The 228,074-nt window shown below is 46.2% G+C and carries 225 protein-coding genes, 1 tRNA gene, 1 other RNA gene, 26 pseudogenes and 3 riboswitches (1 of these 256 running past the window's edge); of the genes and pseudogenes, 92 read left to right on the top strand and 161 right to left on the bottom strand.

Annotated features, from left to right (window positions below; genetic code table 11):
• Positions 1–36 carry the end of a DUF6366 family protein gene (locus MMY81_RS35070; RefSeq protein ID WP_374561540.1) on the top strand. The gene continues 243 nt to the left of window position 1, outside the view, so 36 of the gene's 279 nt are visible here — the last part of the coding sequence; its start codon lies beyond the left edge, outside the window; its stop codon occupies positions 34–36.
• A gap of 225 nt (positions 37–261) precedes the next feature.
• On the opposite strand, the gene MMY81_RS08450 is transcribed toward MMY81_RS35070, so the two are convergent.
• The 5 genes from MMY81_RS08450 to MMY81_RS08435 all read right to left on the bottom strand — a co-directional run bounded on the left by MMY81_RS08450 (position 262) and on the right by MMY81_RS08435 (position 1,836).
• Positions 262–627: a nucleoside/nucleotide kinase family protein gene (locus tag MMY81_RS08450; RefSeq protein ID WP_252312479.1), complete on the bottom strand. Its 366-nt coding sequence runs from the start codon at positions 625–627 to the stop codon at positions 262–264.
• Positions 628–718: 91 nt separating this feature from the next.
• On the bottom strand, positions 719–934 hold the full coding sequence (locus MMY81_RS33905; protein WP_308215268.1) for an Lrp/AsnC ligand binding domain-containing protein: 216 nt from the start codon (positions 932–934) through the stop codon (positions 719–721).
• A 13-nt stretch (positions 935–947) separates the two neighbouring features.
• Positions 948–1,130, bottom strand: a complete 183-nt coding sequence (locus MMY81_RS33900) for an AsnC family transcriptional regulator (protein WP_308215267.1) — start codon at positions 1,128–1,130, stop codon at positions 948–950.
• Positions 1,131–1,336: 206 nt separating this feature from the next.
• Positions 1,337–1,639, bottom strand: a complete 303-nt coding sequence (locus tag MMY81_RS08440) for a GNAT family N-acetyltransferase (protein WP_252312478.1) — start codon at positions 1,637–1,639, stop codon at positions 1,337–1,339.
• Positions 1,621–1,836, bottom strand: a complete 216-nt coding sequence (locus MMY81_RS08435; RefSeq protein WP_252312477.1) for a hypothetical protein — start codon at positions 1,834–1,836, stop codon at positions 1,621–1,623. The genes MMY81_RS08440 and MMY81_RS08435 overlap by 19 nt, the downstream gene beginning before the upstream one ends.
• Before the next feature lie 165 nt (positions 1,837–2,001).
• Between MMY81_RS08435 and MMY81_RS35065 the strand changes: the two are divergent.
• The 5 genes and pseudogenes from MMY81_RS35065 (at position 2,002) to MMY81_RS08400 (ending at position 7,133) form a co-directional block, all read left to right on the top strand.
• Positions 2,002–3,345: pseudogene (locus tag MMY81_RS35065) on the top strand (DUF2254 domain-containing protein).
• 154 nt (positions 3,346–3,499) lie between these two features.
• Positions 3,500–4,216: an alpha/beta fold hydrolase gene (locus tag MMY81_RS08415; protein WP_252312474.1), complete on the top strand. Its 717-nt coding sequence runs from the start codon at positions 3,500–3,502 to the stop codon at positions 4,214–4,216.
• Entirely contained in the window at positions 4,162–4,419 is a 258-nt protein-coding gene (locus tag MMY81_RS08410) for an alpha/beta fold hydrolase (RefSeq protein ID WP_252312473.1), read from the top strand. Before MMY81_RS08415 ends, MMY81_RS08410 begins: the two co-directional genes overlap by 55 nt.
• 135 nt (positions 4,420–4,554) lie before the next feature.
• The gene (locus MMY81_RS08405) at positions 4,555–6,612 is read left to right on the top strand and encodes a DUF2157 domain-containing protein (RefSeq protein WP_252312472.1); all 2,058 of its coding nucleotides are present in this window, start codon (positions 4,555–4,557) and stop codon (positions 6,610–6,612) included.
• 23 nt (positions 6,613–6,635) lie between these two features.
• Complete coding sequence (locus MMY81_RS08400; RefSeq protein WP_252312471.1) at positions 6,636–7,133, top strand: P-loop nucleotide/nucleoside kinase family protein; 498 nt, start codon at positions 6,636–6,638, stop codon at positions 7,131–7,133.
• Positions 7,134–7,237: 104 nt separating this feature from the next.
• Here the strand turns inward: MMY81_RS08400 and MMY81_RS08395 are convergent, their stop codons facing one another.
• Complete coding sequence (locus tag MMY81_RS08395) at positions 7,238–9,049, bottom strand: alkaline phosphatase D family protein (RefSeq protein WP_252312470.1); 1,812 nt, start codon at positions 9,047–9,049, stop codon at positions 7,238–7,240.
• 219 nt (positions 9,050–9,268) lie between these two features.
• Here MMY81_RS08395 and MMY81_RS08390 point away from each other — a divergent pair, with 219 nt between their 5' ends.
• Together MMY81_RS08390 and MMY81_RS08385 are read left to right on the top strand one after the other, a co-directional pair.
• The gene (locus tag MMY81_RS08390) at positions 9,269–10,141 is read left to right on the top strand and encodes a Cof-type HAD-IIB family hydrolase (protein WP_252312469.1); all 873 of its coding nucleotides are present in this window, start codon (positions 9,269–9,271) and stop codon (positions 10,139–10,141) included.
• A gap of 459 nt (positions 10,142–10,600) precedes the next feature.
• On the top strand, positions 10,601–11,854 hold the full coding sequence (locus MMY81_RS08385; protein WP_252312468.1) for a Glu/Leu/Phe/Val family dehydrogenase: 1,254 nt from the start codon (positions 10,601–10,603) through the stop codon (positions 11,852–11,854).
• An 88-nt stretch (positions 11,855–11,942) separates the two neighbouring features.
• Here MMY81_RS08385 and MMY81_RS08380 read toward each other — a convergent pair whose 3' ends face one another.
• Positions 11,943–12,836: a YsnF/AvaK domain-containing protein gene (locus MMY81_RS08380; RefSeq protein ID WP_252312467.1), complete on the bottom strand. Its 894-nt coding sequence runs from the start codon at positions 12,834–12,836 to the stop codon at positions 11,943–11,945.
• A gap of 264 nt (positions 12,837–13,100) precedes the next feature.
• Here MMY81_RS08380 and MMY81_RS08375 point away from each other — a divergent pair, with 264 nt between their 5' ends.
• Positions 13,101–13,571 carry a universal stress protein gene (locus MMY81_RS08375; protein ID WP_252312466.1) on the top strand — a complete coding sequence of 157 codons (471 nt, stop codon included), beginning with the start codon at positions 13,101–13,103 and terminating at the stop codon, positions 13,569–13,571.
• Here MMY81_RS08375 and MMY81_RS08370 read toward each other — a convergent pair.
• On the bottom strand, positions 13,558–14,652 hold the full coding sequence (locus tag MMY81_RS08370; protein WP_252312465.1) for a CapA family protein: 1,095 nt from the start codon (positions 14,650–14,652) through the stop codon (positions 13,558–13,560). The genes MMY81_RS08375 and MMY81_RS08370 overlap by 14 nt on opposite strands.
• A 182-nt stretch (positions 14,653–14,834) precedes the next feature.
• Here MMY81_RS08370 and MMY81_RS08365 point away from each other — a divergent pair, with 182 nt between their 5' ends.
• The 7 genes and pseudogenes from MMY81_RS08365 (at position 14,835) to MMY81_RS08335 (ending at position 20,298) form a co-directional block, all read left to right on the top strand.
• Positions 14,835–15,731, top strand: coding sequence for a universal stress protein (locus MMY81_RS08365; RefSeq protein ID WP_252312464.1), 897 nt, complete (start codon positions 14,835–14,837; stop codon positions 15,729–15,731).
• A 24-nt stretch (positions 15,732–15,755) separates the two neighbouring features.
• Positions 15,756–16,037: a universal stress protein gene (locus tag MMY81_RS08360; protein ID WP_252312463.1), complete on the top strand. Its 282-nt coding sequence runs from the start codon at positions 15,756–15,758 to the stop codon at positions 16,035–16,037.
• A gap of 44 nt (positions 16,038–16,081) precedes the next feature.
• Positions 16,082–16,201 (top strand): universal stress protein, encoded by a 120-nt coding sequence (locus MMY81_RS08355; RefSeq protein ID WP_252312462.1) that lies wholly within the window; start codon positions 16,082–16,084, stop codon positions 16,199–16,201.
• A 146-nt stretch (positions 16,202–16,347) separates the two neighbouring features.
• Positions 16,348–18,185 (top strand): annotated as a pseudogene (locus tag MMY81_RS08350) (UbiD family decarboxylase).
• Positions 18,186–18,293: 108 nt separating this feature from the next.
• Entirely contained in the window at positions 18,294–19,247 is a 954-nt protein-coding gene (locus MMY81_RS08345; protein WP_252312461.1) for a ribose-phosphate diphosphokinase, read from the top strand.
• Positions 19,248–19,462: 215 nt separating this feature from the next.
• Positions 19,463–19,876 (top strand): universal stress protein, encoded by a 414-nt coding sequence (locus tag MMY81_RS08340; protein ID WP_252312460.1) that lies wholly within the window; start codon positions 19,463–19,465, stop codon positions 19,874–19,876.
• On the top strand, positions 19,873–20,298 hold the full coding sequence (locus MMY81_RS08335; RefSeq protein ID WP_252312459.1) for a universal stress protein: 426 nt from the start codon (positions 19,873–19,875) through the stop codon (positions 20,296–20,298). Before MMY81_RS08340 ends, MMY81_RS08335 begins: the two co-directional genes overlap by 4 nt.
• A gap of 217 nt (positions 20,299–20,515) precedes the next feature.
• On the opposite strand, the gene MMY81_RS08330 is transcribed toward MMY81_RS08335, so the two are convergent.
• Positions 20,516–20,857 carry a hypothetical protein gene (locus tag MMY81_RS08330; protein ID WP_252312458.1) on the bottom strand — a complete coding sequence of 114 codons (342 nt, stop codon included), beginning with the start codon at positions 20,855–20,857 and terminating at the stop codon, positions 20,516–20,518.
• A 108-nt stretch (positions 20,858–20,965) separates the two neighbouring features.
• Positions 20,966–21,238 (bottom strand): hypothetical protein, encoded by a 273-nt coding sequence (locus MMY81_RS08325; RefSeq protein ID WP_252312451.1) that lies wholly within the window; start codon positions 21,236–21,238, stop codon positions 20,966–20,968.
• 212 nt (positions 21,239–21,450) lie between these two features.
• Here MMY81_RS08325 and MMY81_RS08320 point away from each other — a divergent pair, with 212 nt between their 5' ends.
• A complete protein-coding gene (locus MMY81_RS08320; RefSeq protein WP_252312450.1) occupies positions 21,451–22,404 on the top strand; it encodes a calcium/sodium antiporter in 954 nt (317 codons plus the stop codon).
• Between the two features lie 52 nt (positions 22,405–22,456).
• Here MMY81_RS08320 and MMY81_RS08315 read toward each other — a convergent pair whose 3' ends face one another.
• Positions 22,457–23,170, bottom strand: coding sequence for a hypothetical protein (locus MMY81_RS08315; protein WP_252312449.1), 714 nt, complete (start codon positions 23,168–23,170; stop codon positions 22,457–22,459).
• A 180-nt stretch (positions 23,171–23,350) separates the two neighbouring features.
• Between MMY81_RS08315 and MMY81_RS08310 the strand changes: the two genes are divergently transcribed.
• Positions 23,351–23,569, top strand: coding sequence for a hypothetical protein (locus MMY81_RS08310; RefSeq protein ID WP_252312448.1), 219 nt, complete (start codon positions 23,351–23,353; stop codon positions 23,567–23,569).
• 135 nt (positions 23,570–23,704) lie between these two features.
• Here MMY81_RS08310 and MMY81_RS08305 read toward each other — a convergent pair.
• Both MMY81_RS08305 and MMY81_RS08300 read right to left on the bottom strand, forming a co-directional pair.
• A pseudogene (locus MMY81_RS08305) lies at positions 23,705–25,006 on the bottom strand (putative bifunctional diguanylate cyclase/phosphodiesterase).
• 129 nt (positions 25,007–25,135) lie between these two features.
• Positions 25,136–25,453, bottom strand: a complete 318-nt coding sequence (locus tag MMY81_RS08300) for a hypothetical protein (protein WP_252312447.1) — start codon at positions 25,451–25,453, stop codon at positions 25,136–25,138.
• Positions 25,454–25,670: 217 nt separating this feature from the next.
• Between MMY81_RS08300 and MMY81_RS08295 the strand changes: the two genes are divergently transcribed.
• Together MMY81_RS08295 and MMY81_RS08290 are read left to right on the top strand one after the other, a co-directional pair.
• On the top strand, positions 25,671–25,835 hold the full coding sequence (locus tag MMY81_RS08295; protein WP_252312445.1) for a hypothetical protein: 165 nt from the start codon (positions 25,671–25,673) through the stop codon (positions 25,833–25,835).
• Positions 25,836–25,886: 51 nt separating this feature from the next.
• Positions 25,887–26,486 carry a class I SAM-dependent methyltransferase gene (locus MMY81_RS08290; protein WP_252312444.1) on the top strand — a complete coding sequence of 200 codons (600 nt, stop codon included), beginning with the start codon at positions 25,887–25,889 and terminating at the stop codon, positions 26,484–26,486.
• On the opposite strand, the gene MMY81_RS08285 is transcribed toward MMY81_RS08290, so the two are convergent.
• Entirely contained in the window at positions 26,470–27,435 is a 966-nt protein-coding gene (locus MMY81_RS08285; RefSeq protein WP_252312443.1) for an iron-hydroxamate ABC transporter substrate-binding protein, read from the bottom strand. The two genes, MMY81_RS08290 and MMY81_RS08285, sit on opposite strands and share 17 nt — an antisense overlap.
• Before the next feature lie 140 nt (positions 27,436–27,575).
• Positions 27,576–27,681, top strand: a riboswitch (glycine riboswitch).
• A gap of 181 nt (positions 27,682–27,862) precedes the next feature.
• Here MMY81_RS08285 and MMY81_RS08280 point away from each other — a divergent pair.
• The 3 genes from MMY81_RS08280 to MMY81_RS33305 all read left to right on the top strand — a co-directional run bounded on the left by MMY81_RS08280 (position 27,863) and on the right by MMY81_RS33305 (position 29,098).
• Positions 27,863–28,393 carry a serine dehydratase beta chain gene (locus tag MMY81_RS08280; RefSeq protein ID WP_252312442.1) on the top strand — a complete coding sequence of 177 codons (531 nt, stop codon included), beginning with the start codon at positions 27,863–27,865 and terminating at the stop codon, positions 28,391–28,393.
• Positions 28,362–28,886 carry an L-serine ammonia-lyase, iron-sulfur-dependent, subunit alpha gene (locus MMY81_RS08275; RefSeq protein WP_374561536.1) on the top strand — a complete coding sequence of 175 codons (525 nt, stop codon included), beginning with the start codon at positions 28,362–28,364 and terminating at the stop codon, positions 28,884–28,886. Before MMY81_RS08280 ends, MMY81_RS08275 begins: the two co-directional genes overlap by 32 nt.
• A gap of 77 nt (positions 28,887–28,963) precedes the next feature.
• The gene (locus tag MMY81_RS33305) at positions 28,964–29,098 is read left to right on the top strand and encodes a hypothetical protein (RefSeq protein WP_256497873.1); all 135 of its coding nucleotides are present in this window, start codon (positions 28,964–28,966) and stop codon (positions 29,096–29,098) included.
• An 89-nt stretch (positions 29,099–29,187) separates the two neighbouring features.
• Here MMY81_RS33305 and MMY81_RS08270 read toward each other — a convergent pair whose 3' ends face one another.
• Positions 29,188–30,354: an iron-containing alcohol dehydrogenase gene (locus MMY81_RS08270; RefSeq protein WP_252312441.1), complete on the bottom strand. Its 1,167-nt coding sequence runs from the start codon at positions 30,352–30,354 to the stop codon at positions 29,188–29,190.
• Between the two features lie 169 nt (positions 30,355–30,523).
• Here MMY81_RS08270 and hxlR point away from each other — a divergent pair, with 169 nt between their 5' ends.
• The 7 genes and pseudogenes from hxlR to MMY81_RS08235 all read left to right on the top strand — a co-directional run bounded on the left by hxlR (position 30,524) and on the right by MMY81_RS08235 (position 35,032).
• Positions 30,524–30,892, top strand: a complete 369-nt coding sequence (hxlR, locus tag MMY81_RS08265) for a transcriptional activator HxlR (RefSeq protein ID WP_252312440.1) — start codon at positions 30,524–30,526, stop codon at positions 30,890–30,892.
• 105 nt (positions 30,893–30,997) lie between these two features.
• Entirely contained in the window at positions 30,998–31,732 is a 735-nt protein-coding gene (locus tag MMY81_RS08260) for a MerR family transcriptional regulator (protein ID WP_252312438.1), read from the top strand.
• 170 nt (positions 31,733–31,902) lie between these two features.
• Positions 31,903–32,145 (top strand): annotated as a pseudogene (locus MMY81_RS08255) (zinc-binding dehydrogenase); the annotation flags it as partial.
• Between the two features lie 75 nt (positions 32,146–32,220).
• On the top strand, positions 32,221–33,045 hold the full coding sequence (gene yidA, locus MMY81_RS08250) for a sugar-phosphatase (RefSeq protein ID WP_252312437.1): 825 nt from the start codon (positions 32,221–32,223) through the stop codon (positions 33,043–33,045).
• 14 nt (positions 33,046–33,059) lie between these two features.
• Positions 33,060–33,956: a cidABC operon transcriptional activator CidR gene (gene cidR / locus MMY81_RS08245; protein ID WP_252312436.1), complete on the top strand. Its 897-nt coding sequence runs from the start codon at positions 33,060–33,062 to the stop codon at positions 33,954–33,956.
• A 168-nt stretch (positions 33,957–34,124) separates the two neighbouring features.
• Positions 34,125–34,661, top strand: coding sequence for an acyl-CoA thioesterase (locus tag MMY81_RS08240; RefSeq protein ID WP_252312435.1), 537 nt, complete (start codon positions 34,125–34,127; stop codon positions 34,659–34,661).
• Positions 34,658–35,032 (top strand): hypothetical protein, encoded by a 375-nt coding sequence (locus MMY81_RS08235; protein WP_252312434.1) that lies wholly within the window; start codon positions 34,658–34,660, stop codon positions 35,030–35,032. The genes MMY81_RS08240 and MMY81_RS08235 overlap by 4 nt, the downstream gene beginning before the upstream one ends.
• Positions 35,033–35,070: 38 nt before the next feature.
• On the opposite strand, the gene MMY81_RS08230 is transcribed toward MMY81_RS08235, so the two are convergent.
• The 4 genes from MMY81_RS08230 to MMY81_RS08215 are packed head-to-tail and all read right to left on the bottom strand — an operon-like array spanning position 35,071 to position 39,228.
• On the bottom strand, positions 35,071–35,820 hold the full coding sequence (locus tag MMY81_RS08230; RefSeq protein ID WP_252312432.1) for an amidohydrolase family protein: 750 nt from the start codon (positions 35,818–35,820) through the stop codon (positions 35,071–35,073).
• Complete coding sequence (gene pdxA / locus MMY81_RS08225) at positions 35,821–36,816, bottom strand: 4-hydroxythreonine-4-phosphate dehydrogenase PdxA (RefSeq protein WP_252312431.1); 996 nt, start codon at positions 36,814–36,816, stop codon at positions 35,821–35,823.
• Entirely contained in the window at positions 36,813–38,105 is a 1,293-nt protein-coding gene (locus MMY81_RS08220) for a four-carbon acid sugar kinase family protein (RefSeq protein WP_252312430.1), read from the bottom strand. Before MMY81_RS08220 ends, pdxA begins: the two co-directional genes overlap by 4 nt.
• A 16-nt stretch (positions 38,106–38,121) precedes the next feature.
• Entirely contained in the window at positions 38,122–39,228 is a 1,107-nt protein-coding gene (locus MMY81_RS08215) for a 2-keto-3-deoxygluconate permease (RefSeq protein ID WP_252312429.1), read from the bottom strand.
• A gap of 227 nt (positions 39,229–39,455) precedes the next feature.
• Between MMY81_RS08215 and MMY81_RS08210 the strand changes: the two genes are divergently transcribed.
• The 9 genes and pseudogenes from MMY81_RS08210 (at position 39,456) to MMY81_RS08170 (ending at position 48,914) form a co-directional block, all read left to right on the top strand.
• Positions 39,456–40,055: a PrpR N-terminal domain-containing protein gene (locus tag MMY81_RS08210; RefSeq protein ID WP_252312428.1), complete on the top strand. Its 600-nt coding sequence runs from the start codon at positions 39,456–39,458 to the stop codon at positions 40,053–40,055.
• Positions 40,052–41,176 (top strand): helix-turn-helix domain-containing protein, encoded by a 1,125-nt coding sequence (locus MMY81_RS08205; RefSeq protein WP_252312427.1) that lies wholly within the window; start codon positions 40,052–40,054, stop codon positions 41,174–41,176. The genes MMY81_RS08210 and MMY81_RS08205 overlap by 4 nt, the downstream gene beginning before the upstream one ends.
• Positions 41,177–41,195: 19 nt before the next feature.
• Positions 41,196–41,849: an aminoglycoside 6-adenylyltransferase gene (locus tag MMY81_RS08200; RefSeq protein WP_252312425.1), complete on the top strand. Its 654-nt coding sequence runs from the start codon at positions 41,196–41,198 to the stop codon at positions 41,847–41,849.
• Between the two features lie 62 nt (positions 41,850–41,911).
• Positions 41,912–43,858: an aconitate hydratase gene (locus tag MMY81_RS08195; protein ID WP_252312424.1), complete on the top strand. Its 1,947-nt coding sequence runs from the start codon at positions 41,912–41,914 to the stop codon at positions 43,856–43,858.
• Positions 43,859–44,079: 221 nt separating this feature from the next.
• Complete coding sequence (locus MMY81_RS08190; protein ID WP_252312422.1) at positions 44,080–44,292, top strand: acetyl-CoA carboxylase biotin carboxyl carrier protein subunit; 213 nt, start codon at positions 44,080–44,082, stop codon at positions 44,290–44,292.
• A gap of 24 nt (positions 44,293–44,316) precedes the next feature.
• Complete coding sequence (locus MMY81_RS08185) at positions 44,317–45,099, top strand: enoyl-CoA hydratase (RefSeq protein ID WP_252312421.1); 783 nt, start codon at positions 44,317–44,319, stop codon at positions 45,097–45,099.
• Positions 45,100–45,153: 54 nt separating this feature from the next.
• Positions 45,154–46,295: pseudogene (locus MMY81_RS08180) on the top strand (acyl-CoA dehydrogenase family protein).
• A 23-nt stretch (positions 46,296–46,318) separates the two neighbouring features.
• Complete coding sequence (locus MMY81_RS08175) at positions 46,319–47,842, top strand: acyl-CoA carboxylase subunit beta (protein ID WP_252312420.1); 1,524 nt, start codon at positions 46,319–46,321, stop codon at positions 47,840–47,842.
• A 34-nt stretch (positions 47,843–47,876) separates the two neighbouring features.
• Positions 47,877–48,914, top strand: a complete 1,038-nt coding sequence (locus MMY81_RS08170) for a WD40/YVTN/BNR-like repeat-containing protein (RefSeq protein WP_252312418.1) — start codon at positions 47,877–47,879, stop codon at positions 48,912–48,914.
• An 801-nt stretch (positions 48,915–49,715) separates the two neighbouring features.
• Here the strand turns inward: MMY81_RS08170 and MMY81_RS08165 are convergent.
• From MMY81_RS08165 to MMY81_RS08105, 13 genes and pseudogenes are all read right to left on the bottom strand, one after another.
• Positions 49,716–50,117 carry a metal-dependent hydrolase gene (locus MMY81_RS08165; protein WP_252312416.1) on the bottom strand — a complete coding sequence of 134 codons (402 nt, stop codon included), beginning with the start codon at positions 50,115–50,117 and terminating at the stop codon, positions 49,716–49,718.
• Positions 50,118–50,150: 33 nt separating this feature from the next.
• A pseudogene (gene parC / locus MMY81_RS08160) lies at positions 50,151–52,591 on the bottom strand (DNA topoisomerase IV subunit A).
• Positions 52,588–54,564, bottom strand: coding sequence for a DNA topoisomerase IV subunit B (gene parE, locus MMY81_RS08155; RefSeq protein WP_308215266.1), 1,977 nt, complete (start codon positions 54,562–54,564; stop codon positions 52,588–52,590). The pseudogene parC and the gene parE overlap by 4 nt, the downstream one beginning before the upstream one ends.
• A 165-nt stretch (positions 54,565–54,729) precedes the next feature.
• Positions 54,730–55,143 (bottom strand): CoA-binding protein, encoded by a 414-nt coding sequence (locus tag MMY81_RS08150; protein WP_252312413.1) that lies wholly within the window; start codon positions 55,141–55,143, stop codon positions 54,730–54,732.
• Positions 55,144–55,169: 26 nt separating this feature from the next.
• Positions 55,170–56,699, bottom strand: a complete 1,530-nt coding sequence (locus MMY81_RS08145) for an ABC transporter permease/substrate-binding protein (RefSeq protein WP_252312411.1) — start codon at positions 56,697–56,699, stop codon at positions 55,170–55,172.
• Positions 56,699–57,763 carry an ABC transporter ATP-binding protein gene (locus MMY81_RS08140; protein ID WP_252312526.1) on the bottom strand — a complete coding sequence of 355 codons (1,065 nt, stop codon included), beginning with the start codon at positions 57,761–57,763 and terminating at the stop codon, positions 56,699–56,701. Before MMY81_RS08140 ends, MMY81_RS08145 begins: the two co-directional genes overlap by 1 nt.
• 159 nt (positions 57,764–57,922) lie before the next feature.
• Entirely contained in the window at positions 57,923–58,666 is a 744-nt protein-coding gene (fabG, locus tag MMY81_RS08135; protein ID WP_252312410.1) for a 3-oxoacyl-ACP reductase FabG, read from the bottom strand.
• Between the two features lie 30 nt (positions 58,667–58,696).
• A complete protein-coding gene (locus MMY81_RS08130; protein ID WP_252312409.1) occupies positions 58,697–59,980 on the bottom strand; it encodes a GntP family permease in 1,284 nt (427 codons plus the stop codon).
• A gap of 15 nt (positions 59,981–59,995) precedes the next feature.
• Positions 59,996–61,566, bottom strand: a pseudogene (locus MMY81_RS08125) (acyl CoA:acetate/3-ketoacid CoA transferase).
• Between the two features lie 317 nt (positions 61,567–61,883).
• Positions 61,884–62,879, bottom strand: coding sequence for a sigma-54 interaction domain-containing protein (locus MMY81_RS08120; protein WP_252312408.1), 996 nt, complete (start codon positions 62,877–62,879; stop codon positions 61,884–61,886).
• Complete coding sequence (locus MMY81_RS08115) at positions 62,837–63,862, bottom strand: PAS domain S-box protein (protein WP_252312407.1); 1,026 nt, start codon at positions 63,860–63,862, stop codon at positions 62,837–62,839. The genes MMY81_RS08120 and MMY81_RS08115 overlap by 43 nt, the downstream gene beginning before the upstream one ends.
• Before the next feature lie 78 nt (positions 63,863–63,940).
• The gene (locus MMY81_RS08110; protein ID WP_252312406.1) at positions 63,941–65,119 is read right to left on the bottom strand and encodes an acetyl-CoA C-acetyltransferase; all 1,179 of its coding nucleotides are present in this window, start codon (positions 65,117–65,119) and stop codon (positions 63,941–63,943) included.
• 88 nt (positions 65,120–65,207) lie between these two features.
• Positions 65,208–66,725 (bottom strand): carboxypeptidase M32, encoded by a 1,518-nt coding sequence (locus tag MMY81_RS08105; protein ID WP_252312405.1) that lies wholly within the window; start codon positions 66,723–66,725, stop codon positions 65,208–65,210.
• A 131-nt stretch (positions 66,726–66,856) separates the two neighbouring features.
• Here MMY81_RS08105 and MMY81_RS08100 point away from each other — a divergent pair, with 131 nt between their 5' ends.
• Positions 66,857–67,159, top strand: coding sequence for an iron-sulfur cluster biosynthesis family protein (locus tag MMY81_RS08100; RefSeq protein ID WP_252312404.1), 303 nt, complete (start codon positions 66,857–66,859; stop codon positions 67,157–67,159).
• A 31-nt stretch (positions 67,160–67,190) separates the two neighbouring features.
• Here the strand turns inward: MMY81_RS08100 and MMY81_RS08095 are convergent, their stop codons facing one another.
• The 22 genes and pseudogenes from MMY81_RS08095 to MMY81_RS07990 form a co-directional block, all read right to left on the bottom strand.
• Entirely contained in the window at positions 67,191–67,499 is a 309-nt protein-coding gene (locus MMY81_RS08095) for a hypothetical protein (RefSeq protein ID WP_252312403.1), read from the bottom strand.
• A 105-nt stretch (positions 67,500–67,604) separates the two neighbouring features.
• Positions 67,605–68,747 (bottom strand): THUMP domain-containing class I SAM-dependent RNA methyltransferase, encoded by a 1,143-nt coding sequence (locus MMY81_RS08090; RefSeq protein WP_252312401.1) that lies wholly within the window; start codon positions 68,745–68,747, stop codon positions 67,605–67,607.
• A gap of 114 nt (positions 68,748–68,861) precedes the next feature.
• An RNA gene (gene rnpB / locus MMY81_RS08085) (RNase P RNA component class B) lies at positions 68,862–69,243 on the bottom strand.
• Between the two features lie 57 nt (positions 69,244–69,300).
• Positions 69,301–69,708 carry a reverse transcriptase-like protein gene (locus MMY81_RS08080; RefSeq protein WP_252312400.1) on the bottom strand — a complete coding sequence of 136 codons (408 nt, stop codon included), beginning with the start codon at positions 69,706–69,708 and terminating at the stop codon, positions 69,301–69,303.
• 9 nt (positions 69,709–69,717) lie between these two features.
• Complete coding sequence (gpsB, locus tag MMY81_RS08075; RefSeq protein ID WP_252312399.1) at positions 69,718–70,056, bottom strand: cell division regulator GpsB; 339 nt, start codon at positions 70,054–70,056, stop codon at positions 69,718–69,720.
• Between the two features lie 96 nt (positions 70,057–70,152).
• Entirely contained in the window at positions 70,153–70,698 is a 546-nt protein-coding gene (locus MMY81_RS08070) for an SLOG family protein (RefSeq protein ID WP_252312398.1), read from the bottom strand.
• Position 70,699: 1 nt separating this feature from the next.
• On the bottom strand, positions 70,700–71,947 hold the full coding sequence (locus MMY81_RS08065; RefSeq protein ID WP_252312397.1) for a ribonuclease H-like domain-containing protein: 1,248 nt from the start codon (positions 71,945–71,947) through the stop codon (positions 70,700–70,702).
• A complete protein-coding gene (locus tag MMY81_RS08060; RefSeq protein WP_252312395.1) occupies positions 71,937–74,234 on the bottom strand; it encodes a DEAD/DEAH box helicase in 2,298 nt (765 codons plus the stop codon). Before MMY81_RS08060 ends, MMY81_RS08065 begins: the two co-directional genes overlap by 11 nt.
• Positions 74,235–74,652: 418 nt before the next feature.
• Positions 74,653–75,902, bottom strand: a pseudogene (locus tag MMY81_RS08055) (YeeE/YedE family protein).
• Positions 75,903–76,325: 423 nt separating this feature from the next.
• Entirely contained in the window at positions 76,326–76,568 is a 243-nt protein-coding gene (locus MMY81_RS08050) for a hypothetical protein (protein WP_252312394.1), read from the bottom strand.
• A gap of 77 nt (positions 76,569–76,645) precedes the next feature.
• The gene (locus MMY81_RS08045; RefSeq protein ID WP_252312393.1) at positions 76,646–77,125 is read right to left on the bottom strand and encodes a hypothetical protein; all 480 of its coding nucleotides are present in this window, start codon (positions 77,123–77,125) and stop codon (positions 76,646–76,648) included.
• 628 nt (positions 77,126–77,753) lie between these two features.
• The gene (locus MMY81_RS08040) at positions 77,754–79,478 is read right to left on the bottom strand and encodes an ABC transporter ATP-binding protein (protein ID WP_252312392.1); all 1,725 of its coding nucleotides are present in this window, start codon (positions 79,476–79,478) and stop codon (positions 77,754–77,756) included.
• 16 nt (positions 79,479–79,494) lie between these two features.
• Positions 79,495–80,451 carry an ABC transporter substrate-binding protein gene (locus tag MMY81_RS08035; protein WP_252312391.1) on the bottom strand — a complete coding sequence of 319 codons (957 nt, stop codon included), beginning with the start codon at positions 80,449–80,451 and terminating at the stop codon, positions 79,495–79,497.
• Positions 80,452–80,605: 154 nt separating this feature from the next.
• Positions 80,606–81,181 carry a TetR/AcrR family transcriptional regulator gene (locus MMY81_RS08030; protein WP_252312390.1) on the bottom strand — a complete coding sequence of 192 codons (576 nt, stop codon included), beginning with the start codon at positions 81,179–81,181 and terminating at the stop codon, positions 80,606–80,608.
• Between the two features lie 25 nt (positions 81,182–81,206).
• Complete coding sequence (locus MMY81_RS08025; protein WP_252312389.1) at positions 81,207–82,199, bottom strand: quinone oxidoreductase family protein; 993 nt, start codon at positions 82,197–82,199, stop codon at positions 81,207–81,209.
• The gene (locus MMY81_RS08020) at positions 82,196–82,975 is read right to left on the bottom strand and encodes an SDR family NAD(P)-dependent oxidoreductase (protein WP_252312388.1); all 780 of its coding nucleotides are present in this window, start codon (positions 82,973–82,975) and stop codon (positions 82,196–82,198) included. The genes MMY81_RS08025 and MMY81_RS08020 overlap by 4 nt, the downstream gene beginning before the upstream one ends.
• Before the next feature lie 14 nt (positions 82,976–82,989).
• The gene (locus MMY81_RS08015) at positions 82,990–84,759 is read right to left on the bottom strand and encodes an acyl-CoA dehydrogenase family protein (RefSeq protein WP_252312386.1); all 1,770 of its coding nucleotides are present in this window, start codon (positions 84,757–84,759) and stop codon (positions 82,990–82,992) included.
• A gap of 22 nt (positions 84,760–84,781) precedes the next feature.
• Positions 84,782–85,498, bottom strand: a complete 717-nt coding sequence (locus MMY81_RS08010) for a 2-phosphosulfolactate phosphatase (protein ID WP_252312385.1) — start codon at positions 85,496–85,498, stop codon at positions 84,782–84,784.
• Positions 85,495–86,559 (bottom strand): phosphotransferase family protein, encoded by a 1,065-nt coding sequence (locus MMY81_RS08005; RefSeq protein ID WP_252312384.1) that lies wholly within the window; start codon positions 86,557–86,559, stop codon positions 85,495–85,497. The genes MMY81_RS08010 and MMY81_RS08005 overlap by 4 nt, the downstream gene beginning before the upstream one ends.
• Positions 86,560–86,569: 10 nt before the next feature.
• Entirely contained in the window at positions 86,570–87,427 is an 858-nt protein-coding gene (locus MMY81_RS08000) for a 3-hydroxyacyl-CoA dehydrogenase family protein (protein WP_252312383.1), read from the bottom strand.
• 19 nt (positions 87,428–87,446) lie between these two features.
• A complete protein-coding gene (locus MMY81_RS07995; RefSeq protein WP_252312382.1) occupies positions 87,447–88,220 on the bottom strand; it encodes an SDR family oxidoreductase in 774 nt (257 codons plus the stop codon).
• Positions 88,217–89,442: pseudogene (locus MMY81_RS07990) on the bottom strand (acyl-CoA dehydrogenase family protein). The gene MMY81_RS07995 and the pseudogene MMY81_RS07990 overlap by 4 nt, the downstream one beginning before the upstream one ends.
• Before the next feature lie 160 nt (positions 89,443–89,602).
• Here MMY81_RS07990 and MMY81_RS07985 point away from each other — a divergent pair.
• Together MMY81_RS07985 and MMY81_RS07980 are read left to right on the top strand one after the other, a co-directional pair.
• Positions 89,603–89,986 carry a DUF302 domain-containing protein gene (locus MMY81_RS07985; protein ID WP_252312525.1) on the top strand — a complete coding sequence of 128 codons (384 nt, stop codon included), beginning with the start codon at positions 89,603–89,605 and terminating at the stop codon, positions 89,984–89,986.
• Between the two features lie 18 nt (positions 89,987–90,004).
• Positions 90,005–90,307 carry a rhodanese-like domain-containing protein gene (locus MMY81_RS07980; protein WP_252312381.1) on the top strand — a complete coding sequence of 101 codons (303 nt, stop codon included), beginning with the start codon at positions 90,005–90,007 and terminating at the stop codon, positions 90,305–90,307.
• A 48-nt stretch (positions 90,308–90,355) separates the two neighbouring features.
• Here MMY81_RS07980 and MMY81_RS07975 read toward each other — a convergent pair.
• The 6 genes and pseudogenes from MMY81_RS07975 to MMY81_RS07945 all read right to left on the bottom strand — a co-directional run bounded on the left by MMY81_RS07975 (position 90,356) and on the right by MMY81_RS07945 (position 96,861).
• A pseudogene (locus tag MMY81_RS07975) lies at positions 90,356–91,176 on the bottom strand (MBL fold metallo-hydrolase).
• A gap of 89 nt (positions 91,177–91,265) precedes the next feature.
• A complete protein-coding gene (locus MMY81_RS07965) occupies positions 91,266–93,569 on the bottom strand; it encodes a bifunctional diguanylate cyclase/phosphodiesterase (RefSeq protein WP_252312379.1) in 2,304 nt (767 codons plus the stop codon).
• A gap of 89 nt (positions 93,570–93,658) precedes the next feature.
• Positions 93,659–94,546, bottom strand: coding sequence for a chemotaxis protein CheV (locus tag MMY81_RS07960; protein ID WP_253075882.1), 888 nt, complete (start codon positions 94,544–94,546; stop codon positions 93,659–93,661).
• A 133-nt stretch (positions 94,547–94,679) separates the two neighbouring features.
• A complete protein-coding gene (locus tag MMY81_RS07955) occupies positions 94,680–95,477 on the bottom strand; it encodes a SurA N-terminal domain-containing protein (protein WP_252312378.1) in 798 nt (265 codons plus the stop codon).
• 90 nt (positions 95,478–95,567) lie between these two features.
• Positions 95,568–96,374: an ABC transporter ATP-binding protein gene (locus tag MMY81_RS07950; RefSeq protein ID WP_252312377.1), complete on the bottom strand. Its 807-nt coding sequence runs from the start codon at positions 96,372–96,374 to the stop codon at positions 95,568–95,570.
• 64 nt (positions 96,375–96,438) lie between these two features.
• Complete coding sequence (locus tag MMY81_RS07945; protein WP_252312376.1) at positions 96,439–96,861, bottom strand: hypothetical protein; 423 nt, start codon at positions 96,859–96,861, stop codon at positions 96,439–96,441.
• 137 nt (positions 96,862–96,998) lie between these two features.
• Positions 96,999–97,099: riboswitch (purine riboswitch) on the top strand.
• Between the two features lie 90 nt (positions 97,100–97,189).
• Between MMY81_RS07945 and MMY81_RS07940 the strand changes: the two genes are divergently transcribed.
• The 3 genes from MMY81_RS07940 to MMY81_RS07930 all read left to right on the top strand — a co-directional run bounded on the left by MMY81_RS07940 (position 97,190) and on the right by MMY81_RS07930 (position 100,306).
• Positions 97,190–97,780: a xanthine phosphoribosyltransferase gene (locus MMY81_RS07940; RefSeq protein WP_252312375.1), complete on the top strand. Its 591-nt coding sequence runs from the start codon at positions 97,190–97,192 to the stop codon at positions 97,778–97,780.
• A gap of 21 nt (positions 97,781–97,801) precedes the next feature.
• The gene (locus MMY81_RS07935) at positions 97,802–99,322 is read left to right on the top strand and encodes an NCS2 family permease (RefSeq protein WP_252312374.1); all 1,521 of its coding nucleotides are present in this window, start codon (positions 97,802–97,804) and stop codon (positions 99,320–99,322) included.
• Positions 99,323–99,436: 114 nt separating this feature from the next.
• The gene (locus tag MMY81_RS07930; RefSeq protein WP_252312373.1) at positions 99,437–100,306 is read left to right on the top strand and encodes an SDR family oxidoreductase; all 870 of its coding nucleotides are present in this window, start codon (positions 99,437–99,439) and stop codon (positions 100,304–100,306) included.
• Positions 100,307–100,330: 24 nt separating this feature from the next.
• Here the strand turns inward: MMY81_RS07930 and MMY81_RS07925 are convergent, their stop codons facing one another.
• From MMY81_RS07925 to MMY81_RS07915, 3 genes are all read right to left on the bottom strand, one after another.
• Positions 100,331–100,549 (bottom strand): WYL domain-containing protein, encoded by a 219-nt coding sequence (locus MMY81_RS07925; RefSeq protein ID WP_252312372.1) that lies wholly within the window; start codon positions 100,547–100,549, stop codon positions 100,331–100,333.
• 74 nt (positions 100,550–100,623) lie between these two features.
• Positions 100,624–101,196, bottom strand: a complete 573-nt coding sequence (locus MMY81_RS07920) for a thioredoxin family protein (protein ID WP_252312371.1) — start codon at positions 101,194–101,196, stop codon at positions 100,624–100,626.
• A gap of 22 nt (positions 101,197–101,218) precedes the next feature.
• Positions 101,219–101,971 (bottom strand): sugar phosphate isomerase/epimerase family protein, encoded by a 753-nt coding sequence (locus MMY81_RS07915; protein ID WP_252312370.1) that lies wholly within the window; start codon positions 101,969–101,971, stop codon positions 101,219–101,221.
• A 288-nt stretch (positions 101,972–102,259) separates the two neighbouring features.
• Between MMY81_RS07915 and mobV the strand changes: the two genes are divergently transcribed.
• On the top strand, positions 102,260–103,474 hold the full coding sequence (gene mobV / locus MMY81_RS07910) for a MobV family relaxase (protein ID WP_252312369.1): 1,215 nt from the start codon (positions 102,260–102,262) through the stop codon (positions 103,472–103,474).
• A 42-nt stretch (positions 103,475–103,516) separates the two neighbouring features.
• On the opposite strand, the pseudogene bglA reads toward mobV, so the two are convergent.
• Positions 103,517–104,955: pseudogene (gene bglA, locus MMY81_RS07905) on the bottom strand (6-phospho-beta-glucosidase BglA).
• Positions 104,956–104,968: 13 nt separating this feature from the next.
• Positions 104,969–106,882 carry a beta-glucoside-specific PTS transporter subunit IIABC gene (locus tag MMY81_RS07900; RefSeq protein WP_252312368.1) on the bottom strand — a complete coding sequence of 638 codons (1,914 nt, stop codon included), beginning with the start codon at positions 106,880–106,882 and terminating at the stop codon, positions 104,969–104,971.
• A gap of 174 nt (positions 106,883–107,056) precedes the next feature.
• On the opposite strand from MMY81_RS07900, the pseudogene MMY81_RS07895 reads away from it, so the two are divergent.
• Positions 107,057–107,766 (top strand): annotated as a pseudogene (locus tag MMY81_RS07895) (GntR family transcriptional regulator).
• A 52-nt stretch (positions 107,767–107,818) separates the two neighbouring features.
• Here MMY81_RS07895 and MMY81_RS07890 read toward each other — a convergent pair.
• The gene (locus MMY81_RS07890) at positions 107,819–108,745 is read right to left on the bottom strand and encodes a class F sortase (protein ID WP_252312367.1); all 927 of its coding nucleotides are present in this window, start codon (positions 108,743–108,745) and stop codon (positions 107,819–107,821) included.
• A 210-nt stretch (positions 108,746–108,955) separates the two neighbouring features.
• Entirely contained in the window at positions 108,956–111,088 is a 2,133-nt protein-coding gene (locus tag MMY81_RS07885; protein WP_252312366.1) for a glycoside hydrolase family 3 protein, read from the bottom strand.
• Between the two features lie 234 nt (positions 111,089–111,322).
• Between MMY81_RS07885 and MMY81_RS07880 the strand changes: the two genes are divergently transcribed.
• The gene (locus tag MMY81_RS07880; protein ID WP_252312365.1) at positions 111,323–112,249 is read left to right on the top strand and encodes a bile acid:sodium symporter family protein; all 927 of its coding nucleotides are present in this window, start codon (positions 111,323–111,325) and stop codon (positions 112,247–112,249) included.
• Positions 112,250–112,497: 248 nt separating this feature from the next.
• Here the strand turns inward: MMY81_RS07880 and MMY81_RS07875 are convergent.
• Positions 112,498–113,372, bottom strand: a pseudogene (locus MMY81_RS07875) (manganese catalase).
• Between the two features lie 499 nt (positions 113,373–113,871).
• Here MMY81_RS07875 and MMY81_RS07870 point away from each other — a divergent pair.
• The 4 genes and pseudogenes from MMY81_RS07870 (at position 113,872) to MMY81_RS35060 (ending at position 115,470) form a co-directional block, all read left to right on the top strand.
• Positions 113,872–114,495 (top strand): YihY/virulence factor BrkB family protein, encoded by a 624-nt coding sequence (locus MMY81_RS07870; protein WP_308215261.1) that lies wholly within the window; start codon positions 113,872–113,874, stop codon positions 114,493–114,495.
• Between the two features lie 22 nt (positions 114,496–114,517).
• Positions 114,518–114,700 (top strand): annotated as a pseudogene (locus MMY81_RS33895) (YhjD/YihY/BrkB family envelope integrity protein); the annotation flags it as partial.
• Positions 114,701–114,830: 130 nt separating this feature from the next.
• Positions 114,831–115,292 carry an Hsp20 family protein gene (locus MMY81_RS07865; RefSeq protein ID WP_252312364.1) on the top strand — a complete coding sequence of 154 codons (462 nt, stop codon included), beginning with the start codon at positions 114,831–114,833 and terminating at the stop codon, positions 115,290–115,292.
• A 13-nt stretch (positions 115,293–115,305) separates the two neighbouring features.
• The gene (locus tag MMY81_RS35060; RefSeq protein WP_374561526.1) at positions 115,306–115,470 is read left to right on the top strand and encodes a redoxin domain-containing protein; all 165 of its coding nucleotides are present in this window, start codon (positions 115,306–115,308) and stop codon (positions 115,468–115,470) included.
• 417 nt (positions 115,471–115,887) lie between these two features.
• Here MMY81_RS35060 and MMY81_RS07860 read toward each other — a convergent pair whose 3' ends face one another.
• The gene (locus tag MMY81_RS07860) at positions 115,888–116,037 is read right to left on the bottom strand and encodes a hypothetical protein (RefSeq protein WP_252312363.1); all 150 of its coding nucleotides are present in this window, start codon (positions 116,035–116,037) and stop codon (positions 115,888–115,890) included.
• A 1,034-nt stretch (positions 116,038–117,071) separates the two neighbouring features.
• Here MMY81_RS07860 and MMY81_RS07855 point away from each other — a divergent pair.
• The 3 genes from MMY81_RS07855 (at position 117,072) to MMY81_RS07845 (ending at position 118,734) form a co-directional block, all read left to right on the top strand.
• Positions 117,072–117,836, top strand: coding sequence for a cytochrome P450 family protein (locus MMY81_RS07855; protein WP_252312362.1), 765 nt, complete (start codon positions 117,072–117,074; stop codon positions 117,834–117,836).
• An 85-nt stretch (positions 117,837–117,921) separates the two neighbouring features.
• Positions 117,922–118,146: a cytochrome P450 gene (locus tag MMY81_RS07850; protein ID WP_274622832.1), complete on the top strand. Its 225-nt coding sequence runs from the start codon at positions 117,922–117,924 to the stop codon at positions 118,144–118,146.
• 228 nt (positions 118,147–118,374) lie between these two features.
• Entirely contained in the window at positions 118,375–118,734 is a 360-nt protein-coding gene (locus tag MMY81_RS07845) for a DUF2512 family protein (RefSeq protein WP_308215276.1), read from the top strand.
• 30 nt (positions 118,735–118,764) lie between these two features.
• On the opposite strand, the pseudogene MMY81_RS07840 reads toward MMY81_RS07845, so the two are convergent.
• The 4 genes and pseudogenes from MMY81_RS07840 to MMY81_RS07825 all read right to left on the bottom strand — a co-directional run bounded on the left by MMY81_RS07840 (position 118,765) and on the right by MMY81_RS07825 (position 122,422).
• Positions 118,765–119,901 (bottom strand): annotated as a pseudogene (locus tag MMY81_RS07840) (alcohol dehydrogenase catalytic domain-containing protein).
• Positions 119,902–119,929: 28 nt separating this feature from the next.
• A complete protein-coding gene (locus MMY81_RS07835) occupies positions 119,930–120,343 on the bottom strand; it encodes a DUF2512 family protein (protein ID WP_252312360.1) in 414 nt (137 codons plus the stop codon).
• Positions 120,344–120,555: 212 nt separating this feature from the next.
• Positions 120,556–121,320 carry an alpha/beta fold hydrolase gene (locus MMY81_RS07830; RefSeq protein ID WP_252312359.1) on the bottom strand — a complete coding sequence of 255 codons (765 nt, stop codon included), beginning with the start codon at positions 121,318–121,320 and terminating at the stop codon, positions 120,556–120,558.
• Between the two features lies 1 nt (position 121,321).
• A complete protein-coding gene (locus tag MMY81_RS07825) occupies positions 121,322–122,422 on the bottom strand; it encodes an alpha/beta hydrolase (protein WP_252312358.1) in 1,101 nt (366 codons plus the stop codon).
• Positions 122,423–122,977: 555 nt separating this feature from the next.
• On the opposite strand from MMY81_RS07825, the gene thpD reads away from it, so the two are divergent.
• The 6 genes and pseudogenes from thpD (at position 122,978) to pruA (ending at position 130,350) form a co-directional block, all read left to right on the top strand.
• Positions 122,978–123,925 carry an ectoine hydroxylase gene (gene thpD / locus MMY81_RS07820; RefSeq protein ID WP_252312357.1) on the top strand — a complete coding sequence of 316 codons (948 nt, stop codon included), beginning with the start codon at positions 122,978–122,980 and terminating at the stop codon, positions 123,923–123,925.
• A 129-nt stretch (positions 123,926–124,054) separates the two neighbouring features.
• Entirely contained in the window at positions 124,055–124,963 is a 909-nt protein-coding gene (locus tag MMY81_RS07815) for a Gfo/Idh/MocA family protein (RefSeq protein WP_252312356.1), read from the top strand.
• Between the two features lie 153 nt (positions 124,964–125,116).
• A complete protein-coding gene (locus tag MMY81_RS07810) occupies positions 125,117–126,517 on the top strand; it encodes a sigma-54 interaction domain-containing protein (protein ID WP_252312355.1) in 1,401 nt (466 codons plus the stop codon).
• A gap of 120 nt (positions 126,518–126,637) precedes the next feature.
• Positions 126,638–127,534, top strand: coding sequence for an arginase (rocF, locus tag MMY81_RS07805; protein ID WP_252312354.1), 897 nt, complete (start codon positions 126,638–126,640; stop codon positions 127,532–127,534).
• 51 nt (positions 127,535–127,585) lie between these two features.
• Positions 127,586–128,791 (top strand): annotated as a pseudogene (locus MMY81_RS07800) (ornithine--oxo-acid transaminase).
• A 12-nt stretch (positions 128,792–128,803) separates the two neighbouring features.
• Positions 128,804–130,350, top strand: a pseudogene (gene pruA / locus MMY81_RS07795) (L-glutamate gamma-semialdehyde dehydrogenase).
• Between the two features lie 49 nt (positions 130,351–130,399).
• Here the strand turns inward: pruA and MMY81_RS33300 are convergent.
• Genes MMY81_RS33300 through MMY81_RS07755 form a run of 9 tightly spaced genes read right to left on the bottom strand, consistent with a single transcriptional unit; the run spans position 130,400 to position 136,161 of the window.
• Positions 130,400–130,534, bottom strand: a complete 135-nt coding sequence (locus MMY81_RS33300; RefSeq protein ID WP_256497872.1) for a hypothetical protein — start codon at positions 130,532–130,534, stop codon at positions 130,400–130,402.
• Positions 130,534–131,394 carry a formamidase gene (locus MMY81_RS07790; RefSeq protein ID WP_252312353.1) on the bottom strand — a complete coding sequence of 287 codons (861 nt, stop codon included), beginning with the start codon at positions 131,392–131,394 and terminating at the stop codon, positions 130,534–130,536. Before MMY81_RS07790 ends, MMY81_RS33300 begins: the two co-directional genes overlap by 1 nt.
• The gene (locus tag MMY81_RS07785; RefSeq protein ID WP_252312352.1) at positions 131,391–132,122 is read right to left on the bottom strand and encodes a 5-oxoprolinase subunit PxpA; all 732 of its coding nucleotides are present in this window, start codon (positions 132,120–132,122) and stop codon (positions 131,391–131,393) included. Before MMY81_RS07785 ends, MMY81_RS07790 begins: the two co-directional genes overlap by 4 nt.
• An 11-nt stretch (positions 132,123–132,133) precedes the next feature.
• The gene (locus tag MMY81_RS07780; RefSeq protein WP_252312351.1) at positions 132,134–133,642 is read right to left on the bottom strand and encodes an amidase; all 1,509 of its coding nucleotides are present in this window, start codon (positions 133,640–133,642) and stop codon (positions 132,134–132,136) included.
• 16 nt (positions 133,643–133,658) lie between these two features.
• A complete protein-coding gene (locus MMY81_RS07775) occupies positions 133,659–134,366 on the bottom strand; it encodes a cysteine hydrolase family protein (protein ID WP_252312350.1) in 708 nt (235 codons plus the stop codon).
• Complete coding sequence (locus MMY81_RS07770; RefSeq protein ID WP_252312349.1) at positions 134,359–134,781, bottom strand: cupin domain-containing protein; 423 nt, start codon at positions 134,779–134,781, stop codon at positions 134,359–134,361. The genes MMY81_RS07775 and MMY81_RS07770 overlap by 8 nt, the downstream gene beginning before the upstream one ends.
• Entirely contained in the window at positions 134,778–135,488 is a 711-nt protein-coding gene (gene biuH / locus MMY81_RS07765; RefSeq protein ID WP_252312348.1) for a biuret amidohydrolase, read from the bottom strand. Before biuH ends, MMY81_RS07770 begins: the two co-directional genes overlap by 4 nt.
• A 17-nt stretch (positions 135,489–135,505) precedes the next feature.
• Entirely contained in the window at positions 135,506–135,814 is a 309-nt protein-coding gene (locus MMY81_RS07760) for an FCD domain-containing protein (protein WP_252312347.1), read from the bottom strand.
• 8 nt (positions 135,815–135,822) lie between these two features.
• Positions 135,823–136,161: a GntR family transcriptional regulator gene (locus MMY81_RS07755; RefSeq protein ID WP_252312346.1), complete on the bottom strand. Its 339-nt coding sequence runs from the start codon at positions 136,159–136,161 to the stop codon at positions 135,823–135,825.
• Between the two features lie 314 nt (positions 136,162–136,475).
• Between MMY81_RS07755 and MMY81_RS07750 the strand changes: the two genes are divergently transcribed.
• Positions 136,476–137,768 (top strand): cytosine permease, encoded by a 1,293-nt coding sequence (locus MMY81_RS07750; protein WP_252312345.1) that lies wholly within the window; start codon positions 136,476–136,478, stop codon positions 137,766–137,768.
• A gap of 69 nt (positions 137,769–137,837) precedes the next feature.
• Here MMY81_RS07750 and MMY81_RS07745 read toward each other — a convergent pair whose 3' ends face one another.
• The 5 genes from MMY81_RS07745 to MMY81_RS07725 form a co-directional block, all read right to left on the bottom strand.
• Positions 137,838–138,941: an ABC transporter permease gene (locus MMY81_RS07745; protein WP_252312344.1), complete on the bottom strand. Its 1,104-nt coding sequence runs from the start codon at positions 138,939–138,941 to the stop codon at positions 137,838–137,840.
• A complete protein-coding gene (locus MMY81_RS07740; protein ID WP_252312343.1) occupies positions 138,938–140,200 on the bottom strand; it encodes an ABC transporter permease in 1,263 nt (420 codons plus the stop codon). The genes MMY81_RS07745 and MMY81_RS07740 overlap by 4 nt, the downstream gene beginning before the upstream one ends.
• A gap of 10 nt (positions 140,201–140,210) precedes the next feature.
• Entirely contained in the window at positions 140,211–141,143 is a 933-nt protein-coding gene (locus tag MMY81_RS07735; RefSeq protein ID WP_252312342.1) for an ABC transporter ATP-binding protein, read from the bottom strand.
• A gap of 110 nt (positions 141,144–141,253) precedes the next feature.
• The gene (locus MMY81_RS07730; RefSeq protein WP_252312341.1) at positions 141,254–141,895 is read right to left on the bottom strand and encodes a response regulator transcription factor; all 642 of its coding nucleotides are present in this window, start codon (positions 141,893–141,895) and stop codon (positions 141,254–141,256) included.
• On the bottom strand, positions 141,831–143,033 hold the full coding sequence (locus MMY81_RS07725) for a sensor histidine kinase (protein WP_252312340.1): 1,203 nt from the start codon (positions 143,031–143,033) through the stop codon (positions 141,831–141,833). The genes MMY81_RS07730 and MMY81_RS07725 overlap by 65 nt, the downstream gene beginning before the upstream one ends.
• A gap of 202 nt (positions 143,034–143,235) precedes the next feature.
• Here MMY81_RS07725 and MMY81_RS07720 point away from each other — a divergent pair, with 202 nt between their 5' ends.
• On the top strand, positions 143,236–143,871 hold the full coding sequence (locus MMY81_RS07720; protein WP_252312339.1) for a pentapeptide repeat-containing protein: 636 nt from the start codon (positions 143,236–143,238) through the stop codon (positions 143,869–143,871).
• 72 nt (positions 143,872–143,943) lie between these two features.
• On the opposite strand, the gene MMY81_RS07715 is transcribed toward MMY81_RS07720, so the two are convergent.
• From MMY81_RS07715 to MMY81_RS07685, 8 genes are read right to left on the bottom strand one after another with little or no spacing between them, the layout of a single operon-like run.
• Positions 143,944–144,351: a hypothetical protein gene (locus tag MMY81_RS07715; RefSeq protein WP_252312338.1), complete on the bottom strand. Its 408-nt coding sequence runs from the start codon at positions 144,349–144,351 to the stop codon at positions 143,944–143,946.
• Between the two features lie 41 nt (positions 144,352–144,392).
• Positions 144,393–144,701, bottom strand: coding sequence for a hypothetical protein (locus MMY81_RS07710; RefSeq protein WP_252312337.1), 309 nt, complete (start codon positions 144,699–144,701; stop codon positions 144,393–144,395).
• Positions 144,694–145,596: an ABC transporter ATP-binding protein gene (locus MMY81_RS07705; RefSeq protein ID WP_252312336.1), complete on the bottom strand. Its 903-nt coding sequence runs from the start codon at positions 145,594–145,596 to the stop codon at positions 144,694–144,696. The genes MMY81_RS07710 and MMY81_RS07705 overlap by 8 nt, the downstream gene beginning before the upstream one ends.
• Positions 145,589–145,795, bottom strand: a complete 207-nt coding sequence (locus MMY81_RS07700) for a PLD nuclease N-terminal domain-containing protein (protein WP_252312335.1) — start codon at positions 145,793–145,795, stop codon at positions 145,589–145,591. Before MMY81_RS07700 ends, MMY81_RS07705 begins: the two co-directional genes overlap by 8 nt.
• Complete coding sequence (locus tag MMY81_RS07695; RefSeq protein WP_252312334.1) at positions 145,785–146,009, bottom strand: hypothetical protein; 225 nt, start codon at positions 146,007–146,009, stop codon at positions 145,785–145,787. Before MMY81_RS07695 ends, MMY81_RS07700 begins: the two co-directional genes overlap by 11 nt.
• Positions 146,002–146,289 carry a DUF5345 family protein gene (locus MMY81_RS07690; protein ID WP_252312333.1) on the bottom strand — a complete coding sequence of 96 codons (288 nt, stop codon included), beginning with the start codon at positions 146,287–146,289 and terminating at the stop codon, positions 146,002–146,004. Before MMY81_RS07690 ends, MMY81_RS07695 begins: the two co-directional genes overlap by 8 nt.
• The gene (locus MMY81_RS35055) at positions 146,276–146,560 is read right to left on the bottom strand and encodes a sigma factor-like helix-turn-helix DNA-binding protein (protein WP_374561520.1); all 285 of its coding nucleotides are present in this window, start codon (positions 146,558–146,560) and stop codon (positions 146,276–146,278) included. Before MMY81_RS35055 ends, MMY81_RS07690 begins: the two co-directional genes overlap by 14 nt.
• Positions 146,461–146,799 (bottom strand): sigma-70 family RNA polymerase sigma factor, encoded by a 339-nt coding sequence (locus tag MMY81_RS07685; protein WP_252312332.1) that lies wholly within the window; start codon positions 146,797–146,799, stop codon positions 146,461–146,463. The genes MMY81_RS35055 and MMY81_RS07685 overlap by 100 nt, the downstream gene beginning before the upstream one ends.
• A 169-nt stretch (positions 146,800–146,968) precedes the next feature.
• Between MMY81_RS07685 and MMY81_RS07680 the strand changes: the two genes are divergently transcribed.
• Positions 146,969–147,256 carry a putative quinol monooxygenase gene (locus tag MMY81_RS07680; protein WP_252312331.1) on the top strand — a complete coding sequence of 96 codons (288 nt, stop codon included), beginning with the start codon at positions 146,969–146,971 and terminating at the stop codon, positions 147,254–147,256.
• 290 nt (positions 147,257–147,546) lie between these two features.
• Here MMY81_RS07680 and MMY81_RS07675 read toward each other — a convergent pair whose 3' ends face one another.
• Together MMY81_RS07675 and MMY81_RS07670 are read right to left on the bottom strand one after the other, a co-directional pair.
• Positions 147,547–148,332: an SDR family NAD(P)-dependent oxidoreductase gene (locus tag MMY81_RS07675; protein WP_252312330.1), complete on the bottom strand. Its 786-nt coding sequence runs from the start codon at positions 148,330–148,332 to the stop codon at positions 147,547–147,549.
• Positions 148,333–148,434: 102 nt separating this feature from the next.
• Positions 148,435–149,421 (bottom strand): aldo/keto reductase, encoded by a 987-nt coding sequence (locus tag MMY81_RS07670; protein ID WP_252312329.1) that lies wholly within the window; start codon positions 149,419–149,421, stop codon positions 148,435–148,437.
• A gap of 224 nt (positions 149,422–149,645) precedes the next feature.
• Between MMY81_RS07670 and MMY81_RS07665 the strand changes: the two genes are divergently transcribed.
• Together MMY81_RS07665 and MMY81_RS07660 are read left to right on the top strand one after the other, a co-directional pair.
• On the top strand, positions 149,646–150,326 hold the full coding sequence (locus MMY81_RS07665; protein WP_252312328.1) for a serine hydrolase domain-containing protein: 681 nt from the start codon (positions 149,646–149,648) through the stop codon (positions 150,324–150,326).
• Between the two features lie 184 nt (positions 150,327–150,510).
• Complete coding sequence (locus MMY81_RS07660) at positions 150,511–151,035, top strand: beta-lactamase family protein (protein WP_252312327.1); 525 nt, start codon at positions 150,511–150,513, stop codon at positions 151,033–151,035.
• A 55-nt stretch (positions 151,036–151,090) separates the two neighbouring features.
• Here the strand turns inward: MMY81_RS07660 and MMY81_RS07655 are convergent, their stop codons facing one another.
• Together MMY81_RS07655 and MMY81_RS07650 are read right to left on the bottom strand one after the other, a co-directional pair.
• Complete coding sequence (locus tag MMY81_RS07655; RefSeq protein ID WP_252312326.1) at positions 151,091–151,633, bottom strand: YceI family protein; 543 nt, start codon at positions 151,631–151,633, stop codon at positions 151,091–151,093.
• A 216-nt stretch (positions 151,634–151,849) separates the two neighbouring features.
• A complete protein-coding gene (locus tag MMY81_RS07650; RefSeq protein WP_252312325.1) occupies positions 151,850–152,053 on the bottom strand; it encodes a hypothetical protein in 204 nt (67 codons plus the stop codon).
• Positions 152,054–152,278: 225 nt separating this feature from the next.
• Between MMY81_RS07650 and MMY81_RS07645 the strand changes: the two genes are divergently transcribed.
• Positions 152,279–153,508: a dicarboxylate/amino acid:cation symporter gene (locus tag MMY81_RS07645; protein WP_252312324.1), complete on the top strand. Its 1,230-nt coding sequence runs from the start codon at positions 152,279–152,281 to the stop codon at positions 153,506–153,508.
• Between the two features lie 43 nt (positions 153,509–153,551).
• Here MMY81_RS07645 and MMY81_RS07640 read toward each other — a convergent pair whose 3' ends face one another.
• Both MMY81_RS07640 and MMY81_RS07635 read right to left on the bottom strand, forming a co-directional pair.
• Positions 153,552–153,797, bottom strand: coding sequence for a hypothetical protein (locus tag MMY81_RS07640; protein WP_252312323.1), 246 nt, complete (start codon positions 153,795–153,797; stop codon positions 153,552–153,554).
• A gap of 209 nt (positions 153,798–154,006) precedes the next feature.
• Positions 154,007–155,516: pseudogene (locus MMY81_RS07635) on the bottom strand (malate:quinone oxidoreductase).
• A 290-nt stretch (positions 155,517–155,806) separates the two neighbouring features.
• Between MMY81_RS07635 and MMY81_RS07630 the strand changes: the two are divergent.
• The gene (locus MMY81_RS07630; protein WP_252312322.1) at positions 155,807–157,459 is read left to right on the top strand and encodes a DUF2075 domain-containing protein; all 1,653 of its coding nucleotides are present in this window, start codon (positions 155,807–155,809) and stop codon (positions 157,457–157,459) included.
• Positions 157,446–157,748 carry a nucleotide pyrophosphohydrolase gene (locus MMY81_RS07625; RefSeq protein ID WP_252312321.1) on the top strand — a complete coding sequence of 101 codons (303 nt, stop codon included), beginning with the start codon at positions 157,446–157,448 and terminating at the stop codon, positions 157,746–157,748. The genes MMY81_RS07630 and MMY81_RS07625 overlap by 14 nt, the downstream gene beginning before the upstream one ends.
• Positions 157,749–158,058: 310 nt before the next feature.
• On the opposite strand, the gene aroD is transcribed toward MMY81_RS07625, so the two are convergent.
• Complete coding sequence (gene aroD, locus MMY81_RS07620) at positions 158,059–158,808, bottom strand: type I 3-dehydroquinate dehydratase (protein ID WP_252312320.1); 750 nt, start codon at positions 158,806–158,808, stop codon at positions 158,059–158,061.
• 164 nt (positions 158,809–158,972) lie between these two features.
• Between aroD and MMY81_RS07615 the strand changes: the two genes are divergently transcribed.
• From MMY81_RS07615 to MMY81_RS07600, 4 genes are all read left to right on the top strand, one after another.
• Positions 158,973–159,884: a hypothetical protein gene (locus tag MMY81_RS07615; protein ID WP_252312319.1), complete on the top strand. Its 912-nt coding sequence runs from the start codon at positions 158,973–158,975 to the stop codon at positions 159,882–159,884.
• A 58-nt stretch (positions 159,885–159,942) separates the two neighbouring features.
• Positions 159,943–160,332, top strand: a complete 390-nt coding sequence (locus MMY81_RS07610; protein WP_252312318.1) for a hypothetical protein — start codon at positions 159,943–159,945, stop codon at positions 160,330–160,332.
• A gap of 139 nt (positions 160,333–160,471) precedes the next feature.
• Positions 160,472–162,064: a histidine kinase N-terminal 7TM domain-containing diguanylate cyclase gene (locus tag MMY81_RS07605; RefSeq protein ID WP_252312317.1), complete on the top strand. Its 1,593-nt coding sequence runs from the start codon at positions 160,472–160,474 to the stop codon at positions 162,062–162,064.
• Between the two features lie 149 nt (positions 162,065–162,213).
• A complete protein-coding gene (locus tag MMY81_RS07600; RefSeq protein ID WP_252312316.1) occupies positions 162,214–163,812 on the top strand; it encodes a histidine kinase N-terminal 7TM domain-containing diguanylate cyclase in 1,599 nt (532 codons plus the stop codon).
• 19 nt (positions 163,813–163,831) lie between these two features.
• Here the strand turns inward: MMY81_RS07600 and MMY81_RS07595 are convergent, their stop codons facing one another.
• On the bottom strand, positions 163,832–165,157 hold the full coding sequence (locus tag MMY81_RS07595) for a globin-coupled sensor protein (RefSeq protein WP_252312315.1): 1,326 nt from the start codon (positions 165,155–165,157) through the stop codon (positions 163,832–163,834).
• A gap of 129 nt (positions 165,158–165,286) precedes the next feature.
• On the opposite strand from MMY81_RS07595, the gene MMY81_RS07590 reads away from it, so the two are divergent.
• A complete protein-coding gene (locus MMY81_RS07590) occupies positions 165,287–166,384 on the top strand; it encodes a DNA alkylation repair protein (protein WP_252312314.1) in 1,098 nt (365 codons plus the stop codon).
• Positions 166,385–166,406: 22 nt separating this feature from the next.
• On the opposite strand, the gene MMY81_RS07585 is transcribed toward MMY81_RS07590, so the two are convergent.
• From MMY81_RS07585 to MMY81_RS07565, 5 genes and pseudogenes are all read right to left on the bottom strand, one after another.
• A complete protein-coding gene (locus MMY81_RS07585) occupies positions 166,407–167,180 on the bottom strand; it encodes a putative hydro-lyase (RefSeq protein WP_252312313.1) in 774 nt (257 codons plus the stop codon).
• Between the two features lie 128 nt (positions 167,181–167,308).
• Positions 167,309–168,094, bottom strand: a complete 786-nt coding sequence (locus MMY81_RS07580; protein WP_252312312.1) for a carbon-nitrogen family hydrolase — start codon at positions 168,092–168,094, stop codon at positions 167,309–167,311.
• Positions 168,095–168,222: 128 nt separating this feature from the next.
• Positions 168,223–169,381, bottom strand: a pseudogene (locus MMY81_RS07575) (cation:dicarboxylate symporter family transporter).
• Between the two features lie 140 nt (positions 169,382–169,521).
• Positions 169,522–169,764 carry a hypothetical protein gene (locus tag MMY81_RS07570; protein ID WP_252312311.1) on the bottom strand — a complete coding sequence of 81 codons (243 nt, stop codon included), beginning with the start codon at positions 169,762–169,764 and terminating at the stop codon, positions 169,522–169,524.
• A gap of 149 nt (positions 169,765–169,913) precedes the next feature.
• The gene (locus MMY81_RS07565) at positions 169,914–170,399 is read right to left on the bottom strand and encodes a glutathione peroxidase (protein ID WP_120192074.1); all 486 of its coding nucleotides are present in this window, start codon (positions 170,397–170,399) and stop codon (positions 169,914–169,916) included.
• Positions 170,400–170,549: 150 nt separating this feature from the next.
• Here MMY81_RS07565 and MMY81_RS07560 point away from each other — a divergent pair, with 150 nt between their 5' ends.
• Positions 170,550–170,831, top strand: a complete 282-nt coding sequence (locus tag MMY81_RS07560; RefSeq protein WP_252312310.1) for a hypothetical protein — start codon at positions 170,550–170,552, stop codon at positions 170,829–170,831.
• Positions 170,832–171,135: 304 nt separating this feature from the next.
• On the opposite strand, the gene MMY81_RS07555 is transcribed toward MMY81_RS07560, so the two are convergent.
• From MMY81_RS07555 to MMY81_RS07515, 9 genes and pseudogenes are all read right to left on the bottom strand, one after another.
• Positions 171,136–172,530 (bottom strand): SLC13 family permease, encoded by a 1,395-nt coding sequence (locus MMY81_RS07555; protein ID WP_252312309.1) that lies wholly within the window; start codon positions 172,528–172,530, stop codon positions 171,136–171,138.
• A gap of 61 nt (positions 172,531–172,591) precedes the next feature.
• The gene (locus MMY81_RS07550) at positions 172,592–173,914 is read right to left on the bottom strand and encodes an MmgE/PrpD family protein (RefSeq protein WP_252312308.1); all 1,323 of its coding nucleotides are present in this window, start codon (positions 173,912–173,914) and stop codon (positions 172,592–172,594) included.
• Positions 173,911–174,582, bottom strand: coding sequence for a GntR family transcriptional regulator (locus MMY81_RS07545; protein ID WP_252312307.1), 672 nt, complete (start codon positions 174,580–174,582; stop codon positions 173,911–173,913). Before MMY81_RS07545 ends, MMY81_RS07550 begins: the two co-directional genes overlap by 4 nt.
• A gap of 31 nt (positions 174,583–174,613) precedes the next feature.
• Positions 174,614–176,061, bottom strand: a pseudogene (locus MMY81_RS07540) (tripartite tricarboxylate transporter permease).
• A 266-nt stretch (positions 176,062–176,327) separates the two neighbouring features.
• Positions 176,328–176,564 carry a hypothetical protein gene (locus MMY81_RS07535; RefSeq protein ID WP_252312306.1) on the bottom strand — a complete coding sequence of 79 codons (237 nt, stop codon included), beginning with the start codon at positions 176,562–176,564 and terminating at the stop codon, positions 176,328–176,330.
• A gap of 28 nt (positions 176,565–176,592) precedes the next feature.
• Positions 176,593–177,597 carry a Bug family tripartite tricarboxylate transporter substrate binding protein gene (locus MMY81_RS07530; protein WP_252312305.1) on the bottom strand — a complete coding sequence of 335 codons (1,005 nt, stop codon included), beginning with the start codon at positions 177,595–177,597 and terminating at the stop codon, positions 176,593–176,595.
• Between the two features lie 754 nt (positions 177,598–178,351).
• Positions 178,352–179,013: pseudogene (locus MMY81_RS07525) on the bottom strand (HAD family hydrolase).
• A gap of 93 nt (positions 179,014–179,106) precedes the next feature.
• The gene (locus tag MMY81_RS07520) at positions 179,107–179,310 is read right to left on the bottom strand and encodes a hypothetical protein (RefSeq protein ID WP_252312304.1); all 204 of its coding nucleotides are present in this window, start codon (positions 179,308–179,310) and stop codon (positions 179,107–179,109) included.
• A 64-nt stretch (positions 179,311–179,374) separates the two neighbouring features.
• On the bottom strand, positions 179,375–179,836 hold the full coding sequence (locus tag MMY81_RS07515; RefSeq protein ID WP_120192078.1) for an N-acetyltransferase: 462 nt from the start codon (positions 179,834–179,836) through the stop codon (positions 179,375–179,377).
• Between the two features lie 283 nt (positions 179,837–180,119).
• On the opposite strand from MMY81_RS07515, the gene MMY81_RS07510 reads away from it, so the two are divergent.
• Complete coding sequence (locus MMY81_RS07510) at positions 180,120–180,962, top strand: LysM peptidoglycan-binding domain-containing protein (protein WP_252312303.1); 843 nt, start codon at positions 180,120–180,122, stop codon at positions 180,960–180,962.
• A 38-nt stretch (positions 180,963–181,000) separates the two neighbouring features.
• Here the strand turns inward: MMY81_RS07510 and MMY81_RS07505 are convergent, their stop codons facing one another.
• Positions 181,001–181,378: an FAS1-like dehydratase domain-containing protein gene (locus tag MMY81_RS07505; protein WP_252312302.1), complete on the bottom strand. Its 378-nt coding sequence runs from the start codon at positions 181,376–181,378 to the stop codon at positions 181,001–181,003.
• Positions 181,379–181,464: 86 nt separating this feature from the next.
• Positions 181,465–182,439 carry an NAD(P)H-quinone oxidoreductase gene (locus MMY81_RS07500; protein ID WP_252312301.1) on the bottom strand — a complete coding sequence of 325 codons (975 nt, stop codon included), beginning with the start codon at positions 182,437–182,439 and terminating at the stop codon, positions 181,465–181,467.
• Between the two features lie 165 nt (positions 182,440–182,604).
• Here MMY81_RS07500 and MMY81_RS07495 point away from each other — a divergent pair, with 165 nt between their 5' ends.
• Entirely contained in the window at positions 182,605–183,363 is a 759-nt protein-coding gene (locus tag MMY81_RS07495; protein WP_252312300.1) for an STAS domain-containing protein, read from the top strand.
• A gap of 46 nt (positions 183,364–183,409) precedes the next feature.
• On the opposite strand, the gene MMY81_RS07490 is transcribed toward MMY81_RS07495, so the two are convergent.
• From MMY81_RS07490 to MMY81_RS33295, 6 genes and pseudogenes are all read right to left on the bottom strand, one after another.
• Entirely contained in the window at positions 183,410–183,694 is a 285-nt protein-coding gene (locus MMY81_RS07490; protein ID WP_252312299.1) for a hypothetical protein, read from the bottom strand.
• A 279-nt stretch (positions 183,695–183,973) separates the two neighbouring features.
• Positions 183,974–184,294: a hypothetical protein gene (locus tag MMY81_RS07485; RefSeq protein ID WP_252312298.1), complete on the bottom strand. Its 321-nt coding sequence runs from the start codon at positions 184,292–184,294 to the stop codon at positions 183,974–183,976.
• A gap of 131 nt (positions 184,295–184,425) precedes the next feature.
• Positions 184,426–186,021 (bottom strand): ABC transporter permease, encoded by a 1,596-nt coding sequence (locus MMY81_RS07480; RefSeq protein ID WP_252312297.1) that lies wholly within the window; start codon positions 186,019–186,021, stop codon positions 184,426–184,428.
• 13 nt (positions 186,022–186,034) lie between these two features.
• Entirely contained in the window at positions 186,035–186,931 is an 897-nt protein-coding gene (locus MMY81_RS07475) for an ABC transporter ATP-binding protein (protein ID WP_252312296.1), read from the bottom strand.
• Between the two features lie 13 nt (positions 186,932–186,944).
• Positions 186,945–187,397 carry a TetR/AcrR family transcriptional regulator gene (locus MMY81_RS07470; protein ID WP_252312295.1) on the bottom strand — a complete coding sequence of 151 codons (453 nt, stop codon included), beginning with the start codon at positions 187,395–187,397 and terminating at the stop codon, positions 186,945–186,947.
• Between the two features lie 3 nt (positions 187,398–187,400).
• Positions 187,401–187,520: pseudogene (locus MMY81_RS33295) on the bottom strand (TetR/AcrR family transcriptional regulator); the annotation flags it as partial.
• A gap of 245 nt (positions 187,521–187,765) precedes the next feature.
• On the opposite strand from MMY81_RS33295, the gene MMY81_RS07460 reads away from it, so the two are divergent.
• The 5 genes from MMY81_RS07460 (at position 187,766) to MMY81_RS07440 (ending at position 191,657) form a co-directional block, all read left to right on the top strand.
• Positions 187,766–189,175, top strand: coding sequence for a cell wall-binding repeat-containing protein (locus MMY81_RS07460; RefSeq protein WP_252312294.1), 1,410 nt, complete (start codon positions 187,766–187,768; stop codon positions 189,173–189,175).
• 65 nt (positions 189,176–189,240) lie between these two features.
• Positions 189,241–189,513, top strand: a complete 273-nt coding sequence (locus MMY81_RS07455; RefSeq protein ID WP_252312293.1) for a YrhK family protein — start codon at positions 189,241–189,243, stop codon at positions 189,511–189,513.
• Between the two features lie 123 nt (positions 189,514–189,636).
• A complete protein-coding gene (locus MMY81_RS07450; protein WP_252312292.1) occupies positions 189,637–190,035 on the top strand; it encodes a YhjD family protein in 399 nt (132 codons plus the stop codon).
• Positions 190,036–190,146: 111 nt separating this feature from the next.
• Positions 190,147–191,145, top strand: coding sequence for an aldo/keto reductase (locus MMY81_RS07445; protein ID WP_252312291.1), 999 nt, complete (start codon positions 190,147–190,149; stop codon positions 191,143–191,145).
• A gap of 89 nt (positions 191,146–191,234) precedes the next feature.
• A complete protein-coding gene (locus tag MMY81_RS07440) occupies positions 191,235–191,657 on the top strand; it encodes a VOC family protein (RefSeq protein ID WP_252312290.1) in 423 nt (140 codons plus the stop codon).
• A gap of 73 nt (positions 191,658–191,730) precedes the next feature.
• On the opposite strand, the gene MMY81_RS07435 is transcribed toward MMY81_RS07440, so the two are convergent.
• Entirely contained in the window at positions 191,731–192,114 is a 384-nt protein-coding gene (locus tag MMY81_RS07435; RefSeq protein WP_252312289.1) for a hypothetical protein, read from the bottom strand.
• 210 nt (positions 192,115–192,324) lie between these two features.
• Positions 192,325–192,410, top strand: a riboswitch (cyclic di-GMP riboswitch).
• Between the two features lie 27 nt (positions 192,411–192,437).
• Between MMY81_RS07435 and MMY81_RS07430 the strand changes: the two genes are divergently transcribed.
• Positions 192,438–192,602, top strand: coding sequence for an anti-repressor SinI family protein (locus tag MMY81_RS07430; RefSeq protein WP_252312288.1), 165 nt, complete (start codon positions 192,438–192,440; stop codon positions 192,600–192,602).
• A 3-nt stretch (positions 192,603–192,605) separates the two neighbouring features.
• Here the strand turns inward: MMY81_RS07430 and MMY81_RS07425 are convergent, their stop codons facing one another.
• Positions 192,606–193,499 carry a sensor domain-containing diguanylate cyclase gene (locus MMY81_RS07425; protein WP_252312287.1) on the bottom strand — a complete coding sequence of 298 codons (894 nt, stop codon included), beginning with the start codon at positions 193,497–193,499 and terminating at the stop codon, positions 192,606–192,608.
• Between the two features lie 493 nt (positions 193,500–193,992).
• Here MMY81_RS07425 and MMY81_RS07420 point away from each other — a divergent pair, with 493 nt between their 5' ends.
• Positions 193,993–194,154, top strand: a complete 162-nt coding sequence (locus tag MMY81_RS07420; protein ID WP_170146833.1) for a hypothetical protein — start codon at positions 193,993–193,995, stop codon at positions 194,152–194,154.
• Between the two features lie 42 nt (positions 194,155–194,196).
• Here MMY81_RS07420 and MMY81_RS07415 read toward each other — a convergent pair whose 3' ends face one another.
• Both MMY81_RS07415 and MMY81_RS07410 read right to left on the bottom strand, forming a co-directional pair.
• Entirely contained in the window at positions 194,197–194,571 is a 375-nt protein-coding gene (locus MMY81_RS07415) for a hypothetical protein (RefSeq protein WP_252312286.1), read from the bottom strand.
• Positions 194,568–194,822, bottom strand: coding sequence for a hypothetical protein (locus MMY81_RS07410; protein ID WP_252312285.1), 255 nt, complete (start codon positions 194,820–194,822; stop codon positions 194,568–194,570). Before MMY81_RS07410 ends, MMY81_RS07415 begins: the two co-directional genes overlap by 4 nt.
• A gap of 200 nt (positions 194,823–195,022) precedes the next feature.
• Here MMY81_RS07410 and MMY81_RS07405 point away from each other — a divergent pair, with 200 nt between their 5' ends.
• The gene (locus tag MMY81_RS07405; RefSeq protein ID WP_252312284.1) at positions 195,023–195,445 is read left to right on the top strand and encodes a hypothetical protein; all 423 of its coding nucleotides are present in this window, start codon (positions 195,023–195,025) and stop codon (positions 195,443–195,445) included.
• A gap of 117 nt (positions 195,446–195,562) precedes the next feature.
• Here MMY81_RS07405 and MMY81_RS07400 read toward each other — a convergent pair whose 3' ends face one another.
• From MMY81_RS07400 to MMY81_RS07380, 5 genes are all read right to left on the bottom strand, one after another.
• Entirely contained in the window at positions 195,563–195,814 is a 252-nt protein-coding gene (locus MMY81_RS07400) for a hypothetical protein (protein ID WP_252312283.1), read from the bottom strand.
• A gap of 37 nt (positions 195,815–195,851) precedes the next feature.
• Positions 195,852–196,145, bottom strand: a complete 294-nt coding sequence (locus tag MMY81_RS07395) for a hypothetical protein (protein ID WP_120192099.1) — start codon at positions 196,143–196,145, stop codon at positions 195,852–195,854.
• A 65-nt stretch (positions 196,146–196,210) separates the two neighbouring features.
• Positions 196,211–196,417: a hypothetical protein gene (locus MMY81_RS07390; RefSeq protein WP_252312282.1), complete on the bottom strand. Its 207-nt coding sequence runs from the start codon at positions 196,415–196,417 to the stop codon at positions 196,211–196,213.
• 272 nt (positions 196,418–196,689) lie between these two features.
• Positions 196,690–196,893, bottom strand: a complete 204-nt coding sequence (locus MMY81_RS07385) for a hypothetical protein (protein ID WP_252312281.1) — start codon at positions 196,891–196,893, stop codon at positions 196,690–196,692.
• Between the two features lie 138 nt (positions 196,894–197,031).
• Positions 197,032–197,304 (bottom strand): hypothetical protein, encoded by a 273-nt coding sequence (locus MMY81_RS07380; RefSeq protein WP_252312280.1) that lies wholly within the window; start codon positions 197,302–197,304, stop codon positions 197,032–197,034.
• Between the two features lie 690 nt (positions 197,305–197,994).
• Here MMY81_RS07380 and MMY81_RS07375 point away from each other — a divergent pair.
• The 4 genes from MMY81_RS07375 (at position 197,995) to MMY81_RS35050 (ending at position 200,549) form a co-directional block, all read left to right on the top strand.
• Entirely contained in the window at positions 197,995–198,453 is a 459-nt protein-coding gene (locus tag MMY81_RS07375) for a helix-turn-helix domain-containing protein (protein ID WP_252312279.1), read from the top strand.
• Between the two features lie 8 nt (positions 198,454–198,461).
• The gene (locus MMY81_RS07370) at positions 198,462–198,986 is read left to right on the top strand and encodes a hypothetical protein (protein WP_252312278.1); all 525 of its coding nucleotides are present in this window, start codon (positions 198,462–198,464) and stop codon (positions 198,984–198,986) included.
• Positions 198,987–199,689: 703 nt separating this feature from the next.
• Positions 199,690–200,259 (top strand): hypothetical protein, encoded by a 570-nt coding sequence (locus MMY81_RS07365; RefSeq protein WP_252312277.1) that lies wholly within the window; start codon positions 199,690–199,692, stop codon positions 200,257–200,259.
• The gene (locus tag MMY81_RS35050) at positions 200,190–200,549 is read left to right on the top strand and encodes an excalibur calcium-binding domain-containing protein (RefSeq protein WP_374561556.1); all 360 of its coding nucleotides are present in this window, start codon (positions 200,190–200,192) and stop codon (positions 200,547–200,549) included. The genes MMY81_RS07365 and MMY81_RS35050 overlap by 70 nt, the downstream gene beginning before the upstream one ends.
• A gap of 98 nt (positions 200,550–200,647) precedes the next feature.
• Here MMY81_RS35050 and MMY81_RS36235 read toward each other — a convergent pair whose 3' ends face one another.
• The 17 genes and pseudogenes from MMY81_RS36235 to MMY81_RS07280 all read right to left on the bottom strand — a co-directional run.
• Complete coding sequence (locus MMY81_RS36235) at positions 200,648–200,938, bottom strand: iron-sulfur cluster biosynthesis family protein (RefSeq protein WP_483882482.1); 291 nt, start codon at positions 200,936–200,938, stop codon at positions 200,648–200,650.
• A 48-nt stretch (positions 200,939–200,986) separates the two neighbouring features.
• Complete coding sequence (locus tag MMY81_RS07355) at positions 200,987–201,157, bottom strand: hypothetical protein (protein ID WP_170146835.1); 171 nt, start codon at positions 201,155–201,157, stop codon at positions 200,987–200,989.
• A 294-nt stretch (positions 201,158–201,451) separates the two neighbouring features.
• Positions 201,452–201,802, bottom strand: coding sequence for a cyclic-phosphate processing receiver domain-containing protein (locus MMY81_RS07350; protein WP_120192123.1), 351 nt, complete (start codon positions 201,800–201,802; stop codon positions 201,452–201,454).
• Between the two features lie 91 nt (positions 201,803–201,893).
• Positions 201,894–203,183 carry a dynamin family protein gene (locus tag MMY81_RS07345; RefSeq protein ID WP_252312275.1) on the bottom strand — a complete coding sequence of 430 codons (1,290 nt, stop codon included), beginning with the start codon at positions 203,181–203,183 and terminating at the stop codon, positions 201,894–201,896.
• On the bottom strand, positions 203,180–203,452 hold the full coding sequence (locus MMY81_RS07340; protein WP_252312274.1) for a hypothetical protein: 273 nt from the start codon (positions 203,450–203,452) through the stop codon (positions 203,180–203,182). The genes MMY81_RS07345 and MMY81_RS07340 overlap by 4 nt, the downstream gene beginning before the upstream one ends.
• Positions 203,445–205,583, bottom strand: a complete 2,139-nt coding sequence (locus MMY81_RS07335) for a dynamin family protein (RefSeq protein ID WP_252312273.1) — start codon at positions 205,581–205,583, stop codon at positions 203,445–203,447. Before MMY81_RS07335 ends, MMY81_RS07340 begins: the two co-directional genes overlap by 8 nt.
• A 97-nt stretch (positions 205,584–205,680) precedes the next feature.
• Positions 205,681–206,898: an EAL domain-containing protein gene (locus tag MMY81_RS07330; RefSeq protein ID WP_252312272.1), complete on the bottom strand. Its 1,218-nt coding sequence runs from the start codon at positions 206,896–206,898 to the stop codon at positions 205,681–205,683.
• 55 nt (positions 206,899–206,953) lie between these two features.
• Positions 206,954–207,862, bottom strand: coding sequence for a homoserine O-acetyltransferase MetA (gene metA / locus MMY81_RS07325; RefSeq protein WP_120192125.1), 909 nt, complete (start codon positions 207,860–207,862; stop codon positions 206,954–206,956).
• Positions 207,863–208,042: 180 nt separating this feature from the next.
• Positions 208,043–208,867 carry an ammonia-dependent NAD(+) synthetase gene (nadE, locus tag MMY81_RS07320; protein WP_252312271.1) on the bottom strand — a complete coding sequence of 275 codons (825 nt, stop codon included), beginning with the start codon at positions 208,865–208,867 and terminating at the stop codon, positions 208,043–208,045.
• 47 nt (positions 208,868–208,914) lie between these two features.
• The gene (locus tag MMY81_RS07315) at positions 208,915–209,229 is read right to left on the bottom strand and encodes a hypothetical protein (RefSeq protein WP_252312270.1); all 315 of its coding nucleotides are present in this window, start codon (positions 209,227–209,229) and stop codon (positions 208,915–208,917) included.
• Between the two features lie 9 nt (positions 209,230–209,238).
• Complete coding sequence (locus MMY81_RS07310; protein WP_252312269.1) at positions 209,239–209,664, bottom strand: acyl-CoA thioesterase; 426 nt, start codon at positions 209,662–209,664, stop codon at positions 209,239–209,241.
• Entirely contained in the window at positions 209,665–211,179 is a 1,515-nt protein-coding gene (locus tag MMY81_RS07305) for an AAA family ATPase (protein ID WP_252312268.1), read from the bottom strand.
• A complete protein-coding gene (locus tag MMY81_RS07300) occupies positions 211,176–212,000 on the bottom strand; it encodes a hypothetical protein (protein ID WP_252312267.1) in 825 nt (274 codons plus the stop codon). The genes MMY81_RS07305 and MMY81_RS07300 overlap by 4 nt, the downstream gene beginning before the upstream one ends.
• Positions 212,001–212,098: 98 nt before the next feature.
• Positions 212,099–212,590, bottom strand: coding sequence for a VanZ family protein (locus MMY81_RS07295; RefSeq protein ID WP_245960921.1), 492 nt, complete (start codon positions 212,588–212,590; stop codon positions 212,099–212,101).
• Positions 212,591–212,747: 157 nt separating this feature from the next.
• Positions 212,748–215,464: pseudogene (gene acnA / locus MMY81_RS07290) on the bottom strand (aconitate hydratase AcnA).
• A gap of 184 nt (positions 215,465–215,648) precedes the next feature.
• Positions 215,649–216,901, bottom strand: a pseudogene (gene selA, locus MMY81_RS07285) (L-seryl-tRNA(Sec) selenium transferase).
• A gap of 168 nt (positions 216,902–217,069) precedes the next feature.
• A pseudogene (locus MMY81_RS07280) lies at positions 217,070–217,264 on the bottom strand (Rdx family protein); the annotation flags it as partial.
• Between the two features lie 152 nt (positions 217,265–217,416).
• Between MMY81_RS07280 and selD the strand changes: the two are divergent.
• Entirely contained in the window at positions 217,417–218,469 is a 1,053-nt protein-coding gene (selD, locus tag MMY81_RS07275; protein WP_252312265.1) for a selenide, water dikinase SelD, read from the top strand.
• A 20-nt stretch (positions 218,470–218,489) separates the two neighbouring features.
• Here the strand turns inward: selD and phnC are convergent, their stop codons facing one another.
• Genes phnC through phnD form a run of 3 tightly spaced genes read right to left on the bottom strand, consistent with a single transcriptional unit; the run spans position 218,490 to position 220,995 of the window.
• Positions 218,490–219,263, bottom strand: a complete 774-nt coding sequence (gene phnC, locus MMY81_RS07270; RefSeq protein ID WP_252312264.1) for a phosphonate ABC transporter ATP-binding protein — start codon at positions 219,261–219,263, stop codon at positions 218,490–218,492.
• A 16-nt stretch (positions 219,264–219,279) separates the two neighbouring features.
• The gene (gene phnE, locus MMY81_RS07265; protein ID WP_252312263.1) at positions 219,280–220,041 is read right to left on the bottom strand and encodes a phosphonate ABC transporter, permease protein PhnE; all 762 of its coding nucleotides are present in this window, start codon (positions 220,039–220,041) and stop codon (positions 219,280–219,282) included.
• Between the two features lie 33 nt (positions 220,042–220,074).
• Positions 220,075–220,995 (bottom strand): phosphate/phosphite/phosphonate ABC transporter substrate-binding protein, encoded by a 921-nt coding sequence (phnD, locus tag MMY81_RS07260; protein ID WP_252312262.1) that lies wholly within the window; start codon positions 220,993–220,995, stop codon positions 220,075–220,077.
• Between the two features lie 124 nt (positions 220,996–221,119).
• Here phnD and MMY81_RS07255 point away from each other — a divergent pair, with 124 nt between their 5' ends.
• Entirely contained in the window at positions 221,120–222,010 is an 891-nt protein-coding gene (locus MMY81_RS07255) for a selenium metabolism-associated LysR family transcriptional regulator (RefSeq protein WP_252312261.1), read from the top strand.
• 19 nt (positions 222,011–222,029) lie between these two features.
• Here MMY81_RS07255 and MMY81_RS07250 read toward each other — a convergent pair whose 3' ends face one another.
• Together MMY81_RS07250 and selB are read right to left on the bottom strand one after the other, a co-directional pair.
• Positions 222,030–223,088: a glycosyltransferase family 4 protein gene (locus MMY81_RS07250; RefSeq protein ID WP_252312260.1), complete on the bottom strand. Its 1,059-nt coding sequence runs from the start codon at positions 223,086–223,088 to the stop codon at positions 222,030–222,032.
• The gene (selB, locus tag MMY81_RS07245) at positions 223,085–224,986 is read right to left on the bottom strand and encodes a selenocysteine-specific translation elongation factor (protein ID WP_252312259.1); all 1,902 of its coding nucleotides are present in this window, start codon (positions 224,984–224,986) and stop codon (positions 223,085–223,087) included. Before selB ends, MMY81_RS07250 begins: the two co-directional genes overlap by 4 nt.
• A gap of 156 nt (positions 224,987–225,142) precedes the next feature.
• Here selB and MMY81_RS07240 point away from each other — a divergent pair.
• Positions 225,143–225,239 (top strand) — tRNA-Sec (locus MMY81_RS07240).
• A 155-nt stretch (positions 225,240–225,394) separates the two neighbouring features.
• On the opposite strand, the gene MMY81_RS07235 is transcribed toward MMY81_RS07240, so the two are convergent.
• The 5 genes and pseudogenes from MMY81_RS07235 to MMY81_RS07215 form a co-directional block, all read right to left on the bottom strand.
• On the bottom strand, positions 225,395–225,601 hold the full coding sequence (locus tag MMY81_RS07235) for a CbiQ family ECF transporter T component (RefSeq protein ID WP_308215275.1): 207 nt from the start codon (positions 225,599–225,601) through the stop codon (positions 225,395–225,397).
• A gap of 40 nt (positions 225,602–225,641) precedes the next feature.
• On the bottom strand, positions 225,642–226,037 hold the full coding sequence (locus tag MMY81_RS33075) for an energy-coupling factor transporter transmembrane component T family protein (protein WP_308215274.1): 396 nt from the start codon (positions 226,035–226,037) through the stop codon (positions 225,642–225,644).
• A 269-nt stretch (positions 226,038–226,306) separates the two neighbouring features.
• A complete protein-coding gene (locus MMY81_RS33290; RefSeq protein ID WP_256497871.1) occupies positions 226,307–226,441 on the bottom strand; it encodes a hypothetical protein in 135 nt (44 codons plus the stop codon).
• Between the two features lie 93 nt (positions 226,442–226,534).
• Complete coding sequence (locus MMY81_RS07225) at positions 226,535–226,702, bottom strand: P-loop NTPase family protein (protein WP_252312258.1); 168 nt, start codon at positions 226,700–226,702, stop codon at positions 226,535–226,537.
• Positions 226,703–227,182: 480 nt separating this feature from the next.
• Positions 227,183–227,708, bottom strand: a pseudogene (locus MMY81_RS07215) (ABC transporter ATP-binding protein).
• Positions 227,709–228,074 lie beyond the last annotated feature (366 nt).

Here is a 228,074-nt window from a genome sequence, read left to right as displayed (position 1 = left end):
GTAGTGGCTTTCATATTGTATTTACTATTTGGTTAAAATGATTGGTTTATTAGTTATTTTTAAGATGAATCTGCTCAACTTATTGTAAAATCTTTTTTATTTCGGTTCCGGCTGTCTGTACGGATTTATGCTCTGTATAAATAATATGATCAGCCAGCTCTCGATTCATGGCATGTTCAACAAAATAATCATTAATATCCAGTACAGCCGGGTTTTGTGTGCGATGTAAAAGCCGCTCATGCAGGATACTTTTAGATTTTTCTATATCCGGAGAGGGAGGAGGAGAAACACTTTGGCAGCATGTAGTGCTTTTTTTACTACAGATGCACTGCCTTGTTCCTCTTGTACCGAGTGGCCGGCCCCAAAATCATGAATATGACCTGGAAAATCTTCGAGAACCCGCTTAACCGCATGGGCTTCAAAAGGTTTCCAATAATGATATACACCGGGAAATCCTTCCTTTTTTCTTATCTGCTCTTGTATTTTTTCACTAAATCCTAATTCTTTATAATAGGTAAAACGAATAGTGTCCATGCAACAGAGAGGACGTTGCAGCATATCAGCTAGTAAAGCGGAAACTGTACTTTTCCCACTGCAGATAGGACCGATTATTATTACAGCACTCATAGTAACCTCCTCTGGACTTTTCTAAGTAAACGATAATGAATGAGAGAAAAACGATTCTTTTCAATTTAAAACGCTTAAGCAGCATGAACATCTAATATGTAAAACTATCCTTGTACTGTTTGAGTTCGACGTTCACATCGATATCGATAATTCCGTCCAGAGCGGCCAGATCTGTATTAATAAATGAGACTAGATCATCATTTTCGGAAAAATAAGCCTGCAGCATCAGATCATGGGTACCGGAAAAAGCACCGACAAAGCGTACGGCATCAAAAGCCTGCAGCTGTTCAGCTATTGTATCCTGCATTCCAAGCCTGGTGTTAATACCTAAAATCGCCTGGACGTCCAGACCTATTTTTTTTCGGGTCTGTATGGATCACGTACTCAAAAACCTCGTCCTGCAGCATTTTATTTATTCTGGAGCGCACCGTACCTTCGCTGACGTTTAGAGATCGAGCAATGGCTGAATAAGATTCCCGCGCATTCTGTTTCAAATAGTACATAATGGATTCATCTGTTTGATCTAAGGGAAAGGCATTCGTTGACACTTCCTTTGCAGAGTATTAAGTGAATTTTAACATAAATTGCCACTGTTTCGATCGTACGAATACTGATTTAACGTGATGCTGCAGCTAATATTCTACAGCTGCGAAAGTGATCACCGCATCGAATTTCTTAAAAAACAACCATCATAATATGTTTTTCCTTTCTATAACTCCATATACATTAAATCCTCATCATAGTAACGATTATTGTAAAATAAAGCTCGAGGCTCCTGTCCGTATTTTTGAAAACCAACATTTGTATAAAAGCGTTTGGCTCTTATGTTGTCAGAAACAACGGTTATATGTAATATTTCCAGACCGGGCAGATTTTTAGCATTTGTTATTAGATATTGAATGGTTTTCTTAGCTGCGCCGGAGCCTCTGTATTCTTCCTCACAATATACAGCTACTATAATCCCCTTATGTTTGAATTTATCGACAGAACGCCTTATAAAGAAGCGGTGCAAATCAATTTATTTTTGTCAAAACAACCTACCGTAAATTGGTTCGGTGAATGCTTCAAACGTTCTTCGAATTTTTTTAAAGGGAGATTAATTTCTCTATCATATGTAGAACCAAAAGCTGTTGGGTCGGTCTGCAATCCTTTTATTCGCAGCTCACGAAAATCATAAACATCGTTTATATTCAAAAATCTTATAGTCATTGTCGTCCCCGCTTTCTTATTAATGATGATCTTTATCTATGAGTTAAGAAAGTATATGTATTAAATTAACATATATTTACTTTTAAAAAAATTCACTTTGTAAGAATACATGGAAATAATGGTTATGCAAAATATTAATATAAGGTAAACCCAATGCATTGCTGAATGATTTCCTTTACAATAGACGGATTGCACGTTAGAAAGAGGAGGGAAGTCATGAAGCACCAGAGATGGTACATAAAAATCAGGGATAAATTTTGGTTTATCCCAGGGTGCTACGCCGTACTCAGCTTAATTATCGTCATTGGAGCTTCTATTATGGATCAGCAGGTGCTTCGGCCGATTTATAACAATGTTCCAGCCATGCTTTTGGTTACGGATAATACAGCGACTTCGATGTACAGTGCCTTGGTAACAGCATTACTGACGCTGACGACGATCAGCTTTTCATCGATTATGGTCGTACTGACGACATATTCCACCCAGTTTACGCCACGGGCTCTGCAGGACTTCATGAAGAGTCCAACTACACAGCATACGCTCGGCTTTTACATTCGGCGTTCTGTTTACTCTCGTGAACATGCTGCTTTTTTCGAGCGAAGGCAACAACCAGATTCTTATGCCGATGCTTACCGTCCTGGTTGCACTATGCTGTCTGGCTTTTTTTATTGTCTTTATATACCACTCCACCCAGTGGCTGCAGGTCAATCATCTAATCAGCCATATCCGCTCCGATGCTTCCAAAGTTATCGCAGAGACGTACACGTATAAAGGGATAGATGGCTTTAGCGAATGGAACAGCGATTTCCGTAAGGGAAAAGAAACTATCATTTACGCTGAACGCTCAGGCTATACGAACATGGTCAAAATGAAAGAGCTGATCTACTGGGCGAAACATCAGGAAGGCGTGTTCGAGAGCCTGTTTCATGTTGGCGATTATGTGCACCGCGGAGAGGCTCTGTTCCGATCCTGGTCAAAGCATGATATTCCGCCTGAGAAATTAAGAAGTTTTCTATTAGTGGAGAAGAAAGAAGCAATGATCAGGATATCGAGTTTTCGATGCAGAAAATTGTAGAAATTGCGCTGCGGGCGATTTCGCCGGCCATTAATGATCCCCATACAGCGGCAAATTGTATCAATCGTATTGGGGCATTATTATCCGAACTAAGCCATGTCCACACGAACGATCAGTATTTTACGGATGATGAAGGGCAGCTGCGTCTGGTGATGCCCGTAAAGCCCTATAAAGAATATTTGTACAAAAGCTTTTACCAGATCAGGCTGTATGGCCAGAACGATATTTCTGTTATGGGAGCGTGTGTAGAAGCGTTGACGATGCTCATAAAAACAGGAAACCATCGTGTGCTTCAGGAAGTAACGTCTTTTTCCCGCTATATGGAAGATGCGGTAGCTGAAGAACAGCTCGCCGACTGGGATAAAGAATACTGGCAGGAGCGCGTGCAGGAAAAAGAGAATGCCCTGCATCAGGAACGTACGAAAACCACGTAAAACAGCAGCGCTTTCCAATACGGAAAGCGCTTTTTTATAGGCAGCATTTTTAAAAGCCCTTATACTAAAAGAAGAGCGGATAAATTAACTTTTTTGAAAGCGTTATCTTTAGTTTATACTGCCTCTGTAAAAACAGAACAAGGAGCTGAATAAGATGGCTGAAATGTATGATCATAATGGACACCCTGTAAAGCATGGCAGAGCGAGAGTGAATGGAATTCGAATGCACTATGTCACGGCAGGAAAAGGAGAGCCGCTGCTGCTGCTTCATGGGACACCAAAAACCCACTATTACTGGTATAAACTTCTTCCTTTATTAACCGAACATTTTACGGTAGTGGCTCCGGACCTTCGTGGGTTTGGCGATACGGACAAGCCGCCGGCTGAAGAAGGGTACGACTCGTTAACGAATGCAAATGATATGGCAGAACTCATGACAGTCCTGGGACACGAGCTTTTTTACCTGCACGGGGAAGACCGCGGAGCAGAATTTGCCTATGCCTTGGCGGCCAGTTATCCAGAACGTGTGAAGGCACTGTCTTTTGCTGAAATGCTTCTATCTGGACAGGGTCTGGAAGAATGGTCGAACTTCACGCCGGAAAATGTTTCCGCTCAATACAACTTGAAAGGCGTATGGCTCTGGCATATCCCATTCTTTTGGATTCCCCATATTCCTGAGATGCTGATCAGCGGACATGAGCGTGAATTTTGGGAGTTCTGGATCAAGCAGGAAACGTGGAACCCTAATGCTATTACGAATGAGGCACTTGATGAATGGATTGCAAAACTGACGGCTCCGGGAGGACTGAGGGATGTTTGGAAACGTACCGGGCCGGTCTTAAGAATGCAGAAATTAATGAGACTCTCTTAAAAAAGAAGCTGGATCTGCGCATCCTTACTATTGGAGCTCCTGAATTTTTTGGTGAACTGGTGGAAGAACAAATGAGACATGCGGCAGAAAATGTGGAGCGCGCTGAGTTATTTGAAGAATGCGGCCACAGCCTGGCTTTGGAAGCTGAGGATAGACTGGCAGCCGTGTTAAAAGAGTTTATGCTGAATAATAATTCAAAATAATAATTTTCAAAAATTAATTTCAAAAATTATCCAATGAAAGGAATGCTGAAGTATAATAAGCATATCTTGAGACATCACGAATACAATTATAAGTGGAAAAACATACACACTGGACAGGGTGGAGAGGAAGCTGCGATGAGAACGAGGGAAGCTGGAATGATTCAATGGACGTACGTGTTAGGCATGGCTTTACTTATTGCTGCGGCTTTGGTTTATATGGAGAGCTGGTGGTATTTATTTGATCGGGTGGAGCAGGCAGGTGTTGTATTTGGTTTTCTTTTACTGCTTTTCGTGCTGGCCTATCTCTGCCGGAAAAAATATCCTTTCTTCAGTAGATTGAGCTTATTGGCGGGGTTTATCTGTCTCGGTCCTGCTATCGCACTGATGGGAACCATTTACCATTCCCAGGCAGAGAGCTGGTGGCTGCTGTTCTTCTGGCTGCTTCCCGTAATGATCGTAACGCTTCAAGTAAAGATGCGATCCCTGCTCGTGCTTCGATTTCTGCTGTTTCAGGCGCTTCTCTGGACCATTATTTTCCCGGTTTATTATAACTGGCCGGAAACGGGCACACTTATAGGTCTGCTGGCAGCGTCGGCTGTCAACGCATTTATCTATTGGTGGAGTCTAAAAAAAGGAAAAGATATTTTGCTGCAGCATGCCTGGTTTACTGCTGTTCTTTGGTTTCCATTCTGCGGTGCGGTGCGTTATGTGCTTCCGGAAGTGGAGGTGTTCGCAGCCGCAGCGTATCTTGCCATTCTTGCAGCGTCCTTCTATATATTACGCCACAGACCAGCTGCGCTTAAAATAACAATTGTATTTACGGGACTGTATGCTTTTCAGTTCCTGTTTATTACGATGATGGATATTTACAGCGGAGCCGTTTTTATTATTATTTTTCTCTTTGCTGCCGGGGCTGTCTACGGCAGCGTGAAACTTATTTCTTCGTTTGCGAGACGCGGCCGGCGCATGCAGTCTAAATTGTTTTTTCTGCATACGGTGACCCTTGTAGGGGCATTAATAGCGGCCGGCGCCTTCAGCGGTTTTCTCGGCCTGTTTATATTGGAAGCACTTTCTGCTGTGTTGTTTGTGAGCATTCTGGTTCTGTTCAGTTTTGTGCTGTGGAAAAGAAAGCTCGATTCCTTTTTATCGCAGGCCATCGTATTCTTCAGTATGATTCAACTGGTAGTTTTGAGCGCAGATGCGGCTGTCTGGCAGATGCTTCCTCTGCTCGCGTTGACCGGATGGATTTGGCTGCATGACGATCGTCCTTTTTACCGGATCGTTGTATATGGATTAGCTAATGCGGCACTGCTTACCTGGCTTTTCTTGTTAGTGGAAAACACGCATGCCGTGGTCTGGACGGCTGCTATTTTGAATATCCTGATTGCTGCAGCAGGATACTGGCAGCTTTCCATTCGACTGCTTTATCCGCTCGGATACCTTGCGGCGCTGCTGCTTTTGTTTCAAGTTCCCTATACCGTAATGGATATGAAGCTTCTCTACTGGAGCTACCTGCTCGGCTACTTTTTGCTGCTTACCGGTCTGCTCTATATTCAGGTGCGGCAAAAAGACAGCATCGCTGTCACCATCACGGCCATACTTTGGTTTGTTTTTCTTTTTACCCAGTATGTTGATCTCTTCTGGACGTACGTTCATCTGGCATTTTCTTTATTCCTCCTCGGAGTGGGATTTCTCCTCACTGCGTATATGCTGGAAAAGAAAAAGCAGCCCTTGTTAAAAGAAGAACCGCTGCGTTTAGGGAAACTGGCGGCTGCTGCGGTGCTGCTTGCTGCAGTGATTATCCTGATCCCAGCCGTTCAAAAAGAAATGGCATTACAAAACGGAGAGACACTCTGGCTGGAGGTGGAAGACTACGGGCCGGGGTATAAAGATGCAGAAAATCAAGCGTATATAAATATTTATGACGGAACGGACGAGGAAAACTTCCCAGCAGGGAGTTATGTTTACGCCCAATTAGAGGAAACAGGAAATAACAGTTATCGGCTGTTGGATATTAAAGCGAATAGAGAAGAAGCAGGATCTCCTTCTCTTCGAGGCAGAATGAATAGCTGGAACGGGACAGAATTCGGAATTGATTCGTATCCCGCACCCGAAGGTGAAATCAGCCATGTTCTTCTACGGATAGGAACAGACGGTGTGGCGGTAATAGAGGATGTGCGGTACCGCCAGTAAAATATGTCAGGAGGTTCCAAAGGATGAAACAATCGGGGACGCTTTACTTTTTCTGTGGAAAAATGGGGGCGGGGAAATCAACGAAGTCAAAACAACTAGCAATCGATAAAGATGCGGTTCTGTTATCTGAAGATGAATGGCTCACTTCTCTTTATCCAAATCAAATCGAAGTATTTGAGGATTATTTAAAATTTTCGATGCTGATCAAACCGTTAGTGAAAAAACACGTTCAAAATATATTAAATGTTGGTACAAATGTAGTAATGGATTTTCCAGCAAATACGCAAAAGCAGCGAAAGTGGTTTTTGGAGATAGCGTCAGATGTCCGTGCCGCTCATCAGCTGATGTTCCTTAATATAACGAACGAGCAGTGCCTGCGTCAGATTGAACAAAGGCGGAACGAACAGCCTGAAAGAGCAGATTTTGATACGGAAGCGGTGTTTATTCATGTTACTACCTTTTTTGAAGCACCAGAAGCATCTGAGGGTTTAAATATTTTAGAGTGTAGTATAAATGAATAACAGGGAGAGGTTTCAACCAGCGTCGCCATAATGGAATAACACATCTATAATTATAAAAAAGGAACTGCCCTTTTAAGGACAGCTCCTTTTCTTACGTTCTATTTTTAAAAATAAGTGTTTTTCTTCAATACGCGTATAACCGATTCGCCTTCCGGCACTTCACAGTGAAGCAGGAGCGATTTCGGAGATTCGAGTTCTTCAATCGTGTCCACCGCATAGGCTTTCCAGTCGGCTTTCGTCTCGGACAGAGTCAGAACTGCATAGCCGTGGGACGTACTATCGAAAAGCTGAATCCATGGGTTTTCTACTTTAATAATATTCTGGAATTCCGTAAACAATCGCGTGACCGGTAGTTTGATACCTTCTTTAATCACAGAGGGGACGTAGGATTCAACAGCATCCGTTGTCTCCTTTATTGGAAGCGGCACTTTTTCGAGCAGATGATCGGCGTAGTTCTTAGTGGTTTCGATCAAGTGATTGGAGCTGATCGGTCCAACCATAAATTCAACGCCGATCGGTTTGCTTTTTCCGCTGCGGTAATGTTCCTGAATATGGGACGCTTCAAATGTATGAAAATCACCGGTCAGCGCAATAAAGTTGGGAACCTGGTGGTTTGCGATAGCGCGGGCAATCGTATTCCGTTCATAGGGAAATCCGTCCCAGGAATCCAGATTAATGAAACGGCCGAGAAATTTCAGCTGTGTTACCTGAACCTGATTACCCCAGATATTCCATTTGCTTTTCGAAGAGGCAAGCTTATCGAGAAGCCACTCCCGCTGCCGGGAGCCCAGCATGGAACGTTCACTGCTTTCCCTCTCTGCGCAGCCGTCTGTAAAGTAGCGGTCGGCCGGTTCGTTTCCGCATGGAAAGGAGTCCCGGTACAAACGCTCATCCATCATATAGATGCCGGCAAGACTGCCAATTTCTATATGACGGTATACGGCGAGCGTACTTTCAGCACCATCCTCTGTCTGGTACGTAAACCGGCAGGGCATGTGCTCAAACCAGGCCTGGTTTGCAAAAGAACGGCGTTCCATATTCGGCTCCAGATCATCATCCGGAGCGACACCCGGGTAGTAGGTGTCATTTGCGTATTCATGGTCATCCCACACTGCTACCATGGCGTGCCGTTCATGAAGACGCTGCAGGTGAAAATCGGTACGATACGTTTTATAGAGCTGTCTATAGTCTTCCAGCGTATACGCGGTAGGACTGCCGCTTGGCAGATCAACCTCACGAAAGTTATCCGGAGCCTGGTAATCGGCGTTGCCCGTAACTTCGTATACATAATCGCCCAGGTGTATAAAAAAGGCAATGTCTTCTGCCGCCAGGTGAGTAAACGCCGTAAAGTGTCCATTCGTGTAATCCTGACATGAGACATGACCGATGGAAACCTCTTTTATTTCGTCCTCCGCCCCGGGGAGCGTCCGACAGCGTCCAACAGGACTGATCCATCCATTTTTTGTTATAAACCGGTAGTAATAGGTGCTGTCTTTTTCCAGATATGTATCCGTATCTATCCGGACCACATAATCATGCTCGCTCCAGACTGGAGCGAGTGCCCGCAGCACCGGAACAGAAAAGTCGTCTGTCTGCGCAATCTCGACCAATACAAATACATCCTCCGCTGCGCTGTCGGTTAAGCGGGATAGGTCGCTTTTCCAGGTTTCGGCCTCCGCGTTGACTTTCTTATTTGAAGCTCCTTCTATATAAGAAGGGTCAATTCTTGTCCAGAGAATCATGCCGCTTGATGTCGGATCGCCGGAGACGACAGATTGGGGAAAAACGTTCTCAGAATAGCTCGATGCCGAATAAAAAGGATACAGATTTTCTGTTACAGGAAATATCGTGCCTTCCAGAAAATAAGAGGAAAAGGGATGGCCTTTTTTAAATATATAACTGCCGTACTCATTCAATACAGAGCGCTCCTTTGAAAAACTTCATTTGTCTATAAATGAGTTTACTACAGATAGCCGGAGGACTCTACAAACTCCTATTGGAAATTCACGACATCGCAGCGGATTAGATATACTGCCGGAGGGAATAGAAACAAATACGGGTTTGGTTCTTTGTTATACTAATAAAGATGGGAATAATAATGAATAGAAAAAGAAATCAATAGGAGTGGAAAAGAAATGAAAACAAAAGCAATCTTTCTGGACATGGATGGAACGGTGCTCGACAGCCAGAATAAAGTCAGCCTTACGATCAAAAAGGTAATTGACCGGCTCCGGAGCCAGGGGCTGTATGTATTTATAGCAACAGGCAGATCGGCGATGGAAGTAAAGTCGCTTGTGCCGAAAGGATTCGAAGTAGATGGAATCGTTGCTTCCAACGGCATGGAAGGCCATATTAACGATGAAATACTGTTTGAGCATTCGCTGCCGCTGGACCTGGTCGAAACGATTATTGCAGAAGCTAGAAAAAAGGAAGTCTACTACGAACTGTTTCCTTACAATGCCCCACGCATTATGATGGCGGAGGATCAGGCTTTTATTGAAAGAGCAGTAGAGGACCCAAAGCCTGAGGAAGTGGAAATTAATGAATGGCTCTCCCGGAAGCAGGCGGTCCGGCAGGATATCGTCTGGACGGAAACGCTCCCGGAACAGGCCGGCTATTCCAAATTTTACTTCTTCTCCAGAACGACCGGGCATATAGACGAATGGAAAGCAGAGTTGGAGCGCTTAAAGGAACATACCAGCTTTACCACGTCGACTTCTTCCTCGCACAACGTCGAAGTGATGTCTGCCGGCATTAATAAAGCGAGCGGTATAAAAGAAATGGTGGAGCGGTACAACCTTTCCCAGGAAGATACGCTGGCAGTAGGAGACAGTCACAATGACCTCCCCATGTTTGAATATGTTCATCATGCCGTAGCTATGCAGAACGCAGCCGATGATATAAAGGCGATTGCCGATGAAGTCACTGAATTCACCTGTGACGAAGACGGAGTAGCGGCCTATCTGGAGCATACTTTTTTAAAAAACAAGGCAGATCATAAAGCGTAGAGGCTGTGGAAAAAAAGATAAAGCAGGTGATCACATTTTTCTTTTAACGTGTCCCTACTGCGGATATAAAATTCCGTTATGGAAGCCAAAGTGGCGAAGACGGGACGTCCGCCCATGGGAATTAAAATGTCCGACATGTGACCGGGTAAGCAGATACAGCAGATCCCTGCTTATTTTTCAGGGGATATTTTTCTTTTATTAATATTTGTCATCATGCCGTTTATTAATATCACTTCGGAATCTCTTTGGGAAGCATACTTGTACGGTTTGATTTTAATTCTTGTACTTATCCCGGTTTACTGGAAGCTTAACCGATTGGAAAAAAAGTAATAACAGCCTGGAGTAGATTAGCCTTCCCTGAAAAGTGGTAATAGTACAAAGAATACCTTTTACCATTTCATTACCTTTTGTCACAAGATAAAGAAACAGAGGCATGAAGGAAATAAGGAGAGTAGACTAATGACAGAAAAAGAACAGGGACCGCTCGATGTTGTGTTTGAACAAATTAAAGAGGCGTCCCGGACAATGAAACTAAAAGACAGTGTGCAGACATTGCTGTCTCACCCTAAACGAAAAGTAGAAGTATCGTTTCCAGTCGAAATGGATGATGGCCATACGCAGCTTTTCAAAGGATACCGGACCCAGCATAATGATCTCCTGGGACCATTCAAAGGCGGGATCCGGTTTCATCCGTCCATGACCGTGGAGGAATCACAGGCTCTGGGCACTTGGATGACGTTTAAATCGGCTCTCGTGCAGATTCCACATGGTGGAGCAAAAGGCGGCGTGGCATGCGATCCGTCGATGCTGAGTGATCGTGAGCTGCGGGAAGTAAGCCGGGGCTATATGGAAGCATTCTCCGACTTGTTCGGAGCGGGCCGGGACGTGCCGGCGCCTGATGTATATACGGATCCAAAAACGATGGGCATTATGATGGATACGTATTCAAGAATTGCCGGCAGGCACGAAGCAGGTGTTATCACAGGAAAACCTCCGCTGGTCGGCGGTTCAAAAGCAAGAGGCGCCGCTACTGCGCAGGGTGCCGTTTATGTTATTGAGCAGATGCTTGAGAAAATGAACCAGGCTCCGGAACATACGCGGGTAGCCGTTCAGGGCTTTGGCAATGGCGGCCAGATCGCAGCACGCCTGCTCTACGACAAAGGCTTCAAAGTTGTCGGAGTCAGCGATTCTAAAACGGCCCTGTACGATAAAGAAGGACTTGATATTCCCAAAGCCCAAGAAGTAAAAGAGAACAACGGGCTGAAAGAATACGGGGCAGAATTTCTTCTCGACAGCAGTGAGGACGTGCTGTACGTGGATACCGATATTTTGATCCCGGCCGCCATGGAAGGCGTTATTACGAAAAATAATGCGTCCCGTATTAAAGCAAAGCATATAATGGAACTGGCAAACGGGCCGACTACCCCGGAAGCCGACCATATGCTAAAAGAGAAAGACCAGCATGTTTATCCGGATATCCTGGTGAATGCCGGAGGAGTGATCGTGTCTTATCTCGAATCGGTGCAGAATCATATGAACTATTACTGGGAAGAAGACGAAATAAACGAGCGGATGAAAACGTTTATTTTGCAGGCTTATGAGAACACCGAAGAAACTGCTGCATATTATCAGACGACCTATCGGAATGGCGCGATGATCTTTGCGATCCAGAAGCTGGAACAGGCACTGGAATTCAGAGGATATATTTCATAACAGATCCCAGACTATCATGCGGAAAACAAAAAAAGCAGCCCTGCCTCCTTTTAAAGGACACGGGGCTGCTTTTTTATGATTTCATTGTTTAGTTGTCATTTCCTTTTTTGTTCTGAAGCGGATGCACGGAAGGGTCTTCGTTTTCTGTCGTTTGGCCCTCGTCTTTAATACGGGCTTCTTCCCGTTTGACGTGTTCTGTCTCTTCTTCGGTTTCCTGGATTTTTCTTTTGCCTACCACGACTTCATCGGTAACGACCGAGGTTTTTTTTACCTCAACCTCCTCATCTGTGAGGCGCATACGGACTTCATCGTGGTCTTCTCCTATTTCCCCGGGGGCTGCTGTTTCGCTGCTGTCGACCGGGCGCTTTTCAATAAAAGCTTCTTCCCGCTGAACCGGTACGGAGACTGTTTGTTCTTCCTCTACTACCTCTTTAGTTACGCCGACTTCTCCTTTATCAACTTTTTTCTTCGTAACGTCCAGCTGTTCTTCACGAAGCGGCATGACCTGCTCCTCGATGGATTCGTTTTGTACGGTAGAAGCTTTAGGAGCTGTATCCGGTTCGGCCGTTGTATATTCATTGCCGGGAGGAGGTACTTCCTGCTCGTCGATGGGAGCTGTATCTAAAGAATGGGTAAGAACAATAATACTTCCCTTTTCTACAGCGGACGCATTTGAATCGGCTTCTGCTTCGGAGAGCCCCAGCTCCTGAAGCGTGGCACTTGTATGCGTCGTTGAATCGGTATCGGAAGAACTGCCTTTGAACATATTTTTTAACCCATCCATAAAGCCGGTGTTTTCTTTCTCCTGCGTTTGTTCCACATTCGCCTGAACACCGGTTTCTTTCGAAATAAAACTGCCTTCTTTTTCATCATTTAAGACGATGGAAATATTGTCAGATAGGACGCCTTCCTGCTTTAAAGCGGCTATAGCTTCGGCCGCCTGCTGACTGTTTTCGTATACTCCGTACACAGCTGCTGTCATGATAGTGCCTCCTTATTATATCGTGCATAATCCTTTTATCCTTTAACGTCATAAACAAATGGATATAGTACTGGAATTGCCATTTCCTGCCGTAATCAAACCTATATCCGCTATAGTTGAACATATAGACCCATATTCGATATCTTTTACTGCAGAACGGGAGGATGCGAATGACTGAGTGATTTACATCACATTGCCGGAAGGCGAAACCTATTATAATAAAGGGAGAACATCAGTCCTAATGACAGAAAAGGGGGACCGTATATGAGCGCTATTTATCACACCATCCTTGCAGCAGTAGATGGATCAGAGGAAGGGTATTATGCATTTAGAAAGGCAGTCAGCCTGGCAGGAAAAGAAGGGGCAGAGCTTATTATCTGCACGGTAGTAGACGAACGCTCTTACACAGGAATTGAGTACAGCCCGGCTATTTTTGCAGGTTTTGAAAAATATGCCAAAACGCTTTTAGCAGAATACAAAACCCAGGCACAGGAAGCGGGGGTTACGAAGGTTACCACCAGCCTGGAATTCGGCTCTCCACGGGTGAAAATCCCAAAATCAGCAGCTCCGAAGTTTAACGTGGACCTGATTATCGCCGGTGCGGCCGGAACCGGTGCTGTGGAAAGGCTTATTCTTGGAAGCGTGTCGGAGCACATTGTGAGAAGAGCCTCATGTGATGTGCTGATTGTACGCAAAAAGAAAGGATACGAAGAAGCCCTGGCTATGACTCCGTAACGTATCCATTTTCATCTATTTCAGCATTTATTGAAATATCTTCAAGGTACTGAAACATCTGTTGTTTTTCCTGGCCTTCAACCGGTGTAATTTGGTTGTTTTTAATCTGATAGGGGGCGAAAGCAAGACTTGTTTCTTCTTCTGTAAAAGTTAAGTGAAGCACGCCTGTCTCGGCAGAGTGGCCGCTCACGTAGTCGGGAAAAAGAAAATTCCCAAGCGAATAGGCAATAGGAACGCCGTCATAAAACTCAAATCCCTGCAGCCAGTGCGGGTGTGCACCTACAATGGCATCGGTACCCGTTTCGTCTACGATGCGTTCCACATATTCATGCTGATAAGCCGCCGGCGCACTGGTTTTTTCAACTCCCCAGTGGAAATTAACGACCAGATGATCGGCATCAACGGCCTTTTCGTGTGCCTGAATGGTTTCGATCACGTGATCAAGGTCGTAGCCATTCGTAACGCCGGGCTTTCCAGGCTGGGCCGTCCAGCTGAAATCGGGAAAAAAACGCGTGAAAGACAGAAAAGCGACCGTGCTGCCGTTAATTTCGACTATTTCTGCTTCATAAGCTTCTTCACTGGATCTTCCGGCACCGATATAAGCAATCTCTTTCGTTTCCAGGGCATCTATCGTGTCCAGCAGTCCCTGCTCGCCATAGTCCATCATATGATTGTTGCCGAGATTAACCATATCAACGTGGGCAGCTTTTAACGCATCCAGAGATTCCAGCCTGCTTTTAATCCAGAACAGCTGGCCGTCAGTTTTTGTTTCCCGCTCCGTGATGGTACTCTCCAGGTTCACCATGCTGTAATCGGCTTTTTCAAATTCATTATGTACGTACTCAAATGGATAATCATACCCTTGCTCATCTAGAACCGGCCGCAGGTCCCAGTCAAACATTGTGTCTCCCGCAAAAGCGATCGTAAGAGGACTGGCTTTCGGTACAGCTTCCAGCGCGTTTGCTGTTTTTTCAGCCGGAATGGAAGGAACTTGTTGATCAGAAGGATCTGCAGTATTACTGCCGCACCCCGCTGCAGTTAAAAGAAGCCCGGCTCCTACTAAAGAAAATAAATACTTCAATGAAACGCCTCCTGGCTGTGTAGTGATGGTAAACATAAGGATCTTTTGTCAAAAGAAGGAATCAACATGTCGACATTATAAAGGAATATAAGCTGAAATACCTGTGCTGAAGTACCTGTGACAAACCTATGGATACTTTTCCATACGATACATTAATTAAAAACCTATTATGAGGAGGATACATGATGAAAACAGCTTACGAACGCATATTAGTAGCGGTGGATGATTCCTCAGAGTCCAAAAACGCGCTTCGCAAAGCAAGTGAAATCGCAAAAATGAACAATGATGCGAAGCTTATCATTACACATGTCGTGGATGAAGCCGCCTACGCCGGAGTCCAGACGTTTCCTGTTGATTTTTTTAAAGAGGCAGAGGAACGGGGCAAAGAGCTGCTCCATGACATGGAAAGCGACATGATGGATGCCGGGCTTACGAATATCGAAACCATTCTCGACCGGGGAAATCCTAAGGTTCTTATCCCAAAAGAAATAGCCGTAGCGCAGAAGGCGGATTTAATAGTAGCAGGCGCATCAGGAGCGGGCACAGTAGAGAAGTTTGTTATTGGAAGCGTGTCGGCAGGTATTGCCAGACATGCCACGAGTGACGTGCTTATCGTCAGGAAAAAAGCGGACGGCTATCCATATGTGTCCATCCTGCTGGCGGTGGACGGCTCTGAATCGGCGCACCGTGCATTCAAAAAAACCGTTCATCTGGCTAAATTGGAAAAAGCTGAATTAACAATCGCCCACGTTATCAATAAAAGAATGCTGTCAAATGTGACAAAAAACAGCAAAGAAGCGCTGCAGTCCATGGAAGATGCCGGCTGGAAAATGCTGACCGATTACAAACAGGAGGCAGAAAGCGAAGGGATTTCTCCAGTCAGGGTGGAAGTAGAACACGGGGCTCCTAAGATGGTACTAGCAAGAAGCGTGGCACCCAGACATCATGCCGATCTTATTGTATCCGGGGCGTCAGGACTGCGCAGCAGAGAGCGGTTCTTTCTGGGCAGCGTATCGGAAGGTATTACTAGAAGAGCGGGATGTGATGTGCTCGTGGTAAGGCAGCCGGTGCAGGAGTAAACAAAACTATAAGGGGGACTCTATATGACACAGATGTACAAACGAATCCTGGCAGCGGTAGATGGATCCAGCGAATCCAAAGCGGCGTTTCAAAAAGCCAGGCGGCTGGCCGAACGCGAAGGTGCTGAACTGCTGGTCTGTCACGTTGTAGATACCACCTCGTACGCGGGCATGGAGCATTACACCACGTCTTTTGTCAAAGGACTGGAAGAATACTCGCAGAACCTTTTAAATGAGTATAAAGCCGAGGCAGAGAAGGATGGAAAAGTCAAAATCATTACGATTATGGAGCATGGGTCCCCCTAAATCAAAAATCCCCAAAAGTATTGCAGGGAAATACTTTTGGGGATTTGATTGTAGCTGGGGCTGCAGGGATGGGAGCAGTCGAGCGGTTCGTCCTTGGAAGTGTCTCCGAACAAATCACAAGAAGAGCGGTCTGCGATGTACTAATTGTCCGTGCAGATAAATGATAAATCAGCGCTGCCGGCAGTAAATGCCGGCGGCTTTTTTATATGACAAATCAATGAACAAAGCACGCTTTCCCATCTAAATCAAAGACAGTGTCCGGTAAGACAGGTATAATTAGAACTAATCATAAAAATAGGAGACGTGACTTATGTATCCAACCCTGGAAGACTGTATTAATGATTTAGAAAAGAATGGACGCCTCATCCGGATTAAAGAAGAAGTCGATCCCCATCTGGAGCTTGCATCCATACATATGCGTGTAAACGCGGCAGGTGGTCCTGCTTTACTATTTGAAAATGTAAAAGGGTCAAAATACCGGGCTGTATCCAACTTATTCGGCGATTTGGAAAGAAGTGAATTTATTTTCCGGAACACGCTGGAAACGACGCAGCGTCTGATTTCCCTGCGCAGCAATCCGGTCGCTGCATTAAAGCAGCCAATAAAAAACTTCAGCTCCGGAGTGGCCGGTTCCAAAGCGCTCCCTATGAAGAAAAAGGAAAAAGAAGTAGACGGATTTGACGAAATTCGTATTGAGGATCTGCCGCTGATTAAACATTGGCCGGATGACGGCGGAGCTTTTGTTACGCTTCCTCAGGTTTACTCAGAGGATCCGGAAAAACCGGGTATTATGAATAGTAACCTCGGCATGTACCGGGTACAGCTGGATGGCAATGATTTTGAAACAAATAAAGAAATCGGTATGCACTATCAAATTCACAGAGGCATCGGGGGCATCAGGAAAAAGCCAACCGCCTCGGGCCAGCCGTTAAAGTAAGTATTTTTATAGGGGGTCCGCCTTCCCATACCCTCTCCGCCGTCATGCCGCTGCCGGAAGGATTAAGCGAAATGACTTTTGCCGGTCTTCTGGCCGGGCGTCGTTTCCGTTATACGTACGCAGACGGCTACTGCATCAGCCTGGATGCTGATTTTGTGATTACCGGAGAGCTGCATCCGAAGGAAACCAAGCCGGAAGGGCCTTTTGGCGATCATCTGGGCTACTACAGTCTTGTACATGAGTTTCCGATGATGCGTGTGCATAAAGTATACGCCAAGCAGCAGGCGATCTGGCCGCTCACGGTCGTTGGCCGTCCGCCGCAGGAAGACACGGCGTTTGGGGACCTGATTCATAAACTGACCGGTGATGCCCTAAAAGAGGAAATTCCCGGCGTGAAAGAAGTAAACGCTGTCGATGCGGCAGGAGTGCATCCGCTGCTGTTTGCCATTGGAAGCGAACGCTATACGCCTTTTCAAAATGTACAGCGCCCAGCCGAGCTGCTCACGATTGCCAACAGGATTCTTGGAACCGGTCACGTGAGCCTGGCTAAGTTTCTTTTTATTACAGCAGAGCAGGAGAAAACGCTCGACACTCATAAAGAAGTGGAATTTCTAACGTACATTATGGAACGGCTTGATCTTCACCGCGACCTGCATTTCTACACCAATACAACGATCGATACCCTGGACTATTCCGGTACCGGATTAAACAGCGGAAGCAAAGTCGTTATTGCTGCGTACGGAGATAAAATAAGAGAGCTCTGTCAGACGGTACCCGTTCATTTTGAACAGATCGATACCTTTCATAATGCACGCCTGGTGATGCCCGGCATGACTGCCGTACAGGGGCCGGAATTTACAACGTATGAAGAGGCGGAAAAGGAAACGGCTGAATTAAGCCAAAGCCTGCTGAAAAACGGAGCAATGCCGGAATGTCCGATCATTATTCTCTGTGATGACAGCACGTTTATTAGTGAAACTATCTCTAATTTTATGTGGGCTGTGTTCACGAGAAGCAACCCATCCCACGATATTCATGGGGTGAACGGCTTTTATGATCATAAGCACTGGGGCTGCGACAATATGATTATAGATGCGAGGATCAAGCCGCATCATGCGCCGCCGCTTATTGCCGATCCGGAAGTGGAGAAGCATGTTGATCGATTGTTTGAAGATGGCGGAAGTTTAAGCCACATTTCCCCGCAAAAGTGATAAAATAGAACACGCAGATAAGAAAAAAGCCCGGAAACGTCCGGGCGCGGTTATTTTCTTAAAAAAAGGCAATAACCCCAGCAGATTACAGAGAGGGGTATCACCCACATGACGTTTACGGTTAATGACAGATTTAAAATGTTTACGCTGAGTTCCAATGAGCCGCTCACAAAAGACATCGTCCGGCACTTAGGAAGTGAGCTTGGAGGAAGCAACGTACAGCGCTTCAGTGATGGAGAAATTAAAGTGAACGTGGAAGAGAGCGTGCGCGGCGGTGAGATTTATGTTGTTCAGTCTATTGCTCATCCAAGCAGTGACCACTTAATGGAATTGTTAATTATGATTGATGCATTAAAGCGGGCGTCTGCCAAGCGGATTAATTTGGTTATTCCTTATTTCGGCTATTCCAGGCAGGATCGGAAGGCACGTTCCAGGGAGCCTATTACGGCGAAGCTGATAGCGAACCTGCTTCAGGCAGCGGGAGCAACCCGTGTGATCACGATGGATCTTCATGCTCCGCAGATTCAGGGATTTTTTGATATTGCGGTGGATCACTTGCTCGGTATGCCTATACTGTCCAAGTATTTTGCGGAAAAGAAGATCGAGAATGGTGTCATAGTTGCTCCGAACAATGGAGGAGTAAAGGCTGCCCGGGAATTAGCAGACATTCTTGGTATGCCGATAGCCTTTATAGACAAAAGGCAGACAGGCCCCCGGGAATCAGAAATTGTAAACATTATTGGTGACACGGCAGGCAAAAATGCCATTATTATTGATGATCTAATAGATACCGGCAAAACGATTGCATCAGCTGCCCAGGCGCTCAAAGACAGCGGCACCGAAACAATATATGCCTGCTGCACCCATGCAGTGCTCTCAGGAAATGCGGTGGAACTGATCGAACAGGCTCCAATAGAAGAGATGGTCGTAACGGATACCATTCAAATTCCAAAAGAAAAACAGGGTAAGAATATGAAAGTTTTATCAGCGGCACCTTTTTTCGCAGAAGCGATCAGCCGCGTGCATAACAGGCAGTCTGTAGATAAGCTTTTTAAACGCTGATTAGTAGTTAAGACCGCAGGTCATGCCTGCGGTCTTAATAGAAGTATATTTATAATTTCACGTACCATATTATTTTTAAAAATTAAATAAACATCAAAAATATCAAAATCAGCAAAATAAACATCCTCCATTTAGTGTGATATGTATCACGTTCATGTTAAAAAAACTGGTATATACTAAACGTAATAAATCCACGAGAGAGGCAGGGGGAAATCATGAAGACACGGTATAAAACGATACTGGTTGCGGCAGACGGATCCGAGGAATCCCACTTTGCTTTAAAAAGAAGTATTGAGCTTGCAAAAACCAACGAAAGCAGACTGGTTATCACACACGTGGTAGATTATCGCAACTACAGCCGGATGCAGCTTTATTCACCTTACGTGCTGCCGACAGCTGAAGAAAAAGGCCAGGCTATTCTAGATGAATGCAAGGAAATTGCAGAAAAATCCGGGGTGAGCAATGTAAGTATTTCTATGCAGCAGGGTATGCCAAAATCAAAAATCCCTAAAGAGATAGCGGCGGAATTTGCTGCTGATTTAATTGTATCAGGAGCATCAGGTGCCGGGACATTCGAAAAATTTACATTGTTAGGGACGAGCCGGAGAAAACGTATCAAACGATTATGATACCAGTAGACGGCTCAGATACCGGTCTCGATGCTTTTAAAAAAGGAATTGCTATGGCAAAAGAGTCCGGAGCTTCCGTCGTTATTGCGCATGCTATGCACACGCCAATGGTATCCAGCGCTGACAATTACCGCGATCATATATTGGAAACGTTTAAAGAAAATGGAGAAAAGCTTATTAATGAGTACAGCAGAATGGCTAAAGAAGAAGGAATGGAGGAAGATAAGCTGGTTTTATCACTTCAGGCCGGATCGCCTAAACTCATTCTTCCAAAAGAAACGGCGCATAGACATCATGTTGATCTAATTATTGTAGGGGCTTCCGGTTTAAGCAGCACCGAGCGGTTTTTTCTGGGTAGTGTTTCCGAGGGAATTGCCAGGCGGGCAGCGTGTGATGTGTTAATCATTCGTAATCACCAATAGAAAGAAAGGGAATTACGTGTGGTAATTCCCTTTTACATAAATAAGTATATTTTGTGTAAATATTCATATAATCAGGTAACTAAAGAATTTATTTTATATAATAGAAGATAAGGAGGAACGTGATGTAGAATCAGTATTACATATCGACTATGCTTGAGCAGGCGGACAATAATATATCAACAATAAAAAAACGCTCCCTATACGGGAGCGCTCTGTTTTATTTATTAATTAATCCACCTTGTTCTTCTTGAAGCTGGCGGACCGCTTCTACCTGCATATCAGTTAATGAACTGTAATTGCCTTTGGAATCCAATGCCAACAGCACGGATGTGCCTTTTAGGGAGTACTTATTCGTTAAATCTCCAAAATCTTTGGATTTCATTTTATAATCGGCTTCTTCATATTGACCTTCTGAAACAAGTGCATAAATATCGAGCTCCGGGATCATTTCGAGCGTAATCGCTTCGTTTCCCGCGATATCGTAAATGTCCTGCTGTCCTTCTACAGAACGTACTTCAATTTCTTCATTTGTTTTGCTGATAATTACTTGTAAACTCATATATCTCACCCTTCTAATTGTGTGCTACTGTAGCCATTTCCGAATTACGCTTCATGTAAACATGGTATTATTAAAAAAGCAGCAGGGCATAAAAAGCCCGGGCTGCTTTCACTTCAAATAATAGTATTCTTCAGGTGTCATTACCTGTCCGCTTACCGGCAGGATGGCTTCAAACGATACAAAATAAATAGTCATATTTTCTTTAGAGGGATAGTGAGGATCTTCTTTATGGGCGAACCCTTTTCGAATTAAATCGCGCCAGTCTTCATCAGCAGCAGATCCATAATAAAAATTCTGTACAGGAACATGATGATTATCCAATCCGAGTGCTTTCTTTAATTTTCCCATCTGTGTTTCCGATAAGGTGGATGAAAATAACATAAGGGAGCACACCCTTTCGCGTGAAGTATAAACTATTTTTTATGATAGGGGTTGTGATGATTATTTTCAAGTTTTTGCTTTTCCTTTTTTTCATAGCAGCAGTTGGCAGACAGAATCGAAAGTTTCACTGGATAAATGAACAGGTATAGAAGAAAACAGTGCCTTTTCTTAAAAGGAAAGCATTCAAATAACATAGAGTGAGGGAATGCCAGGTGACTTATGTATTGCTATTAGTGGGATTTGCTTTATTAATTAAGGGAGCGGATTATTTTGTCAAAGGTGCCTCGCGCATAGCGGAAAATCTGCAGGTCAGCCCGCTGCTTGTCGGTCTGACGATTGTGGCATTTGGAACAAGCTCTCCGGAAGCTACGGTCAGTATAACGGCTGCTCTGGAGGACAATGCAGGAGTAGCGCTTGGAAACGTAGTAGGCAGTAACATTTTTAATATCACATTCGTTATTGGGCTGACTGCGCTGATCGCTCCATTAAAAGTAGAGGCAGAAACGATTCGTAAAGAGATTCCATTTACTCTGCTGGCAGGAATCGCTTTGTTGATTTTAATGAGTGATGCCGTACTGCAGACAGCAAGCACCAATATCATTACCCGCAGTGACGGTTTTGTCCTATTGCTGTTCTTTGCTGTATTTCTGTATTATATCTTTGAAGTGGCAAGAAGAGACCGCAGCGCACAGACCGCGCAGGAAACGACAGACGGCAAAGTATGGGGGAAATATATATTCCTTACGATTCTAGGACTGGCCGCTATTATTTTCGGGGGTGACCTGGTCGTGGGCAGCGCATCAGAGATTGCAGTTTCCTTTGGAATGAGCACAACCCTTGTTGGGTTGACGATTGTAGCAATTGGAACCTCTCTGCCGGAGCTGATTACTTCTGTAACGGCTGCGTTAAAAAAAGAGGGAGGAATAGCCATCGGCAATATCGTCGGCAGCAACATATTTAATATCTTTTTTGTCCTTGGTGCCGCCTCTGCTGTATCTCCGCTTGCAGTTGACAGCAAAGTGTTTTTTGATATCATTTTGATGATTATCCTGACCGTGGTGCTGCTCGTATTTTCCAGAACGAGCTATACGATTGGACGAAAAGAAGGAGTCACGCTTGCAGTCGCTTATATTTTATACATGATTTATATTATTATTCGAAATTAGACTAAACCAACCCCGACAGCTCCTGAAAAGAGCGGACGGGGTTGGTTTTTTATTACCAGCTTAATATCGAGCTTAAGATTGTAATGGTGGCTGCGTAAACTACGGCAGCACCGAGAAAAATATAAAGGTGTGTATGCTTCTCCGATGGCATTTCCTTGCTGATAACATTAAAAATCATGGCGCCGGACGTAAAAGCAATCATCGAATCCACATAAAGACCGGTAGATGGGCCAAACACGCCGGCAGCACAGCCTCCGATGGTTGCCGCTGCCAGGATGAACCGTCCATATCGAAGATGAAGCGGTTTGTTCTCTAGGGATAAGTTATAGGAGATGCCGATAAAATGAAGACCAATAGCGGTTCCGTAAAACAGGGCTTCGACTGTTTTTACATCAGACGAAACAACGATGTAGGTGACCATAAAGGTATAAGCCGCGAAAAAACCTGCTTCCACAAAATAAAAACGGGTCGCGCCATGCGTTTCATCCTTACGGTAATCCGCTAATTTGTAGATGGTAAAATAGACAAGCAGGCCAAGCAGTCCCAGTACATACAGCTCTGAGCCCAGAGGGGCTTCACCACCCAGTTTATTCTGCTCATCATGAAGGGTGGGCAGAATATAAACAAATACATAGGCAATCGCTACGCCACCACATAGCGAAAGCCAGCGGGACGTAGATAGTTTCGTTTTGGAAATAATCTGGCTTGCAAACAGCTGAATCAGCAAGAAGCCAATTCCAATAATTATAGAATCTATCGTAATCATATTTGGATGTCGTCTCCTTTTTTTATACAGCCAATTAAATATAGCATATCCCTTTCCATAAAAAACAAGAAGGAAGTCCTTTTTTCTAAAAAAATCTGTATGAAACAATGGCTGTACGACGCGTTTTTAGTACGATATACTAAATATGTAAAAAAGTTCTAAACGAAGAGGGAGGCTTTTATGCCTATATGCAGAAGCTGCCGCAGAAAATGGAAATACAAGCAGACCCTTTCCAACCTAAGTCGTTCGGGGAATCAGTGGGATTGTCCTTTTTGCGGGGAAACCCAGTATCCGACGTTCACCTCTATGATCCGCTTTGCCTTATTGTACTTTGTGGCCGCCGCCAGCCTGCTGGTATTTGTGTTATTAATTTATCATTTGTTCAAGTGGCAGGTGTAATAACAGTAAGTTATGTCCTAGTCTTTTTGATTTTTCCTTTTGCTCTTCGTCTCAGCAGCTATAAGGAATCTCCTTTATAAAAACAGCCGCGCAGAGACTACCTGCGCGGCTGTTTTTATAAATGTGAAGGATAGGTTATACAACATCTCCTTGTAAATACTTAGAGGCAAATGCTTCGGGCAGCATTGGCTTGTCAAAATAATAGCCCTGGCCAAACAAACAGGCATTTTCTTTTAAAAAGGCCAGCTGTTCTTTTGTTTCAATACCCTCTGCGAGCGGTACAATATCCATTGATTCCGCTAATCGAATAATCGCTTCGATGATTTTTTTGTTCGAGGCGGCATCCAGATTCATAGTCAGGGATTTATCAATTTTGATCATATCAACTGGAAATGAAGCTAAATATTAAAGAGAAGAATATCCGGTACCGAAATCATCGAGTGCGATTTGAACACCTTCTCGTTTCAGTGTGCGCAGCAGATCAAGTGACTGCTGTTCCTGGCGGATAATCATGCCCTCGGTGATTTCAATATTAAGCTGGGAGGGTGGAATTTGGTAATCGTGAAGAAGCGTAATGATATTTTCAGCCATCTGCCCGTCCTCAAACTGCTGCGGAGAGATGTTGACCGCAAGTTGAAAGTCGTCTTTCCGCGATTTTATCCAGTCCCCGGTCAGGCGAAAGCTTTCTTCCAGCACCCAGCTGCCAATGTCTCTCATCAGGCCGGCGTTTTCTGCGATAGGAATAAACTCAAAGGGAGAGACAGCTCCCAGATAAGGGTGCGTCCAGCGGAGCAGGGATTCGGCACCAATTATCCGGTTTGTCCCCAGTTCAACCAGCGGCTGGAACATAATGTGGAACTGCTCTTTTTTTACCGCCTGCTTCAACTCGTTTTTTATAAAGAAGTTTCTCGTGTAGGTCCCCAGTATATCCTCCTTGTAAAACTCCACTCGGTTTTTACCTTTATCTTTTGCCCCATACATAGCCATATCGGCTTTATTCAAAAGGTCTTCCATGACGTTTCCATCTTCCGGATACATGCTGACCCCGGCACTGAACGTGAAAAATATCTTATCTCCTTCAATAATCATTCCGTCGTTATGACACTCTTTATGAATATGATCGAAAATATCATGAATATATGCTTGAGTAAGGGGTATGTTTTCCTGGGGGATCAGCACAACAAATTCATCGCCTCCGATTCTGGCAACCGTGCTCTGTGGGGGAAGATAAGTGGTTAGACATTGGCTGATTGACTGAAGTGCTTTGTCTCCAGCGGCGTGTCCGTATATGTCGTTTATCTCTTTAAAGTAATCAAAATCCAAATAAAGAACCGCTATTCGGGAGTGGGTGGTACTGTAACACGGAAAATGATCAAAAATATAAGAACGATTGTATAAACCTGTCAGCCTGTCTGTTATTAAGGCATCTTCAAGCATTAGACTCTGATTGACAATAAACCCAAGCATTTTCATCAGCCGTACATGTTCCTCCGCAAAATGATACGGATCGAGATCCAGAACGCAGAGGCTTCCGACAATAACTTTTTCTTCTGTATAAATAGGAACTCACATTAAAGAGCCGGTGCCCACCAGCCGGGTAACCGGATGGTCTTTCGTGAGCGGGTGAAGACTTAAATCATTAATAACGAGCGGGTTTTCTCCACTCCGCGTAACCACCTGGCAGAACTCGTGGCGGTAATCCCGGATTTCGCCTTCTTTTAGCAGCTTATGCCTGCGATTGAAAACGCGTCTTATCGTGTTAACGTTTCCATCGGTAGTGGAAAAAAATATTGTATTTGCCTGCAGAGAAGCGCTTAAATAATCAATTGCTTCCGACACAATGTGATCCAGCTTTTCTGTATAATTAATTTCCATATAAGGCATTATCGTTTCTCCTTCAAACTCTAAATTAAAGCAGAATGGATATAATATTATATTTCTACCATAATTTGAGAATATAGTTAAGTATATTCTACCACAGTGAACGAAATAAAATGTAGGAAATGATTCATATCTTGAAGATCATGATATAATAGGAGTAAGAAAATATACCTGATTTATTTTTCAGGTGAGCCGTTTTTCAAGAAGGGAGGTGGCAAAGATGACTGCTCCTGAAAAAGAGAAAAAGGGTATCGTTCGTGATGAAATAAAAGAATATGAACTTGATATCGACCGCATGATTAACGAAGGCTTTGCCGGCGGACGCATTATCGATATAAAACGGAAGCGTCCAAAAGAAAACGCAGCAGGCGCTGAAGAATCATAAATAAAAAACCGGTCCTCTTTCTAGAGAACCGGTTTTGTCTGGGGGAAAAAAATGAAAGGCTGTATTTACGATATGCTTATGGCTCCGCTCGAACACAGCCGCTTTAGGCAGATACGCCGCGGGATGCTCGAATCTGTTAAAGGACATGTGCTTGATATCGGCTCTGGTACAGGTGCTTCGATACCTTACTATCAGCAGGCGGAAAGTGTCACCATGCTGGAGCCGGATGCCGCTAAAATCAGACGCATTTCCCGTAAGAGAAAGCATGGGGAACTCTACTGGGCAGAAGCTTCTGCTGAATGCATTCCTTTTCCTGATAATACGTTTGATGAAGCCGCCGCCTTTCTTGCGTTCTGCACAATCCCGGATCCCGTACTCGCTCTCAGCGAAACTGCTAGAGTCGTCAAACCAGGGGGGCGCGTACAGTTATTTGAGCATGTTCGAATGGATCATCACCCAAAGGCGGCGGCGCTCCAGGATTTTCTAACACCAGCCTGGCAGCTGGCCGCAGAGGGCTGTCAGCTGAACCGGCCGACCCGGCAGCTGGTGGAAGAAAGTCCGCTGCGCATCAATCAGGTTCGTTCATTATACGGCGGACTATTTCTCATTATAGAAGCTTATGTACCTTCTGGAGTCAGTCCCCTGAAGTAAGCTCCTCCACCTGAATATCAAGCTGTCTTTCCAGCGAAACTCCGTCATTAAACCAGAATTTCTCCAGTGGCACCATATATATCTGGTCGTTTTGATAAGCAGGCAGACTTTTCCAAATGGAACTCTCCATTAATTGTTCTGCTTCTTCCACGCCGCCTTCCTCATAGACAGTGACAAACATATGGTCCGCTGCATAGTCGGGCAGTGCTTCCAGAGAAAGCGCTGCGAACTGTTCGCCGGGATCCAGTACTTCCTCCTGAACGAGGTCAGGAGCAGGCAGACCCAGGGTTTCGTATAAATTATAGGAGCCGCGTCCCGGTGTGGTGTGGACGTATATTTCCTTCGCAGATAATTCATACACTCCCACGGTTTCGCCGGAATCAATAATATCATTGATTTGTTCCTGGGCGTCTTCGGCCTGCTGTTCGTAGGAAGCAATCCATTCATCTGCCTCTTCTTCACGACCAAGCATCTCACCGAAATATGCCACTTCTTCTTTTGCATCCATCTCCGCCCATGGTGCAGTAACCGTTGGAGCAATTTGTTCGAGCTGGCTGATAACATTTTCGTCTAAATATGTAGGGGCTACAATAAGATCCGGTTCCATTTCCAGGACCTTTTCCACGGAGGGATCTCCTACATCTTCCGCATCAGCCAGTTCCTCTCCCAGCTGTTCGGAATTGTTTTTTATTGTAGAATCCACGCCTATGGGCTCAATACCTAAAGCAAGAAGGTCGCCGGCGAATTGCAGCGCAATAACACGCTCCGGATCTGCCGGGATTTCCACTTCACCATTTTCAGCGGTAACGGTTCTCGTGTCACTGGATTCCTCAGCCTGTCCGGCTTCTCCGGTATCGCTGTTTTCCTCAGAGCCGCTGTTTCCGCAGGCGGAAAGAAAAAGCGCAAGACAGAAAAGAAAAACAGAAGCTGTCGTCCATTTTTTCAACATATACATACACATCCTTTATTGATATTGAAAATCATTATCATTTAAAACATAACAGGAATATTTTTGTTTGTCCAGATATAATAGAACGTTGACTTTAAGAGAATACAGCGGTATATTCAAAGAAATAATATGTTCGGCAAATGACAGCAGGGGGAGAGACCGGTTTAAGTATCCGGCACCGAAGGAGCAATTCGCCAAAAAAGCCTTGGCGGCTAAACTCTCAGGTAAACTGACCGCTGCTGGATGCAACTCTGGAGAGAGCCTGCGGGCCGCCAAAGGGGAGCTTCCTTGTTTGAAGCAAATCTCTCAGGTAAAAGGGACAGAGAAAAGGCAGAAGAAATTCTGGCTTTTCTCTGTCCCTTTTTTGCGCGGTGAAGCATTACTGGATAAGAGAAAATCCATCAATCCAATAAGGAGCGTGGGTTTAATGAGTTTTGACAGTTGTTTTGATATTATCGGACCAATTATGGTAGGACCGTCCAGTTCCCATACAGCGGGTGCGGTTTCGATTGGACGATTCGTTTATGAATGGCTGGGGAACGTACCGGAATGGGCAGAAATCACCTTATATGGTTCTTTTGCCGATACATTTCAAGGGCATGGTACTGATAAAGCGATTGTTGGCGGACTGCTGGGTATGGATGCTCGATCACACGGTATACGTGAGTCACAGAAAGAAGCAGAGGACATGAAAATGAATATTATACTAAATCCAATGACTGACGTGGGATGGGACGGTCATCCGAACACTGCTGTTATTAAAGCTCACTTATCTGGACAAACTGTAATAGTAGAAGGAGCTTCTATCGGCGGAGGGCTGTCAGAAATCCGCTCGCTCAATAATGAACCAGTACATATTGCAATCGCAGCCGATGCAGCATTAAAACTAATTGCAGCCGACTTTAAAAAAAGGAGGACAGATATTCATGATGAAAGAGCGAATGAAGGATATAGTTGAGGCAGCAGAGGCAGGAAGCAGTTCTATAGGAGAATGGATGCTTAACCGGGAAGTTATTCGGTCCGGCAGATCAGAGGAAGCAGTTCGTCTGCAGATGAAAGAACGGCTGCAGGTAATGAAGCAGGCTGTCCAAAAAGGAACAGCTAATACCTGTGAATCCGAAAGTGGTCTTTCGGGCGGTGATGCCTCCCGTATGAACGACTATGTTCAACAGGGCACACCGTTGTCCGGAACTTTAATCAGTGACGCTATGCTGTTTGCGATGGCTGTCTCAGAGAGCAATGCCCGCATGGAAGTGATCGTTGCTACGCCTACTGCAGGCTCAGCCGGTATACAAAGCCGAATACCCTGTGATGAAGTGATTGATACCGTGCATCGCATTGGAAGCAGCATGCCGTCTGCTTTAAAAGAAACTTCCAAAGGCGGACTTGCGGTAACCCCTGCCGGACAGAAAGCGTCAGCAGCGATGGCGGCCAGGCCTTGTTCTTTTTAACAGGGGATTAGAGAAATGCCTTCTTTTCTATGATATGATAACACCTATATGAGTTCGTTTTGCAAAGGAGGATGGCTATGGATCTGATTTTATGGTTATCAATTATTGGCGCCCTGCTCGTTGGCGTGTCGATGCACCGGATCGAGCGCAGCAAAAATGCAAAAAAACGGCATAAAAGCCGGGGGCGGATGCGCACCCGCAGAATCCGCTGATTACGAGATTTCCAAAATAAGCTGTTTTTTTCAGTAAAAAAGCCCGTTTCCTCTTAGTAGAGGAAGCGGGCTTTTTGAGGTAAGCAGTATTAGAACGTGACGTCTTGTCCGTAATAAGCAGCTTCGTATAATTTTTTCATCTCTGCTTCGGATGTTTCGCGGGGATTAGTGCCGGTACACGGATCACCGACAGCATTTTTCGCCATGTCCGCTACGTGAGAAGTAAACGTTTCTTCATCAAGTCCCCATTTTTGCAGGGTAGAAGGAATTTCCATCTGTACGTTCAAGTCGCGAACCCATTCGATCAACGAATCGGTCAGCTCTTCAGATGTCGTACCGTTCAGGCCGATGCGTTTTGCAATTACTGCAAAGCGGTCAGCTGAAACAGAACGGTTGAACTGCATCACGTACGGAAGATAGATCGCATTAGCAAGGCCGTGGGCGATGCCGAATGTTGGACCACTTTTGTGAGCCAGGCTGTGCGCGTTACCAAGAACAGCGTTGGCAAACGCCATACCGGCCATTGCCTGTGCATAGTGTACCTGTTCGCGGGCTTCTTTATTGCCGTCATACGAGCGGAGCAGGTCATTTTTCAAAATTTCTGCGCCTTCCAAAGCCAATGCATCGGTAAATACCGTGTGCGGCTTCGCTACATATGCTTCAATGCAGTGCGTTACGGCATCCATGCCTGTGTTGGCCGTTACGTCTTTTGGCATTTGATCTACCGTCATTGGATCAATGATCGCAATGTCCGGCGTTAGTTCAAAGTCAGCCATTGGATATTTGATATTTGTTTCCGCATCGGTTACAACAGACAGGTTGGAAATCTCAGAAGCACTTCCGCTTGTTGTTGGAATGCCAATAAATTTCGCTTTGCCGCGAAGACGTGGAAGTTCGAAAGGTTTTGTTGCATCTTCAAACGTCAGCTCCGGGTGCTCATAGAAGACCCACATTGCTTTGGCTGCGTCCATAACAGAGCCGCCGCCGATACCAATGACCCAGTCCGGCTGGAAGGATTCCAGAACGGAAGCACTTTCGCTGATTTTCTGCGTCGTTGGTTCATCGGATATACCTTCGATTACTTTTGTCTCAATCGATGCTTTAGCCAGTTTCTGCTCGATGGCGTCCAGCGTGCCGTTTTTCTTGGCAGAGCCGCCGCCGATAACGAGGATGGCTTTTTTGCCTTCAAGTGTTTCGAGTACGCCCAGTGCGTCTTCTCCGAAATAAATATCTCTTGGTATGGTAAATCTATTCATAGGTAAAACCTCCAGTTGATTGTTTGAAAAAGTGTGAGAGGTTCTTTACCCCGGGCACAAAATCAAGTATACTTCGTACCAGCAGATAATGTAAGTACCCACATTTACCGCACATAGTGATAAAAAGTATACTATTGGGCCATATCAGCCTGTAAAGGGGATAAAGAACATGAGTAGATTTGATGAAAGAGTGTACAACTGTGAAAAAGAACTAACTTTATCGATTATCGGCGGCAAATGGAAAATGCTGATAATCTGGCATCTGGGCAAAGAAGGCACCAAACGATTCGGTGAGCTGAAAGCCATGATTCCAGGTATTACGCAGCGCATGCTAGTCACCCAGCTCAGAGAACTCGAAGAAGACCAGATCGTGCACCGGGAAGTATATCCGGTCGTTCCGCCTAAAGTAGAGTATTCCCTCACGAGCCACGGTGAAACCTTAATTCCTATTTTGGATGTAATGTATGACTGGGGCAGAGGCTACATGACCGATGTACTCAAGATGGATGAAGAAACGATCCAGGCCCACGTAAAATAAACACAAATCCCGTCCGGCTACCGGGCGGGATTTTTTTATCTGCAGCCCCTTGATCCTCACGCTGCGTCAGACCTTATAGTAAAGATAGGAAGGAGGAAGAAAAGGATGCTCCAAATTAAGGAAGCGGCAGAAACTGCCGGAATCAGTGTGCGCACGCTTCACCATTATGATGACATCGGCCTGCTGGTGCCTTCGATGCGCACAGAATCAGGTTACCGGCTCTACAATGATGATGAGATGGACCGTCTCCAGCAGATTCTGCTTCTGCGGGATGCCGGAGTCCCGCTGGCCACTATTAAGACCATGCCCGCCTTAACGACAGAGGAACAGGTATCTATGCTTGCCGGTCATAAAGAAAGGCTGCGCGCCAGACAGCAGCAGATTGAGGAGATGATCGGCACGATTGACCGGACGATACGTCACCATAAAGGAGAGAAGACGATGAACAACCCAGATAAATTTAAAGGGTTTGATTTTTCAACCAACCCATATGAAAAAGAAGCACAGAAGCGCTGGGGCAGAGAAAAAGTTAACGCCGTTAATCGGAACGTCAATCATTGGAGCGAGAACGAACAGGAGCGATTTAACGACATCTACCGGAGCCTGGCAGAAGTGCGTCGGAAAGACCCGGGATCTGACGAGGTGCAGCAAAGAATCGGTCACTGGTACGACCTGCTGCAGACGATCGGGGAATATCCGCCGGAAGTGTTTATCAGCTTAGGCCGAATGTATACAGAGGACGAGCGTTTCACTAAAAACATTGATCAGTTTGGAGACGGCCTGGCTGTATTTATGCAAGAAGCGATGCGGATATACGGAAACGCCCGTCTTTCTTCTTAACCCGCCATCCATAGCGCACTGCTCTCTTTGGAGCGGCGCTTTTTTTCTGATAACGGGATGGATTTCGGCCCTTTAACACGCTATGATGATAAAGATAACGTTTTTAGTGTCAGGAGTGCATCGCTTTAACAGTAAAGGGATGTCCAGCTCCTTAGCAAGGGCTTGGACGTGTTCCCGCAGGAGCGGGCGGCCAGAAAACAGAGCTTGATTTCCGGCTTCTTTATTTAAAACATATTACGCTTTACGGTTCTGTGCTGGGAACAAGGGCCGAATTCAAACATCTGCTACACGCGGTCGCTGCCGGGAAAATAAAACCGGTGATCGACTGTACTTTTTCATTAGAAGAGGCGGGAAAAGCGCAGACGTATTTTAAAAAAGCCGGAAAACTAGGGAAAGTGGTTCTGCTTCCATAGACAGGATAGATTTCATTTCTTAAACGCGCTATGCTGATAGAGAGAAAAATAGAGAAACAGGATAGGAGATTTCCCATGTACAAATTAATAGCTATTGATATGGATGGAACGCTGCTGAACGATCAGCACGAGATTACACCGGAGGTGCGGGAGACGCTGCTCGAAGCCCGCTCCAAAGGGTCCCACATTGTTCTCTGCACCGGACGCCCGATTGGCGGCGTACACCGCTATTTGGATGAACTCGGGCTTACAGACGAGGGGGACTACGTTATTGCCTACAACGGGGCGCTCGTTCAGGACACGCATACCGGCCGCGTCGTAAACGAGCTGTCGCTGACTCACGAAAACCTTGAGGAGCTGTACGAAGTAAGCCGGGAGCTTGAGACGCCGATGCATTATTTTGATTCTAAGCAGGTCTATACACCTAATAAAGACATCAGCCGGTATACGATCCTGGAAGCTCACCTGACCCAACTTCCGCTCAGCTACCGAAAAGTAGAGGAAATGCCAAAAGGGACGCTTTTTCCAAAGGTTATGTTTATCCATGATCCGGAAAAATTGAGTGAGGTTATTGCAGCCGTGCCGGATTCGCTGAAACAGAAGTACACTATGGTACAGAGCGCGCCTTACTTTTTTGAAATTTTGCATCCGCAGGCAAGCAAAGGCAGTGCGGTACAGCAGCTGGCCGAAAGTCTTGACATTACCCGGGAGCAAGTCATGTGTATTGGGGATAACGGCAATGATCTGTCGATGATACAGTACGCCGGCTGCGGCGTGGCCATGGAAAATGCCATTCCTGTGATCAAGCAGCACGCGGACTATGAAACGCTCTCCAATAATGCACACGGCGTCGCGGATGCTATCCAAAAACTCGTACTCGCCAAACATCCATCGTCATAAAAGGAGGCGGTCGTATGGATATCCGCCATTTGAAATACTTTATTGAGGTTTCCCGTTTTCAAAGCTTCACGAAAGCCGCGGAACATTTATTTATCACACAGCCAACTATCAGCAAAATGATTAAAAACCTGGAGACCGACCTCGGTGCGGAGCTGTTTGACCGGTCGCACAAGCAGCTCGTGCTCACCGATGCCGGCCGGCTGATTCTCAGCCAGGCAGAAACGATCAACCGCGCCTTTGACAGCCTGCAGACCGAGCTTAACGACTTAATGGGACTGCAGAAGGGGCACATCCGCATCGGGCTGCCGCCGATTATGGATGCCGACCGGTTTATTAAAATTCTTGGAGAATTTCACCAGCTTTATCCCAACATTACGTTTCAGCTTCAGGAAAACGGTACCAAAAAGATCGAAGAGGATATCCGCGGGGATCTGCTTGATGTTGGGATTACCGTGCTTCCGACCAATACGGAGGAGTTTCATGCCTTTTCGTTTATGAGAGAAGATTTAAAAGTAGTTGTGCCTCCCGCTCATCCGCTTGCCTCGCGTAAACAGGTACGGATGGAGGAGCTCGAGCAGGAACAGCTGATATTGTTTAATAAAGATTTTGCCTTAAATGACCGGATTACCGATGCCTGCCGGGAAGCTGGATTTCTTCCAAAAGTAGTCTCCGAGAGCACGCAGTGGGACTTTATCGGTAAAATGATTGCCTCCCGTCTCGGTATCTCGATTCTGCCTCACAGTGTTTCCCAGCTGCTGCAGGAGGACTTATACACGATTAAAGTAGTCAAGCCGATGCTGGAGTGGGATCTTGCGATTATCTGGCGCAAACACAGCTACGTATCCTTTGCGACAAAAGAATGGCTCCGTTTTACCCAGGAGCGGTTAATGATGGAGACGCCCTCTACCTAGAAGGCGTCTTTTTTTTGCCGCTGTCAGGAGAGCGGGGGCGGATTCAGCAGGAATGAAAGCCATCTCATAGACAGTATCTATGCTGAACATAAGAAATATCCATTTTTCTTTTGCGGCCATTGGTTTTACACTGGTAGCAGACGCAGAGGAAAGAAGGGAACAATCGTTATGATGCACGCGAAACATCCGAGAGAAAGCCTGATTGTGAATACCGACCAGGTAATGATTAATGATTTAAATAACTACAACACCCTGTTTGGCGGTGTGTTAATGAAAAAACTGGATAACAATGCCACCCTGTCGGCAAGACGCCATGCCCGGGTGAAAGAATGCGTAACCGCCTCTACCGATTCGATTGATTTTCTGTATCCTATTACCCAATCGGATTCGGTCTGTGTAGAATCCTTTGTCTCTTACACTGGCAGCAAATCAATGGAAATATTCTGCAAGGTAATAGCCGAAGATATGATGACCGGTGAGCGCCGCATGGCAGCTACTGCCTTTTTAACGTTTGTAGCGCTGGATGAGCACAAAAAGCCGCTTCCGGTGCCGGAGATTCTGCCTGAGACAGAGGAAGAGACGTTTTTGTATGAATCCGGAAAGGAGCGTGCCGAACAGCGGCGTGTGCGCCGGATGCAGAGCAAGGAGCTTAACAATATTATTGCCCTGGAAAAACCATGGGAAAAAGGAGCGGTAACGTCATGATGCAATCGATGCCCGGCCTGCATGATATACAGCAGGCTAAAGAAGACTTAAACGAACTGAAGCAAAAGCACCCGGTCTTATATGAACAGTTTCATCATGTTGTCAGCCTCACCCGCCAGCTTCAGGTCCGCTACAGCTATCTCGGTGGACTGCTCACCGGACAGGCGGCTGATGAAGACGCACCGGCCTTTATGAAAGAGTCGGTTCTGGCTCTGTACATGGAAGAAGTACGTCAGCTGCAAATACGCAGCGACTTCCCGGAATTGTCAGCGCTTCTCAAGGCAAACGATCACGTCGGATGCTCGAAGCTGTCCTTGATGGTGATCGGCGCCCGGCCGGAAATGATTCAGGGATCCACGTTTATTAAATAACAGAAAACCGCCGCATTTGCGGCGGTTTTCTTTGTCGTTTATTTGTTTATTCGGTACCAGGCGCGGGCATTGTCTGCTAAAACCCGGGCGGCCTTTGTTTCACCGAGAGTATCGAGAATGATTTGTACGTCATTCGGGGTGAACCGTTTCGGCGCTCTCGTAGAGGGAAGATCCGTTCCAAACATAAGTGCCTGAGGATGCTCAGCGTCAAGGCGGGTTAAAACCTCTTCAATATCAAGCTCCGTACGGCTGAATCCTGTGGCTTTAACCCGGATACCTTTGGAAACGAGACGAAGCAGGTCGTTAAACCCACCCGACGTGAGGCCCAAATGATCTATGGAGACAGCGGGAAGTGTCTCGAGCAGAGAAGCATATTCCTGGAGGAGGCTGGAGGGAACGTAAAACTCCGCATGCCATCCGGCTGCTTCATACACCCGCCGTGCCAGTCTTTCCATCCTTTCCGGTGAAGCGGGAGCGCCCCGGTGCAGGTTAAAGCGGATCCCGCGCACGCCCATGGCGTCAAGTTCTCTGATTTCACTGTCGGATACGTCTGAAGGAAGCTGTGTTACCCCGACATATCCTTTACCCAGGCGGGACAGTGCCATCTTTAAATAGGTCTGATCAAAGCCCTGAAAGGAGGCGGACACGAGCGCACCGCCTCGAACGCTAAGACCGTTTATTTCATTCTTATAGTCTGTAATGGTATAGGCCTCAGGCAGATAGCCCTGGTTAACGGTGAGCGGATACTGCGGATCCACGATATGAAAATGTGCGTCAAAGCATTCCATTTATACAGGACTGAGCTCAATCGCCGACTGCAGGGCAGCCTGAAGACTCCTCGGATCGGCGATGTTTTTTCCGGCAATGTCAAAGGCTGTGCCGTGATCAACAGATGTGCGGATTACACCGTGATTCAATCCGACGGTAATATTAACACCGGCTTCGAGGCCGAGTACTTTTACCGGAGCGTGTCCCTGATCGTGATAGCAGGCGACCACAATGTCAAAGTCCCCGCGGACCGCCCGGTAAAAGAGCGTATCCGCCGGCGACGGTCCTACGACATCCATACCCTGCTGCTTTGCTTTTTCAATGGCGGGTACCAGCTTTTCTTCTTCTTCCCCCTGGCCGAAGAGGCCGTTTTCCCCGGCGTGGGGATTAATGCCGCATACCGCAATCCGCGGATGAGAGATGCCTGCTTTGGTGAGCGTTTCATGGGCTAAAGAGAGCACTTTAAAGGTCCGCTCCGGCGTAATGGCATCAATCGCATCACGCAGACCGAGGTGGGTGGTCAGGTGAATCACTTTTAAATTGGGCGCGGAGAGCATCATGGAGTAGTCTTTTGTGCCGGTAAGACCCGCCAGAATTTCCGTATGCCCGGGATACTTATAGCCGGCACCCTGCATGGCTTCTTTATTTAACGGCGCCGTGCAGATACTGTCTATTTCCTGGTTAACCGCAAGCGCTACGGCTTTTTCCACATAAAGATAGGCGTGCTTTCCAGCCTCATAGGAGAGCTCTCCAAACGCCAGCCCCTCCGGAAGTTCTCCTACCTGCAGGCAGTCGATAAGGCCCGGCGTAAATCCGGCATCTGCGACAGACGAGATGGTCGCCGTTTTGACAGACAGGCCGCAGAGACCGGCTGCCTGATTCAAACGTGCGGTATCCCCAATGACGAAAGGACGGCAGCGGGTGTAGAGCGTTTCATCCTGCAGAGCCTTGACGATAATTTCCGGGCCGACGCCGGCTGCATCGCCCATTGTAATAGCGATAATTGGTTTGTTCATTCATTTGTACCTCCTTGAAAAAAATGTAGAGCCTGTATGAGTGAATCTTCGTTTCCGAACCCTCCTGCTTTGGTCATAACGAGAGGACGAAAAGTGCCTCTTAACCGGCCGATCGGGATGCCTGGCTCCCATTCTCCGTAAAGCTCCAATGAATCGCTGCCAAAGGAGTTGCAGACGGCTGAAGCGATGTCACCGCCGGTAAGAAACAGGGCGTCATACGATATTCTTTCATAAATACGACTGACAATGTATCCCATTTGTTCTGCCATGTAAAGAGAGGCTTCCTGCAAACTGATCCCGGCAGCGGCTGCGTGGGTTTCGACCGCCTGCACTGCTGCCTGGCCCGACTCCAGATACAAGAGGGAGTAGGACGGCTGCTGATGGACGATCTGTTCGATTACTTTTTCTATTTCCGTCTCCCGGGTTTTCTGGTCGAAGAACAAGGAAGGAGATAACGAGAGCGGGACAATGTCCGGCTCCGTCATTAGCAGCTGCCGCTGCTTTCGGCTTATGTCCGAACGGCTCCCGACGACAAACAGCGCCGACCGGGGAGACGAATCTTTTAACAAACTGCTGTACACCGGATTCTGCTTCGTTTGGACCAGCTCGGGAAAAAGATAGAATGCGGCCCCTGCCGATCCGGCAAAAAGAATGGAAAAACCGGAGTCCTGGAGCTGTTCCATCCCTTTTTGCAGGTCTGCTTCGGTACAGCTGTCAAACGAAAGAAACGCGGTGCCCTTATTCTGCTCCCGGGTTAGAATAGCTGCCAGGTCGTTCCCGTACAGCGTATCGTCATCCAGATGAACCGCACGGCGTTTACTGTCAGCTTCAATTATTTCCACTACGTTTGACGTAACGGCTGTTTCTCCTGCAAATGTCGTATAGCCTGCTTCTTGAAGCGGAATATCATTTACATACAGCTTCCCTTCCTTTATGATCCGGTGTTTGGCAGGGTAGGAAGGATTCACCACAATAAAATCCGGCTGAAACGAATCAAACACGGCATCGAGTTCTGCCCCGACCGCTCCCCGGAGAGTAGAATCGATTTTTTTATAGACTACTTTTGGTGCACAGGCAGCAAGAGCATCGGATACGCTGCGTACTCTATTATACGCCTGTTCGCCGTAAAAGGGCCGGGAGTCGGTATTTACAATCAACACCTGTTCCCGGAGCAGGGAATCCGACAGACGGCCGGTTAAAGCGACAGCAGGCGTATAGCCGTGCCGGGCGCACTGGACGCCCGCATCATTTGCGCCGGTTACATCATCGGCAATAATACATAGTTCCACTGCAAACACCTCGCTGTTAGTTGGTTTCGTCTTTCCCGCCGGTTTCAAAATCCTCGCGCGTGCCGATCACACCGCGTTTGCGCTGGTAACGGTCGATGAGGATAACGGCTACTGGACAAAGGATTGCTGTAACAATAACCGAAATGGAAATCTGGGCGGTTGCCAGGCTTACCAGGTTCTGATAGGCATCTGCATCGGCCTGGCTCATGGCTCCGCCGGCCGCAGAGGTTGCCGCCGCGGCTGCGATGGCAGCTGGAGTTCCAACGGCATTACCAGCGGTAGAAGCTTCGGCGACCGGGGCAATATAGCTTCTTTCTTTAAACAGCTTAAATACGAGAATGCCGCCAAGACCGGTAAGAATCGTTGTCATCAGGCCAAGGGCGATACCGGCGCCTACTACTTCCGGATTAAAGAAAAGAGCAAAGTTCATGCCGGCTCCAAGTGCAAAAGCAAAGAACGGTACAGGAAGAATTTCTCCGGGTCTTAAGAAGGAGCGGATATCTTCATCCAGGTTACCGAGGATCATACCGATTGCAATCGGCAGAAGCACAGCCAGGAACGTCGCAAACGGGAAAGTGGCCCCAAGCAGGCCGAGCGACATCATGGTAAAGAACGGTCCGTCGTTGATAGACAATACAGCAACGCCGCCCACATCGGAACGGTTTCCATATTGGCTTGTAAGGGCTGCATACATGCCGCCGTTGCCGTTCGTCATCGCAGCAATAATCGCGACGGTAGAAAGGCCGAGAATACCGTTCATCGGGTCAAAGAAGAAGCCGAAAGCAAGGCCGATTAACAGGCCGACCACATATTTACTGGAGGTCAGAAGCACTCCTTTTTTCAACGCTTTCCCACCGATTTTTAAATTCATCTGGGAACCGGCGCAAAAGAGAAACAATGCAATAAGGACGAGTGCCCCGTCTTTAAACAGCTCCTGGGAGAAGCCGCCGATTCGGAGAAATTCATAGGTGCCTTCCTCGGTTTCCGGAGCGCCGATAAACTGGAGAAATTGTACGATAAATCCTAACTGCAGCTGATCAATCGTATTTAAAAAGGCCCCGAGCATTAAAGGCACAACCATTAATCCTCCTGGTACTTTCTCAACCGTTTTCTTAATTCGCATGCTTGTTCCTCCTCTTTTTAGTAAACGCTTACAAATGTGCTTAAATAATTGACAAGGATGTACAGCTGACGATTCCTTGTCTGGGGACCCTGCTTTTCATTACTGGGCCGGCACGAATTGACAAACGCTTTCATAAACTTATAATGATTGTTACAGCCGCCATTTAAAAATGCAACACTATAGCAATTATTGTTTAAATATGAAACACTTTTTAAAAGGAGATGGAAATGATAGTAAAAATTGGCATATTAGCTCCATACAGAGGATTGGAACATGTCGTTTTGGATCAGGCCGCTCAAATCGATGGGATTGAAATAGAGGTAAGCGTCACCCGGGAAGTCGATGCGCTGCGGCAGGCAGCCCTGCTCGAGGAGCGCGGAGTGGATGTACTGGTCAGCCGGGGCCTGACCGCAGAGACGATTAAAGGAAGCGTATCGGTGCCGTTGATCGAAATTGAGGTGTCCGGCTTTGATATTCTGCGGACGCTGCTTCTTGTGAAAGGCACAAAAGAGCAGGCTCGGGTGATTGGATTCCCGAGTGTCTGCAGCGGGGTCAGCGAAGTCTCCAAGCTGCTGGCATTTTCGATCCCCTACACGCAGGTGAATACGACAGCGGAAACAGAGCGTGCGGTTCAGGCAGCCTGGGAGGCCGGCACGTCCTTAATTATCGGCGACGCGGTTACGATGAGCTTTGCGGAGAAATTCGGACTCAAGGGAATTATGATCACGTCCGGGAAAGAGTCGGTCGCCCAGGCTATTCAACAGGCCAGGCAGATCGGGCATGTTCTTTTAAAAAAAAACAGGAAACGGCGGCCTATCAATCGATGATGCACACGTTATCCGACGGCGTGATTTTATTTGAGAAAACGGGCAAAGTCCGCTATATGAATCCGGCTTTTGCCAATATGTTCAAAGAACAGGAATACATCCAGGATCTCGAGCCTCCCATCAATCAGTTGCTGCTGCAGTCTATCGGAAAACCGTTTATACAGGAGAAAACAGAAGCGCAGGGGCGGCAGATTATTATTGAGGGCACGAGCCTCGACGTGCAGGAACAACCCCATTACCTTGTGAAATGCATCGAAGAGAGCCGTTATGCCCTCGACCGGGACGGCCTGTCCGTGCAGCCATTTCGAACGGAAATGATTTCTTTTACCCAGCTGAGCGAGACCGATCCCAGCTTAAAGAAAATAATTGAGTACTGCAAACACGAAGCAGACGCTTCTACGTTTTTACTGATCGGGGCACCCGGCACTGGAAAAAAATCACTGGCCTATGCGATGCATCAGCACAGGCACAGTTATTCCCATGATATCTGGCGCGTTACGCTAAAAAGCTCCATCCATGCGCAGACGCTCACGCAGCTGGAGAAACTGCTTTCGGCTTCCAAAGGAACCTATTACATTAAGGGCTGGGAAACCCTGGCTGCGTCAGAGAGGGATCATCTTTGGGAAGCGGCCTCCCGAGCAAGCGCCCTGATTTTCTTTGTCAGTGAACAAAGGCCCGGGGCGGATGTGCCTATTTTTCTAAAAAGCGTAACGCTGCCGCCGTTGAAAGAACGCATCGACCACCTTGAAGACTATGCGAGGCTGTTTATTTCCCTCTCCAACGTTAAATACGGCAAACAGGTGGTGGGAATTGGCAGCAGGCTGCTTGCCTATTGGAAAAAACAGGTGTGGGAACATAATCTCTCGGAGCTTTCCGATGCTATTGAGCGGGCGGTCGCTAATTCAACGGCCGTTTATCTGGAAAAAGAGGATACGGTTTCCGTGCAGCGAAATGGAATAGAAGAAACCATCGATTTATCCAGGTCGTTAAAGGAAATGGAACTCGACATTATTATGCGGGTCGTTAAGCAGGAGAACTATAATCAGAGCACGGCGGCTAAACGGCTGGGGATTAATCGTTCCACGCTTTGGCGGAGACTGAAGGAAGCAGAGGCCGAATAAACGGAGGGAGGCCCGGGAAATGAAAAACCAGGAAGAAATGATTACCCTTCTTTTTAAAAAAGCGCAGGTAGACCCGGCAGTAAAAGCCGCCTGCCTGAATGGATCGAGAGTCAATCCGAATAGAAGGCAGGACCTGCTTCAGGATTTTGACCTCGTGTATTTGGTCGACGATCTGGATCCATTTATCAGGCAGCGGGAGTGGCTGCAGGAATTTGGGGATCTGTTAATCATGCATGCCGCCAAAGGAGCATGGCGCAGTGAAGTTCTTTATGCGATGGACTATCTCGCTGTTATGCGGGAGATGCTTCTTAGAATGACTACCTGGTACGCCGGCGCCTCGCACTCTTTTCCTATTAATATCGGGAAAAGCTATAAACATCTTCCGCTATACGTCAGCGGCGATATCTGGAAGCGTCTGAAGGGCACTTTTCCAAAAGCAGCCGTTGTCCCGATATGGGAGGCTGTGTTTCACATGAGTGATTTATTTTTAGACATAACGCTTCATACAGCTAATCTGCTGGAGATGGAAGCCTCCGCTGAGGAGGCGCAAAACGTGTATCGGTATCTGCAGCACCTTCATCAACTTCCACAGGATACCAGTAAATGGAATCTGCATCTCTATTGGTTTTCGTCAAAACCAATTAGGGTACAAAAGATAGAAGAGGGGTTATAAGTGCCCCGCTTTTTTACCAGAATTATTGTCCGAATATTCTATAATCAAGGGGGACGAAAAAAATGGGAAAAAACGTGACGCAGAAACTACTTGGGGACCATCTTTTATCCGGTGAGATGAAGGCAGGGGAAGAAATCGGATTAAAAATAGACCAGACACTCACCCAGGACGCTACCGGCACACTTGTTATGCTGGAACTGGAAGCGATGGGAATTGACCGCGTTAAAACAGAGGTCTCCGCCCAGTATGTGGATCATAACCTGATCCAGGAAGATTACAAAAATCCGGATGACCATCTATTTCTCCAAAGTGCTGCCCAGCGATTTGGTATTTATTACAGCAAGCCGGGCAACGGGGTAAGCCACCCCGTTCATATGCAGCGGCTCGGCAAGCCCGGAAAAACACTGCTTGGTTCAGACAGCCACACTTGTGCGGCCGGGTCTCTGGGTATGTTTGCTATGGGAGCGGGCGGTATTGAAGTCGCCATGGCGGCCGCCGGCGAGCCGATATACGTAAAAATGCCGAAAGTATGGGGCGTGAAGCTTACCGGGAAGCTCCCGGAATGGGTAAGTGCAAAAGATATTATCCTGGAGCTGCTGCGTCGCCACGGCGTAAAGGGCGGAGTTGGAAAAGTAATTGAATACTACGGGCCCGCTCTTGCGGATCTAACCGCCATGGACCGGCACGTCATTGCAAACATGGGAGCAGAACTCGGCGCCACGACCTCTGTGTTTCCATCCGATGAGCAGGTTCGTCATTTCCTGGAAATGGAGGAACGGGGAGAAGACTGGATAGAGCTGTCAGCGGATGAGGACGCCTCTTATGAGGAGCATGAAGAAATCAACTTATCCGAGCTGGAACCGATGATTGCCAGACCGTCAAGTCCCGGCAATGTAGTGACTGTTCGTGAGGCGGCCGGGGAGCCAATTTACCAGTCGTATATCGGCTCCTCGGCAAATCCGGGCTACAGGGACTTTGCGATTGTGGCGCAGATGATGAAAGGGCGGTCAATTGCGCCCGGCGTCTCGCTCGATATTAACCCGTCTTCCAGAGAAACACTTTCTGACTTAATTAACACCGGCAACCTCTCCCATTTAATTGATGCAGGCGCCAGACTTCATCAGGCAGGCTGTAATGGCTGTATCGGCATGGGGCAGGCGCCGGCTTCGGGAAAGAACAGCCTGCGCACTGTGCCCAGAAATTTTCCGGGCCGCTCCGGAACGCTGGATGACAGCGTATTTCTATGCAGTCCGGAAACAGCGGCTGCCTCAGCGCTTACCGGAAAAATCACCGATCCAAGAGAGCTTGATATGGAATACCCACAGATAGATATTCCAAAGCCTGCGATTAACAACGAACTGTTGATGCATCCGTACCCTTTTGAAGAAGCTAAAGAGATCCGCTTATCCAAAGGGCCGAATATTGAAGCTATTCCGGAATTTGATGCCCTCCCGGATGAACTGGAGGTCACCGTAGGCTTTAAGACGGGTGACGATGTCTCGACTGATGAAATACTCGCAGGCGGCGGCCGGGTACTGCCATTTCGAAGCAATCTGCCGGAAATCAGCAAATTCACCTTTGAAAAGCTGGACGAATCCTACTATAAGCGGGCCATGGAATCCAGAGACCAGGGTGGTCATGCTGTAATAGGCGGAAGCAACTACGGTCAGGGATCAAGCCGGGAACATGCGGCTCTGGCGCCGAGATACCTGGGACTACGCGCTGCGATCGTAAAGGATTTTGCCCGGATTCACTGGCAGAACCTTGTCAATTTCGGCGTTCTTCCGCTTACATTTGTAAACGAGTCTGATTATGATCTGATTGAACAGGACGACGTGATTGTCTTCAAAGACATCCGCCGTTCGCTGCAGGAATCTTCCGTTCTTACAGCAGAAATCAAAGGAAAATCCACGATAGAAGTAGAGCATGCTATGTCCGGCAGGCAGATTGAAATTATGCTCGAAGGCGGCATGATCAACTGGATTAAAAAAGGCGAAACCCAGCATTAACGTGACTGACACCCGTCCGGGCTGAACATCCCGGGCCGGTGTCTTTTTTTGTAATAAAGCCAGACATCAGGAAAAAACATGGAAACAAAAACAGGAATCCAACCCGCGTATGCCGAACTATTAGCTATACAGACAGCCATAGAACGACAGTTCAGCGGCGGTGTTACTGTACAGTTTTTTGAAAGCGCTTTAATTATAATTTTCTACACAGGAGGCCTGCAATGAAACAAGTTAAAGCAGACATGTCAGGAAGCATCTGGAAAATCACTACTACAGTCGGCGAAGAAGTAGTTACGGGACAGGAAATCGCCATATTGGAGTCTATGAAAATGGAAATACCGATGGAGTCTACCGCAAGCGGCAAGGTGCATATGATTCACAAAAAAGAAGGCGACTTTGTAGAAGAAGGCGATATTATTCTCGAGCTTGAATAAAGCAGCCGGAGGAGGAATGATAGAATGCCGGAACCAGTGAACCGGGTGATCGATCCAAACGGGACGGCAACTATAACGCTGCAGCGCCCCGAAGCTGCCAATGCCTTATCCATCGAGCTTCTGTATGCACTTACCGCAATAATGGACGAGCTGGCCGATCATCCGGACGTGCGCTGTGTGGTACTCACCGGTAAAGGCGATAAAGCGTTTTGTGCCGGAGCGGATCTGAAAGAAAGGGCGCAGATGACGCCTGCGGAAACAAAAGACGTGGTGGCGCTTATCGGGTCGGTGGTCGCCCGTCTGGCAGGAATGCCGCAGCCGACGCTTGCGGTGATGAACGGAAGCGCCTTTGGCGGCGGTCTTGAGCTTGCTCTTGCCTGTGACATCCGGATAGCGGCCGATCACATTAAAACCGGCCTGACCGAAACCTCCCTCGGCATTATTCCAGGAGCGGGCGGCACCCAGAGACTGCCGCGTGCCATCGGAATGGCCCGGGCAAAAGAACTTATTTTTACCGCTGAAAAGATAAGTGCAGCGGACGCATTAGCAATCGGGCTCGTCGAACATGTCGTGCCCGCTGCCGAACTGGCAGAAAAAACGGCAGAAATGTCAGAGCGAATCTGCCGGAATGCACCAATAGCGGTAAAACAGGCAAAAGCCGCAATGAACGCTGGAGCTGATACCGACCTGCCATCCGGCCTAAAAATGGAACAGGAGGCGTATCATGCCACGCTTTGGACCGAAGACCGCCGGGAGGGGCTGAACGCTTTTCGGGAAAAGCGATCTCCTGTTTACAAAGGCAGGTAGCTGCTCTGTCAGCAGGCTGAAGAATAAGGTGCTTTATAGAAAGGAGGGATTCTGATGAACTTTGAGTTAACAGGGGAGCAGAAGATGGTGGCCGCTCTAGCCGCGATTTTGCCACGGAAGTGATTGCCCCCCGTGCGGAGGCAGTAGATGTTCAGGCGGCCTTTCCAGTAGAGACGTTTTTAGAAATGGGAAAACTCGGTTTAATGGGTATCCCTTTTCCAGAAGAATACGGTGGATCTGGAGGGGATACCATTTCCTATACGCTTGCCGTTGAGGAAATAGGCAAGGCCTGCGGAAGTACAGGGCTCGGCTATGCAGCAGCCGTATCGCTCGGAGCGGCTCCGATTTATTACTACGGTACGGAACAGCAGAAGCAGGACTACCTGGTTCCGCTCGCCAAAGGAGAGACACTTGGGGCGTTCGGGCTGACCGAACCAAACGCCGGTTCCGATGCAGGCGGTACTAGAACGACTGCGGTACTGGAAAATGGAGAATACCGGATTAACGGGGAAAAGTGCTGGATCACCAACGCACAATATGCGCGCACGATCATTGTTACTGCGGTTACAGGAAAAGATGAACGCGGGCGGAATATTATCTCCGCTATTATCGTGCCGCCGGACACAAATGGATTTACGATTTCGAGTCCCTACAACAAAATGGGGGTCCGCGGCTCCAATACGTGTGAGCTGATACTAGATGATGTCAGAGTGCCTGCAGGCAACCTGCTTGGTGATCCGGCGAAAGGTTTTAAGCAGTTTCTGCATACGCTGGATGGGGGCCGTATTTCGATCGCAGCCCTCGCTGTCGGTATCGCCCGGGGCGCTTTTGAAAAGGCCCTGCAGTATTCTCACGAACGCAGACAGTTTGGGGCAGAAATTTCGTCGTTTCAGGCGATTCAGTTTAAATTAGCGGATATGGCGATGGAGATTGAGCTGGCCCAGAATATGGTTCGTAAAGCCGCCTGGCTGAAAGATCATAACAAGCCATTTACGAAAGAAGCAGCCTACGCCAAACTGTTTTCGTCCGAAATGGCGTCCAGAACGTGCAACCAGGCGCTGCAGATTCACGGCGGCTACGGCTACATGAGAGAATACGGTATTGAACGCATGCTTCGGGATACGAAGCTGATGGAGATTGGCGAAGGAACTTCAGAAATCCAGCGGCTTGTTATTGCCCGGCAGCTGGGGTGCTGAGGACCGGAGAAAAGGAGGCAGTCATGAAAAGATGGCACCAGCAAAAAGAACAAAAAATTGAAAAGGGTGGCCGGGAAAAGTACCATACCGCCAATACCGATAAAGGCAAACTGTTTGTCAGAGAGCGGCTGGCCCTGCTGTTAGACGACGGACAGCAGTTAGAAGACGGAAAATTTGCCAACTACGAGTCGGAGTCTCTGCCGGCTGATGGGGTGATAACGGGAACAGGGAAAATAAACGGCCGCGATGTTTGTTTTATGGCTAATGACTCAACGGTCAAAGCAGGTTCTTGGGGAGCCAGGACGGTTGAAAAAATCATCCGTATCCAGGAAACAGCGGATCGGCTGCGTCTGCCGATGCTGTACTTAGTAGATTCCGCCGGCGCGCGGATTACCGATCAGCTCGAGATGTTTCCGGGCAGAAGAGGAGCGGGACGAATATTTTACAACCAGGTGAAGCTATCCGGGAAAGTGCCTCAGGTATGCCTATTGTTCGGGCCGTCGGCTGCGGGTGGTGCATATATTCCAGCTTTCTGTGATCTAGTTATTATGGTAAAAGGAAACGCATCGATGTATCTCGGGTCGCCGCGGATGGCAGAGATGGTCATAGGAGAAAAAGTGAGCCTCGAAGAAATGGGTGGAGCGGAGATGCACTGCTCGGTGTCCGGATGCGGGGACGTGCTGGCCGCTGATGAAAAGGAGGCAATCGCTCAGGCCAGGGACTATCTGACCTATTTTCCGTCTTATTACGGCTCTACGCCACCTGACCCTCCTGCCGGGAGGGAGCCGGCGGTGAAGGAGTCGATCGAGGCGATGATCCCAGCGAACCAAAATGCACCCTTTAATATGTATGATCTGCTGGAGCGCCTGGTAGACAAAGATTCGATGTTTGATGTGAAAAAAATGTTTGCGCCCGAGCTTATTACCGTGCTTGCCCGTATTGACGGAAAAACAGTAGGAATTGTAGCCAACCAGCCTAAAGTAAAAGGCGGGGTGCTGTTTCAGGATTCAGCAGACAAAGCCGCTAAATTTATCGCGCTCTGCGACGCCTTTGGAATACCGCTTTTATTCCTGGCTGATATTCCCGGCTTCATGATCGGCAGCAAAGTCGAGCGGGCTGGTATTATCCGCCACGGTGCAAAAATGATTGCTGCCATGGCTGAAGCGACGGTTCCTAAAATATCCGTTATTGTGCGTAAAGCCTATGGAGCGGGGCTGTATGCGATGGCCGGCCCTGCCTTTGATCCGGACTGCTGCCTGGCATTTCCGCAGGCACAGATCGCTGTGATGGGACCGGAAGCCGCCGTTAATGCGGTGTATGCCAATAAAATACAGGAACTTGCCGAAGAAGACCGCCCGGCTTTTTTAAAGGAAAAAAGAGAAGAATACAAGCAGAACATCGATATTTACCGGTTGGCGTCCGACCTCGTAGTTGATGCGGTAATTGAGCCGGATACACTTAGAGACGAACTCATTTCCAGGTTCAGCGTGTACCAGGCTAAACAAACAACCTTCACCGACCGCAAACACGGGGTATATCCAGTGTGAAATGGGTATTCATTAGATAAAGGTGGTGAGCAGTATGGAGATTGTTTATTTTTCAGCCGGAAGGTCTATTTTGGAAGTGAAAAAAGAACAGCAGGAATGGACATTACATGAAAAAATAACGCCGAATACATTTTTATGCCTGGCCGCAGACCCGAATCGGCCGGGGCTGCTGTATGGAGGGACATTTAACGACGGACTCTGGGTCAGCCGTGACAGCGGTGATACATGGCATCCTGCCGGTGCCGGAATCACGCATAAACGGATAATGAGCGTTGCGGTCAGTCCGATAGAGGTTAAAAACGACATGAGTGTGGTATGGGCCGGTACAGAACCAAGTGGCTTGTTTCGTTCTGAAGATGGCGGAAACACATGGACAGATTGTCCTTCTCTGCTGGATCTACCGTCCAGGCCGAGCTGGAGTTTTCCGCCGCGTCCGCATACACATCATGTCCGCTGGATTCAGACGGACCATCATAATGAAAATCGAATTTTTGTTGGAATCGAGCTCGGGGGCGTTATGAAAAGTGAAGATAAAGGGGCACATTGGGAGGACAGGAAACCGAACTCCCAGTATGACTGTCACTCTATGGCTGTTCATCCGCGCGTGTCTGGACGGGTATATGAAGCGGCGGGCGGGGGATATGCAGAAAGTTTCGATGGAGGAACAACGTGGCAGACGGTAAATGAAGGGCTGAGGCCGTATAATTATCTGATTAGTGTGGCTGTAGATCCGGCAGATGCAGACACGGTCGTTGCGTCTGCGTCCAAAAGCCCGTATGAAGCATACAATCCCGAGAGAGCCAATACGATTGTAGTGCGGCGGAAAAATGGCGGGCCCTGGGCCCGGGCGCATGAAGGACTGCCGGATGCGGACGGTTCCGCTCATTTTGCGCTGGCTTCACATGTATCGAGGCCGGGCGTCTTTTACGCAGTAAATAATCTTGGGATGTTTATATCCTATGATGCCGGCCAGACATGGAACAAGATTTCAATCGAATGGCCGGAACATGTAAAAACAAAAAGGATTCCCGGATTTACAATGATAGCCGGGCACAATGAAAAACATGAGTAAAGAAGCAGCATAATGAAAAAAATACTGTGTAATCGAATGAAATAAACACGCAGTAAACAGACGCGATAGGCGGTACAAAAAGCCGGACAATATCCACATGTTCGTTTTACTTTTATTCTAGTTTACATAATATATATTATCGGAAGTTATATAAAAAGCTTTCATTCTCGTATCATTAGTTAAGTAAACTACTATTAATGAGACGAAGCGTAAAAAAAACATGATTCATGAACTTATTGTATTATATATGGAGTCGCTGTGTGCATATGCGCATTTTTCATTATTTCTTTTGGTACAGCACGTTCTGAATCATTTATTACTTGTTTTCTTGTAGTCTTCCTTTTCATGAGGGATTTACCGCAGTGATTTTAGTCTGTAGTTATCTTTTTATAACTGCCAGTTTATCCATTTCGTTTAGACGTTTATTTGTACTGTAGACTTTTCTGATTCTAATTAATTTTTGCTGCGCTCTGTATAGCATTTTTTGGTAACTGTTGATTTCATACATATTGAATTATCTGCTGTTCGGCTTTATACATCATTTCCTCGTTAAAAACTTGCTGTACACCGCTCTCACATCAATCGACGCCGGACAATGGTACGTCTATCTGGTTTCGTTTGCTCTCACAGCGCCTCTCTACTGCTCATAAACGAAAAAAACCCCTGCAAGCCGTATATGGCCGTCGGGGTTTTTTTGCTACGAAATAAGCCGCCAGATTCCGTTAATAAAAAAGAAACTCAGCAGCATAAAAATCAAAAATTCTCCCGGTTTTGACCCGGTCAGTTTTCCAAATGGAAATCTCACGTTATACCGTACAAAAAAAATAAATGAACGCCTTTAGGGTTCAGCATATCAAGTAAAATATGACTGATCACGCCTGCGGTAATGCCTGTCTGCATAACCGTGCCGGTTAATCCCGGAATCAGCCCCGTCAAAATAAACACAATAGCCGTGCCCACCAGACTGTGCGTGAGTGTCCGGTGGCCGACAACCTTAAATACAATGTAGGATGTTGCTTTGAGACGTCTGCCCATCCAGGAATTTGGCTGGCAGATGTCCGGCAGCAGTCCGCCAAACATCAGCGAACCTATAAAAACTGCTGCCTGGAATACATCCTGCTCTACTGCATGGGGAGCCCAATTCAAATATACTGCTGCAGATCCTGCAGCGAGGGCGCCTACGGTGTGTGTTGCTGCTTTCATGATGTCCGCCCCGCTCTTGTTTACATAATATTATTACGGTTTACTAGAAAGTAATTTATATTCTACTGGTGTCCATACATATTTCACAATACCCTGCTTTTTCTCATCAATAACAAATGACCCGCTGCTGTAACGGTCATTTTTTCGAAATCGTTTCAGGTTCTCGGTGTGTGTGACCCCTTTGTCTGTCCGGAGAACAATTTCCTGATCACCGCCGTTTGTTTCATACAGGCCGATAATCCGATGAGGATTTGATTTAAGCTCGCGGATCATCACAAGTCCCCTTGTGGCCCGCTTTGCCTGTTCAAAGTCACCGGCGCTCATTTTCTTTACAGCGCCCCGCTGTGTCACAAGAACCAGCATCGTGTCATTGGCGACCGGGAGTGCGTTAATGACCTCGTCCCCGTCTTTTAGATTAATGCCCTTTACGCCGGCCGCTTGTTTACCGACTACGGGAATATCCTCGATTGGAAAGCGCAGTCCGTAGCCGAAGGAGCTGGCTAAAAATAGATCGGTTTCTTTTTCCAGCTCAAGGACTGCTGTGACCTGATCGCCGTCTTTGAGCTTAACTGCCGTCAACGCTTTGGAATAGCGCTGAGCTTTATACACATTCAACGGTGTTTTTTTCACGAGTCCCTGTTTGGTAATAAACAACAGTTCATTTGTTGTATCAAATGTACGGATCGGCAGGGCTTTGATCAGCTCATCCCCGGCCTCCAGCTGCACGAGGTTGCCGATATGCTGTCCGTTATCTTTCAGCGGATCTCGGAGAGCTGATGAACCGGCATATATATATACTGCCCGCGCTTTGTAAACAACAGCAGCGTATCCGTAGTGTTCATTTCCCTGAAATACAGAAGCTCATCGGTTTCTTTCATTCCAGGCTTTTCTTCTTTGGAAGCCGAATAGGAGCGGATGCTCGTACGTTTCACATAGCCTTCCTGTGTTGCTGTAATAATAACGTCTTCTGAAGGGATCATTCCCTCCATATCGACCTTGAGCTCCTGGATATGTTCTTCGATTTTTGTGAGACGCTCATCATTATACAGCTTGCGTATCCGCGTTAATTCTTTTTTAATCACGTCCATCAGCTTTTTGTCGCTTTTAAGAATACCTTCCAGACGCGTAATTTCTTTACGGAGCGCATCTGCTTCTTTTTCAAGCGTCACAATGTCGGTGTTGGTTAAACGGTACAGCTGCAGGTTCACGATCGCTTCGGCCTGTTCGGAAGTAAAGGAATACTTTTCTTCCAGATTCCGTTTGGCATCCGCCTTATCGTTGGATTCCCGTATGGATGCGATAACTTCATCAAGAATCGATATGGCTTTAATCAGACCTTCGACAATATGCTGCCTTTTGACCGCTTTATCGAGTTCATGACGGGACCGGTTTGTGACGACCTCGCGCTGGTGGTCAATATAAGCTGATAGCAAAGGTTTAAGTCCCATAAGCTGCGGCGTCTGGTTGTAAATAGCCACCATATTGAAATGATAGGCAATCTGCAGATCCGTGGATTTGTATAAAAACGTTAGTACGTTTTCGGGATCGGCTTCTTTTTTAAGCTCAATTACAATACGGAGTCCTGTTCGATCCGTATCATCCCGGACTTCAGCGATACCGTCGATTTTTTTATCAAAACGGATTTCGTCCATCTTTTTAACAAGATTTGATTTCACTACGTCATAGGGAATTTCCGTAATAACAATCTGCTTGCGTCCTCCGCGAAGTTCTTCAATTTCTGCATTGGCTCGCAGCATTACTTTCCCTTTACCGGTTTCGTAGGCACTGCGGATGCCTTCCAGCCCCTGAATCGTGCCGCCGGTCGGGAAATCCGGTCCTTTTAATACCGTCATCAGTTCTTCTATGCCCGCTTCTGGCTTATCAATCATCATTAAGGCTGCATCAATTACTTCTCCGAGCTGATGCGGAGGAATATCGGTGGCGTAACCGGCACTGATACCGGTGGAGCCATTAACCAGCAGATTCGGGTACATCGCCGGCAGAACGACCGGCTCCTCCTGGGAATCATCGAAGTTTGGAATATATTCGACCGTGCTTTTTTCAATATCACGGAGAAGCTCGGCAGAAAGAGCCGACAGCCGTGCCTCGGTATAACGCATTGCGGCAGGCGGGTCTCCATCCACCGAACCGTTGTTGCCGTGCATCTGCACGAGCGCATTGCGGACCTTCCAGTCCTGGCTCATACGCACCATCGCTTCATACACAGAGCTGTCTCCGTGCGGGTGGTAGTTACCAATTACGTTACCTACCGTTTTAGCGGCTTTACGGAACGGTTTTTCAAACGTATTGCCTTCGTGGTACATCGCGTACAAAATCCGGCGCTGTACCGGCTTCAGGCCATCCCGGGCGTCAGGCAGGGCCCGCTCCTGGATAATATATTTACTGTAGCGGCCGAAACGGTCGCCGATGACATCTTCAAGCGGTAAGTCTAGAAATTTCTCTGTCTGCGTCATTCGTATTCATCCTCCAGGTGAAGGTTTTCGTTTTCCAGAATATTGCTGTCTTCCTCCAGCCCAAAGGCCACATTCGATTCAATCCATTTCCTTCGGGGTTCGACTTTATCACCCATCAGCACGCTGACGCGCTTGTCGGCCCGGGCAAGATCTTCAATCGTCACCCGGATCAGCGTACGGGACTCCGGATTCATCGTCGTTTCCCAAAGCTGGGTCGCGTCCATTTCACCGAGACCTTTATAGCGCTGTATGATATAGCCTTTGCCGATCTTTTTCATTGCTTCCTGCATGCCTTCTTCATCCCAGGCATATTCTGTTTTTTCTTTCTTGCCGGAGCCTTTGCTTATTTTATACAGCGGCGGCAGGGCGATGTAAACCTTGCCGGAGGAAATCAGCTCCCGCATGTACCGGTAAAAAAACGTCAGCAGCAGCACTTGAATATGGGCACCGTCCGTATCGGCATCCGTCATAATCACGACTTTATCGTAGTTGCGCTCTTCGAGAACAAAGTCCGCACCGACTCCCGCGCCGAGAGCATAAATAATCGTGCGGATCTCTTCGTTTTTCATAATGTCGTCAATACGGGCTTTTTCCGTGTTGATGACCTTTCCACGAAGAGGAAGCACCGCCTGGAATTTCCGGTCCCGTCCCTGTTTGGCCGAACCGCCGGCCGAATCCCCCTCGACCAGGTACAGCTCATTGCGATCCGGGTTTTTGGACTGGGCCGGAGTCAGCTTTCCACTGAGAAGGACGTCTTTTTTCCGGTTTTTCTTGCCGTTTCTGGCTTCTTCCCGGGCACGGCGTGCCGCTTCTCTTGCCTGGGACGCTTTGACAGCTTTTTTAATCAGCATCTGGCTGACAGTTGGATTTTCTTCAAAAAAGTAGGTCAGCTTCTCGGCAAGAACCTGCTCTACAGCGGAACGTGCATCTGGTGTGCCAAGTTTACTTTTCGTCTGTCCTTCAAACTGCAGCTTTTCTTCCGGCACCCGTATCGAAATAACCGACGTAAAGCCCTCACGGATGTCTGACCCGTCAAGGTTTTTGTCTTTTTCTTTTAACAGGCCGGTCTTTCTGGCATATTCATTTACAATCCGGGTGAGCGCCGATCTGGCTCCGGATTCATGGGTGCCTCCGTCTCTTGTACGCACGTTGTTCACAAACGACAGCGTGGTTTCGGTATAGGCATCATTAAATTGAAAGGCTGTTTCCACCTCAATCTCCTGATTGACGCCTTCAAAGAAAACGACCGGATGAAGGGTTTCCTTGTCCTCGTTCAAGTATTCCACGAATGCTTTAATCCCTGTATCAAATAAAAACGTATCGGTCACAACTTCTTTCTGACGTTCATCGCGGAGACCAATAGTTACTCCGCCCAAAAGAAAGGCTGCTTCCCGAAGGCGTTCGGCTAATGTGTCATATTGAAACACGGTATGGTTAAAAATCGCCGGATCCGGTTTAAAACGGATCGTTGTACCTGTTTTTTTGGTGGTCCCTTTTTTTACGAGGCCCGTGACCGGCTTGCCGCCGTCCCGGAAGGACTGCTGGAAGCTCTCGCCGCCGCGGTCGATCATAACATCAAGTGATTCGGACAAGGCGTTCACTACAGAGGCCCCCACGCCATGGAGTCCTCCGCTTGTCGCATATCCGCCCTGGCCGAACTTTCCGCCGGCATGAAGAACCGTCAGGATGACTTCCGGCGTCGGCTTTCCCGTCTGGTGCATACCGGTAGGCATTCCCCTGCCGGCATCAGAAACGCTGACGCTGTTGTCTTTATGCAGAACAACCTGAATGTTTTTACCATATCCGCCCAGTGCTTCATCGACGGCATTATCAACAATCTCAAAAACAAGATGATGAAGTCCCCGGCTATCGGTGCTTCCGATATACATGCCGGGGCGTTTGCGAACCGCTTCAAGGCCTTCGAGGACCTGAATTGATTCGTCGTTATATTGGTATGTTCCCTTTGCTGCCAAAAAATCCGACTCCCTTCTCATGCAAGAACAAATATCTTTATATAATATCTTATCATACCACATGCCATTATACGAACATATGTTTTATATGACACTTCCTCCATCAAAATATCATAAAAAAACAAAAAGAACCAGTTCAAGTTTGAACTGGTTCCCGGAATTGCCTCAGCGCGTCATCTGGTATTCGACCTTGATGCATGAATCCATTACTATATTTATATTTTTTTCTTTCAGAATGGCAGGTACTTCGTCGTGAGAGACGCCAAGCTGGGCCCAGAAGGTACCTGCTTCAATATCGAGCACGTCGCGGGCGACTTCCGGCAGGAATTCACTGCGGCGGAAAACGTTAACAATGTCCACCGGGCCGTCAATGTCCTGCAGCCGATTAACGGCTTTGACTCCAAGCACTTCATCAACTACGGGATTAACCGGAATAATTTCATACCCGGCCTGCTGCATTTGGCTGCTGATCTGATAGGACGTCCGTGATGGGTTATCAGACAGGCCTACCACAGCAATTCGTTTGCTTGTGTCCAGGATATGCTTAATTTTCTGCTGATCGGGATTACGGTGTGCCATGTTATCTATCTCCTTTAGCATATAGTTTACAGTAAATCCACAGACTGCAGGTACTCTTCTGCTACGTCATACGGATCTTCGTCATCGTATTCGACTTTGTAGTTCATCTCCTGCATTTCCTCGTCGGTAATCATACCGCCAAGACGATTCAGGGGCTCTTCTAGTTCCGGATACTCTTCAAGCGTTTCCTGCTTCATCAGAGGGGCTCCCTGATACGGCGGAAACAGATTTTCGTCGTCTTCCATCAGCGCAAGATCGTATTCAATAATGTCCGCGCTCGTAGAGAAGGCGTCAATAAAGTCCACCTGCTCCGTCGTTAAGGCACGGGTGCGCAGACCAGAGTCCATCGTTTCTACATTTTCAAAAGAAAATCCATAGATGTCCTGTAATCCTATATACCCGTCTTCCCGGTCGGCAAACTCAAAAGTAAACCCGGCCGTCAGCTGATCCCGGTATGTTTCCATATCGGAAATCGTTTCAATACCCAGCTCTTCCGCTGTTTCTCCGCGGACGGCAAGTGCATAGGTGTTATTAAATGCCATCGGCTCGAGATAAGCGAGGTCGTACTCTTCCATCAATCCCGTACGCGCCTGCTCATACACTTCTTCTTCAGTTGTGCCGGGCTCCGGGGTTTGATTTAAAAGGGTGGTTAATGCCGTGCCTGTAAATTCAAGGTACACATCCACATCATCGGATTGAAGGGCATTAAACGCAATATCGGTGCTCCCCATCCCGGTGCGCACGTCCACCATAAGATCAGTCTCTTCCTCAATCAGGTGCTTGTACATGTTGGCAATGATTTCCGGTTCTGCGGTGATCTTGCCGCCGATGGTGATCTGTGGCTGTTGAGCAAAAGAAAATAATGGAGCCAGGGCGATCGCCACTGACAGGCCCAGTACGGCAAGGATTGGAGCCAGCGTTTTGCCCTGGGACCGTTTTTCCGTCATCCGCAGGATAAAATCAAAAAACAGCGCCAGCAGGGCAGCAGGAAGTGCTCCCAGCAGAATGTAGGCATTGTTCGCCCGGTCAATCCCGGTCATAATAAAGTCGCCCAGGCCGCCGGCGCTGATAAGGGCGGCCAGCGTAGCCGTACCTACAATCAGCACCATCGATGTGCGGACACCAGCCATAATAATCGGCATCGCCATCGGAAGCTCAATTTTACGGAGTTTCCGGAACGAAGACATTCCCATCCCGACAGCCGCTTCCTGAATCGAAGGATCCACTCCCTGAATGCCGGTATATGTATTCCGCAGAATGGGAAGCAGGGCGTAGGCGGTAAGTGCTACGACCGCGGGAAGCGTGCCGATTTGATTTAAAAGCAGGATCATAAACCCGAGCAGCGCAAGGCTCGGGATGGTCTGCAGCACCGCTGCCACACCGATGATCGGTTCAGCCAGCTTTTGTTTTCGGGTGAGAATAATACCAAGCGGGACGGCAATTAGTACAGCAAACAGAAGTGCAACAACCGACATATGCACATGCTGCCACATCACCTGCCAGAATTCGCCCTGACGGGTGGAAAATAGATCCCATAACTCCTGCAGCGTCGTCATTATACCAGCTCCCCTTCCTGCTCAAGCTGGGATTTTTTCATGAACTGTACAATATCTTTGTAGCTGAGCACACCTTCAATGCGGGTGCCGGTTAACACAGGGAGGGCTTCGAGTTCAGTATCGTCAAATGACTTAAGCGCGTGTTTCAGCGTATCCTCCGGATGAATGGCAGGGTCATTGGAGACAATGCCCTCTTCGGCCTGACGGCCTACATACGTGCGGTCATCTTTAAAAATATAAAGAGGCGCCGGATACAGCGGGTAGTCACTGATGTCCTGAGTGCTTGCCAGCAGATGGCTGTTAGGGTTCATCACTTCTTTTACGCGCGTGTCCCATGGATCCCGGCGATCACCGATAAAATTTTTCACAAAGTCATCGGCCGGCTCATTAACGAGCTCCTCCCGGGTTCCCACCTGGACAATACCGCCGTCTTTCATCAGGCAGATGCGGTCGCCGATAGCCATCGCTTCATCGATATCGTGCGTCACAAAAACGATGGTTTTTTTAATATCAGCCTGCAGCTGGCGGATGTCTTTTTGCAGCTGTTCCCGGCTGATCGGATCAAGGGCGCTGAAGGGCTCATCCATTAAAATGATGTCCGGATTGCCGGCGAGGGCCCGGATAACCCCGATTCGCTGCTGCTGACCGCCTGAGAGCTCAGAGGGGCGACGGTTCCTGTAGGTATCCGGGTCCAGCCCTACCATATTCAAAAGCTCATCGACCCGCTCCTCTACAGCAGCTTTTTTCCATTTGCGCATTTCCGGTACAACGGCAATGTTTTCGGCAATCGTCATCGTCGGGAACAGGGCAATCTGCTGAAGAACGTAGCCGATATTCCAGCGCAGCTCCTGGCGGTTCCACTCGGTGATGTTTTTATCCTCGATCGTAATACGGCCGGAGGTAGGCTCAATTAAGCGGTTAATCATTTTCAACGTGGTCGTTTTCCCGCAGCCGCTGGGGCCGATCAAGACGAAAAATTCCCCTTTGTTGATCGTCAGATTGAAGTTCTCCACGGCAGTTGACTGGTCTGCAAATTGTTTTGTAATGTCGTGAAAAGATATCATGTCGTCAAGCCCTTTCTTGGTCATAGTCGCCTGTTGCCGTGCATACAGGGTAAGGAAAGCTGACCTAATCATATTTCATCTGCCAGTCCTTTACAAATAAAAAGGTACAATAAAAAAACCGGAGGGCGTGGTAAAGGTCCTCCGGCATTGTATTCTATTCTATATCACCGCGCCGCCGTCTACATTCAGGACGGCTCCTGTAATAAACGAAGCTTCATCTGACGCGAGAAAAGCGTAGGCATTGGCAATGTCTTCCGGTCTGCCAAGCGTACCGAGCACCGCTTTTTCTTTCATCATAGTTAATGCTTTTTCCGGCATTTTCTCTGTCATTGGGGATAGAATAAAGCCCGGTGCCACCGAGTTAACTCTTATTTTGTAGCGTCCGAGCTCTTTCGCCCACGTCTTCGTCATGCCATTGATGCCGAATTTAGAAGCTGCGTAGTTGGTCTGCCCAAAGTTTCCGTAGACGCCTACAACCGAGGAAGCGTTTAAAATCACGCCGGACTGCTGCTCTTTCATAAGTGCCGCTGCTTTCTGGGTTACGAGAAATACCCCTTTTAAATTAACGTTTATCACTTTATCCCAGTCCTCTTCTTCCATTTTTAACAGCTGAGCGTCTGCTGTAATACCGGCATTGTTGATTAAAATATCTACTTTCGAGAACGTTTGCACGCTTTTTTCAAGAACGTGGTCAATGTCTGCTTTGTTCGTAATGTCCGCCTTAACCCCGAGTATGCGGCTTTTATGCTCTGCGGCTTCATTTACCACGTGATCAAGGTCCTCCTGATTCACGTCAACAACGACAACGTTGGCGCCTTCTTCGAGGAATTTTCCGGCAGTCGCCGCGCCAATGCCGCGGCCGCCTCCTGTAATAACGGCTGTTTTTCCTTCTAATCGTTTCATCAGTTATCCTGATCCTTTCTGTCCAATGTATTATACAAGACCCATGCTTGCTAGAACAATTGCCACAACAGTAGCAAGAATAGGGATTGCTACAGCAACGACAAAGATATCTTTATACGAATCCTTATGCGTCATGCCGGTCACAGCAAGAAGCGTTAACACGGCTCCGTTATGAGGAAGGGCATCCAGTCCGCCGGATGAAAGTGAAGCCACCCGGTGAAATGCCTCCGGGCTGATGCCGGTCTCGAGTGCCAGCTGATAGTACTGTTCACCCAGCGCTTCAAGCGCAATACCCATACCGCCTGACGCAGAGCCGGTGGCCCCTGCCAGGATGTTGACAGCAATCGCTTCGGAAATAAGCGGACTGCCGCGGACGCCGAGAAGCAGCTCTGTTAACCGGTCAAAGCCGGGTACATTTTGTACAACGGTACCAAAACCAACAGCAGCACTTGTATTAATAATAGCAAGTACGGAGCCGGACGCGCCGGCATTCATCGCTTTAACATATCCTCTCCACTTGTCCATATTAAGCAGCAGAATCAGAACGATACCGGAAATAAGGGCAATAACGATATCCCAGCCGAATATATTTAACGTGACCAGTACGACGATAAGCGGCAGAATCGACAGAAGAAACAGCGGGGTTTTCCCGTTATCTTCCACAATTTTTTTGTCTTTTGGTTCGGTGAAAATTTCTCCCTGTGCACTCATTTTCTTTTCTCTCCAGCGCAGGTAAAAGTAGCCGCCGACTCCCATAACAGCCGCAGCTGCAAGACCCATCACAGGAGCCGCTGTGGCGGTCGTTTCAAAAGAGGTGATCGGAATCAGGTTCTGGATCTGCGGGGTACCTGGCAGGGCCGTCATAGTAAACGTAAGAGCCCCGAGCGCGATAGCAGGCGGAATTAGTTTCCGCGTGATATTTGCCTCTCTAAACAATGTAAGAGAGAGCGGATACACAGCAAAGACGACAACAAAGAGGCTGACGCCCCCGTAGGTTAGAATAGCGGCGGAAACCACTACGCTCAGTATGGCGCGTTTCGTACCAATAAAGCGGCTGAGTGCCATGGCGACGGACCTTGCCATACCGGTATCTTCCATCAACTTACCAAAAATAGCACCGAGCAGAAAAACAGGGAACCACTGCTGGGCGAATCCGACAAATCCGCTCATATACGTGTCAGTATATGCATCAAGCAGGTTCAGTCCTCCAAATATTGCCACAACGCCTGCGGCGATGGGCGCCACCCAGATAATCGACCATCCCATATAGGCAAGCACCATGAGAACGATAAGGCCTAATATTATTCCAAACATATATAATTCCTCCTTTTATTGAACTACCGGTTCATCCTGCGGTCCTGCTATTCCCATTACCGCTTCGGAAAACAAACGAATATCCATCGTCCGCAGCGGCTCTGCCATCAGCGGGGTAAAGTCCATATGGGCCAGAATATCTTTTTCCAAATCAATACCGGGGGCTGTTTCTGTTAATAGAAGGCCCTCGGGGCGTAGTTCAAACACGGCCCGCTCGGTAATGTAAAACACCTCCTGTTTTACTTCATTGGCATAGTCACCGCTGAAGGTGACGTGTTCCACCTGTTTTACAAACTTAGGAAATGTTCCTTCCTGTTCTATCGTAAGCTTTCCATCCTCTACCCGGGTTTTCAGGCCGCCCGCGGTAAATGTCCCGCAGAATACCACTTTTTTGGCATTCTGGGAGATGTTAATAAACCCGCCGGCACCGGCTATTTTCGGACCAATTTACTTACGTTCACATTTCCGGACGCATCGAGCTGGGCCAGTCCCAGAAATGCGACATCGAGGCCGCCTCCGTCATAAAAATCGAATTGATACGGCTGGTCAATAATAACGTCAGGATTAGTGGAGGCTCCAAAGCTTTTCCCTCCGGCCGGTATGCCGCCGATCGGTCCGGATTCAAGTGTCAGGCGGAGATCTCGTCCGACTCCCTCTTCGTTGGCTACCATTGCCACACCCTCCGGCATGCCGATGCCCAGGTTTGTAATAGCATGCGGAACCAGCTCCATCACCGAGCGTCTCGCAATCACTTTTCGTTCCGTCAACGGCAGTCGTGCCAGAGAATGCACCGAGGTACGGATCTCTCCGCTGTAGGCCGGATTATACTGCTCGCCGTTTGTCTGCATGTGATCCTCAAGGGGAGCTTCGACGATCGCATCTACGTAAATTCCGGGTATTTTTGTAAGCCTTGTCTGCAGCGTCCGGGCTTCCACCACTTTTTCCACCTGCAGGATAACGATGCCGCCTGAGTTTTTGGCTGCCTGTGCAATAGAAAGTACCTCGAGCGTTGCCGCTTCCTTTTCCATGGAGGCATTGCCATTTTCATCGGCATACGTTGCCCGGATTAATGCCACATGAATAGGAAACGTTTTATAAAATAAGTAGTCGGTTCCATTAATCGGAAACAGTTCCACATGGTTTTCGGTGCTTTTTGTATTCAGCTTGCCCCCGTCGAGCCTTGGATCCACGAACGTCTTCAGGCCGACATGGGTCAGCAGGCCCGGCTTTTTAGCCGCAATATCCCGAAACAAATGAGTAATGACTCCCTGGGGAAGGTTGTAGGCTTCTATTTTATTTTCAATGGCAAGCTTTGCCAGTTTGGGGGCAAGTCCCCAGTGACCGCCGATTACTTTTTTGATCAGATGTTCATGACCGAGATTGTTCAGCCCTTTGTCTGCGCCGTCCCCCTGGCCGGCTGCATAAACGAGAGTCAAATCGATCGGCTGCTGTTCCTGTTCAAACCGCCGGCCGAGTGCTTTCGTTAATGCTTCCGGATGGCCGTTTCCGACAAATCCTCCGGTCGCAACAGTCGCCCCATTGGGTATCATTCCAACAGCCTCTGCTCCACTCATCACTTTAGTCATAAGAAAAATCCTCCTTCTTCTTTGTATACGCTTACATAATAAGTTTGCAAGAACCATGCCAAGTTTTCCTGCATTAATAAAAAAAGACAATCCCGCAGGATTGTCTTCAGGCAGCCGGCTTGAAACCGTGTACATTGAGCCAGTGTCTTGTATTGAATGATTAAAAAAAGCATTATTTATTTTATTGGGCACTCCATCAACGCGATCCGCTGCTTTTTTGAAGACGAAAAAGTGTAGGAAACAACAGAACAATGTACGATTTTATATACACTTTGGAAGCGCCGTCAACATATATGTGCGGTTATCTGGACACATCGCTATTTTTCTAAAATAGTTGTCCGTGTTTCTGAACAGTCAGCCTCTTCGATCCGCTTCCACTTATCGTAAAATGCGGTCCGGCTGATGCCCAGCAGCTTGGCTGCATAGCTTTTGTTGCCGCCGGCGTATCGCAGTGCCCCGGCCAGCGCCTCTTTTTCTGCAAGCTGCACCGTTTCCTGAAGGGTGCGTATAGGAGCGGCCGTTCTGCCCTGAAGCAGTTTGTCCGGCAGATGTTCGGCTTCAATCAGTTCATTTGCAGCTGCCATGTTTACGGCCCGCTCTAGGACGTTTTCAAGTTCCCGCACGTTCCCGGGCCAATTGTAATCAAGAAAGTACCGGCCTGCCTCATCCGAAAGCCCTTGTACCGGTTTTCCCATTTGTTCGGTAATCCGTTTGAGCGCTGCTTCCACTATTACAAAAATATCAGATTTACGCTCCCGCAGCGGCGGAATCGTAATAGGCATTACATTCAAACGGTAGTACAGATCGAGCCGGAACTCTTTGCGCTCTACCATCGTTTCCAGATCCCGGTTCGTTGCAGCAATAACGCGGATGTCAACGGGCGTGGAGCGGATATCCCCGACCTTTTCTACTTCCTTTTCCTGCAGCACCCGCAGAAATTTAACCTGCATATGAAGAGGGAGCTCCCCGATTTCGTCAAGAAAGATCGTCCCATGCTGAGCGGCTTCAAATTTCCCCTTTTTGCCGCCTTTCCGTGCTCCGGTAAAAGAGCCATCCACATAGCCGAACAGCTCCGACTCCAGAAGATCAGGGGGAATTGCCGCACAGTTTACTTTGACAAAAGGACCGGCAGCACGAGAGCTTGCTCCGTGCACTGCATGGGCAAACAGCTCTTTGCCCGTACCGCTCTCCCCGAGAAGCAGCACATTGGAATAGCCCTGGGCGGCCTGATGCGCCATCTGCTTTGTCTGTACCATCGCCTCATGGGTGCCTATAATATCATCGAGCTGGTGGACATATTCTGTTCCTGCCATTCTCCTTTGTAATGTTTCCAGTCTTTCTCCATCTGCTGGATGCGCGTCTGCAGTCCTTTAACGCCGGTAATGTTTTTAAAAAGGACTTTACCGAGCGCTCCGGTGATTTCCCCATTTTTAATGATAGGTATCCGGGTGGCGACCATGTAGCCGGTTTTTAATTTTTGAAAATCAGCAATCTCCGGCTTGCCCGTTTTGGCAACAATGTGCATTCTTGTGTTTTCAATCACTTCCGTGCAGTGCCGGCCAATCATTTCTTCAGGATTGACGCCGAGAAATTCCCCGTATTCTTTGCTCAGCATCGTCACATAGCCCTCTTTATCCACGGTAATAATACCGTCGTATAAATACTCGTAGATCATTTCCAGAAGTTCGGCCCGCTCTTCTCCTGTACTGTTTGCCGTTTCCTCACGCATCACGTAATAGAAGACAAGCCCATCTTCCTCGGCGGATCGCTGCTTTTCCACCGTATACGTTTTGTCTGCTGCCGACACATGTACAGACAGTCTCGCTGCTTCAGACGTCTGCACGCGGCTCCACTCTTCCTGTGTGAAGAGCGGCGGCTCCACGTCATTGGTAAATAGCACCGCCCCTTCCCTGTCCGTAATCCACACTTGAAGCGGCGCCATCGCGAGCATCGTCTGCAGTCGTTTGTTTTCTTTTATGAGCGGATCAAGAGGAACCAGCCCCGCGAAGGCGGCTCCCTCATAGCAGGCAATCCGTCCACCTGCCTCGCAGGAAGGAACATACAGGCCTGAAGCTTCGAGCTCGACCCAGCTGCGGATCGGCTCCTCCGGGGAAATACCCTGAATGACCGTGTCGAACAATGTATTTTGATGAAGCAGGCCGATAAACCGCTGCTGCTCATTAAGCACCGGAAGCTCTGCTGCCCCGTGCTCTTTGAATAAAAAAGCCGCTTCTTTGATGGTCGTGGTTTCCTGAAGTGTACAGGCGAATGTCTGCAGATTAATCGGTCGGTTCATAGGTCTGTCCCCCTGTGTGTATACATTGAAAAACCTGTCTAGTATGTTTTTAGTATACCAAACAGGCAGGAAGAATCGTTATCTTTCAACAATGATCGCAGTGCCCTGGCCGCCGCCGATACAGAGCGCCGCCAGGCCTCGTTTAACGTCCCGGCGCTTCATCTCGTACAATAGCGAAGTGAGCACCCGGGCGCCGGAAGCACCAATAGGATGGCCAAGTGCAATGGCTCCTCCGTTTACGTTAATTTTATCGGGATCAATCTGCAGGTCCTGGGCGACCGCAAGCGACTGGGAAGCGAACGCTTCGTTTGCTTCCACCAGGTCAATGTCATCCATCGTCAGGCCGGCCCGCTCAAGCGCCTGACGGGAAGCCGGTACCGGACCGTATCCCATCACAGCCGGATCGAGCGCGGCATTGCCGTACGATACAATCGTAGCCAACGGGGTTAATCCAAGAGCTTCTGCTCTGTCCTTGGACATCACCACGAGCGCCGCCGCCCCGTCATTTAATCCCGAGGCATTCCCTGCCGTCACAGTGCCGTCTTTTTTAAACGCCGGCCGCAGTCTTTCCAGTTTTTCCATTGTCATATCTTTTTTAGGATGTTCATCTACGGAAACGGTCACCGTTTCTCCCTTTCGCTGTGGCACCTCCACTGGTACAATTTCTTCTTCAAAATAGCCGTTATCAATCGCCGCCGCTGCCCGCTGCTGGCTGCGCAGGGCAAATTCATCCTGCTCTCTTCTGCTGAACGACCAGCGCTCTGCAATATTTTCAGCTGTAATGCCCATATGAATGGGTTCAAACGCATCGATCAGTCCGTCCTGCAGCATCGTATCCACCATCTCCGCGCTCCCCATTCTTGTACCCCAGCGTGCTTTAGGCATTACATAGGGAGCGTTGCTCATGGATTCGGCGCCGCCGGCAAGCACGACTTCCGCATCTCCGGCTCTAATAAACTGCGCGGCCATGCTGACGCTTCTAAGGCCCGATCCGCATACTTTATTGATCGTCATCGCCGGTACGGTATAAGGGAGCCCGGCGTGAACCGCAATTTGGCGGGCAACGTTCTGGCCCAGTCCGGCGGACAGGACATTTCCGAGTATGGCTTCTTCAATTGCTTCCGGCGGGAGGCCGGCCCGTCTTACTGCTTCCTTTACCGCGGTTTTTCCCAGATCTACAGCAGATACATGCTGAAAGGCCCCTCCAAAACTACCGATCGGCGTTCTGGCTGCGCTTACAATAACAGCTTCTTTCATTCTTATCGACTCCTTTTTAGAATAGAGAAAAAGAGAAGTTCTTTTTTTCTTCTCTTTTCTCTTTATACTATGCAATTTGTATGCCAGATCAGCTGAACTGATACAGGTCTTTATATTTTTCTGATAAATACTGCAGTAAATAATCCGGATTAATGTCTTCGCCGGTGGCTTCTTTTATTAACTCAATCGGTGTTCTGCTGCGGCCGTACTGATGAATGTTCTTTGTCATCCACTCGCGGATGGGCTTCAGGTCTCCTTTTTCAACAAGCTCGTCAAATACCGGCAGATCCTTATCCATCGCTGCTTTTAACTGCGCGGCATAAATATAGCCGAGTGCATAAGACGGGAAGTAGCCGAATGCCCCAAACGCCCAGTGGACATCCTGAAGAACGCCTTGAGCGTTGGACGGAGGGGTGACGCCTAAATACTCCTCCATTTTTTCATTCCATACCCTGGGAAGATCTTTTACTTTCAGGCTGCCCTCAATCAGCTGCTTTTCCATCTCATAGCGGAGAATAATGTGCAGGCAGTACGTAAGCTCATCTGCTTCAATCCGGATCAACGACGGTTTGGCTTCGTTAATGGCCCGGTAAAATTCATGAAGTGATACCCCGGTAAACTGGTCCGGTGCATAGGTCTGAAGCAGCTCGTAATTTTTCTCCCAGAATTTCGGATGCCTGCCGACAAAGTTTTCCCAGAACAGGGACTGGGATTCGTGAATGCCCATCGAGGCGCCGTCGCTTAAAATCGTTCCAGCCAGTTCCTCCCCTATATTCTGTTCATACAGGGCATGCCCCCCTTCGTGAATCGTGCCGAATACCGCCGTGCGAAAATCGGATTCGTCGTATTTGGTCGTTACGCGGACGTCATTTGGATTCAGCCCGATCGCAAAAGGATGGACCGTTTCATCGAGGCGGCCGGCTTCAAAGTCGTACGTCATCTGTTTTAATACATCGAGGCTGAACGCCCGCTGCTTGCCTTTTGGAAACGTGGAAAATAGAAAATCAGTCTCTGGTTTTTTATTAGAAGACGTAACGCCTTCCACGAGTGGAATCAATCCTTCCCGCACCTTGGCGAAAATCGCATCCAGCTTATCCACCGTCATTCCCGGCTCGTAGTCTTCGAGCAGAGCGTTGTATGGATGAGACTCATAGCCCCAGTGTTCGGCAAAGCGCCGGCTGAATTCTACAATTTTCTCTAAATACGGAGCAAACATGGCGAAGTCATCCGCCTCTTTGGCTTCTTCCCAGACGTTCTCCGACTTCGCTGTTAGAATGCTGTATTCCTGAAACTCGTCTTCCGGTATTTTCGTCATGCGGTCGTATTCTTTTTTCAGCTCCGCGGCAGCCTGTTTGGACGTGGCGGATACATCTGTCCCCTGGTGGCCGAGTACGGCGTGTAAAAATTTCGCCGTTTCATCGGACGTTTTAATTTTAAACAGCTCGGTAGCCATCGTGCCTGAAACGTCGGCCCGTTCGTCCATACCTTTTTTGGGAGCGCCTGTACGCGAATCCCAGTTTAACAGGCTGATTGCCTGCTCATACGAACTTATTTTCTTTAAATGACTGCGGAATGCCTGTTCTAAATCCGAATTAAGTGTGGTCATTGTTTCATCCTCCTATATAAGTACTTCGTTACTGGAAATACTTTCTTTACCAGTATAAACAATGCGGCAGGAGTTTTGAAAGATTTTTCTATTCGTGATATAAAGAGGGGGCGAAGGAAAGGCGGGATAACATGCACGTAACGATCAGCGAAGCGGCGGCTCTGCATTATCAAAAGGAAATGGGGATGCAGTCAGGAGATTACCTGAGGCTGTTTGTCCGGGTCGGCGGCGTCGGTTCCGGCGGTTTTTCGATCGGTGTAAGCAGGGAACTACCGGAAGATACTGCTTATATTTTGGAAAAAAGCGGCATTCGTTTTTTTGTGAATCCTCAGGATCAGTGGTATATCGACGGTATGGATATCACCTATGACGAAACGATCGACTACCTGAACTTTTCAAATCCACGGATGGAAGACACCGCTCATCCGGAATAAATAGAAAGCCGGCCATCGCGGCCGGCTTTTTTTATCCTTCAATCGAAGAAAACGAATGGGTAATATCCCGCGCTGTATTTTCTACAACGACGGCAGTCCCTTGCAGTTTCCAGTCATGAACTATTAGTTCTTCTATGCCTTCCGGGCGGTCCGGCCGGCTCAGGCGCTGGCGGTCCAGACGAATCCTGCCGGTTTCCCCTGCAAGCGCCGCCGCATCTTCCTCACGCAGCTGAATGACTTCCTTTTTATCATCGGCCACGTTGGCCTCATGGACATTTCCCACACTGTGCCATTCTTCATTTTTTTCAATCGAGATGTTCCAAAGTTTCGGCTGTTCCATTCTCTGCCCCTCCTTTGCTGTCTAGTAAAAGATATTCCCTATCGCCGGCGGGGCGAAACAAAACGTTCCTTTTTCTTATGACGGAAAAAGGAACGTTTTTTAGTATTAACTGCGGCGCGGCGGACGCTCTCCCCAGTACTGGTAGTAGTCGGTGCGGATGTTGCCGTTGTAAAGCTTTCGTTTTTTGGTGGCTTTCGCCCCGTACGTATTTTCAAATTTCTCATCAGACGTAATAATATATACCGACCAGGTAGAGAGCGGCTTCCAAATTTTGCCCAGGTTCCGGTACAGCTCTTTTACTTCCTCTTTTTCGCCGACGCGTTCGCCGTAAGGAGGGTTCGTAATAATCGAGCCGTATTCTTTAGGTGTTGTAAAGTCGACGGCCTGCATCTGCTTGTAACGAATCGCATCCTGAAGTCCAGCTTCTTCGGTGTTTTCGACAGCCAGGTCCACCATCCGGTGGTCGATGTCACTGCCCGTAATATCAAGCGGCCGGTCGTAGTCCGCTTGATCGTCTGCTTCCTCGCGTGCCTGGTTCCACCACTCCTGTTTTAAGATGCCCCAGTCCTCCGAATCAAAAAAGCGGTTAATGCCGGGAGCAATGTTCCGGCCGATAAGTGCCGCTTCAATCGGAATCGTACCGGATCCGCAGAAAGGATCCACAAGCGGGTAATCCGGTTTCCAGTGGCTGAGCTTAATCATAGCTGCGGCCAGCGTTTCTTTCAGCGGAGCGGCACTGTGCAGCGACCGATATCCGCGCTTATGAAGACCGACGCCCGTTGTATCCAACGTGAGCGATACTTCGTCTTTTAGGATAGCAACTTCGATTTTGTATAAAAAGCCATCTTCAAAAAACCATTCTTTTTTATACCGCTTCTTTAACCGCTCCACGATTGCCTTTTTTACAATCGCCTGACAGTCGGGCACGCTGTATAAAGTGGATTTGACCGAGCGGCCGGTAACGGGAAACGCTGCATTTTCCGGAAGAATGTCTTCCCAGGGCAGGGCTTTTGTTTTTTCAAACAAGTCATCAAACGTGCGTGCCTGAAACAAGCCGATACGCAGTTTGATCCGGTCGGAGGTGCGCAGCCACATGTTCAGGCGCGGAATCGCCGAAAGCGGTGCTTCGATAATGACCTTTCCGTTTTCAATTTGAGTATTCGCATAGCCGAGATCTTTTACTTCTTTGGCCACGATTGCTTCAAGTCCCATCGTGGATGTGGCAATAATGGTTACGTTCTGTTCCATATTATCTCTCCTGTAGCCTGAACGGCTGCTTTTTCAAACCAGATGTTGTGTATAATACCTATTATATACATAGAAAAAACCCCTGAAAACAGGGGTTTTATATGCTGAAAGCATTCATGTAAGCCATGTTCTGTTCCTTCGTGCTAAAACGGCTCTTAACCTCGCACTCCGGCGGCAATCATCTATCTGCAGACGAATCTGCCCTTTCTTTCCGTTTGGTTCCTTCAGAAAGGCGCCCCTACCTTATTTTGGGTTTCTCGCTCGAGGGGTTTACCCCGTTCCACTTTTTCCGTTTCCGGAAAAACTACGTCACTGTGGCACATTAAGGATACCGTAACCATATCTTGACGACGTAGGTTACTTCTCCGCCGTCATCCCTTAAAAGAGATGCCCTGACTTATGCATTCGTCAGGCACGAACACTACAGCCATCCCAGGCTGTGCGAGCATGGACTTTCCTCTGCACTCATCGAAGAGTACAGCGATTGCCTAGAATGCTTTCAGCATGATCTAAGACCATGTGCAATTATATCCGTTCTTATGCATTTACGCAACTATGCATGATGCTTTCTTTTTTCTTCAAGCACGGCCTGTTTGGAAAGCTGGTCTGCGGCTTTATTTTTGGACGAAGGAATCCACTTAATAAAATACAGGGGATGCTCCTCCAAAATAAGCAGGCTTTCCTGCAGAAGAGAAGCAAATACCGGATTTTTTACGTAGCGTTTGGCCACGGCGTCATCGACTACCTGCGAATCTGTACAGATGACCGCAGATTCCCAGCCCTGCTCCACGCAGTAAACGAGCGCGAGCCGCAGGGCCATAAATTCCGCCTCATGATTCGTCCGAATACCAAGCGGCACGGCCAGGCTTTCCGCTCCTCCGCCTCCCGGCTTAATATGAATGCCGGCACCCGAATACCCCGGGCTGCCGGCACTTGCTCCATCAATATATATAGTATTCATTGGTATTTCTTAACGGGAGTTCTCGTCATACAGCTTTTTGCCGAATACTTCTTTTTCCAGGTTGGACAGACGGCGGAGAATGTCGTAGTTGGTGCTGCCGGCTGCAGAAGAGCTTTCTGTCTCCTCGGAATGATCGCGCCGGGATTCCCTGGACGACGTAATCGGAGCGGCTGATGCAGTGGAGCCGTTGCTCGATTCTTCGAGATCTCTGATGCGGTTTTCAAACGTTTCATAATCCTGGATTACCAGGTCCAGAAACTGATCCACTTCGTCTTTATTGTATCCTTTAACGCTGCTTTTAAAGTCTTTGTCTAAAATCTCTTTTGCGCTTAATCTGGTATTTTCCATTAAAGATCACCTCATGTCATAATATTCTGTATCAAAATGATTGTATCATATCATACGTCTGCCTATACCCTGGATCTTGATTTTTCATGCACCGGTTTAGAGCCACTGCTCTTCTTCCACTACATCCTGAATGTCCTGGGGAGTGACCCAGATAATTTCATAGCCGTCATGTGCCTGCCTCGTCTCCGCGGGAGCCAGGTAAAATTTCGGCGTTCCCGTCATGTCCTCGTCGTACAGCAGCAGCAGCCCCTCGGTATGTCCGATAATAAAATCATTTTTGGCACGGAGCTGGCCCGGATTCGTATATTTCGCATTTGAAATGGGCTTTACAAAGTCCGCCTGCTTTAACAGTTCCGCATAAGCCAGCTGTGCCGGCTCCGGCCAGATTTTTTCCTGTTCCAGAAAAGGCGGCAGTACGGCCAGCTTTAAATCCTCCCACTCTTCTTTCATTTGAATAACTAGTTCACCTGCCCACAGCTCTACGCCGGGCTGGCCGGAAATAACGACCCACTCCAGCCCGTTATCGAGAAGGCTCAGAAGGCGTCGTTCGAGCGCTTTTTTTATAAATTTGATTTCTTTGGCGTCCGGCTTAAAAATACCGAGTTCATGCGGTTTGTATCCTGTTACGGCAACGGTCTTCATGTTACTTTCCTCCCTGGCCGAGCTTTAGTTCCAGCCGGCTGATCCGTTTATCCAGATCGGTTCTCTGTTTGTCGGAGAGCTTATCCTCCGGCAGTGCCGCGGCCTGCTGAGCGAGCTTTAGGGCTCTGCTCCGGTCTTTTATCTGATGTTCATAGTATTTGGCAAGCTCAACGGCGGCTGTTACGGCGAGATGCTGCTGGGCGCTCCAGACGAGCAGCCACTTTTCTTCCGCCTCTTCCACCCGCTTTTCTTTTCTCAGGAGATCCGCCTCGGCGAGCAGGCATTTTTCCTGCCATTCTTCTCCGGTCAGCTCTTCAGCACCGCTTTTGCGGTAGCACCAGAGCGCTTTTCTCGTTTCCCCCTGCTGCTCGAACCAGCGTCCGATTTCGTACGACTCTCTTCCAGAAGGCGCTTCTTCGAGTACGCGCTGGGACAGCTCAATGTAGAGCGTAATCAGCGACAGTACGTCCCATTCATTGTGCTTCATAATACCTTCTATAAATCCCGGATTCGGATCATTTAAAAAATCAAAATACAGCATCGGAGCCATATAGCCCGGTGTATCATCGATTCGTTCAAATTGAAGCACGTCGTGTTCGACAATCGACAGTTTGCAGGACTCCAGCGAATATTTAAACAAACGCCTCGAGGCGTGAAGCAGGTCAAAATGACCGAACTGGGGAAGGTTCGGCACTTCGCGGCGCAGAAGCGTATGACGCGTGCGCAGCTGCGGCCAGTCAAACGACTTGCCGTTGTAGGTGACCAGATGCTTCATCGAAGGTACGTCGGAAAGAAAATGATGATAGAAGGCTACTTCCGCCTCCGGCCCCGGCAGAAAATACTGTGTCACCGTCACGTGGGTCTCTTTAAAGCGGGCATCGCCTAAAAGAAAAATCATGTTGCCGGTACCTCCGCTCAAGCCCGTGGTTTCGGTGTCAAAAAAAAGCAGATCTTCCGGCCGGCGTCCTTCCGGATGAAGCGGGTGTACTTCTTCTGTCTCCGACCAGCGTGCAAACACCGGAAAGATATCATTCAGGCGGTGCCGGCCATGCTGGTAATCAAGCGGATAGTCAATTTCGCGCTTCATAATATACTGATCTTCAAAATAAAGCGGAAATCCCTGCACCTGCTCCCACTCTTTCTGATAAGGCACTCCTGAAGCGGGCTGGGCCGCGGTCGGTTTGTCTGTGGTCTCCTGTTTATCCGGAAGCGACAGATGGTTTTTCATCCGCTGCAGCTTATGTTTCATCGGCCGGCACCTCCGGCTTTGCTGCTTTTTCCAGCTCGGCAATAAAGCGGAGCGTCAGCCATTTGGTCTCTTCCATGCCGGTATCAAGGCCGACGCAGGAAGGACACCCGGACGTGCAGGGGCACCCTTGTATCAGCTGACGGCATTCTTTAATCAGGCGGGGGAGCTGCTTATATAAACTCGAAGCAAGTCCCGTTCCGCCGGGATAGCGGTCATAAATAAAAATCGTCGGTTTCTCGGAATGGGTAGCCTTCATCTGCGGTACAACGTGAAGATCACTCTGGTCGCACATAACGTGAACAGGCGCGACATGGCGGATAATCTGCGCAAGTCCTGTAAGTGCCTGTTCAAGAGGGTCTTTTCCAAACTGTTCGAGCACGTGATCCGGGAAACTCAGCCAGCAGGCGTTCGTGTGCAGCTCTTCTTCAGGAAGGTAAATCGGTCCCGACCCAATGTTTTCAAAGCTGCCCAGCTTAATCTTTTTGAATATCGTGGCTTTGGCATGGACCATTACGTCCCCATAGGCCGCTTCGTAAAAATCAAATACGGATGATTCGTCTTCTTCGAGCACTTTCAGCTCTACAGCAAGGTTGGCATCCGTGTAGTAATCAACGCGTACTTCTTCGACAAACGCTTTTTTCTCTTCCCAGTCGAGTTTTTCCACCTGGTACTGAATCCCCTGATGCAGGTAGACCGCCTCATCGTGCAGAAGAGTCATCGCACTGAACCGGTCCATTTCGCCAATCACTTTGGACTGCGAAGGTACCGTCTGATCAATGATAACGACATTTTCCTGGGAGGCCGAACGGAGACTGATGCCGTGCGCCGGAAACGAGTCGCTCATCCAGTACCATTTATTCACACGGTGGTGAAGCACCTGCTCTTCAGCCAGGTATTCCAGCACATCGGCAATATCAAGTCCGTCAAACGTCTCTCCCTCTTTAAACGGCAGCTCAAAGGCGGCGCATTTTAAATGGTCCACTAAAATAATCAAATTTTCCGGATGGATCCGGGCGGTTTCCGGATTCTGGTCAAATAAATACTCCGGATGCTGCATCATGTACTGATCCAGCGGTGCCGAGCTTGCGACAAGCAGAATTAACGACTCCTCCTGCCTGCGTCCTGCGCGTCCGGCCTGCTGCCAGGCGCTGGCAATGCTGCCGGGATAGCCTGTCATAATGCAGACCTGGAGCTGGCCGATATCGATGCCTAGTTCGAGCGCATTGGTACTGACCACACCCATTACCTCGCCGGTGCGAAGCCCCCGCTCAATGGCCCGGCGTTCGTTGGGTAAATAGCCTCCACGGTATCCCTGTATGCTTTTCATGCCCAGTTCTTTACGGACGAGGGTCTGCAGAGAGCTGAGAATTACCTCCACCCGGGTACGGCTTCTGGCAAATATAATCGTCTGAATGTTTTCTTTTAAAAAGCGGGAGGCCCAGCGGTTCACTTCTGATGTCGCACCTTTGCGGATATTCATTGATTCGTTCACAATCGGCGGGTTATAAAACACAAAATGTTTTCTCCCGGTCGGTGCCCCGTTATTATTAATCAGTGCCGTTTCTTTACCTGTCAGCGTCTCGGCCAGCTCTTTAGGGTTCGCGATCGTAGCAGACGTGCTGATAAACACCGGATCGCTTCCGTAGTAGGCGGCGATCCGTTTCAGGCGGCGCAGGACATTCGCCACGTGGCTGCCGAACACTCCCCGGTACGTATGAAGCTCATCTACGACGATATATTTAAGATTTTCAAATAAGGCCACCCACTTCGTATGATGAGGCAGAATCGCCGAGTGCAGCATGTCGGGGTTGGTCATGACTACGTGGCCGGCTTTGCGGATCGCCTGTCTGATTGAAGGTGATGTATCCCCATCGTACGTAAAGCTTTTGATCGGCTCCCCGAGTTCATCGATAAAAGCATTGATTTCATGCATTTGATCCTGGGCGAGCGCTTTGGTTGGAAATAAATACAGCGCCCGGCTTTCTTTGTCGTCTAAAATAGACTGCAGTACGGGAAGGTTATAGCAAAGTGTTTTTCCGGATGCCGTTGGGGTAACGGCCACAAAACTCTGTTTTTGGCTGTACGCCTTTTCAAAGGCAGAGGCCTGGTGCGTATAAAGAGACGCAACGCCCCGGTTCGTCAGCGTTTCCCTGATTCGGGCATCCAGCTCGGCTGGAAATGCAGCCGTTTTAGCAGGCGTTTCCTCAACGGTGTGCCAATGTTCTATTTGATCGCTTCCTTCTTCTTTAATAAGAGAAATCAGCTCGGATAATGTTTGTTTTTTCATGTATCGTTCACCTCTATGTTTCTATTGTAGCGAATATACGTTTGTTTTTCCATTCGATCGGGTTTCCCCTGTCCTAACACAGCATAAAAAAGCAGGAGTCCATGGGACTCCTGCTTTTGTTTTTATTTAGTTAATCAGCGGCGGCCGTGGTATTCATTAATCATTTGCAGTACGGACTGTTCCTCATTCGTTGGGATAAAACGGTTTTCGCCTTCTTTTTTCGTTTCGTTTTTCATATGGAACGCCTCCTGTTTTTGTTATAGTGTAATTAGAAGTATAGTTTATTGTTATAATACAGTCAAGTGTTTTATGGTATTTATTTCTGAAAATTCATTTATTTTATCGCTGTGCGGATATAGACATAAAAAAACCTCCCTCTCGTAAGAAGGAAGGCTTTTGGAATTTAATTATGCCTGTATCAGCAGAAAGTGTCTTTTGGTTTGGGTACGGACAAACCGAACAGCGGCCGGAGGAACAGCGCTAAAAATGTACCGGCAAGCGCCATGACGCCCCAGATGTATCCGTGGGCGCTGAAAGAAGCGATTCCACCGAAATACGCCCCGATGTTGCAGCCAAAAGCAAGGCGGGCACCGTATCCCATCAACAGACCTCCGATAACGGATGCTGCAGCGTTACCGGCTTTAATTTTTGTAAAAGAAAACAGACCGCCGGCAGCAGAAGCAAGAAACGCTCCCAGAATCACTCCAAAGTTTAAAATGGTAGTGGAGTCTGCAAATATCGAGCCGTGAAGAGTCGCCAGGTCTCCTGCCCAATAGCTCCAGCTTTCTACGTCGAATCCCATCGCATACGCGGCTTTAGATCCCCATAATGTAAAAGCTGACGTGACGCCCCACGGGGCATCGGCGGTGTGGCAAGCGTCAACGCATTAAGAACGGCTAGAATGACGGCTGCCGCAAACAGCGGCCAGGAACCACGGAAAATCCGGCGCCATCCTTTTTCTGACGGCACGGCTGCCATTTTAGGCGGCCGGCGTTTTTTTTCAATAATAATCGTAATCGCTGCCACCGCTGCGAAGATTCCGAGCGAAACGAGCCATGCCCCGCTGTAGCCAAGGCCGGTAGAAGTAGCCAGGGAAAAAGGTTCAGCGGACGGCATATCTTCCATCCAAAAATTAAAATGAGCGGCACCAATGGTAGAACCAACAATAAAAAACAGCAGCGTAATAAACATAACCGAACGGCCACCACCCACGGCATAAAGCGTTCCGGATGCGCAGCCACCGCCGAGCTGCATGCCGATTCCAAACATAAAGGCCCCCACGAGAAGGCTCACGCCGACCGGGGACACATATCCTTGTGGCGTTCCTCCAAAAAAGGAAAAGCTGAGCGCCAGAATCGGGGCAAACAGCGTGACGGCCACCGCAAGCATGAGCATATGGGCGCGAAGCGACTGGCCATTACCTACACTCGCAAGCCTGCGGAAAGCGGAGGTAAATCCAAACCTCGCATGAAACAACGTATAACCGAGAAGCAGCCCGATGACGAGCAGCAGCGGCTGTACGATATTCTGCGTCATAAGCAGAAATACAAAAAGAATGGCCGATACGACCAGACCACCTATAATTAAGCCGTTCTGCGGCTTGTTTAATGTAGAAGATTTTTCTTGAGCCGACTCTTGCTGTGAAACCGGCTGTACAACAGTAGACATTCTCTTCACCCCTTAATCCTATCTTATAAGTCAGAATTACTTTTATATCTTAGGGCGAATCACGAACAATGTCAAGAATCAGGATTCTTTGCGGGATTTGTTTCTTTTACCTGTAAAGAAACATTTATGTAAGGAGTAATGGAAGATACTAGTTCCATCTAGGCAGATGATTTCTTATTATAAACCCAGGCGAATAGAAAATAGATTACAGCGACAGTACAACCAATCAAAATAACCGTTTGATTAAGACTTAGAGAACGACCCTGAATAAAGAGGAAAATTACGTTTATGTAGGATAAAGCCCCAATAACAATAAGTATTTTCATAAACACATTAAAAATAGGATTTTTAAACAATAAAGCAGCCTCCTTCCTATGATTTCATTCTCTCATGTCTGCTCCCTATTCAAAAATAGTACATAAGCTACCAATCAATCCCGTATGGAGGTTCTGCTATGCCTAGCAGAGCGTAGACAATGCCAATAAGAATCATATAACTAACGATGTAGCACCCAAGTTGACGGTGAAGATATTTGTTAATGAGATCATTCGTTCTATCCATTTTAAATAGGTTCAATTCCTTAACGATCTTTTTTGAACGCTGTATCTGGACGGTATACTGGATCGTTTCCAAAAGCAGCCGGCAAATCATATAAATGAGGATCATATAACCTCCGACGGCAAGCAATTCCCACGGAGGATCTGGATCATAATTCTGGTTTCCAGTGTTCTCCAGAACGATCACTAAAGGCATAAATCCCACGGAAAAAAATAAAATATGAAGAAAATATGGTGGGATAGAACACGTAAAGGCCACATCAGCCACCCTGGTGACACATCAAGACTGATCGCCCCGAGCATTTTTACCACCCTGGCATAATTTATCACTTTCCGACTGTTGAGAACATCATCAGCAAGATAGTAAAACCAGCTCGCCCCTGACATGGTACCGGAAGGATGGTAATGGTAATACATATTTAGACGCGAGGAATCTTGTAAATACCCTGGAATCGAACCGTCATTCGTCAGCGGAATCCCTTCATCAAGCAACCTGCCGGCATTCACATCCTCCGTACTGTCAATGGATTCGGTGCTTTTCAGAGAGTAAAAACGGTCTCGTCGGTAAAGACGAGGGCCACGCCACCCCCAGATCCCTACAATTAAATAGATGGCACAAAGCAACAAGAGTATATGTAAAGGAATAAATTCTCCAAAAATGTGCATGCCGCACCCCTCCTCTTTAATAGTTCTCATTCTAGATAAGCTCTTCGTTTGTTTAGGATTACAATTTAAGCTTGTAATATCTCATATTATCGTCTAAAACGATATTTTATTTTTATTATGCTTTGATTGTACCTTTACTTGTAGACGTATGTATGTGTTTTCGAAAGATTATTTGTCTTAGCATATATTTTCTAAAATATGGGCGGAGTTCTATTATATTCCTGCTTTCTTTTGTATTTCTACAAACATTTCCCGTTCTGTCGATTCTTAATCAGCTTAAAGTTTTTCTTTATAGAAGGTAAAGACTCATTATTTTGTGTATCTCTGTTATAAAACACAAAAAAACTGCCCCGTAAAGGACAGATTCTTGCTGTATGGAATATCAGCGGCGGCCGTGGTAATCGTTAATCATCTGCATAATGGACTGTTCCTCTTGATTCGGGGTATACCTGCTTTCGTTGTCTTTTCCCATTTCTTTTCTCATAAGAGAAACCTCCTCGTTTTTTGTTATAGTGTAATTAGAAGTATAGTTTATTGTTATAATACAGTCAAGCGTTTTCATAAATAAATTTTAAGTATTCTGAATAATGGCCATAAAAAAAGAAACCACAAGGGCTTCTTTTTTCGATTACGCATATTCAAACGGAAACTGTGATTGATACAGGCGTGTATAAAGGCCGTTTTCTGCCATTAGTTCACCATGGGAGCCTCTTTCCACAATGCCCTCCTTCGTCATGACGAAAATAGCGTCCGCCTGCTTGATAGTTGCCAGACGGTGCGCGATGATAATCGTGGTTCGTCCTTCGGACAGCTCTTCCAGAGCGGTTTGAATCAGTGCCTCTGTTTCCGTATCCAACGCAGAAGTCGCTTCATCCAGAATGAGTATAGCCGGGTTTTTCAAAAACATACGTGCGATCGACAATCGCTGTTTCTGGCCTCCGGATAATTTCACCCCGCGCTCGCCTATTTTCGTATCCAGTCCTTCAGGCAGAGCTTCTACTACATCTGCAAGCTGGGCTTTTTCAACGGCATTCCGGATTTCAGCTTCGGATGCGTCCAGTTTACCGTAAGCAATGTTGTCACGGATAGTACCGTCAAACAAAAACACATCCTGCTGAACAATGCCTATATGGCTGCGGAGCGACACCGTATCCATTTCCTGAATATCCATGCCGTCTATCGTAATCCGTCCCCCTTTCAGCTCGTAAAAACGTGGAAGCAGATTGCTTATCGTTGTTTTGCCGGAACCGGATGGTCCGATAAAGGCAGCGGTAGTGCCCGCCGGAATCGAGGCGTTAATATTTTGAAGCACCGGAGTTTGGCTGTTATAGGAAAACGACACATCTTCATAACGGATATCGCCGTTTACCTGCTCTACTGCTTTTCCTGTGGGCGCAGACGGATCGGTCTCTGTAGCGTCCATTAAATCGAGATAGCGTCTGAAGCCGGCAATCCCTTTCGGATACATCTCCATCACAGCGTTTAGCTGCTGGATCGGCTTAATCATGACGTTGGTGAGAAGAACAAACGCCACAAATTCTCCGTTAGTGATCCGGTTATTAAGAATCGACCATGTACCGGCAATTAATACAAACAGCAGCAGAAACTTCATCATAATCTGGCTGGATGTCACATGAAGAGCCATAATTTTGTAAGATTCCAATTTGGTAGCGCGGAACCTGCCATTATCTTCGGCAAAGCGTTCCATTTCAAATTTTTCGTTAGCAAATGCTTTAACGACACGAATGCCGGTAATATTGTTTTCCACTCTTGCATTAAAGTTTCCAATGCTTGTAAACATCGACGACATCGCATAAGCCATCTTTTTTCCAAGCACATAGGTTAATGCAATAAAGACCGGTACGAGAATAAAGGTCAGCACGGCCAGCCGCCAGTCAATCGTGAGCATGATCGTAAAAGCACCGATCAGCGTCATAAATGCGACGATAAACTCCTCCGGGCCGTGATGGGCGACTTCACCGATATCCATCAGGTCATTGGTTAAACGGGAGATCAGATGGCCCGTTTTTGTTTCATCGTAGTAGGACAGGGGCTGCTGCTGCAGCCGTTCAAACAGCTCCCGCCGCATATCGGTTTCAATGTTAATACCGAGCATATGTCCCCAATAGGCGATCACGTAATGGAAGCCGCCATTGAGCACGTACAGTATAAACAAAGCGGCGCTACCCCAGATGATCCAGTCCCAGTTTTCATTAGGCAGCAGATCATCAATAATGCGGTTCACGGCAAGGGGAAAAGCCAGTTCAAACAAAGCGGCGAGCACTCCGCTGGCAAGGGTGAAGAAAAATAGTTTTTTGTAAGGTTTATAGTATTGTGCAAAGCGACGAATCATTTAATAAACCTCCTGTTTATTCCATCGGGGAACCGGTAATTTTCTCCACGGCATCTTTCATCTGGTATTCCTGCCCTTTTAAAGAAAAGTCGCTCCATTTTGTATTATCGACGTAGTAGTACTGCTCATTTTCTACGGCCTCTGTATCCTGGAGCAGCGTATTAACAAGCTCTTCGGCATCTTCTGTGCTTTCCCCGTTCTCTGTTAATATAAATAAATGATCGGCCCCTTCGGTATAATCAGCAATCGTTTCCAGGGATACCGCCTGGGTTTCCTCATTTTCCAGCACACCCGGAGACGGTTCTACGCCGGCTTTAGTATACAGGCCTTCAAATATGCTGCGGTCATGGATATAAAGCTCCTTGCCGTAAAATTGAATCACGGCCGCCTGGCTGTCCGCTTCTTCGGCATCTTCGATAAGCGACTGGGCTTCTGCCGCATTTTCTTCAAACTGGGTCATCCACTCTTCTTCCGTGTCTTCTTTGCCGAGTACTTCTGTTATATCAGCGAGCTGCTCCTCCGGCGTCGCACCGAAAGCCGTCATGTACACGGGAGCGATTTTCTCCAGGTTTTCAAGCGAATCTGCCTGGTAGTCGGAAATAATAATCAAATCAGGCTCAAGCCCGCTGACTTTTTCCACGTCAGGCATATCGTCCCCAACGTTCTCTGTTTCCTCGGTATCCAGGTCATCCTCGTATGTATCCAAATAATAAGATGTGGTGCCGATCGGCTCTTCTTCCAATATAATCATTTCGGCTACATTCTGGAGAGCGACTACTTTATCGGGAGATGCCGGCATCTCTACGTCCCGTCCTGTCGGATCGGTTATTGTTTTTGTCTCCTCCTCGCTTCCTGATTCTTCCTGGGATTCCGTCGTGTCACCCTCTTCACCCGAAGATGCTTCATTGTTTCCACACGCGCTTAATACACCGGCTGCTGCAAGCGCCGCTGCTATATTCCAATGCTTTTTCATTATACTGTCCCCCTGATTTATGATAATGAGAATCGTTTTCACTCAATTATATACAGGATATCCATAAACAACAAGTTCTTTTTCATGCAGCAGCTCCGCACAAAAAAACTGCCCGCATCTGCGGACAGCTTTTATACATAAAATACGTCAGGTGTTATTCATGCTCTTTCGGTAACATCCCGTGCAAGAGCAGATCTACAAAATACGCTGCCGTCTCCCGGTCACTGAGTTCACCATCCGGGTCAAACCACTGATAGCTCCAGTTGGTGATGCCTAACAGGGCAAGTGTAGTTAAAGCCGGATTAAGATTCTGCCGGAATTCCCTGTTATGGATCCCTTCTGTAACAACATCCTCGATCTGCCGGCGGAATTGATTCCGGCGCTCGACAATGTGGGTGTATCCGGCTTCCTGCAGATGCCTCATTTCTCTGTAAAAAATTCTGGCGCTCGCCCCGTCTTCTTTAATTTTTGTAAGCAGCAGTACGACCGTGCCCGTCAGCTTTTCGCGGGCCGACTGAGACGTCGGTTCGTACAGCCTGCGCTGCTCCGTCAGAAGGTTTTCAATATAGTCCATATGAATCTCCATCAGCAGCGATTCTTTGCTCGTAAAATAATAATAAAAGCTGCCTTTGGTCACATGGACGGCTTCTACAATGTCCTGAATGGACGTTTCGGAAAATCCCTTTTTCTGAAATAAAAGAATGGCCTGCTGTTTGATATTATTTCGCATATGTCTGTTTCCTCTGCTTTCCGGATTATGATAAGGAAGAAGAGTCGGGGCGCAGAATGAGTTTCCCAGTTGTTTTTCGTTCCTGCATTAATGATTGAGCCCGCGCCGCCTCTGCAAGCGGAAACGTTTCCCCGATCGGCAGTTTTAATCCGCCGGTTTCCAGGAAGGCAAACAGCTCCTCGAGGCTTTGCTGCATCAGATCCCGCCGTTTCATAATCTGGGGAAGAAAAAAACCGACAACCGATTGATTGGCTCCCATTAATCGACCGGCCTGCAGACGGCTTGGCTCTCCACTTGCCGACCCAAAAACGACAAGCCGACCGAAAGGCGCCAGGCAGTCCAGCGTCCGGCTGAATATTTCCCCGCCGGCCATCTCCATCGCAACATCGACTCCTCTGCCGTCGGTGGCCTCCAGGACTTTCTGCTCCCAGCCGGTTTCCGTATAGTTAATTAAAACATCCGCCCCGAGCTCTTTGGCATAATGCAGCTTTTCCGGGGTGCTTGCGGTCGCAATGATTTTACCGGCCCCAAACCGTTTGGCAAGCTGAACGGCTATCCCGCCCACGCCACCTGCGGCCGCATGCACGAGGACAGTTTCTCCCTGCTCGAGCCGTCCCATCGTTTTCAGCACATGATACGCGCTTAGTCCCTGCAGTGGAAAAGCAGCGGCTTGATCAAAATCCAGTGAATCCGGAATTGGGATAATCGCCTGTTCATGTACAGCTGCAAATTCGGCATAGCCGCCGTCGGTAATCAAGGCCGCGACCCGGTCCCCCGGCTGCAGACGGGTAACTTCTCCACCAACCGCTTCAATCGTACCGGCAATTTCCGATCCTGGGAAAAACGGCAGCGGCGTCGGCACGACATAGGCCCCCTGCCTCCGTGCGATATCGGCGTAGTTCATGCCAATCGAGTGGATACGTACGAGCACCTCGGCCGGTGATGGAACCGGCTGCTCTTTTTCGACTTCTTCAATGACTTCTGGTCCTCCGTAAGCTTGATACTGTATAGCTTTCATAGGAGCGCCTCCTGTTTTTTTTTGATCATCCAGCCGCCGTCTACGAGCACATCTGAGCCTGTCATGTACGACGCTTCGTCAGAAGCCATAAATGCGGCGACATTGGCGATTTCTGCAGCGGTTCCCGGCCTTTTCAGAACGGTGTTGTGCTCAATCGCCTTCTGAAACTTTTCATTTTTTAAATTTTCTTCAATTAACGGGGTGTCAATAAATCCGGGAGAAATGGAGTTGGCACGGATACCGTAAGGACCCAGCTCCAGCGCCAGGGCTTTTGTAAAATGCATGGCACCAGCTTTGGCTGCACTGTAATGGGGGATGTACGCCCCGGCTTTGTGGGCGGACAATGAAGCAATCGTCACGACCGCCCGCCCTGTTTGTTTCGTTTCCTGTTCAGCTTCCGCACACATGATAGCTCCGAGTGCCTTTGAAACGAGAAACACGCTTTTTGCATTCACATCCTGGACCGCGTCCCACTCCTCTTCGGTCGTATCCATAATTCGGGAATGCCTGGAAGCACCCGCTCCATTAATTAACACATGGAGCCCGCCTCCTGCTTTTTCAATAAAGGCAGCGAGCTTCTGTACGTCCTCAGCATTCGTCACATCGGCTGCAAATACAGCGGCACCTGGAATTTCTTTTGCTGCTGTTTCTAGTTTGTCCAGACTCCGGCCGACTAGAATTACAGAGGCTCCTTCCTGTGCCAATCTTCTGGCTGTTTCTTTCCCTATGCCGCTGCCGCCGCCGGTGATGACGGCGGTTCTGTTCTCAAAACGCATACTAATGTCCCCCCCTATCCCTGATAACGTCCGGCTACATATTGTTCGTCCGCAATGAACCGCAGGGCTTCCCTTACCGGCCGGGCCTCCTGGTATACTGCACATACTTTGTATATTGCCTCTGTGAGCGCTGTTTTTTCCTGTTCTTCCCCGATTTCTAAAATAAGCGCACGTGCGGTTCGTTCGGCCTTTTCCAGGCACGTGTACAGACACACAGACGTCAGCGCCTTCTTTCGCGGTGCTTCCTTTACTTTTTGAACCGCGGCCATGGTTCGAAGCAGCGTCGATTCCGCGGCATATAGCTGAATGGAGAGGTCCGCCAGGCTTATAAGCGTTTCCTGTTCATTTTTTATTTCTTTGCCGTACCTTCGTAGCGCCATTCCCGAACAGACGAGAAGCATTTCCCTTATAGCCTCGACTGCCCGCTGTTCTGGTGCGAGCATGCCATCAGCTGTCGGCTGAGGCTGATGGAGGGTTTGGGCAGCGTCACGTGCGAGGGTACCCAGATCGATTTCTCCTTTTGCGGCCCGGCGGAAAAGCGGCGCCGGTACCAGCAGCCGGTTGATCTCGTTGGTTCCTTCAAAAATACGGTTAATGCGGGAATCACGGTAAGCGCGTTCGATTTCGTATTCTTCAATAAACCCTGCTCCTCCATGCAGCTGCAGTGCTTCATCCACAACCAGATCCAATGTTTCCGAACCATATATTTTACAGATCGCACACTCAACGGCGTATTCCCTCAGCTGCTGGTTAATGAGGTGATGATCCGTCTCCGTATAAAGGCTTCCAAGTGCGTCTTCAAGGAGCCCTGCTGTCCGGTACTGTATGCTCTCCGCCGCGTATAGTCTGGCCGCCAGCCGGCCTGCTTTTTCTTTTGTAGCTGTAAAATCCGCAATCCGGCTGCCAAACTGCCGTCGTTCTAATATGAACGCCACCGTCTTTTTAAAGGCCGCTTTGGCTCCACCTACGCATGCCGATCCGAGGTTAAACCGTCCCAGATTGAGGACATTTAAGGCAATCAAATGCCCCTGTCCCACGTCTCCCAAAAGGTTTTCGCGGGGGACCATACAATCTTCAAGAACGACGCTTCTTGTTGAAGATCCTTTAATGCCCATCTTTTTTTCTTCGGGACCAAGCGACAGACCGGCAAATGTTTTTTCAACAATAAAGGACGTAAAGTGCTCTCCATCTACTTTTGCGTAAACGATGAATGTATCCGCAAATGCGGCATTGGTAATATAGAGTTTGGTTCCGTTCAGCAGGTAGCTCTGTTTGGCTTCCGACCAGACGGCCGTAGTCTGCGAGGCAAGTGCGTCTGATCCGGCATTAGGCTCGGTCAGACAGTATGCGCCCAGGTATTCACCGGAAGCTAGTTTGGGCAGATAGCGCCGCTTTTGATCGTCGGTCCCGTAATAGGTAATCGGAAGCGTGGCGATGCACGTATGATTGGAATGAGCCACCCCGTAGCTCGACGTTCCTCCCACCGCCTCTCCGACGACGGCCTTGCTTATCTTATCCATCCCAAGTCCGCCGTGGGATTCAGGGATACTGTGCCCAAGCAGGCCAAGCTCCCCTGCTTTTTTTAACAGATTGGTCGTTGTCGTAAAGTCCTGCTCTTCAATCCTGTTCCTTACCGGGAGCACATCATTTTCTATGAAACGTTCGGCTGTTTTGGCGATCATTCGGTGCTCCTCGGTCATATGTTCAGGGACAAATATGCTGTCCGGGCTGGTACTGCCGGTCATAAATGAGCCGCCCGGATGTTTGATCGTTGAATGCTGCATAGGTTCCTCCTTATAAAAAAGTCTAATTGGATATGCCGGTGTTTATATACCGGCATACAGCTGTACTGCTGTTAACGGTTGAAGCATACTCCAGGTCCTCTTCCATGTTATAGGCCAGCAGTTTTTTCCCTACGCGGGATGACTCGAGCACGTGCCGGGCGTTTGGTTCATTCTGATAGACGCTCAGCGCAGTTCGGGCAGCATCCGTCAACGTACAGGTTTTCTCTTTCAATACCGCATCAATTAAGCACCCTGCCCCGTACATATCCTCGAGGCTGATCTCCCCTGCATTGCCGGCCGCCGTAATAAGAAGAGTCGCCTCCTCTGGTTTAGCAGCTAGTACGAAAGCAAGCGCACGGGCGTTCACAAGCGATCCTGCATATACTTCCTCCGCGGACTGGAGTTTCCGGAGGGCGGCCGTCCCGTTCGTCGTCACTAAAATAACGGTTTTTCCCTGTGCCCCGGCAGCCAAATGGACGGGTCCTGGATATACAAATCCTTCTATAGGACGCGCCTGTTCTTCCCCGGCCAGAATATAGGAGTCCGCTGGAAGAGAGGCTGCATGCTCTAGAGCTTCTTCACGCGTAGCGGCAGGAATCACCTGGACTGCTCCTTTTTCAAGGCAGGCAGCAATCGTCGTAGTCGCCAGCAGCACATCGACGGCGACCGCAATTTTCGAGCCGCGGACGAGCTGCGCTTCTTCTATCTCTTCTTTGCGCGTCAGGACATGAATATTCACGAACGGCCGCCTTTATGAGAACGTAACATTTCGCCTTCTTTCATCAACGTCTTAACGGTCCGGCCGAAGGAGGCAAAGCGCGGATCCGAGGTCTGGCCATTTTGATAGCGATAATAAATCTGCTGGGCGATAACGGCCAGCTTAAAGTAGGCAAAAACAAAATAGTAGTGCACCCCCGCCAGATCTCTGCCGCTGTGTAAACTGTACTGATGCATAAATTCGTCCCGGGTATAAAAACCGGGAAGCGTGGTCACCGGCGTGCCGCCAAGCGCATGCTTGACCTCATCCGGATCCTCCGCTTCGATCCAGTAGCTCAGCGCCACTCCAAGATCAGCAAGCGGGTCACCTACCGTGGCCATTTCCCAGTCAAACAACCCTTTCATCTGCCGTAAATCATTTGTAAACATCGCATTATTTAATTTGTAATCGTAATGAATGACGGTCGTTTCTTTTGAATCAGGGAGATGGGTCTGCAGCCATTTCATCAGCTGATCGGCAGCAGGTATATCATCAGTGGCTGCCCGCTGATAGCGGGAGATCCAGCCTTCCACCTGCCTTTTTAAAAAACCGTCCGGCCGGGTTATATTCATCAGCCCGGTTTGGGTATAATCTATCCGATGCAGATCCGCCAGGCGTTCTGCCATCTGCGTGGAAATATGCCGGCATAAGTCAGGGTCTGGCTCTATCTGTTCCGGAAACTGAGTGTCTAGAACTACACCGTGCTTGCGCTCCATAATAAAAAACGGGGCGCCAATGATGGACGTATCTTCTGTATATATAAGAGGATCCGGGGCGGCATCAAAAAACGGCTTAATTTCTTTTAAAAACGTAAATTCACGTTCCATATTGTGTGCTTTAGGTGCGACAGGCCCAAGCGGCGGCCGGCGCAGTACGGCTTCCCAGCCGTCTATGGACAGCGCATAGGTTAAATTGGAATGGCCTTCGGCAAACTGGGTGACATGCAGCGTGCCGGTCGGAAGATCTTCCATATGGGTACGCAGAAAGGTTTCCAGACGGTCTTTGTTTAGCTCTTCTCCTGATCGAACGGGAATTGTTGTCATATCCTGCCTCCTAAGAAGGGTACGTGTACCAGCCTTGGCCGGTTTTTCGTCCGAGGTGTCCCTGTTTAACTTTTTCTTCGATACAGGCGGCCGGCTTATCTTCGGGATCACCGGTTTCCCGGAAGCGCTGCTGCTGCACGAAGTAGCCCACATCAATCCCGGATAGATCCATCAGCTCGAATGGGCCGATCGGGTGGCGGAGTGCTTTTTTAACAATCGTATCAATGTCTTTGTAATCCGCAATGCCTTCTTCATAAAGATGAACAGCTTCTTTCTGCAGGGCGCCGAGAATGCGGTTGGCCACAAAGCCGGATATTTCTTTTCGAAGCAGTACCGCGGTCCGGTTCATCCGGCGGCTGACGGTTATGGCCGCCTGCGCCGTTTCTTCAGATGTGGCATCACTCATCACTACTTCCACACAGTCCATAACAAGCGGAGGGTAAAAAAAGTGCATATTCACCATACGGTCCGGCCGGTTTGTAGAAAGAAGACTATTGACAATCGTGGAGCTGTTTGTCGCCAGTACCGCATGTTCCGGGGCCCATTCGTCAAGCCGGCTGAATACCTCCTGCTTTACATCAAGCTTTTCTACGACCGCTTCAATCACAAAATCTGCCTGCTTTGCGGCCTCCTGCAGGTCTTCCGTGAAAGACAGCCGTTCGAATGCTTCCTTCTTCTTCTGTTCAGAGATTTTCTGTTTCCGGACCCAGCCATTCATCAGCTGTTCCAGCGTCGCGTCGGCTTTTTCCAGGTTATTTTTTTCGATATCGCAGAGGATGGTCCGATACCCTCCAAGTGCTCCTAACATAGCTATCTGATGTCCCATCTGGCCGGCCCCAACGACAGTGATCGTGTTTATTTCATTCATGCTTTCTCACCCTTTCTGGTTAACGTACGTGCGAACCGCCGTCTACAATGAGAACATCCCCTGTGACATAGTCAGACGCTTTGGAAGCGAGAAACAAAACCACTCCTTTTAATTCATCCGGTCCGCCAAATCGTCCGAGCGGGGTATTGGCCAGTATCGCTTCTCCTCCGTGCTCCATAATAACTTTGGACATTTTTGTCGGGAAGAAGCCTGGAGCGACTGCATTGACATGGACGTTGTGCTGCCCCCATTTGGAAGCCAGATCTTTTGTGAACGTAATAATGGCACCTTTGCTCGTATTGTAGCCGATCGTATCCATGACTTCAGGTGCGGAGCTTTTCAGTCCGGCGACCGAGGTAATGTTGATGATTTTCCCGGCCTGCTGCTCAATCATGACACGTCCGGCCGCCTGGCTCATTAAAAAGGTCCCGGTAACATTCACATTTAAAACTTTCTGCCAGGCCTCCAGCGGCATGTCAGCGGCCGGTGCCCCCCAGGTAGCTCCACTGTTATTCACGAGAATATCAATCGTTCCAAATCGCTTTTTTGTTTCGCTTATTACGTGTTCCACCTGGTCCTGGTTGGTTACATCGCAGGCGAAGGCGGCGGTCTGTATGCCCTTTTTTTCGAGGAGGGCAGCCGTTTCTTCACAGGTTTCGAGTTTGCGGGAACAAAGCACAATATTGGCCCCGGCCTCCGCCAGCCCTTCGGCAATCTGATAACCGAGTCCTCTTCCTCCTCCGGTCACTACAGCCGTTTTTCCCTGCAGTGAAAATAACTCCTGTACGTTCATTTGTTATCCTCCTTCGGCGTGTGTTTTTTCAGTTCAAGACGGGCAATCTGGGCCCGGTGTACTTCGTCGGGTCCGTCGGCAAGGCGAAGCGTTCGCGCATTTGCCCACTGTGCGGCCAGCGGAAAGTCGTCCGATACGCCGGCTCCCCCAAATGCCTGGATAGCCCGGTCAATCACGCGGAGTGCCATGGAAGGTGCTACCACTTTAATCATGGCAATATCTGTTTTTGCCTCTTTATTGCCAACCGTATCCATCATGTAGGCTGCGCGCATCGTCAGCAGCCGGGCCTGTTCGATCTCTATGCGGGAGTCGGCAATCCATTCGGCCACCACCCCCTGCTGAGACAGCTTTTTGCCGAATGTTTCCCGCTCTTGGACACGGCGGCACATGTACTCAAGCGACCGTTCGGCTGCCCCGATCAGGCGCATGCAGTGATGAATACGGCCTGGACCAAGTCTGCCCTGGGCAATGGCAAATCCTTTACCTTCGCCCCAAATCATATTTTCCTCCGGCACCTGGACATTGCTGAACGTAATTTCTGCATGTCCGTGCGGAGCATGATCATACCCAAACACAGACAGGGTCCGCTCTATCGTAATACCGGGGGTATCCAACGGAACGAGAATCATCGACTGCTGTTCATAGCGCGGGGCTTCGGGGTCGGTTTTCCCCATGAATACGGCAATTTTACAGCGGGGATCTCCGGCGCCGGAGGACCACCATTTTGTGCCATTGAGCACATAGCTTCCATCCTTTTTTGTAATGCGTGCCTGAATATTAACCGCGTCTGAGGAGGCGGTATCCGGTTCTGTCATCGTAAAACAAGAGCGTATCTCGCCTTGCAGCAGCGGTACGAGCCACTGCTGTTTCTGCTCTTCGCTGCCGTATTTAGAGAGCACTTCCATATTTCCTGTATCCGGAGCGCTGCAGTTGAATACTTCCGGGCCGATTAACGAACGGCCCATGATTTCACAGAGCGGCGCGTATTCCAGATTGGTAAGCCCGGCCCCATGCTCGCGGTCAGGTAGAAATAAATTCCATAATCCGGCTTGTTTCGCTTTTTCTTTAATTCTTCCATTACAGGAGGGACTGCGCTCCAGCGCGTATCCATTGCATTCAGCTGCTTCTCATACACGGATTCATTGGGATATACATGCTCCTCCATAAACGCTGTGAGCTGCTCCTGGAGCTTACGTACATTTGGTGAATAAGAAAAATCCATCTGCTTCCTCCTCTTGTATACTAACCGGTTGGTATGTTGACAGTATAGCAAAATATGTAAGCGTATACAAAATATTTTTTAAGTAACGTTCCCGCTTGACAATATACTCCATGGGGTATATTATAACGATTAGTAATTCACTTTAAGGAGGAACAAAATGATGTTTCATTATACTGTTGAATCGACCAAAACCGTAGAGGATGCCGCAGCTTCACTGGAGAAGCATCTTCAGACTGCAGGATTCGGCGTGCTGTGGGATTTTGACCTGCAGGCTAAGCTGATCGAAAAAGGACTTGAATTTCCGGAGCCTTATCGTATTTTGGAAGTATGTAATCCAAAAGAGGCGGAAAAGGTCTTACGCCGCCATAAAGCGGCCGGGAATTTTCTGCCCTGTAAAATTACAGTATACGAAGACAATGGAGTGACTCATATTGGAATGCCCCGCCCGACCGTACTAATCGGATTTATAGAGGATCCGGAATTAAAAAGTATTGCCGAAGACGTAGAACAGCGTATGCAGCAAAGCATTGATAACTCTAAATAAGAAAGGCTGACAAAACGAATGACAGAGAAACAAACGATTAGACAAACTACCCCGAATGAGGTGGAAGCTTCCGCGGATGCCCGGATAATTGATGTGAGAGAACCAAATGAAACGGCAGCCGGGCATATTCCCGGAGCCGACCTGATTCCGCTGGGTGAGCTGTTAACAAGACTGAATGAATTAAATAGAGATACCGAGTATACGATGGTCTGCCGTTCCGGAAGCCGAAGCGGTCTCGCCGCTGAATGGCTTCAGGAACGCGGCTACCGTGTGAAAAATATGCAGGGCGGTATGCTTGAATGGAGCGGAAAAACGAAGTAAGACGCAAAAAAAGGAACAGCCTGGTCTAAACAGGCTGTTCCTTCTGCGTTAATTTTTCTCTTTTTTCGGTACGGCTTTTTCGACAAAATGGTCGGAGAGGTCACGCAGCCTGCTGCGCAGGTCTTCGCCTTCCATCATTCTGCCGTGTCCTGTCAAGGCTATTTCCGGATCAAGTCCGGCCAGCTTTTTCACGGAAGCCTCTGCGTCGCTCCAGTTTTCTGTTAAATATTTAGGAGGACCGCTGAGCTCCGGTTCCTGAGCCATTACTTTGTACAGGGACTCCTGCTTTACCGTAACAAACGCATCGCCGGCCAGCAGCATACGTCTTTTTCCCTGAATAAGGAAACGTGCCCTTTCGTGTGCCCCGGGTATGATGCCAGGTCCATTCCGGGAAAAACGGGATGCTGCCGTCTTCCGGCAGCGCCTGAATATGCTCGCTGATGTCTACGGCTTCCGGGAGAAGGCCGGCGACATTTTCGCTACGAGTCCTTTGTCAGCGCCTGGATCGGCTTTAGGATAATCTTCCTTTCCGGTCAAATGCGGCAGTTCAGATGAATGAGCATACACCGGAATATCTTCCGACCACTCTTTGATCAACTTCTGCAGGTTTCCTACATGATCGAAATGACCGTGCGTCAAAATAATAGCTTTTGGTCCCAATATTGGAACCAAAGCGTTGGTTCATCGCATGTTTAACACGCTCAGCGTACCGGGCATCCGGTATCCACGATAATCCAATCTTTGTCCTTAGCTGGATCACCAAGCATATACATATTGGCAATCTGAGTGGTGTACATATAAACATCAGATGTTACCGCAAACCCTGTATTTGATATCTCCGACGTAATCGGCATATAATTATTTTTCATAAGAAAAGAAACCTCCTTTAAAAGTATGGTTACTTATCCTATTTACCTCTTTGCCTGATATTAAACGTACATTTTTCTTTTAACCTGCGTTAAACCAGCTTGCGGTCGTTTTGCAGCATGAGATAATTTGTAAGATCTTCCGGAGCCAGTGCCGGGCTGAACCAGAATCCCTGAATAGTAGAAGGATAGGTTTTCGTTAGAAAATGAATTTGTTCTTCCGTTTCAGCTCCTTCCGCTACCAGTTCGATATCCAATTTCATGCAAAGCTTATGCACCGAAGCAAATAAAGCGGCATCAAATGGGGCAAAGGGGAGGTTTTTCACAAAAGCCCGGTCCAATTTAAGCGTATTAATAGGAATTTCTTTTAAGTAAAGAAGATTTGATGTCCCGGTTCCAAAGTCATCTAATGCCAGTCGTATATCTCTTTTGCAAAGCTCTTTGGCAAAATCCATCGTTGTTTTTAAATGATCACTCAGCATTTCTTCCGTGATTTCAAGCTGCAGCGGTGTGCGCTGCAGGTCCACGTGTTTTAGAATGGCATCGAGTCGTGAGAAAAAGGTTTTATTTTTCATTTGGGTTTTCGCTACATTTACAGATAATAAAAGCGGAATATTTCTTTCGGCATTCCACTCTTTCATCTGCTTCAAGGCCGATTCGAGCACCATCATTCCAAGCTCATCCATTAAACGCAGTTCCTCAATCATAGGAAGAAACTTGCCCGGGGCCAACAGCCCTCTTTCCGGATGCTGCCACCTTACCAGGGCCTCCACTCCTTTTACTGTTTGATCAAGCCCACTGACAATAGGCTGGTAATGAACAACAAATTCTTGATTCGTAAATGCCCGGCGAATATCATTTTCATGAAGAACGTATTCTTTGTAATAGGCTTTGTTTTCTACTTCGGTATAGTACCGGTAGCTGTTTTTTCCTTGTTTTTTTGCTTCATACATAGCTATGTCCGCTGATTGCAGCAATTGTTCATAGGAAGTTCCGTCTTGCGGATATTCGCTTATGCCGATACTGCCGGAAATGAATACACGATGATTATCTATTAAAAATGGCTTTTCTAGTTCCTGAAGAAGAACTTCACAGGAAAACTCAGTAAACGAGGGAACGATAATAACAAATTCGTCTCCTCCCATTCGTATAACAGTCACTCCGTCTGGAGCACATTCTTTCATACGTCGGCTCGTCTCCATTAGTACTTCATCCCCGGCTTGATGACCGAATGTATCATTCACTTTTTTAAAATGATCCAGATCGACAAATAAAAGTGAAAACCTCTGCTTTTGGTGTGTCTGATTATCTAATTCTTTTAATAAATAAGAGCGGTTGTAAAGATTAGTGACCGGATCCCGGTAGGCCAGATCATACATTTCCTGGTGTGAACTGCGAAGGGAATGTATTAAGCTGTTAGCTGATTTCTGCAGTACTGTTATTTCATCATTTCCGTCAACTGTTACCGTGTCTTCGAATACACCCTTCTGCTCAATGGTATTCAAATTTCCGGAAAGAAAAGCAATTCTTTTTAAAATGGCACGATTTAATAAAAAAATTAATAATACAGTTAAAAGAATCATGCCGATAGTAAAGGAAACCAACAACCAATTTATTGTTTTTGCCCCTTGATTATATATAGTACGAGGCTGTTTGAATGTAAACAAAGCGGTCTCGTTTGTATTAGCATACGATACGCGGTACTTGCTTTGAATCAGATTATTTTCCAAAATTGTTACGTTTCTGTTGTTTTCAGTAGAGCTCTCATCCGCAGCTGCTTGAAACTGTAAAGGTACCTGCATGGATTCGGCGAGCATTTCAATGTAACGGTCATTGATTTCTCTTCCCATAATCATTGTGCCGTTAGAACCGTCGTTGGTACTTGTTGTCTGAATAGGAAGGGCAGATACCATATACGATTTATCTCCGTACTGGTACAGGCTGGTTTCCCCTATAATCAAACGGCTGAACATCTCTAATACATCTTTTTCTGTTACAGCAAGTGCTTCAAATCCATTTTCTGGTTCTTCGGGCTCGTTTTGACTTTGGCTGAATAGAACTTTTTCGTCTTCATCTACTATCATCATAAACGATAGCTTTCCATTGTCGAGAGACTCTCCCCCCAGATTGCTCGCTATGTAGGATTCATCCCGGCCTCCGCTTTCTACAAATGCGTAAGTGTCATCCCAGGAAGACCAATCAAGGTTGAAATTCAACAGCTGCTCCTGTTCGTTTATAAGAAGCTCTGTCAGCCGATTCAGGCTTTGTTCGGCCGCCTGTTCTTCAATCGAACGAAATTGCTGCAGCAGCATAGGATAAAAAATCCCAACCAGCAGACAAAAGAGTAAAAATCCGCTCCCGGCTACAATCCATATTAGTTTTTTCTTTATGCCCATTTTTATACTCCTCCCTCTTTAAAAAGGAGCCGACTTCCTTCTGTCATTTCTGGAAACAGGATGGGGGTTAAATCAGTCTGTCGGTTATTTTAAAACAACAGCTTGTCCATTTTTTGAATTAACGTCTCGATTTCCGGCTTGCTTACCTGCTCGTCCGCCCCGACTTTTACACCTTTATGGTAAAGATCATCTGTAATGAGAGAAGAAAACAAGATAACAGGTATATCTTTTGTTTTTGCGAGCTCTTTGATTTTTTTCGTTAAATGGTGGCCGTCCATTTTAGGCATCTCTATGTCGGATATGACAATATCCGGTATTTTCTCTACGGCCAAAAGCTGGTTCCATGCGTCTTCGCCGTTGGTGCTTTTAGCAATCTGTTCGTAGCCGGCACGCTCGAGGGTGTCGAAAATAAGCTGCTGCAGAATCGGCGAATCTTCCGCTACGAGCACACGCTTGGCTGCTCTCTCAGGGCGCAGCCCCCGTACAATAGTCTGCGGCTGGATGCCGGCTTTGGGATTAATATCGCTGATCATTTTTTCATAGTCCAGCAGAAGCGTCATGCCTTCTTCCCGTTTAATCACACCGATAGTATGTGAATGATCACCTTGAATCAGCTGTTCGGGTTCTTCGATCTGTTTCCAGGAAATCCGGTGGATCCGGGAAACAGATTCCACGTGGAAGGCAACTTTCATTTGATTGAGTTCACAAATAATAAACTTATCCGTGCCGGCTGTTTCGTGGGTGTAGCCCAGTACTTTAGCTGTGTTGACCACAGGCATGATTTCGTTTCGAAGACGGATAATCCCCTCTACATGGGGATGGGCATTCGGTGTTTTTGTGACCGGCAGCGGCTGAATGATTTCCCTTACTTTTAAGACGTTAATACCATACGTTTCTTCTCCAATAGAAAACATGACAATTTCTAGTTCATTTGTTCCACTTTCAAGCAATATATCTTCTTTTTCACGTGATATCATTCGGTTTCCTCCTCTATTTTCTAAAAAAATAGGACTTTTGTTTTATTTTATCCTATTTTGAAAATAGTACAAGAAGAATTTTAGACAAAAAAAACAAACCGGCCAGTAAAGGTCAGTTTGTTTTAATGTCAGTTTAATTATCAAGATTAATCGTAACGTCCGCATCATCGCGAAGTTCCGTTACCAGTTCCTGAACCCGTTCGTTTTCCTTCTGGGAACGGACCTCTTCTTCTACCTGGTCCCGTTCAGGCGTCTGTGCTTCCGGAGCATCTTCGCCGGCCTGTTCGGCCACGGCCGCCTGCTGTTCTTCCATCGCTACTATTTGTTCATCAATCTCGTCTTCGCTTACTTCAATATCCTGGGATTCTTCTTCTATCAGCTGTTCGACACGAAGCGACTCTTCAATTTGTGCACGGAAGTCGTCTTCTGTGAAGCCCTGCTCTTCCAATGCAGCCTGATAGTCTTCGTCGTTTTCAAACTGATCTTTCTGCTGGTTTAAAATCTCATCTACTTCATCTGCATCTGCTTCGTAGTCCCGGTTTTCCGCTTCCTGTACGAGTAGACGCTGTCCGACAAGCTGCTCTGCTGTTGACGCTTTGAGCTCCGCTTCCATTTCGCCGTTTTCATCCTGCTCTTCGAGATTCATTCCCTGCATGGAAAACATGGACAAGGTTGTTGTATATGCCGATTCAAATTCATCTTTTGTAATTTCTTCGCCGTTCACTTCAGCCACCACGTCGGGCACATCGTCAAGATTCACTTCCGGTGCCTGGGGCTGTTCCTGTTCCGCTTCCTGCCCTTCGGATTCTGCGCTTTCTTCCTGCTGCTGTTCCTCATCCGATCCTGCCTCTTCTTCAGATTCTCCTCCACATGCTGCAATAACGGAAAGAGAAATTGCCATACTGGCTGTTAATAACCATTTTTTACTCAAAGAAAAGCTCCTTTCATATCTATACTGTTCCGTATTGTATCATACTTCCCGGGTGGAAAGATAACGGAACGCCTGCTCTCACCTGCGTTTTCAGTGATTTTTCATCTTATTTTTAATACGAAGCCACGGCCGTTCCTCTTCCCAGCTAATAGAAGCCTGAACGTCAAAGGCTTCCGAAATAAGATCGTTGGACAAGACTTCTTTTTTAAACCCGTGATCGAGCATCTGCCCATTTTTTAACAGGGCCATGTTCACGATGGCCGGAGGCAGTTCTTCTATATGGTGGGTTACATACAAAAGCGTTGGGGCTCCCGGTTCACTAAGCGCGCGTTCAAGAAGAGAAAGCAGCTCTTCTCTTCCTTTCACATCCAGACCGGTACACGGTTCATCCAGAATTAACAGCCTCGGCCGGATAACCCAGGCTCTGGCCAGCATCACGCGCCGTTTTTCTCCCTGAGAGAGCCGGCTGTATGGCTTTTTGGCATAGGTTCCTACCTGAAACAGCTCCAGGCATTCTCGTGCATAGTCGGTCACCTCATCCGCCGGTTCTTCGTACAAACCCACAGAGGCAAAATAGCCGCTGATTACCACCTCGAGTGCCGTATCGCTGCTTCGGGTCCGGTAGCGGTCATCAAGTGCATCGCTCACCCATCCAATTTCGCGTCGCAGCGTCTGCATCGAAACACGGCCATGCTGGCCCATCCAGCTGTGCACGGTCCCTTCTGTCGGCCAGACGTAGCCTGTTAACAGCTGTAGAATTGTTGTTTTTCCGGATCCGTTTAAACCTAGCAGTCCGGTATGTATGCCGTCCTCTAAAGTTAAGCTGATATTTTGCAGTCTGGACTGCCCCCCGGTCCGTACGCTGACATTCTGCAATTCAAATAATGGTTCCGGCACGATGTTTCCCCCTTTTTGTATCAGTATACCAAAAAAAGAACCCGGCGCCTGCCGGGTCTCTGTGTTATTCATTTGACGTTTTGTAGATGCTCCAGCCCAGCCGCTCAAAATACTCGTCGATGACGGAGTCATTCGGTTTGGCATTCGGCTTGTTGAGTGCCCTGGTCAGGCTGTAGTGATATTCGGACACGGTGTTCAACATGTCTGCCTCCGGCATGAGAATATTTCCATTATCAAGCTCGTAAAATCGGAGCTGTTCAATCAATGAGGCTCCAAAGTGCACGTCAAAGAACAGTTCACGGCCCCGGCTGCTTCCCGTTTTGGAAAACCAGTCCCTGCTTACTTCTTCTGTACCCCGCTCTTCACAAAAATGAATGGATACGTTCAGGTTTTCTTTGAGCGTATATGCCTGGTGAAATTCATCATACAGCCAGTCTTCACTGTTCCCATTATGGACAATCAATGTTTTAAAATCTTCGTAATTCAAAAAAACAGCCCCTTTTTTCTGATTTTTACTGAATGGGTACTGCATTCCCTTACCTGCATCTCTTTAAACGGCACTGCTGTTCCAATTAGTAAAATCGGGCTTCTCATCGAGAGACTGTTCGTCTATAATAGACTCTTATCTATAAATATATATTTTCTCGTATAACTGCGGAAATATGGTCCGCGCGTTTCTACCAGGCTGCCTTAACGGCCTGACTACGAGTGCAGCGGCGGCTTTTTTGTATGCGGTCAGCCTGTCACTCGATACGTTCGGGCGGCGGGCTTTTTTTATTTAAAAAATAACAGTCAAAGAAAAAAGGAGTGGAACAATGGAACGATTAAAACAGGCAATTGTCGAGCGTGGGAGTGTCCTCTCAAAGAAAGTTCTTAAAGTGGATACCTTTCTTAACCACCAGATTGATACCGGGCTGATGGCTGCGGTAGGAGAAGAGTTTGCCCGTATTTTTCAGCAGGAAGGAATTACGAAGGTCCTCACGATAGAATCATCAGGAATTGCGCCAAGCTTTATGGCAGCCTCGAAGCTCGAGGTGCCCCTTGTATTTGCAAGGAAGCGGAAGTCTTTAACGATGGATGAGCATGTGTATGCGAGCCGCGTCTATTCGTTTACTAAGCAGACAGAATCGGAAATTGCCGTTTCCAAAGATTTTCTCGTGCCCGGAGACCGGGTGCTGATTCTGGATGATTTTCTCGCGAACGGCCAGGCGGCGAAAGGATTAATTGAAATTGTTGAAAAAGCGGAGGCGGTTGTCGCCGGTGTTGGCATTGTGATTGAGAAATCTTTTCAGCCCGGGCGGGAGCAGCTCATTAACAGCGGCTACCGGGTCGAGTCTCTCGCAAGAGTGGCCTCGCTCGAGAACGGCCGCGTCACCTTTGTGGAATCAGAGGCCCCTATTAAATAAGAGAAGAAGGTGAAGCAGTCCATGAACGATCAGTCGGTTCATTATCCATGGTTTAAGCGGCAGGATCTTGATGCATTTTTTGCTTTGTTTCAAAATAACCTTGCCAACTTTGTTGTGATTACCGTAACGATGCTTGGTATGGGATTTCCTGCATCTATTGTATTTGGGAAAGTGATTCCCGGAACGGCCGTAGCCGTCATGGCAGGAAATCTGTACTACTCGTTTATGGCTTCCCGGCTGGCCAAAAAAGAAAACCGAAGCGATGTAACGGCGCTCTCTTATGGAATTAGTACGCCGGTTATGTTTGTTTTTTTATTCGGCGTGCTTGCGCCGGCTCTTGCGTTAACGAATGATCCGGATCTTGCCTGGAAAATTGCCGTAGCAGCCGCTTTTATCAGCGGGCTGATTGAAGCGATGGTCAGTTTAACCGGTAACTGGATCCGGGACCACCTTCCCCGCCCAGCGCTGCTTGGTGCACTGGCAGGTGTTGCTTTTTCGTTTATTGCCGGTGAAATGCTGTTTCATACGTTTGCCATCCCTATAGTAGGACTTGTCGCACTGGCGATTATCCTGGTCGGATTTGTAGGAAAAGTTGTCTTTCCTTTTCGAATGCCGGCATCATTACTCGCTGTCGTGGTTGGAACTATTCTGGCATTCGCGTTGGGTCATCAAAGTCCGGGAGAGGTATCCGAAGGGTTATCCAATGTAGGCTTCTATCCGATTCTTCCCAGTCTGGCCGCGTTTGACGGGATGACGCTTTTGTTTGGTACAGCAGTCGGTCTGCTTGGTGTGCTGCTGCCTATCACGATTTATAATGCGATTGAAACGATGAATAACGTAGAGGCGATGGCCGCTGTAGGAGACTCTTACGATGTGCGTGAATGCCAGGCTGTTGACGGCACAGGTACTATGCTTGGTGCTGTTTTCGGCGGACTGTTTCCTACTACTGTCTACATAGCAACGATTGGTTCTAAAGAAATGGGAGCCGGACGCGGCTATAGTATTTTAAACGCCTTCGTTATACTGGCGGCGGCTGTGACCGGCATGATTGCCGCACTGTCTGCTTTAATTCCGCTCGCCGCTATTGCACCGGTGCTGGTATTTGTCGGTATGTCCATGGTGGCGGCGGCTTTTTCCACCACCTCCAGCAGATATTTTCCGGCTGTGGCACTGGCTATGCTGCCATACCTGGCCAATTACACGATGACGCGCTTTAATAACCCGGCAGGTGACGTGGTGGCTGATATTTCGGAGGGAATTGTTCCTCTCGGCCAGGGCGCCCTTTTCACCGCGATTCTGCTCGGGGCAGTGACCGTTTCTATTATTGACCGGGAATGGCGCCGTGCCGTTATATTTACGTTAACTGCGGCCGTCTTTTCTTTTGCCGGATTCATGCATGCTCCTGCCCTTGCCTGGAATGCTGCACCTGATTTCACGGCAGGTTATCTTGCGGTTGCTGTGTTCTTCGGCTTCTGCGCCTGGCAGCACAGGCATCAGGCTCAATTCGAACAACCAGATAAACAAGAACGTCAGGTTTCATAGAAAACCGGGTCCCTTTATAAAAAGGGCCCGGTTTTTTTTCGGCTTCTGTTTGAGTCTGCAGCCGCAGGGGTACTTGGCTATTATATCCAACCAACAACAAGGAGGCAGAAATATATGGAATTTAAAGAAAAACAGCAGGACGGCCAGCCCGTGCAGCAGCAGAACAGACAACCTGGAGAAGTAGAACCAATGGATCCGAAACCGGTACATGATAACCCTGAGTATAAAGGGTCTGATAAACTAAAAGATAAAACGGCGCTCATTACCGGAGGCGACAGCGGTATTGGAAAAGCCGCAGCCATTGCCTACGCTAAAGAAGGAGCGGATGTGGCGATTGTCTATCTGGACGAACACGAAGATGCCGAACAAACCAAAAAGGAAATTGAAAATTATGGGCGCCGCTGTCTGCTGCTGCCCGGGGATGGCGGAGACGACCAGTTTGCCAAAAAAGCAGTGGAAAATACGATTAAAGAGTTTGGCCAGCTTGATGTATTAATAAATAACGCAGCGGAACAGCACCCGCAGGAAAAAATTGAGGATATTTCTAAAGATCAGCTGGAAAAAACGTTTCGCACTAACGTATTTTCCATGTTTTATTTCATTCAGGCAGCGCTCCCTCATTTAAAAGAAGGGGCCGCGATTATTAATACTACGTCTGTGACAGCATACGACGGATCAGCCGGCTTAATTGACTACTCTGCTACAAATGGAGCGGTCACTACTCTCATACGCTCTCTTTCTACATCACTTGCCTCTAAAGGGATCCGCGTAAATGGAGTAGCACCGGGCCCTATCTGGACACCACTTATCCCATCCACCTTTGGAGAGGATAAGGTCGAGAGCTTTGGAACGAATACGCCGATGGGACGTCCGGGACAGCCGGCTGAACTGGCACCGGCATTCGTCCTGCTCGGCTCTCAGGACTCCAGCTATATGACCGGCCAGGTCATTCACGTTAACGGCGGACGATTTGTTACCACTTAAAAAAAAAGAGATACCCTGTCTGTTTTAAATAACAGCGGGGTATCTTTTTTTTATTGGCTGTACCGCCAGAATACAGCGTTTCCGAAACGACCGGACCGCTTTTTTGGAATGGCAGTATGCTATGATTCGTTCTGTATCGTTTTTGTATATGGTAATGGTCCGCTGCGTGATCCCGCTTTTGCTTTCGTACACGAGCTGAAGCGGTGCCTGCTCCTCCATTGCCCTTTCAAGTATGCCTTCCATTTTCCCCGCTCCTTTCTTATATAACTAAATTATATAAGAACAAACGTTCGATGTAAAGCAAACTGCTTTGTTGATTACGTCTGTGATAACAGATTGGTTAGTTCATAGACCACAAGCTTCTGATAGTCAAAATCCTCCCCATACCGAGCCTGTATCCCTTCATAGGCTTTTGTTCGCTCGGCTGCATATTCGCTGTCCGAATCTTTTAATTGAAGCGATTTAAAGTAAGCCATTGGCTCCTGAATAAATGCAGGTCTTGGTCCCCAGGTAAAATGAACATCTCCGGAAGTGTTGGAAATAATCACTTTAGGCACAGATTTTCCGCCCAGTGTTCGAAAAACATCGATAAAAGACGGATGGTTTTCCTGCACAAACACCTCAACCGGTACGGTTGCCTGATTCATCACTTCTATAATAACCGGAAAGTTACGATGCACATCACCACACCAGTCTGAGGCGATGATAGAACAGTGCAGGTCAGACCTGGTACGCATAAAACTAAGCACTTCCTGTGAATGGTCCACCCAGGTAAATCCTTCCTGCCATTCATTCAATTTTTCCTGATATTCCGGTTTCATTTGTGATACAAAAGCATCCACCGTGATTCCTTTTCCGACCATATCTGCAATGTTCTGATTCGTAGGCATATGAGATTGTCCTCCTATAGTATTAAATCGATAATTGGTGTAAATACTGCAGGCTTTCTTTTACGCTTTCAATAGGTTCCCCGCGTGATTCATCCTGTTCCACGATCTGCCAGGCGACCTCCTGCTGTTTGGCTTGTTTCACAATCGCTTCTATATCCATGCGTCCCGTTCCAAGCTCTGCAAAAAATCTTTCTTCGTCCCGGGTCATATCTTTAAGGTGCACAAGCTGCATCCGGTTCTTGCAGCGATCCATCCAGACCAGCGGATCTCCTCCTGCTTTCTGTACCCAGTATGTATCCAGTTCAATCATAACCAGCTTCGGATCTGTATTTTCCATAATGACAGAAAGCGGAAGTTCACCTTCCAATGCCATCAGTTCAAAATCATGGTTGTGATATGAGAAGGTAATTCCTTCTTTTTTGGATATTTCACCTATCCGGTTTAACGAGGCTGCTAATTCTTTATACTGCTGAATGCTCCGGCGCTTCTCCGGTTCCAAATAAGGGCAGACGATATGTCTGCAGCCAAGCGCATGAGCAAAATCAATATGATAGGATAAATTTGTTTCGAGTTCTTCCAGAGAGACATGCATCGAGGCTGTTTCCAGGTGAATTTGTTTTAAAAACACATGAAGTGTTTCTGCAGACATTCCTCCTGTATTCCCAGCCAGTTCAATTCCTCTATATCCCATTCTAGAGACTTGATGAAGGGTTCCTTCAAAATCTTCTTCCAGTTCGTTTCGCAGCGTATACAGCTGCAGTGCAGTATTTGTCATTATACTCCCTCTTTTCTTTCTTTTATGTACGCTGGGTATAGTTTACCATTTTTGATTGTTTTATCGAGATTTATGTTATAAAAATAATATAGTACGTGAAATTATTAAGCTGTGTTTCTGTTTAAACCTATATAGTGAATTCATATCTCAGGACCCCGGCAACGGGAATTAATTCCTGCCCCCTGCTCTCTACAGTATAATCTGCCATTTCTATTCCCTCTTTTTCCTTCAAAATATGCTACACTTGTGGGTATACATATTGCCCCTGCCGGAAGGAGAGGATTCAGCATGAGTTACCCCGTGCTTCATCTGCAGAAAGTAAAAGGCTCTGAATTAAAGGAAGTCCAGGCCCACAATCAACGAGAGAAAGATGAAATTCCAGGTGATGGAATTGACCGCCGCCGGACGATACTTAATGTAGATTTAGTGAATGAGCAGCCTTTTGATTACAAAAAAGTGATTAATAAAACAATCGATCAGCGTTATACCGGACAAAAAACGATCAGTAAAGATGCAATTAAACTGTGTAACTTTACGGTCATTAATGATGCTTCTTTTTTTGACAGCCTTTCTCCTGAAGAGGAAAAACGCTTTTTTGATACGTCCCTGCTGTTTTTTCAAGAACGGTACGGTCAAAAAAACATAATGTATGCAGTGGTCCATAAGGATGAGAGTGCTCCTCATATACATATCGGTTTTATTCCTTTTACAGAAGATGACCAGCTTTCCGCCAAGGATTTCTTCGGTCAGAACAAAGATTTATATATGCTTCAGTCGGATTTTCATACTTTTTTAAAGCAGCACAATTTTGACCTGGACCGTCCTGATCCTAAAATAGAGGATCTTCATTTGGAAGTGTACGAGCGGGATCTGTTGATTCTGCGTGAAGAAGTTAACCGGATGGAGCAGCGCTTAAACGAAGGCGGGGCTTTTCTCGGAGAGTTCGAAAAATTAACGGGCGGCGTTAAAGAAAAAAGTTCTATTCAGCTCTCTGAAGGCTTTAAGACAAAGTCAGTTATGGAAATACCTAAAGAGGACTACAAAGAGCTTTACACGCTGGCGCTTCAATCCTTTACCAGGCGCAGGGATGCAGCTTCCTACAAGCAAAAATACGAGCACACGCTGGCTGAATTAAACGATGTGCGCAGCAGACTTCGTGAAGTGAAGCAGACAAAAGATCAGGCTCTTGCCTATGGGCGGGTTCTAACCGGTGAATCGGAGCTGCTCCGCGACACCCTGCAGCATTTCAAGCAGATGTTTTCTGATTCCTACGAACACCTTGACTGGGCGATTGGCCATGCGAAGGCTTCTGCCCATTTATCGGGTAAAACCAAAGAAGTACCGATTGATTTTTACGATAGGGAAAATCCTGAGGAACTGGAAGGCGCGAGAGACTTTTTTGAGCAGGGCAAACAGTCTCTCACCCGCCAGGAGAAACTGCAGTTTCAACGCTTATTTCCCGAAGAGGTGGCGCTCGATGACCAGGATTATCCTGAATCATAAAAGAAAGGAAGGCTCTCCGAGTGGAGAGCCTTCCTTCTTTATTTATAACTGCTTTCCATTTGTTTCGATTACTTTTTTATACCAGTCAAACGATTCCTTTTTCGAACGCTTCATTGAACCATTTCCCTCGTTATCACGGTCTACGTGAATCATACCGTAGCGTTTTTTCATCTCACCGGTCGTAAAGGATACAATATCAATAATCCCCCACGGCGTATAGCCCAACAGCTCCACCCCATCGTATTCTACGGCTTTTTCGAGGGCTTCAATATGCGACTTCAAATATTCAATCCGCTGTGTGTCATGAATTGCTCCGTCTTCTTCTATCGTATCAACGGCACCAAAGCCGTTCTCTACAATAAACAAAGGAATCTGGTATCTGTCATATAATCGGTTAAGCGTATATCTCAGGCCGGTTGGATCAATCGCCCATCCCCAGTCGCTCGACTGGATATATGGATTTTCCACTCCGTTTGCCAGACCGCCGTTTACAATGTTTCCTGTTGTGTTATTTGCGGCTCCGCTTTTCACAGTAGTCGACATATAATAGCTGAAGCCTAAATAGTCGACCGTGCCGTTTTTGAGAATCTCTTCATCCCCATCCTCAAATGGAATGTTATACCCTTCTCTTTCAAATTCTTTTAACGCGTACCTCGGATAGGCGCCGCGGATATGAACGTCCGGAAAGAAATAACGCTGTCTCATCGACTCTTCTGCAAGCATTACGTCTTCTGGATTGGAGGAGTATGGATAAATGGGAACATGAGATACCATGGCACCGATCTCGAATGCAGGATTGATCTCTTTTCCTTTCGTTACAGCCAGCGCACTTGCAATAAGTTCGTGGTGTCCCGCCTGGTACATGATCTCTTTCGCATTTTCCTCTTCTTTTACAATAACGCCGGAGTTCGTCCATAGAAATAATGGGTTTTCCACATCCATCTTGTTATTGATTTCATTAAATGTCATCCAGTACGTCACTTTATCCTTATAGCGGTTGAAACATACTTCCGCAAAGCGGACAAAGAAATCGACCACTTTTCTGCTGCGGAATCCACCGTATTCCCGCGCCAGATGGAGCGGCATTTCAAAATGGGATAATGTAATAACGGGTTCAATGCCCTGCTTTATTAATTCATCCAGTACATTATCGTAAAACTGCAGTCCCTCTTCGTTTGGCTCGGTTTCTCATCCGTTTGGAAAATCCGGCTCCAGCCAATCGACGTACGCAGGCATTTCAACCCCATTTCGCCGAATAATGCAATATCCTCTTTGTAATTGCTGTAAAAATCAATCGCTTCGTGGTTCGGATAAAATTTATCCTTTTCCACCGTTTCTGTAATTTCGCGCGCCACCCCGTGGGCTCCCGCTGTCATTACATCCACTACGCTGGGTCCTTTTCCGCTTTGATCCCAGCCTCCTTCAAATTGATGGGCCGCCAGGGCCCCTCCCCATAGAAAATCTTTTGGCATCGTTGACATGTGTATGTCCTCCTTATTTTATAACCGTAAATAATTCCTGATCCAGTGCACTTTTATTTTTATCATTAAAAATAACTTCTTCATAATCGCCGGAATTCGTGATGATGATCGGCGTAATAGTATCCAGCCCTTCTGCTTCAATCGACTGTTTGTCAAATTCAAGCAGCAGATCTCCTTTTTTAAAGGTGCTGCCGTCTTCTATCTTCAGGGTAAACGGCCTGCCCTGCAGGTTTACGGTATCCAATCCCACGTGTATCAGCAGTTCCACCCCGACGTGGGAACGGAGACCAACCGCGTGTTTTGTAGGTGCTGTCATGACAACTGTTCCGTCAAAAGGTGCGTACACTTTGTTCCCTGCAGGCCGGATCGCAAGACCGTTCCCCATAGCGCCGGAGCTGAACACTTCATCCGGCACCTGATCGAGTGGAATAATATCCCCTTCAAATGGCGCACTGATAGTTTCTTCATTAATTTTTGTCTCTTCATTTACTGCTGCTGCCGCCTGATCACGCCCGCCCTGTTCCTTCACCAGCGTGCTGTCTCCTGCTTGTTTGGCAGTATCTTCTCCAAAACCAAGCAGTTGAATCAAAATAATCGGCAGAATAACAGCAATACCGACTCCCAGAAGAATACCCCAGATTGACAGAGGATATTCCGAATCAATACCGTTTACAATCGTAAGCGGTCCGGGAAGACCGGCATAGGCAAAGTAATACGGATTAAAGAAACTTGCTGCAATCGCTCCGACCGCGCCGGAGATACAACCGTATATAAATGGCTTTTTAAAGCGCAGGGTGATGCCGTAAATGGCCGGCTCGGTGATGCCGAATATACCTGTTATTCCTGCAGAAGTTCCTACTTTCTTTATTTCCTGTGACCTTGTTTTAATAATAACACCTAGTACGGCCCCGACCTGTGCCATAACGGCAATAGTCTGGTAAGCCTGGAATGAATCCCGTCCATACTGTTCGAAATTAGCCAGTACCATCGGCGTAATACCCCAGTGAACGCCAAAGATAACGAGTACCTGCCAGAACGCTCCGATAATCGCGCCCGCCAGTGCCGGGGCATATTCCGCAAGAAAGTTGTAGCCGTTGGCAATGCCGTTGGCACCCAGTGTAGTGATCGGCCCAATTAACACAATCGTTAATGGCACCATAACGACGAGGCAGATTAATGGAACAAATAACGGGCGGATGACTTCATTAATCCGCTTATTTAAAAACCGTTCCAAATAAGACAATATCCACACCAGAAATAACGGCGGAAGTACGGATGATGTGTACACCGTTTCCGAGAGCGGCAGACCGGCAAAGGTCGTCTGAGCTCCCTCAGATATCTCAGCGGCCATGCCTGCCCATTCCGGAGTAACGAGCGCAGCGCAGGCAGCCACCGCTATGTACATATTTGTTTTAAAATGTTTGGATGCTGTAATGGCGATGAAAATGGGCAGAAACGTAAATGGAGCCCATGATATAAAGCTGAATACCTGATAGGTGCCTGTATTGGCAAATGAGTCCGAGAATAAATTAATCAGTATCAGCATACCCTGCAGAATACCTGCCGCTGCCAATATGTAAATAAATGGAGCAAATACTGCAGACATCGTAGCGATAACGCGGTTTACAACGGTTCCTTTATTTTCATGCTCACTGTCCGATGTATCGATCTGTACGAGAGAGGCAAATTCGTCATGTACTTCTCCAACATGCTGGCCGATCACGACTTGAAACTGGCCGCTGTTTTCTACGACAGTAATAACTCCGGGCATCGAAGACACAAGCTGTTTCGCATCTGGCTTGGAGCGCTTGAGCACAATTCGGAGCCTGGTCGCACATCTTGTCACGCTGAGGACATTCTCTTCCCCACCTACAGCCTCTAATATATCTTTTGCCAGCTTTGGATAATCCCTTACTTTTTCCGCCACATTCCATCCTCCTTCAACTGTTATGCGTTTACATTTTATATTGTACCGTAACAATTAAATAAATACCATATAAATTTTTAATATATGCATAATTAAATTATGCTGTTTTCAGTTTAATTATGGTAGAATTGGTATACAAAGAAGCTTGAAACTAGACGATAATGAGGAATGTCCATGTTAAAATACCAGCAGATCGCAGCCGATATTGAACAGGAAATAGTAGATAAAGATTTACAGCAGGGAGATAAGCTTCCCGTACTGGATGCTTTTATGGCACAATTTGATGTCAGCAAAAGCACCATTACTAAAGCGTTGGATCTTCTGGAAAAAAAGGGGATTGTGTATCAGGTGCGCGGCAGCGGCATTTTTGTCAGGCGGCATAAGCGCAGAGGCTATATTGGTCTTCTCTCCAATCAAGGGTTCAAAAAAGAGCTGGATGGGTTTCAGATCACTTCTGAAGTACTGGCTCTTGATATCCGCAGACCGACAGCAGAAGCTACCCGTAACCTGGCAGTCGATCCCGCGGAGAGCGTGTATTATGTAAAAAGGGTTCGTTATATAAACGGCCAGACGCTCTGCATCGAAGAGTCCTACTATAATAAATCCGTGGTTTCGTATTTAAACAATGAAATTGTTTCTGAATCCATCTTTAACTATATAAGCGATGCGTTAGGATTGAATATAGGATTTTCAGATTTATATTTTAACGTCGGAAAGATCAATAAAACGAAGCAGAGCTGCTTCGTCTGCCTGATGCTTCTCCCGGCTTATTTATGGAACAGATTTTTCATCTCACCAACGGCCAGCCTTTTGATTTTTCGAAAATCACCTATAACTATGAGCAGTCGCAGTTTTTTATTCAGGCAAATAACTACTTTTTATAAACACATAAAACAAGCCCCTGCATGAGATCTTCTCTGTGCAGGGGCTTGTTTTCTATTCTGCGGTTTCAGACGGCTCCGACTCCTGGCCGTATACATCTACTGTGGTGACGTAATACTCGTTTCCAGCCAGATCCGGCGAACTGTAGCTTTTTCTTTCATGAACCGCAATGCTTTCTATATGCTGGTTCTCTCCCTCTGGATTCTTCTCATACACACGGTATCCGGCTACATCTTCATCGCGAACGGCATGAAACGAAAGCTGACTTCCTGACAGCACCACATTGCCGGGTGCTTCGGGTGGATCCCCGTTTTCTATTTTCTGCATGTCTTCCTCCTGAAGCTCCGTATATACGACCAGGCGTTGATCGTGCGTTCCCTCGGCCTGGTCAAACGTGCCCGTGCACGTAATGAGATTAAGGCTGCGGGTATTGGACGGACCGAAAATTTCTTCAATCGGTGCTTCGGTTCTGTCATAGCTGACGGCACGCTTTACTTCAAACGTCAGCACTTCTCCTTTTTCATCCGTCACTTCAATTTCATCGCCTGCATCCAGCTTATCCAGATCATAAAACACAGCAGGACCGGTGCGGCTGTCAACATGACCTGCCATTACCGCGTTGCCTTTTTCACCGGGCTTTGCTCCTGGTTCAAACCAGGCGACCCCATCTTCGGTGGAAGGCACGCCCATCTGTCCGTTATCGAGGACACCTTTAGGTTCCAGCTCAGCGGTAATGTCGATCGAAGGGATGGATAGACCTTCCGGCGCGGTCTGCTCCGCTTCCTCTTCAAGCGCCATCTCTGCTTCTGCGTCATTCAGCAGCACAAACTCTTCTTCAATCGTTTCCAGTGATTCTCCCATATCTTCTCCTGCCGGTTCCGCGTTTTCCTGTGATGCCGGCTCAGTATTCTCTGCTTCCGGACTGCCGGAGGCAAATACCTGGAAACCTGAATAGCCCGCAATTCCAGCACAAATCAGCATTACCAGCAGAATTATAATACTGCCTTTTTTCTGGCTTTTTTATTTTGTTCCACGCGTGTCATAAGCCGCTCCCCACCTTATTTAATCCTTTATACTATTCGCATTGATTGATAGTAAGCTAACGTATAAAAAGAACATATGGATCATTTCATTCACATATTTTATTAAAAACAAAACGGTCTTATTTTAAGACCGTTCCGTTATTTTTGATTAATCTATTGGAAATGTAAGTCCGTGTCCGGCTGGATACAAAACCGTGTCATCGGCATCCGATATGCTTACCGGCAGCGTTCCTTTCGGCGTCACTTCCCCAAACAGCACACGGGCTGCTGCCGAAAAGCTGGCATCCTGAAAGCCATACTGGGCGATATACGCATCAGCTCCGGTATAGGCAGCTATATCATACGGATTTCGTATACCTATACCAATGACAGGGGTATCATTTTGATTAATCAACTCATTAAACAGTGTCATGTTCGGATCGTCCAGATTTCTATCCTCTGGCGCAGAGGTGGACGAGGCGATTAGAAGTACATCTGCCTCTTCAACTTTTTCTGTATCTTCCCTGTTGAGTGAATCCTGATCCGGATCCAACGCTACATGGTGCACCGTCTTTGCCCGGCTGCTAATTTCATCTGCGAGCGGCGAGCCTGTCTGCGTATCGGCCACTACTTCCTCCTCCAGGCTGACGGCGGAAGCGTCTATGATCGTTATCACATGCTCACTGCCTGCTTCAAGCGGGAGAATATTGTCCTCATTTTTAACAACCGTTATCGATTGTTCTGCTATATTTTGTTCTATCTTTTGATGTTCCACTGATCCTACAGTTGCCATCGCCTCTTGCTTAAGATCACTGCGGTCTGGAGAAGACTCCTGTGCAAAAATGCCGCGGTTCATTTTTAGCAGCAGAATCCGCTTCACTGCATCATCGATCCGATCCTGTTCGATCTCCCCCGTTTTCACGGCTTCTATAACGCCGTCATATACTTCGGGCAGGCCGACCGGCATCAGTACAATGTCAGTTCCTGCATTAATCGTGCGGACGGCAGCGTCCACCGGTTCAAAATGAGTATCGATTGCTTCCATGTTCATCGCGTCCGTCATGATTACTCCTTCAAAGCCCATATCTTCTCTCATCAGACCGGCCAGTACTTCTTTGGATAACGTAGCCGGCAGTGCAATATCAGAACCATCCTCGCGTGAGGAGACAACGGTATCATCTATATTGGGAAACGTAACATGAGCAGTCATAATCGCATCCATTCCTTCTTCCAGGGCAGCCTGGAAAGGCACCAATTCTACTTCGAGAAGCCTCTCCCGGTCATGCGGTACTTCCGGAAGGCTGATATGAGAATCCACCGTTGTGTCCCCGTGCCCGGGGAAATGCTTGGCGATTGCTGCAATATTATGCTCCTGCAGGCCGGCTGCATATGCATTGCCAAGTTCTCCCACACGCCCTGGGTTTTCTCCAAATGAGCGCACCCCAATGACCGGGTTGTCCGGATTATTATTAACGTCCATAACCGGGGCCAGGTTCATGTTGATACCAAGCGATGCGAGCTCTGCTCCAATAACTCTCCCTGCCTGGCGCGCCAGATCATCTGAATCTGTTGCACCAATTGCCATATTTCCGGGTAAATCCGTTCCATCCCCTAGACGGGTAACGATTCCGCCTTCCTGATCAATTGTCACGAGCATGCCGAATTTATCAGCCGTTTCCTTATAATCCTGCACGAGATCTACCGTCTGTTCGGTCGTTTTCATATTTTCGTTAAATAAAATAGTACCTCCTAGATGATGTTCCTCTATTTCTTTTTTCATACCAGGAGTCATCTTTGTTACATTTCCCTCGTCGTCTGTCCGGTATTCCGGCATCATCATTTGTCCTGCTTTTTCTTCAAGCGTCATGGCTTCTACTGCTTTGTCAATCATTGCATAAAAATCCCCTTGAGCAGGCTCCAATGACGCTTTATTATCTTGAATACGCAGCGTAATAAAATCTTTGTTCTGCCCGTCTGAAACAGTGAGAGTAGTTTTCCCTGAGTGTTTCAGCTTTATTCCGCCTTCTTTATTTATTTCTGCAGCAGCTGGGTTGGAGGAGTGCCATTCCATACCTTCGGTTACTTCAGCATAGCCTCCTCCACCGGTATAGCGGAGCACCGTTAAAGCCCGGCCGTCTTTTATATTTTGTACTAATTCCCGGTCCATATACGGCACATTTTCCAGAAGAAATAAATTCCCTTCCCGGATCTGCTGTACAGATTCTTCAGGCCGTGCCGATCCCGGTAACCAGCATATTCCTAATAATAATATAATTAATCCAAGGTAAATAGGATTTTTCATAGGCGGCTGCCCTCCTGTTTTCATACGTGAAATGTAGCCGTTTCAAAGACGAATGGCTCATACCGTGACCGTGCCCGATTCCCTTTTAACTGTAAACGCTTTGTCTTATTTCATCAATCTTTCAAAAACCTTGTCACGGTTTATTTCATAGGATCCGCACTATATTTTTCCATTTTTATCCGGTAAAATAGAATTCGCTTACAATCCTGCCTTTACTAAAGAAAGGACATTGCTATGGACTTCATTTCCAGACTGCTTTCTGCCTATCTGCCGTTACTTATCGTTCTGACAGCCGTTCTTACATACTTTTCTCCTTACTACATTGTTACCTACTCCTGGGTGCCCGGCCTGCTTCTGGGAATTGTTATTTATTTCACCGGTTTATCCATGGACAGCCGCAGTCTGCGGGACATGCGCTGGAAAAAACGGGAGATAACAATTGCTGCTTTATTGAAATGGTCGCTTACCGCCGGTATTTCCATGATTCTTGCCTATTCGTTTTTTGCCGGCGAACCGCAGATTGCAGCGGGCATTATTTTGTCAGGAACCGTGCCGAGTGCTACCGCAGCGGCTCTGTACACCTTTTTGGCCGGCGGCAGTACCTCGCTCGTCGTTGTCTCTTCCCTGCTTGATACCGCGATAAGCCCGATTGCTGTTATTATCGCTATGTTTGGCATTGAAGGAAGCCAGGTGTCTATTTCATTTTGGAATCTTCTTCAATCTTTCTTATTGATTGTTGTGATTCCGATAATGCTTGGTCTGCTGACCCAGCGCATGTTCTCCGGAGCTGCCGTCTACTCCAAACCGTTAACCAGACTTGGTTCGTCCATTTCTCTTCTGCTCATTGTTCATCTTATTACAGGCGAAGGCTCAGAGGCTTTCAGAGCCCATCTTTCCATTATGCCGCTGCTGACAGTCGTTGTGTTTATTCAGGTAACGGCTCCGATGGCACTTGGGTATGCTGCCGCAAAAAAGCTCAAACTCTCCGAAGCGGATGCGAGAGCCGTCCTTTTTCATGTCGGCCTCTGCAACACCGCTCTTGCCGCTATTCTTGCTTTTGAATTTATCGGTGACATCGGTGCTGTTCCTCCTATTATCAACATGATATTTAATTTATCAATCGGTTCGGCGGTTTCCACTCGGTTTAAATATATCTCCTGATAAAACAACAAAGGTGAACGACTTCTTCCAGCATTTCGAATTTAAATAAATGTTGGGAATTCTTCCTTATTAGATTATATGTATCGGTGGAATTAAAAATGGAGTTTTACTTATACTGTTTTGATTTATATTGCTCCTTCTTATAGTTATAGCAGGCTGCACGAACAGCCCTCTGCAAAGTCAATCGCAGAGAGCTGTGTCATTTAGTTTATTGAAAAAGTGCTGTTCCTCTTTTTTCTTCTATCGTTCTACTCGTCTTTTCCCAGCAGCTTGTCCAAAGTAGAAGACTTTTCCGTACTTTTTTCATCTAATGGCAGCGTATTATGCATATATTTTGGCGCTGGTTTGAGCACCGGTTTTTCAGCGTGAGCTTCCGGGCTGTTTACATATTCGAAGTTACCAGCTCCGTCCGGCGCTCTGCCCTCGGTCCAGCTTCCTGCTTTGCTTTCTTCTCCGGCTGAAAAGTTAAATAATGTATGGGAGAATTCAGTTGCTTCCCATTCTTTCGGTACCGTAGCCGGAGCGATGACGCCGTCTTTTTCCTCCAGTTCTTTAATCGCCGCAATCCATTGGTTCTGGTGCATGGTATCGCGTGCCAGTAAGAAAGAAAGCATTTTTCGCACGCCTTTGTCCTCTGTCATTTCATATAATCTTGCTACCTGAAGCCTGCCTTGGGATTCCGCATTTAAGTTTGCTCTGAAATCAGCAAGCAGATTGCCGCTGGCAACGATATATCCCGCGTTCCAAGGTACTCCTGCGCTGTTCTCCGGTGTAGCGCCAAGCCCGGAGACGATAGCATGATGAGGATTCATACCGCCCATAATCGCGCCGATCACCGGATCGCTGGCTGCATCCTCCTGCTGATTGACCGGAGCATCGTCAAGAAGACGGGCAATCATTGTTGCAATCATTTCAATATGACCGAATTCTTCTGTACCGGTATCCATTACCAAATCTTTATATTTTCATTGCCGCGGGTATTCCAGCCCTGAAACATATACTGCATCGCTACCGAAATTTCACCGAATTGGCCTCCGAGGATCTCCTGAAGCTTTTTAGCGTATAATGGATCTGGACGATCAGGCTTAGAATGAAACTGCAGTTCTTTTTGATGAAAAAACATACTATGACCACCTCTTCGATTTTTATTTTTTCCTTGTTTTAATACCTTTTTTCTTATGTTCTTTCTCCTTCCTTTTTAATAACAGCATTAAAAACATAGGCTTTTTTGGTATTTTTACACAAAAAAAGCTGGAACAAGACCAGGTCTTGTTCCAGCTTATTTCTCAGCTCTATTGTCTGGAAATTTCCGCCGCATGTTTTTTATTAAAAAGAGCAAGCCTTTGCTTTTATAACACGGGCTCTTGAGTAAGCTTCCCACTAAAACCATCCTGTAAACCTTTTTCAGCTGGAAAGAAAATAAAACTATTTAATTTAAAATAATGTTTATTTTATAAAAATGTAAGGTATAAGCTAAAAACTTGGACCGTTTCAATTTAGTTCCATGGAGAGAGGAGGACTTTTATAGCCTTTATACATTTGAAATGAGGAAAGGAGAGATATTAGTTGAAAAAATTAAAAGCATTTTTTTCTGACTTTATGAAAGAATTCAAAAAGATGACGTGCCTTTACTAGCAGCTGCCCAGGCCTATTATTATATCTTATCGATTTTTCCGATGCTGCTGTTTGCTTTGACAATACTGCCTTTTTTGAACCTTAATCCAGACACTGTGCTCACCGTGCTTGGGGATGTAGCACCGGCTGATGCAGTATCTCTTTTCGAAGAAAATATTACAACGTTAGTTCAGGAGCCGCAGGGGATTTTATCTGCAGTCAGTCTGCTGGTGGCGCTGTGGTCTGCTTCCAACGGCGTAAATGCATTCATTAAATCCTCGAATCAGGCATATGATGTAGAGGAAAGCCGATCTTTTATTAAAGTACGTCTTATCGCATTAGGGTTAACTATAAGCTTAGTACTGGCACTAATCGTCGCTTTAGTTCTTCCTGTATTTGGAAATGTAATTATTTCCTTTATTACTTCTTTATTAAACCTGCCGCCGCAGACAGAAATATTATTCCAAATCCTGCGCTGGGTTGTTGCCGTTGTTATTATGACGTCCATGCTTCTTATTCTTTATCGTTTTGCTCCTAATAAAACGTTGAAATGGAAAGAAATAATGGTAGGATCTCTTGTAGGCAGCTTTACTCTGGCAGGTAGTTTCCCTTGGATTTGCTTTTTACGTTAACAACTTCGGGAACTACTCGGCTACTTACGGTAGTATCGGTGCTGTTATCATTCTGCTGCTATGGTTGTTTTTAACCGGACTTGTTTTAATGGTCGGCGCTGAAACCAACGTAGTTATACACCGAAGAAAAATGCTTGAAAAAAAGAAGATAATTAATACTTGTTTTCCTCACATGTTTAAACCCTTTCTAAACGGGGGAATGTAGAATTAATACGTTAAAAAAAATAAATAACCGACAGCAATCGTTTGGACTATAGAGCCGAACATAAGTCGAAAAGAGGGAGCAGGTGCTCTTTCTTTTCGGCTTTTTTATTTTTATAAAGGAGAGATGAAAAATGACTAATTTACTGTCTAGAACAAAAAAAGAAAATCAGCAGAAAGCTGATCCTTCTTCAATAACGCCGGATGTATTTCATGCCCAACCATTTAGAGAAAATTTACAGGAAGACTGGACGCACAGCTACGGTTTCCCTCAGGTGGATATCTGGGAAAATCAGCAGGTATATTGCCTGGAAGCAGAACTGCCGGGATTTAGTAAAGATTCTATCAGTGCAGAGTATGAAAATGGTTACATTACGATTCGAGGGGAAAAACAATCTCAGAGAACATTAAAAGAAGAGAATCGAACATATTTACGCAGCGAACGCTCTTTTAACATTTTTTTAAGAAGCTTTTATATAGGAGATGTGGAAGAAGAAAAAATTAAAGTACTTTTTCAAAAAGAAATACTTTCTATTCGGATCCCTAAATTAAACAACAGAAAGCAGTTTACATTTAAACAGCTCGAGATCGAATAAATGAAAATAACTCATGATGGAAAAGGAAAGGAATAATAACATGACGTTAACCATTGGGGATAAGGCTCCTTCTTTCAAACTGCCTTCTACGGACAGGAAAGACATTTCCCTGAAAGAATTTGAAAATAAAAAACACGTACTATTAGTATTTTATCCGTTGGCCTTCACCCCCGGCTGAATTAAAGAACTAACCTCTTGGAAAGAGGAAATAGATATCTTTAAAAAAATGATGTGCAGGTACTTGGAATCAGTGTAGATCATATTTATACACAAAACGTGTTTGAAACAACAATTGGCACCCTGCCTTATCCGCTCGTTTCCGACTGGCATAAAACCATCACAAAAAAAATATGGTGTATTTAAAGAAACAGAGGAAGTAGCAGAACGTTCCTGCTTTCTCATTAATAAAGCCGGCATTATCGTTTATACTAATCGATCTTTTGATGCGGAGAAACCGCAACATTACCAGGAAGTACTGAACGCATGCCGCAAGCTTGCGAAATAATAATATGTCCCGGAAGAGGAGAAAACACTTATAGATGGTAAAACTCTTATTATATGAGGATAAAACGGAAGGACAGTTCCTTCCGTTTTATTATTCTTTATCATCCGGGTTTTTTTCAGATTCCTTTTTTTTGCCTTCATCATCTATCTGACGCTGGGCATCTTCATCGCGATTCGGATCATTTTGTTTAATCTTTTGTTCTTTTGAATCGTCATTTCCTGTTTTTTTATCTGTTGTCATACTTAGTCTCCTTTCTATAAAATTGGTGAACAAAGCTTATGAGGAGCTGGTTATCTATATATGTTTTAACTTATCATTAAACGTTATTTTTCAGTACCTGTCGGAGTTTGTTTTTGCTTTTTTCATTATATATCACTAACCTTCTTTCCTATAGACGGATGGCTGAGCCGCATTTTCATTAGATGCCTCCGTCCATAACGAATAAAATTCCGGCATAATAGTAATAATCCATTCTTTCGTCCGATATTTTTTTATAGAGTGAAAAACATCTTTTTCACTCCTGCAAGTAGATACTTTCATTCCACTCTGTATGAAACCTTCCAAATCACCCAGGGTTCCAACAACAATTTCATGATTATTTTTTTTTCACCACATACCCGCACCGCATCCTTGTCTTCTCCTCCTTTATTAATAAAAAAAGCCAGAACCAAAGAGAACTTTGGTTCTGGCTTCTTGAAAAAGCTTAACTATCTTTTTCACAATACCAGTATATATTAAATTAGGATTTTGCTTATTTCATTAGTCGTTAAGGCTCTACACTCCTTAACGCTTTAATTATAAATCTAAGATAACATATTTTACATTTAATTCTATTAATTTTTGAAAATAACTATTTTGGACTGCGCCTAAGTAACCCAGCCTGCCGCCGGCAGCAGGCTGGTTCAAAACTAAGTAGAGGCTATCTCTAAATGTATAACCTTCTTACATTAATTATGAAGGACGAATAATAATTTTGATAGTAATGCGCTCTAATTCCGGATATTGTTTCTAGACGTTGATTATATAAGGGGAATCTCTATGTTGATAGAAATAAAGGTTTAGCAGAAATATTTTCAGGATAAACTATTAGTAAACCGAAAACAATACCCGCGGCAGCAATCACTGGACAATAGAGCCCGTGCATAAGCCAGAATTAAGACGTTGTCTTGTTCTGGCATTTTTTATTTTATTACCATTAGAAAGGGGTCCTCCATTGAAAAAAAATAAGAGCATTCCTAGAGAAAAAGGATTGGATCATACCCGTGATTTAATTAATGAGGGATTTCATTACCTGCCATCCCGTAGAAAAACTGAATTCCGATCTGTTTGAAACACGGCTGATGGGGCAAAAAGTCGTCTGTATGGCAGGCGAGGAAGCCGCTCGAATTTTCTACGACAACGATAAATTCAAGCGCAAAGGGGCTATGCCAAAGCCTCTAAAGGTATCATTACTAGGGGAAAACGGAGTCCATGAACAGGATGAGGAGATGCACAAACAAAGAAAAAGAATGTTTCTCTCCATGATGACCCCGGACCGGGTCGAGGAAATGAAAAACATCGCGGTACGTACTCTCGATGTTCAAGCTGATAGGTGGGAGCATAAAAACAACGTTACCTTATTCTCAGAAATACAGGAAATCTTAACAAGAGCCGGCTGTGAATGGGCCGGCGTTCCCCTTTACGAAACGGAAGTAAAGCAGCGAACAGATGAGCTTGTGGAAATGATTGATTCATTCGATGGCTCGTTCAAACGAGCCGTCAAAGGAAAAAAAGCCAGGGACAGCAATGAAGAATGGCTGATGGATATTATACAAAGCATTCGTTCCGGAAAATATTCTCCTTCTCCTAATACCCCGGCTTACATTATTGCTCATCACCGGGAACCTGATGGAAAGTATTTAAAAACCCACACAGCAGCAGTAGAATTAAACAATTCTTTCCGTCCTCTTGTCGCCACTGCTAACTTTATTGTGTTTGGCCTTCTTGCTCTTTATGAACATCCGGAAGTGCTGCACAAACTAAAAGAAAGACAGGAATAATTAATAATCATATGTTTTCCCAGGAAGTGCGGCGCTATTACCCCTTTGCCCCTGCCATGGGCGCAAAGGTGAAGCAGAATTTCATCTGGAATGCTACTACTTTAAAAAGAACAGACTCGTCATCCTTGATATATATGGAACGAATCGCCATCCCGGCTTGTGGGAACGCCCCTACGATTTTCTACCGGAACGGTTTGAAAACTGGAAAGGAAGCCCTTTTGCTTTTATACCGCAGGGCGGAGGCGATCATCACACGGGCACGCTGTGCAGGGGAATGGTTGACTGTGATTGTAATGCAATCCTTCTTTGATTATTTTGTAAATCAGCTCACATACGAAGTACCTGATCAGGATCTATCCTATGGTATGAGAACGGATGCCGCCATTTCCTAGAAGCGGGTTTATAGCCGCAGATATAAAGAAAATACAGAAAACGAAAGCGGTGGCGCTTTCTGCTCCGCTCACTCATTAACCCACCCATTCGGCTTTTTTTTTTCTATTAAAACAAATGGAGGAGATACAATGGAACATGCTAAAGCATTGACGTTAAAAGGATCTGCACTTTGGCTGGTACTGTTTTAGTGTTGACGATTATATACAGCATTTCGTTTTTATATGTGATTGGTTTTGCTGTTGTTCTCGGAGTCCTATCTTATCCTCTTGGTGATTTGTTTGTACTTCCGAAAAAGGGAAATATAACAGCTCTGCTGCTTGATGGAATACTCACTTTTGCTGTTATATTTTTAGGATTATTATTGTTTTTAAGTTCTGTTTCTGAAATAGCAATGGCCGCTCTGCTCGTTACTGTTGGAATGTCAGTGGTTGAATATTTTTTTCATATTTATCTCGCTACTCACGTTTTATCTGCCAATAATGCGGTCCGTGTAGACCAATCATAATAAAAAAGAAACCCGCGGGGGGTTTCTTTTTTATGGTTTCAGTACAACTTTTATACATCCGTCTTTCTTTTCATCAAAAATATTATAGGCGTTTTCAGCTTCTTCCAACGGCAGCTTATGCGTGATAATATCCGTAGGGTCAAATACGTTATCTTTAACCATTTGATACAACTCCGGCATATAGTGAATCACAGGTGCCTGGCCGGCTTTTACTGTAATATTCCTGGAAAATATAGAATGCAGCGGATACGCATTGGCCGGGAGCCGTATACCCCGGTGAGATGGATGGTACCGAACTTTTTCACGCAATCCGATGCCATAATAATAGGATCAATCGTGCCAAGCTGGCCTCCTATTGTTTTTATACGATCTTTGATCGTCATGTCTCCATCCATACCTACACAGTCAACAAAACTTCAGTCCACCCTTTGTTATTTCATACAAGTGGCCGTTCATATCTTTATATTCTTTAAAGTTAAATATTTCTACATTATTCGTTTGTTTAGCATGGGCCAGTCTGTAGTCTACATGGTCAACCGCTATCACGCGTTTTGCCCCTTTGTACCATGCGAATTTCTGTACCATCAGTCCGATAGGTCCGCAGCCAAGTACGATTACCGTATCTCCAACCTTTACGTTACTGTTTTCCACACTCCAGTAGGCAGTTGGGACTACATCAGACAAAAACAATACACTTTCATCTTCAAGCTCACTATCTTCCGGCACAATAAAAGAAGAAAAGTCAGCATAAGGAACTCGTAGATATTCAGCCTGACCACCGGGATAGTCCCCAAACATTTTTGAAAAACCTAAATAACCGCCGGTATTTTTGTCAAGATTATGTGAATTTGAGTTGTCACACTGACTTTCCATTTGATGACTGCAAAAAAAGCATTCTCCACAGCTTACATTAAAAGGAACAACTACCCGATCCCCTTTTTTCACTTTTTGCACTCCGGACCCCACTTCTTCTACAATACCCATTGGCTCATGGCCAATAATATAATCCTTCTGCAGTGGAATAGTACTGTGATACATATGCAGATCTGATCCACAGATAGCAGTGGACGTAATTCTCACAATCATATCCGTGTTTTTTTCAATTGAAGGTGCTTCTACATCCTTTACTAATACCTTTCCTTTTCCTTGATTTGTCAGTGCTTTCATTTAGTTCCCCTTTCTCTTCTTCGTTATTTTATTCATTTAATTTATCCGTATTTTCTCTGGTTTCGTCATACTTGGGCTGATCGTCTTCTTCGTCTTTCGGGAAAATCCGGCTTAGTAAGAAGCGGTGGTAAAAAAGTTCAAATATCCCTAAACCTACAGATACGATCGCAAATCCTATATAATATTCCCCGGGTTCTCTTCCCATCCATGAACCAAGGAACCAAAGCAGGAGAAAAACGATTACTGTATCTGCGAGCGCAGTATAAATGTTTTTGATCCTTGGCATGATCGTTAAATCAAAAATATACAAAAATAAAGCAGTTAAAAGAGAAATGGCTGCTGTTTCAGCGATATTAAATTCATTTAAAATAATAAGGAGTACTATTCCTATAAGAAAAACAGTAAATCCAATTTTTATTAATAATGCGATAACGTGATGCAAAAAACCCCTCCTTTTATTTTCATCGCAGTACCCTTTTGACAAGCTGGCCGATTTATAAATTTATTGCATAAAAAAAGCCGAAAAAAGATACATGTCTTTTTTCGGCTTACCCGCCAGCTCTTTTAGTCTCCGAGTTTCCGCCTGAAGTAATGTAAAATATAACAATCTTTTCCCCACTTGGCTGCTATATAAAACAAGAACACATTTATTTTTTATAAGTTGTTTTTTATCTGCGTAATAGCTCCGTTCATTTCATCTGCATTTTTTGTAGGCAGCTGATGGGTGCCGCCCTTTATGCAGATAGTAGAAAGCAAAGGAATGGTCTTTCGGAAATCTTTGACATATTTACGCGTTAATATGTCTGCACTTCCATAGACCACAAATACCGGGCAGGCAATATTTGGGAGGTTCATCCGTCCATCATATTTTTTTCCTTCTTTATACATTTTTTTCATCACAGTTGAACTGCTTTTTTTAATATTAGCTGAAATTCTGTGCTGCTGATCCTTTTTTTTCGTATGGGAAATCGACAGCACTTTTGCTATCACACTGCGCAGATCTTCATAGGAACTCCAGATCCCCAGTTTGAACTTCACAAACAGCAGGAGCGTATTGACGACAGGAAAAGCATTAATAAGCACAAGGGCTTTTACCTTCTCAGGATACTGAAGCGCTGTGATCTGAGCCGGCGTGCCGCCGAGCGAATAACCGCAGAGGATCACATTTCCGCCAAGGTGATCAATCAAATCCGCTGTATCTTCTACCCAATTTTCCAAAGCAGAGGTATGGTTATTCCCGTTTTCGCTTTTTCCATTTCCACGAGGATCAAATGTTACGACACAATAATCGTTCTCAAGCTCCCTCTGCTGTTCAAATACCGGCGCTCCTAAACCAGGGGGGGATATAAACAATAGAAGCGGTCCGCTTCCTCTTTTTTCATAATAAACGTGTGTATCTTTTGTTTTAAAATAAGGCAAATCATTCATCCTCTGTTTTTTGACTGGCTATTATTTCGTTAAAATGAACTGATAGTTCGGTAATGGCGTCGTAAGCTTGGGGATAATGTCCCAATTTCCTTACAAATGCATGATCCATTCCTTTATATTCAATATGCCGTACCGAAAGACCCCGGTCCATCAGCTGAGAAGTAAATTGCTCTCCCTGCAGCCGCAGAAAATCAAATTCGGCTGTAGTAATGAAAACGGGAGGCATTTTTCCTTTATTTTCTCTTAATAAAGGAGAAACTAATGGTATAAGCACGTCTTTCAAATTTTCAAGATAAAGTGTCTGAATAAAATAAAGCGATTCTTTCATTGCTATCAGCTCCGTTCGGATCAATTCCTCATCTTCTGCCATGGAATAATGCTTAATATTCCATGAATTTCGGGAAATATCAGATAAATCCACTAAAGGACAGAATAGTCCGATATAATTAATTTCCCACTCTTCTTTTCTGCTTAAATGCTGAACCCCAAGCGCTAGATTGCCGCCTACGCTGTCTCCAACCAGACCAATCTGGGTTGGATTAATACGAAACCTTTCTGGAAACTCATAAACATGCCGAACCGTTTCCAGGCAGTCGTCCAGACCATCCTGATAAGGATACTCAGGAGCAAGCCGGTACTCTACAGCAATTACTACAGTGTTTGAGGTCTCTGCTAGAAATTTACAGACATTTTCGATTACCTCTTCATCCCTGTCGAAAAAACCACCGCCATGGTAGTAAATCAAAGCCGGTTTACTTGTATTAGTTCTATTGTAGACTCTTAGTTTTAGCGTGTGGTCTTCTAAATAGAGATATTCGATTTCCGCTTTAATATTATGACTCATATCTATATTTTCTATCTTTTTTTGACTACGGATTTCTTCTAAGTCTTTTGTTTCCATAGGACGACGGAGGGAAGGATTAACCTGCTTCAAAAAATCCTTTACTCTTGGATCAAGACCCAATTCTGCTTCTAAAAATGGAATACCTTTCTGTACAGTAGTTACATTATCTTTCTTTTCCTCTTTTCCATTTCCAGATAACCTGGCTGTTAGTTCCTCATGAGTGTATCTGGTACTTTCCTTTCCTCTCATTGTCTTCCCTCTTTCTATTAATTTTCATCATATCTCAATAAACAGGCGCTTATGTAAAAACCTATTTCCCAGCTTTTATCGTTTCAGCCCCATACTCTTTTTTGTCAGTTTATACTTTTTATTCCCCCGCCTATTTTTGTTGTAAACCTATAGATAACGATAAGTATTATCCTTTTTTACAATTTATCAATAGTCAAACTGTTTATTTTTATTATGATGTTTATTTTCCTCTAAAAGCAGGTATCCATAGAAGAGCAGGCATATAATTAACGTATGCATGTCCATAAGCACAATCATCCACCCACCCTACCGACATTTTTATAACCGCCGGCAGCAGTGAGTCAAACATAGAGTTGACCATAAGCCGAAAAGAAGCCCCTGCTTCTTTTCGGCTTTTTTTCGTTACACAAGAGATTTTACGCGGTATACAAACCTCATCTGTGGCTCACGCAGACTACTCGAAAACTCCGGCCGGTATGAATCCTGCCGTTTGAAGCAGTATCAAACGGCGAAGCCCTTAAAGGGTAAAATAACAACAAAGGAGTGCATTACATTATGACTACCGATCGATACCCATCCCGTCACCAGGCCGAGGCGTCCATTACAGAGCGCAAGGATCCGGTGGCTTATCGAAACCCTGACTTTTCCGAAGGACCGCTGACGAAAGCGGACGAGGACTTTTACGACGAAAACGGCTACCTGCTTTTTGAAAACCTGTTTGAGCCCGACGAAATCAAAGCGATGATCCGCGAGCTCAAGCAGACGATGGAGCGCAACCAGGACCGCGACTCGGTCGAAGTGATCAAAGAGCCGGAAAGCAACGATATCCGCACCGTGTTTGAAATTCATAAAGACAGCGGCTTCTTTGAGTCGCTCGCGCAAAACGACCGCATCGTTCAGGCGGCTCAGCAGCTTTTGGGCAGTGAGGTGTACATTACACAGTCGCGCATTAACTTTAAGCCCGGTTTTAAAGGCAAGGAGTTCTACTGGCACTCTGATTTTGAAACGTGGCACGTCGAAGACGGCATGCCCGACATGCGCGCGGTCAGCTGCTCGATTGTGCTGACCGACAACTACGAGTTCAACGGCCCGCTGATGCTCGTGCCGGGCTCGCAGAAATGGTACATTTCCTGCCCCGGTGAGACGCCGAAGGACAACTACAAGTCGTCCCTGCAGAAGCAGGAAAGCGGCGTGCCGGACAACGACAGCATGAGCTGGCTCGTCGACAAAGCCGGTGGCCGCATCGACCGCGCCACCGGCCCGGCCGGCTCCGTGCTGTTCTTTGACTGCAACACCATGCACGGCTCATCCGGGAACATTTCCCCGTATGCGCGCAGCAATGTGTTCTTTGTGTTCAACTCCATCGAAAACAAACTCACCCACCCGTTCTCCGGCCAGTCGCCGCGTCCGGAATTTCTGGCGAACCGCGAGAACGTAAAGCCGATTACACCGGATAAAAGAAAGTTAACTGATATTACGGCTACGACGTCTTCTTCTTCATAACTGTACACAGCGGACAGGCTTAGACCTGTCCGCTGTTTTTTTATCTGCTATTCTTGAGGAACGGTTCATTCACGGTAAAGGAGGGTATCTGTAAGAGGAGAAAACTATCAGCTGAGATGAGGTAAAAACATGAAAATAGGATTAATCGGCATCGGTGATATTGCCAAAAAAGCATATCTGCCGGCGCTTATTCAAGCAAAAGACGTAGATCTTTATTTATGCTCCAGAAATCGGGAGGCTTTAGAAGAAGCCGCCGCCACTTTCCCCGGCTGCAGAACATATACTGATAGAGAAAGCTGGATTGAGAGCGGCATCGAAGCTGCTTTTGTCAGCACAGCGACCGGCGCACATGAGGAGATTGTTGACGAACTGCTCGATCATGGCATTCACGTATACGTGGATAAACCGATTACTTTTTACGGTGAAGCTTCTGAACGACTTCTCGCAAAAGCAAAAGACAATAACCTTATTTTAATGGCGGGCTTTAACCGCCGGTATGCCCCGCCTTACCAGTCACTAAAAGAGGTACCCGAGCCTAACATGATCATTATGCAGAAAAATAGAGACCATCAGGCTGCTGAATACCGCACGTTTATCGTAGAGGACTTTATCCATGTTATTGATACCCTTCTGTATTTATTTCCATATACGATCCAGAACATTCGTATTCGCGGCATGCAGAAGGATGGCCTCGTCCACCACGTGATGCTTGAGCTTGAAGCAGACGAAGGTACCGCCATCGGAATCATGAACCGAAATGCAGGAACGACAGAAGAAACCGTTGAGCTGATGAGCGAAAGCGAAACAAGAGTTGTGCACAATATCAGCGACGTCGTTACCCACCAGAATAAACAAATTAACAAACAGCCTGTGAACGACTGGGAGCCGATGCTGCAAAAACGAGGCTTTTTCGGCATTACTACTGCCTTTATTGAAGCGGTGCGCAAAGGAGCCGCCTCCTACACCGGCTATGAGGCAGATGCCAGGAGACATGCTATTGCGGAACAGATGGTGCAGAAACTCATGCAAGAACAATAATTAAGCCTTCTAATAGACAGGGATTCCCTGTCTGTTTTTACATCTTATCCCGAAAAATTATTTTGCCTCCCTGCTTTCTCATGCTAGTATTTAAATAAATAATCTTTCTTACGCAAAAAATATTTGCATATGTTTAGAAAGTGGGGATATAGGATGACTCTTTCAGAAACAATTTACCAGACATTAATTCAGCACATCGATCTCGGTATCCATATAGTAGATGATACGGGGAAAACGGTTATCTATAACGAAAAGATGGCACAGATTGAAAATATGAACAGTCGTGATGTGCTGTACCGCAATATTGCTGATGTGTTTGCTTTTAATGAGGGACATGGCAGCACCCTCGAGCAGGCGTGGCGTAATGGCACAGAATCCCATAAACCCCGCCAGACGTACTTAAATAACCAGGGAGTTGAGATTACTACAGTCAACCACACCTTCCCTGTCCGGGAAGGAGGACGAATTATCGGGGCAGTTGAAATAGCCAAGGATATTACAAAGCTGGAACGGATTCTTCAGGAAAACCGCAGTCAAAGCAGCCGGAAATACACGTTTCAGCATATTATTGGCAGCAGCCGCGAGCTTATGGAAGCAGTAGAATTTGCAAGGCGGGCCACCCGCACTGCTTCCTCTGTCTTAATTATTGGGGAAACGGGCACAGGGAAGGAAATTTTCGCCCAGAGCATTCATAACGAAAGCAGCCGGGCTGCTAAGCCATTTATCAGCCAGAACTGCGTAGCACTGCCGGACAGCCTGATTGAAAGTATACTGTTTGGTACAAGCAAAGGGGCGTTCACCGGTGCTTCTGACAGGCCGGGTCTGTTTGAACAGGCCGAAGGCGGTACGCTCCTGCTCGATGAGCTGAACTCATTAAGCCCGCACCTGCAGGCCAAACTGCTGCGCGTACTCCAGGAACGTACCATCCGAAGGATAGGCGGTACGAAAGATGTGGAAGTGGATATCCGCATTATCGCTACAATGAATGAAGATCCCGTTGAGGCAATTACCGAAAATCGGCTGCGCAAGGATTTATATTACCGCCTCGGTGTGGTTACCCTCTTTATTCCGCCTCTGCAGGAGCGTAAAGATGATATTGCGCCCCTTGCCGAATTTTTTACAGCAAAATATAACCGCTTATTCCAGCTGCATGTAACAGGACTGACGCCGGCAGTGGAGCGTTTGTTTCAGGAACACAACTGGCCGGGAAATGTCCGCGAGCTCGAGCATGTCATTGAAGGCGCCATGAACGTAATCGAAACTGAAGAATTAATAGATACGAAACACCTCCCTTTTCCCTTCCGAAACCGTCCTGTTCCGGATCATACTCCGGCAATTTCTACCGCAAAACAGCACGATCCTGCAGTTATTTCTCCCATCGAAGGGTCTCCCGGACTGCATGAATATTTATTTCAGGCTGAAAAGCAGTATGTAAAGCAGATTCTTGAAGAAAATAACTACAATATTAAACAGGCCGCGGGCATACTCGGCCTCAGCCGCCAGAGCCTGCAGTACCGTTTGAAAAAACTCGGCATCCAGAAAATATTAGTGTAATGAAAAGCAGAACGGATGCTGTCCGTTCTGTTTTTTTAAATTATTTATATCAGCATAAAGTTGGCACGAAGATTGCATTACTATATAAGAGAATCATACATACGTTTAAGGAGGACAACCATGAAATATATTAGTATTCTGGGCGCTTCCATGGATCTGGGTCAGCAGCGGCGCGGGGTTGATATGGGACCAAGTGCGATCCGCTATGCCGGTGTCGTAGAACGGCTGCAGAACCTGGGCCATCAGGTTACAGATCTGGGCGACCTGGCGCCTCCGCTTTCTGCAAGCAACGATTTCGAGTCCGAAAGCCTTCGGAATTTAAGCCAGGTTGTTGAGGTGAATACACGACTGGCAAAAGAAATAGATGATATTATCACCTCCGGCAGCTTTCCTCTAACGCTTGGAGGAGATCACAGTATCGCCATCGGCTCGGTTGCCGGCGTTTCCGGTCATTATAAAAATCCAGGAGTGATATGGTATGATGCCCACGCCGATCTGAATACGAGCAGTACTTCCCCTTCCGGCAATATTCATGGCATGCCGCTGGCTGCGGCACTCGGCCTTGGCGAAGAACAGCTCAGCCATATCGGCGGAAGCGAGCCGAAGCTCCGTGCGGAAAATATCGTTATTTTTGGCGCCCGTGCGCTCGATGATGGAGAAAAGCAGTTAATCAAACAGCTCGGCATCAAAGTATATACGATGCATGAAATTGACCGTCACGGTATGAGTGCGATGATGGCGGAAGCTATCGCTTATCTTAAGGAAAAAACAGACGGTGTTCACCTCAGTCTCGATCTGGACGCGCTTGATCCTCAGCATGCACCCGGTGTCGGCACCCCCGTCGTCGGCGGGCTCAGCTACCGGGAAAGCCATCTGGCAATGGAAATGCTTGCCGAGGCAGAGATCATCACGTCCGCTGACTTTGTGGAAGTTAATCCTATATTGGATGAAAAAAACCGCACGGCCAAAGCCGCGGTAGATCTAATCGGCTCCCTTTTCGGTGAAAAGCTCTGCTAGACAGAAGGCCGCTGGTCGCAGGAAAACTATAAATATAAAGGAGAGAGCACAATGACAGCATCTATTTCCACCACTTCTATCATTGAACAGACCGAACAATACGGCGCCCATAATTATAAGCCGCTTCCGATTGTTATTACCAAAGCTAAAGGAGTATGGGTTGAGGATCCGGAGGGAAACCGCTACATTGATATGCTGAGCGCATATTCTGCTGTGAACCAGGGCCACTGCCATCCTAAAATTATCCGTGCCCTGCAGGAGCAGGCAGAAAAAAGTAACCCTTACCTCACGCGCCTTTCACAGTGAGCCGCTCGCTCCGTTTTACGAAAAAGTAGCAGCGTTAACGCACAAAGATATGATTCTGCCGATGAATACGGGAGCAGAAGCTGTAGAGACCGCCATCAAGGCCGTTCGCCGCTGGGGTTATGAAAAAAAAGGGATTGAACAGGACCGTGCAGAAATCATTGCATGTACCGATAATTTTCACGGGAGGACAATGACTGCCGTCTCGTTATCCTCCGAAAAAGAAAATAAGCAGGCGTTTGGACCGGTACTGGCGGGCATTAAGTTAATTCCTTACGGAGACGCCGAGGCACTGCGGGAAGCTATCACACCGCAGACCGCCGCTTTCCTTGTGGAGCCAATTCAAGGAGAGGCCGGTATTGTCATTCCCCCGGAAGGGTTTTTAAAAGAAGCCTATGCGATCTGCCGGGAACAGAATGTCCTGTTTGTTGCAGATGAAATTCAGTCCGGACTTGGGCGGACTGGCAGAACCTTTGCCTGCGACTGGGAAGATGTCGTGCCTGACATGTATATTCTTGGTAAAGCGCTCGGAGGCGGGGTCTTCCCAATTTCCTGCGTTGCGGCCAATCACGATATCCTCGGCGTGTTTACCCCAGGTTCCCATGGCTCTACGTTCGGCGGCAATCCGCTCGCCTGCGCTGTATCCATTGCCTCTCTCGAGGTACTGGAAGAGAAAAACTCGCAGAGCGGTCGCTCGAGCTTGGTACGTATTTTAAAAACAAGCTGAGCGCCATCCAGAACCCGATTATTAAAGAAGTACGCGGCCGCGGCCTTTTTATCGGTCTGGAGCTGACCGTACCTGCACGCGAATATGTGAGAAACTAAAAGAAAAAGGCCTCTTGTGCAAAGAAACCCATGAAACGGTGATCCGCTTTGCCCCCGCCGCTCGTGATTAAGCAGGAGGACCTGGACTGGGCGATTTCCCGGATTGAAGACGTCTTTACTACAAACTAAGGAGGCATTACTATGTACACCCCCTACAAGCACGAACCATTCACTGATTTTACAGATGAAAAAACCAACAGGCATTTACCCGCGCTCTTGAAACCATTGAACAGTCCCTCGGCAGGGACTATCCACTCATGATTAACGGGGAAGCTGTCACGACAGAAGATAAACTGGTTTCGATTAATCCGGCCAGAAAAGAAGAAATCATCGGCCGGGTATCCAAAGCGACGACCGCTCACATTGATCAGGCCTTTGAGGCGGCGTCAACGGCATTTGAAAGCTGGCGCTATACAAAACCGGAAGCCCGTGCGGAAATGCTGTTCCGTGCGGCAGCGATCATGCGCCGGCGCAAGCATGAATTCTCCGCTCTGCTCGTAAAAGAAGCCGGTAAACCGTGGAAAGAAGCGGACGCTGATACAGCCGAAGCAATTGACTTTATGGAATATTATGCCCGCCAGATGATCGAACTCAAAGACGGCAAGCCGATTAACAGCCGCGAGGGAGAATACAATCAGTATGTGTACCAGCCGATCGGCGTAACGGTGTCGATTCCGCCGTGGAATTTTGCCTGTGCGATTATGGTCGGGATCACCGTAGCACCGCTCGTCAGCGGAAACACCGTGCTGTTAAAGCCGGCAGAGCCGACACCGGTTATTGCCGCAGCATTTGTTAACATTCTCCATGAAGCCGGCGTACCAAAAGGTGTCGTGAATTTTGTGCCGGGCGATCCGGAAGCCATCGGCGATTATATGGTGGATCATCCAAAAACGTCAATAATCAGCTTTACCGGCTCCCGTGCCACAGGTACGCGTATATATAACCGTGCGGCTGTTATTCAGGAAAATCAGTTTCATTTAAAGCGGGTTATTATTGAAATGGGCGGCAAGGACACTATTGTTGTCGACAGTGATGCCGACCTCGAAGTGGCAGCGGATGCTGTGATTCAGTCTGCCTTTGGTTTTTCCGGCCAGAAATGTTCCGCCGGTTCGCGCGTGATTGCCCATCAGGACGTATATGAGGAGCTGCTCAGTATTATCGAAGAACGTACGCAGCGTCTTACTGTCGGCGATCCAGTTGACTTCAAGCACTACATGGGTCCGGTCGTAAATCAGAAAGCCTTTGATAAAATTACCGGCTACATTGATATAGGCCGCAGCGAAGCACGCCTCGTAACGGGCGGCGAAAGCGATGACTCCACCGGCTACTTTATTCAGCCGACCGTGTTTGCAGATGCTGCTCCCGACTCCCGTATTATGCAGGAGGAAATATTCGGCCCGGTGGTCGCATTCACGTCAGCAGAAAGCTATGAACAGGCGATTGAGATCGCCAACAACACCGAGTATGGTCTAACCGGCGCCGTGATCTCCCGTACGATCGAACATCTGGAATATGCCAAGCAGCGCTTTCACGTCGGTAACCTGTACTTTAACCGTAACTGCACCGGCGCTATCGTCGGGTACCATCCATTCGGCGGCTTTAAAATGTCCGGTACCGATGCTAAAGCAGGCGGACCCGATTACCTTATCCAGCACATGCACCCAAAAACCGTCAGCCAGATGCTGTAACATAAAAGCAGAAATCCTCCATTTATCGAGGATTTCTGCTTTTTTAAATTTATTTACTATTTATTTTTTCGCCGGGTTTAGGAAATCCGTAATGTCTGCCATCTTTATGGACGATGTTGTCTTCCCAGGGAAGCTTATACGTGCCGTTTTTAAGATCTTCCATATAGCTGTAGGGTGCATCCATTATTCCCCTTCAACAGCCACGTACCCTCTGTGCCCCAGCTGGTATATATTATTTTCGACCGCCCAGTTTATTCTGGCTTCGAGTGCCAGATCCGGTCTTACTTCTCCAGTAATAATTTCGTCCGGGCGTCTGCTTCCTGTTACTAACGGAACGCCGTCAAATCCGACAATCATGCCTTCACCCATGGAGTCGTTTACGCCATCACTTCCGCACATAGCAACAGACACTGTATAGGCAAGATTTGTGAATGCATTGGCCTGGTTTGTGATATTCCAGGAATGATAGATAGGAGCTGTATACCCTGCTGTCCGTATAATGACATCTGCGCCTTTATAGGCAAGCTCGCGGCTCACTTCCGGAAACATCCCGTCATGACAGATAACAAGTCCCAGCGTACTGTTGTTGGGCCCCGCACATACCGGCAACCCTGTATTTCCTGGTTCCCACGGCTCGACCGGCGTCCACGGATGGAGTTTTCTATAATTTAATTGAATCGTTCCGTTATTATCGATAATCAGCCCGGTATTATATGGATTTCCATCTGGATTGTATTCCATGATGGAAAAACATCCCCAAATGCCGGTTTCCCTGCATGCACTTCTAAGAGCTTCTACCTCTTCTCCATCTACTAAACACATAATTTCTTCGTTCATATCCATAGAAAGACCGTGCAGCATATACTCCGGAAAAACGAGCAGATCAATCGGAGCTGCCATTTGTTCGGTCGCCCTCACCATATCGCAGACTTTTTTGGTCTGTGCTTTCAAATCCGCTTTTGTTTTCGTTATGGGAAGCTGCAGCTGTACCAGCCCCACTACCACCCCATTTGGTGATTTATTTAATCCGCTTAATCCACTCATTGGGTCCCTCCTATAATTGCTGTTTGAGAAGCAGCCAGATCTGCTGCTATCTTTCCTATCTTCTCTACTCCTGGTGTATCGCTGTGTATACAAATCGAGTCATATTTTCCACTTGTTACAGCAGCTGCCGTTCTCTGCCTGATCGTTTCTTCTGTTCCCACTTCTTCCGGAGTCCACCCAAACATTTTTACTTTCCCATTTCGATAAGGCCGGTCCGCAAAATACTCCTGGACAACCGGTAGTTCTGCCTGCAGCGCTTTAGCTGCTAATACCGAATCCGGCAGCGTATAGAGCGTTAATGGAGCGGGGTATGTTAAAAGGGCTCCGACTACCGCTTCTGCTAATTCTTCCTGCTCTGCCGCCATCATATAAAACGCTCCATCAAGTTTCATATGATGAAGCGGCATATTATAAAGAGAAGCAAAGGCCTGAAGCGCCCCAACCTGGTACACGATATAATCATACGCTTCCTCCGGCGAGATCTTCATCTCTCTTCTGCCAAATCCCAATCGGTCGGGAAATCCTACATGTGCCCCTACTTTTACATTATTGGCAGCGGCAAGCTGGATTGTTTTTCTCATCTGGTGAGGATCTCCACCATGAAAACCGCACGCAATATTGGCTGAATCTACCAGTGGAAATAATGCTTCATCTTTTCCATACTGATAGACGCCGAAACTTTCACCTGCATCTACGTTGATATCTATCTTTCTTTTAGATTCTGTCATAAGAGCCGCCCCTATTCCGTTTGTTTTTCATACAACTCAAGCAGAGGATATTGACGTTTCGGCGCAGCTTTCTCATAGGCGTAAGCGAGCTGAAGCAGCTGTTTTTCCTGTAAAGGCCGGCCGAGCAGTTCCATGCCTACAGGCAGTCCATCTTTCGTGAAGCCAGCCGGCACAGATACCGCAGGGAGGCTGGATTGAGAGGCTATGACTGTATTTGTAGGGAAGGTTAAACACGACCATGTTTCCTTTTCCAGCTCTTCATAGGAAGGCGGGGGAATCTGCACATCCGGAAACAGCAGAGCATCCAGTTCATGAACTTCCATCAAATGAAGAATTTCCTGCCGGAACGCTTCCTGGGCCTGTCTTTTTTCAAAATAACCGCCTGAGACGGAAGGTTCTTCCGGGCCGCCTGCAATAATATGAAATAAGTCATTCAGCGGATGAAACGCCTGCTTGTCGTATACCTCCTGAAAACTATGCAGCGGAGCATCCGGTCTATTTTGCAGAAAAGTCGTGATATCCTTCTTTGACTGGGCTTCATACAAAGAAGTGGAAGCCAGAAAATTCTCTAAATCAGGGATATGAACGTCTTCAATAATAGAAGCCCCATTAGTTTTTAAAAGCTCAATTTTGTCATCTATCAATTCATTTACCGGAGAAGCATGCTCTGATTTTCCAAATACCTCCCGAAGAATGCCAAATCGTTTTCCTTCCAGCGAAGCATCAGCTAGAGACTCTTCATACGTTCCTATATCCCGGCTTAAACCTGCGGTAACGGTAAATTTATCTTCCGGATCAAAACCTGCAATAACATCCAGGGTTTTTGCGATATCCTTTACGGTGGCAGCCATAGGGCCGGGAGTATCCTGGAAATGAACCAAAGGAGAAAATCCTGTGCGGCTGATCAGTCCGGTGGTGACCCGGATCGTATATAAATGATTAAAAGAAGCGGGCAGACGCAGGGAACCGCCGGTATCTTCACCTATTCCCACCGGGGCCATACCGGAAGCAACACCTGCTGCGGTACCTGCACTTGAACCCCCGGCATCTCTTTTTACGTCGTACGGATTTTTCGTATGTCCCTGCATGGAGGAAAAGGAAAACCACCCCGCCGCAAAATCGCATAAATTCGTTTTGGCTAAAATAATCGCTCCCGCTTTTTTCAGCTTTTGAATAACTACCGCATCTTTTTTCGGCACGTAGTTTTGAAACCCACTACTTCCAAACGTGGTTACGATACCTTCGGTTTCCGCCTGGTCTTTGATGAGAAAAGGAATGCCATGGAGGGGCCCTTTGAACGAGCCATTCTTCTCATAATACAAATCAAGCTCCCGGGCCTGCTGCAGCGCCTCCGCATTCGTTGTTATTACAGCCTGAACAGCAGGTCCGCTTTTATTAAATGCTTCAATTCTTTCTAAAAAAAGGGTAACCACCTGCTGCGCCGTCACTTCTTTTAAGCGCAAAGCTTCCTGAATATCTTCAATGGCTGCTTCATGAATCGTATCGCTTCCTACTTTCATTCAGCTTCCTCCTCTGTTATACATTTTGTATGCTACGGTTCCTTTCTTCCCTGGTAACGCTTTGTATAATATGCTGCGAGGCGGCTGTCCAGCCGAAAATACCTCCCTGCTGGGACACCATATGGAGAGCAGACTGATGATCTTCTTTATCAAAAGCTGCTGTCGCATCCTCGACCACCAAACAATCAAAACCACGGTCATTTGCTTCCCGGAGAGTGGAATGGACACAAACATGAGTCGTCACCCCGGTAATAATTAGCTGCTGGATGTTTCTATCGAAAAGCTGCTTTTCAAAATTTGTTTTATAAAAAGCTCCTTTTCCCGGTTTATCAATTACCGGCTCTCCCGGCAGAGGTTTTACTTCATTTATAATTTGATTTCCTTCTTCCCCTTTTATTAACAGTCTCCCCATTTTTCCCGAACGGCCGATTTCCGCTCCCTGCTGTTTGCTTCGTTTGAGTTTAGATGGCGGACAGTCCGATAAATCGGGAAGATGACATTCCCTCGTATGGAAAACAGTGCCTTTATGGAATCTAAAAAGTGCCAGCAGATCCGCGATAGGCTGAATAGGCCGGCGGATATGCTGCAGGGAATTCCCAAGTTCTTCAGCAAACCCTCCGGCTTCCAGAAAATCCTTCTGCATATCAATGACTACCAGAGCGGTGTGTTCAAAATCAAATTCATAAGGATAAGGAGTGCTTTCCTTTATTAGATAATTATTCATGCACAGTACTCTCTTTTTCTTCGACAAGCACCGTATCGAAAAATACGTTGCCCACGTTTGACTCATCAACGGGGAGAAAAATGCTGAGCTGTTCGGAAATTTCTGCGGATACATTTCTGACGGAATGAACCACTCCTTTTGGAATTAAAAAGGTATCTCCCTGTTCGTATTTATGCCAGCCGTCTTCTCTTAATAACTCTACTTTTCCTATTGTGATATGAATAAGTTCTGCCACGCTGTGGTAGTGCGGAATAACCTGTCCTCCCGGCTCGATATGTTCGCGCAGCACCGAGCTGACACTGATTTGCAGCTCATCGGCCTCTTTAGCATTAACGACTTCTTTATTCCATACCTGTCTATGTTCTTCAAACCTGTTCCAGTCCAGCTGTTTGTTTTCATTTACTTTTGATTTCATTTTGTATGTCCTCCTATTGGTTGTTTTAATGTCTGCAGAAACGTAAGAACGTGATCGGAATGAGTCACACTTCCAAACACCCCGCCCTGCATTTTCACCATATCCAGTGCTGCTTCGTGGTTGGACTGCTTCGTAGCGCCAGTGCAGTCTTCCAAAATCAGGCACTCATATCCCCGGTCGTTTGCTTCCCTCATCGTAGTATGCACGCATACATCTGTTGTAATGCCTGTTAGTATAATATTTTCGATGTTATTTTTTCTTAAAATTAAATCCAGGTCGGTGGCATAAAAACTCCCTTTGCCCGGTTTATCGATAATAATTTCGCCGGACTCCGGCGCCAGTTCCGGAATAATTTCCCAGCCTTCTTCGCCGCGAACTAATATTCGACCGGAAGGACCGGCGCTTCCAATTTCCGCTCCAATTTGTTTACTTCTCCAGCGTTTGTTCTCCGGTAAATCAGACAGGTCGCTGCGGTGGCCCTCCCGGGTATGTATGATCGTAAACCCCTCTATCGAACGCACTTCTTTCAAAAGGGTTTGAATCGGTTCAATTGCGCGTCTGGTTAATGCAAGATCATACCCCATGCTGTCTACATATCCGCCTTTTCCACAGAAATCCTTCTGCATATCAATTACGATCAATGCGGTATTCTGCGGTGTAATATGCTGGTTAAAAGGCCAGCTGTAAGGTTGTGCCTGAATACTCATTTTTAACATCCCTCTTTCTATTTACTTAATTCCTGTAAGATAACGTCTCTCGTATTAGAGAGATGCTTTACTAACAGATCGAGTGCTTTATTTGTTTCTTTACGGTAGGCAAAGGAAATAAGCTGCTGATGCTCTTCATAAGACAGAGGAAAAGTTTCCAGATTAGAGGAGGAAGAAGCATAAATGTTCATATACGCTTCTACAGATCCCCATATGTCCCGCAGCGTAGACAATAAGGATGGCGAATCCGCGTAGGAATAAAACGTTAAATGAAACTGCTTATTTAATTTTCCCCATTCTATGTCGGGATTGTATTCCTTCCCCATCTGGTCAATTATCTGCTGGAGATGCCCGCTTTTTCTTCATCAATATGAGGAATAGCCCACTCCAGTGCCAATGTTTCCAGGCGGATGCGGATCGCGAATATATCTTTAACATCCTTTGCCGAAAGCTCTTTTATTTTTACGGTGCGGTTAATAATCGATACAAATCCATCTGAATGAAGTCTGGCTAAAGCCTGTCTTACCGGCATCATGCTCACCTGATATAAGCCTGCTATCTGCCGGATGGTTACTTTATCTCCAGGCATGAAATCACCTGAGACAATCTGCAGCCGTAATTTAGCGTAGACTTCGTCCGCTTTTGTTCCACCCGCCACCTGTAACTCTTCCATTCTAAACATCCCTCTCTATCATTCTCTCTTTTTGTGATCACAGTTTAATTAATGTCACCTTATCGAATTACATATTTCCCCGCCACTGGTCTGTCAGAAATGCTGACAGTCAAATTCCGTGCTGCTTTTATCGTATGTTTTTTTGAAAAAACGATTATTCAGTCCCATATATAGAAGGTATTTTTTTAAACAGCAGATTTTCAAGAATGTTTGTCAGACTTGCTGACAAACTTCCTTTTGATTTCGTTTTATCATGCTACTATCAAACCTAATCAGTTGTGATCACAAAATAAGCCATTTAAAGGAGAGAAATTATGTCATCATCTATTCAGGAAAAACATGATGTGCCCGTTGGAAAAGATCAGAGAGAACCCTTGTATAAACCTTCGCTGATCTGGCTTGGTTTCGCTGTCAGCTTTATGAGTTTTTGGGTAGGAGGCGAAATTGAAGCAGCCCTTGGAATGCCTAACGCACTTTTTGCGATTTTGGCAGGAAGTGGATGTTTGGTTATTTTTTCAGGGTTTATAGCGGTTATTGCCGCACGCACCGGGTTTTCTTTTCCGATGATGGTCAAAGCGACATTTGGCGTGAAGGGAGCCTGGATTCCTATTCTAATCACCGCTCTTATAGTTAATGGCTGGTTTGCATATCAGCCCTGGCTGATGGCTGATTTAATCTCTGTTTTATGGGGCGGCAATACAATCATCTGGGGATTTTTATTTGGTATTTTGTTTCTGTTGTCTGCTTTATCCTACCGGTTTATGGTCTATCTCCGTTACGTTGCTATACCTGCTATTTTGATCATGGCGCTTTATCTTATCTTTGCTATTATCGTCCCTGCCGGTGAAAGTGCATGGATCAGCACACCGCAGGAGGCGCAGCCCTTCAGCCTTGGTATTAGTATCGCTCTTGGACTATTTGTCGTAAGCGGTACGATGACGGGAGATATTGTACGATATGCGAAAAATAGTTATCATGCCGTTATCGTCACGTGTATTGCTTTCTTTGTAGGCAACAGCGGCGCGCTCTCCCTTGGAGCTCTTGCCAGTGCAGCTGCTCCCACCATTGATTCGTATTTTGGTATGACAGCGATAGCGGCCGGCATACCTCTTGTGATTGCCGTATGTTTGAGCAACTGGTCTACATCGGACAGCTGCCTGTACAATGCAACGATGGGGTACGCTAACTTAAGCTCTAAAATAAAATGGAAACATGCCGTTATTTTTGGTGGTGTATTAGGATCTTTTATTGCAGCGACCGGCGTTATCTCCAATCTGGAGGGCTGGATGAATCTGCTTGGCATCATCGTTCCTCCTATTGGAGCGGTTATTATAGCTGAATACTTTATCGTGCAGAGAAGCGAACAGGAATACAATTCAAAACGAGCAGGCTTCAACGCCTATGCCCTGTCATCTGCCTTAACAGGATCTATTATTTCCTATTTCACGCTTATTACTTTTCCAGCCGTACCTAATGCTGTCATTGGTATCATTGCAGCCTTCAGCATTTACTCTGTATTAGGAAAACTGTTTTTACAAAAAAGAGCTGCTCCCGGCGTCTTTGCCGAACAGCATGCAGCAACGACGGAAGGAGTTAAGCATAAATAAACAGAATAGTTATTGTTTCAAATAATAAAAAAAGCAGAAATCCTCCATTTATCGAGGATTTCTGCTTTTTTAAATTCTGCGTTCCATTAAGTTGATACCGATACCCATGCAGAGAACACCAAACAGAATAAGCAGGGATAAATGGCCGGCCAGGCCGGAAATTCCATATCCAAGCGCCGAAGCATCATGCAGAGCCTGAATCCCATAGTACATTGGCGTTCCCTTGGATAATGCGAGCACAAACGAATTTGACACGATTTCCAGCGGCCAGAAGGCTCCTCCGAGCATCGCCATCGAGGTGACGACAATAGGTATGACTGCCTGCAGCTGCTGGGTTGTCCGGACCAGTCCGATCAGCAGCATACCGACAGAAACGACAGCAAACGTAAAGCAGGCTGTAATAACGGCTGTCGTTCCCAAAGGAATATTAACGTCATAACCAAGCACCCATTCAAAAAAGACAAAGATCATCATAATCTGCAGCATACCGAGTACAAAGCAGTACGCTAGTTGGCCCGCATATACTTCCCATTTTCGGAGCGGCGACACGATCATCCGGTCCCATGTGCCCTGCCGTTTTTCGTCTACTACGTTGGAAAGGCTGAACATAATCGTGTACATGGAAAAAAACAGCGTCATTCCAAACAGCGCCTGCAGGCTGGCGTTATACACAAACCCGCTTTCTTCCCCGCTTACTGAAGTAATCGTTAAATCAAGCGGTGGGTGGTCCATTTCTTCCTGTACCCGTTCTCTCAGATCAACTGTTCCTGTCTGCTCCTCTGCCTGCTGCAGCCTTTGTTCTTCCCTGAAGACCTGATTCGCATAGCTGTCGACCAGCTGATGATTCTGGTCTTCCACCGCAACCAGCATCCGGTAGTCATTTTCTCTTATTTCAAGCGCCAGGCTCCGGCTTCCGTCCATAACGGCATTTCGTGCCTGCTCTTCATCCACCAGTTCAAAATGAAAGGAGTCCGACTCATTGAGCCTGTCTATCCAGCCGGCAGCCTCTGCTTCCTGCACGTCTTCCCCTGAGTATGCATTGACTTCCATCTGCCCTCCCTGGTTGTTGCTTCCTAAGAAAAAGACAAACAACAGCGTAAGCACGAAAAATGTAAGAACGAGATAAGGCTTCCGCCGCAGTCGTTTCCACTGTAAAAAGAATATAGCTTTCATGAGGATACCGACCTCCTTCTCGGAAAGACCAGAAAGCTGATTATGGCTGCTGCAATGGAAACGAGACCAATTTGCATGATCGGCCATGCCAGCTCGCTCCACCCAAACCCCTGCACCCAGCGTATATACGCGTTCATCGCCGCTCCATTAGGCGTCCAGCTTCCAAAGGCACTGATAAAGGCAGGCATACCATCCAGCGGAAAGAAACTGCCTCCGGCAAACGCAAACAGTGTTACAATAACGCCTGTAAAAACTCCTGAGGCCGTATCTGATTCAGTGCGGATAGATAAGGAAGTCAACAAGCCGCCCATACATCCTACACAGACTGCGAGAACGGCAGAAATGCCGAGCATCCCTATCCAAAAGGAAAAAGAAGTTAGTTCAAAGGTTCGAAATACGAGAGCGGAAAGAATAAAGAGAATGGTCAGCTGTACAAAAGCAATTACAGCAGTGGATATAATTTTCCCAGCCAGATATTTCCAGGTTTTTGTTCCGGATAAAATAATCCTGTTGTACACCTGCTGCTGTTTTTCTACGAATGCCTTACTAGCTATGGTACCCGCAACGTAAAGGACAAACATAACGGCCATCCCGATTGAATAGTACTGCATCGCACTGACCGGCTCATTTTGGGACAGCGTTTCGGTGCCGCCGATTTCTATTGAGGCAGCCTCCTCACCGCCGGCTGCTGCAATGGCACTTTCTGCGTTAAGATTATCTGTAAAGCCAGCCAGCAGATCTTCCAGAATTGTTGTATTGATAGAGCCTTCATCACTGACAAGCAGCTCCAGTTCGCTTCCATTTCCATTATTCATTAACATCGCATTCAGCGTATCCTCCGTAAAGTGTTCCGGAAAAGTAAGCACTGCATCTACATCCCCTGCATGAACAGCTGCTTCTGCGTCGCTTTGCTCCATCGTCTGCACGTGAATCATTTCCGCCAGTTCCGGATCTTCCAGCATATTGTTTAATAAACGGACCGGATTCATTTGTTCGGCGGCAGCAGTTAGTTCCCCTTCCGCTTCCGGAGGCATTCCGCTGTTTCTGACCTGCTCCTGGAAAGCCGCAATGCCCTCCTGCTGCGCATCTTCTTCGACTACAGCCAGCTGGATATCAATAGAAGATGTATCACCTTCCATTACACCGCTTAAGGCCGTCCCGAGTATTCCCATGATGATGAAGGGCATGAGCAGCAGTGCCACAAGCTCCGAGCGGTCCCGAAGCATTATTTTAAAATCCTTAATAAGAAAAGGTCTCACGTTACTCCCCCTAATCACGAAGTTTGCGTCCCGTTAAATGGAGAAACACATCTTCGAGTGATGGAACGCTGACGTTCACATTGGTAACCTGGGCTTTATGCCGTTCAGTAATTTGAAAAACCCGGCTTAAAAGGCGGCTTCCCTTAGGTACAATCAGCTTGAGGCCGTGCTCGGTTTCTGATGCCCGCAGAATGTCTTGATGATGCTGGAGTTCGTCATACATCGCAGGATACACCCTGTCAAAATCGATATAAATGGTTTCTTCGGCAGAAAGAATATTTTTCAGCTCCTCCTTTGTGCCGGACGAAATAACCTTTCCATGATCCATAATATACACACGGTCACAGAGCCGTTCGACTTCCTCCATATAATGGCTCGTGTACAACACGGTCATTCCTCTTTCTATATTTAAGTTTCGGATCATTTCCAGAATATAGCTGCGGGACTGAGGATCAATGCCAACCGTCGGTTCGTCCATAATTAAAATTTCCGGGTCATGCAGAAGTGCTGCCGCAATATTGACCCTTCGTTTCATGCCGCCGGAATACGTCTTAACTATATCTTTCTGGCGGTCTTCCAGCCCGACCAGCCTGCACACCTCCTGTATTTTTGCTGCCAGTCCGGCTTTGCTCATACCGTACATCCGGCCGAAGAAGAGCAGGTTTTCATAGGCGGACAGCTCTTCATATAATGCGATGTCCTGCGGTACAATGCCGATTACCTTGCGGATCGCTGCCGGTTTTTTAATCACACTGCTTCCGTTCAGCTTCACGTCGCCGCTGCTCGGCTTAATGAGTGATGAAATAATGGAAATAGTCGTTGATTTCCCGGCTCCGTTTGGTCCAAGCAGACCGATCGACTCGCCTTTTTCCAAATAAAGATTCATTCCCTCCACTACATTTCTGCCCTTAAATGATTTGGAAACATTCTCTACCTCCAGCATAGACGTACCTCCTTCATTTGTAGTTATATGTAGTATATAAACAAAAAGACAGTGCTCCCACTGTCTTAGGTCATCGATGCTGTATTTCCAGGATGACTTTCGTCATTTCTTTACACCATCTGATTGCGGATCGCATAAATCGCAAGCTGAGTCCGATCCCGAAGCTCCAGCTTATCAAGTATGACGCTGATCTGATTTTTTACCGTGCCGATAGAAAGATGAAGGGTATCTGCTATTTCTTTATTGTTCATTCCTTTTCCCACGCAGCAGATGAGTGCCACTTCCCGTTCGGTCAGTGATGGATCCAGAAACTGTTTTTCCTGAGGGCTTCGTCCGATTAAATTAGGAAGCACCTTGGCTGCGACATGGCTTTCCAGGACGAGTCCACCTTCCAGGCAGGTGTGGATGGAGCGGATCAGCTCTTCTGTGTCCGCATTTTTCAGCAGGTAGCCTCTTGCTCCGTTTTTCAGCGCTTCAATCGCATACTCATCGTCGTTAAATGTCGTGAGCATGAGAATTTTCATACGCGGATAGTCTTCGTGCAGTTTTTTTGCAGCTTTCAGTCCGTCCATAACCGGCATACGGATATCAAGAATGGCGATATCAAAGAATTTTCCGCTCTGGCAAAGCTCGATGGCTTCAAGGCCGTTTGCTGCCTCCCCGCTCACCAGCATGCTCTCGTCCGTTTCAATCATTACTTTCAGTCCCTGTCGTACCATGTTCTGATCTTCCGCCAGCAGTATATGAATCAATATCTCCACCTCCTTCCTGTTCCAATGGCAGTGTTCCCGTTACAATAAATGTCTCTTGATATGTTTCTACTTTCAAAGCGCCTCCTGCTTCCTCCATTCGTTCTCTCATGGAAGAAAGACCAAAGCCTTCCTTTAAAGAATTTCCGGATTTAACAGGGTTGCTTACAATAAACCGGAAAATATGGCCGGCCGGAGCTTCAAATATGATGCTTAATTGATTGGTACTGCCGTGCTTCATGGCGTTCGTAATTGCTTCCTGTACGCCTCGATAAACGGCTATAGACTGCTCGTTGCTTAAAGGGGCAGTGAGTGCTCTTTCTTTAATGGTAAAATGGATCGTCACCATACTTTCTGCTTCCAACTTGCGGATAAGCAGCAAAATCGCCGGGAGTCCCGCACTTTCGTCACGTTTCAGTGATTTCACAGCCGATCTTGTTTCTTCCAGACTTTCATTAGCAAGCTGTTTCAGCGCCTGCAGCTCTTCCTGCTTCTCCGGAGCGTGCTGAATTCTAAAGACTTCAAGCTGCATTAATAGAGCCGTTAATTTATGGCCGACCGAATCGTGGATCTCTCTTGCGATTTGGGTTCGTTCTTCCCGGCGCACCGCCTGCTCTCCTGAAATTAAAGAGCGTTTCATCCGGCGGAATTCTGTAAATAAAACTTCATTTCGTTGGGACAGCCGCTGCTCTTTCATAAACATAAACTTATACATCGTTAATCCTGTACCGGCCGTTAGTATGTACAGCAGAAAAAAGCTAATGTTACCCGCCAGTCCGCCCAGTGCTGCAAGAACAATAAGTACGGCACCAAGTCCGGCTGCATATGCACCAGGCAGATAAAAAACCGCCAGTCCGCCGAGCAGCGAATAAACGAGCAGCAGTTCATACATAGGCTCCGCAGTTCCCAACGGAAACGCTGCCGCGCCGGCGAGCAGGCCCAGCAGCAGGATAAGCCCGGCCTGCGCTTTCAAATGTTCATCTGCGAGTGGAAGCAGAAAAAACGCGGTAAAGAAGAAAGCCGCCAGCAGGACTTTCAGCGGAAGCTCTATTAACGAAGATGGGGTAAGTAAAATGGATGCCCATCCTCCCATCAAAAGCAGGAGCCATATCCAAAACTGATGCCGTTCGACTATATGCATCGTGATTCACCCCGCCTCAGGTTTTTCTTTAACATTATCATATATAAATAATAGGTTGGTTTATTAATTATTAATTTAGTATAGTACGTGAAATTATTTACGTTATTACCTTTGTTCACACCTCCAGCAAAAAATACAGTCTGTTTTTCCAACTGTCTTTTTCTTATAGTTAAACGATACTCATAGAAAGAGGTTTTTTGTCATGAAAATAAATGCTCCTAAGATCCCGAACAATCTTTTTCCGAAAGAATTTAATGCTATCTTGACAGAAGAAGACCCGGAGCTCGAACTTTGTTCCATTTCGGATTCTTCCTTTGAAGCGGAAAAGCTGCCGCGGGCCCGCTTGTCGAAGATGATTATTAAGAACTGCCGGTTTGCACACACGGTCTTCCGGGACATTGACTTAACGGATGTGGAGTTCGAAAACTGCGATTTCTCCAACGCTGATTTGAGCCATTCTTCCATTCACCGTGTCGTGTTCCGCAGCTGCAAGCTGCTGGGGGTCAACTTTACTGAATCCCGGATCGGCCATGTGTCATTTGAAAACTCCCTTTTAAACCTTGCAGCGTTCAGTGAGTCCAAATGCGAAAAAACGGTCTTCCAGGACAGCTCACTGGTGCACACTGATTTCTATGACTGCCTCTTTAAAAATGTCGCCTTTCAGTCCTGCAATATTACAGATGCCAACTTTGAGAAAACGTCCTTAAAGGGAATCGATATCAGCACATCTACGTTTGATTCTCTTACGATATCTCCGGAAAATTTATTCGGCTGTAAAGTCTCCAGTTACCAGGCCCTGCAGTTTGCAGCTCTTCTCGGGCTCGACATTGTAGATTAATTTTTTTCTATTCCATAAAAAAATTCTGTCTGCGTTTTTAGCACGCAGACAGATTCGTGTTGTCCATTTCTTTTACAGCAGCCAATCGGTTTTCTTCATGTAGCTCACAGAAGCTGCAATAAGTAATGCTGCCAGCAGGAAACTTACAATAACTGGGGCTATAGCGATATCTGCTTGTATATCTACTGCTGCCTCCGGCAGAATTCCAGGTGTCCATGACGTTAGTTCTCCAAACATGGAAGCTGACAGATTTAGTAAAAGCAGCGTAATAAGCGCTCCTGCTGCGGCCACACTCGTACGTTTGCTCACTGTACTCCAGACAAGTGCTGTCGTAACGACAAATAGCAGCCACACCCAATAGACAAATACCGAAATAAAAATTTCTCCTGCCGGCAGCGGTTCAAATAAAATACCAATGTAATATATTGCCGCAGCGCTGCCCAGTGCATAGCTTATTGTCGTTATGCCTAATGCTGACACCCACTTTGAGAACCAATAGGCGTAATAGTTCGTTGGTTTGCTTAGATCAGTATTGCTTCCCCGCTCCTGCGCTCGCTGCTTATACTTCCCATAAATGCAAGAACGAGAATAAATGTGCCAACTTGAGTGAACTGGCCGAGTGTTTCACCATAGACCTGTACGGCTGTTGGTGTTGGAATCGCGATAAGTGTATTTTCCGGCAGGCCGCCAAACTGTTCAAGAATATCCTCCATATAAAAACTAGAGACCGGCTGCATAATCGCCAGCCCAATGAAAAACACGGGAAGCCATAACCAGCGGTAGCTGCGGAACGTCTCCAGGAGCTCTTTTCTTAATAGCACGTTAAACATGTTCCATCACCTCACGAAACAACGTATCCAATGACTGGCTGCCGGCAGTTAAACTTCGGACCGCTATTCGATTTTCTATAAGACTCCCCATTACTTTTGCCTGCATCGCGCTTTCTGCTGAAGGTCCTTCTATTTCTGCTTTTGTTTCACTGACATAAATGGTCCACTCCGGATAATGCTTCCTCAGAAGTTTGCCCCAGTCATCGAGCGGCACGTCCGCATGAACGGTAAACGTTCGATTCGACGACCCGCTCATGAGCTTATCGAGCCGTTCAAAGGCTGCTATCTCCCCTTTGTTCATCATGAGAATGTCATCAGCAATCTGCTCTGCATCGTGTAAAATATGGGTGGAGTATAAGATAGTAGTTGTTTTCTTCAGTTCAGCAAGCAGCAGAACAATGTCTTTTCTTCCCTGCGGATCAAGTGCTGACATCGGCTCATCCAACAGCAAAAGCCTGGGTCGGTGAATAATAGCCTGGGCAATACCAAGTCTTTGTTTCATGCCCCCGGAAAATTCCGAAATCCTCTGCTCAGTACTTTCCTGGAGACCTGTCTGTATAAGTACCGTCTCCGCCCGCTTTACCGCTTCTTTACGCGGTAACCCGCCAAGCTCCCCTGCCATCGTTACATATTCGCAGGCATTCATCCAGCCATGAAAGGTGGGGTGCTGGGGCAGAAAGCCGATTTCCGTGCGCACATCCCGGACCGTATCGTGCATCACAATCCGCCCGGCGTCCGGCTTCATGATCTCAGCAAGTATATGAAGCGTGGTCGTTTTCCCTGCACCGTTCATACCGAGAAGAGCTGTGATCTTATGAGGCCGGAGACTAAAAGTAATACGTTTGATGATTTCTGTGCCTGCCATTGTTTTTGAAAGGTTTTCCACACTAATCATGGGATGATACTCCTTTTGAGCGGCCGAAGAGAAAATAAAGAATCGGGCCGAATGTGCTTACGAATATAATAATAAATGCCCATATCCACTTCCGTCCGCTCTCCTGCGGGCCGCGGTAAAGATCAATAAGAGCTGTCCCCTTTAATAACAGATCTATGACTAGAATGGGCAGCAGCAGATAAAACAAATCAGTCGTCATGAGTAAGCCTCCTCTCCCTGTAGGGAATGATATATTTAATATAAATAATGTAGACGATAAGCGGGGTCGGCACATTAAGCATGCCCCAGATTCCCCAGAACCAGCGCAGGCGGCCGTTTCTACGGCTGTGAATAAACAAAAATGTACTTTGGGCAAACAAAAAGAAAAATATCAAAATGTACAGCCATATAGGAATCTCCTGAAGTTCATTCATGCTGCAGCCTCCTCTCCACAATTAAAAATCCAATTCCCAGCACCGCGGCAGCTGCTTGAAAAACAACGAACACTAGAGGCTCACTTGCGATGAGCAGAATAATACCGGTAATGAATATAAGAGCGATAATGAAAAAAATGTACAGTTCCTTTTTTTGTTTTTGGCGGGTCTGCTTCACCTGCGTAACCATTTCACTTAACGTTGGTTTGTCACCCGGGCTGGATTCTTCCATTACCGATAAAGATTGTTTTAATCGTTCCTTCACTTCATTGTCCTTCATTGGAAAGCTCCTCTCTCAGACATTTAAGAGCAATATTAAGCCGTGATTTTACGGTCCCGATCGGAATCTTGCAGATGGCAGCGATGTCTTCGTAGCTGTATCCGTAGTAATGCTTTAAAATAACAGGAATTCGGTGTATTTCCTTCAATTTCTCCAAAGCTGAGGTGACAGTCAGCCAGTCATCGGATGACTGGTGACGGAACTCCCATTCGAGTTGATGCTGATTTGTGAATTGTTTAGCTCTTTTCTCTTTTTTTTCTCGTCGATCCATAGGTTCGTTCCGATCTGTATTAACCAGGTTGATACTTTTGCTTTCTTTGGATTGTATTGTTTAATACGTTCAATTGCTCTGATCATCGTCTCCTGCGTCATGTCTTCAGCTACCGCCGGATGCATGGTCAGCTTTAGAAGGTAGTGATAGACGAAATCATACTGCTCAAGCAGAACCGCAGCCAACGCTTCATCGTCTCCTTTTATTGCGCGCTTTATTCGTTCCTCTGTTTCATCCATTACGTCACCCCTTCCGCTGCTTTTCATTAATAGTACGATGAACGTATGCATTTTGTTCATTTTTATTTTATATAAAAGAAAACCGCTATTTCACTTTATTATGTGATCCCTGAATCGTGCAGTTAAAGGCAGGTATGTTTTATAATAAACACTCAAAGGAGGAAGATCTATGACTGTAACTATTAAAGCATTTTTGCAGGCGGAATCTGGAAAAGAAGAAGCCTTAAGAAAAGAACTTAAAAAAGCAATCGCTCCATCGCAGGCAGAGGCAGGCTGCCTGGAGTATGTATTATATGAATCAGAAGCGCAGGACGGGGTGTTTATCTTTTCGGAAAAGTGGAAAGATGAAGAAGCCGTTCAGAAGCATATTCAGAGTGAGCATTACCAGGCCTACCGTGAAAATACAGCGGATCTCGTCGTTTCACGTGAAGTGTATAAAGTAAAACCGGTAGATTAAATAAAATGACGATCTGATAAAAAGATAGAAACAGGACCAGGCGGAAGCTTTCGGCAGGCCATGTCTCAGCTAAAGAGAAGAATAATACTCTCTTTATCTTCACCGATGGCCGTTCTGCCTGAGTCACCGCCTGGCCTTTTTTAAGCTTGCAACAATCCTTATTTTCTACAGACAGAATCCATTAGGGTAACGGAAAAACCTCGTATTCCTTTCAACAGGAATACGAGGTTTTTTAATAGACTTTAAAATAAAATTCACAAAATAGGTTTTGGGACAGCCCACTTTTTCTATTACTGAGGTTTTGCTTTTTTCGCATGGGCCGCTGCCTTCACTTCTTCAGGCGTAGTTCGATTGTCTTCCGCTTCTTTCTTCGTCGCTTCATCTCCGCACACGACGTGGTCTACTTTATTCTTAAATGCTTCGTACCCCTGCCGGGCGACTAATTCCTTATCATTTTTGTTCCGCTCGTCGCCAAAGTACGTAGAATCCATGCCGGCATTATGGTGAAAGTCCGTATTGGTCGCACCGGGAAGCATCGCTGTTACATTGACTCCTGTTTCTTTTAATTCTTCTCTCAGTGATTCCGCAAACATAAATCCAAATGCTTTAGAGGGACCGTATACTGTTTCATACGGGGTTGGCAGCGTCGCCGATACAGAAGACACGAGCAGTATATTTCCCTCTTTGTTTGGAACCATATCCTGCACGACGCGTTTTGCCATATGCACCGTTCCTTTAATATTAATGTCGATTAACTTTAACTCTTTTTCTAAATCATTTTCCAGGAAGGAACTGCCCATACTAACACCAACATTCAACACAGCGGCATCCAGCTTTCTATTTTTGCTTTTTACAAACTGCCAGAATGCTTCCACTCCTTCATAGGTAGAGGCATCGGCCTGGAGAGAATATGCTTCCACTCCGTAGCTTTTGATCGTCTTTTCTGCTTCAAAAATACGCTCACTCGAGCCTGAAACCGCTATATCATATCCATCCTGCGCGAATAATTTTGCTAGTTCCAGCCCCAGTCCTGAGGAGGCCCCCGTAATCATAACAAATGGTCGTTCGTCAGCCATGCTATTTACTCCTTTTGTATTTAAATTAGGAACATGTGAAAAAGCACAGCTGGACTCTAATTAGCTGTGCTTCTCTCATAAAAGATCGGTGTGCAGCTTCTATTATTGGTTGAGGCTTTTCATCTGCTCTGCGGGATAACGCTCTCCGGCAAAGGCACCGCGGGGTGCTATTTTATCAATTTGTTCAAGCTCCTGCTTTGACACATTCACCTGCAGCGCTCCGAGGTTGCTGTCCACATATTTGCGGCGCTTGGTTCCCGGGATGGGTACAATATCTTCTCCCTGAGCAAGAAGCCAGGCTAAAGCAAGCTGGGATGGTTCGCAGCCTTTTTCTTCTGCCATCGCTTCTATTTTTTTTACCAGATCAATATTTTTCTGGAAATTTTCGCCCTGGAAGCGTGGATTGTAACGGCGAAAATCGTCTTCCTCCAGGTCATCAAATGTTTTAATCTGTCCGGTCAAAAACCCGCGGCCAAGCGGACTGTAGGGAACAAATCCAATGCCAAGCTCCCGGCATAATGGAAGAATCTCCTCTTCCACGTCCCTGCTCCAGAGCGAATATTCTGTCTGCAGTGCGGTAATGGTATGCTCCTGATGCGCTTTTTTGATTGTTTTCGGGGAAGCTTCCGATAACCCTAAATAACGGACTTTGCCTTCTTTGACAAGTTCAGCCATGGCGCCCACGGTCTCTTCAATCGGCACCTCCGGGTCCACGCGATGCTGGTAGTATAAATCAATATGATCAATACCAAGGCGCTTTAAGCTGTCTTCACATGACTGCTTCACATAGTCCGGATGACCGTTCACTCCTTGAAAAGAACCGTCCTCTCCCCGAACGTTGCCGAACTTTGTTGCCAGAACCACGTCATCGCGGCGGTCTTTAATCGCCCGGCCGACCAGTTTCTCATTGTGGCCGACGCCGTACATATCAGCTGTATCCAGAAACGTTACTCCCTGATCAAGCGCGTACTGTATTGTTTGAATGGATTCTTCATCATTTCCTGTACCGTAAAATTCAGACATGCCCATGCATCCGAGCCCCAGCGGTGATACTTCAAGTTCTGATGTTCCAAGCTTTCTTTTTTGCATGTTTTGTCATCCTTTCTTTTTACGTACTTTTGATTCTCTAATAATATTTCGTAATCGTTGTACATAAATAAGCATTCCTCTTCTTTTTTTTTAAACCTTTCTATCAGAAAGATGGGTTCCGCAAAATAAAAAGGATTTTATTTTAGTGGATAATAATGGAATATAAAGTTATAATTGCTTCTGTAAAAAATCATAACCAACCGAGAGACATTCAGGAGGACATAATGGACAACAGAAAATTCAACGAATTTGCAGACAGTACGGTAGAACAGCACAAGATTCCCGGTACGATGATTGCCATTCAAAAAGACGGTGTCGATACCTTTAAGAAAGGATTCGGCTACCGCGATGTTGACCAAAAACGTGAGGTAACCAGCCAGACAGTATTCGGAATAGGAAGTATTACAAAATCAATGACCTGTACTGCCATTCTGCAATTACAGGAAGCCGGAAAACTCTCCGTTCATGATCCAGTCCTCACCTATCTGCCGGAGTTTCAAACCCCCAATCCAGCGAAGACTAAGCAGATGACCATCCATCATTTTATGACCCATTCTTCCGGGATTCCTCCCCTGCCAACTTTATTTTATGCGAATAAAAACAGCATCGAAGCCGAAGGATCCAAAGAGCAGTATGAGGCAATGGGCATCAAGTGGGATGAGAATGGATCCATTGATACAAATGAAGAGCTGCTCGCTTTTCTTGCTGCACAGGATTACGATCTTCTTGGAGAACCGGGCCAGTATATGAGTTATTCCAACGATGCCTACTCTCTTCTTGGTATTATTATTGAACGGGTGAGCGGGCAGACTTACGCTGATTATTTAATCGAGCATTTATTCAAACCACTGGGAATGAAGAATACCTTTTTGCTCCAGATACGCTTCAAAACAAAAACGAGGTAACCCTTTTATATACCCCGGAAATGCGCGGAGATAAAGTAGAAATGGCCGCCTCCTCTCAATGGTGGGATGCGCCTCCTATGTATGCTTCCGGCTACGTTAAATCAACAGCGGATGACATGCTTCGTTACGGGATCTTTTTTTCAATCATCATCCGCAGATTCTGACAGAGGAGAGCATTCGTTCCATGATGTTTCCTCATATTCAAATGCAGCCCGGCGTATACTACGGCTATGGATGGATGGTTTCTCCCGACTATTTTGGCACCACTCTTATTGAACACAGCGGCGGGATCAAAGGAGCGTCTGCCTCTTTTGCGATTCTGCCTGATAAAAATATTAAGGGAGTCTGCTTAACCAATGTTGCTGGAGCACCAGCGAATCCTATTCTGATTGGTGGATTAAATATAGTAAGCGAAAGAGAGCCGGAGGAACATTATCTTTCGTACGAGGACTATGAACCGAGTAAAACAGAGCGTCAGTCTATGCTCGGAATATACTCAAGCCAGGAAGGAATCAAGGTGGAAATTAAGGAGAGGGAGGACCAGCTTATTGTTGCTTTATCTGGAGCAGAAATCCCGGCACGATCTGTCGATCCCTTCCAGCTGACTATTCCTTTTCAGAGTCAGGTTATTTCTATCGAGGGAATACGTACCGATCACGAGATTGACCGCATCCATTTTGCCGGACGTCAGTTAACAAGAGACGCATGAAATAAAAGGAGAGAAGACGCTGAATAAAGCGTCTTCTCTCCTTTTTGTATTGCTTTTATTTTTCTTCCTGCTTATGCAGTTCCAGTTCAAGGTGAATTTTTACATCTTCTCCGACAAGAACGCCGCCTGTTTCGACTGTCGCATTCCATGTCAGACCAAATTCTTTCCGATTAATAACCGTCTCACCGCTTACTCCTGCTACGATATTTCCACTCATCGGGTCCTTGCTCTGCCCTTCAAATGTAGTATCAATAGTGACTTCCTTTGTCGTTCCTCTGATCGTAAGATCTCCCGTCACATCGTATTGACTGTCTTTTGTTTTTGTAATATTTTTCGCTTTAAATGTAATGTTAGGATAATTGTCTGCATCAAAGAAGTCTGCGGATTGGAGGTGGCCGTCCCGATTTTCTTCGCGTGTGTTTATGCTGGCAACCTTGATTGTTATTTCTGCCTCGGAATTTGTTAATTCGTCTTCGTCTAACGTGAGCGCTGCATCGAATTCTTCAAATGTGCCTTTTACTCTGGAGATCATCATATGCTTTACCGAAAAACCAATTTCACTGTGTGCAGGATCAATGGACCATACTGTTTTTGTCATTCATAATTCCTCCTGTAATGTTATTTAAACGATATACGATACAATCATATATCGGCGGAACCTGTGTTATGTTAAATAAAAGTTGAGCCCTTTAGCTCTTCGTTGGGAAACAGCGTGGATAAAGTAAAGAATCGAAGCTGTCCATTTTCAATATGTATTATCCTTACCCCAAAAAGCTCACTTTAAAAAGCTGTGCTTTCTCACGAAGCAATTACTTCAGGCTTTCTTCCCTGCCCTTTTTCTTCCCATAATAAGAATCACGGCGGCATAGACCGCGCCGAACACTAATCCATTAGCAAAGGACTCCCCTACATCCGCGAAAAGGGGCTGTTCTCTGAAAGCATTTATGACAATCCGAAAAGCCATTGCGGCCAGGGAACCAACAATCGTATATAGTATAAACAAACCTATGTATTTCATGTCTTTCCTCCTATCACCTTTCTTTACCATAAAATAATGTTTCGTTTGGTTTCTGTCCTGCTTTCTTCTTTTCCCCTTCTTTTGAAATAAATAACAATAATTAAACTAACTAACTTCAATAAATTTTATATAAATTGAAAGCAACCTTATTGACTTTCCCGTATATTTTAGGTAGTTTATTTAATGTTGACTAAATCGATAGGTTTTCATAAAGGAGGGATTGGCTTGAAGCAGTTACTAAAAAAATATTTCGAAACATCCTTAATCAAAAAAATTACCGTCGCTCTTATAGCCGGTATTGCAGTTGGACTTATATTTGGGGAAAATGCCTCTGCGCTTGCGCCTTTCGGCGATCTGCTGATGCGCCTCCTGCAGTTTATTATTATTCCACTTATTCTATTTACGCTGATCGTTGGGGTAAACCAGACTACAATTGAAGGACTCGGCCGCATGGGCGGAAAAGTATTCCTGTATTACGTAGTTACTTCCGCGATAGCGATTATTGTAGGAACGACAGTCGCCAGTCTGTTTAATCCCGGTACAGGGCTGACGCTTGACGGCAGTGAAAGTTTTGATTCGCCTGACAGCCCGGGATTAACGGAAGTGATTTTAAATATTGTACCGGAAAACATTGCCGTTGCTTTCACGGAAATGAATCTTCTCGGCATCATTTTCACCGCCATCGTTTTTGGGGTCGCCATTTCCTACCTGCGCTCTTCCCCCTCTAACAGAGATATAGGAGATAAGCTTTACCGCGGAGCGGAAGCGTTAAATGAAATGACTATTACCGTCATGAAAGGCATTCTTCAGTACATTCCATTTGGAATTTTTGCCATTATTGCCGGTATCGTCGGTACGCAGGGCGTCAGCACGCTGCTGTCTCTCGGTAACTTTATACTTGTGCTGTATGTTGCGCTCGCCGTGCAGCTAGTCCTGTATATCGGACTTCTGCTTGCGGCGAAAACAAAACTCGGGTCATTTTTCCGGGAAGCCCGTACGCCGATGCTTACGGCGTTTGTCACCCAGAGCAGTACAGGAACCGTTCCTATTACGCTCAATGCAGCGAAAAAACTCGGCATCAGACAGAGTCTGTACGGTTTTAGCATTCCGCTCGGCTCTACAATTAACATGGACGGCGCAGCTATACGCGTGGCAGTATCCGCCGTATTTGCCGCTAACGTCATCGGAGAACCGCTTGGCTTTGTCGCCATCCTGCAGATCGTGCTGATCGGTACACTTGCTACTATCGGAACAGCCGGTGTGCCGGGTGCCGGGATCATAATGATCGCCACCGTCTTTACCCAGCTCGGCCTGCCGATGGAAGCAGTCGCCCTGCTTGCAGCAGTCGATGTACTGATCGGAATGGGCGCCACAGCCTTAAACGTAACCGGTGACCTGGTGGGAACAAAGGTCATTGATAAAACAGAGAAAAATAAAACAGAAGCAGAAGCATAAACAAAACGAGCAGACAGGCCGCAAAGCCCATCTGCTCGTTTTTTTACTGCTCTTTTTGCTGCTGCTGCACAGCTTCTTTTAATTCCTGAAAGCCCAGCTTCATATTCAAATAGTCATCAATCATCTGCGTCGTGCGGTCGAGCTCTTCTTTATCTTCATTCGTCAACTCATAGCCAATTTCCTGAGCCAGCTCCCGATGGGCATCCGCCAGAACATTCTCCGGAAACCCTTCGATATTCTGCTTCATGATAGTCAAATCAATCACCCGGGTTAACTTATAATCGAGCATAGAAAACCTCCTCACGGTCTGAGATATAGTGTGCTTAGGTTTTCTATTCCCGGTTTGTGAGGGTTTAAGCATACTTGCTTTAAATGTTTTTACGAGTAAGAATAAATGAACTTATGATGCGGTTCACCACGATTTATCCTGAAATTTTAATTTTTTCTTCTTTTAAAACGCACACAGCCCTTAGGCCGCGTGCGCTTTTTTTATTCTCGTTAAACCAAATTCCCCTGCTTTTTCTCTTCCTGCTCTAAATTCAGTGCTTTTGCTGTAGATTCGTGCAGCTCGTCAACCAATTCGGGATGATCGGAGAGCTGTTTGCCGTAGGATGGGATCATTTCTTTGATCTTCGGCTCCCAGCGGCTGGCTTTGTCCGGGAAGCATTTCTGCATTACTTCGAGCATGACGGCGACTGCCGTAGACGCTCCCGGCGATGCGCCGAGAAGTGCGGACACGGAACCGTCGGCAGAACTGACTACTTCAGTGCCAAACTGCAGCGTGCCTTTGCCATCAGCTGTGTCTTTGATTACCTGCACGCGCTGACCGGCAACGAGAAGCTCCCAGTCTTCGCTTTTCGCTTCCGGTACGAAGTCACGAAGTTCTTCCATCCGCTGCTCTTTATTGAGTCTGAGTTGATTGATCAGGTACTTCGTAAGCGGCATATTTTTCATGCCGGCCGCAGACATCGTGATCAAATTGTTGGCGCGGACAGATGTAAACAGATCCATATTCGATCCTGTCTTCAGGAATTTTGGAGAAAAACCTGCGAATGGACCGAAGAAGAGCGATTTCTTCTTTATCAATCAATCTCGTATCCAGGTGGGGGACAGACATTGGAGGTGCCCCAACCGGCGCCTTGCCGTACACTTTCGCACGGTGCTGTTCGACGATTTCCGGTTTCTTGCATACCATAAACATGCCGCTCACCGGGAATCCGCCGATGCCTCTGCTTTCCGGTATACCGGTTTTCTGAAGAAGATGAAGGCTTCCGCCCCCTCCGCCGATAAATACGAACTTCGCCTGGTGATGTTCCGTTTTTCCAGTCTCCAGATTCTGTATCTTCAGCTTCCATCCGCCGCCGCTTACGCGCTTAATGTCTTCCACCTGATGCCTGAACTTCATATTAACGTCCTGACTCTCCAGATGATTAAACAGCTTTCGCGTTAAGGCGCCAAAGTTCACGTCAGTGCCGGCGTCGATTTTCGTTGCAGCGATCGGTTCGTTGAGCGAACGTCCTTTCATCATCAGCGGAATCCATTTTTTCAGTGTTTCCGGATCCTTTGTGTATTCCATTCCTTGAAACAATGGATTCTTTGACAATGCATTCAGTCTCTTCTGCAGGAATTCCATATTATCCTCGCCCTGCACAAAGCTCATGTGCGGCACCGGCATAATAAAGTCTCTTGGATTCTGAATCTTTCCGCTGGTAACAAGGTAGGACCAGAACTGCTTGGAGAGCTGGTATTCTTCATTGACCTTAACGGCTTTGCTGATGTCAATCGACCCGTCCGGCTTTTGATCCGTGTAGTTAAGCTCACATAGCGAAGAATGGCCCGTGCCTGCGTTGTTCCATTCATTGGAACTCTCTTCGCCTGCTCCGCTCAGTCTTTCAAACATTGTGATGTTCCATTCCGGCGCTACTTCTTTTAAAAGCGAGCCGAGGGTGGCGCTCATAATGCCCGCACCAATTAAAATGACGTCTGTAGAAGTATGTTCTTTACTCATGTTATCGCCTCTATACCTTAATTTTATTTGAGAGGATGTAAGCGTTTTACTTTTTGATATTAAACAGCGTCTACTGTACATCCGCTTCATATACACACAGTTACCTTATTATATTGTATCACCATAGAATGAAGATGAGAATACCGGGTCGTGTTTTAATACAGGAATTATTTAACTTATTGTTATAGTATACAATAATCATTCTCCAATTTCTATGTTAATTTCTTCACGTTCATTCTGCCGCTTTCACTAATATGGTACGATGATTAAAATACACTTAAGGAGAAAGTATGGGCCCATTAATCGTCGAACATCATACATTTACCAGAGAAACTATTGGCTCCATGCCTGTACAGGCATTAAGCAATCAGCCTGTTATCTATATTCTGTACGGAGGTGATAAGCCCACGGCTTATATCGGCCAGTCCGTGCAGGCGGAACGTCGCCTGAAGAACCACCTTACCAACCGTAAGCGCAGCGGTCTCAACTCGCTGCTCCTATTCGGTCATGAGAGATTTAATCAGTCGGCTACATATAACATTGAATCCAATCTTATTAATTACTTTATCGCAGACAATCAATACATGCTGCAGAACGTCAGCCAGCGTGAAACAAGAAAGATGCATCAGTACTATCAGAAAAGCTATTACAATGACACCGTTTTTCAGGAAATCTGGGAAAAGCTGCGCAGCCTGAATATTGTTTCCGAATCCCTAACGTATTTAGAGAACAAGGATTTGTTTAAGCTTTCTCCTTTTAAGGAGCTTTCTCCGGAGCAGGCTGATGTAAAAGAAAAAATGCTCGCCTACTGTAGGAAAAATATCCGTGACCCGGAGCATCGCGTGTTCATTATTCAGGGAGATGCCGGTACCGGCAAAAGCGTGCTACTGAGCTCTCTGTTTAATACGATTCAGGATGAAGCCGGCGACCAGGGCTCCACGCTTTATGAAACAAAAAACTACCTGCTCGTCAATCATGCGGAAATGCTGAAAACCTATAAAAACATGGCAGAAAGCCTGCCTAATTTAAAGAAAAATAATTTTGACAAGCCAACATCGTTTATAAATAGAATGACCAAACAGGATAAGATGGCTGATATTACGCTGGTGGATGAAGCGCACCTTCTTCTCACAAAAGAAGATTCCTACAATAATTTCAACGCTCCCAATCATCTGCAGGAAATTATAAAGCGCAGCAAAATCACTATTATTATATTCGACCCAAAACAGGTATTGAAAATAAAAAGCTACTGGAATGAAAAGCTGATGCGTGAGATCAGCAGGCAGTATAAAACCAAAACGCTGCCGCTTACTTCCCAGCTGCGGATGAACGCGGATCAATCCGTGGTGAACTGGATCAATGCTTTTCTTGATAAACGGATATCTGCTTTTCCACGGCACCGGCTGGACGACTATGAATTTAAGCTGTTTGACGATCCGGACGCCTTCCGCCGGGCGATCGAAGAAAAGAATGATCAGCACGGCCTTTCCCGGATCGTATCGACATTCGACTACCTGCATAAAAAAGACGGCGGCACCTACTATGTCGATGAAGACGGCCTGAACATGCCTTGGAACCAAACCGATGATAAAAAAACGTGGGCCGAGAGCCCTCAGACGATCAAAGAAGTAGGTTCTATTTATACGGTTCAGGGGTTTGATTTAAATTATGCCGGAGTCGTCATCGGTCCTTCTATAAGCTATGACGAAGAAACAGACAGGCTGGTCGTGGATACAACCAAATACCAGGACAAAGGTGCATTTGCTTCCCGGAAAGACTACACGGAAGCCGAAAATGAGCAGATGAAAGAAGAGATCATCCTGAATTCACTTAATATGTTAATGAAGCGGGGCATTCGCGGCCTGTTTTTGTACGCGGTCGACCCTAAGCTGAAAAAGAAACTGCGGGCAGTAAGCAAAGGAGCAGACAATGAGCGATATTAATCATTTAATAGAAGAAATTAACCAGTTCCGTGATAAAAGAGACTGGCGCCAGTATCACAATCCAAAAGATCTCGCGATTTCCCTATCGATTGAAGCCGCTGAGCTGCTGGAGGATTTTCAATGGAAAACGAGCGCCCAGGCGCTGGAAGCAAACGGTGAGAACATCCAGGAAGAAATCGCCGACGTGCTCATATACGCATTGATGCTGTGCTCAGATCTGGATCTTGATGTTAAAGACATTATCGAGCGTAAACTGGTTAAAAACGCTGTTAAATATCCGGCGGACTAATCTGTAGAATACGACAAAAAGCCGCCTGGCATACAGGCGGCTTTTATAGGCTGTCGAGAAATTATTTATTTCTTATATGTATACATAACCTCGAATCTCTTTAACGACTACTTTGCTGAAAACAAACAAAAAAAGAGACAGGGGCGACTCCTGCAGAACAGCCATCGGTGAAGATAAAGAGGTCGATCTTTTCCTCTTTAGCTGAGGCATGGCCTGCGGAAAGCATCCCCTGTCCATGTTTTTTTATAAAAACACGTATTTTTGTTTTTTAACATGCAGACATATAGTGTGTGCAACAAAACACCTTTCTTTATTTGAGCGCCTGCTCCACACGTCGAACTAAATCAATCGGAATCTGGCCTGGAGCAGAGCTGCTGCTTCCCACGGCAAACGTGAGAACTGAGCCATACTGCCAGCCGGCAAGGCGGGTAATCCCTCCGAGCGGCCCCATAGCCATGGTAATAATTGGCATGTCAAGAGAACCGGTAATCTCTTCGGTCACATCCAGCAGCTTCAGAACATCGGTGTTTTTCTGCGGCATGACGGCAAGCTTGCCGTAGTCCGGCTTCTGCTCCGCCATTTCCTTAAGCATTTGTATCATCTCTTCACGGGAAGGCGTTTCCTGGAAGTTATGATAGGATAAAATGCATTTGATCCCATATTCAAGGCAGGCGTTCTGCACGCCGGCCACCCGCTCCTTGTTATTGCTCCATTCGTAGTCCAGGGCGCTTACACTGCCGGAGGCGGCTATCTGTTTAAGCAGCTCCACCTTCGCTTCCTCTTCTATATCAATCGTTTCTCCGCCTTCGTGAACGGAGCGGATCGTAAATATAATCGGAAGCTTTCCAGCCCGCTTTCTAATCGAAGCAGCGGTTGTTAGTACGAGGTCTGTATCAGCCAGCGTCGCTAAATGATCAGCCCGCCATTCCAGCACGTCGGGCTCTTTTGGTAGAATAATATCCAGCTCCCGGTCCAGCTCTTCCGCCGTTTTTCCTACGAGGGCGGTACACACGGTAGAAGTATATTTATGTAGATCCAGGCTTTGCGCTTTTGTAGTCATAATAGATGTACCTCCTGCTTTTGCTTTGCAGCTTTTTGCTGCGTTTCTCTACATCTTAGTTTATCGGAAACAATCCGCTGCTGTAACTACTTTCTTTAAATATTTATAGGTCAGGATAATAATACATGAGATAATAAGTTTTATTCGAGGAGAAGGAGGAGACTATGAGGCCGATCATCATTACGTTGTATTCCAGTTTAATAGTAATCTATACCGTCTCCCGCTTCTGGGACAATCTGTTCTTCTCCTACGCTGTAGGCATTTTGGCTGTCCTTTCGCTCGGTGCTGCCTCTTTTTACGCATCCGGCCTGTACAAAAAATCAGGGCTCGTCTTTCTTATTCTGGCGTCTATACTGTTCGTCTATAATGGAACCGCCTGGAGCTCATTCTTTTTATATTTTGATTCTATGATCGGTATATTATCTTTGTTTTTCGTACTGCCTTTTTTAAATTCCATTATTCGTGCCGGCCAGTACGATACGAGCCTGCGCCGGCTTCTGCAGAACGGGGTTCATGACCTGCATACGCTGTATACGCGCAGCTTTCTAATTTCCCACTTTTTGGGCCTGTTTTTAAACATAGCTACGGTCTCTCTGGTCCACCGGACGTTAAAGCCATCTCTATCTGGAATGAAAACAAAACTGGCCGATATTTTTTATACACGGAGCATTCTGCGCGGCTATGCCCTTTGTCTCGTGTGGAGCCCGATTGAAATTATGGTGATTATTTCCCTTGATTTAACAGGATACAGCTATATTAACGTGGTACCATTTTTAATTCCGCTCGTTCTGCTGATGTTTTTTTCCGATTGGATCTTTTCACGTAGACAATATAAAAACCTGCCGCTTGTTATGGAAAACAGCGGCAGCATCCCCTTAAAAAAAATCTTAAGAAAAACAGCACAGATGATGGGCATGCTTTGTGTGCTTGTCCTGACTGCCACTCTTTTTGAATACTTATTTGAGAAAGGATTTTTATTTTCCGTTGTTTTGTCCATCGTACCGATTGCTTTTATTTGGGCGCTTTTGATCAACAGGCGCCGACGGTATTTGAATATCGCGGTTTCCCGTATTTAAGGAACGTACCTTTTTTCTTTCCAACTACTTTTTTATGTTTTTGAGCGCCGGTTTTTTTGTGGAAATGCTGTCAGCGTCTCCTTTTATTGCTTATCTGGAAGCAGTCTTTCTGACTAACACCGAGCATGAGCTTCTGCTGTTTGGGTTGATCGGCCTCTATTTTATTCTGGCATCCTTCAGCGGGTTTCATCCACTTGTGTCCATTGCCCTGCTTGGGGAAGTACTCTCCTCTGTGCTGGCTGATATTTCTTCTATTTCCCTGGCGCTTGTGTTAATTACGTCCAGTCTCGCGACAGCTATTTACAGTCCTTATAATTTATCTGTATCGCTTTTGGCCGGGCAGATGAACCTCGTTCCTTTTCAGCTGAGCTTTTGGAATCTCCCATTTTCATTGTATTTTATTGGATCAAGTATACTAATTGCTTATGGACTCACCTTTATTCTTTAATTTGTTGACTAACAGATAAAAATAACAGCATATCTCTTGATATTGTTGAGTTATTTCATTATATGTACACTATAGACGAACGAATGTCCTCTCTATATACTTAATATAACCAATCTATTACGTATAAGGAGAAAAAAGCATGACCTCCACCGTTATTATCTATTTCGTCATTGTCTGCCTTGCATCCGTGTTAAGTACGTTTTTATCTATTTATGGTTTAGCACGGTTCAGGCACGCTCCGGGTGGTCGCTTTTACATTATCGTTACTGCCCTGAGTGCATTGTTCACTTTCGCTTATGCCCTGGAGATTTACAGCGTTACTTATGAAGCCATGCGCTTTTGGCTGCGCATTGAATACCTCGCCCTGCCGCTGCTGCCGGTATTTATTCTTCTTATGGCTGTAGAATACTGCGGATACAAAATACGCATGTGGATGTGCGGCTTTCTTCTAATTATTCCAGTGATTACTATAGTAATGCAGAATACGAATGAACTGCATTATTTATACTATACCTCTATGGGCGTTCTCGTTAACAATCCGTTTTCCGTCGTTTATCTGCAGCACGGGCCTTTTTATCTGCTGCACACCGTGTTTTTTTACAGCTGCGTTTTTATTAGCATCTTGCTTCTGCTCAATCAGCTGCGCACTTTAGTTAAACCGTTTCGAAAGCAGACCTATTTAATGATTGTCGGCCTTTTTGTGCCGAGTATCGGCGGCCTGCTGAATGCAGCGGATGTAGGACCGGCTAGTATTGATCTCGTGCCTATTTTTATGAGTCTTTCATTTGTGTTTCATGCACTCGCACTTACCTCGCTGCGGATGTTCGATGTGGCGCCTATCGCAAGAGATATTGTATTTGAGAGTATCGAACAGGGAGTTCTCGTCCTCAACGCCAATGATATTATTATTGACTATAATACGTCCTTTACCCGTCTCTGCCTGAATATTCCAGCTTCCATTATTGGAGATTCCATTACTGACGTTTTACAAAAACACGATAACCTTATTGCCGCTGTGAAAAAAGGAGAAGAATGTGACGTATCTCTTCAGATAAAAGAACAGCTCACTTATTTCCATGTTCATTTTTCTCCTATCTACAGCAAAAATAACCGGCATGCCGGTACAGTTATTACTTTTTTGAATATCACCGAGAGAGTAGCCATGGAGGAGACGTTAAAGCATTTAGCCCGAACGGACGGCCTTACTCAGATGTATAACAGAACATACTTTATGGAAGAAGCCGAACACAATCTCGGTCTGCCTTTGTCCTCTTCCGGACAGGCATCGCTCATATTGTTTGATATCGATTATTTTAAACAGGTTAATGACACGTATGGTCATGATACCGGCGATGAGGTATTGACAAGTATCGCCCGGATCACTAAAAAACACCTGCGTACAACGGATATTGCCGGCCGCTATGGAGGAGAAGAATTTATCCTGTGCCTTCCCGGCACTTCAAATAGAGAAGCGGTCGATATTGCCAATCGGCTCCGCCTGATTATTGCAGACCATAAAATCATTTCCGAAACGGCGCCTATTCAGGTAACGTCCAGTTTCGGCGTTGCCCATATGCTTCTTGATTCCCATTCCGATCCTGCTGCAGAGCTCCGTGAAGGAATCAAAAAAGCAGATCTTGCTTTGTATGAAGCCAAGAGGGAAGGGCGCAACTGTGTACGCGTCTATCAGCCTTCCCTGCCACAGCCGGCAGGGGCAGACAACTACACATAAATGGCTGGTTTATTAATTTTTAGTTTTTTTCCCTTCTTTTAACTATTCTTATATGAATAACCATACCATTCGTTATATAGATCATTTATACTGTATATAGTTCTATATAAAATTTAGAGCTGAACTATCTGCAGAAAGGGGTCGTAACGATGGGAGAATTAAACATTTATATGAGCGCTGTTGTCTTCAGCGGCTTGCTCAGCCTGATGCTCAGTTTATTCGCCGTGTTTAAAATTAGAAGCTCTCCCGGCGGATTTTATTTTATTCTAGCGGCGCTCGCTACGGCCTTGTACTCCTTTTCTCATATGTTTCGTTTATCTGCCTCTTCTTTTGAAAACATAAGATTCTGGCTGAATGTGGAATACTTATTCATTCCGTTTATTCCGCTTTTCATTTTACTCATGTGCGTCCGCTATGTCGGACTAAAAATACCATCCTGGCTGTTTCAGCTGTTGTGCGCACTCCCTGTTGTGACAACCTTAATGCAGCAGACAAGCCACCTGCACACTTACTTTTATTCTTCTGTTTCGTTTGAAAACAGCGGGCCGTTCCCCGTACTAAACTTAGTTCCGGGCCCATGGTACTATATTCACGCCTTTTTCGTTTTCTTCTGTCTGCTCTCCAGCGTCCTGATTTTGCTGCATCAGCTGCAGAGTGTGTCGCCAAGGTACAGAGTCCCGACCCTATTGATGGCTGCCGGCATCTGTATTCCGATTCTTTCCGGTATTCTGCATGCGTATAATCTGCAGCCGGCCGGTCTCGATTTAGCCCCGGTTTTTCTGGCTGTTTCCTTTTTGTTTCATGGAACTGCCCTTATCATGTTTCCTTTTTTTCTCGTGGCACCTATTGCCAGGGATCGCGTATTTGAAAATATGAAAGAGCCGGTAATCGTTCTGAATAAACAGGACATGATTATCGATTATACCCGCCCTATGCAGAAGCTGCTGCCGGTACTAAATCAAAGTGCCATCGGGCTGCCGGCGGATAAAGTGCTAGCCGGCCAGCCGGAATTTCTTAAAATCATTTATCAGGAAAAAGAAGAAGATTTCACATGGGAAACAGAGAATACTTCTTATCATTTCCAGCCCCGCTTCTCTTTGATTTATGATAGAAATAATACCGATATCGGCAAAATCATTACGCTGATGGACGTTACCACCCGGGTTGAAATCGAAAAAGAACTTAAGGAGCTTGCGACCATTGATTCTCTAACAATGCTTCTTAATAAAGCGGCGTTTATTGAGCAGGCAAATAATGCAAACAAAGCATTGAGCCGCAAAGGCGGTTATATCAGCATGATTATGTTTGATATTGATTACTTCAAGCAGGTCAATGATACGTTCGGCCATGAGGCAGGCGACCGTGCGCTCCGAAACGTAGCGCTGACTGCCAGAGACAATTTGCGCTCATCTGATATTATCGGCCGGTACGGCGGAGAAGAATTCATTATCTGCCTTCCGGATGTCCCGATGAAACAAGCATTCAAAATTGCCGAAAACCTGCGCCAGAAAATTGCTGCTTCTTCTATTACTATCGATGACCAGAGCATTACCGTCACTTCCAGCTTCGGCGTAGCTTCCACGTATACTTCAGCCGGCTTCTATCCGCCACCGCTCTGTCCCGTAGCAGAGCAGGCAGACAAGGCGCTGTATAAAGCAAAAAGCCGCGGACGTAACTGCGTGCAGTCCAACCTGCAGCTTGCTTCCTCCCGCCGGCCCGAGCCCGAAAAAAAACGGAACCTCTTTTAAATAAGAGGTTCCGTTTTTTTCAGTGCTGTTTTTGTTCAAATTCTTCCCGGATGCGACTGAGTCCCTCTGCGGATCCCGCAACCTCTCCCATAGCATGTTCTATTTCTTTCATGACTGCTGCAAATGTTCCCAGCTCCATTTCGATCTTCTCATTTTGTCCCTTCGATTCTTTCATGGCTGCTAGAATCTCCGCGAAATAACGATCTGTTTCCACCATACCTTCTGTGCCGTCCTGGACGAGAACATTAACTTTATCAACAGAAGCGGAAACATTTTTCACCTGGCTGTTCGTTTTGGCAATCAGGTCGGATACGGTGGACGTGGAGTGTTTGGTCTGGGTGGAAAGAGCCCGTATTTCATCGGCCACGACGGAAAATCCTCTGCCATGTTCGCCGGCCCGGGAGGCTTCAATAGCTGCATTCAGCGCCAGCAGGTTTGTTTTTACCGCTATATCCTGAACGATATCGATTACCTCATTAATCTGCCGGGATATTACCTGCAGTTCTTTTGAGTCCTGCAGGATAGTATCCATGCTTTGTTTAATAAATGCCATATTCTCACTTTGCTGCTCGACCTGGAGTTTTCCGCTGGCAGAAAACGATTCTGACTTATCGGCAAGCTCCGATCCCTGCTGGGCGAGACACAGAATATTTTCCGACTGGATGGTTGTTTGTTTAATAGAAGCACTCGTTTCCTCTGAGATGGCGGACAATTCTTGAGAGGTTTCGCTGACCCGTTCAATAAACGTATCTTTTACCACCTGATCAGCCAGGCGGATCCGTTCGTTTTCCTCTTCATAGGCTTCAAGAACTATCTGCTGTTCAAAATTAATAAGCTTGCTTATAATTAGAACTGCCTGCGTGAGGTCTTCCCTGTTTTCAATATGATCCTGGGCTATTTTTGCCAAAGAGTTCAGCAGATCCTGAAACGCAGACATATACCACTTTGTTTCCAGCCCGATACGGACATGGGCATGGGCAATTCGTTTTCTTTTTACCAGAAAAGCATCATCAATCGTTCCGTTAAACAACTCCACAATATGTGTTTTGAGCGTCGTTTTCAGACGTTCCACGTGACTGTGCTGTTCTATAATCGCTAATAGATTCGGCTGTTTCGTAATGTTGCCGTAAAACTGTTCGGTAATCCATTCTATATTTTTTTCAATCAGGGGTTGGAGAGACTTCACTACGGTAAGATCTGCTTCGTTTAAATTAATAATGTGCAGCTGACGGTTCATGTCGCTGCCCGGTGGGATGGACAGTTTTCCCTGCCCTTGATAAACAGAGGCGGCCGCGGTTTCTTTTTTTCCTGACCTCAGCCAGCGTGTTTTCGTTTGAAATGCCATTTGATAGTCTCCTTTATCACGTATAATATAGTATCAGGCCTTTTCTTTATTATCGGTAAAACAACGGAATAATTTATCTATATTAGTTAGATGCTTCATTTTTCACTATTCTTTGTACGGGAGGTTTATATGGCAGACAGTATAAAAGGCATTTACAGTCCTGAATATATTGAACGGCTCGGCCGGACGCTTTCTACTTTCTCTACTGCCGTTTCTGTGACAGATTTTCAGAACGCGGTGTACGGAAACGATTGGGAGCAGCTGGAGTTTAAACAGCGGGCTGCGAGAATTGCCGAATCCATGCAGCGGGTGCTTCCTGATGATTACCCGGCAGCAATTGCAGTACTCGATAAAGCCGCTCCTTCATTTGGAGGACTTGAAGGTATTGTGTTTCCTGAATTTGTCGCACGTTTCGGCCTTGATCACCAGGAGCGTTCCCTGCAGGCGCTGGAAACTTATACACGCTATTCCAGTTCTGAATTTGCGATTCGGCCTTTTTTAAAACAAGACCTCTCCGGCACGCTCGAACGAATGACGGTCTGGGCAAAAAGCTCGGATGAGCACGTCCGCCGGCTCGCGAGTGAAGGCAGCCGCCCGCGCCTGCCCTGGGGAGAAGGAGTCCCAGCCTTAAAAAACAACCCGGATCTTACTCTGCCAATACTCGAAGAGCTGGCTCAGGATCCTTCCAACTATGTACAGAAAAGCGTAGCCAATCATTTAAATGATATATCTAAAACCCATCCCGATTTATTTATCGAAACGGTGACCCGCTGGAAAGAAAAAGGGGGACGCACCGGCTGGATCGTCAAACATGCCTCGCGGTCCCTTTTGAAAAAAGGGGATCCCCGGATACTAGCTTTGTTTGGTTTTTATCCCGGAAGCACAAGCGTGTCTGAGCTCACCTTCGTTCCCCGCCGCCTGTCTATAGGGGACAGTGCCGAATTTTCATTTGTCGTGTCGGCTGAACAGGAAACCAAAGTGCGGGTAGAATTCGCCGTCGACTACGTAAAAAGCAGCGGCCGCCGGACACGAAAGGTGTTCCACGTCACAGAAACCGATATGGCACCTATTACATCAAGACGGTTTACCAAACAGTTATCCTTCCGGCAGCTAACGACCCGGATCCATTATCCGGGTCAGCACACGCTTGCCATTTTGATCAACGGTGAAGAAAAAAACGCTGTTGATTTTGAACTGATCGATACACTAAAAGAGCCTCTTCCTTAAAGCAGGAAAAGGCTCTTTTTATTTATGTTTTCTTATAAGCTGCGTGAGGCTGATCTGTAATAAACATGTGGCCCGGTTCATGGGTAATGGCAAGTGCAAGCTTTGCTTCAAGCAAGGCATTCTGCGGAGTTACCCCGCAGGCCCAGAATACAGGTATTTCTCCCGGATGGATCGTTACCGGATCCCCATAATCCGGGTGCTGCAAATCCACAATGCCGAGATCTGCCGGACTTCCAATATGAACGGGAGCACCATGGACATCAGGATAATACGAAGTAATACGCTCTGCCGTTTCTACGAGTGCTGCCGGAATCGACCTCATGCTGACGACCATCTTCCCTTGAAAAAGAAGAGATTCTTCTGTCGGTACAGATGTTTTATACATCGGAACATTGCAGTGCTCCTCCATATGCCGGATGGGCACCGACGCTTCAATAAGAGCGGCTTCAAAGGTAAAACTGCAGCCTATGAGAAACGTTACAAAATCCGCTTCCCATAAATCTGTTATATCGGTGTGCTGTTCTGCGTATTCCCCGTTTATATAAACGCGGTACTTCGGTACATCACTGCGGATATCAGAGCCTGCTGCCAGGGAGGAAATCCATTCTCCAGCGGGAATTTCCTCCAGCACAGGACAGGACTTGGGATTCAAGCGGGCGAACTCCCGAAAGGCCGCTGCCTCTTTTTCCGGAAGTATCACTACATTCGTCTGGGTATAGTCAGAAGCCATACCCGCTGTCGGTCCGGTATGCTCCTGGATTCTTATCTGCTGCCGTGCTTTTTCTGCCGGTGTCATTGTTGGTTACCTCCTTCTTACTCAGCCGGTGTCGTATTGAACCAGCTTTCATAGTTTTCCGGAATAAACATGATTACATCCGGCAGCTGGAAAAGCCCACTCAAGGCTGCCCTGAGAGGGCTCTTCTATTACTTATACAAGCCAGGCACTCTGCTCTTAAAAATAGGAACTTCTTCTCTTACCCGTTTGACGCTTTCCAGATCCAGTGTATTCTGCAGGACTTCTTCTTCATCCGGAGTCCCCTTGGAAAGTACACCTCCAAATGGCTCTATAAACATAGAACGCCCGGCAAACGTAGTTCCGTTGTAGGAGCCGATACGGTTACAGGTAACCACGTACATTTGATTTTCGACAGCCCGGGCTACACTAAGCGTTTCCCAGTGGGCCGCACGTGCTTCCGGCCACTCCGCCGGAATAAATAAAACCTGGATTCCCTGAAGAGCCAGATCCCGGATAATTTCCGGAAAACGCAGATCGTAGCATATCACCACGCCCATTTTAACACCGTCCAGTTCAAACGCCTGTACGCTGCTGGTTCCACCGTTCAAGTACTTTGGTTCGTCAAGCATAGGGACGAGATGAATTTTATCGTATTCGTAAACAACGGTTCCTTTTCTGTCAATGATCACGGCCCTGTTAAAAATCTTCCCCTCTTCTTTAACCGCTATCGATCCGCCAATGAGATGGACATCATACTTTACTGCCAGCTCTTTGAGAAAAGAAACGCTGGGACCGTCAGGCGGCTCTGCCAGCTGATCAAGCTCCTCCAATGCATAGGCAGTCGTCCACATTTCCGGAAGTACAATAATATCTACCGAAGGTCCGGCATTTCGTTCAAACCATGCCTTCACCTTTTCTCTATTCCTCGCAGGTTCTCCGGGAATAATATTCATTTGAAACACTGCAATATTCATATAAATTCTCCTTTGTTTTACATCCTGCTGTCTGCTTTAAATATACCCCTTTCCATTCCAACGTAAAACTGAATCTCACCAATAGATACTTCTCTATAAAAAAAGCAGAGCCTGATGGGCCCTGCTTTCTATTCCTTCTCGGTATTACTTCTGCTGCTTTTCAATGAGTTAATCATCATTGTGATAGCGCCGTCTCCGGTTACATTGGCGGCTGTTCCAAAGCTGTCCTGGGCGAGATAAATGGCAATCATCAGAGCTACGGCTCCTTCGTCAAAACCAAGCATCGCCGATAATACTCCGACTGCCGCGACTACTGCCTCCCGGAACTCCGGGGGCTGCCACCATCATCACGCCGAGCGTCATGATAACGGGTATCATTGCAAGAAAGCCTGGAAAAGCGAGACCAGGATACACGTACATAACGGCCGTAGCGGCTGTTACTATCGTAATCATGCTTCCTGATAAATGAATGTTGGCACAAAGTGGAACGACAAAGTTTGCTACTGCATGCCGCGCCTTTGTCTTTTTGACAGAGGCTAGCGTCACCGGAATGGTAGCGGCGCTGCTCATCGTTCCTAACGCCGTGAAATACGCGGGAAGCATCGTTTTTAACAGCACAAAAGGATTGGTCCGGCTCATGGCTCCAGCAATGCTGTATTGGATAAGAAGCCAGGCTATATGCATTCCCACCGCCAATAGGAGAACAATTCCAAACACGCCGAGCGTCTGAACGACGGTACCCTCATAGCTCATTTCAGCAAACACGCCTGCTATATAAAAGGGAAGCAGCGGGATAATAACTTTCCGGATAGACAGTTCCACAATGGACTGTCCTTCTGTAAAAAAGCCCAGCAGCTTCCTGGATCCTGTCGCTGCAATTCCAATACCAAATACGAAGGCCAGTATGAGAGCCGTCAGTACATCAAATACCGGCGCAATTGTGAAATCAATGAAGCCTTCCATTTCTGAAGGCTGTGCTGCCTCCCCGCCTGTAAGTCCCAAAGCGGGAAGCACAAAAATCACTATACTTAATGCAAAGGTACCTGCAAGGATAGTAGAAGCGTAAGCTGCCCCGACTGTTGTGCCGAGTATACGCCCTGCCCCTTTCCCAAGAGAAGCAATCCCTGCTGTAATGAAAAATAAAATAATTAAAGGAACCATAAAAAAGATAAACGTTCCAATAATTTCTTTTATAGTAACCATCAGACGTACGATAGTTTCGTTAGCTGCAAGGCCTATAAGGACACCGGCAGCAATTCCGGCAAGCAAACGAATAATTAATTTCATATGTATCCTCCAATAACTGCGTTAAACTCTTCATGCACCCCTCTCATTCTACCGATATTCCATAAACAAACAATCACTTTCGCCAATTTGTCATAAAGAGAAAGACATTTTCTTCTTGTGAGATTCTATGTTTGTTTTTTTTATTGATATTTGACGTATACTACGGCAAAATGCTTGAGCATATCGTGAATGGTCTGCTGATCATTGCCAATGTGCTGCAGCATACTCATTACTTCTTCCTGCTCTTGTTCGGAGGAACCCAGAATAACGTCTATCATAAAATCGCTGTCAATCATATGCAGCTTATTGTCGAGCACAAACGAATAGCGCTGTTTTTCTATAGGATGAAATTTAAAAAAAGTCTTAATGTCATTTTCCGGCATATACAGCGGCAGGGTCTACCTGCCTGTCACCACCTTTTCTATTAAATCGGAATGGTTATTATTATGATATAAAACAAATGGCTCCGCAAATAATTCGTCTTATAAACATAAAACTGTAAAAAAACGGCCCTGCAGGGGCCGCACCGGCTTTACTCGTCTTTTTTAAGAAGTCTGCGGATATCGTCTTCCATATCTTTCGGTTCTGTTTTTGGTCCGTACCGGGAAACCACATTTCCCTCCTGATCTACGAGAAACTTCGTGAAGTTCCATTTAATAGAAGAACCAAACATGCCGCCTTCTTCTTTCTTTAAGTATTTATACAGGGGATGTGCATCCGGCCCGTTCACTTTTACTTTGGCAAACAAGGGAAACGTTACTCCGAAGTTCACTTTACACGTTTCCTCCATTGCTTCATTTTCTACAGGCTCCTGGTTTAAAAAGTCATTTGACGGAAACCCTACTACCGCGAGCCCCTCTTCTTTATACTCTTTATGAAGCGCTTCAAGCCCGTCAAACTGTGGAGCCAGCCCGCATTTAGTGGCCGTGTTTACGATAAGCATCACCTGTCCTTTATAGTCAGCTAATGCCTTCTCTTCTTCTTTAGGTGTTTTCACCGTAAAATCATGTACACTCATCTTTATCCTCTCCTTTCTTTATTTACTATAATTAACTTTCAGGGCAACCGCAATGAATCAAGCTTTACGGAGAGCGTCCCGCTTTCTGCCCTGGTGTTGTGATTTGGTACACTGAACAAGTACATTTAGAAAAAGGGAGAGTAATACGCCATGAGTTTTATGATCGTTAATTATGAACTTGCTATAACCGGCCGCCAGCGTGACTTCGGCGCAATTGAAAACTATATACGCACCTCTTATAAGTCAAGAGAGCTGACAAGCTCCTGCTGGATGATCGAAACGTCCTTCCGGCAGACACCTGCGCAGATCATTCAGGAAATTTATTCCCTGCAGGATGTAGATGCAGATCATGACCGCGTCGTCGCTGCCATCGTCAGCCCAGGAAATCCCGGCTTGTATTCCTCCCGTAACGAACGGGCTAATCAATCGTAAGCAGAATTTATTGGAAACTATTTCCTAGCACATATGGTTATATTTATAATCCTTCCCCATAGCTTAATTGATTAGCAGTAGCTGCAGAGAATTCTCCAGACGGACGCTTTCGGCAGGCCATGCCTCAGCTAAAGAGGAAAAGAACAACCTCTTTATCTTCACCGATGGCTGGTCTGCCTGAGTCGCCGTCTGGTAATTTTATGTTTTCAGATAGATTTTTATATAACTTCGATTTTGCTTGTTTCTTAAGATACATTTTAGAAATCAACTTAAATAATAAATATAATTCTTATTTATTTCCTGCTTATTCATATATAGATAGACCAATATGCGGCCAATAATAAAATGCTGCAAATAAAGTTACCATTACAATAGCTATTGTTAAAGGAAAGCCAACTTTTAAATAATCTTGACTGGAGTAATATCCTAAAGAATAAGTAGTCATACTTCCTATAGCTTGAGTAGGAATTAGAAAAGAAGTACTACTGGCCATTAAATAAATCATTCCCAACCATATGGGATTCACATCACTGACTGTACCCAGCGTTAATATAATAGGCATAGTTGAAGCAACCATTGAATTAAAGTTCGTAAAACCAATGCGTATGAAAACAGTAACTACCATAATACATAAAGATAAAAGGAACGGTTTAACATTTTCCATAGGATATACTATATATTGCGCTACTAAATCAATTACTCCTCCTGATTCGAAAGCCAATGCAATAGAAAGACCTGCTGCAAAAAGAAGAGGAATGCCCCAATCAACTTTTTTTCTTGCTTCTTCCCATTTAATTATATCCACGCCTGGAAGAAAGAGGACCACCATAGCTATAAGAGAAATTAATGAAATTGAAAAATGATGCCATTGACTTGTAATCCAACCTATAATTAAAAATATATAAATTATTGTTAATTTCTTTTCTTTAAGAGTGGCTTTTCCCATTTCGTTTAATTTTTCTTTAAAGATATAAATTTTTGTCGTATCTGTATTTTTAATGGGAAACCAGAAAAATAGAGCTATCCAAAGTACCAATAACGAACTCAGTGTAATAGGTGTGATAACAAGTAGCCAGTAAAGATAGCTCCATTGGTAATCCAAAGAAGCTTCGAATAAACCGACTGCATATATGGAGCCGCTTGCCCCAGTCATAATAGCTACAGTAGTTATATAAGGCACAAATGTTATAGATAGTATCAATATTTTACAAAAGTTCTCTTTATCTTTTGTTCGTATTTTTCCAATTACACTTTGAGATATTGGTAAAAGCATCGATAACCTTGCCATAGAGTTAGGTATTAAAAAAGTTAAAAAATAGCCCAACAATATAAAAACAAAAACAATATTTTTTTCATTTTTTCCGAATAACGCTAATGTTTTATAAGCAATTCTTTGATCCAGATTTATATTTTCTACAGCTGCTCCTAAAAAAAGTACTGATACGACTAACCAAATAACTGGTTCTCCTAATCCTGAAACAGCTTCTTCAAACGTAAGAATATCAAAAACTGAAAACAATATCATTACGATAATTCCTGTTATAGGAGCAGGCATCACATTAAAAAACCACAGGCTTATTCCTAATAAAAATATACAGGCCGTCGTTAGTGGATAAGGAGCAGCTTGGTAACTCATTTCAAATTGATTAATTCCTATTAAGATAAGAAAACATGACAGTAAAGTAATCAATTTAAACATGAATCTTCCTCCTTATTTCAAAATTAGAGCAGCAGCCTAATGTGGCTGCTGCTCTTCGTTTTTATGTTGTGTGTACTAAAATTTGATCAAACGTTTTTAAGTCACTCCAATTGTATATAGCGTCGATTAAACTTTTTGTTTTTTCAGACCCTATAACTGGTTCGGCTAATGAAGTGAATTTTAGTTTTATATCTTCATCTTTCATTGGATTATCGATACTGCCAGTTGCGTGTTTAACTGTGTATTCATATACTGTTCCATCTTTTAATGTTAATTTAGTATGAGCCTCGTCTTCCTTAAAATTATTATTTACTACTGGATGTATTTTCTTTCTAAATTCAGTTACGTCTTTAGAATTTACTATATCATCAGAATATTGTTTTTCTCCTGCTTCTCCATATAAGTAACCTACAGCAGCAGAGTGATAAATACTAAATTTACCTTCCAAACCTGTTTTTGGTTCTTTTTTTCCTGTCAGTTCCAAAACATAAGGATTTACTGTGATTTCTACTTTTACAACCTCGTCTGGTGAAGCTTTTTTATTTAATTCAATACAACTGTCAATGGAAGGATGAAGCACAATCCCGCAGGCATATGGTTTAAAACTGTTTTTCAGAAGCTCCCACTGACTCCCCCAATCAACATTTACTTTTTCTAAATCATGTTCCGGGGCCAAAACGTTTGCGAATCCTCTTTTTGCTTCCAGTACTTGTTTTGAACTTGTAAAACCTTTTCTGGCTAGAAGCGCTGATAAAAGACCATTTTGAGCCGCCTTACCAGGATGAAATGGCTTGGTCATTGTGCCAAACATTTCTCTTAACCCGCTGGCCTGAGTTCCAGCTAATCCTAATCCATTCAGCAATTCTTCTTCGTTCATATCCAATATAACGGCTGCAGCTATAGTTGCACCAAATACTCCGGCCGTACTAGTAATATGCCAACCTAAGTCATAATGGCTCGGATAAACAGCGTTACTAATTCTTAGTTCTGCTTCACATCCCAATATAAATCCTAATAGTAATTTATCAGGGGCTACGTCGTATTTTTCTCCCAATGCGAATACTACGGGAGCTACAGGGCCACTTGGATGATGAATCGTATCCAAGTGAGTGTCATCAAAATCAAAAATGTGAGAGGACATACCATTAATTAAAGCTGCCGTCAGCATATCACTTTTTTCTTTACGGCCAAGAACTGTAATATCCTCGCTCCAGTCTAATTCTTCTTTCAAACTCAGCACAATATCTACAGAAGGATGGTTGGCCGCTCCTATCGCCACTCCCAGCCAATTCAGTAAACTTTTTTGCCCATGTAATTTTACTTCTCCAGGAATATCATCTAATTTCGTTTTAAGTACATTATCTACCAAATTTTTTGTTATCATATTATTCCTCCATTTTTTTTTATAGAAACTTCTTCTATTGCTTTCGTCATCGCTTTTCGCACATGATAGCACGTAATTGATTTAGCTAATTCAGGATCCCCTTGCTTAATAGCATCGACTATCATCCAATGCTCAGCTATATTTTTTATTGGTCTGCCTCGCTGGGATAAAGATTTGGACATAACCAAACTGATGTGTGACTGAAGAGTTTCCATAATATTAACTAAATATTGGTTGTTCGATCTTCTCGCTAACTCCAGATGAAAAGTAGAATTAATTTCAGACAACTTACCAATATCATTTTCTTCGGCTGCTTCTTCTGCTTGATGCAAAAGCATTTCTAAAACTTGAATATCTTCTTGAGTCGCTTTTTTAGCTAACGTACTTGCCCCGAGGCCCTCTAATAATTCCCGAACTTCATATAATTGTTTAACCGAATCTGTAGTAACAGATATAACTCGGACTCCTTTATTCCGTTCGTGTTGAACCAGGCCATATTTTTCCAGCTTCCGTAATGCTTCTCTAATAGGAGTCCGGCTTACCCCTAATGAATGAGCAAGATCTCTTTCTGTCAACATTTCTCCAGGAGCTATTTCCCCGGATATAATTGCCCTCCAAAGAGAATCAAATACAGTGGAGTGCTTTTCTGATGAATCGGTAGATTTCATATTGTTTCTCCTTCGTGATACATAATAAATGTTAAGTGAGGTTTTTCTTTTTTATTACGCCTTGAATAATAGGTACTAATAAACTAATGGCAGCTAGTGCTAAAAGCACTATAGAAATGGGACGGGAAAAAATAAACCCAATATCTCCTCCGGATACCACCATAGCTCTGCGAAAGTTTACTTCCATTAAAAATCCTAATACCATTGCTAGCACGATAGGAGTCGTTGGAATATTAATTTTTCTAAAAAAATATCCTATCACTCCAAAAATCAGCATAACCCAAACCGGATACATTGAATTACTATAAGCGAAAGCCCCTAAAATACAAATGCCTCCTACAATAACGGCTAACACATGCTTCGGTATTAATGTAACACGCACCCAAAGATTTACTCCAAGAAGTCCAAAAATGAGCATAATTGGCGCTGTGATTAAAAGCGAAGCAAATATAGCATAAGGAATTTCTGGATTATCCGTAAATAGCATTGGTCCAGGTTCCAATCCTTGTATGGTTAAGGCTCCAATTAGAATGGCTGCACTAGCTGAACCTGGTATACCTAAAGCTAATAAAGGAGCTAAAGATCCAGGTACTGCAGCGTTATTAGCACCTTCTGATGCTGCGATTCCTTCTGGGTTACCTTTCCAAAAGAACTTTTGTCTTTTGATACTCTTTTTGCTTCGTTATAGCTGATTAAGGAAGCAATCGTTGCTCCTGCTCCAGGGATAACTCCAATCACATAACCTAAAATAGGAGCACGAAGCAATAAAGTCATCTTTATTTTTTTAAGAGCCGTCCAGGATCCTTCAAATCCTTTTACTTTCTTAATTTCTTTCGTACTATCCTCCTTTTTTTCAATCATATAAAACACTTCAGATAAAGCAAACAAACCTATTAATGCAGGAAGAAAAGGAACTCCTCCAAGTAAATCATTTGTTACAGCGAACCTTGGTACCCCTTGAATAGGATCAATACCTACTGTAATAATCATTAAACCAAACAACATGGCAATGAAACTTTTTAAAATGGAACCCTGGCCAAGGCTGCTCACTAAACTTAATCCGAAAATGGCTAGAGCAAAATATTCTGCCGGACCGAACTGCAGAGCCATGTTTGCCATAGGGACAGCTGTAATGATAAGCAGCACAGCACTAATCACAGCTCCTATGGCTGAAGCAACGATAGATACGGTGAGAGCTTTTCCCGCTTCGCCTTTTTCAGTCAGAGGGTAGCCATCAAATGCAGTTGCTGCAGCAGCAGGTGTACCAGGAGCATTTAGTAGGATAGCAGTGATTCCTCCACCATATTCCGCAGCTACATATAAAGTAATCAGCAAGATCAATCCCGGTATAGGATCCATTGTAAAAGTAAATGGGATAAGTAATGCAATACCAATACTGGGCGTTAATCCAGGTAAAGAACCTATAAAATAACCTACTAACGTGCCAATTAAAATAACAAATACTAATTCCCAACTCATTAATTGTGAAAATCCCATCATTAGATTTTCAATCATATTTTGCCTCCCTATGGCAATGGTACGCCTAACATCAGGTCAAACCCCACCCAAGAAAAAGAGTATATAAACCCTCCAGTGATAACACTATTCTCTTCCATTGATTTTCGCTGGAAATAACTAAAAGTACGGGTATTAAAAGTAAAGCAGTTATATAAAACCCAATTAACGGCATTAAAATAATAAATAGTATAAAGCTAGCCATAGCGCCAACAATTCTTGGTAATTTATTAAAATTCTATTACATGGATTCTTTTCTTTAATACTTGTATTAAACTAAAAATCGTCAAACATAAAGCTAATATAAAGCATAATGATGAGATAACCAGTGGAAAGGCACCAGCTCCAACATTGCCGCCATCCCATCTAATAGGCAGTAATATGGAGTTGAAAATAAACCAGCCTGATAATAGAGAAATTCCCAGGCCTATAACTACTTCTCCAAGGTATAAATTTATTTTTATCATTATTGTCTCCTTTTAAACACTTCTGCCATTATTCATTCACGCCTAAACGCTCATACCAATCACTCGTCAACTCATCTTGATTTTGAATAAATTCATCATATTCCTGATTTGTCATAGAGCCTTCCTGCATTTGCGCATTAGTCATGTATTCTTGGTACTCCTCTGTTTCCATCGCTTCAATAAATAATTCACTCAAATTTTCTTTTACATCGTCTGGTACATCCGCTGGAGCATAAATACCACGGAACTGTGACCAGTCGGTATCTACATCATATCCGGCTTCTTCGTAAGTAGGCACATCCGGCATTTCAGCAAGTTCTTCTTCAGCCATGACTCCTAATATTCGCACTTCACCACTCTCTACATATTGACTTACTTCACCCGGATTAGAATTTATTACATCCACATGCTGGCCTAATAAAGCCGTGACAGCATCTCCTGTACTTTCATATGCCGTCCAATTCGTCTCTATGTTAGCGCTTTCAGAAAAGATATTAAAAGCAATGTTATGCCCTGAACCAGTTCCACCGTAACCTCCAACATTTAAATCATTTGGGTTTTCTTCCGCATAACTCACTAAATCTTCCAGTGTTTCAAATTCACTGTCTTCATGTACAGCAATAATATAGGGATCAATTTGAGTTCTAGTAATCCAGGAAAAATCTTCTAATGAATATTGATCTGCCAACGTTCCATTTAACAGTCCCATTTGCGACGGTGTCATAGTACCCAATGTATATCCATTATTCTCGGCAGAAGCTATTTCACTCATTTGAGTTGCTCCACTACCTCCCGGTAAATTTTCAATAACTACATTCTGATCAATGATGGTTTCTACAGCGCTTCCTAATTCTCGGGCCATTAAATCAGTTGGTCCGCCGGCACTAGTATGTACCACAATCGTTATATCTTCTTCCGGAAAGTCTGCTTCCTCCGCAGAACCAGATTCCTCTGACTGGCCGCCGCATGCAGCTAACGTAAGCAAACTAGCTGTAACACAAGTAAAAGATGTAATAGCTTTCCAACTTTTCATAAAATCACCCTCCGAAAAATATTAAATGGTATACCATTTGTTTTGAATTATCTATTATATTATTTATTTTGTCAATGAATAATGTTAAAAAACTTTATATACCTTGATTTAACATAAATTTAATTTAATATTTCTAAAATATACTAATCATAATATTATGCATTGTATACCATTTATAAAAATTGCTTTTATTTCATAAACACTCTACGCTTAAATCACGAAGGGAAATTAATAAGAATTATTATGTTTTTAAAGTTTATTTTTAACTTAATTCAGAAAAACATAAAATATTTTACGCATTTGTGTAAACCCAGAAAACAAACTAAGATAACTTCTATAGAACATTGATAGAAAAATCGTTTTCCTCTTTATTTAAGGCATCATCTTTATAAAACATTATTATTTGTACTAGTTTATATATAGATATGATGTATTTATATTTTAACAGTCTGCATAAAAAGGACTGTCCCAAAATAGGATTGTCATGCCATGAAGAAATAAATGAAGAACCCCGCCTCCTTTTTACAAGGGAGGCGGGGTTCTTTTCATGTAGTGGAAGTGTTTATTTTTTCAGCGGATGCTTGTCAACCATCATAAAAATAACCAGGCGCCGACTCAGGCAGACCAGCCATAGCTGAAGATAAAGAAAGGTGTTCTCTTTAGCTGAGGCATGGCCTGCCGAAAGCGTGCGCCTGGTTTAAGTGACTGCATGCTGCTGGTCATGGGTATTTTTTGGGACATCTCCTTTTTTCGTTTATGCTTTTTCGTTAATATACTGAATTAATTCCTGCAGTTCCATGTCTGCCATGGATTCCAGCTGGTGGGACACTTCCCAAACTCCATCGCTTTTGTTACCGTATTCGGAAAAACCACGCAGGCCATTCCCGCTCTTCTTGCAGCCAGGGCACCGTTGGCGGAATCTTCAAAAACGAGGCATTCCTCCGGAGCAAGGCCCAGCTGCTCGGCCGTTATTTGATAGAGAGCTGGATCGGGTTTCACAATCTCTACATCATCTTTAGTATTTATCGTTTCAAAATGATCATATAATCCTAAATTCTTTAAATGACGGGATACCCATGAAAAATCAGAACTTGATGCCAGGCCGACTTTTAAATTTAAATGCCCGGCGGCCTGCAGATAATCATGAACGCCGGGACGCGGCTGCTCAGAAGAAATTTTTTCCACAAACGTTTCACTCAGCCTTTTTTCCAGCTCATCGTGTTCTACGGGAGACTGCAGCTGCTCTTCCAAATAGGAAAAAGGCCGGAATCCCGTGTATGTGCCGATCTGTTCCTGCCACATCGCGAGCGGAAGTTCATGACCGTGCTCTTTGTATATAGCATTCATTACTTCATACTGGTGCGTTTCCGTATCCAGAATCAATCCGTCAAAATCAAATATAACACCTTTAATCATTCCTGCCACTCTCCTTTTGTCCTCTGCATTATAAAATACCCTGCCTTTTCTGGCAATAAAAAAACACACCCCGCCCGGGATGTGCCGTTCGGACTATGCCTCTTGATGAGCTTTATCAATCGTAATAAGTACGACATCCTTCATTAAAAATCGGTGTAGCGTTCCGGAGGAATCATGAAACTGGACTTCATTTTCAGCAAAAACACGGTTGCTGAACGATTCAGACGGTTCATCTGTTTTGACCATATGAACCACGGAAAAATCTTTGGAAAAAAAATAAGTTACGCGGTAATGCATGCAGGCACCTCCTTTTATCTCTACCTCTTCTGTATTCGCTGTACCATCTGGTTATTCCTCTTCTTTATACATAAACGACCATGGCTACTTCGTCGCAGTTGGTGAATTTCGCACAATGGATGCAGTCTTTCCATACTTTCTGCGGCATCGTTTCCTTCTGGGTGATATGAAATCCGCACTTTTCGAAGAACGGTACCTGATAGGTAAGCGACAAGAGTTTTTCGATGCGCCGCTGCTTTGTTTCTTCCACAATCCGGGCTACAAGCTTTCGGCCGATCCCTTTTCCCTGCCCGCTTTTGTTTACGGCAAGCGAACGGATTTCTGCCAGGGAAGGATCAAAGACAGTAATTCCCGCTACGCCGTAAATGGACGACGCTTCTTCTGCCACAAACATTGCTTCTGCTTCTATTTCCTGCTGGATTGCTTCACGGGTGCGATGAAGCATGAGCCCCTGCAGGGCGTAATCGTATACGATTGTATATATAGCTTCTATATCCCCGTGCCGGGCTTTTCTTATCGTAACCATGAACTTTCTCCTTTTATTCATATACTCTTTTATACAGTGTAATAGATAGTAGAAGAAATGTAAATAAATAATCATATATATGTATTTTTATTCAATTTGTTTCGTTTAAAAATATCGTTCTTTTAAACGAATTTTTGTTTATTTTCCTTGTTTTACAGGTATAATAATAGTAGTACTTATCTTCTACTTTCCCCTCCAGTGATTCCATTTTTCCTTTTTTCGTATTTATAAATGTACATGCTGCATTTTAGTGAATCTCACTAACGAAAAGGAGTTGTTGAAAATGGTCTCTTCTCTAACTACTCGTTCCACCAGACGGCAGAAACAAACCCGGCGCAGCGTTTTACGGGTTTCCATCGCTTCAAGCATCGCGGCAGCTGGTTTCTTATCATTATCGAGCGCCGGCAGTGCCTGCGCATGCAGCGAAGATTATCAGGTGCAGCCGGGAGACACGCTTTATGCGATCGCAGCAAAGCATAAAGTAACCGTAGAACAGCTGCAGAGCGTAAACGAACTGCATTCGTATACTATCCGCTCCGGCCAGACGCTTCTCGTACCCGTAGAGGCAGCCAATAATGAGAACGCTAACAAAGGCAGAGGTGTGCCGCTCGATCAGTTTAGAAACAGTAAATCCACTACAGGGAGCTACACGGTGACATCCGGTGATACATTATACCGCATTGCCCGGATGCATAATATGACCGTTCCTGCTCTGCAGCAGTTAAATAAGAAATCAAATACTATTATTCATGTAGGAGAAACGCTGAAAGTAAAGGGCTCTTCTGAAGTACCGGCTGCAAAGGCTGTGTATAAAGTTCAGCCGGGGGATACCATGTACTCGCTCGCAGCCCGTTACGGTACGACGGTCACTACATTAAAGCAGCTAAATAACAAAAGTACTGCCTTCCTCCGCACCGGAGAAAGTTTAAAGATACCAAATGTCATTACGGCCAAGGCTGAGTATATCGGCCAGGGCGATAATCACACGCTTTACTTCCAGCTCAACGGCCGTGAAACGGCAGTAAGCAAGGCTTACAACACCTCATATTCCTTAAAGGAAGGAAGCACGGTGACCCTGCACTACACTACAAAAGGGGCCCGTCCAGCAGTTGTGGCTGTATACTAATCATTAAAAAGGCCTCTTCCATTGAAGAAGAGGCTTTTTTAACTGTCCAGTATAACGCCGCTGCTTGTGCCCCGCAGGACTTCTTTTCCGTCCTGGTTTCGATACGTGGATCGAAGCGACACCACCCTGCGGGCTTCCTGCTTATCAACGGTGAGGATTTCAAGTTCGCAGGTAACCGTGTCGCCGCTGAACACCGGACGCAGAAATTCGCTGTTCAGTTCTCTGGCAATATAATGAAGATCTCCTCCAATTTTTGTACCGATACTGGCCGTTAACAGCCCGTGAACCATAACCCGTCCTTTCTCATCTTCTTCCATGTGGTGTTTCCCCGTGTCTCCTGTTATTTCCGCGAAATGACGCACCTCTTCCCGCTGAAACGTTTTTTCTTCCCTGAATATATCTCCTGGTTTGATCATAGATTCCCTCCTGAATAAATGAATGAGTGTTCATTCTTTATTTTACCAAAAAAAACAGGCACCATGGTAAGCGGGCCTGTTTTTGTTTAATGGATGCGGAGCACTATTTTGCCAATGTTTTTATTGGCTTCCATTTTCCTATGTGCTTCCGGCACGTCTTCTAATGAAAAAACCTCATCCACTACCGGAGCCAGGTCTCCCCGCTGGAATAAATGCATCGTGTGTTTGACGAAATCAGCGGTCAGCTCGGCTTTGTATTCGCTGCTTCTTGGGGTTAACAACGTACCGGTAATCTGGACACGTTTTAGCAGGATATCCATTAGATTTATTTTTTCCACTTCCGCGCCGCCCAATATACCAATCAGTACCCAGCGGCCATCGGTTCTTACACTCGTCAGGTTCTTTTCCCAATAGGATGCGCCGATAAAGTCAAGAATGAGATCTGCTCCGGTGTCATTAGTTTGCTTCAGCACTTCTTTTTCAAATACCTCTGTTTTATAATTTATACTTACATCAGCGCCCAGCTCACGGCAGACGTTCAGCTTCTTCTCCGACCCTGCGGTTACGATTGTCCTGGCCCGGCTCAGCTTGTGGGCAAGCTGAATAGCGGCGGTTCCCACTCCGCTTGCACCTGCATGAATCAGCACCGTTTCTTCTTTTTGAAGTTTTCCAATCCAGTACAGCGTCTGGAACGCGGTCAAAAACACTTCAGGAACTGCCGCCGCCTCTTCAAAGGATAGAGAGGATGGGATCGGCATTCCCCTGTCAGCCGGCATAACCGCGTACTCTGCATAGCCTCCGCCTTCAACCAGCCCCATAATCCGATCTCCTTCGCTCCAGGATGGGCTGCTGCTCTCCACTACCGTGCCGGCTACTTCTATTCCCAGAATAGGATTGTTCATATAGCCCGCTTTGCCTTCGCGTGCCAGGATGTCTGTTCTGTTAATCGCAGCAGCTTCCACTTTAATTAAAAGCTCCCCTTTTCCCGGTTCCGGCACCGGCTGGTCCACTATCTGAAGCTGATCCGCACTTCCTGCTTCTTTTACCGTTACTGCTTTCATGTATAAAACTCCTTTATTTTCGTTAAAAGTTATCAACTTTCGTTATATTCCTTCTTTTTTTCCTCTTGAAACCTTGCTGATTTTTAAAGCCTGAATATGGGTTTATGTGGTAATCTATAATTAAAAGCATATGATTGATTTTTGTTTATAAGGAGGCGGTATCTTATGTCAGGTATTGGCAGCATTCCCTCAAATATGAGTTCCCGGACCATACTTAATAGTATTGGCGAAAACGTCATGCTGTTGGATGATAATTATACCATCATCTGGGCCAATAAACAGGCGTCTGTGCTGCTCGATGAAGCGGCGCCTTTGTTTCACATGCGCGCACCTGAGGATTTTATCGGCGTATCAATTAACTATTTTTATGACTTAAGCGAGCATCAGCTCGATGTGATGAAACATATGCAGCAGACACGGCGGACGCGTATTACCATAAAGAATACGATTGTAGCCGATATCGTTATCACGCCGCTTCAGGAAGACAGCAGCATTATTGGGTTTGTCGTTATGCTGATGGATGTCACTTCCCGTGCGGAGGAAGAAAAGCGTAAAGAGGCGTGGTACCGAAAGCTCTCCATTCCGATTGTACATATCTGGGACCGTACTATTGCCCTTCCGTTAATTGGGGAATTTGATGAAGAACGCGGCGGGCATCTGCTGCATTCTCTGCTGGAGGAATGCAATGCACACCGGATTGAGTACGTTATTTTAAACCTCGGCGCTGTTTATGAATTTGAGGATCGGTTGAAATTTTATATCGAGCGGGTCCATGACAGCTTAAAATTGGTCGGCACGCAGTGTATTATTGTTGGCATGAGCAGTAACCTGGCCATGACGATGGGCAGGCTGGACCGGAACATTCCGACCTTTCCGCATTCCAAAACCGGATTAAAATATGTGATGAAACAACTGAACGATTAACTTTCGTCCATCTAAAAAGCCTCCGGCACAGACCGGAGGCTTTTCTTTACGCTTCATGCAGTTCACCGGCTCCTTCGAAAACGAGGAGTTCTTTTTTACGTTCGATATTTTCAGACGTAAAGCTGCGCCCAGTAAACATGGCATCATCTGCAGTATAGAGTTTTAAATAATATTCGTCCGTATGATGCAGCCCTTCCTCTTCCAGGGTCAACACCGGATCGTACATCTCAAACTGCCAGTTTTCTGCGTGATTTTCGATAGATAAAGTACCGCCCCGGCAGTCTATGAATTGATCATTGATATATACAAGCTTTATCTCAACGTCTCTCATCCAATCAGCCTCCCAAATGATACTTAATTGGTATTTTTCTTTCGATCCTCTTCAAGCTTGTTCAATGACGAAATAATGTGCTTATCTTCTGTATCATTGTTTACGCCTATAGAAGCGATCCGTTCATCTTTAAGCCACTGCGTATAAATTTTATACCCGTTGGAATTAAATTTGTTTTTCGTCTCTTCTTTTGTGGCTTCTTCGTCAAAAAAAAGCCCCGTTCTGCTAAAACGTCTTCACTGTACTGCTTCATAAATATTTACTCCTTTCTTCGAAGTGCTACGATACTTCTTCTTGATTGATTTCGTTTAAAGGCTCGACACCCTGGAACTTATAATTATAAACGCCTTTACTTTTTTTATCACCGTGTACCGGTATAGCTCTTGCTCTTCCCTGATACGTCCCGAATTTATCATTACCAGAGTAAATGGTCAATTCCACGCTTCCATCCGCTGCTTTTTGGAAATCCTTTAAAGCTAAATTCAGATATTGAACATGGAGAATCCATCTGCTGTTGGAATGCCATTCCAGCACCATTTCATCAGCTTTATAGTGAGTTTTGTCATTGATGGATATTTTTGTAATTCCAATTCTTCTCATTGTATACACTCTCCTTTAGGTTATATAAACGCATACCCGTTTTTAAATATCTTATACCAGAAAAGATATTTTATATTTGTTTACATAATATTAATACAGTAAATAAAATGTGTTACTTTTATTTCTGCAGATTATCCGTTTGTATCCCGCCTGATAAAGCCAAAGAATCCGGCCGCTCCGATCACCAGAGATACCAGCATCAATCCTATGACAGGCATAGGTTTAATCTCTTCAACCGGATAGGAGGACACCCACCCAAACGGAGTAAGTTCCCCTACCCAATCAGGAAACTGAAAGATTTCCCCAAAATAAACCGCAATATAGGAATAGCCTAAGTACAGCCAAATCACAAATGTGTACTTAGGAAAAAAGCCAATCAGCAGCACAGCTAGTCCCGTCATGACCCAAAAAGCCGGCAGGTATAGAAAAGCAGAAGCAAACACGGTGGATCCGGAAAGGCTCTCCTGATCGATAGCCAGCACCATCCCCCCTGCTGTCGCCAGCATCATCACTATACTAAGCGCAATAGAAAAAGCAGCGTAGTGTGCGAGCAGTCCGATCCGTGAAATCGAACGGCCTAATATATGCTGCATACGATCTTTTTTTTCTTCCGCTTTTATTTTTAATGCGGCCATCACTACCGGAATTGTTCCAATGAGAGCCATTACAGACATTAACACAGGCAGGAACTGTTCGCTTAATGTTAAATCGGATGTTTGAGAGACTACTCCCTGCATCACGTTCGTTGATTCAAAGAAAGCTTCAGTATCTGTTAACACAGAACCATAGGTTATTCCCAGCAGAAACAGCGCCGCTGTCCAGAATAGAATACCGGTCCGCTGCAGCCGCCAGATAAGCCCGCCTGTTCCCTGAAGCAGAAATCCCGCTTCTTTTCTGCCTTTTGAAGCGGAGAATAGACCGGACCCGGTGTCCCTAGCTGCATTGATATACAATGCGGCCACTGTTATAAGAAGTGACGCGCCTGCCAACAGCCACAGCGGCCACCAGATGTTGCTGACAAATACTTCGGTCCGCTGCGCCCATCCTATTGGCGAAAACCAGGAGACAGCGTTCTCATTCACATCCCCTACTGCGCGAAGGGCATAAGCGATCATTAACAAACCGAATGCCAAACCGGTCGCCGTTTTGGCTCCTTGAGCAAGCTGGGCGGAAAAAGCGGTTCCTGCTGCAAAAAAGAAGCCGCAGAGTCCAATTGCAGCAGAATAGAGCAGTGCTCCCTCCAAGTTGATGCTTTCGATGTCCAGCACGACCAGTGCCCCCGTCATTGCAAGAACCAGCACGACGTTTAAAAGAAGCGCCGATGCGATTACTGAGGTCAAAGAAGATGTTCTGCCAACCGGAAGAGCCAGAAGCGTTTCTGTTTTTCCATCCTCTTCATCGCCCCGTGTATTGCGGCTGACAAACAGAATATTCATAATGCCTGCTGTAAGAGCCGTCATCGCAAGCATCTGGTGACCCAGCATAGCTCCAAACGTATAATTATCCAGGCCATAACCGCGTCCTACCATCGCCGTCGTCGCCGGATTGACCATCGCCGTTGTGAGTGCCTGCCGTTCTGCTTCGGAAGGATACAGCCCTAAAAAGGAGGCTGCCGTTCCGGCAGTTAATGCAGTCAGAACCAACAGCCATATTAAAAACCGCAGTTTATTACGCTTTATAACAAACCAGGACAGATTTCCCGTCTGGGCAAACAAAGACTGGTACATTATGCTTCCCCCTTTATTGAGCTTGTGGGCGTGCAGTTTCATAATGACGCAGAAACAAGTCTTCGAGCGTAGGTGGTGCACTCTCGAGGCGGATAATGCCAAATGCGCTGACAAAAGCCATCACGTGATCCAACTCTTCTGTGTCCACCTGAAACTGAATCGCTCCTTCTTTATGGACCAGTTCGTGTACTCCCTTCACAGCGGACAGCCCCTGCAGCGGTTTTTTTGTTTCCAGCAGCAGCGTCGTTCTTGTTAAATGACGTAGATCGGTCAGGCTGCCGGTTTCAATAATGGCGCCCTGCCGGATAATACTGACCCGGTCGCAGAGCTTTTCCACCTCGGAAAGAATATGACTGGATAACAAGACGCTTTTTCCGTTTTCCCTGGCCTCTAGTACCTGCTTTTGAAAAAGTTTCTCCATCAGCGGGTCAAGACCGGACGTTGGTTCATCCATAATATATAGATCTGCATCTGAAGCAAATGCAGCAATCAGCGCCACTTTCTGGCGGTTTCCCTTCGAATAGGTGCCGCACTTTTTTGCCGGGTCCAGATCAAATAAATCGATAAGCTCACTGCGCCGCTTTCTGTTTTTCGTGCCATGCAGTTTCATGAACAGATCAATAACTTCTCCGCCCGTTAAGTTCGGCCACAGGCTGACATCCCCCGGAACATAAGCAATCCGCCGATGCACCGCCACTGCTTCTTTCCACACGTCCTTTCCAAAAATCCGTGCGCTTCCGCTTGTTGCTTTAATTGCACCCAGCAGAACGCGGAGAGTGGTGGACTTTCCGGCTCCATTCGGTCCGATAAATCCGTATACCTCTCCTTCTTTCATTTCGATATTCACCCGGTCCAGTGCCTTAACCCGTCCGAACGTCTTTGTCAGATCCGTCGTTTCCAGAATAGTCATGACTGCATTCCTCCTATTTATAAAAGCTTTTTTTTAATATGTCTAAATAGTCATGAAATTCGTTCCAGTAAGGTTCCATGTTTATCTCACTTATTTTCTGTCCCTGGAGCCGATGTTTTAAGTCATTTCCGTAGCCTTCCAGTGCCCAGGCAATCAGCTTGAATACTTTTTCGACCTCTACGTCCTCCCGGAAAAGGCTCATATCCACATTGTGGTACATTTTTCTGTATCCCGTTTTAGTTAATTCCTCATATTTCTCCTGCAGAGAAGGGCTCCATTCTTTTTCATCGGACAGAAACAACGTGCCGAGAAAAGTAAAAATATACGGATGCGTCAGATAGCAATGGAGTTTCTGTTCGGAGGTTTTCCGGTACCTTTCAATAAAGTCTGCTTCAGACTCATCGATGTAGCCGTAATACTCTGTTTTTATAAAATCCAGACTGTAGTCAATTAAATAATCATACATTCCTTTTTTGCTTTTAAAGTAATAAAACAACATCCCTTTGCCGATTTCTGCATTTTTTACGATAGTGTTCGTGGATGCCTGTTTGTATCCGTTGTCGCTGAATTCTTTTAAAGCTGCGTCCAGAATGGCTTTTTTCTTTTCCGGCTGAAGATTTGAAAAAGTTGTCGTAATAAGCCATCCCCCCGATCTTAAGTATTAGACCATATTGGTCGACTTAAATATAGCATATTCGACCATAGTGGTCAATTTGAATTTACCCTTCAAAAAAAGAAAGAACCTGCCGATAACAGGAGTATGCACCTTACATAATAGAGACCCTTTTCACGTGATCTCAGATTTATCAAAACATACATATGGAGGAATACTTAATGAAAAAATCTTTACTTCGCTGCACAGCTCCTGTGGTATTTGCCTGCGCGATCGGCTTTGCTGCGATCCCTTCTACGGCTGACGCTTCCGAACGAATATACGGTGAGGACCGTATTGGTACGTCTATTGAAATTTCGGAATACGGCTGGTCTAAAAGCGACTTTGCCATTTTAGCCAGAGCAGACCACCCCGCAGACGCATTAGCTTCTGCAAGCCTGGTGGCCAAAAATGATGCTCCTATTCTGTTAACAAAATCAGGCTCTCTTGATGCCCGCACTATTTCTGAACTGCGCCGCCTGAACACGAAAACGGTTTACCTTTTAGGCGGTACACAAGCTATTTCCTCTACTGTAGAACAAAAGTTAAAAGCCGAAGGGATTTCTGTTCAACGTATTTCCGGGGAAACACGCTATGAGACAGCAGAAGCGGTAAACAAAACGTCCAGCTATGATAAAAAAAGCTCAGCTCTTCTAGTAAGCGGGCAAGTAGCTGCTGACGCATTGAGCGCATCCGGCATGGCTGCTATAAAAGAAAGACCCATTTATTTAACCCGCCAAAACAGTCTCAGCGTAGATCTACCGGCCAGCATCAAACACGTAACTATTTTTGGAGGTACGGCTGCAGTAAGTGCAGCTGTCGAACAGCAGCTGCGCAGCGAAGGACGTACAGTGGAAAGAATTCAGGGAGATGACCGCTATGAAACGAGCATCGCTGCGGCCCAATCCTTATCAGCTTCCGGATCCAAAAATATCTATGTGCGTGGAACTTCCGTAAACAGTGAGAGAGAAGATTATCCGGATGCGGTGGCAGCAGCCGGACTGGCTAATAAATTAAATGCACCGGTTATTTTATCCCATCACAGCGGTGCACGCTCAGCTACCATTGATTACGCTCAAAATTCCCCATCCAGCAGTTTGATTCTGGGCGGAACGGCAGCCATCAGCGATTCTGTAATGGCGGCTTATGAATCAGCATCCAACAGCGATACTTCTACTCCTGAACCTCCTAAAGAACAGGTGGGCGGCGTTTATACAGATGTTATTGATAACGTTATTGCCACAGGTGAGAGCTATATTGGTACCCCTTATTTGTTTGGAGCTGCGTCCTCAACGACTGACGCTTTTGACTGTTCTTCCTTTACCCAGCGTGTGTTTGCCGAAAATGGAATTACCCTTCCAAGGACGTCGCGCCAGCAGTTTTTGGCAGGCACCCCGGTAGAGCGCACTGAGTTGAAAAAAGGAGATCTCGTGTTTTTCGATACGAATAACGACGACAGAATTAACCACGTATCCATATATATTGATGAGCAAACATTGTTTCATGCAACAGTTAGTAAAGGCGTGGATTATACCAGCTTCTCCAACTACTGGAACAATGGCTATGTCGGCGCTGTCCGTATGACACCATAAAGGTTTTCTCCTTTTTTTAAACGGGTAGACGATAGTGACTACGCTGAAGAAAGAAGGAAACGGCCATGGGGAAAAATATCGATATTATTTTTGGACACTATGAACTGGAAATTTCGAGAATATACCAGATGCTGTATCAAATAAATGACATTATCATCGGGATTATCTTTTTGATCGGCAGTTTTTTCTTTTTTTCCGACACCCTTACGTACTACGGCACCTGGCTGTTTGTCGCCGGAAGCGTGCTGATGCTCGTGCGCCCCTTTATTGCGCTCACTCATCACATTCATGTTTCCAGAGTATATAAACAAAGAGGCCGGCATTCCCAGGAAAAATAAAAACAGCAGCTTTCCCTAAATTTAGGGAAAGCTGCTGTTTTTTTATTCAGGTCTTCCCATACGAACACTTATTCGTATATACTTAAAAAAACCGGCTTTTGTTTTGGAAAGAGAGGCTGTCTAATGGAAGACGTGAAAATGATAGAAGAAGAGCACCTTCAGACCGCAGATCGTTATCTGCTCACAGAGCTGCTCGTTAACACAATGGAACAGGATCGGTCGTTTTTTCTGGAGAAGACGATGAAGCTCGGCCATTTTTATCAGGAATTGTTTGATGTGCTGATTCTGCGCATTAAACAGGATCTCCGTGATATTAAACTTTCTCTAAAACAGCAGGATATCCGGCTTGCCCGGTCAGATGAGACGTACCCTGGTTTTATCGTTTATGACATTTACTGCTGTGGACGACACGAACGTCTGCACCTTTTAAAACTAAATATGAAAAAACGGATCAGTGAACTGCTCCGCTATTATCTGCTTGATGATACGTCTTTTTTTGACACCTATTATGCGTTCAAATAAAACCGGCGTCTTTCCCGCAGCAGTTAAACCAATATTTTACATTACAACGTTTACATAATGTGGGTTACGCTTTATACTTTTTGTAAATACTTCAAGCAGGAGGCGTTTTCTATGAAATATAATCCGGTCGGAAAAACAGGCATTTCTGTATCTGAACTCTGCTTTGGAACGATGTCTTTTGGGGGCAACGCAGACGAAGAAACGTCCAAACACATGTTTAATCGCTGCCGGGAGGCAGGCATCAACTTTTTTGATACAGCCAATAACTATAATGACAGCCGGGCGGAAATGATTTTGGGGGACTGTATCGCCGGATGCCGGAATGATATCGTATTGACTACAAAAGTAGCCAATCCGACAGGAACAGATGTGAATGCACGGGGATTGTCGAGACGCCATATAATACTCGAAGTCGAAAACAGCCTGCGCCGTCTGAAAACAGACCGGATTGACTTTTATTTTCTACATAAGTTCGATCCGCTCACTCCAATGGAAGAAACCCTCCGCGCGCTCGATGACCTGCAGCGTCAGGGAAAAATTCTCTATCCTGCAGCCAGCAACTGGGCGGCCTGGCAGCTCGCGAAGGCACTTGGAATTTCAGCCAAAGAACAGCTCAGCCGCTTTGAGCTGATCCAGCCTATGTATAATCTGGCTAAACGCCAGGCTGAGGTTGAAATTCTTCCATTTGCGATTTCCGAGCAGGTCGGGGTTATTTCCTACAGCCCTCTCGGCGGCGGACTGCTTACCGGTAAATACGGCACAACCGACAGGCCGGTCCAGGGGCGGCTGGTGGAACAGAAGATGTACACCGATCGTTATGCAGATACGATTAATTTTGACATTGCGGCACGGTTTTCTTCCTACGCAGCGGAGCATGGCCTCCACCCTGCTTCCTTAGCTGTAGCCTGGGCTAAGTCCCACCCGGGCGTTACTGCTCCTATTATCGGGGCCCGCAGTCCTGAACAGCTTGAGCATTCGCTGCGCTCCCTGGAGATTCCGATGACGTCTGAGTGGCGTGATGAGATCTCTGCCTTATCTCCGGCTCCCCCTTCAGCCACTGACCGATCAGAGGAGCTCATTGTAGCCAATCCACACAATTTCTCCCTGTAGCTTTCTATACAGGGATTTTTTATTTAAAGGAAAATGTCAGTCTATGGAGAATACTGCCAGTACTATATTAATAAACAGGAGGGAATTTTATGTCGATCAAAGCCATAAATCCGTACCTGACGTTTAACGGCAGCGGACAGGAAGCCATCGCTTTTTATGAAAAAGCTTTAGGCGCTGAGGTGATAGACAGTATGTCATATGGAGAGATGAAAGGCATGGATATACCTGAAGGGGCTGAAAGTCTTATTTTGCATGCCTATTTAAAAATCGGAGGCATGGATATCATGCTGTCTGATTCGCTGCCGGGAAATGAAGAAACGTCCGGCAGTCTCGTATCCATTGCGTTGTTTTTCGAGGACACGTCTTCCGCAGAGCAGGCCTTTCATGCACTGGAGCCCGGCGGAGAAATACTTATGCCTTTGCAGGGAACCTTCTTCAGTCCGGCATACGGCCAGGTAAAAGATTCGTTCGGGGTTCTCTGGCACGTGTCCGCTGCCGGGGAGAATAAATAACAAAAGCTGAAGCCGGAGAATATGCTCCAGCTTCAGCCTCTATCGTAGTGATTCCTTTTCCGGATGGTCTTGGTTACTCTTTTACCAGCTTTTCTTTATTTTTCTGAAACAACTGGACCGCTAAAAACAGCAGAGAAGTAAGCAGAAGAAGCGTCAGCCAGTTTCCGTCATCATAGCTGTTTGTCACAATCAGGTAGGCAAACACAAAGCAGTACATGATCGTAGCATAAATCATTTTAGAGCCGGCCTGTCCTTTGGTCTTTTTATTGTACCGCGTACCGCCGATCGCCTTTTCTTCTTTCTTATATGTAAAATACCAGTATAAAAAGGTAATGCCGCTTGTACCAAGGCTCAGCCCCCAGCTTACGTCGCTTTCTTTTACAACAAAGGTAAAAGGGACGGCAATAACAAATACAAGAGCCGCGTAAATCACAGCGAATTTCAATCGATCTTCCATAACGTCCTCCTTGTCACCTGTTTCTTCTCTTTCTATTATAAGCATATTGTTCTGTTAGAACAATGGTTCCTTTCTGCCGGGAGATAGTTCATCCAATCAGCTGCCAGGCCGTATAATGCTAAAGAACTGGAATGTTAATTTTTAAAATTTTTTATATTTTAACCTCTTCTTTCTGAACTTTTCATAGTATAATAAAGAAAATTACCAACCTTCAGAAAAAGGCTACGCTGTTGAAAAGCAGTTTCGCAAAGTTACAGGTCTAAGGCATATTATGCTAAGACGGCTGGACCGCCTGGGGAATACTCCTAAAGGTGTGAGGGTTGATGACAAAACAGAACGAAAAGAAGCTGGACCACGAATGGATAGCATTGATTCTCGAGGCTAAAAAAACTGGACTTACCGTTGAACAGGTCAGGGATTTTCTACACTACGCGGACGATACAAAAAGAAGCCGTAAACGTACGGCTTCTTATTTGTATGCTAAATAATATTTACCTGGTTTTTCCCGCGGTCTTTTGCGCCATAAAGGGCCTGGTCTGTTTCTTTAGAATGGATTCCATCGAATCTTTGTGGGAAAAATGGGATCCGCCTATCGAAATATTAAGAGTAATCGGGTATGGATTTCTTTCATTATTATTCTGCTGCTGCACAACGTTGAGTATTTTAGACGCTACTTTATTTAAGCCGGCCTTATTTGTTCCCGGCAGCAGAACAGCAAATTCATCGCCGCCGACTCTGGCCAGTATATCCGTTTCCCTCGTAGATTCCCCGATCAGCATAGCAAGCTGTTTAAGCACGATATCTCCTATCTGATGACCGTAGAGATCGTTAACGGCTTTAAAGTTATCCACATCAATAGCCAGCAGCGATAAGCAGGCTCCGCTTCGTTGAAGCATAGCGATTTCCTGCCTCAGCCGGGTTTCGAAATATCTGCGATTGTATAATCCGGTCAATGAGTCGGTTTCTGCCTGATGTTTAAGCTGCATTTCCAGCAGTTTCTGCTTCGTAACGTCAACGTGACGGATCACGACGCCCTCGCTGCCGGTTCCATTTATGACAAGCGGCGTAGCCTGCATGACATTCCACCGTTTTTCCGTCGGCGTATGACAGGAATACTCATACGTGAAATACTTTTCTCTACCTGACAGCACGGAAAGCAGCCCCTCATGAACATAGGTATTGGCTTCCACAGCATGCATGTAGTTGACCCCAACACCCTGAATATCAAAAAGACGGCTGCTGTTGGTGGACTCACGAATCCACTCATCATTTACGAAAAGTATCATTCCGGCACGATCGATTACACATATTTGATCTCCAAGGGAGTTCAAAATAGATTTACTCATCTCTGCCTGGTCGATCATGTCCTTATTATCCATTTTCATGGTAAGCATCCTCTCCAGAATAAACTGCCCGGACAACGTTCAATGAATGTATATACCATTAGTTTAGTCTAAGTATATAAGAAATCTCTTTTTATTTCATTAAAAAATCCAATAATTCCCACATCTATTCACTATATTTTATTTTTACTCAGCTGCTTTTCACTCTATTCCCTTGATTTGGATATTTATAACACTATCTTTTAACAATTTGCTACTGTAAATGTGATAGTTCTTTGTTAACTTATTCTCTCTTAAAAGACATAAATTGACTAAAGGAAAACTCCAGGTTATAAAAACGAGGATTATTTGCAGCTGTATATTTTGTGAAAACAATGTGGTTTGTGAAATTTTATTTACGTCTTTTCATGCTTTTAAAAAAAGAGACACGTTTCAGAAAATGGAAAATGGTGAATGATAGTAAAAGAAGTACCCGGCGATGCTTATTTATATGCAGTAATGTATAAAACAATTATTTGATCAGGGGGGACCTACCATGGCAAAGGCAGTAGACGATATTAAAAATGATGAAGTAACACTGACGCTTGATTACGATGAAGTAGCCGTTCTTCTCGGCATGCTCAATACGCTCCGCGGCGATAAAAAACGGAACGTGCAGCCCTTTATAGATGAATTGTCTAATCCGGAAGAAAAGTAATCAACTGGATCAGGCACGCAGCCCCTGACTTCCATCGCGGAGTCAGGGTTTTTTATACCTTCTTTTATGCCTTGTATATAATAAGAGAACAACGAGGAGAGGCACGGTCGTTACGCCTGTTAAAAACCAATTCGGTTCGCCTGCCTGCAGCACAGCTGCCAGCCCCAGAAGAAAAAATACTGTGGTGACTACAAGCAGAAGGTGCAGCACTCTTCGGTTGAACGTTCTCCTTTCCTGCTTTGTGCCTGATGCTAAATGTAAGTCGGGTGTTACAAAAAATCCGCACACGGCTCCCGTTATGCTCATGTTTAGAACCAGCATCCAATCAATAGCCCCGCTAACGACAAAACCAATCAGAAATCCAACTGCAGCAAAGATGACCATATACACAACAGCTGGTTTGATCCGTCTTTTCATTCGGGTGCCGCCAGTTTATTCAATTCTACGTAAATATCTTCCTTTTCACATTCTCCATACAAAAACGAGGCCGTCGTGCTCATGACATCGTAAAAGGCCCGATGTCCTTCTTTTGTGTTATCCAACCCTACTTCTTTCATAACCGTAAGTTCTATTTCATTAAATTCCTGTTCTTCCATAGCTTCGCTGATATACTGTTTCATCGAGACAATATAATGATTTACCATTTCCTCGGGGATGGGGCTTTTCATCTGTATCAATCCTTTTTTAGTATGGTGAAGCAAATATAACATGTTCGACAGGTGTTGTGAAAACACCTCCGGGGATGGCATATAATCTCCTGCGACCTTCAGCCCGGCGTCCTTATTACTAATTTTCTGTAAGCGCTATCCGTCATTTAACGAATAATGATATAATTTCCAAAAATATGTTTATGCAAAGGGGAGTTCTCATGAGCAACAGCCTGATTGACCGCGCCGAACTGGCCAACTATTTATATAAAGATTTATTTGATAAAATTCATGCAAGCACCAATAGACGGCTTTACTACCCTTCCCCATCCGACCCTACTATTCTTACGGGACTCTCCCTTCAGTTTAACGACAAAAAGGAACTCAACGACTTCTGCAGCCGTCTTCAACATCATTACCGTGCCTGCGATTCCCCACAGTTAAAACCGCTGCTCGTTTATGATATCGACCGGGACCTTGCCCTGGCTGTAAAAGAAGCCGGTTTTTCCATATTTAACGGACATGAGGTTACTCCCATCCCTAAATCAACTTTTATTGCTATAAACGCTGCCCAGCATACTGCAGAAACGGACGGCAGCCATCGTCTGGATTTAACACTAAAATTATATCCAAAAGGTGCCTGATGAGGGCTGGGCTATTTTTACAGGAGGACACCCTTACAATATTAAAATGAAATCAACGAACGAAAAAGCCGGGGTCTTCTCCAATGAGAAGAAGCACCGGCTTTTTTTAACTATTTTTTAATTATCCTGCTTCGCCATATTTCTAATCTGCAGATCATCCTTAACCATAAGTGCCCGTTCTTTTTCTCCTGATGGTCCATCCGTTTCTACAGCCATACCCTGATCCCGGATATACTCCATAAAGCTGTTCAGCTCTACCGTGGACAGACCTTCAATTTCTCCCCGGTCCAATAATTCATTCCACTCGTTAATGTTTTCGTCAAGGCATTTTTTGACAAAGAAATCGATCACTTCCTGATTAAATTCCATGATTAGCCTCCTCTGATTTTAATGCTTTTGCTCTTTACTATTTTATTAAACTGGTCAGCTGTCTGTGCAGTTCGGCATCAAATTCGACTACATATTCCGTGATGCCCGCGGTTTTTGTTTCCGCGCCTATCCCATTTGTATCATCTATACAGATAACTCTATAGTCCTTTTCTTTCGATAACTCTTTTGCTTTTTTTGCATCTGCATCCTCTATTATTAAATGAGAATAGGAACCATCGATTAAGTCAAACAAAGGCTTCGCCTCGGTTCCTTCGTGAATATCTTCTGAGAGCCGTTCTCCCTGTTCATATACTTTAATGCTGACTGACATACTATTCCTCCTAAGGTATTTTAATAAGCTATACCCTATTTCAAACAAGATAAATAGTACTCTTCTTATTTTGTATCTTCGTGAAACGTTACGTTAATAACCTCGTCCGGGCTGAAGGCAGCAGATTCCTCAGCACTGCCGATAATCTGGTACGTTCCGCCATGCTTCATTAATTGACTTCTCAACTCTTCCTGGTCTGACTCACTTGTTTTTCCGTCCGGCAGCACAATATCTTTATAGCTTCCGTCCAACAGTACGACTCGTCCATACATGGTTGCGACCCTCCTCTAATGATACGGCTGCTTACCCTATTCCCGAAAAAAGAAAGAAGAACCTATTATTGGATTATTATTTTACATTTTATTAAATATAAACTGTCCTAAAAGTCCATTAAGCAGACAAAACTCTTATATGACGATGTGATAAAAAGATATAAATAGAACGAAAAACACCTCGGATTCCAGTTGATAGGAATCCGAGGTGTTTTAATGGATCTCTTTTTTCTCATTAAATTTCACAAAAGTAGATTTTAGGACAACACCTATTATTTCAGATACTTGTCTATCGATACATGTACTTCGCTTTTACGCTTATTATAATCTTCTTCGGTCATTATTCCTTCTTTGATCATAATATCTTTTAGTACTTCTACACTTTTAGCAGCATCTATTAATGCCTCGCGATTGTGCTGGGTAATAGCCTCTACCTCTTTAGAGCGCTTTTCGGATTCCTTTGATTGTTCCTTCATGAGATCCCCCTAAATTTGTGGCTTACCACCATTCTGAAACCCAATAGGAGAAAAAGCGAATAATTTGTTTATCAACCCCGGCTCTTTAAAATAGGCACTTTCCAGACGATATTGTTAAAAACCTCTGCATGCGCAGACTTATTCCTTGTTATAGGTGTAGTCTTCTCCATACACTCTGGACCAATAGCTTGCCTTTACTACCCCTGTATAGATAGTCTGCAGCCCAAGAAGTATGACAATCACCATTATAAACCTCATATGCAATATGTTAACAGAAGTAACTGCATTCTTTAGTACATCATACACAAGCGATCCAAATCCAAACAGTAAATAACCGCCAACCGCTGTCATAAACAAATACCCGGCACTTACTAAAAAAATGAAGAAGACGTTCAGTCGATTCTTTTTCACCGCATTCACCATCATTTATCAATATGTCTGTGCACGGTTTCAACTGCTTATATGTATTTCTTTCCCTGTACACAGCAATCACATCATACAACTTTCAGTGAATTCCTGCAATCTCAGTGAAAAACTATAATCTGAATATCGTTCTCATGGCAGGGATCATATACGCCTCCTCCAGCTATACTTGCTGATAGCTCCCTGTTATATTGATTTCTCTGAATAAACCCGGCTGTCGGCCTGTCTACATCCACTCACTAGCCACCATCATGCTATACACTTCCGATTTATCTTCTTTGTTCTGGGGGAATCTGTGGAAACATATGTGTTCGTAAGATGCGGGAGAGTCTTTTGTTTTCTCTGTATTTCTCAATAAACTGGTCTATTAACAGCATGTAGTTACCTCTTTATTTTTTAGCATTACTTACTGTGACATCTCTTTCATCTCTTTCATCTCTTTCATCTCTTTCACCCCTTTCAATCATAGAGTAGGTGTTTTCTTGAAACCCCTATTTTATGTGCTATTTCTGCTTGGGTCATGTTTTTATTCTATCTCGTTTCAAGAAGCTATAACCTCATTATCAGTACCTCCTTGACATGATATGCGTATTTACAATAGATTTTTAGAAATAATTACACTTTTCGTGTAAAAACTATAATTACACATAATGTGTATATATAATAGAAGTTAATAAAATGATGGGAGAGCTTATAATGTTAAATGTTAGATTAGCTGCTCTTAGAAAAGAAACTAAGGTAAATCAAACAGAAATGGCTAAACGTCTTGGAATTGCTAGAACTACTTATGCTATGTATAAACAAGGAAATCGTAACCCTGATTATGAAACATTAAATAATATTGCTAACTATTTCGATTTAACCACTGACTATCTACTGGGCCGCTCGGACTACCCTTCTATGACAGAAAGCGGCTCCACCTTTGCGAATAAGTACAGGATTTTTGAGAGTAACGATGAGGAACGGGATTTCGCTATGAACTATGAGGACTGGAGCGACGAAGAGAAAGAAGAAATGCGGGAGTTTGTGCGTTTCAAAATGGAACAGAGAAAGAAAAACGTAACAAGTAATTGGCTGGCGTTCTGTTACTATTTTTTTGTTTCATTATCCACCTCTAAGTTAATAATATTTAATTGAGGGATAACATGAAGAAATTTTTATTATCTACGTTGACGCTGATAAGCATTTTAGTTTTAGGAGGCTGTAGCGAATCAGAGGGATCTGAAGAGGAAGAAGTTCCAGAAGAAAGTGAAGATACTACGGAAGAAAAAGAAGCTGATATCCCTGAAAGTACCGCAAACAAGATATCGAGAGAAATATTTGGTGATGCTCTCATAGATACCGAATATTATGAGGCGAGTAATCATGTTAATATTTATGTTAACTTAAATAACCTTAGTGACGGTTTAACTAATAACATGATAAAAACCGAGGCTTACAGTGATGTAACTAATTTATTAATAGCATTACAGAATGAATATGCTTTTGATGACGTTTATGTTGAGTTTGAAACTACCTTAGTTAATCATTATGAAGAAAGAAAAGATAAAGTAATTGCAATTGATTTTGAAAAAGAGACAATAGAACGTGTAGATTTTGATAACTTTTTGAGTCCTGATATTCCTAATGAAGCCGATCATTATTGGGAACATCCGTTATTTTCAGAGTAATATTTAGTCCTATTAACTAGGGCTTTTATTTCGACCTAAAAACGAACATATATTCGCTTTTATTTACTAGGGGGTATTTAAAATGAATAACAATACGACATTAGAGAATGATATAGAGATGATTTATGAGCAGTTTCAATTAACGTATATTAAAAAACATGACTTGAAGAATTAGCTGCTCGTTTTGGGGCAGCATACTATAGCGTGGCCCCGCAAAATATGGTGATAGATGATGTCATCTTTATAAAAAAAGATCAGCAAATGAAGTAAGAGAAACTTTCGCTCATGAATTAGGTCATTACCTAAGACATGTAGGCACCCAAAGATATATGCCTATAGGGTATCAGCAGTAAACAGAATGGCAGGCTGATAAATTATAATATTCTGATTTTTTAAATAATTATGTTATATTTAGAGGAAGAGAAAAAACATAATAAGTAATTGGCTGTCGTCCTATTGCTTATTTTTTGTGTTATTTATTCACTCACAGATTAATAGTTATTAATTGGATGACACTCTGGAAGAACATGCCCTATCTTTACTGTCGCTAAGCAGTATTTTTAGTTTCTGGAGCCTGCAGGGGTTAGAAGAATCCGAAAAGGAAAATGTAGAATATCCCCAAATTTAGCCAGATCTATAAATGTTTGCTTTATATAGAAATGTTGAAATCGTAAACAGTTTATGAAAGGTGGGGCCGAATGATATGGGACGATATTTAAAAAGTGCCAAATGGTACCATAAAGTACCTGGCTTCCGATCCGGACAATGGTGGAAAGCATTGATAGCTCTCATTGGCTATGGTTTTATGCTTTTGCTACTTTTAGGAGGTATTGCTTCATTATTGGATGATCGCACGGCTGCCGAAATTACGGCTGACAGTGAAGCTAGACAGGAGGAGCGTCAGTTAGAAAAAGAAGAAGAGCAGCTTGCAGAAGAAAAAGAAAGCAAAGCCGTTGCGGTTGAAAACGAAGAACTAGCAGCCAATGATGAAACGATATCGACTTTAGAAGAAGAATTGGCTACTACAGAGGAACAACTGGAGATAGCAGCCGAACAAATAATTACTTTAGAAGCTGAAATTAGTTCATTACAAGGCAATGAAGAAGCTCTGAAAGAAGCCGAAACTGCATTAGAGGAAACTCAAGAACAACTGGACGAACTAAAAAGCGAAGAGAATACTGCATTAGAAGAAACTGAACAAAAATTGAAGAGGTTGAACTGCAAAATGAAGAATTTACTGAAAGTACAACAGAGAAAGAAGAGGAACTTATAGAAGTTAAAGAAGAATTAGAAGCTTCACAAGAGAAGGTAGCAGAACTCGAAACAGAAATATCTAATACCACATCTTCTCCTTCTTCTAACAGCAGTTCATCTGATTCTAATAATTCATCAACGCAATCTAACTCTTCAAATGACAACAGTTCTACCTCATCTGATTCATCGTCAATTTATTATAAAAACTGCACTGCAGCGAGATCGGCCGGAGCTGCTCCTGTATATAGAGGAGAACCTGGTTACGCCAAGCATTTAGATCGTGATGGTGACGGAGTCGGATGTGAATAAATTAAAATAAGTCATAGACAATGGACACTTATCGTCATATGTAAAAACAAAAATCCAGCGCCTCCTCTTTTTAGAGTAAGCGCTGGATTTCTTTTCTATTAACAGCAGTCGCTGTCGGAGCCGCCGTCCATTACAAGGCCGGACTGCCCGTCACTATTGGTTTGTACGTCCAATGTGATGTTCTCGACGTGTGGAAGCACCTGCTTCTCAATCGCTACGTCGATGCCGTTGATTTCGCGTCTTTCATCATCTTCTGCTGGCTCATCCAGAGCCAGACCCAATTTAGGGCCTCCTCAGCCCATGCCTGAAAAGACGACGCGGATATTGCCGGCGCTGTGTTCTTTCATCACGCCGTGAATAAATTCTTTTGCCTGATCGGTAATGTTCATGGTATCTCTCCTTTTCTATTTCTTAGTATAAGGGATTTTTTCTGTGGTTTAAACCGGGTGATCCTGTTTTTTTACCTTGATTGCGTACGCTATCGTTTCGCTGCTGTTTTTAAGCATCCATCCGAGGGAAGGATGATTGTCCAGCACCGGCGACGGCTTGATTGCTTCAAACGTGTCTTCGTCGGTTGTGACCGTATATGCGTCGTCAGCTGATTCCACCGGAACCAGGGAATACTCCCGAATTCCTTGTCAGCCGCCGGTGAGCTTTGAGTCCAGGCGGAAAGCCATTATACTGCCGGGCAGCCCCTGCATGGTTTGTTCCGCTCTTTCGGTTAATCGGATTGTATGCATAGCTATTCCTCCTTTGTCCTACTAATAATTGTAGATTCAGGCCGGGCGGAAAGCAAGAAAACCAGCTTTTGCCTTTTATTAAAACCTGAGTGCGGTCTGACTATTTTTAGCATTAAGAAAGGAGGCTCCCTTAGGAAGCCCCCTTATTAAACGCGTGTACTATTACAATGCGAAGCCTATTGGTAATGGCTGGTGAAAAATCTTCACGTAGGAAGGGACCTGCCCGCTCCTTTTTGCTTCGATTAACCGGTCGTACATTCGTTTGCCGCCTACGGCATTGGCTGAGTGAATCGTAATGCAGTCAGGAAAAATTTTGTGTTCCAGTAAGTGCAGCACGACTTCAAATCCGTTCTTTGCATAACTTCCTAAGTCGTGATCCAATGATAAGTGAGATACCAGTTTTTTGGATCGGATCATGGCAATACATTCTGCTACAGTTTCTACTAGAATATACCCGCTCGGACAAGGCCTCACATCATCCAGGAAAATATTGTACTTTTGTACGTTTTCCATACATCCTCCTTTATAATATGAGAAATGTGTGTTCATGTCTTAGTGGCTGTTAAACTATAGTATAACAGAAAATATGCCTTATTTCTACCCATTATTCAAACCGGCTCTGCAGAAGGTTCTTCACCTGTTCCACGTCCTCTATGGTATAGGTGATTTCTATCCCTTCTTCGATCCGGCGGCTCGATTCTATATTGTGCTTCCAGCTTTCTGCGAAATCCGCCCACCATCTTTCCCACTGGCCGGTAAAATGATCGCGCATCTGCCCCCATTCTTTTTCCAGCAGCTCATCGGCAGGCGGACGCAGTTCTTCTTCGAGCTCGTCTTTAAATGGTTTAATCTGCTGATCCATAAAAAATGCGCTGTAGGAGGTGTAACTGCTGAAAAAGGAAAACGTCATCCGGTCAAGCGGCGGCTGTTCGTTGGACGAAAAACTGTCAAATTGAGGAAGCTCCCAGTGAAATGCAGACAGCATTGATTCGGGAATCTGTTCGGAAAATGTTTCCGCTATACGTTGGCTCCGCTCTTTCATGTACTGCTCCATCCGGTAGCCGGTTGCCTGCAGTTCTTTATCAAATTCCAGAAACACTTCCTGCACGAGGCTGTTAGTCTGCCGCTTGATCTGCTCGGCGAAGGAACGCTCCTTTTGAAACGCATAGGGCGTAAAATAATCTTTAAACAGGTCATAGTAGCGGTAGAACACGCGCTGCTTTACATAAAACAGCAGCTCTTCCATCTCGCGGTGCATCATATCCACCTCGAGCGCAAAGGAATACGCCTGCAGCTGATGTTCCGCTTCCTTCAGAGCATTCAGACGCTGCTGCTTTTTTTCCTGCTGACGGGAAGCATCCAGCGCCGCTGTCTCCATCATATCCTCCAGAGTGCGGACAGCCTGGCGGATTTCGCCCCGTCCTTCCTCCAGCACAATTCCCTGCAGCTGCTCATAGGAAAACTGCTCAAACGCTTCCATAAAGTTATCCATGCCGGATACCGGGCGGCTCCCGCCTCCGGCCTGCAGGCTTGATACCGGATATACCGGAGGGTCTTCCAGGCCAAAGGACTCCAGCTCCCGCTTCACGTAGCGAATGACGCTTTCCAGCTCTTCTGTATCTTCGGCGAGATCTGCGGCGTTCACGAGGAAAAAGATTTTGTTATAGGAAAAATACTGCGTCAGGCGGCCAAGCTGGGTGAGAAACATGACGTCGGCACGCGAAAACGCATGATTGTAATACGTCGCAAAAAAGATCGCATCGGCTTTTTTCATTTCTTCAAATGCCAGCAGCGTATGACGTTTATAAATGCTGTGTACGCCGGGCGTATCCGTGAGCGTATAGCCTTTATCTGTAAAAGCGCCGGCGGCATCGACATCGGCCCGATCGATCATTCATCGCCTCTTTCCGCATTTCCTGTCAGCTGCTGGAACGCTTCGAGCTTCATTTCTACACGGGTGCCCTGCTGGTCCTCGTAGTTTCGAAAACGACGTTTCATATTCATCCAGCCGGTTTTTTCTTCTGCGTCCAACAGCAGCAGTGGATCTATCCATTCCTCTTTTCTACTTTCCTTATTGTCCTCTTCTTTTTGATTCTCCTGCTTTTTCTTCTGCTCAGCGAGTTTTTTGCGGCGCTCTTCTTTTAAAGCCGCCCATTCATTCATGGAACCAACTGCGGTGTTTGTTTTGAAAAAGCAGTTCATTCATTTCTTCAATGACCCGTTCTTCGGTTTTATAGACAACCGAAACCGTTCCATGGCTGGCCGGCGCTGCCGGACGGATCGTCGTTACAAACGCAGTGGTTGGGTGCGAAGAAACGGGCAGCAGCGGCTCGCCGATGAGCGCATTGGCAAAGGTCGTTTTGCCGGAGCTGAACGCGCCAAATAAAGCGACCCGGTAAGCAGCCTGCTCGAGGCGTTCTGCTTTGCTGTTCAGCGAAGCGGCGGCGGCATCCAGAACCCGGAATCCCTTCATCATATCGGCGGCCTCCCGCAGTTCATGCGGAGCCTCTCCACGGGCCGGCCGGGCTCCGTTCCGGCTGCCGTGCCGCTCATACCATTCCTGAATAGGAAACGTCAGCGGCTTCTGCGTGCCTGCCGCTTTTATCTCATAGGACCCGGACACGGATGTATGTACCGGCTCAAAGGGCTCGGCCGCTTCCCAAAAGGCATTCATCCATTCTTCTGCCGTTTTCACCCACTGCTCCTGCCTTGCCTGCCACGCTTCTGCTTCTTCCAGCAGCTCGGCCGCCCTAATACGACGATTTTCCAGACGCACGGCTTCTTTTTTCTGCTCTGCGGCAAGCAGGGTTTTGATTTTCGGCAGCAGCTGAATCAGCTGCTGCTTGTACACGCGCTTAATTTCTTCGGTGAGCCAGCGGCTGAAGCTGAGCACATACCCCTGCGTAAAAGCGGCTCCGGTGCGTTCAGCCCTGCTGATTAATTCATCATCAATGGTACAGGTCATATCGAGCAGACTGCGCTGCAGATTCTGGTCTTCCACGCGGTACGAAGCCAGCAGGTTTGTCATTTGTTCGCGAAGCGGGATATCAATATAGTTGCGGGCATTTTCCGTAAGACTGCTTTTCAGTGCTTCCAGCCTCTCCTCGCGAGAACGACGGGTTTTGTTTTTGCCGAACAGCCCTTTGATCCGGTAGGCCGTCTGGCGCGATTCGAGGTAATCCCTGGCGGCATTGCGGGTATGATAGGGCGTCAGCTTCGCATTCGTAAATATTAGATCCACTGTGGCAAATATTCTTTTTTCGAGCGTATCCTGCCACTCCTCCATTTCCTCCTGCTTCTGCACCGCCTGGAGCTTTTCTTCCTGCAGATACTTCAGAGAAGCATACTGCTCGAGGGCCCGGTGGATATCTTTTGGCGGGTGCTGCTGTTTTTCTTTCTGCCCGGCTACTTCTGCCATCATCCGGTACAGGCTTTTAGCCGCCGTCTGGGACACCTGGATATCGCGGGGCACCGAAGCCGAAAATAAGTACTCCATAAGCTTTTCCCATTGCTCAGGGGTCTGTTCCGGAAAGCGTGAGGAAATAAAATACACGTCGTTATAACGGATGCCCCGTTTTTGAAAAGAAGCTTCCATCCGTTCCCGGAATGCATCGATTGTTCCCTGCTCCGGGTTATGCTTGTCGGCCTGGTTAACGATTAAAACCGGCCGGATGTCCATTTGATTGAGCTTGCTTAAAAAAGCAATGTTTTCTTCAGATTCCACCTGCTGGTAGTCCATAACGTAACAAACCGTATCGGCTTCCGGCAGCCGCGACTCCGCGGCGAGCTGATGGGTCTCTACTGTCGAATCAATACCCGGCGTATCAATCAGCTCCACCCCGTCCGGAAGTTTGGTTTCCGCGTCCTGCAGATACACTTCCTTCACCGCGCCTCCCTGCTGAAACCAGTTTGCGTCCCAGGCGTCCAGATCCGGAAACACCGTGTCCGGCCGGCTGTCTTCGTGTACGAGCGTAATGCCGGGACGACCTTTCTGGAAGTGCACAACGTTAGCGCTGGTTGGAATCGGGTGCGAAGGCAGATGATCTTCGCCGATCAACCGATTAATAAACGTGGACTTACCTGCTGAAAACACCCCGCAGCATAAAATGGTTTTCCGGCCGGCGTGCCACTTTTCTTCAATTCCTTCGAGCACCTCCTGCGTATCCTCATCGGCCCATTCAGCAAGCCGGGTTTTCAGGTCAAGGAGCGGCTCTTTTTTAAATTTACGGCGGGCCCAGAATTCGTCCCTCTTCTCACGGGAGAGCAGTACATCCTGGACGGAAGGCATTTTCATCTGCGCAGAACTCCTTTCGATGAACGACTATTTCTGCTGCGGTTAAACAGCAAACGCTTTCGCGCTGTTTCTAAAAAAAGAGGCCTGCAGGAGGCCCCTAAATCAAATGGTCTTTTTCAAATAAATACTCATATGGGATATCAATAAACACATACAGGTCATCGGTAAGCGGATGCGAATACGTGCGGATCATCTCATTCTGATGGATATCAGAATACAGATCAGAAAGGATGCCTCGTTTTTCAAAATTCATGCGGACAATGTTCTCGAGAAAATACGGCCGCCAGCTCCAGTTACGGTTGCGGCCTTCCGGGTGGTATGTCCAGCCCTCGGTTTCCTTTAAGGCATTTCCTGACTTCTGGTAGCCTTCGTGGTCGCAGATATACACCCGAAAAGAGATATCTTCCAGCGCGTGCGCAATGTTCATCGTGAGAGCATCCACATCGGTCCACTGGCCTTCTTTTTTCAAAATCGCTCCCAGCCGTTTGTTCATCGACGTCATTAATTCAATCTGGGCTTCCATTTTTTTGCGTTCCAGCGTAATAAAATGATGAAAATCTTTGCGGAGTACTTCGGTAAGCATCTGCTTGTCGCTGAACGCGTTTTTCGGCTTGCGCAGGTAATCGCCCTGAAAGTAGCGGGCCCCGTTTCTCCAGGCGTAGTTGAGCTGATTAAAGCCGTTTACTTCTTCAAACAAGAGCGAAGCGCCGATTTTTCGTGACAGCATCGATAAGGAATGCAGCACATCCCGGAACATGCTCGGAATGGAGTTTTCCTCCGTAAAGGCCAGATCAACTTTAATAATATTCGGCATCAGGTAGGCAATCTGATCCAGATTGGTCGTATTTTTGCCGACATCATCCAGCGCGACTTTAATGCCGAGGCTCTGCACGTACTGCACGAAATGCTTCAGCTGGGACTGGTCCCCGATAAAATGGTGTTCCTTAAGCTCGAGCACGATTTTGTCGAAAGTGAGTCCCTTTTCCTGAAATTCCTTCAGGCGTTCGACAAAGCTTTCGCCGCCGTCCTGAACCAGCAGATTCACATCTACATTTAAAAACAGCACTTCATCGCGTCCCTCTTCCAGATAGGCGTTCAACGCCTGGTCATGAATATGATCTTCGACCTCCTGGCGGTATTCATCCGGAATGCTGTGATCCTGAAAAAACACGCGCAGGCTCATGCTTTCGGTTTCATTTTCGTGAAATCGTCCCATCACTTCATACCCGGTAATTTCCAGAGTGTCGGCGCTGACAATCGGTTGAAAATGGGCTACGACTTTTTCTTTCTGCATCACTATATCTAACGCATCCACATGTATCACCTTCTTTTTCAGCCCTTTTCTATAGAGCTTCATGCTCTTGTTATTTTTAGGTTAAATCAAATGGCGTCTCCTGATACACGTAATAGTTCAGCCAGTTGGTAAACAATAGGTTCGAATGAGCACGCCAGCGCATCGGCGGATTCAAAAGATGATTTCCCTTCGGAAAATAATTTTCCGGAAGCGCTGTGGAAATACCGCGGCGGCTGTCCCGCTCGAATTCCTCGCGGAGCGTTTCCCGGTCATATTCGCCGTGGCCGGTCATAAAGATCTGCTTGCGGTCTTTCGTTGCGAGCAGGTATAGTCCGGCATCGTCCGACTCGGATAATATATCGAGTGCGTCTATTTTCTTCACATCTTCAAGCCGGGTTTCCGTATAGCGTGAATGCGGGGCCCAGAATACTTCATCAAACCCGCGCAGCAGCTTCTCTTCCGGCATCTGCACCGTATGCTCATAAACACCGAACTTTTTCTTTTCCATTGGATGCTTCGGAATGCCGAAATGGTGATACAATCCAGCCTGGGCACCCCAGCAGATATGCAGGGTCGACGTTACATGGGATTTGCTCCATTCCAGGATATCCGTCATTTCCTCCCAGTAGTCCACCTGTTCAAAGGGAAGCTTCTCTACCGGCGCTCCGGTAATAATCATGCCGTCGAATCGTTTGCTGCTGACTTCATCGATTGTTTTGTAAAAAGCAGCCAGGTGCTCGTGCGGCGTATTTTTGGAGGAGTGGGTATTCGGATGAAGAAAAGACACGTCAAGCTGCAGCGGCGTGTTGCCGAGCATACGGAGGATCTGGGTTTCCGTCGCTTTTTTCAGCGGCATTAAATTCAAAATGAGTATATTCAGAGGACGGATGTCCTGATTGTAGGCTCTGCTTTCGTTCATGATAAAAATATCCTCTTTGGTGAGAATATCTTTAGCCGGTAAATGGTCGGGCACTTTAATTGGCATTAACTCTCCTGCTCCTTTATCTCTATTTAGGTCTGGCTGGAATAAGCGGTAGATAATGATAGAAAAGTATCACGAATAGACGTGGAAAGCAACTGTATGTATACCTCTCCGTGCTAAGGAGAAGCGGTATTTTTCAATAAAAGACAGGCCGGCAGGACATTCTGCCGTACCAATCATTTGTTATTCTTTCCACCAGTCGTCATGAATGGTTACCGGCTCGCTGCGCTTATGTCTCGTTTTGGTGTAATAATTAATCAATTTCTCCGAGGCGTCAGCTTCTATTTCTTTTCCTTCCAGAAAGTCATCGATCTGATCATAGGTCAGGCCGAGAGCTTCTTCATCGGAAAGGCCGGGCTTATCTGACTCCAGGTCGGCGGTTGGTACTTTTTCAAACGTTTCTGCCGGCGCTTCAAGCTCTCTCAGCAGTTCTTTGCCCTGGCGTTTGTTCAATCCGAACAGCGGAGCAATATCGCAGGCGCCGTCGCCGTATTTCGTATAAAAGCCGGTAATTGCTTCTGCGGCATGATCGGTTCCGATAACGAGCAGCTGATAATGGGCGGCAATGTCATAATGGACTTTCATCCGCTCCCGGGCTTTTGTGTTTCCTTTATTAAAATCTGTCATTTTCTCTCCGGTACCTTCCACAAAGTCGCTCTCGGAAGCATCGACTGCCTTTTGGATATTAACGGTAATCGTGCGGGAAGGATCGATAAAAGAAAGGGCAAGCTGGGCGTCCTCTTCGTCATGCTGCACGCCATAAGGCAGACGAAGGGCGATAAATTGATAGCCTTCTCCGGTTTCATTGAGTTCATTCACTGCCATCTGAGCGATTCTGCCGGCAAGCGTGGAATCCTGGCCGCCGGAAATCCCGAGGACAAATCCTTTTGCTCCGGATGCAAGCAGATAATTTTTCAGAAACTCTTTACGGATCGTTATTTCCTCTGCTGCCTGCACAGATGGATGTACTTCAAGGTCGTTTATAATATGCTGCTGTGTAATAGTCATAGTAGTCCCCTTTCTTTTAGTCCTATTTTTCCTTATTTTCTCTTTTTTTAAACCTTGCCGGCAGAAAGACGAAAACGCCTGATGTCTTCGGAAAGACCGCAGGCTTCCAGCACTTCCACCTGTTTCGGGCCGCGGATATCAAAGTGGGAATACTCCTCGCGGTAGTGAATCCAGTGGGGCTGAAAGCCAAACTGCCTGCCCCATTCGAGCAGCTTGTCGTGATCGCCGCAGGCGGCTTTTGTGACGGTATGAAACTCCGGATAACGCGGGTCATACCAATAATGAGTTAAAAGCGCAATGTCGCCGGCCGCAGCTTTATTTTTCCAGTCGGCCAGCTCTTTTTTTGAAATGCCAAATGCCATAAAGGCCTCCTAATGCGACACTTCCCTCGTATACATCTCGTGCCACTCCGGAAGATGTTTTTTGATGGAAAGCGGGCGGAAGCTGTCTTTGGATACGCACACATGCTCAGACGAACCTTCCACACACGTTTCCCCGTGTTCATTGCTGATCAGGTAGCCGTATTCGATACGGACACCGCTGTAATCTTTCACCCACGTCTGGATGGTCATTGTTTCATCGTATACAGCAGATCTTTTGTATTGCAGATTGATGCCGGTAACCGGGGACAGGTAGCCCTGCTTTTCCAGCTCATTGTAGCGGAAGCCCAGTTTTTTTATCAGCTCTGTGCGTCCGAGCTCGCACCAGATCACATAGACCGAATGATGGACGATACCCATCTGATCTGTTTCTGCGTAGCGGACCGGCACCGACGTATAGGCGGTTGTGCGTGTCATTTAACGGTCTCCTTTAATACTCTCTTTTTCTTTATAGGCTGCTGCCTTTTTTGCATCTGTTTCATTGAGTTCGTGCAGGTTTCCTTCTGCCGCGTCCATCACCCGTCCGGCCTGCTGCTGAAACATTTCTTCAGCCATATCTTCAGCGAAGCGGGCATTTCCGGAGGTATCCATCCGCTCATATGCATTTTTAAGCACATCAAGCGCGGCCTCCGTGCACGTATAGCCGTACTCTTTTGTTTTCAGACGGGTAATTTCCAGAAGCTCTTCGGCGCTGTAAGGCGGAAAATAGAATGTCTTTTTAAAACGGGAGCGGAGGCCGGGATTGATTTCAAGCAGATGATCCATAGGCCCGGCGTAGCCGGACAGAATCACTACCAGATTCTCGTCATGCTTGGTCATTTCTTCCACAAGCGTATCCAGGGCCTCTTTGCCGAAATCCGACCGGCTTCCCGTTGCTAACGCGTAGGCTTCATCAATAAACAATACGCCGCCTAATGCTTCACGGATTTTTTTTCTTGTTTTCACGGCAGTCTGGCCGGTATACTCAGCGACCAGATCGCTTCGTCCGCATACAATCGTATGGCCCCGCTTCAAAAATCCCATTTCTTTTAAAATGCCGGCATAAAGCTTTGCCACGGTTGTTTTTCCTGTTCCTGCCTCTCCCGTGAAGACGGTGTGAAGCTGCAGGGGAACACTCGGCGCCCCTTCTTCTTTTCTTTTTTTCTGGACCGATATAAAGCTGGCTAATTTTTTCAGCTCATTTTTTACTTCCTGTAAGCCGATCATTTCCTCTAATTTTATCATAGGTTCTTTACGGGCGTCTTCATCTAATGAAAAAGCCGATCCACTCATATCCTCGGGCGTAAGGATAGAATAATCCTCTACGCTGACATCGGTCTTTTCACCGATTTTGGATCCCTTTTGGAAAATAGCGTCCATGATAATATTTTTAGCGGTGCGTCCATTTCCGAATGTTTCATCCACCTGCTCTTTTTCCAGGCGCTCCTGCAGGACACGACGGCTTGCGTCATTGAGCATAAAGTCGTTGTCGATCGCCGTTTTTTCTGCAATCTGGGTCAGTTCTTTCATCGAATAATCGGGAAGGTGAATATGGTTGCTTTCCGGAAAACGACTGCGCAGACCCGGGTTCGAATGCAGAAACTGCCGCATTTCCTCCGGATACCCGGCAAGAATAATCGCAAAGGAACCCGCGTACTCGCCGCTCGTCATAGCTGATACGAGTGTGTCCACCGCGGTCTGCCCGAAATCATTGCCGGACATTCCTTCACGGCGGAGGCTGTAGGCTTCATCAATAAACAATACGCCGCCGACCGCTTCCTTTACGAGATGCATGGTTTTTTCTTCGGTCTGGCCCACATAGGCCCCGACAAGCTGGGAACGGTCCGCTTCCAGTACTTCATCGCGGGGAAGAATACCGAGGTGATGATAAATTTTTGCAAGCATCCGGGCAAGCATCGTTTTCCCGGTACCGGGATTTCCGGTCAGAATCATATGAAGGCTCCGCTCATCCTTCCATTGATATCCCTGGTCTTTGCGCTGCTTTTGATACTGCAGGTAATGATACATGCGGTGGACGTTATCTTTACCTGCTCGAGCCCGATCATCTGGTCAAGTTCGGTCAGCGGATCCCCCGGCAGCATCGCCGTATATTGATCTAATGATGCGAACTGGCTCTCCCAATCCTTTTTTACGTCCTGCAGCTCTTGAATGGAGAGCTTCAGCTTTTTCACCTGCTCCGGGGAATAAAAGGAGCCGGAAGCAGTCTCCAGGTATTCTTCAGCTTCCTCCGCTACTTTTGTATATAACGCGGTCCCTCTATGGACGGCTTCGAGAATGCCGGGAAGATGCTCAGCGAACAGCGTTTCATCTACGGTGGACTGCTGTAGAATGTCGGCTGCCTGCTTGAGCTGCTCTCTTTCGGTTTCTGCATTTGCTTTTAACTGCTCGGCCGCTTTTTTTCTTGCAGAGCTCTGGTCCGTTTCCCGTATCGGTGCCATAGCACGGCTAAATGCCATATCCCGGACGGCAAATAACGTTTCCAGTCCTTTTAAAAATAACAGGTCTTTTTCGGTATCATCCCACTCCAGTCCCTGTTCGACCCAGCTGCGGATCAGCGGATCAAATCGGTCCCTTCTGGAAAATCGTTCTTTGGCCAGAACCGCATAGGCTCTGGCTGCCAGACGGCACTGTCCGGCATCTGCTGCATCTATCTGTCCAATAAATTCCTGAACCGCATCAATGGATAGTGAGGAAGGCTGTTTTTCCCAGGCTTCTACCTTTTCTTTCAGCTGGTCAGTGGATGAAATCGTCATTACGGGTCTCTCCTTTTATACGAAAGCATGCTTTAGCGTAACAATCCATGCTTCTGCCTTTATAACAAAACTCCAGGGAACCATACCCTGGAGTCTTTCTATTTCTTATTATACTTGCCTGCAAGCCAGCGTACAAATAAGGCCAACCACGTGCCGAAAATACCGCCTGCCGTGTTCAGGATCACATCGTCAACATTGGAGACCCGGTACGTAAACATAAACTGGGCCGACTCAATGCCGATAGAGAGCACACAGGCAAACAAAGGCACCAGCCAGAAGACTTTGGTGCGGGAATGGATAAGCAGCCCAAGCAGGAAGCCAAAGGGCATAAACATAATAATATTCCCTGCCAGAATTGTCAGTGGATCCATGATGTTATCGCTGTAAAGTGCAATATTCATAATGCTTTCAAATGGATGTAGGTTGTAGTTACGGCTTCCCGGTCCCTGCGCACCGTATGACGAGCCGTAGTTCCAGGCCAGCAGGGTTACGTATAGAAGGGCCGCCATATAAAGAAGAAAGGCTGCCACAAGTCCTTTACGGAATTTTGTGTGTTTTGGTTCTCTTGATGCTGGTTCTTCCTCTGTCACGGTTATACCTGCTTTCTGCTGATGAGTTCACTCCTATATTATGATTTTTTCCAGCCGTTATAGCAATAGATATTTTTACACTATTTTATTTCACAAACAGGATGTGCACATAAAAAAACCCTCCGCGCCTGAAAGGCGGGAGGGCTTATAAAGCGTATTAGTTATCGCGCGCTGCTTCTGTTTTCGCAAGGTTGTTGCGAAGAACCATCTGCAGGATACCGCCGTGGCGGTAGTAGTCCATTTCGATTTCACTGTCAAAGCGGGCGATGACCTGGAATGTTGTTACTTTTCCATCTTCATCTGTAGCCACTACTTCGATAACATCACGTGGACGCACGTTGTTGGTTACTTTTACATCAAATGCTTCTTTACCAGTCAGACCAAGTGATTCCGGGCTGTCTCCGTCTTTAAACTGAAGCGGAAGAACTCCCATTAACACGAGGTTACTGCGGTGGATACGCTCAAAGCTCTGGGCAAGAACTGTTTTAATTCCTAGAAGGTTAGTACCTTTTGCAGCCCAGTCTCTGGAGCTTCCCATGCCGTAGTCATTTCCGGCAATAACCATAAGATCTGTTTTGTCATCCTTGTACTTCATGGCAGCGTCATAGATAGCCATCGTTTCGCCATTTGGCCAGTATGTCGTGTAGCCGCCTTCTGTACCCGGAGCAAGCTGGTTCTTAATGCGGATATTAGCGAATGTACCTCTCATCATTACTTCGTGGTTACCGCGGCGGGAACCATACGAGTTAAATTGAGCAGGAGACAGGCCTTTTTCGATCAGGTAACGACCGGCCGGGCTGTTTTTCGCAATAGCGCCTGCTGGTGAAATGTGGTCTGTTGTTACACTGTCGCCAAATTTTCCGATAACACGAAGGCTGTTAAGCGGCTTAATGTCTTCCGGATCTTTCGCCATGTCTACGAAGAATGGAGGATTCTGAATATACGTGGATTCCTCATCAAAGTCGTAAAGAGCAGCATTTTCATCAGACTGGAGATCATTCCAGCGGTCGTTGTTTGTAAACACATTTTCGTATTCTTCTTTAAAGAGCTTCGGAGATACGTTATTGTGCACTGTGTTCTTGATTTCTTCAGTCGTAGGCCACAGCTCTTCAAAATAGATGTCGTTTCCGTCTTTGTCTTTACCAAAGCTGTCCTTGTAGAAATCAAAGTTTACATTTCCAGCAAGTGCGTAGGCGACAACAAGCGGCGGAGAAGCAAGATAGTTTGCTTTAACGAGCGGGTGGATACGTCCTTCGAAGTTTCTGTTTCCGCTTAGTACAGAGGAAACCAAAACATCGTTATCTGCAATCGCTTCTTCCACTTCGATTGGAAGCGGACCGCTGTTACCGATACACGTTGTACAGCCGTAGCCGACAAGGTTGAAGCCGAGCTGGTCAAGATAAGGCATAAGACCGGCATCTTCCAGATAGCGTGTTACAACTTTCGAACCTGGTGCAAGCGATGTCTTCACGTATTCCGGAACTTCGAGTCCGCGTTCGATCGCTTTCTTTGCAAGCAGGCCGGCACCAATCATAACGTAAGGGTTGGACGTGTTTGTACAGCTGGTAATCGCTGCAATCGTCACAGCACCTGTGCTTAATGTGGTTGTTTTGCCGCTTGGGTGTTTTACTTCTACTTCTTTATCTACATCTTCAGGAGCCAGGCCGAATCCCTGATTGCCTGCTGGAGCTGTAAGTGCTTCATTGATTTCTTTTTCATGTCCGTCAGCTCGATAAGGTCCTGAGGACGTTTCGGCCGGAAAGACTTGGAAGAATCCTCAAGTTTTACTTCAAGAACTCTTGTAAAGTTCGGCTCTTCGCTGCCGTCTTCGTAGAAAAGATGGTTAGCCTGGCAGTAGTCCTTTACAAGCTGAATGTGGTCTTCATCACGGCCGGTAAGGCGCAGATAGTTCAGCGACTCTTCATCTACCGGGAAGAAACCACATGTGGCGCCATACTCCGGAGCCATGTTGGAGATTGTCGCGCGGTCTGCAAGAGGCATTTCCTTCAGGCCTGGGCCGTAGAATTCCACGAACTTGCCGACCACGTTTGTTTCACGAAGCACCTGTGTTACTTTAAGTGCAAGGTCCGTTGCTGTAGCGCCATTCGGAAGGGCTCCTGTAAGCTTTACACCGACTACTTCCGGCGCAGGGAAATAAGAAGGCTGCTGAAGCATTCCTGCTTCTGCCTCAATACCGCCTACGCCCCAGCCGAGAACGCCTAGTCCGTTGATCATTGTTGTATGGGAATCCGTTCCGTGTCCGGGAACGTTTCAATTTCGCCGTTCTGATTCTTTAGCGTGTACTACGGACGCAAGATACTCCAGGTTACCTGGTGAACGATACCCGTAGCCGGCGGTACAGCACTGTAGTTGTCAAATGCTTTCGTGCCCAGCTGAGCAGTTTATATCTTTCTTCGTTTCTTTCAAATTCAAGATCCATGTTGCGGCGGAGGGAATCTTCCGCGCCAAAGCGGTCTACCTGAACAGAGTGGTCAACACAAGGTCAACTGGAATCGCCGGATTGATTTCCTGCGGGTCTCCCCCGATGTCTGCCATTGCTTTACGAAGCGACGCAGGTCACACGGGCACGCCGGTGAAGTCCTGAGAATAACACGGGAAGGCTTAAATGGTACGTCCTCTCGTTGTTATTTTCGTTCCCCATTTAGCAAGGCTCTCTACGTGTTCTTCTTGATTACTTTTCCGTCCTGTCTTAGAACAGACTCAAGCAACACGGATAGAATAAGGCAGCTTAGCTACATTACCTACTCCAGCGTCCTCAATAGCTTTTAAATCATAATAATGATATGACTTGCCGCTCGATGAGAACGTTTTGCGTGCATTGAACAAATCGTGGTTTTCACTCATATGTAGCATCCTCCTTTTAGTTGTATCATATAACAGACGGTGTTAAATGTCGAAAAAAATATCCCATCTCGGATTCGTAACCTGGCTTTAGTTGATATGCCATTTCCGTCCACCCCTTTAGAATAGCAAAATTCCGGACAAATATAAATGGCTTTCCGAAAAAATTAATCCGGTTACACATAACGGTACGTTTTTAAACGTCTAACCCTTCTTTTTCCAGTTCCATCAGGAAGGCGGTGATTTCGGTAATGTCGGCATCCTTCAGGGTGCGCATATCAAACAGAAGCTGCTCTTTATGCACCCTGGCAATAACCGGTCGTCCCTGCTTCATCCGCAGAGCCCGTGCTGCCTGCTCTGCTGTTATAGTCACTGTATTAAGACGAACAACCGTCGTTGGAAGCATCACTTCCGGCATCGTCCCGCCCCCCACTTTGGAAAAATCATCCGCTCTGCTGAGCGTCCATTCCCGAAGTCGGCATTCTTTTAAAAATAAATCTGCCTTTGCCACAAGCTCTTCTTTTTCCATTAGCAGCATGTGCACGGCAGGAATATCCTCCGTGCCTGTTCCGCCGGGAAGATAGGCCTTGATGGTTGCTTCAAGTGCAGCCAGCGTCATTTTATCGCAGCGGAGCACCCGGGCAAGCTGATGTTTTTTCAGGCGGTCGATTAAATCTTTCCGCCCGGCAATAATACCCGCCTGCGGCCCGCCGAGCAGCTTATCGCCGGAAAAGGATACCAGATCGGCTCCTGCTTCGAGCGCTTCTTTAACGGTCGGCTCCTCACCTATTGCATGGATACGGAAATCATATAACGCGCCGCTTCCAAGATCCTCGTAAACGAGTACTCCGCGGCTTTTCCCTATCCGGCTCATCTCTTTTGTAGAAACGTCGCTTGTGAACCCCAGCATCTTAAAATTGCTCGTATGCACTTTCATCAGCATAGCCGTCCGCTCGTTTACAGCATCCTCGTAGTCATACGGGTGGGTTTTATTTGTGGTGCCCACTTCTTTAAGCACCGCACCGCTTTCTTCCATTATAGATGAAACCCGGAAAGACCCGCCGATTTCCACGAGCTCCCCCCGGGATACTACAACCTCTTTCTCCGCCGTCAGGGCACGGAGCACCAGATATACGGCAGCGGCGTTGTTATTTACCGCCATGGCTGCTTCCGCTCCGGTCACTTCGCAGAGAAGGTCTTCGAGAATATCGTGCCTCGATCCGCGGCTCCCCGCTCCACGTTATATTCCAGATTGGAGTACCCGGAAGCGGCCTCAACGACTTTTTTTACAGCGTCCGGGCTTAAAGGGGCACGCCCAAGGTTCGTGTGGAGAATTGTTCCCGTCGCGTTAATGACGCTGTGCAGCCGCTCCGAAAAAAAGCGCCGAACCTGCTGCCCGGCGTGTTCAATAATAATTTCTTCAGCTTTTTTCTTTGATTCGAGCGCCATTCCGTCCAGTACGGCGCGGCGGAGGTTATCCGTTTCGGCCCGGACGATATTTGTTACGGTCCGTTCATCATTTGTTTCATCTATTAGAAGACGTATCTGTTCATCCTGAAGCACGGCATGAACGGAAGGAATATTTCTTGCATCCGGCATGATAGTGACCCCTTTAATTTATGAGGGCCCATAGCCTCTCAGTTTTTCGATTAACTGCTCTTCGTTTGGAAATTTCCGCGTTTCTTTCTTGGAATGCACTTTTTCGTCATTTACGTATACTTCAAACACACCGCCGGAGGACGTGACAAGCTGTACTTCTTTGATGGCTCCTCCATAGGCTTTATATAGGGCGTCCGTGAGACTCACGGCCTTTGGTGAAAAGTTTCACTGCATGCAGAATTCGATCATAATTTTCATCGGAGACCCACTCCTTTGCTTTTATCTATTATTATTGTAGTGTATGGTTTGTGTTCTCGCAAATAGAGCGCTTATACTGATAAAGTAGAAAAAAGGAGGGTTCGAGAATGAATAAAGAAGAAGAAATCCGCCTGACGACGCTTTCCTCGAAAGCTGGTTGAGGCTGCAAAATAGGTCCTGAGGACCTGGCGCAAGTATTGCGTCATATACCAAAAACCGCCCCTGACCCTGCTCTTCTCGTCGGAACTGACACATCAGATGATGGAGGAGTCTATAAGCTGACCGATGACATTGCTCTCGTTCAGTCTGTTGACTACTTCACACCGATCGTCGATGACCCCTACGAGTTCGGACAAATCGCTGCCGCAAACGCCCTGAGCGATATTTATGCGATGGGAGGCACGCCGAAAACGGTACTGAATATTGTTGGCTTCCCTATCAAGAAACTGCCTGATCATGTACTTGCAGGCATTATGAAAGGGGCTGCCGATAAAGTCAGGGAGTCCGGCGCTACAATAGTCGGCGGGCACTCAATTGATGACGATGAGCCTAAATTCGGCCTTGCCGCTACCGGTATTGTGCACCCGGAGAAATTCTGGGCAAACAAAGGCGCGAAGCCCGGTGATGTTCTTGTGCTCACCAAACCGCTTGGCGTCGGCATTATGACGACCGGTATTAAAAGACAGGCCGTTACAAAGGAACAGGAAGCAGCAGTGACGAAAGTTATGGCATCTTTAAACAAAGAAGCCGCTGAAGCGCTGCATGCCTATGAGCCCCGCGCCGTTACGGATGTGACCGGATTCGGTCTGCTCGGCCACTCTTATGAGATGGCTTCTGCAAGTGAAGTGACGTTCCGTTTTCATTCGAACGACATCCCGCTTCTGGAAGGAACTTATGAACTGGCGGAAAAAGGAATTATCCCCGGCGGTTCTAAATCCAATGAATCTTACCTGCTCGATCATATACACCGCGCAGACAATGTGAGTGCTGTCACACAGCAGATTCTTTGTGACTCAATCACTTCAGGAGGCCTGCTTGCTGCCCTCTCCCCGGAACAGGCGGAAAGCTACGTCAAAGACCTTCATGCAGCCGGTATTATGGAAGCAGCCATTATTGGTGAAGTAGAAGAAAAATCTGATTACTACCTGGAAATTGACTAATACAAAAAAGACGCATTCCGTTACCAAACGGTCTGCGTCTTTTTATCTGCCATCATATTTTTTCCATAAATCCGTTCAATTACAGTATCATTCAGCCGGCTGGGAGGACCGTCATACACGACCTCTCCTTCAGACAGCCCAATAATCCGGTCAGAATACATTTTAGCAAGATCAATGTCATGCACGTTAATCATCGTGACCAGATTGTTTCGCTTATGCACTTCTTCTATGAGAGAAAAAATAGAGCGTGAGGTGCCGGGGTCAAGACTGGCTACCGGCTCATCTCCTAAAAATACGTCGGGATCCTGAATCAGGGCACGCGCCACTCCGACACGCTGCTTCTGGCCGCCGCTCAGCTGTTCAATTTTGCGGTCTTCCATGCCTTTAAGGCCGACCTGTTCAATCACATCAGCTGCCTGTTTTTTTTCAGCCGCCGAGAAAAAGCCCCCCAGGTTCGACCAGGGATCTTTTTTGCCAAATAGGCCGGACAGCACATTTTGCTTTACCGTAAGCCTTGGAATAAGATGAAAATGCTGAAAGATCATTCCGGCACGGCTGCGCCACTGCCGCTGCTCCCGGCGTGAAAAACCGGCAAGGGATTTACCATCAATCAGGATGTCTCCGTCTGTAGCAGGCTGCAGCGCATTAATTGTCCGGATCATCGTCGATTTTCCGGCACCGCTGGGTCCGAGTACACTGACAAATTCTCCGCGCTCTAAAGAGAGATTCAGCTTTTTAAGCGCAGGCTCTCCGCCTTTTTCATATTGAACAGAAACATCTTTTAATTCAATCATGCTGATCATCTCCTCTCTAAATTACGCGCTTACGAACAAAGGCACCAAACAGGTCAACCAGAATTACCATGGCCATAATACATAATACTTCTACGCCAACGGCCGGATAATTAAAGCTTTCAAAGTCATTGATGAGACGCCTGGCCGATCCCGCGCCGCCGATAAAACCGAGAAACGAGGAGGTGCGGATAGCCACTTCAAACCGGTAAAAATACTGTGATAGAATATTGGGCCAGATCTGCGGGATAATCGCAAACAGATTGCCGACTTTTCTTGTTGATCCAACCGATTCCATTGCCTCCTGCGGTCCTCTATCCGAGGCCTCAATCAACTCCGAAATTAATTTTCCCAACACGCCGATGTTATGAAGAAAAATAGCAAAAACGGCCGGGAAAGGTCCCAGTCCCAATACAACGACAAAAATAAGGCCAAATACGATTTCCGGCACGGAACGAAGACCGGAAAGAAAAAAGCGGTTAATATAATATAACAATGGATTGCTGCTAGTATTTTTTGCGGAAGCGAATGCCAGCGGCAGTGCCACCAGCAGGGCAAAAAATGTACCTAAAAAAGCAATCGCCAGCGTGACGAGCATAGGATCAAACAAGGACGGGAGAATGCTCCAGTCCAATGGAAGAAAACGGTCGCCGATAAAAGAAAATGCCTTACTGAAGTTTGCAAAGTTTTCCCATTCGAATTCTGTTTTCCCCATCGCCCACCACGTGGCAATAATTAAAACGACAGTGTAGATAATCAGCCTTTTTCGAAACCAAATCATTTAACGAACCCCTTTTTCTCTAAAGCAGACGTACTAGTCCTCAATCGCGTCCATATTCAGCATGCCGAAGTCTTCGGCTGCCTGCGTAATGGATTCGTAGTTGCTGTGGTCGGTTTCTACAAAGGCAGAAGCGCCGCCGAACACATTGAGTATTTCCTCGTCTTCAATATTTATAAAAGCTTCCTGGATGTCTGCTTTTAACTCATCATCCATATCCTCCGGCACGGCCCAAGGGTACTGATACAATTGATCTGATTCCCAGATGGTGCGGATCTGGCTCTCATCAATAGCGCCTTCCTCCACCAGTTCGTTGTAGATCGCGCTGTCGATAGCACCGGCGTCAACGTCCTGTGACTGAACAACCTGTGCCGTTACATCGTGGGAGCCCGTATAGCGTACTGAAGCAAATTCATTTTCCTGTTCTGACTCAAACGCTCCGCGCTCTCTAAGCTCCAGGCCGGGAATAAGCGACCCGGACGTAGAGGAAATGCTGCCAAAAGCAAAATCGACTTCCCCGCTGTCTTCGAGCATCTCATCTAATGTTTCCCAGGGCTGGTCCACGTGTGTAATAATGTAGGAATAGTAGTACGGCTCTCCATCAATTTCCTGAGTTAATATCGCTTCCGCTCCGCTTTCTTCATGAGCGATTACGTAGGTAAGCGGTCCTAAATAGGCAAGATCAAGCTCACCGTAGTTTAATGCTTCCACTACTGCGTTGTAGTTCGGATAGGTTTCTACCGACACTTCCTGATCGAGGCTTTCATTTAAGGTGTCTTCCAGGCTTTGTACGCCGCTTTCCATTTCACCTGATGACTGCGCCGGGATAACCGCTACTTCAAGCGTATCCTGCGTTTCTTCTCCTTCTCCGCCTCCCTGTGATTCTTCTTCTCCGCCGCCGCACGCGCCAAGTACGAGTACGCTTCCTGCGGATACTGCTGTCAGCCATTTTTTCATTTTCGTTTCTCCCCCATTTTCCAATATGTAATAAGAATTATGCAGATTTCGAATGTGATTGCGTTAATAAGCTATCATTGATTATGATAAAAGTAAAGACAAACGCCCCTATGGAGGATGCCCTATGAATGAAAAATGGCTTCATGTATTTGTCGTTCTCGCAAGAGCGCGCAGTTTTTCTCTTGCTGCCCGCAAGCTCGATATATCCCAGTCTACCGTAACAAAGTATTTACAGCATTTAGAACGCGAGCTTCATGTATTATTAATAGAACGAAAAACCCTCACCCTTACAGATGAAGGAGAGGCTTTATACGCTCAGGCCGGGCAGTGGCTTCAGGACTGGGCCAGGCTCCGCAGCCAGTTTAACAAGAACAGTGCGCCTTATACCGAGACGCTAAAACTTGGCGCCAGCACGACGCCCGGCACCTATTTCCTGCCGGGGCTCTGTGCGAACTGTCATGAGCAGTTTCCACGGACTAAATTTTACCTGCAGGTAGATGATTCCAGCACGATTACCGATCTGCTTCTGCAGCGGGAGGTAGATGCCGCAATTATCGGCCAGGCCTTTCATCACCCGGACGTTCATACGGTTCCTCTCTGGAAGGATCAGCTGGTTCTTATCGGCCCGCCGGATGCCTCCCCCGGACCGGCAGAATCTTTTGCCGATATCAGCTGCCACCCCTTTATTAAGCGGAAAAAAGGCTCCGGCACCTATCTGGCTGCGGAACAGAGCCTGCAGCAGTGGGGCGGATCCCTTCTTGACCTGGAAACAGCCGCCGTCGTGCCGAACACAGAAAGCGTACTTTCGCTCGTGCAGGCAGGGATCGGCTATGGCATTATTTCCGAATACGCTCTGGCTTCTGCTGTATCCAGAGGCTGTGTGAATAAAGGCCGCCTTCCCGGATTCCGCCACCTCCATCTGTCGACGCTTACTGAACGTGCAGAGGAGCCGATGATTCATGCTTTTTCTGAGCTCGCCCGCACCTTTCAGGCCCCGGTTGTTTCATCACACTAGGCAGAAGAAAAGACAGTTCCTAAACGGAGCTGTCTTTCTCTTTGCCGGCATGACAGATTTCTTTATATATACTCTGATACTGCCGGGCTTCTTTGTCGCTGGAATGACGTTCAAGCACGTCTGATTTCGCCTGGCCGGTGAGCTTTTTTTTCAGCTCCGGGTTGTCGAGAAGCTTTTCGAGCTGCTCGTGGAAGGTCCGCTCATCGCCAAACAGCAGGCCGTTCTTTCCATCCTGGATCACACTTTCATTTCCTCCGTTACGTCTGGCAAGGACAGGAATTTGATGCATCATGGCTTCCAAAACCGCCATCGGCTGGCCTTCTGACAGGGACGTATTAATAACTACATCCGCCCATTCATAGAATGCAGGCATTAATTCCATTTCCACACCTTCATGATAATGCATCCATCTTCTTGCTTCTGCAGCCTGAACGACTTCCTGCTTTACGGTTTCTTCCATCGCTTCGCCCACAATCATAAATTGAATGGAAGGAAAACGAACTCTCAATGCCTCCAGTACTTTTAAACCAAAGAGCACATCTTTCACACTTCTCAGCCCGGCTGGGATTAGAATGTTCGGCGTTCCGCTGTGGGTCTGCAGCCAACCCGAAAGCTCATTATTATGCACAGCCGCCGCCGGATCCACTCCCTGGGGAACGATACTAATGTGACGACTTAGTTCCGGGTAAGCCTGATCAAGCTTTTTTACGCCATCGCGGCTGAAAACCGAAATCCGGTCCGCCTGCCGGACAAAAGCTTCCAGATCCGCTGCCTTCTGCTTCTGTTGGATATCTACATTAATATCTGTTCCGCCGCTTGTTAGTACGTAAGGCATTTGCAGAGCTGTATCAGCCAGCTGGAGCCATTCATATGTGCGGCGGATGTGAAGGGCGTGAACCACATCAGCCTCTGCCAGCTTAGCAAGGCCTTCTGCTTCCGGTTCTTCTTCATATGCAAACAAAGTAAAAGGCTGGCCTATTCTTTTCATGGAAGCTTCCAGTCTCCGTGCCGTTGTGGCATTGCCGCGTCTGGATTGGTAATAAGGAGTCAAAAACAGGACGTTTGGAAGGGTAGTCATTGCTCCAGCCACTCCCTCACATCGTCTTTACGCTTTGTCCATCCAGAAGCATCAAGCGCTTCAAGATACGGCACCATGAATTTGCGGCTGAGCGGCAGAATTTCCTTGGCTTGTTGAAGCGTGAAGGATTCCGGAAAGGCTTTCTTTAAAGAAAGGGCCTTGTCTTTAAAAACTTCCGCCGGCCAAATATGAGTATCATCCATTTTCACTGCCCGGTTTCTTTCCAATAAAGACCACTTCAATTCCCAGCCTACATTCTCCGGCAGGCCGGCTGCTTCCATGTATTCGTTCCATGCTTTTACCTGCAGTCCGTCTTTTTGCCATTGTTCCTGAAGGTTTTCTATTCTGCGTTCCCAGCCTTTTGGAGCTGTCGGTGAAAACTCCGCCAGGGCGATAAATTGCTGATGGGAAACAAGTTCTCCCTGGTTAAGGGCCTGCTGTATCAACTGTGCAGCGAATTCTTTCGGAATCCCACGCTGGACGTGGGATTGAATTAATTCCTGCCGGTTTTGACCGGAGCGCAGAGAGTGCGCTTCATGAAATTGCTGCAGCTGTTCTTTAATAACGGCAAGCGTTTTCTGCTGCTCCTGAACAGAGGTGACTTTCTTTTTCCCCATCCATACAAGCGTGCCATTCTCCAGACCCTGATGGATCAGCTGCTCTACCTCCTCTTCCGGGCGGCCTGTCTCTAGGGCCCCTTCTTCCTTACTGAGCCACGCGTTTTTTCGTATTGCTTCTAACAGCTGTTCTTCCGGTGTATCTTCCATCATTCTTTCAAGTGCTTTTACTGTATCTGTACCAAAGCGGTGCTTTTCCGCCTGCGCCTGGATCACCCAGCCGCCTGCAAACGTTTCAGCCGGAGATGGACGGCGCAGAATAAAAGCATCGCCTCTTTTTGTAACGACTTTTTCTTCAAGCTCCAGCTGGCAGATCACCTCATCAAATCCCGGCTCCAGCGTATTGCGGTCAAAAAAGATAATTTTGCCGTATACTTCAGCTGTTCCAAGGTGAAGCATTACGTAGCCGCGCTGCTTTACTGCATACGCGGCCGCTGTCGCCCCATAAAGCACTACATCAAGCCTGTCTGTGGTTGTATAATGCTGGGCCGCCACGAGCACATCACCACGATGTACATCCTGCTTCGAGACGCCGCTGATATTAAGGGCAAGTCTCTGGCCAGCACTTCCCGACTTTACCGGTTCATGATGTATCTGCAGCTGGCGTACTTTCACATAGGTCTGCTGAGGAAGAAGCTGCAGGGATTCTCCTTCTGCAACACTTCCTTCATATACTGTACCTCTGACGACAGTTCCCTGCCCGTGCACGCTGAATACATTATCAATCGGCAGACGGAAGGCCCCCCGCGGATCGCGGTCCGGTACTTTTTCCAGCATATGTATCAGCTGCTGTTTCAATTCGTCCAAACCTCGTCCGCTCAGGCTGTCTATAAAAACCATTTCCGCGTTGGCAAATGGCGTCCCCTGTACTTCATCACGGATATCTTCACCAGCCAGCTCCAGCAGTTCCTCATCCACCTTATCTGCCTTTGTTACAGCAATGACGCTCCCCGGAATGCCGAGAAGCGTTAATATCTCCAGGTGCTCTTTTGTCTGCGGCATAACGCCTTCATCGGCTGCAACAGTTAAGATCACCCCATCAATTCCTGCGACTCCGGCAATCATCTGCCGGATAAAACGCTCGTGCCCCGGCACATCAATAATAGAGACATCCATGTCTTCCCGCAGCGTAAGCGGGGCAAATCCTGGTTCGATGGAGATACTGCGGTCTTTTTCTTCTTTCAGCCGATCGGTATCTATATTGGTTAAAGCTTTCGTTAATGTGGTTTTGCCGTGGTCAATATGCCCGGCCATTCCTACTGTGAGCATTCGTTTTGCCATGCTGGTCCCTGCCTCTCTCGTCCGGCGCTTTTCTACTGTTCCATCTTACTATCCCGGCGACCCTCCAATCAAATAAAACAAGTCCGGCCCGCATCTTAAATAGTTGTAATTCCCGTAACGTAATAGTAGAATAGCGAAGTGCACCATAAAACAGATGGGGCTGGTTGTGTAGCTGGTGCTTACCGAGGTCTTCAAAACCTTCAGGGAGGCGCGTGCCGTCTCCGGTGGGTTCGATTCCCACACAGTCCCGCCATACATATAATATACGTTCAGACAAAGCAGAGTAAATCTATTTAATAGAACAAAAGAAGCTCCTTATTAAAAACAGGAAGCTTCTTTTTTATATTCATCTGTTTATATTCATCTGTTTTTATTCATCTGTTTATATTCTTCTTTAACATTTTAAAATTAAATAGTAAACAAAACTAAACAAATCGCCGTAATAAGAACCCCGCCTATAAAAAATATATCTTCTTTATGGTAAGGCATAGTTTGATAGCGGGTGCGGTTTCCGGCCCCATCAAATCCTTTCACTTCCATAGCGGCTGCCGTTCTTTCTGCTTTACGGATGGCTCCGGCCATCAACGGAATGGCGTACTGTTTCCACTTCCATATACTTTGCTTTTTCCTATACTACGCATGTGATGTGCCCTTTTTATCTGCTGAATTCATCATGCAGCTGAGGAAGAAACTGATATGCAGCCATAAGCCCGTATCCTATGACAGGCGTGAGTTTAAATTTCTCCATCAGGCTCAGTACTAAAGCAGTTGGACTCGTTGTTAACACAAACAATAACGACCAGGAAGCGAATACAAGCGCACGCAGTCCGAGCGAAAGACCAATTTCAATATTTTCAGCAGCAATGGGAAGACTGCCGATTTGAAATAACACCGTCTCCCCCCGCTCCTCCGGAAACACGGCCTGGAGCCATACAAAACTAAACCCAAAGAACAGGAAGGCAGCAAAATAAGGAGCAGACGCTGAATAGGAACACCTCCTAATACCGCAATAGCAGTCATCGTCGCTGCCAGAAGAAATAACGGCCGCCACACGTCGTATATAGGAATCATGCAAAGCTTATTATTATTAGGCTCAACAGCTTCACTGTTGGATTACACGCTGCAAAAAAGCGTTCTGAAGCTGATACGCTTCAAACATAGATCCGTTGTTCCTTTTTCTGTCTCATCCCATGCAGGCCGGTATTACCCGCCGGCACGATGAATCTGATTGGGTGGAAAAAAGAGCTGTATCTCCTTCATAATAAACAGTCCCTTCATCTATTGCAATCACACGACTGGCATAGGAATAAACAATTTAAATCATGTGTAATCATGACAATTCTTGCCTTCTTCCTGCAGCTTTCGAAGTATCATTAAAAGGGCATCGGTGTTTCTCTGGTCCAGGCCAAACATCGGTTCATCAAGCAAAAGAATCGACTGACTGCTTGTAAGCATGACAGCTGTCGACAGTCGTCGTTTCTGCCCTGACTCAGCTGAAAAGGATGGCTTTTTTTTTTATTCTGCAGGCAAACAGATCGAGTAATTCCTCTACCCTTCTTTTATAGCTTCTTCTTTCCATCCTTCGATTTCCATGCTGTGTCTCAGCTCTTTTTCCACCGTTACATGAATAAACTGATGTTCCGGCTGCTGAAACACAATACCAATCGCAGATGCGATTCTTTTCATCGATTTTCGGGTGAGCTTTTCCCTAAACAAAGACACATCCCCCTGCTCCTGTTTCAGCCAGCCTGTAGCAGTTGAAACAGCGTGCTTTTCCCTGATCCGTTGCGGCCGACTACGCGTGGAATCTCCTTATAAAACCGGCAGCTCAGCTCATCTATTACTTTGGTGCCTTTATAGCGGAAACTGAGCTTTTCTCCTCCAGCACTATATTTTTCTCATCGAGTCCCCGCTTCCAGCGGGACAGGAAGCACGCGGTTGATTATTTTGCAGAGATGCCTTGTTCCCTCCTGCCACTGCTTTATAGTTACGGCATCCTCTGAATAGTCCGGATGCTTATTCTTCAGAGCATGGCTGCTTTAGTTACGACGGCAGCCGAATACCCATGCTTACATGCTCTGTGTGTCAGTCAACACGTCCCGCGGGGCGCCATCTGCAATACGGACCCTCTATCGTCCATAACAATCAGCCGGTCTGCCAGCTCGACAACCTCATCGAGCTGATGTTCAATCATGATCAGCGTCTTTTCTGCGTCCTGTTAATTACCTGCAGGCATTCAGCCAGACTGCGGCGGGCGGCAGGATCAAGCTGGGACATTGGTTCATCAATAATCCATATATCGGGGTCCTGGCACCAGAGAGATGCCATCGCCGCTTTTTGCTTCATCCCGCCGGATAAAGCATGTATCGCTGTATCAATGCGCTTGCATTCCCACCGCTTTTAACGCGCTTTGCATTCGGCTGTCCATCTTTTCTTGAGCAATGGCTCTGTTTTCCATTGTAAATGCTAATTCATCACGAATGACTGCCATGCAGAACTGAGTATCCGGATCCTGAAACAATACGCCTGTTTTAGCGGCTGCTTCCATTATGCTCGATGCGATGGTGTTTCTCCGTCCACCTGAAGCTCTCCTGCCACGTCTGCTTCTACGATCTCGGGAAATGCCCTGCACAGCCAGAGTGAGCGTGCTTTTACCCGATCCGCTTGGACCAATTACCAGCACATTTTCTCCACTCCTAATTCTTGATGTGAAGCCGGCCATCGCTGGTTCCTTCGTAAATGGATAAGTCACTGTAAGCTGATCGGCTGTTATCATGAGATATCCTTTTCCATCGTTCGGCTGCGGTACTGCTTTCCTAATGCAAATCGATCGAGCACCCCTGTTTTCAGCGCATCACTAAAGCTTTTTCCCGCCCATCCGGCTAAGTGCTCCGCTGATCAGCATCGTCCCATCATCGCTGCAGCAACATAAAGGAATACTGGTTGATTCCATATAAGAAGTACTGCGTCCAAAAAGCCGCAAAGGTGCCTCCCATACCCGCCAGCATTAAGACCGGCAGCGAGAAATAACGGTAGAAGAACAAGGCGAAAATAAGCTCAGCCCCGTCCCTGAGTAAAACCGAATTAA

It is taken from the genome of Sinobaca sp. H24, from assembly GCF_023845525.1.
Note: the sequence above shows the minus strand (reverse complement) of the source record. Positions and strands in the feature narration are given on the sequence as shown.

Bases quoted from the DNA above. Each gene is read 5' to 3' on its own strand.
- MMY81_RS08450 (WP_252312479.1), bottom strand. From the start codon at position 627: ATGAGTGCTGTAATAATAATCGGTCCTATCTGCAGTGGGAAAAGTACA.
- MMY81_RS33905 (WP_308215268.1), bottom strand. From the start codon at position 934: ATGCAGGATACAATAGCTGAACAGCTGCAGGCTTTTGATGCCGTACGC.
- MMY81_RS33900 (WP_308215267.1), bottom strand. From the start codon at position 1,130: ATGTACTATTTGAAACAGAATGCGCGGGAATCTTATTCAGCCATTGCT.
- MMY81_RS08435 (WP_252312477.1), bottom strand. From the start codon at position 1,836: ATGACTATAAGATTTTTGAATATAAACGATGTTTATGATTTTCGTGAG.
- MMY81_RS08415 (WP_252312474.1), top strand. From the start codon at position 3,500: ATGGCTGAAATGTATGATCATAATGGACACCCTGTAAAGCATGGCAGA.
- MMY81_RS08405 (WP_252312472.1), top strand. From the start codon at position 4,555: ATGAGAACGAGGGAAGCTGGAATGATTCAATGGACGTACGTGTTAGGC.
- MMY81_RS08400 (WP_252312471.1), top strand. From the start codon at position 6,636: ATGAAACAATCGGGGACGCTTTACTTTTTCTGTGGAAAAATGGGGGCG.
- MMY81_RS08390 (WP_252312469.1), top strand. From the start codon at position 9,269: ATGAAAACAAAAGCAATCTTTCTGGACATGGATGGAACGGTGCTCGAC.
- MMY81_RS08385 (WP_252312468.1), top strand. From the start codon at position 10,601: ATGACAGAAAAAGAACAGGGACCGCTCGATGTTGTGTTTGAACAAATT.
- MMY81_RS08380 (WP_252312467.1), bottom strand. From the start codon at position 12,836: ATGACAGCAGCTGTGTACGGAGTATACGAAAACAGTCAGCAGGCGGCC.
- MMY81_RS08375 (WP_252312466.1), top strand. From the start codon at position 13,101: ATGAGCGCTATTTATCACACCATCCTTGCAGCAGTAGATGGATCAGAG.
- MMY81_RS08365 (WP_252312464.1), top strand. From the start codon at position 14,835: ATGATGAAAACAGCTTACGAACGCATATTAGTAGCGGTGGATGATTCC.
- MMY81_RS08360 (WP_252312463.1), top strand. From the start codon at position 15,756: ATGACACAGATGTACAAACGAATCCTGGCAGCGGTAGATGGATCCAGC.
- MMY81_RS08345 (WP_252312461.1), top strand. From the start codon at position 18,294: ATGACGTTTACGGTTAATGACAGATTTAAAATGTTTACGCTGAGTTCC.
- MMY81_RS08340 (WP_252312460.1), top strand. From the start codon at position 19,463: ATGAAGACACGGTATAAAACGATACTGGTTGCGGCAGACGGATCCGAG.
- MMY81_RS08335 (WP_252312459.1), top strand. From the start codon at position 19,873: ATGATACCAGTAGACGGCTCAGATACCGGTCTCGATGCTTTTAAAAAA.
- MMY81_RS08330 (WP_252312458.1), bottom strand. From the start codon at position 20,857: ATGAGTTTACAAGTAATTATCAGCAAAACAAATGAAGAAATTGAAGTA.
- MMY81_RS08325 (WP_252312451.1), bottom strand. From the start codon at position 21,238: ATGTTATTTTCATCCACCTTATCGGAAACACAGATGGGAAAATTAAAG.
- MMY81_RS08315 (WP_252312449.1), bottom strand. From the start codon at position 23,170: ATGATTACGATAGATTCTATAATTATTGGAATTGGCTTCTTGCTGATT.
- MMY81_RS08310 (WP_252312448.1), top strand. From the start codon at position 23,351: ATGCCTATATGCAGAAGCTGCCGCAGAAAATGGAAATACAAGCAGACC.
- MMY81_RS08300 (WP_252312447.1), bottom strand. From the start codon at position 25,453: ATGCCTTATATGGAAATTAATTATACAGAAAAGCTGGATCACATTGTG.
- MMY81_RS08295 (WP_252312445.1), top strand. From the start codon at position 25,671: ATGACTGCTCCTGAAAAAGAGAAAAAGGGTATCGTTCGTGATGAAATA.
- MMY81_RS08290 (WP_252312444.1), top strand. From the start codon at position 25,887: ATGAAAGGCTGTATTTACGATATGCTTATGGCTCCGCTCGAACACAGC.
- MMY81_RS08285 (WP_252312443.1), bottom strand. From the start codon at position 27,435: ATGTTGAAAAAATGGACGACAGCTTCTGTTTTTCTTTTCTGTCTTGCG.
- MMY81_RS08280 (WP_252312442.1), top strand. From the start codon at position 27,863: ATGAGTTTTGACAGTTGTTTTGATATTATCGGACCAATTATGGTAGGA.
- MMY81_RS08275 (WP_374561536.1), top strand. From the start codon at position 28,362: ATGATGAAAGAGCGAATGAAGGATATAGTTGAGGCAGCAGAGGCAGGA.
- MMY81_RS33305 (WP_256497873.1), top strand. From the start codon at position 28,964: ATGGATCTGATTTTATGGTTATCAATTATTGGCGCCCTGCTCGTTGGC.
- MMY81_RS08270 (WP_252312441.1), bottom strand. From the start codon at position 30,354: ATGAATAGATTTACCATACCAAGAGATATTTATTTCGGAGAAGACGCA.
- hxlR (WP_252312440.1), top strand. From the start codon at position 30,524: ATGAGTAGATTTGATGAAAGAGTGTACAACTGTGAAAAAGAACTAACT.
- MMY81_RS08260 (WP_252312438.1), top strand. From the start codon at position 30,998: ATGCTCCAAATTAAGGAAGCGGCAGAAACTGCCGGAATCAGTGTGCGC.
- yidA (WP_252312437.1), top strand. From the start codon at position 32,221: ATGTACAAATTAATAGCTATTGATATGGATGGAACGCTGCTGAACGAT.
- cidR (WP_252312436.1), top strand. From the start codon at position 33,060: ATGGATATCCGCCATTTGAAATACTTTATTGAGGTTTCCCGTTTTCAA.
- MMY81_RS08240 (WP_252312435.1), top strand. From the start codon at position 34,125: ATGATGCACGCGAAACATCCGAGAGAAAGCCTGATTGTGAATACCGAC.
- MMY81_RS08235 (WP_252312434.1), top strand. From the start codon at position 34,658: ATGATGCAATCGATGCCCGGCCTGCATGATATACAGCAGGCTAAAGAA.
- MMY81_RS08230 (WP_252312432.1), bottom strand. From the start codon at position 35,820: ATGGAATGCTTTGACGCACATTTTCATATCGTGGATCCGCAGTATCCG.
- pdxA (WP_252312431.1), bottom strand. From the start codon at position 36,816: ATGAACAAACCAATTATCGCTATTACAATGGGCGATGCAGCCGGCGTC.
- MMY81_RS08215 (WP_252312429.1), bottom strand. From the start codon at position 39,228: ATGCGAATTAAGAAAACGGTTGAGAAAGTACCAGGAGGATTAATGGTT.
- MMY81_RS08210 (WP_252312428.1), top strand. From the start codon at position 39,456: ATGATAGTAAAAATTGGCATATTAGCTCCATACAGAGGATTGGAACAT.
- MMY81_RS08205 (WP_252312427.1), top strand. From the start codon at position 40,052: ATGATGCACACGTTATCCGACGGCGTGATTTTATTTGAGAAAACGGGC.
- MMY81_RS08200 (WP_252312425.1), top strand. From the start codon at position 41,196: ATGAAAAACCAGGAAGAAATGATTACCCTTCTTTTTAAAAAAGCGCAG.
- MMY81_RS08195 (WP_252312424.1), top strand. From the start codon at position 41,912: ATGGGAAAAAACGTGACGCAGAAACTACTTGGGGACCATCTTTTATCC.
- MMY81_RS08190 (WP_252312422.1), top strand. From the start codon at position 44,080: ATGAAACAAGTTAAAGCAGACATGTCAGGAAGCATCTGGAAAATCACT.
- MMY81_RS08185 (WP_252312421.1), top strand. From the start codon at position 44,317: ATGCCGGAACCAGTGAACCGGGTGATCGATCCAAACGGGACGGCAACT.
- MMY81_RS08175 (WP_252312420.1), top strand. From the start codon at position 46,319: ATGAAAAGATGGCACCAGCAAAAAGAACAAAAAATTGAAAAGGGTGGC.
- MMY81_RS08170 (WP_252312418.1), top strand. From the start codon at position 47,877: ATGGAGATTGTTTATTTTTCAGCCGGAAGGTCTATTTTGGAAGTGAAA.
- MMY81_RS08165 (WP_252312416.1), bottom strand. From the start codon at position 50,117: ATGAAAGCAGCAACACACACCGTAGGCGCCCTCGCTGCAGGATCTGCA.
- MMY81_RS08150 (WP_252312413.1), bottom strand. From the start codon at position 55,143: ATGGCACACCGTAATCCCGATCAGCAGAAAATTAAGCATATCCTGGAC.
- MMY81_RS08145 (WP_252312411.1), bottom strand. From the start codon at position 56,699: ATGACGACGCTGCAGGAGTTATGGGATCTATTTTCCACCCGTCAGGGC.
- MMY81_RS08140 (WP_252312526.1), bottom strand. From the start codon at position 57,763: ATGATATCTTTTCACGACATTACAAAACAATTTGCAGACCAGTCAACT.
- fabG (WP_252312410.1), bottom strand. From the start codon at position 58,666: ATGAAACGATTAGAAGGAAAAACAGCCGTTATTACAGGAGGCGGCCGC.
- MMY81_RS08130 (WP_252312409.1), bottom strand. From the start codon at position 59,980: ATGTTTGGAATAATATTAGGCCTTATCGTTCTCATGGTGCTTGCCTAT.
- MMY81_RS08120 (WP_252312408.1), bottom strand. From the start codon at position 62,879: ATGGCAGGAACAGAATATGTCCACCAGCTCGATGATATTATAGGCACC.
- MMY81_RS08115 (WP_252312407.1), bottom strand. From the start codon at position 63,862: ATGAACCGACCGATTAATCTGCAGACATTCGCCTGTACACTTCAGGAA.
- MMY81_RS08110 (WP_252312406.1), bottom strand. From the start codon at position 65,119: ATGAAAGAAGCTGTTATTGTAAGCGCAGCCAGAACGCCGATCGGTAGT.
- MMY81_RS08105 (WP_252312405.1), bottom strand. From the start codon at position 66,725: ATGACCACACTTAATTCGGATTTAGAACAGGCATTCCGCAGTCATTTA.
- MMY81_RS08100 (WP_252312404.1), top strand. From the start codon at position 66,857: ATGCACGTAACGATCAGCGAAGCGGCGGCTCTGCATTATCAAAAGGAA.
- MMY81_RS08095 (WP_252312403.1), bottom strand. From the start codon at position 67,499: ATGGAACAGCCGAAACTTTGGAACATCTCGATTGAAAAAAATGAAGAA.
- MMY81_RS08090 (WP_252312401.1), bottom strand. From the start codon at position 68,747: ATGGAACAGAACGTAACCATTATTGCCACATCCACGATGGGACTTGAA.
- MMY81_RS08080 (WP_252312400.1), bottom strand. From the start codon at position 69,708: ATGAATACTATATATATTGATGGAGCAAGTGCCGGCAGCCCGGGGTAT.
- gpsB (WP_252312399.1), bottom strand. From the start codon at position 70,056: ATGGAAAATACCAGATTAAGCGCAAAAGAGATTTTAGACAAAGACTTT.
- MMY81_RS08070 (WP_252312398.1), bottom strand. From the start codon at position 70,698: ATGAAGACCGTTGCCGTAACAGGATACAAACCGCATGAACTCGGTATT.
- MMY81_RS08065 (WP_252312397.1), bottom strand. From the start codon at position 71,947: ATGAAACATAAGCTGCAGCGGATGAAAAACCATCTGTCGCTTCCGGAT.
- MMY81_RS08060 (WP_252312395.1), bottom strand. From the start codon at position 74,234: ATGAAAAAACAAACATTATCCGAGCTGATTTCTCTTATTAAAGAAGAA.
- MMY81_RS08050 (WP_252312394.1), bottom strand. From the start codon at position 76,568: ATGATCCTCATTTATATGATTTGCCGGCTGCTTTTGGAAACGATCCAG.
- MMY81_RS08045 (WP_252312393.1), bottom strand. From the start codon at position 77,125: ATGCACATTTTTGGAGAATTTATTCCTTTACATATACTCTTGTTGCTT.
- MMY81_RS08040 (WP_252312392.1), bottom strand. From the start codon at position 79,478: ATGATTCGTCGCTTTGCACAATACTATAAACCTTACAAAAAACTATTT.
- MMY81_RS08035 (WP_252312391.1), bottom strand. From the start codon at position 80,451: ATGAAAAAGCATTGGAATATAGCAGCGGCGCTTGCAGCAGCCGGTGTA.
- MMY81_RS08030 (WP_252312390.1), bottom strand. From the start codon at position 81,181: ATGCGAAATAATATCAAACAGCAGGCCATTCTTTTATTTCAGAAAAAG.
- MMY81_RS08025 (WP_252312389.1), bottom strand. From the start codon at position 82,199: ATGAAAGCTATACAGTATCAAGCTTACGGAGGACCAGAAGTCATTGAA.
- MMY81_RS08020 (WP_252312388.1), bottom strand. From the start codon at position 82,975: ATGCGTTTTGAGAACAGAACCGCCGTCATCACCGGCGGCGGCAGCGGC.
- MMY81_RS08015 (WP_252312386.1), bottom strand. From the start codon at position 84,759: ATGCAGCATTCAACGATCAAACATCCGGGCGGCTCATTTATGACCGGC.
- MMY81_RS08005 (WP_252312384.1), bottom strand. From the start codon at position 86,559: ATGACAACAATTCCCGTTCGATCAGGAGAAGAGCTAAACAAAGACCGT.
- MMY81_RS08000 (WP_252312383.1), bottom strand. From the start codon at position 87,427: ATGAATGAAATAAACACGATCACTGTCGTTGGGGCCGGCCAGATGGGA.
- MMY81_RS07995 (WP_252312382.1), bottom strand. From the start codon at position 88,220: ATGAACGTACAGGAGTTATTTTCACTGCAGGGAAAAACGGCTGTAGTG.
- MMY81_RS07985 (WP_252312525.1), top strand. From the start codon at position 89,603: ATGTTTCATTATACTGTTGAATCGACCAAAACCGTAGAGGATGCCGCA.
- MMY81_RS07980 (WP_252312381.1), top strand. From the start codon at position 90,005: ATGACAGAGAAACAAACGATTAGACAAACTACCCCGAATGAGGTGGAA.
- MMY81_RS07965 (WP_252312379.1), bottom strand. From the start codon at position 93,569: ATGGGCATAAAGAAAAAACTAATATGGATTGTAGCCGGGAGCGGATTT.
- MMY81_RS07960 (WP_253075882.1), bottom strand. From the start codon at position 94,546: ATGATATCACGTGAAAAAGAAGATATATTGCTTGAAAGTGGAACAAAT.
- MMY81_RS07940 (WP_252312375.1), top strand. From the start codon at position 97,190: ATGGAACGATTAAAACAGGCAATTGTCGAGCGTGGGAGTGTCCTCTCA.
- MMY81_RS07935 (WP_252312374.1), top strand. From the start codon at position 97,802: ATGAACGATCAGTCGGTTCATTATCCATGGTTTAAGCGGCAGGATCTT.
- MMY81_RS07930 (WP_252312373.1), top strand. From the start codon at position 99,437: ATGGAATTTAAAGAAAAACAGCAGGACGGCCAGCCCGTGCAGCAGCAG.
- MMY81_RS07925 (WP_252312372.1), bottom strand. From the start codon at position 100,549: ATGGAAGGCATACTTGAAAGGGCAATGGAGGAGCAGGCACCGCTTCAG.
- MMY81_RS07920 (WP_252312371.1), bottom strand. From the start codon at position 101,196: ATGCCTACGAATCAGAACATTGCAGATATGGTCGGAAAAGGAATCACG.
- MMY81_RS07915 (WP_252312370.1), bottom strand. From the start codon at position 101,971: ATGACAAATACTGCACTGCAGCTGTATACGCTGCGAAACGAACTGGAA.
- mobV (WP_252312369.1), top strand. From the start codon at position 102,260: ATGAGTTACCCCGTGCTTCATCTGCAGAAAGTAAAAGGCTCTGAATTA.
- MMY81_RS07890 (WP_252312367.1), bottom strand. From the start codon at position 108,745: ATGCTGATTTGTGCTGGAATTGCGGGCTATTCAGGTTTCCAGGTATTT.
- MMY81_RS07885 (WP_252312366.1), bottom strand. From the start codon at position 111,088: ATGAAAAATCCTATTTACCTTGGATTAATTATATTATTATTAGGAATA.
- MMY81_RS07880 (WP_252312365.1), top strand. From the start codon at position 111,323: ATGGACTTCATTTCCAGACTGCTTTCTGCCTATCTGCCGTTACTTATC.
- MMY81_RS07865 (WP_252312364.1), top strand. From the start codon at position 114,831: ATGACTAATTTACTGTCTAGAACAAAAAAAGAAAATCAGCAGAAAGCT.
- MMY81_RS35060 (WP_374561526.1), top strand. From the start codon at position 115,306: ATGATGGAAAAGGAAAGGAATAATAACATGACGTTAACCATTGGGGAT.
- MMY81_RS07860 (WP_252312363.1), bottom strand. From the start codon at position 116,037: ATGACAACAGATAAAAAAACAGGAAATGACGATTCAAAAGAACAAAAG.
- MMY81_RS07855 (WP_252312362.1), top strand. From the start codon at position 117,072: ATGAGGGATTTCATTACCTGCCATCCCGTAGAAAAACTGAATTCCGAT.
- MMY81_RS07825 (WP_252312358.1), bottom strand. From the start codon at position 122,422: ATGAGAGGAAAGGAAAGTACCAGATACACTCATGAGGAACTAACAGCC.
- thpD (WP_252312357.1), top strand. From the start codon at position 122,978: ATGACTACCGATCGATACCCATCCCGTCACCAGGCCGAGGCGTCCATT.
- MMY81_RS07815 (WP_252312356.1), top strand. From the start codon at position 124,055: ATGAAAATAGGATTAATCGGCATCGGTGATATTGCCAAAAAAGCATAT.
- MMY81_RS07810 (WP_252312355.1), top strand. From the start codon at position 125,117: ATGACTCTTTCAGAAACAATTTACCAGACATTAATTCAGCACATCGAT.
- rocF (WP_252312354.1), top strand. From the start codon at position 126,638: ATGAAATATATTAGTATTCTGGGCGCTTCCATGGATCTGGGTCAGCAG.
- MMY81_RS33300 (WP_256497872.1), bottom strand. From the start codon at position 130,534: ATGGATGCACCCTACAGCTATATGGAAGATCTTAAAAACGGCACGTAT.
- MMY81_RS07790 (WP_252312353.1), bottom strand. From the start codon at position 131,394: ATGAGTGGATTAAGCGGATTAAATAAATCACCAAATGGGGTGGTAGTG.
- MMY81_RS07785 (WP_252312352.1), bottom strand. From the start codon at position 132,122: ATGACAGAATCTAAAAGAAAGATAGATATCAACGTAGATGCAGGTGAA.
- MMY81_RS07780 (WP_252312351.1), bottom strand. From the start codon at position 133,642: ATGAAAGTAGGAAGCGATACGATTCATGAAGCAGCCATTGAAGATATT.
- MMY81_RS07775 (WP_252312350.1), bottom strand. From the start codon at position 134,366: ATGAATAATTATCTAATAAAGGAAAGCACTCCTTATCCTTATGAATTT.
- MMY81_RS07770 (WP_252312349.1), bottom strand. From the start codon at position 134,781: ATGAAATCAAAAGTAAATGAAAACAAACAGCTGGACTGGAACAGGTTT.
- biuH (WP_252312348.1), bottom strand. From the start codon at position 135,488: ATGAGTATTCAGGCACAACCTTACAGCTGGCCTTTTAACCAGCATATT.
- MMY81_RS07760 (WP_252312347.1), bottom strand. From the start codon at position 135,814: ATGGGGAAGGAATACAATCCCGACATAGAATGGGGAAAATTAAATAAG.
- MMY81_RS07755 (WP_252312346.1), bottom strand. From the start codon at position 136,161: ATGGAAGAGTTACAGGTGGCGGGTGGAACAAAAGCGGACGAAGTCTAC.
- MMY81_RS07750 (WP_252312345.1), top strand. From the start codon at position 136,476: ATGTCATCATCTATTCAGGAAAAACATGATGTGCCCGTTGGAAAAGAT.
- MMY81_RS07745 (WP_252312344.1), bottom strand. From the start codon at position 138,941: ATGAAAGCTATATTCTTTTTACAGTGGAAACGACTGCGGCGGAAGCCT.
- MMY81_RS07735 (WP_252312342.1), bottom strand. From the start codon at position 141,143: ATGCTGGAGGTAGAGAATGTTTCCAAATCATTTAAGGGCAGAAATGTA.
- MMY81_RS07725 (WP_252312340.1), bottom strand. From the start codon at position 143,033: ATGCATATAGTCGAACGGCATCAGTTTTGGATATGGCTCCTGCTTTTG.
- MMY81_RS07720 (WP_252312339.1), top strand. From the start codon at position 143,236: ATGAAAATAAATGCTCCTAAGATCCCGAACAATCTTTTTCCGAAAGAA.
- MMY81_RS07710 (WP_252312337.1), bottom strand. From the start codon at position 144,701: ATGTTTAACGTGCTATTAAGAAAAGAGCTCCTGGAGACGTTCCGCAGC.
- MMY81_RS07705 (WP_252312336.1), bottom strand. From the start codon at position 145,596: ATGATTAGTGTGGAAAACCTTTCAAAAACAATGGCAGGCACAGAAATC.
- MMY81_RS07700 (WP_252312335.1), bottom strand. From the start codon at position 145,795: ATGACGACTGATTTGTTTTATCTGCTGCTGCCCATTCTAGTCATAGAT.
- MMY81_RS07695 (WP_252312334.1), bottom strand. From the start codon at position 146,009: ATGAATGAACTTCAGGAGATTCCTATATGGCTGTACATTTTGATATTT.
- MMY81_RS07690 (WP_252312333.1), bottom strand. From the start codon at position 146,289: ATGAAGGACAATGAAGTGAAGGAACGATTAAAACAATCTTTATCGGTA.
- MMY81_RS35055 (WP_374561520.1), bottom strand. From the start codon at position 146,560: ATGGATCGACGAGAAAAAAAAGAGAAAAGAGCTAAACAATTCACAAAT.
- MMY81_RS07685 (WP_252312332.1), bottom strand. From the start codon at position 146,799: ATGGATGAAACAGAGGAACGAATAAAGCGCGCAATAAAAGGAGACGAT.
- MMY81_RS07680 (WP_252312331.1), top strand. From the start codon at position 146,969: ATGACTGTAACTATTAAAGCATTTTTGCAGGCGGAATCTGGAAAAGAA.
- MMY81_RS07675 (WP_252312330.1), bottom strand. From the start codon at position 148,332: ATGGCTGACGAACGACCATTTGTTATGATTACGGGGGCCTCCTCAGGA.
- MMY81_RS07670 (WP_252312329.1), bottom strand. From the start codon at position 149,421: ATGCAAAAAAGAAAGCTTGGAACATCAGAACTTGAAGTATCACCGCTG.
- MMY81_RS07665 (WP_252312328.1), top strand. From the start codon at position 149,646: ATGGACAACAGAAAATTCAACGAATTTGCAGACAGTACGGTAGAACAG.
- MMY81_RS07660 (WP_252312327.1), top strand. From the start codon at position 150,511: ATGATGTTTCCTCATATTCAAATGCAGCCCGGCGTATACTACGGCTAT.
- MMY81_RS07655 (WP_252312326.1), bottom strand. From the start codon at position 151,633: ATGACAAAAACAGTATGGTCCATTGATCCTGCACACAGTGAAATTGGT.
- MMY81_RS07650 (WP_252312325.1), bottom strand. From the start codon at position 152,053: ATGAAATACATAGGTTTGTTTATACTATATACGATTGTTGGTTCCCTG.
- MMY81_RS07640 (WP_252312323.1), bottom strand. From the start codon at position 153,797: ATGCTCGATTATAAGTTAACCCGGGTGATTGATTTGACTATCATGAAG.
- MMY81_RS07630 (WP_252312322.1), top strand. From the start codon at position 155,807: ATGGGCCCATTAATCGTCGAACATCATACATTTACCAGAGAAACTATT.
- MMY81_RS07625 (WP_252312321.1), top strand. From the start codon at position 157,446: ATGAGCGATATTAATCATTTAATAGAAGAAATTAACCAGTTCCGTGAT.
- aroD (WP_252312320.1), bottom strand. From the start codon at position 158,808: ATGACTACAAAAGCGCAAAGCCTGGATCTACATAAATATACTTCTACC.
- MMY81_RS07615 (WP_252312319.1), top strand. From the start codon at position 158,973: ATGAGGCCGATCATCATTACGTTGTATTCCAGTTTAATAGTAATCTAT.
- MMY81_RS07605 (WP_252312317.1), top strand. From the start codon at position 160,472: ATGACCTCCACCGTTATTATCTATTTCGTCATTGTCTGCCTTGCATCC.
- MMY81_RS07600 (WP_252312316.1), top strand. From the start codon at position 162,214: ATGGGAGAATTAAACATTTATATGAGCGCTGTTGTCTTCAGCGGCTTG.
- MMY81_RS07595 (WP_252312315.1), bottom strand. From the start codon at position 165,157: ATGGCATTTCAAACGAAAACACGCTGGCTGAGGTCAGGAAAAAAAGAA.
- MMY81_RS07590 (WP_252312314.1), top strand. From the start codon at position 165,287: ATGGCAGACAGTATAAAAGGCATTTACAGTCCTGAATATATTGAACGG.
- MMY81_RS07585 (WP_252312313.1), bottom strand. From the start codon at position 167,180: ATGACACCGGCAGAAAAAGCACGGCAGCAGATAAGAATCCAGGAGCAT.
- MMY81_RS07580 (WP_252312312.1), bottom strand. From the start codon at position 168,094: ATGAATATTGCAGTGTTTCAAATGAATATTATTCCCGGAGAACCTGCG.
- MMY81_RS07570 (WP_252312311.1), bottom strand. From the start codon at position 169,764: ATGCCGGAAAATGACATTAAGACTTTTTTTAAATTTCATCCTATAGAA.
- MMY81_RS07565 (WP_120192074.1), bottom strand. From the start codon at position 170,399: ATGAGTGTACATGATTTTACGGTGAAAACACCTAAAGAAGAAGAGAAG.
- MMY81_RS07560 (WP_252312310.1), top strand. From the start codon at position 170,550: ATGAGTTTTATGATCGTTAATTATGAACTTGCTATAACCGGCCGCCAG.
- MMY81_RS07555 (WP_252312309.1), bottom strand. From the start codon at position 172,530: ATGTTTAAATTGATTACTTTACTGTCATGTTTTCTTATCTTAATAGGA.
- MMY81_RS07550 (WP_252312308.1), bottom strand. From the start codon at position 173,914: ATGATAACAAAAAATTTGGTAGATAATGTACTTAAAACGAAATTAGAT.
- MMY81_RS07545 (WP_252312307.1), bottom strand. From the start codon at position 174,582: ATGAAATCTACCGATTCATCAGAAAAGCACTCCACTGTATTTGATTCT.
- MMY81_RS07535 (WP_252312306.1), bottom strand. From the start codon at position 176,564: ATGATAAAAATAAATTTATACCTTGGAGAAGTAGTTATAGGCCTGGGA.
- MMY81_RS07530 (WP_252312305.1), bottom strand. From the start codon at position 177,597: ATGAAAAGTTGGAAAGCTATTACATCTTTTACTTGTGTTACAGCTAGT.
- MMY81_RS07520 (WP_252312304.1), bottom strand. From the start codon at position 179,310: ATGCATTACCGCGTAACTTATTTTTTTTCCAAAGATTTTTCCGTGGTT.
- MMY81_RS07515 (WP_120192078.1), bottom strand. From the start codon at position 179,836: ATGGTTACGATAAGAAAAGCCCGGCACGGGGATATAGAAGCTATATAT.
- MMY81_RS07510 (WP_252312303.1), top strand. From the start codon at position 180,120: ATGGTCTCTTCTCTAACTACTCGTTCCACCAGACGGCAGAAACAAACC.
- MMY81_RS07505 (WP_252312302.1), bottom strand. From the start codon at position 181,378: ATGATCAAACCAGGAGATATATTCAGGGAAGAAAAAACGTTTCAGCGG.
- MMY81_RS07500 (WP_252312301.1), bottom strand. From the start codon at position 182,439: ATGAAAGCAGTAACGGTAAAAGAAGCAGGAAGTGCGGATCAGCTTCAG.
- MMY81_RS07495 (WP_252312300.1), top strand. From the start codon at position 182,605: ATGTCAGGTATTGGCAGCATTCCCTCAAATATGAGTTCCCGGACCATA.
- MMY81_RS07490 (WP_252312299.1), bottom strand. From the start codon at position 183,694: ATGAGAGACGTTGAGATAAAGCTTGTATATATCAATGATCAATTCATA.
- MMY81_RS07485 (WP_252312298.1), bottom strand. From the start codon at position 184,294: ATGAGAAGAATTGGAATTACAAAAATATCCATCAATGACAAAACTCAC.
- MMY81_RS07480 (WP_252312297.1), bottom strand. From the start codon at position 186,021: ATGTACCAGTCTTTGTTTGCCCAGACGGGAAATCTGTCCTGGTTTGTT.
- MMY81_RS07475 (WP_252312296.1), bottom strand. From the start codon at position 186,931: ATGACTATTCTGGAAACGACGGATCTGACAAAGACGTTCGGACGGGTT.
- MMY81_RS07470 (WP_252312295.1), bottom strand. From the start codon at position 187,397: ATGTATGATTATTTAATTGACTACAGTCTGGATTTTATAAAAACAGAG.
- MMY81_RS07460 (WP_252312294.1), top strand. From the start codon at position 187,766: ATGAAAAAATCTTTACTTCGCTGCACAGCTCCTGTGGTATTTGCCTGC.
- MMY81_RS07455 (WP_252312293.1), top strand. From the start codon at position 189,241: ATGGGGAAAAATATCGATATTATTTTTGGACACTATGAACTGGAAATT.
- MMY81_RS07450 (WP_252312292.1), top strand. From the start codon at position 189,637: ATGGAAGACGTGAAAATGATAGAAGAAGAGCACCTTCAGACCGCAGAT.
- MMY81_RS07445 (WP_252312291.1), top strand. From the start codon at position 190,147: ATGAAATATAATCCGGTCGGAAAAACAGGCATTTCTGTATCTGAACTC.
- MMY81_RS07440 (WP_252312290.1), top strand. From the start codon at position 191,235: ATGTCGATCAAAGCCATAAATCCGTACCTGACGTTTAACGGCAGCGGA.
- MMY81_RS07435 (WP_252312289.1), bottom strand. From the start codon at position 192,114: ATGGAAGATCGATTGAAATTCGCTGTGATTTACGCGGCTCTTGTATTT.
- MMY81_RS07430 (WP_252312288.1), top strand. From the start codon at position 192,438: ATGACAAAACAGAACGAAAAGAAGCTGGACCACGAATGGATAGCATTG.
- MMY81_RS07425 (WP_252312287.1), bottom strand. From the start codon at position 193,499: ATGAAAATGGATAATAAGGACATGATCGACCAGGCAGAGATGAGTAAA.
- MMY81_RS07420 (WP_170146833.1), top strand. From the start codon at position 193,993: ATGGCAAAGGCAGTAGACGATATTAAAAATGATGAAGTAACACTGACG.
- MMY81_RS07415 (WP_252312286.1), bottom strand. From the start codon at position 194,571: ATGAAAAGACGGATCAAACCAGCTGTTGTGTATATGGTCATCTTTGCT.
- MMY81_RS07410 (WP_252312285.1), bottom strand. From the start codon at position 194,822: ATGAAAAGCCCCATCCCCGAGGAAATGGTAAATCATTATATTGTCTCG.
- MMY81_RS07405 (WP_252312284.1), top strand. From the start codon at position 195,023: ATGAGCAACAGCCTGATTGACCGCGCCGAACTGGCCAACTATTTATAT.
- MMY81_RS07400 (WP_252312283.1), bottom strand. From the start codon at position 195,814: ATGGAATTTAATCAGGAAGTGATCGATTTCTTTGTCAAAAAATGCCTT.
- MMY81_RS07395 (WP_120192099.1), bottom strand. From the start codon at position 196,145: ATGTCAGTCAGCATTAAAGTATATGAACAGGGAGAACGGCTCTCAGAA.
- MMY81_RS07390 (WP_252312282.1), bottom strand. From the start codon at position 196,417: ATGTATGGACGAGTCGTACTGTTGGACGGAAGCTATAAAGATATTGTG.
- MMY81_RS07385 (WP_252312281.1), bottom strand. From the start codon at position 196,893: ATGAAGGAACAATCAAAGGAATCCGAAAAGCGCTCTAAAGAGGTAGAG.
- MMY81_RS07375 (WP_252312279.1), top strand. From the start codon at position 197,995: ATGATGGGAGAGCTTATAATGTTAAATGTTAGATTAGCTGCTCTTAGA.
- MMY81_RS07370 (WP_252312278.1), top strand. From the start codon at position 198,462: ATGAAGAAATTTTTATTATCTACGTTGACGCTGATAAGCATTTTAGTT.
- MMY81_RS07365 (WP_252312277.1), top strand. From the start codon at position 199,690: ATGGGACGATATTTAAAAAGTGCCAAATGGTACCATAAAGTACCTGGC.
- MMY81_RS07350 (WP_120192123.1), bottom strand. From the start codon at position 201,802: ATGGAAAACGTACAAAAGTACAATATTTTCCTGGATGATGTGAGGCCT.
- MMY81_RS07345 (WP_252312275.1), bottom strand. From the start codon at position 203,183: ATGATCGATCGGGCCGATGTCGATGCCGCCGGCGCTTTTACAGATAAA.
- MMY81_RS07340 (WP_252312274.1), bottom strand. From the start codon at position 203,452: ATGAATGAATGGGCGGCTTTAAAAGAAGAGCGCCGCAAAAAACTCGCT.
- MMY81_RS07335 (WP_252312273.1), bottom strand. From the start codon at position 205,583: ATGAAAATGCCTTCCGTCCAGGATGTACTGCTCTCCCGTGAGAAGAGG.
- metA (WP_120192125.1), bottom strand. From the start codon at position 207,862: ATGCCAATTAAAGTGCCCGACCATTTACCGGCTAAAGATATTCTCACC.
- nadE (WP_252312271.1), bottom strand. From the start codon at position 208,867: ATGACTATTACACAGCAGCATATTATAAACGACCTTGAAGTACATCCA.
- MMY81_RS07315 (WP_252312270.1), bottom strand. From the start codon at position 209,229: ATGGCATTTGGCATTTCAAAAAAAGAGCTGGCCGACTGGAAAAATAAA.
- MMY81_RS07310 (WP_252312269.1), bottom strand. From the start codon at position 209,664: ATGACACGCACAACCGCCTATACGTCGGTGCCGGTCCGCTACGCAGAA.
- MMY81_RS07305 (WP_252312268.1), bottom strand. From the start codon at position 211,179: ATGATTCTGACCGGAAATCCCGGTACCGGGAAAACGATGCTTGCCCGG.
- MMY81_RS07300 (WP_252312267.1), bottom strand. From the start codon at position 212,000: ATGACGATTTCATCCACTGACCAGCTGAAAGAAAAGGTAGAAGCCTGG.
- phnC (WP_252312264.1), bottom strand. From the start codon at position 219,263: ATGATTGAATTAAAAGATGTTTCTGTTCAATATGAAAAAGGCGGAGAG.
- phnE (WP_252312263.1), bottom strand. From the start codon at position 220,041: ATGATTTGGTTTCGAAAAAGGCTGATTATCTACACTGTCGTTTTAATT.
- phnD (WP_252312262.1), bottom strand. From the start codon at position 220,995: ATGAAAAAATGGCTGACAGCAGTATCCGCAGGAAGCGTACTCGTACTT.
- MMY81_RS07255 (WP_252312261.1), top strand. From the start codon at position 221,120: ATGAATGAAAAATGGCTTCATGTATTTGTCGTTCTCGCAAGAGCGCGC.
- MMY81_RS07250 (WP_252312260.1), bottom strand. From the start codon at position 223,088: ATGACTACCCTTCCAAACGTCCTGTTTTTGACTCCTTATTACCAATCC.
- selB (WP_252312259.1), bottom strand. From the start codon at position 224,986: ATGGCAAAACGAATGCTCACAGTAGGAATGGCCGGGCATATTGACCAC.
- MMY81_RS33290 (WP_256497871.1), bottom strand. From the start codon at position 226,441: ATGCTTACAAGCAGTCAGTCGATTCTTTTGCTTGATGAACCGATGTTT.